Annotated in this window: 230 protein-coding genes, 1 tRNA gene and 1 pseudogene (2 of these 232 running past the window's edge); 129 read left to right on the top strand and 103 right to left on the bottom strand. The window is 64.3% G+C overall.

From position 1 onward, the window contains the following. Together QQK95_RS23890 and QQK95_RS23885 are read right to left on the bottom strand one after the other, a co-directional pair. A protein-coding gene (locus tag QQK95_RS23890; protein ID WP_284276844.1) for a benzoate/H(+) symporter BenE family transporter crosses the window boundary here: on the bottom strand, positions 1-226 show its 5' portion. Its footprint begins 917 nt before the window's first position; the window shows 226 of its 1,143 coding nt (coding positions 1-226); it begins with the start codon at positions 224-226; its stop codon lies off the left edge, out of view. A 2-nt stretch (positions 227-228) separates the two neighbouring features. After that, positions 229-999: an alpha/beta hydrolase gene (locus QQK95_RS23885; RefSeq protein ID WP_284276843.1), complete on the bottom strand. Its 771-nt coding sequence runs from the start codon at positions 997-999 to the stop codon at positions 229-231. Positions 1,000-1,220: 221 nt separating this feature from the next. Here QQK95_RS23885 and infC point away from each other — a divergent pair, with 221 nt between their 5' ends. After that, on the top strand, positions 1,221-1,757 hold the full coding sequence (gene infC, locus QQK95_RS23880; RefSeq protein WP_010912915.1) for a translation initiation factor IF-3: 537 nt from the start codon (positions 1,221-1,223) through the stop codon (positions 1,755-1,757). Positions 1,758-1,785: 28 nt separating this feature from the next. On the opposite strand, the gene QQK95_RS23875 is transcribed toward infC, so the two are convergent. After that, on the bottom strand, positions 1,786-1,911 hold the full coding sequence (locus QQK95_RS23875) for a hypothetical protein (protein ID WP_262928143.1): 126 nt from the start codon (positions 1,909-1,911) through the stop codon (positions 1,786-1,788). Positions 1,912-1,980: 69 nt separating this feature from the next. Here QQK95_RS23875 and QQK95_RS23870 point away from each other — a divergent pair, with 69 nt between their 5' ends. From QQK95_RS23870 to QQK95_RS23840, 7 genes are all read left to right on the top strand, one after another. Next, positions 1,981-2,607: a methyltransferase family protein gene (locus QQK95_RS23870; protein ID WP_284276842.1), complete on the top strand. Its 627-nt coding sequence runs from the start codon at positions 1,981-1,983 to the stop codon at positions 2,605-2,607. A 182-nt stretch (positions 2,608-2,789) separates the two neighbouring features. Then, positions 2,790-2,993, top strand: a complete 204-nt coding sequence (gene rpmI / locus QQK95_RS23865) for a 50S ribosomal protein L35 (RefSeq protein WP_006201248.1) — start codon at positions 2,790-2,792, stop codon at positions 2,991-2,993. A 37-nt stretch (positions 2,994-3,030) separates the two neighbouring features. Beyond that, on the top strand, positions 3,031-3,432 hold the full coding sequence (gene rplT, locus QQK95_RS23860; RefSeq protein ID WP_006201247.1) for a 50S ribosomal protein L20: 402 nt from the start codon (positions 3,031-3,033) through the stop codon (positions 3,430-3,432). Positions 3,433-3,579: 147 nt separating this feature from the next. Continuing rightward, the gene (pheS, locus tag QQK95_RS23855; protein ID WP_284276841.1) at positions 3,580-4,677 is read left to right on the top strand and encodes a phenylalanine--tRNA ligase subunit alpha; all 1,098 of its coding nucleotides are present in this window, start codon (positions 3,580-3,582) and stop codon (positions 4,675-4,677) included. After that, positions 4,674-5,096: a GFA family protein gene (locus QQK95_RS23850; protein ID WP_284276840.1), complete on the top strand. Its 423-nt coding sequence runs from the start codon at positions 4,674-4,676 to the stop codon at positions 5,094-5,096. The genes pheS and QQK95_RS23850 overlap by 4 nt, the downstream gene beginning before the upstream one ends. After that, on the top strand, positions 5,093-7,501 hold the full coding sequence (gene pheT / locus QQK95_RS23845; RefSeq protein ID WP_284276839.1) for a phenylalanine--tRNA ligase subunit beta: 2,409 nt from the start codon (positions 5,093-5,095) through the stop codon (positions 7,499-7,501). The genes QQK95_RS23850 and pheT overlap by 4 nt, the downstream gene beginning before the upstream one ends. Positions 7,502-7,539: 38 nt before the next feature. Continuing rightward, the gene (locus QQK95_RS23840; protein WP_284276838.1) at positions 7,540-8,142 is read left to right on the top strand and encodes a nucleotidyltransferase family protein; all 603 of its coding nucleotides are present in this window, start codon (positions 7,540-7,542) and stop codon (positions 8,140-8,142) included. A 107-nt stretch (positions 8,143-8,249) separates the two neighbouring features. Here the strand turns inward: QQK95_RS23840 and QQK95_RS23835 are convergent, their stop codons facing one another. Next, complete coding sequence (locus QQK95_RS23835; protein WP_284276837.1) at positions 8,250-9,245, bottom strand: aldo/keto reductase; 996 nt, start codon at positions 9,243-9,245, stop codon at positions 8,250-8,252. Between the two features lie 96 nt (positions 9,246-9,341). On the opposite strand from QQK95_RS23835, the gene QQK95_RS23830 reads away from it, so the two are divergent. The 9 genes from QQK95_RS23830 (at position 9,342) to dapA (ending at position 16,338) form a co-directional block, all read left to right on the top strand. Beyond that, on the top strand, positions 9,342-10,232 hold the full coding sequence (locus tag QQK95_RS23830) for a LysR family transcriptional regulator (protein ID WP_284276836.1): 891 nt from the start codon (positions 9,342-9,344) through the stop codon (positions 10,230-10,232). Positions 10,233-10,310: 78 nt separating this feature from the next. After that, complete coding sequence (locus tag QQK95_RS23825) at positions 10,311-10,883, top strand: cytochrome b (protein ID WP_284276835.1); 573 nt, start codon at positions 10,311-10,313, stop codon at positions 10,881-10,883. 69 nt (positions 10,884-10,952) lie between these two features. Beyond that, the gene (locus tag QQK95_RS23820; RefSeq protein WP_284276833.1) at positions 10,953-11,528 is read left to right on the top strand and encodes a YceI family protein; all 576 of its coding nucleotides are present in this window, start codon (positions 10,953-10,955) and stop codon (positions 11,526-11,528) included. Positions 11,529-11,609: 81 nt separating this feature from the next. Beyond that, entirely contained in the window at positions 11,610-12,596 is a 987-nt protein-coding gene (locus QQK95_RS23815) for a Gfo/Idh/MocA family protein (protein ID WP_284276832.1), read from the top strand. Between the two features lie 44 nt (positions 12,597-12,640). Continuing rightward, positions 12,641-14,299: an FAD-binding dehydrogenase gene (locus QQK95_RS23810; RefSeq protein ID WP_284276831.1), complete on the top strand. Its 1,659-nt coding sequence runs from the start codon at positions 12,641-12,643 to the stop codon at positions 14,297-14,299. A gap of 193 nt (positions 14,300-14,492) precedes the next feature. Further along, positions 14,493-14,684, top strand: coding sequence for a hypothetical protein (locus QQK95_RS23805; protein WP_284276830.1), 192 nt, complete (start codon positions 14,493-14,495; stop codon positions 14,682-14,684). A gap of 16 nt (positions 14,685-14,700) precedes the next feature. Then, positions 14,701-14,922, top strand: coding sequence for a hypothetical protein (locus tag QQK95_RS23800; protein ID WP_284276829.1), 222 nt, complete (start codon positions 14,701-14,703; stop codon positions 14,920-14,922). Between the two features lie 38 nt (positions 14,923-14,960). Further along, positions 14,961-15,545, top strand: coding sequence for a hypothetical protein (locus QQK95_RS23795; protein WP_284276828.1), 585 nt, complete (start codon positions 14,961-14,963; stop codon positions 15,543-15,545). Continuing rightward, positions 15,433-16,338 carry a 4-hydroxy-tetrahydrodipicolinate synthase gene (gene dapA, locus QQK95_RS23790; RefSeq protein ID WP_284277058.1) on the top strand — a complete coding sequence of 302 codons (906 nt, stop codon included), beginning with the start codon at positions 15,433-15,435 and terminating at the stop codon, positions 16,336-16,338. Before QQK95_RS23795 ends, dapA begins: the two co-directional genes overlap by 113 nt. 992 nt (positions 16,339-17,330) lie before the next feature. Here dapA and QQK95_RS23785 read toward each other — a convergent pair. The 7 genes from QQK95_RS23785 to QQK95_RS23755 all read right to left on the bottom strand — a co-directional run bounded on the left by QQK95_RS23785 (position 17,331) and on the right by QQK95_RS23755 (position 25,146). Beyond that, on the bottom strand, positions 17,331-18,269 hold the full coding sequence (locus tag QQK95_RS23785; protein WP_284276827.1) for an alpha/beta hydrolase: 939 nt from the start codon (positions 18,267-18,269) through the stop codon (positions 17,331-17,333). Positions 18,270-18,383: 114 nt separating this feature from the next. Next, positions 18,384-19,166, bottom strand: a complete 783-nt coding sequence (locus QQK95_RS23780) for a carnitinyl-CoA dehydratase (protein ID WP_284276826.1) — start codon at positions 19,164-19,166, stop codon at positions 18,384-18,386. Next, a complete protein-coding gene (locus QQK95_RS23775) occupies positions 19,159-21,237 on the bottom strand; it encodes an acetate--CoA ligase family protein (protein WP_284276825.1) in 2,079 nt (692 codons plus the stop codon). The genes QQK95_RS23780 and QQK95_RS23775 overlap by 8 nt, the downstream gene beginning before the upstream one ends. Positions 21,238-21,301: 64 nt before the next feature. Continuing rightward, positions 21,302-22,465, bottom strand: coding sequence for an acyl-CoA dehydrogenase family protein (locus QQK95_RS23770; RefSeq protein ID WP_284276824.1), 1,164 nt, complete (start codon positions 22,463-22,465; stop codon positions 21,302-21,304). A gap of 4 nt (positions 22,466-22,469) precedes the next feature. Continuing rightward, positions 22,470-23,582 carry a carnitine 3-dehydrogenase gene (locus QQK95_RS23765; protein WP_284276823.1) on the bottom strand — a complete coding sequence of 371 codons (1,113 nt, stop codon included), beginning with the start codon at positions 23,580-23,582 and terminating at the stop codon, positions 22,470-22,472. Then, positions 23,579-24,208: an HD domain-containing protein gene (locus QQK95_RS23760; protein ID WP_284276822.1), complete on the bottom strand. Its 630-nt coding sequence runs from the start codon at positions 24,206-24,208 to the stop codon at positions 23,579-23,581. Before QQK95_RS23760 ends, QQK95_RS23765 begins: the two co-directional genes overlap by 4 nt. 14 nt (positions 24,209-24,222) lie before the next feature. Beyond that, a complete protein-coding gene (locus tag QQK95_RS23755; protein WP_095771917.1) occupies positions 24,223-25,146 on the bottom strand; it encodes a beta-keto acid cleavage family enzyme in 924 nt (307 codons plus the stop codon). A 136-nt stretch (positions 25,147-25,282) separates the two neighbouring features. Between QQK95_RS23755 and QQK95_RS23750 the strand changes: the two genes are divergently transcribed. Then, complete coding sequence (locus QQK95_RS23750; RefSeq protein ID WP_095771508.1) at positions 25,283-26,263, top strand: GlxA family transcriptional regulator; 981 nt, start codon at positions 25,283-25,285, stop codon at positions 26,261-26,263. Between the two features lie 15 nt (positions 26,264-26,278). On the opposite strand, the gene QQK95_RS23745 is transcribed toward QQK95_RS23750, so the two are convergent. The 3 genes from QQK95_RS23745 to xylA form a co-directional block, all read right to left on the bottom strand. Beyond that, positions 26,279-26,482: a hypothetical protein gene (locus QQK95_RS23745; protein ID WP_095203128.1), complete on the bottom strand. Its 204-nt coding sequence runs from the start codon at positions 26,480-26,482 to the stop codon at positions 26,279-26,281. Between the two features lie 220 nt (positions 26,483-26,702). Continuing rightward, positions 26,703-27,200, bottom strand: a complete 498-nt coding sequence (locus QQK95_RS23740; RefSeq protein ID WP_284276821.1) for a GNAT family N-acetyltransferase — start codon at positions 27,198-27,200, stop codon at positions 26,703-26,705. A 90-nt stretch (positions 27,201-27,290) separates the two neighbouring features. Further along, a complete protein-coding gene (xylA, locus tag QQK95_RS23735) occupies positions 27,291-28,616 on the bottom strand; it encodes a xylose isomerase (RefSeq protein WP_284276820.1) in 1,326 nt (441 codons plus the stop codon). Positions 28,617-28,729: 113 nt separating this feature from the next. On the opposite strand from xylA, the gene QQK95_RS23730 reads away from it, so the two are divergent. Continuing rightward, positions 28,730-29,092, top strand: coding sequence for a nuclear transport factor 2 family protein (locus tag QQK95_RS23730; RefSeq protein ID WP_284276819.1), 363 nt, complete (start codon positions 28,730-28,732; stop codon positions 29,090-29,092). 32 nt (positions 29,093-29,124) lie between these two features. Here QQK95_RS23730 and xylB read toward each other — a convergent pair whose 3' ends face one another. Both xylB and QQK95_RS23720 read right to left on the bottom strand, forming a co-directional pair. Beyond that, positions 29,125-30,579: a xylulokinase gene (gene xylB / locus QQK95_RS23725; protein ID WP_284277056.1), complete on the bottom strand. Its 1,455-nt coding sequence runs from the start codon at positions 30,577-30,579 to the stop codon at positions 29,125-29,127. An 82-nt stretch (positions 30,580-30,661) separates the two neighbouring features. Then, entirely contained in the window at positions 30,662-31,984 is a 1,323-nt protein-coding gene (locus QQK95_RS23720; RefSeq protein WP_284276818.1) for a tetratricopeptide repeat protein, read from the bottom strand. Between the two features lie 225 nt (positions 31,985-32,209). Here QQK95_RS23720 and QQK95_RS23715 point away from each other — a divergent pair, with 225 nt between their 5' ends. Beyond that, positions 32,210-34,999, top strand: a complete 2,790-nt coding sequence (locus QQK95_RS23715; protein WP_284276817.1) for an autotransporter family protein — start codon at positions 32,210-32,212, stop codon at positions 34,997-34,999. Between the two features lie 74 nt (positions 35,000-35,073). On the opposite strand, the gene QQK95_RS23710 is transcribed toward QQK95_RS23715, so the two are convergent. Both QQK95_RS23710 and QQK95_RS23705 read right to left on the bottom strand, forming a co-directional pair. Continuing rightward, positions 35,074-35,697 carry a LysE family translocator gene (locus QQK95_RS23710; protein ID WP_183464827.1) on the bottom strand — a complete coding sequence of 208 codons (624 nt, stop codon included), beginning with the start codon at positions 35,695-35,697 and terminating at the stop codon, positions 35,074-35,076. A gap of 156 nt (positions 35,698-35,853) precedes the next feature. Next, the gene (locus QQK95_RS23705; RefSeq protein ID WP_080511902.1) at positions 35,854-35,976 is read right to left on the bottom strand and encodes a hypothetical protein; all 123 of its coding nucleotides are present in this window, start codon (positions 35,974-35,976) and stop codon (positions 35,854-35,856) included. A gap of 239 nt (positions 35,977-36,215) precedes the next feature. Here QQK95_RS23705 and QQK95_RS23700 point away from each other — a divergent pair, with 239 nt between their 5' ends. The 4 genes from QQK95_RS23700 (at position 36,216) to QQK95_RS23685 (ending at position 40,763) form a co-directional block, all read left to right on the top strand. Then, a complete protein-coding gene (locus QQK95_RS23700; protein WP_284276816.1) occupies positions 36,216-36,983 on the top strand; it encodes a L,D-transpeptidase in 768 nt (255 codons plus the stop codon). A 153-nt stretch (positions 36,984-37,136) separates the two neighbouring features. Further along, positions 37,137-38,303, top strand: a complete 1,167-nt coding sequence (locus QQK95_RS23695; RefSeq protein WP_284276815.1) for a diphosphate--fructose-6-phosphate 1-phosphotransferase — start codon at positions 37,137-37,139, stop codon at positions 38,301-38,303. Continuing rightward, on the top strand, positions 38,303-39,025 hold the full coding sequence (locus QQK95_RS23690; RefSeq protein ID WP_284276814.1) for an MBL fold metallo-hydrolase: 723 nt from the start codon (positions 38,303-38,305) through the stop codon (positions 39,023-39,025). Before QQK95_RS23695 ends, QQK95_RS23690 begins: the two co-directional genes overlap by 1 nt. Positions 39,026-39,221: 196 nt before the next feature. Continuing rightward, positions 39,222-40,763 carry a DegQ family serine endoprotease gene (locus QQK95_RS23685; RefSeq protein ID WP_284276813.1) on the top strand — a complete coding sequence of 514 codons (1,542 nt, stop codon included), beginning with the start codon at positions 39,222-39,224 and terminating at the stop codon, positions 40,761-40,763. A gap of 77 nt (positions 40,764-40,840) precedes the next feature. Here the strand turns inward: QQK95_RS23685 and coaA are convergent, their stop codons facing one another. Genes coaA through hisB form a run of 8 tightly spaced genes read right to left on the bottom strand, consistent with a single transcriptional unit; the run spans position 40,841 to position 46,333 of the window. After that, a complete protein-coding gene (gene coaA, locus QQK95_RS23680) occupies positions 40,841-41,800 on the bottom strand; it encodes a type I pantothenate kinase (RefSeq protein ID WP_284276812.1) in 960 nt (319 codons plus the stop codon). Between the two features lie 24 nt (positions 41,801-41,824). Further along, positions 41,825-42,148, bottom strand: a complete 324-nt coding sequence (locus QQK95_RS23675; protein WP_284276811.1) for a phosphoribosyl-ATP diphosphatase — start codon at positions 42,146-42,148, stop codon at positions 41,825-41,827. A gap of 33 nt (positions 42,149-42,181) precedes the next feature. After that, positions 42,182-42,976 carry an imidazole glycerol phosphate synthase subunit HisF gene (hisF, locus tag QQK95_RS23670; RefSeq protein ID WP_284277055.1) on the bottom strand — a complete coding sequence of 265 codons (795 nt, stop codon included), beginning with the start codon at positions 42,974-42,976 and terminating at the stop codon, positions 42,182-42,184. Beyond that, the gene (locus QQK95_RS23665; RefSeq protein WP_284276810.1) at positions 42,973-43,809 is read right to left on the bottom strand and encodes an arginase family protein; all 837 of its coding nucleotides are present in this window, start codon (positions 43,807-43,809) and stop codon (positions 42,973-42,975) included. The genes hisF and QQK95_RS23665 overlap by 4 nt, the downstream gene beginning before the upstream one ends. Then, positions 43,806-44,555 (bottom strand): 1-(5-phosphoribosyl)-5-[(5-phosphoribosylamino)methylideneamino]imidazole-4-carboxamide isomerase, encoded by a 750-nt coding sequence (gene hisA, locus QQK95_RS23660; protein ID WP_284276809.1) that lies wholly within the window; start codon positions 44,553-44,555, stop codon positions 43,806-43,808. The genes QQK95_RS23665 and hisA overlap by 4 nt, the downstream gene beginning before the upstream one ends. A 46-nt stretch (positions 44,556-44,601) precedes the next feature. Next, the gene (hisH, locus tag QQK95_RS23655) at positions 44,602-45,252 is read right to left on the bottom strand and encodes an imidazole glycerol phosphate synthase subunit HisH (RefSeq protein ID WP_284276808.1); all 651 of its coding nucleotides are present in this window, start codon (positions 45,250-45,252) and stop codon (positions 44,602-44,604) included. Between the two features lies 1 nt (position 45,253). Further along, positions 45,254-45,730: a DUF2628 domain-containing protein gene (locus QQK95_RS23650; RefSeq protein WP_284276807.1), complete on the bottom strand. Its 477-nt coding sequence runs from the start codon at positions 45,728-45,730 to the stop codon at positions 45,254-45,256. Positions 45,731-45,733: 3 nt separating this feature from the next. Then, on the bottom strand, positions 45,734-46,333 hold the full coding sequence (gene hisB, locus QQK95_RS23645) for an imidazoleglycerol-phosphate dehydratase HisB (RefSeq protein ID WP_010912875.1): 600 nt from the start codon (positions 46,331-46,333) through the stop codon (positions 45,734-45,736). A gap of 237 nt (positions 46,334-46,570) precedes the next feature. On the opposite strand from hisB, the gene hslV reads away from it, so the two are divergent. From hslV to QQK95_RS23620, 5 genes are all read left to right on the top strand, one after another. Continuing rightward, complete coding sequence (gene hslV / locus QQK95_RS23640) at positions 46,571-47,122, top strand: ATP-dependent protease subunit HslV (RefSeq protein ID WP_019862614.1); 552 nt, start codon at positions 46,571-46,573, stop codon at positions 47,120-47,122. Positions 47,123-47,193: 71 nt separating this feature from the next. Beyond that, the gene (locus tag QQK95_RS23635) at positions 47,194-47,730 is read left to right on the top strand and encodes a GNAT family N-acetyltransferase (RefSeq protein ID WP_284276806.1); all 537 of its coding nucleotides are present in this window, start codon (positions 47,194-47,196) and stop codon (positions 47,728-47,730) included. Between the two features lie 3 nt (positions 47,731-47,733). Beyond that, positions 47,734-48,333: a DUF2585 domain-containing protein gene (locus tag QQK95_RS23630; protein WP_284276805.1), complete on the top strand. Its 600-nt coding sequence runs from the start codon at positions 47,734-47,736 to the stop codon at positions 48,331-48,333. Positions 48,334-48,337: 4 nt separating this feature from the next. Next, on the top strand, positions 48,338-49,648 hold the full coding sequence (hslU, locus tag QQK95_RS23625) for an ATP-dependent protease ATPase subunit HslU (protein WP_284276804.1): 1,311 nt from the start codon (positions 48,338-48,340) through the stop codon (positions 49,646-49,648). A 168-nt stretch (positions 49,649-49,816) separates the two neighbouring features. After that, positions 49,817-50,776: a DUF1402 family protein gene (locus QQK95_RS23620; protein ID WP_284276803.1), complete on the top strand. Its 960-nt coding sequence runs from the start codon at positions 49,817-49,819 to the stop codon at positions 50,774-50,776. A 6-nt stretch (positions 50,777-50,782) separates the two neighbouring features. On the opposite strand, the gene QQK95_RS23615 is transcribed toward QQK95_RS23620, so the two are convergent. From QQK95_RS23615 to QQK95_RS23605, 3 genes are all read right to left on the bottom strand, one after another. Beyond that, on the bottom strand, positions 50,783-52,021 hold the full coding sequence (locus tag QQK95_RS23615; RefSeq protein WP_284276802.1) for an NAD(P)/FAD-dependent oxidoreductase: 1,239 nt from the start codon (positions 52,019-52,021) through the stop codon (positions 50,783-50,785). Beyond that, complete coding sequence (locus QQK95_RS23610; protein WP_284276800.1) at positions 52,018-52,332, bottom strand: MocE family 2Fe-2S type ferredoxin; 315 nt, start codon at positions 52,330-52,332, stop codon at positions 52,018-52,020. Before QQK95_RS23610 ends, QQK95_RS23615 begins: the two co-directional genes overlap by 4 nt. A 68-nt stretch (positions 52,333-52,400) precedes the next feature. Further along, positions 52,401-53,492, bottom strand: a complete 1,092-nt coding sequence (locus tag QQK95_RS23605; RefSeq protein ID WP_284276799.1) for a fatty acid desaturase family protein — start codon at positions 53,490-53,492, stop codon at positions 52,401-52,403. A 166-nt stretch (positions 53,493-53,658) separates the two neighbouring features. On the opposite strand from QQK95_RS23605, the gene QQK95_RS23600 reads away from it, so the two are divergent. From QQK95_RS23600 to QQK95_RS23570, 7 genes are all read left to right on the top strand, one after another. Further along, positions 53,659-54,690 (top strand): LacI family DNA-binding transcriptional regulator, encoded by a 1,032-nt coding sequence (locus tag QQK95_RS23600; RefSeq protein WP_284276798.1) that lies wholly within the window; start codon positions 53,659-53,661, stop codon positions 54,688-54,690. 298 nt (positions 54,691-54,988) lie between these two features. Continuing rightward, the gene (locus QQK95_RS23595) at positions 54,989-55,930 is read left to right on the top strand and encodes a sugar ABC transporter substrate-binding protein (RefSeq protein WP_019860851.1); all 942 of its coding nucleotides are present in this window, start codon (positions 54,989-54,991) and stop codon (positions 55,928-55,930) included. A 108-nt stretch (positions 55,931-56,038) separates the two neighbouring features. Then, positions 56,039-57,115, top strand: coding sequence for an ABC transporter permease (locus QQK95_RS23590; RefSeq protein WP_284276796.1), 1,077 nt, complete (start codon positions 56,039-56,041; stop codon positions 57,113-57,115). Between the two features lie 2 nt (positions 57,116-57,117). Further along, positions 57,118-57,885 carry an ATP-binding cassette domain-containing protein gene (locus tag QQK95_RS23585; RefSeq protein ID WP_284276795.1) on the top strand — a complete coding sequence of 256 codons (768 nt, stop codon included), beginning with the start codon at positions 57,118-57,120 and terminating at the stop codon, positions 57,883-57,885. A 120-nt stretch (positions 57,886-58,005) separates the two neighbouring features. After that, positions 58,006-59,001: an inositol 2-dehydrogenase gene (gene iolG, locus QQK95_RS23580; protein WP_010912862.1), complete on the top strand. Its 996-nt coding sequence runs from the start codon at positions 58,006-58,008 to the stop codon at positions 58,999-59,001. Positions 59,002-59,039: 38 nt separating this feature from the next. Next, positions 59,040-59,834: an SDR family oxidoreductase gene (locus QQK95_RS23575; protein WP_284276794.1), complete on the top strand. Its 795-nt coding sequence runs from the start codon at positions 59,040-59,042 to the stop codon at positions 59,832-59,834. Positions 59,835-60,288: 454 nt separating this feature from the next. Next, positions 60,289-61,380, top strand: coding sequence for a 3-deoxy-7-phosphoheptulonate synthase (locus QQK95_RS23570; RefSeq protein ID WP_096452668.1), 1,092 nt, complete (start codon positions 60,289-60,291; stop codon positions 61,378-61,380). Positions 61,381-61,496: 116 nt separating this feature from the next. Here QQK95_RS23570 and QQK95_RS23565 read toward each other — a convergent pair whose 3' ends face one another. Beyond that, the gene (locus QQK95_RS23565) at positions 61,497-62,132 is read right to left on the bottom strand and encodes a LysE family translocator (protein WP_284276792.1); all 636 of its coding nucleotides are present in this window, start codon (positions 62,130-62,132) and stop codon (positions 61,497-61,499) included. A 129-nt stretch (positions 62,133-62,261) separates the two neighbouring features. On the opposite strand from QQK95_RS23565, the gene QQK95_RS23560 reads away from it, so the two are divergent. Beyond that, positions 62,262-62,957 carry a helix-turn-helix transcriptional regulator gene (locus QQK95_RS23560; protein ID WP_284276791.1) on the top strand — a complete coding sequence of 232 codons (696 nt, stop codon included), beginning with the start codon at positions 62,262-62,264 and terminating at the stop codon, positions 62,955-62,957. 11 nt (positions 62,958-62,968) lie between these two features. Here the strand turns inward: QQK95_RS23560 and QQK95_RS23555 are convergent, their stop codons facing one another. Beyond that, positions 62,969-64,078 carry a Gfo/Idh/MocA family protein gene (locus QQK95_RS23555; RefSeq protein ID WP_284276790.1) on the bottom strand — a complete coding sequence of 370 codons (1,110 nt, stop codon included), beginning with the start codon at positions 64,076-64,078 and terminating at the stop codon, positions 62,969-62,971. Positions 64,079-64,318: 240 nt separating this feature from the next. Here QQK95_RS23555 and QQK95_RS23550 point away from each other — a divergent pair, with 240 nt between their 5' ends. From QQK95_RS23550 to QQK95_RS23500, 11 genes are all read left to right on the top strand, one after another. Next, a complete protein-coding gene (locus QQK95_RS23550) occupies positions 64,319-65,164 on the top strand; it encodes a MurR/RpiR family transcriptional regulator (protein ID WP_284276789.1) in 846 nt (281 codons plus the stop codon). 154 nt (positions 65,165-65,318) lie between these two features. Next, positions 65,319-67,253, top strand: coding sequence for a bifunctional 5-dehydro-2-deoxygluconokinase/5-dehydro-2-deoxyphosphogluconate aldolase (locus QQK95_RS23545; protein ID WP_284276787.1), 1,935 nt, complete (start codon positions 65,319-65,321; stop codon positions 67,251-67,253). Between the two features lie 36 nt (positions 67,254-67,289). Further along, positions 67,290-69,140, top strand: a complete 1,851-nt coding sequence (iolD, locus tag QQK95_RS23540; RefSeq protein ID WP_284276786.1) for a 3D-(3,5/4)-trihydroxycyclohexane-1,2-dione acylhydrolase (decyclizing) — start codon at positions 67,290-67,292, stop codon at positions 69,138-69,140. 104 nt (positions 69,141-69,244) lie between these two features. Further along, positions 69,245-70,162, top strand: a complete 918-nt coding sequence (iolE, locus tag QQK95_RS23535) for a myo-inosose-2 dehydratase (protein ID WP_284276785.1) — start codon at positions 69,245-69,247, stop codon at positions 70,160-70,162. A 43-nt stretch (positions 70,163-70,205) separates the two neighbouring features. Further along, entirely contained in the window at positions 70,206-70,424 is a 219-nt protein-coding gene (locus QQK95_RS23530) for a DUF3329 domain-containing protein (protein ID WP_284276784.1), read from the top strand. A 4-nt stretch (positions 70,425-70,428) separates the two neighbouring features. Beyond that, on the top strand, positions 70,429-71,241 hold the full coding sequence (gene iolB, locus QQK95_RS23525; RefSeq protein ID WP_284276783.1) for a 5-deoxy-glucuronate isomerase: 813 nt from the start codon (positions 70,429-70,431) through the stop codon (positions 71,239-71,241). Positions 71,242-71,392: 151 nt separating this feature from the next. Then, positions 71,393-72,100 carry a DUF1045 domain-containing protein gene (locus QQK95_RS23520; RefSeq protein WP_284276782.1) on the top strand — a complete coding sequence of 236 codons (708 nt, stop codon included), beginning with the start codon at positions 71,393-71,395 and terminating at the stop codon, positions 72,098-72,100. A 35-nt stretch (positions 72,101-72,135) separates the two neighbouring features. Beyond that, positions 72,136-73,290 carry an alpha-D-ribose 1-methylphosphonate 5-triphosphate diphosphatase gene (locus tag QQK95_RS23515; protein WP_284276781.1) on the top strand — a complete coding sequence of 385 codons (1,155 nt, stop codon included), beginning with the start codon at positions 72,136-72,138 and terminating at the stop codon, positions 73,288-73,290. Continuing rightward, the gene (phnN, locus tag QQK95_RS23510) at positions 73,287-73,916 is read left to right on the top strand and encodes a phosphonate metabolism protein/1,5-bisphosphokinase (PRPP-forming) PhnN (RefSeq protein ID WP_284276780.1); all 630 of its coding nucleotides are present in this window, start codon (positions 73,287-73,289) and stop codon (positions 73,914-73,916) included. The genes QQK95_RS23515 and phnN overlap by 4 nt, the downstream gene beginning before the upstream one ends. Before the next feature lie 186 nt (positions 73,917-74,102). Then, positions 74,103-74,858, top strand: a complete 756-nt coding sequence (locus tag QQK95_RS23505) for a COG4280 domain-containing protein (RefSeq protein ID WP_284276779.1) — start codon at positions 74,103-74,105, stop codon at positions 74,856-74,858. Beyond that, entirely contained in the window at positions 74,855-75,070 is a 216-nt protein-coding gene (locus QQK95_RS23500) for a hypothetical protein (protein WP_284276778.1), read from the top strand. The genes QQK95_RS23505 and QQK95_RS23500 overlap by 4 nt, the downstream gene beginning before the upstream one ends. Before the next feature lie 66 nt (positions 75,071-75,136). On the opposite strand, the gene QQK95_RS23495 is transcribed toward QQK95_RS23500, so the two are convergent. The 12 genes and pseudogenes from QQK95_RS23495 to QQK95_RS23440 all read right to left on the bottom strand — a co-directional run bounded on the left by QQK95_RS23495 (position 75,137) and on the right by QQK95_RS23440 (position 88,527). Next, complete coding sequence (locus QQK95_RS23495; protein ID WP_284276777.1) at positions 75,137-76,018, bottom strand: SMP-30/gluconolactonase/LRE family protein; 882 nt, start codon at positions 76,016-76,018, stop codon at positions 75,137-75,139. Between the two features lie 2 nt (positions 76,019-76,020). After that, on the bottom strand, positions 76,021-76,989 hold the full coding sequence (locus tag QQK95_RS23490; RefSeq protein ID WP_284276776.1) for an ABC transporter permease: 969 nt from the start codon (positions 76,987-76,989) through the stop codon (positions 76,021-76,023). After that, positions 76,986-78,014: an ABC transporter permease gene (locus tag QQK95_RS23485; RefSeq protein ID WP_284276775.1), complete on the bottom strand. Its 1,029-nt coding sequence runs from the start codon at positions 78,012-78,014 to the stop codon at positions 76,986-76,988. Before QQK95_RS23485 ends, QQK95_RS23490 begins: the two co-directional genes overlap by 4 nt. Positions 78,015-78,017: 3 nt before the next feature. Beyond that, the gene (locus QQK95_RS23480) at positions 78,018-79,520 is read right to left on the bottom strand and encodes a sugar ABC transporter ATP-binding protein (RefSeq protein ID WP_284276774.1); all 1,503 of its coding nucleotides are present in this window, start codon (positions 79,518-79,520) and stop codon (positions 78,018-78,020) included. Between the two features lie 67 nt (positions 79,521-79,587). Beyond that, positions 79,588-80,655, bottom strand: a complete 1,068-nt coding sequence (locus QQK95_RS23475; protein ID WP_284276773.1) for a substrate-binding domain-containing protein — start codon at positions 80,653-80,655, stop codon at positions 79,588-79,590. Between the two features lie 164 nt (positions 80,656-80,819). After that, the gene (locus tag QQK95_RS23470; protein ID WP_284276772.1) at positions 80,820-81,884 is read right to left on the bottom strand and encodes a sugar ABC transporter substrate-binding protein; all 1,065 of its coding nucleotides are present in this window, start codon (positions 81,882-81,884) and stop codon (positions 80,820-80,822) included. Between the two features lie 290 nt (positions 81,885-82,174). Further along, complete coding sequence (locus tag QQK95_RS23465) at positions 82,175-82,939, bottom strand: GntR family transcriptional regulator (RefSeq protein ID WP_202356749.1); 765 nt, start codon at positions 82,937-82,939, stop codon at positions 82,175-82,177. Positions 82,940-83,021: 82 nt separating this feature from the next. After that, positions 83,022-83,453, bottom strand: coding sequence for a hypothetical protein (locus tag QQK95_RS23460; RefSeq protein WP_284277068.1), 432 nt, complete (start codon positions 83,451-83,453; stop codon positions 83,022-83,024). Between the two features lie 203 nt (positions 83,454-83,656). Further along, a pseudogene (locus QQK95_RS23455) lies at positions 83,657-83,746 on the bottom strand (E3 binding domain-containing protein); the annotation flags it as partial. Continuing rightward, positions 83,743-84,753 carry a C-terminal binding protein gene (locus QQK95_RS23450; RefSeq protein WP_284276771.1) on the bottom strand — a complete coding sequence of 337 codons (1,011 nt, stop codon included), beginning with the start codon at positions 84,751-84,753 and terminating at the stop codon, positions 83,743-83,745. The pseudogene QQK95_RS23455 and the gene QQK95_RS23450, both read right to left, overlap by 4 nt. A gap of 31 nt (positions 84,754-84,784) precedes the next feature. After that, complete coding sequence (locus tag QQK95_RS23445; RefSeq protein ID WP_284277053.1) at positions 84,785-87,169, bottom strand: thiamine pyrophosphate-dependent enzyme; 2,385 nt, start codon at positions 87,167-87,169, stop codon at positions 84,785-84,787. A 137-nt stretch (positions 87,170-87,306) separates the two neighbouring features. After that, a complete protein-coding gene (locus tag QQK95_RS23440; protein WP_284276770.1) occupies positions 87,307-88,527 on the bottom strand; it encodes a mandelate racemase/muconate lactonizing enzyme family protein in 1,221 nt (406 codons plus the stop codon). A 56-nt stretch (positions 88,528-88,583) separates the two neighbouring features. Here QQK95_RS23440 and QQK95_RS23435 point away from each other — a divergent pair, with 56 nt between their 5' ends. The 4 genes from QQK95_RS23435 to QQK95_RS23420 are packed head-to-tail and all read left to right on the top strand — an operon-like array spanning position 88,584 to position 92,467. Continuing rightward, complete coding sequence (locus QQK95_RS23435; protein WP_284276769.1) at positions 88,584-89,441, top strand: SDR family NAD(P)-dependent oxidoreductase; 858 nt, start codon at positions 88,584-88,586, stop codon at positions 89,439-89,441. 4 nt (positions 89,442-89,445) lie between these two features. Then, positions 89,446-90,288, top strand: a complete 843-nt coding sequence (locus QQK95_RS23430) for a transketolase (protein WP_284276768.1) — start codon at positions 89,446-89,448, stop codon at positions 90,286-90,288. Next, on the top strand, positions 90,285-91,286 hold the full coding sequence (locus QQK95_RS23425) for a transketolase family protein (RefSeq protein WP_284276767.1): 1,002 nt from the start codon (positions 90,285-90,287) through the stop codon (positions 91,284-91,286). Before QQK95_RS23430 ends, QQK95_RS23425 begins: the two co-directional genes overlap by 4 nt. Further along, the gene (locus QQK95_RS23420) at positions 91,283-92,467 is read left to right on the top strand and encodes a mandelate racemase/muconate lactonizing enzyme family protein (protein WP_284276766.1); all 1,185 of its coding nucleotides are present in this window, start codon (positions 91,283-91,285) and stop codon (positions 92,465-92,467) included. Before QQK95_RS23425 ends, QQK95_RS23420 begins: the two co-directional genes overlap by 4 nt. Here QQK95_RS23420 and QQK95_RS23415 read toward each other — a convergent pair whose 3' ends face one another. Next, entirely contained in the window at positions 92,468-93,499 is a 1,032-nt protein-coding gene (locus tag QQK95_RS23415; RefSeq protein ID WP_027047628.1) for a LacI family DNA-binding transcriptional regulator, read from the bottom strand. Positions 93,500-93,736: 237 nt separating this feature from the next. Between QQK95_RS23415 and QQK95_RS23410 the strand changes: the two genes are divergently transcribed. From QQK95_RS23410 to QQK95_RS23395, 4 genes are read left to right on the top strand one after another with little or no spacing between them, the layout of a single operon-like run. After that, positions 93,737-94,747, top strand: a complete 1,011-nt coding sequence (locus tag QQK95_RS23410) for an ABC transporter permease (protein WP_284276765.1) — start codon at positions 93,737-93,739, stop codon at positions 94,745-94,747. Between the two features lie 54 nt (positions 94,748-94,801). Further along, a complete protein-coding gene (locus QQK95_RS23405) occupies positions 94,802-95,776 on the top strand; it encodes a sugar ABC transporter substrate-binding protein (RefSeq protein WP_284276763.1) in 975 nt (324 codons plus the stop codon). A gap of 55 nt (positions 95,777-95,831) precedes the next feature. Then, positions 95,832-97,394, top strand: a complete 1,563-nt coding sequence (locus tag QQK95_RS23400; protein ID WP_284276762.1) for a sugar ABC transporter ATP-binding protein — start codon at positions 95,832-95,834, stop codon at positions 97,392-97,394. Continuing rightward, complete coding sequence (locus tag QQK95_RS23395) at positions 97,394-98,152, top strand: SDR family NAD(P)-dependent oxidoreductase (RefSeq protein ID WP_284276761.1); 759 nt, start codon at positions 97,394-97,396, stop codon at positions 98,150-98,152. Before QQK95_RS23400 ends, QQK95_RS23395 begins: the two co-directional genes overlap by 1 nt. 33 nt (positions 98,153-98,185) lie before the next feature. Here QQK95_RS23395 and QQK95_RS23390 read toward each other — a convergent pair whose 3' ends face one another. The 6 genes from QQK95_RS23390 to QQK95_RS23365 all read right to left on the bottom strand — a co-directional run bounded on the left by QQK95_RS23390 (position 98,186) and on the right by QQK95_RS23365 (position 104,184). Further along, a complete protein-coding gene (locus tag QQK95_RS23390) occupies positions 98,186-99,079 on the bottom strand; it encodes an aldose 1-epimerase (protein ID WP_284276760.1) in 894 nt (297 codons plus the stop codon). Then, positions 99,063-99,653, bottom strand: coding sequence for an SDR family NAD(P)-dependent oxidoreductase (locus QQK95_RS23385; protein ID WP_284276759.1), 591 nt, complete (start codon positions 99,651-99,653; stop codon positions 99,063-99,065). Before QQK95_RS23385 ends, QQK95_RS23390 begins: the two co-directional genes overlap by 17 nt. Next, positions 99,650-100,429 carry an SDR family NAD(P)-dependent oxidoreductase gene (locus QQK95_RS23380; protein WP_284276758.1) on the bottom strand — a complete coding sequence of 260 codons (780 nt, stop codon included), beginning with the start codon at positions 100,427-100,429 and terminating at the stop codon, positions 99,650-99,652. The genes QQK95_RS23385 and QQK95_RS23380 overlap by 4 nt, the downstream gene beginning before the upstream one ends. 84 nt (positions 100,430-100,513) lie before the next feature. After that, positions 100,514-101,509 carry an ABC transporter permease gene (locus tag QQK95_RS23375; RefSeq protein ID WP_095773158.1) on the bottom strand — a complete coding sequence of 332 codons (996 nt, stop codon included), beginning with the start codon at positions 101,507-101,509 and terminating at the stop codon, positions 100,514-100,516. A gap of 58 nt (positions 101,510-101,567) precedes the next feature. Further along, positions 101,568-103,106 (bottom strand): sugar ABC transporter ATP-binding protein, encoded by a 1,539-nt coding sequence (locus tag QQK95_RS23370; protein ID WP_284277052.1) that lies wholly within the window; start codon positions 103,104-103,106, stop codon positions 101,568-101,570. A gap of 115 nt (positions 103,107-103,221) precedes the next feature. Then, positions 103,222-104,184, bottom strand: coding sequence for a sugar-binding protein (locus QQK95_RS23365; RefSeq protein ID WP_202361090.1), 963 nt, complete (start codon positions 104,182-104,184; stop codon positions 103,222-103,224). Between the two features lie 599 nt (positions 104,185-104,783). Here QQK95_RS23365 and QQK95_RS23360 point away from each other — a divergent pair. The 3 genes from QQK95_RS23360 to QQK95_RS23350 all read left to right on the top strand — a co-directional run bounded on the left by QQK95_RS23360 (position 104,784) and on the right by QQK95_RS23350 (position 107,399). Next, a complete protein-coding gene (locus QQK95_RS23360; protein WP_284276757.1) occupies positions 104,784-105,887 on the top strand; it encodes a LacI family DNA-binding transcriptional regulator in 1,104 nt (367 codons plus the stop codon). 130 nt (positions 105,888-106,017) lie between these two features. After that, complete coding sequence (locus QQK95_RS23355; protein ID WP_409371709.1) at positions 106,018-106,614, top strand: hypothetical protein; 597 nt, start codon at positions 106,018-106,020, stop codon at positions 106,612-106,614. Positions 106,615-107,063: 449 nt separating this feature from the next. After that, positions 107,064-107,399 (top strand): hypothetical protein, encoded by a 336-nt coding sequence (locus QQK95_RS23350; RefSeq protein ID WP_284276755.1) that lies wholly within the window; start codon positions 107,064-107,066, stop codon positions 107,397-107,399. A gap of 139 nt (positions 107,400-107,538) precedes the next feature. On the opposite strand, the gene QQK95_RS23345 is transcribed toward QQK95_RS23350, so the two are convergent. The 3 genes from QQK95_RS23345 to QQK95_RS23335 all read right to left on the bottom strand — a co-directional run bounded on the left by QQK95_RS23345 (position 107,539) and on the right by QQK95_RS23335 (position 110,108). Continuing rightward, positions 107,539-107,615 (bottom strand) — tRNA-Arg (locus QQK95_RS23345). Positions 107,616-107,871: 256 nt separating this feature from the next. Further along, on the bottom strand, positions 107,872-108,801 hold the full coding sequence (locus QQK95_RS23340) for a DUF1003 domain-containing protein (protein ID WP_284276754.1): 930 nt from the start codon (positions 108,799-108,801) through the stop codon (positions 107,872-107,874). A 413-nt stretch (positions 108,802-109,214) separates the two neighbouring features. Continuing rightward, positions 109,215-110,108, bottom strand: coding sequence for a D-alanyl-D-alanine carboxypeptidase family protein (locus tag QQK95_RS23335; RefSeq protein WP_284276753.1), 894 nt, complete (start codon positions 110,106-110,108; stop codon positions 109,215-109,217). A gap of 211 nt (positions 110,109-110,319) precedes the next feature. Here QQK95_RS23335 and QQK95_RS23330 point away from each other — a divergent pair, with 211 nt between their 5' ends. The 4 genes from QQK95_RS23330 (at position 110,320) to QQK95_RS23315 (ending at position 114,429) form a co-directional block, all read left to right on the top strand. Continuing rightward, on the top strand, positions 110,320-112,134 hold the full coding sequence (locus tag QQK95_RS23330) for a methyl-accepting chemotaxis domain-containing protein (RefSeq protein ID WP_284276752.1): 1,815 nt from the start codon (positions 110,320-110,322) through the stop codon (positions 112,132-112,134). A gap of 83 nt (positions 112,135-112,217) precedes the next feature. Next, a complete protein-coding gene (locus QQK95_RS23325; RefSeq protein WP_284276751.1) occupies positions 112,218-113,318 on the top strand; it encodes a hypothetical protein in 1,101 nt (366 codons plus the stop codon). A gap of 97 nt (positions 113,319-113,415) precedes the next feature. Next, on the top strand, positions 113,416-114,027 hold the full coding sequence (locus QQK95_RS23320) for a nucleoside triphosphate hydrolase (protein ID WP_284276750.1): 612 nt from the start codon (positions 113,416-113,418) through the stop codon (positions 114,025-114,027). Between the two features lie 93 nt (positions 114,028-114,120). Continuing rightward, positions 114,121-114,429 (top strand): hypothetical protein, encoded by a 309-nt coding sequence (locus tag QQK95_RS23315; RefSeq protein ID WP_284276749.1) that lies wholly within the window; start codon positions 114,121-114,123, stop codon positions 114,427-114,429. Between the two features lie 30 nt (positions 114,430-114,459). Here the strand turns inward: QQK95_RS23315 and QQK95_RS23310 are convergent, their stop codons facing one another. The 3 genes from QQK95_RS23310 to QQK95_RS23300 all read right to left on the bottom strand — a co-directional run bounded on the left by QQK95_RS23310 (position 114,460) and on the right by QQK95_RS23300 (position 116,863). Then, positions 114,460-115,164, bottom strand: a complete 705-nt coding sequence (locus QQK95_RS23310) for a glutathione S-transferase family protein (RefSeq protein WP_284276748.1) — start codon at positions 115,162-115,164, stop codon at positions 114,460-114,462. A gap of 231 nt (positions 115,165-115,395) precedes the next feature. After that, on the bottom strand, positions 115,396-116,604 hold the full coding sequence (locus QQK95_RS23305; RefSeq protein WP_284276747.1) for a beta-ketoacyl-[acyl-carrier-protein] synthase family protein: 1,209 nt from the start codon (positions 116,602-116,604) through the stop codon (positions 115,396-115,398). A gap of 4 nt (positions 116,605-116,608) precedes the next feature. After that, entirely contained in the window at positions 116,609-116,863 is a 255-nt protein-coding gene (locus QQK95_RS23300; protein WP_010912831.1) for an acyl carrier protein, read from the bottom strand. A gap of 201 nt (positions 116,864-117,064) precedes the next feature. On the opposite strand from QQK95_RS23300, the gene QQK95_RS23295 reads away from it, so the two are divergent. From QQK95_RS23295 to QQK95_RS23275, 5 genes are read left to right on the top strand one after another with little or no spacing between them, the layout of a single operon-like run. Beyond that, positions 117,065-117,907 carry an urease accessory protein UreD gene (locus QQK95_RS23295; protein ID WP_284276746.1) on the top strand — a complete coding sequence of 281 codons (843 nt, stop codon included), beginning with the start codon at positions 117,065-117,067 and terminating at the stop codon, positions 117,905-117,907. A 13-nt stretch (positions 117,908-117,920) separates the two neighbouring features. Then, entirely contained in the window at positions 117,921-118,223 is a 303-nt protein-coding gene (locus tag QQK95_RS23290) for an urease subunit gamma (RefSeq protein WP_023693076.1), read from the top strand. Between the two features lie 10 nt (positions 118,224-118,233). Then, a complete protein-coding gene (locus QQK95_RS23285) occupies positions 118,234-118,488 on the top strand; it encodes a DUF1272 domain-containing protein (RefSeq protein ID WP_284276744.1) in 255 nt (84 codons plus the stop codon). 30 nt (positions 118,489-118,518) lie between these two features. After that, positions 118,519-119,106: a HupE/UreJ family protein gene (locus tag QQK95_RS23280; protein WP_284276743.1), complete on the top strand. Its 588-nt coding sequence runs from the start codon at positions 118,519-118,521 to the stop codon at positions 119,104-119,106. A gap of 6 nt (positions 119,107-119,112) precedes the next feature. Next, on the top strand, positions 119,113-119,418 hold the full coding sequence (locus tag QQK95_RS23275; protein ID WP_284276742.1) for an urease subunit beta: 306 nt from the start codon (positions 119,113-119,115) through the stop codon (positions 119,416-119,418). Positions 119,419-119,477: 59 nt separating this feature from the next. Here QQK95_RS23275 and QQK95_RS23270 read toward each other — a convergent pair whose 3' ends face one another. Both QQK95_RS23270 and QQK95_RS23265 read right to left on the bottom strand, forming a co-directional pair. Then, complete coding sequence (locus tag QQK95_RS23270; protein ID WP_284276741.1) at positions 119,478-119,972, bottom strand: hypothetical protein; 495 nt, start codon at positions 119,970-119,972, stop codon at positions 119,478-119,480. A 114-nt stretch (positions 119,973-120,086) separates the two neighbouring features. Continuing rightward, positions 120,087-120,464, bottom strand: coding sequence for a hypothetical protein (locus QQK95_RS23265; protein ID WP_284276740.1), 378 nt, complete (start codon positions 120,462-120,464; stop codon positions 120,087-120,089). 167 nt (positions 120,465-120,631) lie between these two features. On the opposite strand from QQK95_RS23265, the gene ureC reads away from it, so the two are divergent. After that, complete coding sequence (ureC, locus tag QQK95_RS23260; protein WP_409371708.1) at positions 120,632-122,344, top strand: urease subunit alpha; 1,713 nt, start codon at positions 120,632-120,634, stop codon at positions 122,342-122,344. Positions 122,345-122,415: 71 nt separating this feature from the next. Here the strand turns inward: ureC and QQK95_RS23255 are convergent, their stop codons facing one another. Beyond that, positions 122,416-125,934, bottom strand: coding sequence for an autotransporter domain-containing protein (locus tag QQK95_RS23255; protein ID WP_284276739.1), 3,519 nt, complete (start codon positions 125,932-125,934; stop codon positions 122,416-122,418). A gap of 204 nt (positions 125,935-126,138) precedes the next feature. Continuing rightward, entirely contained in the window at positions 126,139-127,107 is a 969-nt protein-coding gene (locus tag QQK95_RS23250; RefSeq protein ID WP_284276738.1) for an AraC family transcriptional regulator, read from the bottom strand. A 397-nt stretch (positions 127,108-127,504) separates the two neighbouring features. Between QQK95_RS23250 and QQK95_RS23245 the strand changes: the two genes are divergently transcribed. From QQK95_RS23245 to QQK95_RS23215, 7 genes are all read left to right on the top strand, one after another. Further along, entirely contained in the window at positions 127,505-128,098 is a 594-nt protein-coding gene (locus tag QQK95_RS23245; RefSeq protein ID WP_019862533.1) for a hypothetical protein, read from the top strand. Positions 128,099-128,142: 44 nt separating this feature from the next. Further along, entirely contained in the window at positions 128,143-128,748 is a 606-nt protein-coding gene (locus QQK95_RS23240) for a glutathione S-transferase family protein (protein ID WP_284276736.1), read from the top strand. After that, positions 128,745-129,359 (top strand): urease accessory protein UreE, encoded by a 615-nt coding sequence (locus QQK95_RS23235; RefSeq protein ID WP_284276735.1) that lies wholly within the window; start codon positions 128,745-128,747, stop codon positions 129,357-129,359. Before QQK95_RS23240 ends, QQK95_RS23235 begins: the two co-directional genes overlap by 4 nt. Further along, positions 129,352-130,023, top strand: a complete 672-nt coding sequence (locus QQK95_RS23230; RefSeq protein ID WP_284276734.1) for an urease accessory protein UreF — start codon at positions 129,352-129,354, stop codon at positions 130,021-130,023. The genes QQK95_RS23235 and QQK95_RS23230 overlap by 8 nt, the downstream gene beginning before the upstream one ends. Next, a complete protein-coding gene (locus QQK95_RS23225) occupies positions 130,020-130,460 on the top strand; it encodes a DUF3995 domain-containing protein (RefSeq protein ID WP_284276733.1) in 441 nt (146 codons plus the stop codon). The genes QQK95_RS23230 and QQK95_RS23225 overlap by 4 nt, the downstream gene beginning before the upstream one ends. Beyond that, the gene (gene ureG, locus QQK95_RS23220) at positions 130,457-131,098 is read left to right on the top strand and encodes an urease accessory protein UreG (protein ID WP_284276732.1); all 642 of its coding nucleotides are present in this window, start codon (positions 130,457-130,459) and stop codon (positions 131,096-131,098) included. The genes QQK95_RS23225 and ureG overlap by 4 nt, the downstream gene beginning before the upstream one ends. A gap of 86 nt (positions 131,099-131,184) precedes the next feature. Then, entirely contained in the window at positions 131,185-131,952 is a 768-nt protein-coding gene (locus tag QQK95_RS23215; RefSeq protein WP_284276731.1) for a class II aldolase and adducin N-terminal domain-containing protein, read from the top strand. Between the two features lie 10 nt (positions 131,953-131,962). Here QQK95_RS23215 and QQK95_RS23210 read toward each other — a convergent pair whose 3' ends face one another. After that, entirely contained in the window at positions 131,963-132,595 is a 633-nt protein-coding gene (locus tag QQK95_RS23210) for an HAD family hydrolase (protein ID WP_284276730.1), read from the bottom strand. 243 nt (positions 132,596-132,838) lie between these two features. Here QQK95_RS23210 and QQK95_RS23205 point away from each other — a divergent pair, with 243 nt between their 5' ends. Then, complete coding sequence (locus tag QQK95_RS23205) at positions 132,839-133,798, top strand: sugar-binding transcriptional regulator (protein WP_010912814.1); 960 nt, start codon at positions 132,839-132,841, stop codon at positions 133,796-133,798. Positions 133,799-133,853: 55 nt separating this feature from the next. On the opposite strand, the gene QQK95_RS23200 is transcribed toward QQK95_RS23205, so the two are convergent. Next, positions 133,854-134,039, bottom strand: a complete 186-nt coding sequence (locus QQK95_RS23200; RefSeq protein WP_284277050.1) for a hypothetical protein — start codon at positions 134,037-134,039, stop codon at positions 133,854-133,856. Positions 134,040-134,149: 110 nt separating this feature from the next. Between QQK95_RS23200 and gcvA (QQK95_RS23195) the strand changes: the two genes are divergently transcribed. From gcvA (QQK95_RS23195) to QQK95_RS23155, 9 genes are all read left to right on the top strand, one after another. Beyond that, on the top strand, positions 134,150-135,055 hold the full coding sequence (gene gcvA, locus QQK95_RS23195) for a transcriptional regulator GcvA (protein WP_284276729.1): 906 nt from the start codon (positions 134,150-134,152) through the stop codon (positions 135,053-135,055). Between the two features lie 201 nt (positions 135,056-135,256). Beyond that, positions 135,257-136,567 carry an ABC transporter substrate-binding protein gene (locus tag QQK95_RS23190; protein ID WP_284276728.1) on the top strand — a complete coding sequence of 437 codons (1,311 nt, stop codon included), beginning with the start codon at positions 135,257-135,259 and terminating at the stop codon, positions 136,565-136,567. Between the two features lie 123 nt (positions 136,568-136,690). Further along, positions 136,691-137,563: a carbohydrate ABC transporter permease gene (locus QQK95_RS23185; protein WP_027047618.1), complete on the top strand. Its 873-nt coding sequence runs from the start codon at positions 136,691-136,693 to the stop codon at positions 137,561-137,563. An 11-nt stretch (positions 137,564-137,574) separates the two neighbouring features. Next, complete coding sequence (locus QQK95_RS23180; RefSeq protein ID WP_019862521.1) at positions 137,575-138,399, top strand: carbohydrate ABC transporter permease; 825 nt, start codon at positions 137,575-137,577, stop codon at positions 138,397-138,399. A 58-nt stretch (positions 138,400-138,457) separates the two neighbouring features. Continuing rightward, positions 138,458-139,462: an ABC transporter ATP-binding protein gene (locus QQK95_RS23175; RefSeq protein ID WP_284276726.1), complete on the top strand. Its 1,005-nt coding sequence runs from the start codon at positions 138,458-138,460 to the stop codon at positions 139,460-139,462. After that, positions 139,459-140,229 carry an L-iditol 2-dehydrogenase gene (locus QQK95_RS23170; RefSeq protein WP_284276725.1) on the top strand — a complete coding sequence of 257 codons (771 nt, stop codon included), beginning with the start codon at positions 139,459-139,461 and terminating at the stop codon, positions 140,227-140,229. Before QQK95_RS23175 ends, QQK95_RS23170 begins: the two co-directional genes overlap by 4 nt. A 135-nt stretch (positions 140,230-140,364) precedes the next feature. Continuing rightward, a complete protein-coding gene (locus tag QQK95_RS23165; RefSeq protein WP_284276724.1) occupies positions 140,365-141,843 on the top strand; it encodes a mannitol dehydrogenase family protein in 1,479 nt (492 codons plus the stop codon). Positions 141,844-141,858: 15 nt separating this feature from the next. Beyond that, positions 141,859-142,542, top strand: coding sequence for an HAD-IA family hydrolase (locus QQK95_RS23160; RefSeq protein WP_284276723.1), 684 nt, complete (start codon positions 141,859-141,861; stop codon positions 142,540-142,542). Further along, the gene (locus QQK95_RS23155) at positions 142,539-144,125 is read left to right on the top strand and encodes an FGGY-family carbohydrate kinase (protein ID WP_284276722.1); all 1,587 of its coding nucleotides are present in this window, start codon (positions 142,539-142,541) and stop codon (positions 144,123-144,125) included. Before QQK95_RS23160 ends, QQK95_RS23155 begins: the two co-directional genes overlap by 4 nt. A gap of 7 nt (positions 144,126-144,132) precedes the next feature. On the opposite strand, the gene QQK95_RS23150 is transcribed toward QQK95_RS23155, so the two are convergent. The 6 genes from QQK95_RS23150 to QQK95_RS23125 form a co-directional block, all read right to left on the bottom strand. Next, complete coding sequence (locus tag QQK95_RS23150) at positions 144,133-145,218, bottom strand: ABC transporter ATP-binding protein (protein WP_284276721.1); 1,086 nt, start codon at positions 145,216-145,218, stop codon at positions 144,133-144,135. A 2-nt stretch (positions 145,219-145,220) separates the two neighbouring features. Continuing rightward, the gene (locus QQK95_RS23145) at positions 145,221-146,267 is read right to left on the bottom strand and encodes an NAD(P)-dependent alcohol dehydrogenase (RefSeq protein ID WP_284276720.1); all 1,047 of its coding nucleotides are present in this window, start codon (positions 146,265-146,267) and stop codon (positions 145,221-145,223) included. Positions 146,268-146,282: 15 nt separating this feature from the next. Continuing rightward, positions 146,283-147,095 (bottom strand): carbohydrate ABC transporter permease, encoded by an 813-nt coding sequence (locus QQK95_RS23140; protein WP_284276719.1) that lies wholly within the window; start codon positions 147,093-147,095, stop codon positions 146,283-146,285. Continuing rightward, on the bottom strand, positions 147,092-147,958 hold the full coding sequence (locus QQK95_RS23135) for a carbohydrate ABC transporter permease (RefSeq protein ID WP_284276718.1): 867 nt from the start codon (positions 147,956-147,958) through the stop codon (positions 147,092-147,094). Before QQK95_RS23135 ends, QQK95_RS23140 begins: the two co-directional genes overlap by 4 nt. Before the next feature lie 130 nt (positions 147,959-148,088). After that, positions 148,089-149,363 carry an ABC transporter substrate-binding protein gene (locus QQK95_RS23130; protein WP_409371707.1) on the bottom strand — a complete coding sequence of 425 codons (1,275 nt, stop codon included), beginning with the start codon at positions 149,361-149,363 and terminating at the stop codon, positions 148,089-148,091. Positions 149,364-149,602: 239 nt separating this feature from the next. After that, on the bottom strand, positions 149,603-150,520 hold the full coding sequence (locus QQK95_RS23125; RefSeq protein WP_284276715.1) for an AraC family transcriptional regulator: 918 nt from the start codon (positions 150,518-150,520) through the stop codon (positions 149,603-149,605). A gap of 242 nt (positions 150,521-150,762) precedes the next feature. On the opposite strand from QQK95_RS23125, the gene QQK95_RS23120 reads away from it, so the two are divergent. Beyond that, a complete protein-coding gene (locus QQK95_RS23120; RefSeq protein WP_284276714.1) occupies positions 150,763-152,166 on the top strand; it encodes an MATE family efflux transporter in 1,404 nt (467 codons plus the stop codon). 55 nt (positions 152,167-152,221) lie between these two features. Here the strand turns inward: QQK95_RS23120 and QQK95_RS23115 are convergent, their stop codons facing one another. Further along, positions 152,222-152,821, bottom strand: coding sequence for a sulfotransferase family protein (locus tag QQK95_RS23115; RefSeq protein WP_284276713.1), 600 nt, complete (start codon positions 152,819-152,821; stop codon positions 152,222-152,224). Between the two features lie 185 nt (positions 152,822-153,006). Further along, positions 153,007-153,870 (bottom strand): dienelactone hydrolase family protein, encoded by an 864-nt coding sequence (locus tag QQK95_RS23110; protein WP_284276712.1) that lies wholly within the window; start codon positions 153,868-153,870, stop codon positions 153,007-153,009. 177 nt (positions 153,871-154,047) lie between these two features. On the opposite strand from QQK95_RS23110, the gene QQK95_RS23105 reads away from it, so the two are divergent. Beyond that, positions 154,048-154,929 carry an AraC family transcriptional regulator gene (locus QQK95_RS23105; RefSeq protein WP_284276711.1) on the top strand — a complete coding sequence of 294 codons (882 nt, stop codon included), beginning with the start codon at positions 154,048-154,050 and terminating at the stop codon, positions 154,927-154,929. A gap of 85 nt (positions 154,930-155,014) precedes the next feature. On the opposite strand, the gene QQK95_RS23100 is transcribed toward QQK95_RS23105, so the two are convergent. The 4 genes from QQK95_RS23100 to speB form a co-directional block, all read right to left on the bottom strand. Next, on the bottom strand, positions 155,015-155,662 hold the full coding sequence (locus QQK95_RS23100) for an amino acid ABC transporter permease (protein WP_284276710.1): 648 nt from the start codon (positions 155,660-155,662) through the stop codon (positions 155,015-155,017). Beyond that, positions 155,659-156,315: an amino acid ABC transporter permease gene (locus tag QQK95_RS23095; RefSeq protein ID WP_284276709.1), complete on the bottom strand. Its 657-nt coding sequence runs from the start codon at positions 156,313-156,315 to the stop codon at positions 155,659-155,661. The genes QQK95_RS23100 and QQK95_RS23095 overlap by 4 nt, the downstream gene beginning before the upstream one ends. Before the next feature lie 6 nt (positions 156,316-156,321). Then, positions 156,322-157,131: a transporter substrate-binding domain-containing protein gene (locus tag QQK95_RS23090; RefSeq protein WP_284276708.1), complete on the bottom strand. Its 810-nt coding sequence runs from the start codon at positions 157,129-157,131 to the stop codon at positions 156,322-156,324. A gap of 82 nt (positions 157,132-157,213) precedes the next feature. Then, the gene (gene speB / locus QQK95_RS23085; RefSeq protein WP_019862500.1) at positions 157,214-158,275 is read right to left on the bottom strand and encodes an agmatinase; all 1,062 of its coding nucleotides are present in this window, start codon (positions 158,273-158,275) and stop codon (positions 157,214-157,216) included. A gap of 210 nt (positions 158,276-158,485) precedes the next feature. Between speB and gcvA (QQK95_RS23080) the strand changes: the two genes are divergently transcribed. The 8 genes from gcvA (QQK95_RS23080) to QQK95_RS23045 all read left to right on the top strand — a co-directional run bounded on the left by gcvA (QQK95_RS23080) (position 158,486) and on the right by QQK95_RS23045 (position 167,308). Beyond that, positions 158,486-159,460 carry a transcriptional regulator GcvA gene (gene gcvA, locus QQK95_RS23080; protein ID WP_284276707.1) on the top strand — a complete coding sequence of 325 codons (975 nt, stop codon included), beginning with the start codon at positions 158,486-158,488 and terminating at the stop codon, positions 159,458-159,460. A 134-nt stretch (positions 159,461-159,594) separates the two neighbouring features. Continuing rightward, the gene (pncB, locus tag QQK95_RS23075) at positions 159,595-160,899 is read left to right on the top strand and encodes a nicotinate phosphoribosyltransferase (RefSeq protein ID WP_284276706.1); all 1,305 of its coding nucleotides are present in this window, start codon (positions 159,595-159,597) and stop codon (positions 160,897-160,899) included. 104 nt (positions 160,900-161,003) lie between these two features. Beyond that, positions 161,004-162,392 carry a hypothetical protein gene (locus QQK95_RS23070; protein ID WP_284276705.1) on the top strand — a complete coding sequence of 463 codons (1,389 nt, stop codon included), beginning with the start codon at positions 161,004-161,006 and terminating at the stop codon, positions 162,390-162,392. Between the two features lie 155 nt (positions 162,393-162,547). Beyond that, positions 162,548-163,852: an ABC transporter substrate-binding protein gene (locus tag QQK95_RS23065; protein ID WP_284276704.1), complete on the top strand. Its 1,305-nt coding sequence runs from the start codon at positions 162,548-162,550 to the stop codon at positions 163,850-163,852. A 159-nt stretch (positions 163,853-164,011) separates the two neighbouring features. Continuing rightward, on the top strand, positions 164,012-164,893 hold the full coding sequence (locus QQK95_RS23060) for a branched-chain amino acid ABC transporter permease (protein ID WP_284276703.1): 882 nt from the start codon (positions 164,012-164,014) through the stop codon (positions 164,891-164,893). Continuing rightward, entirely contained in the window at positions 164,890-165,852 is a 963-nt protein-coding gene (locus QQK95_RS23055) for a branched-chain amino acid ABC transporter permease (RefSeq protein WP_284276702.1), read from the top strand. The genes QQK95_RS23060 and QQK95_RS23055 overlap by 4 nt, the downstream gene beginning before the upstream one ends. Beyond that, positions 165,849-166,574, top strand: a complete 726-nt coding sequence (locus QQK95_RS23050) for an ABC transporter ATP-binding protein (RefSeq protein WP_284276701.1) — start codon at positions 165,849-165,851, stop codon at positions 166,572-166,574. The genes QQK95_RS23055 and QQK95_RS23050 overlap by 4 nt, the downstream gene beginning before the upstream one ends. Continuing rightward, positions 166,571-167,308 carry an ABC transporter ATP-binding protein gene (locus QQK95_RS23045; protein WP_284276700.1) on the top strand — a complete coding sequence of 246 codons (738 nt, stop codon included), beginning with the start codon at positions 166,571-166,573 and terminating at the stop codon, positions 167,306-167,308. The genes QQK95_RS23050 and QQK95_RS23045 overlap by 4 nt, the downstream gene beginning before the upstream one ends. Here QQK95_RS23045 and QQK95_RS23040 read toward each other — a convergent pair whose 3' ends face one another. Both QQK95_RS23040 and pncA read right to left on the bottom strand, forming a co-directional pair. Then, complete coding sequence (locus QQK95_RS23040; RefSeq protein WP_284276699.1) at positions 167,309-168,718, bottom strand: sodium:proton antiporter; 1,410 nt, start codon at positions 168,716-168,718, stop codon at positions 167,309-167,311. Positions 168,719-168,767: 49 nt separating this feature from the next. Next, positions 168,768-169,382: a bifunctional nicotinamidase/pyrazinamidase gene (gene pncA, locus QQK95_RS23035; protein WP_284276698.1), complete on the bottom strand. Its 615-nt coding sequence runs from the start codon at positions 169,380-169,382 to the stop codon at positions 168,768-168,770. 297 nt (positions 169,383-169,679) lie between these two features. On the opposite strand from pncA, the gene QQK95_RS23030 reads away from it, so the two are divergent. The 7 genes from QQK95_RS23030 (at position 169,680) to QQK95_RS23000 (ending at position 177,808) form a co-directional block, all read left to right on the top strand. Next, positions 169,680-170,543 (top strand): FAD binding domain-containing protein, encoded by an 864-nt coding sequence (locus QQK95_RS23030; RefSeq protein WP_284276697.1) that lies wholly within the window; start codon positions 169,680-169,682, stop codon positions 170,541-170,543. A gap of 17 nt (positions 170,544-170,560) precedes the next feature. After that, positions 170,561-173,395 (top strand): molybdopterin-dependent oxidoreductase, encoded by a 2,835-nt coding sequence (locus QQK95_RS23025; RefSeq protein WP_284277049.1) that lies wholly within the window; start codon positions 170,561-170,563, stop codon positions 173,393-173,395. Further along, positions 173,392-174,930 carry a 6-hydroxynicotinate reductase gene (locus QQK95_RS23020; RefSeq protein ID WP_284276696.1) on the top strand — a complete coding sequence of 513 codons (1,539 nt, stop codon included), beginning with the start codon at positions 173,392-173,394 and terminating at the stop codon, positions 174,928-174,930. The genes QQK95_RS23025 and QQK95_RS23020 overlap by 4 nt, the downstream gene beginning before the upstream one ends. 2 nt (positions 174,931-174,932) lie before the next feature. Then, complete coding sequence (locus QQK95_RS23015; RefSeq protein WP_284276695.1) at positions 174,933-175,817, top strand: UPF0280 family protein; 885 nt, start codon at positions 174,933-174,935, stop codon at positions 175,815-175,817. Next, positions 175,810-176,394 (top strand): amino acid synthesis family protein, encoded by a 585-nt coding sequence (locus QQK95_RS23010; protein ID WP_284276694.1) that lies wholly within the window; start codon positions 175,810-175,812, stop codon positions 176,392-176,394. Before QQK95_RS23015 ends, QQK95_RS23010 begins: the two co-directional genes overlap by 8 nt. Further along, positions 176,391-176,852 carry a MarR family winged helix-turn-helix transcriptional regulator gene (locus QQK95_RS23005; RefSeq protein WP_284276693.1) on the top strand — a complete coding sequence of 154 codons (462 nt, stop codon included), beginning with the start codon at positions 176,391-176,393 and terminating at the stop codon, positions 176,850-176,852. Before QQK95_RS23010 ends, QQK95_RS23005 begins: the two co-directional genes overlap by 4 nt. A gap of 131 nt (positions 176,853-176,983) precedes the next feature. Beyond that, positions 176,984-177,808 (top strand): three-Cys-motif partner protein TcmP, encoded by an 825-nt coding sequence (locus QQK95_RS23000; protein ID WP_284276692.1) that lies wholly within the window; start codon positions 176,984-176,986, stop codon positions 177,806-177,808. On the opposite strand, the gene QQK95_RS22995 is transcribed toward QQK95_RS23000, so the two are convergent. From QQK95_RS22995 to QQK95_RS22970, 6 genes are all read right to left on the bottom strand, one after another. Continuing rightward, positions 177,805-178,557, bottom strand: coding sequence for a DUF5131 family protein (locus tag QQK95_RS22995; RefSeq protein ID WP_284276691.1), 753 nt, complete (start codon positions 178,555-178,557; stop codon positions 177,805-177,807). The two genes, QQK95_RS23000 and QQK95_RS22995, sit on opposite strands and share 4 nt — an antisense overlap. 107 nt (positions 178,558-178,664) lie before the next feature. Continuing rightward, on the bottom strand, positions 178,665-179,459 hold the full coding sequence (locus tag QQK95_RS22990; RefSeq protein ID WP_284276690.1) for an inositol monophosphatase family protein: 795 nt from the start codon (positions 179,457-179,459) through the stop codon (positions 178,665-178,667). Positions 179,460-179,537: 78 nt separating this feature from the next. Then, the gene (locus QQK95_RS22985) at positions 179,538-180,539 is read right to left on the bottom strand and encodes an LLM class flavin-dependent oxidoreductase (protein WP_284276689.1); all 1,002 of its coding nucleotides are present in this window, start codon (positions 180,537-180,539) and stop codon (positions 179,538-179,540) included. Beyond that, complete coding sequence (locus QQK95_RS22980) at positions 180,536-181,372, bottom strand: arylamine N-acetyltransferase family protein (protein ID WP_284276688.1); 837 nt, start codon at positions 181,370-181,372, stop codon at positions 180,536-180,538. Before QQK95_RS22980 ends, QQK95_RS22985 begins: the two co-directional genes overlap by 4 nt. Positions 181,373-181,443: 71 nt before the next feature. Continuing rightward, positions 181,444-182,613 (bottom strand): AI-2E family transporter, encoded by a 1,170-nt coding sequence (locus tag QQK95_RS22975; protein WP_284276687.1) that lies wholly within the window; start codon positions 182,611-182,613, stop codon positions 181,444-181,446. Positions 182,614-182,726: 113 nt separating this feature from the next. Beyond that, a complete protein-coding gene (locus QQK95_RS22970) occupies positions 182,727-183,788 on the bottom strand; it encodes an LLM class flavin-dependent oxidoreductase (RefSeq protein ID WP_284276686.1) in 1,062 nt (353 codons plus the stop codon). A 221-nt stretch (positions 183,789-184,009) separates the two neighbouring features. Here QQK95_RS22970 and QQK95_RS22965 point away from each other — a divergent pair, with 221 nt between their 5' ends. Next, positions 184,010-184,438 (top strand): DUF6481 family protein, encoded by a 429-nt coding sequence (locus QQK95_RS22965; protein WP_027047610.1) that lies wholly within the window; start codon positions 184,010-184,012, stop codon positions 184,436-184,438. Positions 184,439-184,552: 114 nt separating this feature from the next. Here QQK95_RS22965 and sugE read toward each other — a convergent pair whose 3' ends face one another. Together sugE and QQK95_RS22955 are read right to left on the bottom strand one after the other, a co-directional pair. Next, entirely contained in the window at positions 184,553-184,867 is a 315-nt protein-coding gene (sugE, locus tag QQK95_RS22960) for a quaternary ammonium compound efflux SMR transporter SugE (protein ID WP_010912766.1), read from the bottom strand. 202 nt (positions 184,868-185,069) lie between these two features. Then, positions 185,070-185,369, bottom strand: a complete 300-nt coding sequence (locus tag QQK95_RS22955; protein WP_284276685.1) for a hypothetical protein — start codon at positions 185,367-185,369, stop codon at positions 185,070-185,072. 125 nt (positions 185,370-185,494) lie between these two features. Between QQK95_RS22955 and QQK95_RS22950 the strand changes: the two genes are divergently transcribed. From QQK95_RS22950 to QQK95_RS22935, 4 genes are all read left to right on the top strand, one after another. Continuing rightward, on the top strand, positions 185,495-186,304 hold the full coding sequence (locus tag QQK95_RS22950; protein ID WP_284276684.1) for a transglutaminase-like domain-containing protein: 810 nt from the start codon (positions 185,495-185,497) through the stop codon (positions 186,302-186,304). A gap of 118 nt (positions 186,305-186,422) precedes the next feature. Continuing rightward, positions 186,423-187,376 (top strand): cation diffusion facilitator family transporter, encoded by a 954-nt coding sequence (locus QQK95_RS22945; protein ID WP_284276683.1) that lies wholly within the window; start codon positions 186,423-186,425, stop codon positions 187,374-187,376. A 76-nt stretch (positions 187,377-187,452) separates the two neighbouring features. Further along, on the top strand, positions 187,453-187,857 hold the full coding sequence (locus QQK95_RS22940; protein ID WP_284276682.1) for a GFA family protein: 405 nt from the start codon (positions 187,453-187,455) through the stop codon (positions 187,855-187,857). A gap of 83 nt (positions 187,858-187,940) precedes the next feature. After that, positions 187,941-188,753: a class I SAM-dependent methyltransferase gene (locus QQK95_RS22935; RefSeq protein ID WP_284276681.1), complete on the top strand. Its 813-nt coding sequence runs from the start codon at positions 187,941-187,943 to the stop codon at positions 188,751-188,753. 10 nt (positions 188,754-188,763) lie between these two features. Here QQK95_RS22935 and QQK95_RS22930 read toward each other — a convergent pair whose 3' ends face one another. After that, on the bottom strand, positions 188,764-190,035 hold the full coding sequence (locus QQK95_RS22930) for a DNA recombination protein RmuC (protein WP_284276680.1): 1,272 nt from the start codon (positions 190,033-190,035) through the stop codon (positions 188,764-188,766). A gap of 103 nt (positions 190,036-190,138) precedes the next feature. Here QQK95_RS22930 and def point away from each other — a divergent pair, with 103 nt between their 5' ends. The 4 genes from def (at position 190,139) to truA (ending at position 193,000) form a co-directional block, all read left to right on the top strand. Further along, entirely contained in the window at positions 190,139-190,669 is a 531-nt protein-coding gene (gene def / locus QQK95_RS22925; protein WP_284276679.1) for a peptide deformylase, read from the top strand. Positions 190,670-190,675: 6 nt separating this feature from the next. Continuing rightward, positions 190,676-191,629 (top strand): methionyl-tRNA formyltransferase, encoded by a 954-nt coding sequence (gene fmt / locus QQK95_RS22920; RefSeq protein WP_284276678.1) that lies wholly within the window; start codon positions 190,676-190,678, stop codon positions 191,627-191,629. After that, on the top strand, positions 191,626-192,132 hold the full coding sequence (locus tag QQK95_RS22915) for a GNAT family N-acetyltransferase (RefSeq protein ID WP_284276677.1): 507 nt from the start codon (positions 191,626-191,628) through the stop codon (positions 192,130-192,132). Before fmt ends, QQK95_RS22915 begins: the two co-directional genes overlap by 4 nt. Positions 192,133-192,253: 121 nt before the next feature. After that, positions 192,254-193,000 (top strand): tRNA pseudouridine(38-40) synthase TruA, encoded by a 747-nt coding sequence (truA, locus tag QQK95_RS22910; RefSeq protein ID WP_284276676.1) that lies wholly within the window; start codon positions 192,254-192,256, stop codon positions 192,998-193,000. A gap of 35 nt (positions 193,001-193,035) precedes the next feature. Here the strand turns inward: truA and QQK95_RS22905 are convergent, their stop codons facing one another. Both QQK95_RS22905 and dapE read right to left on the bottom strand, forming a co-directional pair. Then, positions 193,036-193,668 carry a transporter gene (locus QQK95_RS22905; protein WP_284276675.1) on the bottom strand — a complete coding sequence of 211 codons (633 nt, stop codon included), beginning with the start codon at positions 193,666-193,668 and terminating at the stop codon, positions 193,036-193,038. Between the two features lie 5 nt (positions 193,669-193,673). Beyond that, positions 193,674-194,867, bottom strand: coding sequence for a succinyl-diaminopimelate desuccinylase (dapE, locus tag QQK95_RS22900; RefSeq protein ID WP_284276674.1), 1,194 nt, complete (start codon positions 194,865-194,867; stop codon positions 193,674-193,676). 125 nt (positions 194,868-194,992) lie between these two features. On the opposite strand from dapE, the gene QQK95_RS22895 reads away from it, so the two are divergent. Beyond that, positions 194,993-196,045 (top strand): 2-dehydropantoate 2-reductase, encoded by a 1,053-nt coding sequence (locus QQK95_RS22895; protein ID WP_284276673.1) that lies wholly within the window; start codon positions 194,993-194,995, stop codon positions 196,043-196,045. On the opposite strand, the gene QQK95_RS22890 is transcribed toward QQK95_RS22895, so the two are convergent. The 4 genes from QQK95_RS22890 to dapD form a co-directional block, all read right to left on the bottom strand. Continuing rightward, the gene (locus tag QQK95_RS22890; RefSeq protein WP_284276672.1) at positions 195,948-196,721 is read right to left on the bottom strand and encodes a hypothetical protein; all 774 of its coding nucleotides are present in this window, start codon (positions 196,719-196,721) and stop codon (positions 195,948-195,950) included. The genes QQK95_RS22895 and QQK95_RS22890 overlap by 98 nt on opposite strands. Positions 196,722-196,778: 57 nt before the next feature. Further along, entirely contained in the window at positions 196,779-197,171 is a 393-nt protein-coding gene (locus tag QQK95_RS22885) for a DUF805 domain-containing protein (protein WP_284276671.1), read from the bottom strand. After that, positions 197,164-197,526, bottom strand: a complete 363-nt coding sequence (locus QQK95_RS22880) for a DUF805 domain-containing protein (RefSeq protein ID WP_284276670.1) — start codon at positions 197,524-197,526, stop codon at positions 197,164-197,166. The genes QQK95_RS22885 and QQK95_RS22880 overlap by 8 nt, the downstream gene beginning before the upstream one ends. 72 nt (positions 197,527-197,598) lie before the next feature. Further along, positions 197,599-198,453, bottom strand: a complete 855-nt coding sequence (dapD, locus tag QQK95_RS22875) for a 2,3,4,5-tetrahydropyridine-2,6-dicarboxylate N-succinyltransferase (protein ID WP_284276669.1) — start codon at positions 198,451-198,453, stop codon at positions 197,599-197,601. Positions 198,454-198,678: 225 nt separating this feature from the next. Here dapD and QQK95_RS22870 point away from each other — a divergent pair, with 225 nt between their 5' ends. Then, a complete protein-coding gene (locus tag QQK95_RS22870; protein ID WP_284276668.1) occupies positions 198,679-199,524 on the top strand; it encodes an LOG family protein in 846 nt (281 codons plus the stop codon). A gap of 58 nt (positions 199,525-199,582) precedes the next feature. Here the strand turns inward: QQK95_RS22870 and QQK95_RS22865 are convergent, their stop codons facing one another. Next, positions 199,583-200,308, bottom strand: a complete 726-nt coding sequence (locus tag QQK95_RS22865; protein ID WP_284276667.1) for a pyrimidine 5'-nucleotidase — start codon at positions 200,306-200,308, stop codon at positions 199,583-199,585. A gap of 161 nt (positions 200,309-200,469) precedes the next feature. Between QQK95_RS22865 and QQK95_RS22860 the strand changes: the two genes are divergently transcribed. The 3 genes from QQK95_RS22860 to QQK95_RS22850 all read left to right on the top strand — a co-directional run bounded on the left by QQK95_RS22860 (position 200,470) and on the right by QQK95_RS22850 (position 203,036). Continuing rightward, positions 200,470-201,231, top strand: a complete 762-nt coding sequence (locus QQK95_RS22860; protein WP_095203769.1) for a GGDEF domain-containing protein — start codon at positions 200,470-200,472, stop codon at positions 201,229-201,231. Between the two features lie 186 nt (positions 201,232-201,417). Next, the gene (locus tag QQK95_RS22855) at positions 201,418-201,600 is read left to right on the top strand and encodes a hypothetical protein (protein ID WP_284276666.1); all 183 of its coding nucleotides are present in this window, start codon (positions 201,418-201,420) and stop codon (positions 201,598-201,600) included. Continuing rightward, complete coding sequence (locus tag QQK95_RS22850; RefSeq protein ID WP_284276665.1) at positions 201,597-203,036, top strand: GMC oxidoreductase; 1,440 nt, start codon at positions 201,597-201,599, stop codon at positions 203,034-203,036. Before QQK95_RS22855 ends, QQK95_RS22850 begins: the two co-directional genes overlap by 4 nt. Before the next feature lie 38 nt (positions 203,037-203,074). On the opposite strand, the gene QQK95_RS22845 is transcribed toward QQK95_RS22850, so the two are convergent. Both QQK95_RS22845 and QQK95_RS22840 read right to left on the bottom strand, forming a co-directional pair. Then, the gene (locus QQK95_RS22845; RefSeq protein WP_284276664.1) at positions 203,075-204,286 is read right to left on the bottom strand and encodes an FAD-dependent oxidoreductase; all 1,212 of its coding nucleotides are present in this window, start codon (positions 204,284-204,286) and stop codon (positions 203,075-203,077) included. Between the two features lie 2 nt (positions 204,287-204,288). Continuing rightward, complete coding sequence (locus tag QQK95_RS22840; RefSeq protein WP_284276663.1) at positions 204,289-204,456, bottom strand: hypothetical protein; 168 nt, start codon at positions 204,454-204,456, stop codon at positions 204,289-204,291. A gap of 96 nt (positions 204,457-204,552) precedes the next feature. On the opposite strand from QQK95_RS22840, the gene QQK95_RS22835 reads away from it, so the two are divergent. Then, entirely contained in the window at positions 204,553-205,050 is a 498-nt protein-coding gene (locus tag QQK95_RS22835; protein WP_284276662.1) for a MarR family winged helix-turn-helix transcriptional regulator, read from the top strand. A gap of 52 nt (positions 205,051-205,102) precedes the next feature. On the opposite strand, the gene QQK95_RS22830 is transcribed toward QQK95_RS22835, so the two are convergent. Beyond that, on the bottom strand, positions 205,103-205,735 hold the full coding sequence (locus tag QQK95_RS22830; protein ID WP_284276661.1) for a TetR/AcrR family transcriptional regulator: 633 nt from the start codon (positions 205,733-205,735) through the stop codon (positions 205,103-205,105). Positions 205,736-205,837: 102 nt separating this feature from the next. Here QQK95_RS22830 and QQK95_RS22825 point away from each other — a divergent pair, with 102 nt between their 5' ends. Continuing rightward, on the top strand, positions 205,838-206,242 hold the full coding sequence (locus QQK95_RS22825) for a VOC family protein (RefSeq protein ID WP_284276660.1): 405 nt from the start codon (positions 205,838-205,840) through the stop codon (positions 206,240-206,242). A gap of 111 nt (positions 206,243-206,353) precedes the next feature. Here the strand turns inward: QQK95_RS22825 and phhA are convergent, their stop codons facing one another. Further along, on the bottom strand, positions 206,354-207,190 hold the full coding sequence (gene phhA / locus QQK95_RS22820; RefSeq protein WP_284276659.1) for a phenylalanine 4-monooxygenase: 837 nt from the start codon (positions 207,188-207,190) through the stop codon (positions 206,354-206,356). Positions 207,191-207,329: 139 nt separating this feature from the next. On the opposite strand from phhA, the gene QQK95_RS22815 reads away from it, so the two are divergent. The 3 genes from QQK95_RS22815 to QQK95_RS22805 all read left to right on the top strand — a co-directional run bounded on the left by QQK95_RS22815 (position 207,330) and on the right by QQK95_RS22805 (position 210,029). Then, positions 207,330-207,806 carry an Lrp/AsnC family transcriptional regulator gene (locus QQK95_RS22815; protein ID WP_095788497.1) on the top strand — a complete coding sequence of 159 codons (477 nt, stop codon included), beginning with the start codon at positions 207,330-207,332 and terminating at the stop codon, positions 207,804-207,806. A 112-nt stretch (positions 207,807-207,918) separates the two neighbouring features. Beyond that, the gene (gene bchE / locus QQK95_RS22810) at positions 207,919-209,466 is read left to right on the top strand and encodes a magnesium-protoporphyrin IX monomethyl ester anaerobic oxidative cyclase (protein WP_284276658.1); all 1,548 of its coding nucleotides are present in this window, start codon (positions 207,919-207,921) and stop codon (positions 209,464-209,466) included. A 164-nt stretch (positions 209,467-209,630) separates the two neighbouring features. Continuing rightward, the gene (locus tag QQK95_RS22805) at positions 209,631-210,029 is read left to right on the top strand and encodes a RidA family protein (RefSeq protein WP_284276657.1); all 399 of its coding nucleotides are present in this window, start codon (positions 209,631-209,633) and stop codon (positions 210,027-210,029) included. A 28-nt stretch (positions 210,030-210,057) separates the two neighbouring features. On the opposite strand, the gene argB is transcribed toward QQK95_RS22805, so the two are convergent. Beyond that, positions 210,058-210,951 carry an acetylglutamate kinase gene (argB, locus tag QQK95_RS22800; protein ID WP_056573602.1) on the bottom strand — a complete coding sequence of 298 codons (894 nt, stop codon included), beginning with the start codon at positions 210,949-210,951 and terminating at the stop codon, positions 210,058-210,060. A 333-nt stretch (positions 210,952-211,284) separates the two neighbouring features. Beyond that, the gene (locus tag QQK95_RS22795) at positions 211,285-212,784 is read right to left on the bottom strand and encodes an amidase (RefSeq protein ID WP_284276656.1); all 1,500 of its coding nucleotides are present in this window, start codon (positions 212,782-212,784) and stop codon (positions 211,285-211,287) included. Positions 212,785-212,922: 138 nt separating this feature from the next. On the opposite strand from QQK95_RS22795, the gene QQK95_RS22790 reads away from it, so the two are divergent. The 4 genes from QQK95_RS22790 (at position 212,923) to msrB (ending at position 215,676) form a co-directional block, all read left to right on the top strand. Beyond that, a complete protein-coding gene (locus QQK95_RS22790) occupies positions 212,923-213,462 on the top strand; it encodes a sigma-70 family RNA polymerase sigma factor (protein ID WP_095203779.1) in 540 nt (179 codons plus the stop codon). Then, positions 213,459-214,181 carry an anti-sigma factor gene (locus QQK95_RS22785; RefSeq protein WP_284277048.1) on the top strand — a complete coding sequence of 241 codons (723 nt, stop codon included), beginning with the start codon at positions 213,459-213,461 and terminating at the stop codon, positions 214,179-214,181. Before QQK95_RS22790 ends, QQK95_RS22785 begins: the two co-directional genes overlap by 4 nt. A gap of 224 nt (positions 214,182-214,405) precedes the next feature. Further along, on the top strand, positions 214,406-214,963 hold the full coding sequence (locus QQK95_RS22780) for a fasciclin domain-containing protein (protein ID WP_202361127.1): 558 nt from the start codon (positions 214,406-214,408) through the stop codon (positions 214,961-214,963). A 209-nt stretch (positions 214,964-215,172) separates the two neighbouring features. Then, positions 215,173-215,676, top strand: coding sequence for a peptide-methionine (R)-S-oxide reductase MsrB (gene msrB / locus QQK95_RS22775; RefSeq protein WP_284276655.1), 504 nt, complete (start codon positions 215,173-215,175; stop codon positions 215,674-215,676). A 173-nt stretch (positions 215,677-215,849) separates the two neighbouring features. Here msrB and QQK95_RS22770 read toward each other — a convergent pair whose 3' ends face one another. Next, complete coding sequence (locus QQK95_RS22770; RefSeq protein WP_284276654.1) at positions 215,850-217,445, bottom strand: DHA2 family efflux MFS transporter permease subunit; 1,596 nt, start codon at positions 217,443-217,445, stop codon at positions 215,850-215,852. Between the two features lie 72 nt (positions 217,446-217,517). Then, the gene (locus QQK95_RS22765; RefSeq protein ID WP_284276653.1) at positions 217,518-218,705 is read right to left on the bottom strand and encodes an HlyD family secretion protein; all 1,188 of its coding nucleotides are present in this window, start codon (positions 218,703-218,705) and stop codon (positions 217,518-217,520) included. A 128-nt stretch (positions 218,706-218,833) separates the two neighbouring features. Between QQK95_RS22765 and QQK95_RS22760 the strand changes: the two genes are divergently transcribed. Continuing rightward, on the top strand, positions 218,834-219,568 hold the full coding sequence (locus QQK95_RS22760; RefSeq protein WP_284276652.1) for a TetR/AcrR family transcriptional regulator: 735 nt from the start codon (positions 218,834-218,836) through the stop codon (positions 219,566-219,568). 121 nt (positions 219,569-219,689) lie between these two features. Here QQK95_RS22760 and yihA read toward each other — a convergent pair whose 3' ends face one another. The 3 genes from yihA to QQK95_RS22745 all read right to left on the bottom strand — a co-directional run bounded on the left by yihA (position 219,690) and on the right by QQK95_RS22745 (position 221,419). After that, positions 219,690-220,349, bottom strand: coding sequence for a ribosome biogenesis GTP-binding protein YihA/YsxC (gene yihA, locus QQK95_RS22755; RefSeq protein WP_019862432.1), 660 nt, complete (start codon positions 220,347-220,349; stop codon positions 219,690-219,692). Next, entirely contained in the window at positions 220,346-220,984 is a 639-nt protein-coding gene (locus QQK95_RS22750) for a CatB-related O-acetyltransferase (RefSeq protein ID WP_284276651.1), read from the bottom strand. The genes yihA and QQK95_RS22750 overlap by 4 nt, the downstream gene beginning before the upstream one ends. A gap of 120 nt (positions 220,985-221,104) precedes the next feature. Further along, complete coding sequence (locus QQK95_RS22745; protein ID WP_284276650.1) at positions 221,105-221,419, bottom strand: hypothetical protein; 315 nt, start codon at positions 221,417-221,419, stop codon at positions 221,105-221,107. A 177-nt stretch (positions 221,420-221,596) separates the two neighbouring features. Here QQK95_RS22745 and QQK95_RS22740 point away from each other — a divergent pair, with 177 nt between their 5' ends. Together QQK95_RS22740 and QQK95_RS22735 are read left to right on the top strand one after the other, a co-directional pair. Further along, entirely contained in the window at positions 221,597-221,917 is a 321-nt protein-coding gene (locus QQK95_RS22740) for a hypothetical protein (RefSeq protein WP_284276649.1), read from the top strand. Continuing rightward, positions 221,910-222,526: the 5' portion of an HlyD family secretion protein gene (locus QQK95_RS22735; RefSeq protein WP_284276648.1), read on the top strand. 679 nt of this gene lie beyond the right edge of the window; the window shows 617 of its 1,296 coding nt (coding positions 1-617); the start codon lies at positions 221,910-221,912; its stop codon lies beyond the right edge, outside the window. Before QQK95_RS22740 ends, QQK95_RS22735 begins: the two co-directional genes overlap by 8 nt.

Raw genomic sequence — 222,526 nt, 5'->3', positions numbered from 1 at the left:
TCAGCGCCAGGCCCGGCGTCGACCAGGCGGTGATGACAGGCATTTTCGTGCGCCAGGACAGCCACAGGCTCTCGATCGCCATGGCCAGGCAAATGGCCGTCACCCAGCTTGCCGTCTGAATTTGCGTCGCGCCGACCGCGTGGGCGGCGGCGATGACGATGGCCAGCGTGCCGCCAAAGCCGACGATTGCCGCGACGAAGGCCGAGATCGGAATGGAAAGGCGCATCGTCACTTGCCCCGCCCGGCCATGTCGCCAACCGCGCGCACCAGCATGTCGAGGTCCTGCGGCCGCGACAGGCGATGATCGCCGTCGGGAATCAGCGACAGCGTGACATCATCTGCCGGCAGCAGGCTGACCAGCTTCAGCGCGTGGCTCGACGGCACGTCCGGATCGGCCAGTCCTTGCAGGATGTGGACCGGGCAATGCGTGTCGATCGGACCGGTCATCACCCGGTTGGCGCGCCCGTCCTCGATCAGCGCGCGGGTATAGATGTAGGGTTCGGTCGAATAGTCCGACGGCTCGGCGAAGAAACCCTTCTCGGCAAGGTCGCGCTTCTGCGCTTCGGTCAGCACCGGTTCGACCAACTCGGAGGTAAAATCCGGCGCCGGCGCCAGCAGCACCAGGCCGACGACGCTTGCATCGCCCGCCTTGCGCAATTCCTGCACCATGCGCAGCGCGATCCAAGCGCCCATCGACGAGCCGACCAGGATCTGGTTGCCCTTGGCAAACTTCCGGAACACGGCGAGGCTCTGCGACAGCCAAGTCGAAATCGTGCCGTCGGCAAAGGCGCCGCCGGATTCGCCATGGCCGGAATAGTCATGGCGCAGGAAGGCGCGGCCCTGTTTTGCCGCCCAGTCCGACAGCGTCTGCGCTTTCGTGCCCAGCATGTCCGACTTGTAGCCGCCGAGCCAGACGATGCCGGGTATCGAACCCGCGCTATGGCGCACCGCGATGCGCGATCCATCGACGTCGAGATAGGCTGGGGGCGTGACGGTCATGGCTTTTTCCTCAGGCCCCTCTTCTGGCTCGGGGTTCTTGTGGCACAGCCACGGGCGTGGCGAAAAGTGCTCGCGCTGTTTCTTTGTTTGGTGCAGGCGGTGATCAGGGTGATTTTCTGTCAATGCTGTGCTATTGACTCCGCCCGCGCGCTCACCACATTGGCGCGTCCACGCATCAAGACTGACAAATCCTGAACGAAACGGCCAAGGAGACCACGACCATTCGCAGACCTTTCAAAGCAGCGGCGCCGACCAAGGATGGGCCGCGCTCCAACCGTGACATCCGGGTTCCCCGGGTCCAGCTTATCGACGCCGAAGGCCAGAACCGCGGCGATGTTTCCATCAACGACGCATTGCTGCTCGCCGAAGAGGCCGGGCTCGATCTCGTTGAGATATCGCCCAATGCGGTGCCGCCCGTCGTAAAGATCCTCGATCTCGGCAAGTTGAAATACGCCAACCAGAAGAAGGCGGCCGAGGCGCGCAAGAATCAGAAGGTCATCGAGATCAAGGAGATCAAGATGCGCCCGAACATCGACAGCCATGACTACGAGACCAAGATGAAGGCGGTGCGCCGCTTCTTCGAGGAGGGCGACAAGGTCAAGCTGACGCTGCGCTTCCGTGGCCGCGAGATGGCGCATATGGAGCTCGGCATGCAGCTTCTGAACAAGGTGCGCGAGGAAGTGGCAACCATCGCCAAGGTCGAGGCGGAGCCGAAGCTCGAAGGCCGCCAGATGATGATGGTGCTGGCGCCGCGCTAAGGTGTGCTGAATATCAACACATCTGAGATCACGATAAAGTCAGGCGTGACCAGCGCTCCAAATCCGCCTGAATCGTCTTGCAGAGCGTCCCGGCGATCGGCGGGACGCCTGTTTCTCGGCTAAAGCTGCGATCGCCGGCTTTGTTTTTATGCATGTCGTCCTCCCAAAACCGGACCCACTTTTGGGCGACATGCAATAGGCTCCTCGACGATCGGATATCCCCTTGGACAACGAACTCAAATACGGGCTGGGCAATTACCAGCAGATGCGTCGGCTGGTGCTTGCCGTGCTCGTGGTGGTGCTGTTTCTGGCGCTGCTGTTCGGTCAATCGACCTTCCCACCCGACACGCCGGTGCATGAAACAATCGAGATGTTCGGCGTGCTCTTGATCTTCCTCGGCATCGTCGGCCGCCTCTGGGCGACGCTCTATATAGGCGGGCGTAAATCCTCCGAGGTGGTGACAGGCGGGCCCTATTCGATCACCCGCAACCCGCTCTATGTGTTCTCGACCGTGGCCGCGGCCGGCGTCGGCGCGCAGATCGGCTCGTTCTCGGGCGTCATCCTGTTCGCACTGCTGTGCGCCGGCGCCTTCCACATCGTCATCCTGCGCGAGGAGAAATTCCTCAAGGAAGCGCTCGGCGCGCCCTATCAGGCCTATCTGGAGAGGGTGCCGCGCTTCTTCCCGAAGCCTTCCCTCTACCAGGAGGGCGACACGGGCAGCTTCAAGCCGCGCCTGCTGTTGACCACGCTGCTCGACGGTCTGGTGTTCCTGGTCGCGCTGCCGGCCTTCGAACTGATCGACGGCGCGCAGCAGTCGGGCATGCTGCCGGTGTGGTTCACGCTGCCCTGAGCGGGGACAGAGCGTCGCACGGCTTCAGGTGTTGCGCACAGGCCGTCTTTGACGTATAGGACCGCCGTTCAAGAAAACCGCCCGGCAGGGCATGCCGTGGCGGTTTCATTTGCTTTTCGGGCTTTGGTCGGCCCGGAGCGAACAAGAAGCGCGATAGTGCGCCAACAATACGGAGTAGCAAAATGCCCAAGATGAAGACCAAGTCGGCCGCCAAGAAGCGGTTCAAGATCACAGGTACGGGTAAAGTCCTGTCGGCTGCGGCCGGCAAGCGTCACGGCATGATCAAGCGTTCCAACAAGTTCATTCGAAATGCCCGCGGCACGATGGTTCTGGCTGAACCGGATGGCAAGAAGGTCATCAAGAATTTTCTGCCGAACGGCCTCTGAGCATTCGGTCTGGACAGCGTTTTAAGGAGATCATGACATGGCACGCGTAAAGAGAGGCGTCACCTCGCACGCCAAGCACAAGAAGGTCCTGAAAGCCGCCAAGGGCTTCTACGGCCGTCGCAAGAACACCATCCGCATCGCCAAGCAGGCGGTGGAAAAGTCGCTGCAGTATGCTTACCGCGACCGCAAGAACCGCAAGCGCTCGTTCCGCGCGCTGTGGATCCAGCGCATCAACGCCGCGACCCACGAGCATGGCCTGACCTACGGCCGCTTCATCGACGGCCTCAACAAGGCCGGCATCGAGATCGATCGCAAGATCCTGTCCGACATGGCCATCCATGAGCCGCAGGCTTTCGCCGCGCTCGTGGCCAAGGCCAAGGTCGCGCTCGAATATCTGAAGAACACCACGCCGAACGCTTTTGAAAGCGCTGTCGCCTAAGACCAGCGCTTCCCAAGCATTCGCAATTCTGATTATGGGGAACCCGCGCTGGCACGGCTGGCGCGGGTTCTTTTTTGACCCTGATGTAACCAAAATGGTGACGACGAACCAAAATGGTGTCGGTCGCCCTATCGAGAGAGCTTCACTGTGAACGCCACCGCTGGAAATCTTGAAGCCCTGGAAGATTCCCTTCTGGCCGACATCGCATCGGCCGCCGATGAGCCGGCCATCGAGGCCGTGCGCATCGCCGCCTTCGGCAAGAAGGGCACCGTGTCCGAGATGCTGAAAACGCTCGGCGCCATGACCGCCGAGGAGCGCCAGCTCAAGGGCCCGGTCATCAACGGCCTCAAGAACCGCGTCACCGAGGCGCTGACGGCCCGCAAGGCCGAACTCAGGGATGTGGCGATCGCCGCGCGACTGGCCGCCGAGAAGGTCGACGTGACGCTGCCGGTGCGGCAGTCGCCGGCCGAGCGCGGCCGCATCCATCCGATCAGCCAGGTCATCGACGAGATCGCGGCGATCTTCGGCGATCTCGGCTTCGCCATCGCCGAAGGTCCCGATATCGAGACCGACTATTACAATTTCACCGCGTTGAATTTCCCGGAGGGACATCCGGCGCGCGAGATGCACGACACCTTCTTCTTCCAGCCGGACGAGAAGGGCGAGCGCAAGCTGTTGCGCACGCACACCTCGCCCGTGCAGATCCGCACCATGGAGAAGCAGAAGCCGCCGATCCGCATCGTCATTCCGGGCAAGACCTACCGCCAGGATTCCGACGCCACGCACTCGCCGATGTTCCATCAGGTCGAGGGACTGGTGATCGACAGATCAGCGAATGTCGCCAACATGAAGTGGGTGCTGGAAGAGTTCTGCAAGGCGTTCTTCGAGGTGCCCTCGGTCAAGATGCGCTTCCGGCCGTCCTTCTTCCCGTTCACCGAGCCAAGCCTCGAGGTCGACATCCAGTGCGACCGCTCGCGGCCCGGCGAAGTGCGCTTCGGCGAAGGCTCCGACTGGATGGAGATCCTCGGCTGCGGCATGGTGCATCCCAATGTGCTGCGTGCCGGCGGGCTCGATCCCGACGAATATCAGGGCTTTGCCTGGGGCATGGGCATCGATCGCATCGCCATGCTCAAATACGGCATGCCGGACCTGCGCGCCTTCTTCGACGCCGATGTGCGCTGGCTGTCGCATTACGGTTTCCGGCCGCTCGACATGCCGACGCTGTTCGGCGGCTTGAGCGCATGACAGCGCCCCACATTGGCGGCTGCCGCTGCGGCGCCGTGCGGTTCGAGGCTTCGGCCGAGCCGGATCACGTCAGCTATTGCCATTGCGGTGATTGCCGGCGGGCCAGCGGCGCGCCGGTCTCGGCCTTTGTCGGTTTCCTGGCCGACAAGGTGGCGTTCACCGGCAAGGCGCTGAAGATGTACGAGAACGGCCCGGTGACGCGCTCGTTTTGCGGTGTCTGCGGCTCGCCCATCGCCTATGTCGACGAGCGGCTGGAAGACGACATCTACTTCATGCTCGGCGCCATGGACGCGCCGGCCGATTTCAAGCCGACGCTGCATGCCTATGTCAGCGAGCAGCTTCCCTTCCTGCATATGTCCGACGACTTGCCGAGACATCTGAAATCAAGCGTCAAAAGACCAGACGGAACAGCCCCATGAAATTCACCCTCTCCTGGCTCAAGGATCATCTCGAGACCGACGCCACGCTCAACGACATCGTCGAGCGGCTGACGTCGATCGGCCTCGAAGTCGAGCATGTCGACGACAAGTCGAGCCTGAAACCCTTCGTCATCGCCAAGGTGCTGACGGCGGTGCAGCACCCCGATGCCGACCGGTTGCGCGTGCTGACCGTCGATACCGGCGACGGCAAGCCCCCTGTCCAAGTCGTCTGCGGCGCGCCGAATGCCCGCGCCGGTTTGATCGGCGCTTTCGCCGCGCCCGGCACCTATGTGCCCGGCATCGACGTAACGCTGACGGTCGGCAAGATCCGTGGCGTCGAGAGCCATGGCATGATGTGTTCCGAGCGCGAGCTGGAACTGTCCGACGAGCACAATGGCATCATCGATCTGCCGGCCGACGCGCCGGTCGGCACCAGCTTCGCGTCCTATGCGCATCTCGACGATCCGGTCATCGAGATCAATCTGACGCCGAACCGGCCGGATGCCACCAGCGTCTACGGCATTGCCAGGGATCTGGCGGCAAGCGGGCTCGGCACGCTGAAAAGTGGTGCGGTCGAAAAGATTCCCGGCAAGGGCGAGACGCCGGTCAAGGTGGTCATCGAGGCGCCTGAGCTTTGCCCGGGCTTCGCCTTGCGCCTGGTGCGCGGCGTCAAGAACGGTCCGTCGCCGAAATGGCTGCAGCAAAGACTGATCGCCATTGGTCTGAGGCCAATCAGCGCGCTGGTCGACATCACCAACTACGTCACCTTCGATCGCGGCCGGCCGCTGCATGTGTTCGACGCCAGGAAGGTCGCCGGCAATCTCGTCGTGCGCCGTGCCAGGGACGGCGAGAAGGTGATGGCGCTGGACGGTCGCGAATACACGCTGACGCCCGACATGTGCGCCATCGCGGACGACAATGGCGTCGAATCGATCGCCGGCGTGATGGGCGGCGAGCATTCCGGCTGCGACGAGAACACATCAGACGTGCTGATCGAATCGGCCCTGTGGGATCCGATCACCACCGCCCGCACCGGCCGCACGCTCGGCATCATCACCGATGCGCGCTACCGCTTCGAGCGTGGCGTCGACCCTGAGTTCATGGTCCCCGGCGTCGAACTGGCGACGAAACTGGTGCTCGACCTCTGCGGCGGTGAGCCGGCCGAGACGGAAGTCGTCGGCTATGCCGGCCACAAGCCCAAGATCGTCTCCTTCCCGCTTTCGGAAGTGACGCGGCTGACCGGCATCGAGGTGCCGAAGGCGGAAAGCCTCGACATCCTGTCGCGCCTCGGCTTCAAGCCGCAGGGTTCGGGCGATGTCGTGGACGTCGCTGTGCCGTCCTGGCGTCCCGATGTCGACGGCAAGGCCGACCTGGTCGAAGAGGTGATGCGTATCCACGGCGTCGACAACATCGCGCCGCAGCCGCTCGGCGCGCATGACGCGGTCAATTCGAAGATCCTGACCACGCTGCAGGTCCGCACCCGCACCGCCAAGCGCGCGCTTGCCGTGCGCGGCATGATGGAGGCCGTCACCTGGTCGTTCATTCCTGCCAAACATGCCGAGCTGTTCGGCGGCGGCCAAACAGCGCTGAAGCTCGCCAACCCGATCGCCGCCGACATGTCCGACATGCGGCCGTCGCTGCTGCCGGGGCTGATCGCCGCAGCGCAGCGCAATGCCGACAAGGGCATTGGCGATGTGGCGCTGTTCGAGGTCTCGGGCACTTATGAGGGAGACGGCGCCGACCAGCAGCGGCGCGTGGCCGCCGGCGTGCGCCGCGGCACCGCCAAGCTCGACGGCTCCGGCCGCAGCTGGGCCGGCAATTCGGGTCCCGTCGGCGTGTTCGACGCAAAAGCCGATGCGATCGCGGCGCTCGAGGCCTGCGGCGCGCCGGTCGACCGACTACAGATCGAGGCGGGCGGGCCGTCCTGGTACCATCCCGGCCGCTCCGGCACGATCAAGCTCGGGCCGAAGACCGTGCTCGGCACGTTCGGCGAATTCCATCCCAAGACGATGGAGGGGCTCGATGTCTCCGGTCCGCTCTGCGGCTTCGAAGTGTTCGTCGATGCCGTGCCGGAGCCGAAGGCCAAGCCGACGAAGACCAAGCCGAAGCTGGAGCTCTCCGCCTTCCAGGCGGTGAAGCGCGACTTCGCCTTCGTCGTCGACAAGGCGATCGAGGCCGGCACGCTGGTGCGCGCCGCATTGGCCGCCGACAAGAAGCTGATCACAGCCGTCTCGGTCTTCGACATCTTCGAAGGTGCGTCGCTCGGCGCCGACAAGAAATCGATCGCCATCGAGGTGTCGATCCAGCCGGTCGAGAAGACGCTGACCGACGAGGATTTCGAGGCGCTGGCCAAGCGCGTCGTCGAGAATGTCGGCAAACAGACGGGCGGCGTGCTGCGCGGCTGAAACTTGCGAGCAGGTGGCGAATCGTTCTCCAAAGGGCGATGGACCATCTGCGCTATTCCGGGCTGCCGTTCGAAGCACAGCGCGCGGCGTTTCTCGACATGGTGTCGGGAGACCCGCTGGTCGGCGACGCGCTGGCGCGCGCCCGCACGCTTGAGCTGCCGGATTGGCTGGTGGTTTCCGGCGCGCTTTACAACAGCGTCTGGAACCATTTGACCGGCAAGCCGTCAGGTTACGGCATCAAGGACGTTGATCTTTTCTATTTCGACGACAGCGACCTGTCCTATGAGGCCGAGGACGCCGTGATCCGCCGGGCAGCAAAGCATTTCGAGGGGCTGGCGCTGCCGGTCGAGGTGCGCAACCAGGCGCGTGTGCATCTGTGGTATCCCCAAAAGTTCGGGCAGCCCTGCCCGCGCTATACGAGCGCGAGCGAATCCGTCAGCCATTTCGCCTCCAAGACGCACGCGGTCGGGGTGCGATACGGTGCCGACGGGCTGCTCGATCTGGTGGCGCCATTCGGGCTCGACGACATTTTCTCGTTCCGCATCGTGCCGAACCGGGCGATGGACAACCAGCGAACGCATGAGGCGAAGGGCAAGCGGGCGCAGGAGTGCTGGCCGGAGATTGAGGTGGTGCCGTGGTAGGGGTGCAGACGTAGAAATGTCCGTGCTAGGCGCCAGCTTTTCACAATCATCCGCATCGCGCGGGCATTGAAGAAGGGCGCCGAAGCGCCCTTCCCCCAGGTCACCGTTCACCCATTCACCAAAGCCAGCAGCTCCTCGGTGTAACGCTTGCCCATCACCTTGTCCGGTGACAGCGCGTCACCAATCGCCGCTACCTCGGCAACATTCAGCTCGATCTGCGCCGCCGCCGTGTTCTGCTCCAGATGGCGGATTTTTCGTGCGCCGGGGATCGGCACGATGAAATCGCCCTGGTGCAGTACCCAGGCCAGCGCCAGCTGCGCCGAGGTCACGCCTTTTTCCGCCGCCATTCTTTCCAGCGTCGCGATAACCTTGGCATTGGCTTCCATGGCCTCCGCCTGGAAGCGCGGCAGGGTGCGGCGCCAGTCGCCATCGTCAAGCGTTTCGGGCCTGGCGATGGTGCCGGTCAAAAGGCCACGGCCGAGCGGGCTGTAGGGAACGAAGCCGATGCCGAGTTCGCGGCAGACGGCGAACACCTCCTCTTCCGGGTCACGGGTCCACAGCGAATATTCGCTCTGCACCGCCGCTATGGGATGCACGGCATGCGCCCGGCGGATGGTCGCCGCACTTGCCTCCGACAGGCCGAGCGCGCGCACCTTGCCCTCGCGCACCAGCTCGGCCATGGCGCCGACCGTATCCTCGATCGGCACGTTGGGGTCGACACGGTGCTGGTAGTAGAGGTCGATGACATCGGTGCCCAGCCGCTTCAGCGAGGCCTCGGCCACCGCCTTGACATGCTCGGGGCGGCTGTCGACGCCGGCCATGCGGTCGAGGCCGGTGCCTTCTTCCAGAATCTTGAAGCCGAATTTGGTGGCGATCGTCACTTTGTTCCGCACCGACTTCAGCGCCTTGCCGAGCAGGATCTCGTTCTCGTAAGGGCCGTAGACTTCCGCCGTGTCGAAGAAGTTGACGCCGATCTCGACGGCACGGTGCAGCGTGGCGATCGCCTCGGCCTCCGGCTGGCCGCCATAGGCGAAGCTCATGCCCATGCAGCCTAGGCCCACGGGATACACATTCAATTCAGTTCCTAGTTTGCGGGTTTGCATCACGCGTCTCCTTGTTGTGATGCAGCAGAAGTAGCGCCTTGCTTTGTGTTCGATAATCGTCTCTCATTTGTACGGGCCGTTCCAAGAAATAGATCAATGAACCGAGCGCATCTCTCCCAACTGGCGGTGCTGGCGACCGTTGCTCAGTGCGGCAGCTTTCGCGGCGCGGCCAGGGAATTGGCCATCGCGCCATCGGCGGTCAGCCACGCTGTGTCCAGCCTCGAGGCGCGGCTTGGCGTGCGGCTCCTGGCGCGCAGCACCCGCAGCGTCGCGCCGACGGAAGAAGGCGCGCAACTCTTGGAGCGATTGCGGCCGGCTCTGTCGGAAATCGACCTGGCACTGGAGACCGCGGTCGAGTCACGCGAGCGGCCGGCGGGGAATCTGCGGCTCAGCGTGCCGCGCACGGCAGCGCATCTGGTGCTGACGCCGCGGCTCGGCGCTTTTGCCACGGCCTATCCCGACATCGTGCTGGAGATTGTCATCGAGGACCGCTTCACCGATGTGGTTGAAGGCGGTTTCGATGCTGGCGTGCGGCTCGGCGAGAGCCTGCAGCGCGACATGATCGCCGTGCGCATCGGACCGGACCTTCGCGGCGCGGTGGTCGGCGCGCCATCCTATTTCGCGGCCATGCCGAGACCACATCATCCGCGCGACCTTGCCGATCATCGCTGCATCCGCTTCCGCTTCTCCAGCGGCGTTCTCTACCGCTGGGAATTCGAGAAAGACGGAGAGGAGATCGAGATTGCAACGCAAGGACCGCTAATCCTCGACGAGGACCATCTGATCGCGCAAGCGGTGGTCGATGGCGCTGGACTCGCCTTCGTCTTCGAGCCTTATGTGCGGGACCCGCTCGCCGACGGAAGGCTGATCCGCGTGCTGGAGGACTGGTGCCCGCCCTTCGAAGGGTTCTTCGTCTATTATCCCAGCCGCCGGCAGATGCGTCCGGCGCTGAGGGCGTTCGTGGATTTCTTCAAGGTGAGCGGTTAGGGAACGCCCCTTACCTCCCCCTTGTGGGGAGGGTGAGGGGCGCCGGAAGAAAGCCGACCCGGCATTCGTTCACACGCCATGCAGACTTCAATCACCAACACGCCAACCCGCTACGGCTGGGCAACCATCCTCCTGCACTGGCTGATCGGCGTCCTCTTCATCGGCCAGTTCGCCCTCGGCTTCATCATGGTGCGGCTGACCAGCCAGCGTACCGCCTTCGAGCTGATCCAGCTGCACAAATCCCTGGGCTTTCTGCTGCTTGGCCTCATCACCCTGCGCATCGCCTGGCGGATTGGCAATGCGACGCCGCCCCTGCCGGCTTCGGTCGGCGCGCTGGAACGGCGTACGGCGCCGCTCGCGCATCTGGCGCTCTATGCCTTTCAGATCGCCTTGCCCTTGTCCGGCTGGGCGCTGGTTTCGGTGTCGACGCTGGAAATCCCGACCATGCCGTTCGACCTGTTCGTGATGCCCAATTTGCCGCTCGCCGAATCCGATGCCGCCGAAAGCTTCTGGGCGGCGGCGCACTGGTATCTCGCCTATGTCGGCATCGCGCTCGTTGCGCTGCATGTCGCTGCCGCCTTGCGCCACCACTTCGTGCTGCGCGACAGCGTGCTGACGCGCATGATCACACCTTCGTCAGGTGGGGAATAGAGCGGGCGGCCAGCGCGTTTGCGGGGTGAGGACGCGAACAAGCGTTGCCTCCAGGAAAGGAACAATCCCATGCATGCGCGCATCCTTGGATTCGCGGCTTTTGCCGCATGCCTTGCCGTGCCCGCAGCCGCGGCGGTGGCATTGAGCGACGCCGCCGGCAGCTACACCGTCAGCCCGGCAGGCTCCAGCATCCATTTCACCATCGGCAAGGCCGGCGGCGGCGGCTTCGACGGCGCCTTCGCCCGCTTCAAGGGCACGATCCGCATCGACAATGGCGATGTCGGGCGCTCGAAGGTCGACCTCACCATCTATCCGGAAAGCGTCGGCACCGGCCAGAGCCGCATCGACGCCTTCCTGCGCTCCGACGCGGTGTTCGATGCGGCCAACAGCCCGGAGATCCAGTTCCGCTCGACCAGCGTGACCCGCACCGGCGATACGTCGGCTCTTGTCACCGGCAGGCTGACGGCACGCGGCAAGACCTTTGCGGAAAAATTCACCGCCGAGCTCGATGGGTTGAAGGGCGGCACGATCAAATTCCATGTCACCGGCAAGGTGCTGCGGTCACGATACGGCATGGATGTCGGCACGCCGCTCTATTCCAATGTCGTCGACTTCGACATGACGCTGACGGGCAAGCGGGGCTGAGCCAGGGTCACCCTCGGTCATTGGCTTTTCCGTCGATTTCGGGCAAACCTCGTCGCCTGTTAATCGACATGGAGAAGCGTGATGTTCCGATGGGGTGTGTTGTCGACGGCCAAGATCGGCCGCGAGCAGTTGTTGCCTGCAATCGTCGAAGCGGAGAACGGCGTGCTGTCGGCGATCGCCAGCCGCGACCTGTCGAAAGCCAAGGCCCTGGCCGAGCGGTTCGGCGCCCGCCACGCGTTCGGTTCGTATGAGGAACTGCTGGCCTCCAAGGACATTGACGGCGTCTACATTCCGCTGCCGACCTCGCAGCATGTCGAATGGACGGCGAAGGCCATCGAGGCGGGAAAACATGTGCTGGTCGAGAAGCCTCTCGCGCTCGACGCCAAGGACATCCCGCCGCTGATCAAGCTGCGCGATGCCAAGAAGGTGCTGGTCTGCGAAGCCTTCATGGTCATCTACCACCCGCAATGGATCAAGGTGCGCGATCTCATCGCCAGCGGCGCCATCGGCCGGCTGCGCCATGTGCAGGGTGCGTTCTCCTACTACAATGTCGATCCCAACAATATGCGCAACCAGCTCGACCTCGGCGGCGGCGCACTGCCCGACATCGGCGTCTACCCGACGGTGTCGACGCGGTTTTCGACCGGCAAGGAGCCTAGCCGTGTGCAGGCGACGATCGAGCGCGACAAGACATTCGGCACCGACATCTATTCCTCGATCCGCGCCGATTTCGGCGATTTCGAACTGTCCTTCTATTTGTCGACGCAGATGGCGGCGCGCCAGGTGATGGTGTTCCATGGCGAGAAGGGTTTCATCGAGGTCTTCTCGCCGTTCAATGCCGGGCTCTACGACCATCATCGTGTCGAGTTGCACAACCAGAACCACACCGAGGCGCAGGTGTTCCGCTTCCCCGGCACGCAACAGTACCGGCTGGAGGTCGAAACCTTCGCGCGGGCTGCACAGGGCGGCAAGGAGCGTGTCTTCACGCTGGAGGAATCCGTGCTCAACCAGAAGGTCATCGACGCCATCTTCCGCGCCGGCGGCAAGGACGGCTGGGAGGCTGTCTAACTAGCTCTCCGAAATAAAGTAGCCGGCTAATTCTGGGAGGAAAAATGGCTGACGACGCGGACGTGATCATTGTCGGCGCCGGCCTTGCCGGGCTGGTTGCCGCGGCCGAGCTCGCCGAGGCCGGCAAGAAGATCATCATCGTCGACCAGGAGCCGGAGCAGTCGCTGGGCGGCCAGGCGTTCTGGTCGTTCGGCGGATTGTTCCTTGTCGATTCCCCCGAGCAGCGGCGCATGCGCATCCGCGATTCGCATGATCTGGCGCTCGAGGACTGGATGGGCACGGCGGCCTTCGACCGGCCGGAGGATTTCTGGCCGCGCAAGTGGGCGGAAGCCTATGTCGGTTTCGCCGCCGGCGAGAAGCGCTCCTGGCTAATCGAGCGCGGCCTGAAGTTCTTTCCCGTGGTCGGCTGGGCCGAGCGCGGCGGCGGCAATGCCATCGGCCACGGCAATTCCGTGCCGCGCTTCCACATCACCTGGGGCACCGGCCCCGGCGTTCTCGAGCCTTTCGTCCTGCGCGTGCGCGAGGCGCAAAAGCGCGGATTGATCAGCTTCAAATTCCGCCATCGGGTGAACGAACTGATGCGGGTGGGCGCTGTCGTGACCGGTGTGCGCGGCGACATCCTTCAGCCGAGCATCGTCGAGCGTGGCCACAAGAGCTCGCGCGACATATCGGGCGATTTCGAGCTGCATGCGCAAGCGGTAATTGTCGCCTCCGGTGGCATTGGCGCCAACCACCAGCTTGTCCGGGAAAACTGGCCCAAGCGGCTGGGCACGGCACCAAAACGCATGATCACCGGCGTGCCCGACCATGTCGACGGCCGCATGCTGGCGATCACCGAGGCCGCCGGCGGTTCAATCATCAACCGCGACCGCATGTGGCACTATGTCGAGGGCATCAAGAACTGGGCGCCGATCTGGACTGAACATGCGATCCGCATCCTGCCCGGCCCGTCCTCACTCTGGCTCGATGCCAGGGGAAAACGCCTGCCGGTGCCGCTCTATCCCGGCTTTGACACGCTCGGCACGCTCAGCCACATCATGAGCACCGGCTTCGATTATTCCTGGTTCATCCTGACCAGGAAAATCATCCAGAAGGAGTTCGCGCTGTCGGGCTCCGAGCAGAACCCGGACCTGACCGGCAAGAGCTGGCGCCAGGTGCTCGGCCGCGCGACATCGGGCATTCCGGGCCCGGTGAAGGCCTTCATGGAGAAGGGCGAGGACTTCATCGTCGAGGCCGATCTTTCGAAGCTGGTGGCGCGCATGAACGCGCTGGCCGGCGGCGAGCCGCTGCTTGAGCTCGCCCAGGTGGAACGCGAGATCCGCGCCCGCGATCGCCAACTCGACAATCCGTTCTCCAAGGACATGCAGATCACCGCGCTGCGCGGCGCCCGCGCCTATCTCGGTGACAAGCTCATCCGCACGGCCAAACCGCACAAGATGCTCGATCCGGCAAACGGCCCGCTGATCGCGGTGCGTCTCAACATCCTGACCCGCAAAACGCTGGGCGGCCTGCAGACCGATCTCGACAGCCGCGTGCTGGGTGCCGACGGCCAGCCGGTACCCGGGCTCTATGCCGTGGGCGAAGCGGCGGGTTTCGGCGGCGGCGGCGTGCATGGTTATGCAGCGCTGGAAGGCACGTTCCTCGGCGGCTGCATCTTCTCCGGCCGCAGCGCCGGCCGGGCGGCGGCCGCCTCGGTGGCGTGAAACGGCACCGTCGTTGTCGCCTGGGCCGCCTATACACCCGGGCGATAAACATATGACTTTTTTATATTTTTCAGTTTTAGTCCGCCTCGAATACAAATGCCGATGCTTTTATCCTTCCGAGTGCAGCAGGCCCTGAGCGCCTGCAGGCGGCCGCCACCTCGTGGCGGCGGTACAAGAAGAAGGAAAGTCTTCGATGTTCCTCTCGGACGGGCTTTACCTGCCCACCCATCGTCCTTTGCCGGCATCACAGGTTGAACAGATCAGGCGCGCGGCCAACAGCAATCGCCGGTCGGTCAGCCTGGTTGCGCCCTTCACTCCGACATGGTGGCTGCTGGTCGTCGGCGCCCTGGTGGCCGCCGCCGCGATCGCTGCGCAGTTGTCCTGAGAAGCAGGAGACGACCATGCAAAGTTCCCCTATTCCCCCTGACGGAAACGCCCTTCACCGCTTCGTCATTGGACGCGATGGCGAAGGCCACTGGATCGCGCGCGACGAAGAAGGCCAGACCGGCGGCGTCTTTGCCGACAGGAATTCCGCTGTCCGTTTCGCCGCGATGGAAAGCGGCCATCGGGCCGGCGCGATACGCTTCGCCCCGGCAAGTGTGCGGCTCTCCCTGTTCAACTGAGCCGCGCCCGGTTCCGAACTGACCGGGACGATTTGGCCATGGACAATTCCAACACCATTGCTGACCCCAACAGCGCCGATCTCGCCGGACTGCTCGATCGCCTCCCGCATGTCGGCAGGCTACTCGAACACCAGCTTTGGGATGCGGCACGCGCCCTGTCGCTCGACAGATCATCCCGTCAAGGCCGGCGATTTGCCGGTCTGGTCGAGGCCGGCGCCACGCTCGACGCCGTCTTCCTGCTGGTCGCCTCGTCGAAGCCGGAGCGCTCGGTGTCGGCCATCAGCAAGATCGGCGAGCGCTGGTTTTGCTCCATTCAAATCACACTGCCAAGAACAACGGCTGGGGCCGACATAGCCGAAGCGGACCACATAGATCTGGCAGCCGCGCTGCTGTCAGCCCTGCTTTCCTCGCACCTCATGAAAACGGTGCGTCCCAGAATTCATCCAGGAGATACTGATTGCCATGACTCCAGAACAAGCCCGAATGCGCCTGACCGGAGCGATGACCGCGCTGGTAACGCCGTTCACCGACGGCGAGGTCGACCTGAAGCAGCTGACCGCGCTGTTGCGCTGGCAGATCGAACAAGGGATCAACGGGCTGGTCCCATGCGGCACCACAGGTGAAGCCCCGACCCTGTCGTGGGAGGAGCGCCTCGACATAGTCGCGCTGTGCGTGAAAACCGCCGCCGGCAGGGTGCCGATCGTAGCCGGCACCGGCACGAACAGCACCGAGACGACGATCGCCTTTTCGACAGCCGCCGAGGCTTGTGGCGCTGACGTCGCCCTCATCGTGACGCCTTACTACAACAAGCCGAGCCAGGAAGGCATCTTTCGCCACTTCGAGGCGATCGCAGCCAAGGTCAGGATACCGATCATCGTCTATAATGTGCCGGCGCGAACCGGCGTCGACCTGTCCGAGGCGACGCTCGAACGCCTGGCGCAGATCCCGACCATCGTCGGCATCAAGGACGCAACTGGCGATGTAAACCGACTATCCTCGCTTCCCGCTGTGCTCAGGCGCCGTTTCATCTTTCTCTCCGGCCACGACGCGACGTCTTTCGGCTTCAACACGATGGGCGGGCGTGGGACGATTTCGGTGGTCTCCAATGTCGTGCCGCGACTGTGTGTCGAGATGCATGACGCGTGCAGGCAGGGCGACCATCACACCGTCCGGGCCATCCACCATCGCTTGCGGCCGCTGATCGCGGCGCTTGAACTGGAGAGCAATCCCGTGCCGGTCAAATATGCGGTAAGCTTGGCGCTGGGCTTGAGCCCCGATGTCCGCTTACCGCTGACCTCGGTTCGCCCTGAAACCGAAACAGCTATACGCGAGGCTATGCTGGCCCTGTCCGAGAGCGTACCCGGTGTCACGCAATCAAGACCGGTCCCGGCCTCGCCCGCGCCGTGGCGGCCTTGAGGGAGACGCCTTGCCATCAGCGGCATAGATCAGTCCGGGCTGGACGATCCATTCGCCAGTCCGGAGCGCGTCGACATCGAAGCGCCCGTCGGCGTCGCGCGTTGCAACGCCGACATAGCGATATCGCGATCCACTCGCATCGACGACCGTATCGGCGATCGGATGACCGGCGAGTTGGCCGATGATTGCCCCCTGCTCTTTCAGGTTTGCCAGGACGAAATACTCCGTCGGCACCCGGCGGCTAACCCCCCGAGGTCAGCCGGGTTGAATGTGATTTCATGGTCGTCTGAAGCCAGTCTGTTGTTCCGGTCGCCGGTCAAGCGGCGGCCCGGAATTACATAGTCTCTGGCCGCATAGGAATTCGAGAGCAGGTTTTGGCCCGAGTTATAAAGGCCGCATATGTCTCGCGATCAGGGGGTTCGGCGCGGGCGGCGTGGCTCGATACAGTCGGGCGACGGCGTCGCCGGGCCGCTAGCGCAGTCTGGCCCGCCGGGTTGTACGTCCGGCGCTGGCGCGCAGTCGATCGCTGGTCCGCCGCAATCGGGGCGGTCTGGCCTGTCTGGCCGATCCGGGCGATCTGGCCTGTCCGGCCAGTCGGGTCTATCGGGTCGATCCGGTCTGTCGGGACGATCTGGCCCGCCCGGCCAATTTGGCCTGTCCGGACGACCGGGCCTGCTTGGCCAGTCTGGTCTGTCGGGGCGATCGGGGCGCCATGGCCTGTCTGGCCTCCATGGCCTGTCGGGTCCGTGGTCACGGTCGCGCCAATGATGGTCGCGCCAAGGGCGGTCGCGGTAATCGTCCGTGTCGACGCATGCACCGAGCGTCGCGGCACAAAGGAGGAGCGCCAACGCGGTTGCGAACCTGGTCATGATTGCGGTTGTTTCCTGCTGCTGGCCGCCCACCCAGTGGGTCTGCCCGCTCAGCATTGCGCCTGCATTACGCCGTGCCGTTCACGTCTGTGCGGTCGTCTCACGCGACGGACGGGAAACCGCTCACCAGAGCCAGGCGCCCTGTCCAAGCGCGGTCACCGCATCGACAATCCGCGTGAAACTTTCGCGGGCCCGGCCGACCGTGTGCCGGGCCCTGAGATAGCCGTGCACCAGACCCGGTTCCTCGAACCATGTGGCGCGCCCGCCCGCGGCGACGATACGGTCACAATAGGTCTCGCCATCTGAAGACAGCGGGTCGCACTCGGCGGTGATCAGAACTGTCGGCGGCAGGTTGGCGAAGTCGGTGTCGGCCAGCGGCGCCAGTGTGGCATCGCCGCTGCGATCCTGCCCGCCGGTGCGGATATGTTTGTAGAATTCGAGATCGCGCATGGTCAGCATCGGCGCTTCGGCATGTCGGACATAGGAGCCCCTCGAGCGATCGCCGCCGAGACCGGGATAGACCAGAACCTGGCCCGCCGGCCGCTTCGCATGGCCGCGCGAGGCGTGCGCAATGGCGGCGCAGAGATTGCCGCCGGCGCTGTCGCCGCAGAGCAGAATGGGGCGGTCGCGGCTGGACGCAGCCCATGCGAAGGCGCTCATGGCGTCGTCGAAGGCGGCCGGATGCAGATGCTCCGGCGCCAGCCGGTAATCGACCGAGACAACTTCGTAGCCGGTACGGGCGCACAGCTCGGCGCAGACATCGTCATGGCTGTCCAGCCCGCCAAGGATGAAGCCGCCGCCATGGATGTAGAGCACGGTCGCCGCCGGTTGCGCGCCGCTTCGGTAGATGCGGATCGGGATGTCGTGCGTGGGCATGGCAATGGCCGAGGTTTCGACCGCCACGTCCTGGGGATAGCCGGCAAAGAATTCGCGGCACATGCGGTCATAGATCTCGCGCTGCTGGGCGATCGTGTAGTCGATCGTATCGGGCGGATAATAGGAATTGGTCCGCTCGATGAAAGCCCAGGTCTCGGCGTCTATGAGTTTTGTGTAATCGGTCATGATGCTCTCTCACCTCCCCTGCTATGGGAGGTCGCCGCGAAGTGGCGGGCTAGGGTGGCGCGCGTCATCCCACCCCGGACCTTCGGTCCGACCCTTCCCATCAAGGGGAGTGGCTCACTTCCCCTTCCACACCGGGTCGCGCTTTTCGGCGAAGGCGCGGAACCCTTCCATATTGTCTTCCGACCCATACAGCACGTCGACCGTCGCCAACTGTCGGCGCGTCACCCGGTTCATCGCGTCCTGAAAGGTCAGCGCCTCGGCCACGCGCGCGGTCTCCTTGATCGCGGCGAAGACCAGCGGCGGGCCGCTGGCGAGCAGGCGGGCGATCTCCCAGACACGGTCCTCGAGCTTTTCCTTGGGCAGCACTTCGTTGACCAGGCCCCAGCGATGCGCCTCAGTGACATCCATCCAGCGGCCGGTAAGCAGAAGGTCCATGGCGACATGGTAGGGAATGCGCTTGGGCAGCTTGATCGTTGCCGCATCGGCCAGCGTGCCGGCGCGGATTTCGGGCAGCGCGAAGGAGGAATGATCGGAGGCGTAGATGAGGTCGCAAGACAGCGCCAGTTCGAAGCCGCCGCCCACCGCCATGCCGTTGACGCAAGCGATGACCGGCTTGTTCAAGTCGCGCAATTCCTGCAGACCGGCAAAGCCGCCGACGCCATAGTCGCCGTCGACCGCGTCGCCGCCGGCGGCGGCCTTCAGGTCCCAGCCGGCGCAGAAGAACTTGTCGCCGGCTGTCTTGACGATGGCGACGCGCAGTTCCGGGTCGTCGCGGAACGCCTTGAAGGTTTGCCCCATCAGCCGCGAGGTCTTCAGGTCGATGGCGTTGGCCTTGGGCCGGTCGAGCGTGACCTCGAGGATCGAGCCTTCGCGGCGGGTGGAAATGACGTCAGACATTCTTGTTTTCTCCCAGCACCAGCAGCGCGTCGGCGATCCAGGCACCCTTGCCTTCGACGCAGACGATCAGCGGGTTGATGTCGAGTTCCTCGATCTCGCCGGCATTCTTCTGCACGAAGGCAGCGATGCCCGCGATGGCGTCGATGGCGGCCGCGACGTCGGCCTTCGGCCGGCCGCGATAGCCTTCGAGCAGCGGGAACAGCTTCAGACCGCGCAACGCCGCCTCGATGTCGTCGCGGGTCGCCGGCAGCATCAAGGTGACGCTGTCGCGCAGCAATTCGACCAGCACGCCGCCGGTGCCCAGCGTCATGACAGCGCCGAACATCGGATCCCTGGTAAAGCCGACGATCAGTTCGGCGACGCCGTCACGCACCATCCGCTCGACATAGAGGCCGGAGCCGAGCGGCAGCAGGTCATGCGCCGCCGTGCTGACGGATTCGGCGTCCTTGAGATTGAGCCGGACGGCGCCGACCTCGGACTTGTGGGTGACGCCCAGCGCCTTCAGGGCCACGGGAAAGCCGAGCGCCATCGAGGAGATGACAGCCTCGACCGCATTGCCGGCGCGCTCGCCCTTGGGCACCGGAAGCCCGGCCTTGATCAGCCGCGCCTTGGCCTCGGCTTCGTCGGGGGTGACATGCTCGCCGCCGGCCGCGCCGGCAGCGGATGTGTCGACCGGTTGCGCCTGCGGTTCGGCCCATGCCCAGCCGATGAAGGCCGCCGCGCCTGCGGCATCCATCGCCTCGGAAATGCCGAACAGCGGCACCATGCCGCGCGCCATGAGTTCCGCGGTGTATTCCTCGGGCAGGTTTTCCGGCAGCGAGGAGACGATCGCGCCATGCGCCTTGTTGGTCTTCAGCGCCGATTCGAAGGCGCGCAGCGTCGCCCACCAGTCGGTGACCGTGCAGCGGTCCGGGCGCGGAAAGTCGAGCACCAGCATGTTGAGGTCGAAGCCGCCCGACACCATGGCAGTGAAGGTGGCGGTCATCGCCGGCTCGTTGTTCCAGATGAAGGTGTGGTAGTCGAGCGGGTTGGCGACCGCGACCAGGGGCCCAAGGGTCGACTTGACATGGGCGCGGTGCGTCTCGGTCAGAACCGGGAAATTGACCCAGCGGCCTTCGGCGCTGTCGGCCATGACGGAGGCTTCGCCGCCCGAACAGCTCATCGACGATAGCCTATAGCCGGGCAGCGGACCCGTGATGTGCAGCAATTTCAGCGCCTCGATGAAGGCGGGAATGGAATCGACGCGCGCAATGCCGAGCCGCCTCAGGAAGGCGCCGGAAGCGGCATCCGAGCCGGCGAGCGAGGCGGTGTGCGAGACGGTCGCCTGCCTGGCCTGCTCCGAGCGGCCGACCTTCATGGCGATGATCGGTTTCTTCAGTTCGCGTGCGCGCGCCGCCAGCCTCTCGAAGCCGGCTACGGAATCGAAGGCTTCGATGTGCAGGCCGAGCGATGTCACCCGCTCGTCCTCGATCAGGCCGAGCGCCATTTCGGAGAGGCCGGTCTGCGCCTGGTTGCCGGCGGTCATCAGGAAGGCGATCGGCAGGCCACGCTTCTGCATCGTCATGTTGATGGCGATGTTGGAGGACTGGGTGATGATGGCGACACCCTTGCCGCCCTCCTCCAGCCTTATGCCGCCATGCTGGTCGGGCCACAGAAGCGCGCCGTCGGCATAGTTGATCAGGCCATAGCAGTTCGGTCCGATGATCGGCATCTCGCCGGCCGCGGCAACCAGTTCGGCCTGCAGCCTTTCGCCATCATCGTCATAGGCCTCGGTCTCGAGGAAGCCGGCGGCAAAGCAGACGGCGCCGCCGGCACCGCGTTCGGCCAGCGCCTTGATGACCTCGATCGTCAGATGCCGGTTGACGCCGACAAAGGCGGCGTCCGGCGCCCCGGGCAGATCGGCGACCGAACGATAGGCTTTGCGGCCGGCAACCTCGTCCTTGGTCGGGTGCACCGGCCAGATTTCGCCGGCGAAGCCCATCTTGATCGATTGGGCGACGACGGCGGCGGCCTGCACCCCACCGAAGACGGCGATCGATTTCGGGCGCAGGAGACGTTCGAGTTTATGCATGGTCATCTTTTCGTTTGAGCGCGGTGTCTGCCAAAGCCGTATCCAGACTTTGGCGCATCATGCTCTAAGCACCGAACGGACGCAGCAGCGCCCGCGAAATAATATGTCGCTGAATCTCCGACGTGCCTTCCCAGATGCGCTCGACGCGGGCGTCGCGCCAGATGCGCTCCAGCGGCAGGTCGTCCATCAGCCCCATGCCGCCATGGATCTGGATGGCTTCATCGGCGACGTATGCCAGCATTTCGGTGGCCTTCAGCTTGGCCATGGCCATATCCTGGTCGGTGACGGTGCCCTGATCGTACTTCCAGGCAGCTTCGAAGACCATGAGGTCGGCGGCCTTCAATTCGGTCGCCATGTCGGCGAGCTTGAACGACACGCCCTGGAACTTGCCGATCTGCTGGCCGAACTGCTGGCGCTGCGCGGCGTATTCGACCGCATGGCCGAGCGCCCGCTCGGCGCGGCCGAGACAGGTGGCACCGACCTGCAGGCGGGTGGCGCCAAGCCAGGAATTGGCGACATCGAAGCCCTTGTGAACTTCGCCGAGCACCTGGCTGGCCGGCAGGCGGCAATCGTCGAATTCGAGGATGGCGTTGGTGTAGCCGCGATGCGAGACGTTGCGATAGCCGTCGCGCACCGCAAAACCCTTGGTGCCCTTGTCGACGAAGAAGGCGGTGATCTTCTTGCGCTTGCCGCGCGGCGAATCCTCTTCGCCCGAGGCCATGAAGACGATGGCGAAATCAGCGAGATCGGCGTGGCTGATGAAATGTTTGGTGCCGTTGAGCACCCAGTCATCGCCGTCCTGCACGGCGGTCGCCTTCATGCCGCGCAGGTCGGAGCCGGCGCCCGGCTCGGTCATTGCCAGGCAGTCCCACTTCTCGCCACGGATGCAAGGGAAGAGGTACTTTTCGCGCTGCTCGGGCGTGCCGGCCAGGAGGATGTTGGAGGGCCGCGCGACGCAGGTCCAGTGCAGCGCGTAATTGGCGCGGCCGAGTTCCTTTTCGTAGAGCAGCCAGGTCACCGTATCGAGGCCCGCGCCGCCGACATCGGCGGGCATGTTGGCGGCATAGAGGCCGGCCTCGATCGCCTTGGCCTTGAGCTCCTCGATCAGTTCGCGCCGCAGCACGCCTGTGCGCTCGACCTCGCGCTCATGCGGGTAGAGCTCATTCTCGACGAAGGCGCGCGTCGTCTCGACAATGAGTTTTTGTTCCTCCGAAAGACCGAAATCCATCGTCTCAGCCTTTCTTGCTTTTCTTCGCCTTGCCGCCCTTTGCCGGCTTTTCCGCCTTCTTCACCGGCTTGGAGGCCTTTGCCTTCTCGGCGGCTTTTGAAGCCGTCGGCTTCTTCGCCGCCAGCTTGGCGAGCTGCTTGGTGTAGTCCTTGTGCAAGGCGCCGGCGCCCCAGCCCTTGCCCTTGTTCTGCTTCGACAGCGCATCCATGATCGCGACCAGATTGTCGTCGCGGATCTTTTCCAGCTCGCGGATCGACAGGCCATGCGCCTGGTCGTCCGATTGGGTGGCGATCAGGTCGACCAGCTCGTCGTTGAATTCCGGAACGTCCATCAGCTTGGTCCACGGCCACTTCAGGCACGGCCCGAACTGCGCCATGAAATGGCGCATGCCGGCCTCGCCGCCGGCGACGCGGTAGACCTGGAACATGCCCATCTGCGCCCAGCGCAGGCCGAAGCCGTAGCGCATGATGTCGTCGAGTTCCTCGACGGTGCAGATGCCGTCCTTGATCAGCCACAGCGCCTCGCGCCATGCCGCCTCAAGCAGGCGGTCGCCGACGAAGGCCTCGATCTCCTTGCGGATGACGACAGGCTTCATGCCGATCGAGGCATAGATCTCCTTGGCGACCTCGATCGCCTCCGGAAAAGTCTGGTCGCCGCCGACGATTTCGACCAGCGGCAGGAGATAGACCGGGTTGAACGGATGGCCGACGACCAGCCGTTCCGGATGCTTCTTCATCGCCACCTGCATGTCGGTCGGCTTGATGCCGGAGGTCGAGGAACCGACAATGGCGTTGGCCGGCGCATGGGCGTCGATCTCGGCCAGCACCTTGTGCTTGAGATCGAGCCGTTCCGGCACGCTTTCCTGGATGAAATCGGCGTCGACCACCGCCTCGGCGATGGTCTTGGCGAAGGTCAGCTTTCCCTCTTTCGGCAAGCCGCCGGGCACCATCTGCTTGTAGGCGCGACGCGCGCCTTTCATCACTTCCGAGACCTTTCGCGAGGCTTCCGGATCGGGATCGAAGATCGACACGTCGATGCCGTTGAGCAGCAGCCGCGCCACCCAGCCGGCGCCGATGACACCGCCGCCAATGGCGGCCGCCTTGTTGATGATGCTCATGCGGAAGCTCCGGTTCTTGTCCTGGCTGTTTCGGGATCGATGAGAGGCACGCGCTCGCCGGCGCGGATCACGGATGCGTCGTAGGCCTTGCGGGCAAAGACTTCGAGCACGAAGGGCCGGAAGAAGTCGATCGGCAACGTCTCGTAGTCGGGGTCGAAGCTCGACTGGTCCCAGCGCTCGCAAAACTGGTCGCAATCATCGAAATAGGCGTGGCCGGCAAAGCGGTCGCGCGCATGGCGGTTGCCGCCGAGATGATGGGCGTAATAGAGCCGCTGGAAGTCGCCGTGCTTTTCCACCACCCAGGTGCATTGCTCGCGCACGAAGGGCTTCAGGATCGAAGCGGCGTATTCGTCGTGATTGTAGGGCGCATAGATGTCGCCGATGTCATGCAGCAGCGCGCAGGCGATCCAGTCGGCGTCGGCGCCGTCGCGCCAGGCGCGCGTCGCCGCCTGCAGCGAATGGCCGAGCCGGGTGATCTTGTAGCCGGACAGGCCCTCGTCGAGCTGCACCAGCGCGTCGAGCAGCCGCTCGCCGGTCCTGGCGGCATAGTCGATTTCATGGGCGGTCAGGAACTCGTAATCGTCCTTGTCGCCATCCTTCATCGCGGTAAATTTGACGGTCGCCATGATCCGCTCCCGTTTTACGCCGCGGCTGCGATCGGCGCCCGCTTCGTCAGGTTGAGCTTCTTGCGCACTTCCTCCGGCCCGAGGATCCTGGCGCCGAGATTGGTGACGATGCTGGCGGCGCGCTCGACCAACTGGGCGTTGGTGGCCAGCACGCCCTTGTCGAGCCAGAGATTGTCCTCGAGACCGACGCGGACGTTGCCGCCGGCGATCACGGCCGCGGCGGCATAGGCCATCTGGTTGCGGCCGATGGAAAAGGCCGACCAGTTCCAGGTCGACGGCACATTGTTGACCATGGCCATGAAGGTATTGAGGTCATCGGGCGCGCCCCATGGCACGCCCATGCAGAGCTGCACCAGCGCGTCGGGGTTGAGCACCTTTTCCTCGACCAGCTGCTTGGCGAACCAGAGATGGCCGGTGTCGAAGGCCTCGATCTCGGGCTTGACGCCGAGCGCCGTCATCATGCCGCCCATGGCGCGCAGCATGCCGGGCGTGTTGGTCATGACGTAGTCGGCTTCGGCGAAGTTCATGGTGCCGCAGTCAAGCGTGCAGATTTCCGGCAGGCACTGGCGCACATGTTCCATGCGGTTGGTGGCGCCGCCCATGTCGGTGCCTTTCTCGTTGAGCGGCAGCGGCGCTTCCGGCGAGCCGAACACCATGTCGCCGCCCATGCCGGCGGTGAGGTTCAGCACCACGTCGACATTGGCGTCGCGGATGCGCTCGGTCACCTCGCGGTAGAGATGCACATCGCGGCGTGGTTTGCCGGTCTCGGGGTCGCGCACATGGCAGTGGACAATGGCCGCACCGGCCTTGGCCGCGTCGATGGCCGAATCGGCGATCTGCTTGGGCGAACGCGGCACATGCGGAGAGCGATCCTGCGAACCGCCGGACCCGGTCACGGCACAGGTAATGAAGACCTCACGGTTCATCGCAAGCGGCATGGAATTCTCCTCCTAGTCGAAACAGCCATGCATGTCGCCCAAAAGTGGGAACCGGTTTTGGGGCAACGACATGCACAGGAACCCGTACAACATTGCGCGACTTGCGGGATGCTGCTTTACGCTTTACGAAGACGACATGACAAAAAACGAAAAAGCGACAATCTTTCGCGCTGAGCAGTCGCCACTCAAGGTGACGCTGCTGGTGTTTTCCGGGGCATCCATCATGTGCGTGGCATGCGCCGTCGATCCGCTGCGGGCGGCCAACCGCATCGCCGGCGAAACCCTGTTCGACTTCAAGCTGGTTTCGGTGACCGGAGAGGCGCCGGTCACGACATGCGGCCTGCCGGTTGCGGTCAGCGGCCGTTTCGATGCGACGGAACCAACCGATGTCCTGGTCGTGGTCGCGGGCTTCGGCACGCAGAACTATGCCACATCAGCCTTGCTTGCCGGCCTGCGCCGCGCGGCGCGGTCGGCCCGTGCCTGCGGCGGCGTCGAGGCGGGCACCTGGCTGGTGGCGCGCGCCGGGCTGCTGGAAGGGCGTAGCGCCACCACCCATTGGGAGGACATGGAGGATTTTTCGTCGGCCTTTCCCGGCGTCGACGTGCGCCCCGATCGCTACATCATCGATGGGCCGGTGTTCACCACGGGCGGCGCGTCGCCAACGCTCGACCTGATGCTGCACCTGATTCGCACCCGGCTCGGCATGGCCGTGGCGCTCGATGTGGCAAGCGCGTTCATCTACGATCAGGCGCGCGTGGCGACCGATGCGCAGCCGCTGGTCTCGCTTGGCCGGCTCGACGGCTACGACCCACGCCTGGCGCAGGCCATCCGGCTGATGGAGGCGCATGTCGACCAGCCGCTGACCATAGAAGCCATCGCCAAGCGCGCCGGCGTGACGGCTCGCACCCTGGAGAGCATCTTTCGCAAGTCGATCGGCGAGACGCCGGGCGCCTACTATCTGAGGCTACGGCTGGGGGCGGCGCGCCGGCTGGTGGTCGACACGCGGGTGGCCATGGCGGATATTGCCGGGCGGACGGGATTCTCGTCCGCCGCGGCATTTTCCAGAGCGTTTTCAAGAGCTTTCGGCGAAGCCCCGGTCAGGTTGCGCCGGGGTTAGGTCAGTTCAGGGGAATCAAGCGGCGTTCTGGCGATCGCTGCCGGCGTCGATCTGCGAGCGCATCTGTCTCACCAGCCGGACTTCAAAGCGGTTGCTGACGGCGCGATCCCATTCGTTTTTCACGTCGTCGGTCGGCCGCGGCAGCGCCATCAGCCGGTCGATGATCGATCCGGTCTCCCCGGATGAGAGCAGGGCGTCGATTTCGCGTTCGTGCTGCATATCGGTTCGCCTCCTTCCTTTTCACCCGCCACAGGCCCGTCTTATACGAGATACGTGACGGCAGTTTGAAGGCAAGAGCGAGGTCATTGAGGGGCGGCCAGGGGCAAAACCATGTCGCCAAACGCGCACTTTGGCGCAACGCCGTTCCGTGCGCAAAAGTCCGAATCAGGAAGGTCGGGCTAGGGCCTTGTTTTGACGCAATTCCGAACGGAAAACCGCATTACACTTTTCCTGGAATTGTTCCTAGCCGTTTCTCGAACAGCACGGTGGTGAAGCCGCTGTCCCATTCATCGTCGGGATAGCGGTCTTTTTCGGCGTAACCGACCGCCTTGTAGACATTCTGGGCGCGCTCGTTGAACGTATCCGTCTCGAGTCGCACCTGGCCGAATCCGGCGGCGGCAATGGCCTGCTCGGCGTGCGACAGCAACCTGCCGCCAACACCCTGGCCTTGATGGCTGGCCCTGACATGCACGGCCTCGATGAAGTCACCGCGCCAGTGGATCAGGCCGATAATCTCACCGTCGACCTCGGCAAGCGTGAATTCCGGCCAGTTCCGCTCGACATAGCGCCCGCCAATATCGGTCTCGACATAGCGCCGAGCCGATGCCTGGCTGACGTGCGGCAGCCAGGTGCCTTCAAAGGTGTCCTGAAGCACCTGCTTCAGGACCGCGACATCGCTCGCCTGTGCCTTGCGCACCGTGATCCGCCCGTTTGCCATTGTCTTCTCCCTTCGAGGGAGTGGACTAGCAAACGGCGATCACGGCCGCTTTCAGCCACATCAGGCGGATGTCGGTCCAGAAGTCAGGCTTCAGACGTAGCGGTTGACGATGTTTTCCAGCAATTCCTGGCGGCCTGAGCGCGGCTGCGGCTCGATCTTCTTCTTCACCACGCGCTCGGCGATGTCCTCCAGCGTGCGCTTGCCCGACAGCATTGCCTTGCCCTCTGCCGTGTTCCAGCCGGCATAGCGCTCGGCCAGCGGCGCCGACAGCGCCTTGTCCTCGACCATGCGGGCCGCGGCCTTGAGACCACGTGCGCAGGCATCCATGCCGCCGATGTGACCGATCAGCAGGTCCTGCGGGTCGAGCGACTGGCGGCGCAGCTTGGCGTCGAAATTGGTGCCGCCGGTCTTGAAGCCACCGGCCTGCAGGACCTGGTAGTAGGCCAGCGCCATTTCCGGCACGTTGTTGGGGAACTGGTCGGTGTCCCAGCCCGACTGGTAGTCGTTGCGGTTCATGTCGATCGAACCGAAGACGCCGAGCGCATTGGCCAGCGCCAGTTCGTGCTCGAAGGAATGGCCGGCCAGGATGGCGTGGCCCTGCTCGATGTTGAGCTTGACCTCCTTCTCCAGGCCGAAGCGCTTGAGGAAGCCATAGACGGTGGCGACGTCGTAATCATACTGGTGCTTCGTCGGCTCCTGCGGCTTCGGCTCGATCAGGATGGTGCCCTTGAAGCCGATCTTGTGCTTGTAGTCGACGACGAGGCTGAGGAAGCGTCCGGCCTGTTCCTGCTCGCGGGCAAGGTCGGTGTTGAGCAGCGTCTCATAGCCTTCGCGCCCGCCCCACAGCACATAGTTCTCGCCCTTCAGCCGCTTGGTGACGTCGATGCAGCTCTTCACCGTCGCCGCCGCATAGGCAAAGACATCCGGATCGGGATTGGTGGCGGCGCCCGACATGAAGCGACGGTGCGAGAAGAGGTTCGCCGTTCCCCAGAGCAGCTTGACCCCAGTCTGCTTCATCTTGCCGGCGAAATAGTCGGCGATCTCGTCGAGACGGGCGGCACTCTCGGAAAAGTCCTTGCCCTCTGGGCGGACATCGGCGTCGTGGAAGCAGAAATAGGGCGCGCCGAGCAGCGAGAACATCTCGAAGGCGACGTCGGCCTTGAGCTTGGCCAGTTCCATCGTGTCGATGCCGCCGGCCTTGGGGAACCAGGGGCGGTCGAAGGTCTGGCCGCCGAAGGGGTCGCCGCCCGGCCAGGCAAAGGAGTGCCAGTAGGCGACGGCGAAGCGCAGATGGTCTTCCAGCCGCTTGCCGGCGACGACCTCGTCAGGATTGTAGAACCGGTAGGCCAGCGGATTGGTCGAATCCGGCCCCTCATATTTGATCTTCTGGATATCGCCGAAAAATCCGCTGCTCATGATTTCTGTCCTCTCTCGAATAGTTCGCCCTGATTACCTCAGGCGTAATTGGTTTCGGTCTACCGTAGGGTGAAAAGGGTCGTGTCAAAGCCACTCAACAAAGGAGACAGACCATGACCGACCTCAACAAGATCGCCGAGGGTTACATCACCGCCTGGAACGAAAGCGATGCCGGTCGCCGCGCCGAATTGCTGAAGACCACCTTCACCGAAGACGTCAGCTATCGCGATCCGATCATGCAGGGCGACGGCCACGAAGGCGTCGCGGCGCTCATCGACGGCGTGCAGCAACGCTTTGCCGGCTTCCGCTTCTCGCTGAAGGGCACGCCGGACGGGTTTGCCGACAAGATCCGCTTTTCCTGGAATCTCGGGCCTGAAGGCGTCCCTTCGGTGATCGAAGGCACCGACATCGGCGTCATCGAAAACGGCCGCCTGAAGAGCGTCACCGGCTTCCTCGACAAGGTCCCGGCGCAGTGAGGCGGGACGTTGCGGCGTGGGCGAGAAATCGTTCACGCCGTGGCACCCCTGATTGCCGGATAGAGCGCCCGATAGCGGCGATAGGCGTCCGCGTAGGCGCCGCCGAGCTTGGCATCCGGTTCGATCGTGGCATCCGTCCTTGGCGCGGAGCAGACGGCCAGCGGATCAGCACCCGTCGCCGCGATCAGGCCGAGCCTGGCGGCGCCGAAGGCGGCGCCGAAATCGCCGTCGGCGGGAATATCCACCGGCACCTGCAGCGCGGTGGCGATCGATTTCAGCCAGTAGCGGGAGCGTGAGCCGCCGCCGATCGCCGTCACCCGCGTCAAGGTGGTGCCGGCTGTCTTCAGGGCTTCGAGACTATCACGGAAGGCGAAGGCGACGCCTTCGAGCACCGCCTGCGTCAGCACTGCGCGGCTCGATTCATGCGCCAGCCCGGTGAAGGAACCGCGGATGGCGGAATCATTGTGCGGCGTGCGCTCGCCCGAGAGGTAGGGCAGGAAGGATACACCGGTCGGCGCCTTCAGCGCGTCGCCGAGTTCAGCGGTCAGTTCACCCGCGCCCTTTCCAGTGATCTCCGACAGCCAGTTGAGCGAATCGGTCGCCGACAGGATGACGCCCATCTGGTGCCAGGTGTCGGGCAGCGCATGGCAGAAGGTGTGGACAGCGCTTGCCGGGTTGGGCAGATAGGACGCATTGGCGGCAAACAGCACGCCCGACGTGCCCAGCGAGACAAAGGCATGGCCGGCGCCGACCGTGCCCATGCCGCAGGCCGAGGCCGCATTGTCGCCGGCGCCACCGGCAATCGGGATACCGGCCTCGACGCCCCATTTCGACGCCAATTCGGCGCGCAAACCGCCGGCCTTCTCAGTGCCCTCGACCAGGGACGGCATCTGCTTCTCGTCGAGCGACGTAGCCGCCAGCAATTCGGCCGACCAGCTGCGCTTGCCGACATCGAGCCAGGACGTGCCCGCCGAGTCGGACATTTCGGAAATGTGCTCGCCGGTCAGCCAAAGCCGCAGGAAATCCTTCGGCAGCAGCACCTTCGCCACCTTGGCGAAGACGGCGGGTTCGTTGTTCTTCACCCAGGCGAGCTTGGGCGCGGTGAAGCCGGGGAAAACGATGTTGCCGGTGAGCTTGCGGAAGCGCGGATCGGCGTCGAGCGCCGCTGCCTCGACATGGCTGCGCGTGTCGTTCCACAGGATGCAGGGGCGCAGCACATGATCAGCCGAATCGAGCAAGGTGGCGCCGTGCATCTGGCCGGACAGGCCGATGCCTTTCACCGCCGCGAACTGCCTGGGATGGGAAGCCCTGAGTTCGGCGATCGCGTCTTCGCAGGCGCGTATCCAGTGGGACGGATCCTGTTCGGACCAGCCGGGATGCGGCCGCGAAACGTCAAGCGAGCCATGGCCGGAGCCGATGACGGTCTGTCCGGCATCGATCAGCAGCGCCTTGACGCCCGACGTGCCCAGGTCGAGGCCGAGATACATGTCATCCTCCCATGCCATTTATTTTTTTCGGGTCTCGAAAAAATCTGGCTGAGCCAGTTTTTAAGGCAAGATCCGCTTCGGGTCAATTCTCTGACAAATCGGCTGCACGTCGTGCAAGCAGCACAGTGAGCGGACTGTCCGGCCGCGCCATCGAGCGCTCGGCCGTGAGCGCTCCGGCGAGCGCGCGGTCACCGGCCCGCAAGGCCGCTTCGATCAGCGTCAGGTCGATGACGTCGCGCTGTGCGTGGCTGCCGCCGAAGCGGTTGGCGATCGCCCGGATCGGCCGGATGAGGCGCACGGCCTCGCTGTAGTTGGCCTCGCCGAATGCCTTGATTGCCAGCGTCAGCGGATGGCCGACATCCCGGGTGAAAGCCGCGTTGTCGCCATCGCCGCGCATCGCCTCGCGCTGGGCCTCGAGCAAGGTCCGCGCCGGGGCGTCGAGCCCGGCGCCAACGAAGGCCATCATCGCATGCGCATCGTTAAAGGCATAATCGCCCGCGCCGGCCTTGGGCCAATTGGCGGCGAGCGCCGTCCAACGGTCGCCAACATCGATACCGCCGAGATGCAGCCGCCACAGGATGGCCGACGCATCGACCATGTTCAGCGCCATCGCCGATGGCGTGCCATAGATCGGTCCGTCATAGAGCGCCAGCACCTGATCGGTCTCGCCGAGATCGTAGTGGAACAGCGCCAGGTGCCACCAATTGTGAACCTGCAGGAAGCTCTCCTTTGTCCAGGCTTCGGGATTGGCGCGCATCCAGGCGATGCCGTCCCTTTGCCGGCTTTGCATCTCCATGACATGCGCGACCGCATGCTGCGCCCAGCCGTCGCGCGGTTCGATCTCGACCGCCGCGCGGCCAAGCTTTTCGGCCCTGATATAGTCGCCCATTTCCTCCAGCCCGAAGGCCTGCATGCCGAGGATGCCATGATAACCGGGCATATCGCTCTGCCAGGACGGCAGGGCGCGGGCGATGCGGTCACGCAGCATGCGGGCATTGCCGGTGAAGAAGTCGATCTGATGCCCGACCTGCAGCGCCAGCGCGTCGAGCGGGGTCTCGATGGCGATATCCTCGAGGACCCTGGCGGCGTCGTGCCTGCGCCCGTTGGCGAGGTGGCCGAGGGCCAGAACATGCGCCTCTTCGCGCGCCGTCGCGGCAAGCGGCAGCGCCGCCTCGTGGCAAGCCCTGGCCACCGCCGTCGCGTCGCGCTCGGTGGCGAGGCCGAAGAGATAGCCCTTGAAGACGTGCGCCATGACGAAACCGGGATCCGCCGATATGGCACGGTCGACGGAGGCGACGGGATCGCCGATAAAGCACAGCAGCTCACGCACGGCCTGGCTGTAGGGCGTGAACCCGGCTTCGGTGGCGCCCGAAAATGTCAGGCCGAATGCGTCCCTGATTGCCATGCAACATCCTCTGACCGACCTGGGACAGCCCCAGACCCTTCGGCCCAAGGCGATCTTAAATCATGGGCCACGGACGTGCCAATCATGCACTGCACAAGGTCTATCCCAGCAGCCTTTGCAGTTCATCAACCATGGAATGCAGATTAGGCTTTGTAAAATCGAACGAATTGTGGCTTCATTGCGGCGCGGCGAAGGGCTTGTAATCGCGATCTGAGAGGGGACGCGATGCGGCATTTTGAAATACAGCGTCCGAACAGCCGTTCGGAAAACGCTGATGAGTCGATTTCTTTGTCGTGGCGAAAGCCGCCGCAAATCCATCCATGGTTTATTAGCTTACTTGCAACTACCGCACTTGTGTTGCTGCCAAATTCTGCGGCCCTGGCGGCCTGCGTACTGATTCCGTCTGCGGGAAACACCACCTTCACCTGCGATAGCGGCGATTCAGGCGGCAGCCTTACCGATACCAGCGGCGACAACAGGCTGACCTTTCCCGCCGGCGGCACCGGGCAGGTAAGCGGCAATGTCACCTTCGGCGCCGGCACGGACCGTATCAACATGCAGTCCGGCACCATCACCGGCACGGTCGACCAGGGCGACGGCACCGATTTCTTCACCATCGGCGGCGGCACCGTCGCCGGCAATGTCCAGCAGGGCGCCGGCATCGACGACTTCAACATGAGCGGCGGCCAGATCGGATCGCTCAACCAGGGCGACGGGCTGGACACATTCACCATGACAGGCGGGCGAATCGTCGATTTCTTCGACGATGGCGACAATGCGGTGATGACCGGCGGCCGCATCGGCCGGGTCAACATGAAGCTCGACAAGAACTATTTCAACATGTCCGGCGGCACCATCGACCGCAACCTCGTCACCGGCTTCGACCAGGACACCATCATCCTGTCGGGCGGCACGATCGGCGGCAACATCAGTGTCAGCGGCGGCAATGACAGCGTGACGATCACCGGCGGCACGGTCGGCGGCGATGTGCTGATGAGCTTTGGCTCCGACAGTTTCGTCTGGAATGGCGGCGGTATCATCTATGGCGCCGTCGATCTCGGCGCCGACAACGATACCGCCAAGCTCAGCAACCTCACCAACGCCAATCTCGGCGGCACGGATGCCCTGAATGGCGGCCTCGGGACCGATGCGCTGACCTTCGACAACGTCAAGCTCGACGGGATCGCCAGAGTCCAGAACTGGGAAAGCATCAGCGCCACCAACGACACACAGCTGATGCTCGACGGTACTCTCAAGCTCGGCGACAGCGGCACCGGCACGGGCTCGCTCAGCGTCGATGCTTCGAGCACGCTCTATGGCGGCGGCTTCAACTCGACGATCCAGGCCTTCACGGCAGGCCAGTTGGCGCAGGTGACCAATGCCGGGCGCATCGACCTGACCAACGGCACCACCGGCGCGACCGATCGGCTGACGATTTCGGGCAACTATGTCGGGGCAGGCGGCGTGCTGCTTGTCCAGACCGAACTCGGTGACGATTCTTCCGCGTCCGACAGGCTGGTGCTGTCGGGCGGCACGGCTTCGGGCTCGACCGGCATTTCGGTGGTCAATGTCGGCGGCGCGGGCGCCGCGACCACACAGGACGGCATCATGCTGGTCCAGGCGGCCAACGGCGCCACTTCGGGCGCCTCGACCTTCGCGCTCGATGGGCCGGTCGCCGCCGGCGCCTTCGAATACTACCTCTTCAAGGGCGGCGTCAGTGCCGGCAGCGAGGAGAACTGGTACCTGCGCTCGACGCTGATAACACCGACATCGCCGGCGGCGGCGCCACCGACGGTCGAGCCCTCCCCGCCAGTGGAACCGGTGCCGCCGGCGGTCGAGCCGCCACCCCCGCCGACCTCCGAACTGCCGCCGACCCCACCGCCGAGCGAGGGCGACATCAACAATCCGCCGGTCGACCCGACGCCGCCCGTGCAGGCCAGCGACCCGCAACCCGAACCACCGCCACCACCACCACCGGCGCCTCCGGCGGATCCGCCACCGCCGCCACCGGTGGTGCCGACTGTCGTGCCCGAGCTGCCGATACCGGCGGCGGGTCAGGAAATCGTGCTCTACCGCATCGAAGTGCCGGTCTATTCGGCCTTGCCGCCGGTGGCCGAGCACCTGGCGATGACGACGCTCGGCACCTTCCACGAACGGCGGGGTGAGCAAAGCCTGCTGTCGAACCCCGAGCTGTCGCCGGTCTGGGGCCGCATCTATGGCCAGGACGCTGAGATGGGCTGGTCGGGGACGGTGTCGCCCTCCTTTGACGGCTCGCTGTTCGGGCTCCAGGCCGGCTTCGACGTGTTCGGCCGCGACACCGCCTCAGGCGGGATCGATCGCGCCGGCCTGTTCGTCGCCTATGCCAACATGAAGGGCGATGTGCGCGGCCAGGCGCTGGGATGGAGCGATCTGTCCGTCGGCAGCCTCAACGTCAGCGGTACCAGCGTCGGCGGTTACTGGACCCGCATCGGCCAGGGCGGCTGGTATCTTGACGGCGTCCTCATGGCCACCTTCTTCGGCGGCGACGCGACATCGTCGCGCGACATCGGCATCGATGTCGGCGGAACCGGCGTCACCGCTTCGCTGGAGGGCGGCTATCCCATTGCGCTGGCACAGGGCTGGACGCTCGAGCCGCAGGCGCAACTGGTCTGGCAGCATCTGTCGCTCGACGACACCAACGACCGCTTCTCGTCGGTTTCCTTCGACACCGACGACAGCGTCAGCGGCCGGCTTGGCGCGCGGCTGCAGGGCGAGACCACCATCAACGGCGTGGCGCTGCAGCCCTACCTCAAGGCCAACATCTGGCACGATTTCGGCGGCACAAGCCATGTCAATTTCGACACCACCGACATCTCGACCGAGGGCCGGTCGACCTCCTTCGAGTTCGGCGGCGGCGTGGTTGCTGAGGTGACCGACAAGGTCAGCCTCTTTGCCACGGGCGACTACACGACCAATCTCGGCGGCGACAAGCGCCGCATCCTCGAGGGCAATGTGGGTATCAGCGTGAAGTGGTGAGGCAAGGTGTGCCGATATTCAGGTGAGGCCGGCCTGACCTGAATCTCAACACACCTTGGGCGCGCCGGCTTATCTCAATTGCCCGAACGCATCGCCACCGTGGCGATGCCGGCGCCGACCAGCAGCGTCCCGCCAGTGCGGTTGAAGATGCGGATCGCCTTGGGATTGCGCACGACATTTCGGGCGCGCGCCGCGATCAGCGCATAGCCGAAGGCATTGGCGAAGGCGAGCGCCAGGAAGGTCGTCTCGAAGATCAGCATCTGCGTCCAGAAATCGGCATGCCGGTCGAGGAACTGCGGCAGGAAGGCGACGAAGAAGGTGATGCTTTTCGGGTTGAGCGCGGTGACCAGCCAGGCATGCGCCATCATCTTGGCCGAGGACACCGCATCGGTGCGCGGCTCGGCCTTCAGCGCCCCGCCGGCGCGGAACAGTTTCACGCCGAGATAGATCAGATAGCCGGCGCCGATCAGCTTCAGGACGGTGAAGACGGTCGCCGACGCGGCGAGCAGCGCGCCGATGCCGAGCATCGACAAGGTCATGGCGGTGAAGTCGCCGAGCGCCACGCCAACCGCCATCGGCAAGGCGGTGCGCCAGCCCTGGCCGAGCGCATAGGATACGACCAGCAGGATCGTTGGCCCCGGAATGATGAGCAGGATGGTCGACGCGGCGGCGAAAGCGGCCCAGTTCTCGAAGGACATGTCTGTCTCCCTTGGGTTAAGGAAAAGGATAAATCCTCAGCCCAGGGGGAATGTAAAGAGGCTTGATATTCGTTTTCTTGCGCGATTACGGACGGAAACCCGCCACGGCTTTTCCTGGATTGCGATGATTTCAATTACGCCAAATACAGGTCGGCGTCAGTTCGCGCCGCCCAGCGTGCTCACGATATCGGCCAGGCTGACATCGGCACCGAGAACCAGTGCGGCCGCGACAATGGCAGCGGCAAAAAGCGTGATGTCGGTTTTTAACGTCTTGCACATGGAGGCCCCTCGCTGATCGCCTGATGAGTAGGAAAGGCCGGTGCCGGGATTATGTCCCGACCTGGGTCTTTTTGTGCAGGAACGCCCGGTTACCACCTCATTCGGGACGGCGCGATGCCGCCAGGCCAGGCGCAAATGCAGGCAGCGCAAGGCATTCACGCTTTATCAACCATGAATGATGAAAATGCCCGCTATCCGGCCGGACCGTGCTTCCCGCCGACAGCGTAGGGTTTGGGTATATGCGTGAGTTGCCGCAAGGTCTGACGTCGCCACGAAACGGCGACGCAATCGAGACCGATCATCCTCTTTCCCGCCGCGCCATACTGTCCGGGGCAGGCGCGCTGGCTCTGCTCAGCGCCGCCGGCTGCTCGACGTCCGGCGGCGGCATGCCGGCGCTTGAACTCGACAATACGGTCACCGGTTCCGTGCCGCCGATGCGGCCGGCCATCAGCGTCGACAAGAACATCACCAGCCCCGACCTGATGTATGCCGCCTTGACCGACAATGGTTTCAACGTGCCTGAAGTGCCGTATCTGAAGGTCAAGCCGGAATTCCGCCGCCAGATCGTCGTCGACACGACCGGCGAGGCGCCCGGCACCATCGTCGTCCACCTCAAGGAGCGCATGCTCTATCTTGTCCAGCCGGGCGGCGACGCCATCCGCTACGGCGTCGGCATCGGCAAGGACGGTTTCCGCTGGTCCGGCCGCGCCAACATCCAGTATGGCAGGGAATGGCCGACCTGGACGCCGCCGCCTGAGATGATCCAGCGCAAGCCCGAACTGGTGAAGTGGCAGGGCGGCCAGCCCGGCGGCATCACCAACCCGCTCGGGGCGCGCGCGCTCTACATCTACCAGGACGGCAAGGACACCGGCTACCGCATCCATGGCTCGCCCGAATGGTGGAGCATCGGCCAGGCGATGTCGTCGGGCTGCGTGCGCCTGATCAACCAGGACATCATCGACCTCTACAGCCGCGTTTCGAAGAAAAACCCGGTCGTCGTCATCTGATCGTTTTGGGCGGCCCACGCGGCCGCCCTCGTTCCAGGTTGAGCATGATCTTTCCGAAGACTTTTCGGGCTCATGCTCCGGACTCCCCCGTTGCACGACAGCGAAAGACAGGCGAAGGTGCCTGCGAATTCATCGCCTCGGGAGACGTCAGGAATGGCCGGAACTTTTGTCATCGCGCAAGGCGGCGGCCCGACCGCCGTCATCAACCAGACGGTGGTCGGCGCCACGCTGGAGATCCGCAAGCGGCATCCCGGCGCCAAGGTGTTGGGATCCATCCATGGCGTGCGCGGCATCCGCGACGGCAACTATGTCGACCTCTCCGCCATTCCGGAAGACCGGCTGCGGCTGATCGCCGGAACGCCGAGCGCGGCGCTCGGCTCGACGCGCGACAAGCCGGATGCCGCCTATTGCGATGTCATCCTCAACGGCCTGAAGAAGGCCGGCGCCGATGCCTTCATCTATATCGGCGGCAATGACACGTCGGGCACGCAGCAGATCCTGACCGATGCCGCCGGCGGCTCGATCGCCTTCGTGCATGCGCCGAAAACCATCGACAACGATCTCGAGGAAAACGACCATACGCCGGGCTTCATCTCGGCGGCCGAGTTCGTCGCCGGCGCCTTCCTCTCCGTCGATCTCGATTTCCGTGCTTTGCCCGGCATCTATGTCGGCATCGTCATGGGCCGGCATGCCGGTTTTCTCACCGCGGCGGCCGCCGCCTGGCAGCTCGATCCCGACAGCGGCCCGCATTTGGTCTACGTGCCGGAGCGGCCGTTCTCGGCCGCGGGCTTCATCGACGACGTGCGCGCCACGCTCGACCGCCACAAGCGCTGCATCGTCGCCGTCTCGGAAGGGGTAAGCACCGCCGATGGCAAGGCGCTGGTCGAAAGCCTGGTGCCGCCGGAGAAGCTCGAGCGCGACGCGCATGGCAACGTCAAATTGTCGGGCAGCGATCTGCCGGCGGCCCTCGAACGCGCGTTGGCCGAAGGCCTGCCGGGCAAGCGGGCCCGCGTCGACGCGCTCGGCTACATGCCGCGCGGCTATGTCGGCGCCATCAGCGCCGTCGACGCGCAGGAGGCCTTCGATGCCGGCGCCTTCGCCGTCTCCGTCGCCGAACAGGGCGGCGGCTCGGTGGCGCTGCAATATGACGGCACAAAGACGGTGCTGAAGAAGGTGCCGCTGAAGAACGTCGCCGGCAAGACCCGCCACATGCCGGACGATTTCATGAAGCCCGAGGTCAACCAGCTGTCCGAGGCCGGCATGGCCTACCTCAAGCGGCTGGTGCCGGAAAAATACAAGGTCGGGAAGCCTTTCGTCTGATGCAGGCTTCCTGGTTCAGCAAGAGCATCGTCGACGACAGGACGACGATGCTGACAGAGCCGTTCGTGCATGACTATGTGCGCGCCAACATCTGGCATCTGCGTGGCCGCGACGCCGACCTTTTGGTCGACACCGGCATGGGCATCTGTCCGCTGGCGCCGCAGATCGAGACGCCGCGGGGCAAACCGCTGCTGGTCGTCGCCACGCATATCCATCTCGACCATGTCGGCTCGCTTCATGAGTTCTCGTGGCGGGCCGGACCGAGGATGAGCGCGACCCAATTCGAGAGCATGGATGAGGCGGCGACCTATGCCTGGATGTTCCATGACCTCGAAGGCGCCGTCTCGAAATTGCCGGCGCCTGGCTGGAAGGCCGCCGACTACAAGATCCCCTCGGCACCGCTGACGCGGACGCTGGACGAGGGCGACGTGGTCGATCTCGGCGACCGGCAATTGCGCGTGCTGCACCTGCCCGGGCATTCACCGGATTCGATCGCGCTGTTCGACGAGGCCGACGGGCTGTTTTTCAGCGGCGACGCCATCTACGACGACACGCTGATCGACTCGCTGCCGGATTCCGACCGGGCCGCCTATGTCAGCACCATGCGGCGGCTGCTCGACCTGCCGATCCGCATCGGCCATGGCGGCCATGGGCCGAGTTTCGACGGCAAGCGGATGCGTGAGATTTCCACCGACTATCTGCGCCGGCATGACGATCCGTGAGCGCTCCTTGAATTAAATCTTCGTAAGGTCGGCCAAAAACCCTAATTCGGGCCGATCGGCACCCTAGATAGCCTAGTGTCGATCCGGCCGGCGCCATGTACGGCGAGACAGGCAACCCGGTCGTCGACACGCCGACGGGCGCTTCCTCCCAAGATGCCCGCGGCGCCGGATCAACCCTCGCCCGGACAGAACGACCATGTCACCTCTTGGTATTCTTCGTAGGCATCGCGTCGCCGCCCTGCTGGGCGCTGCGCTGATCATCTCCCCCGTCGTCGTCTCGTTCGCCCAGAGCGCGAACAGCACCGGCGTCAGCAAAATTGTCGCGACAACCCAGACCCCGGTTGCCGGAATAACGGCCCCGAACGGCTCGTTCGCGCCGATCGTGGCGGCCGACAAGCCGGCGGTGGTCACGGTCACCACCATCATGAAGGCGCAGCCGGCAGGCGCCGATGACGGCATGCCTCTCGGCAACTCGCCGTTCGACCAGTATTTCCGCCAGTTCTTCGGTGACCAGGGCATGCCCGCTCCGCAGACGCCGCCTCAACAGGCCCCGCGCGCCGAGGCGCTCGGTTCCGGCTTCATCGTCGGTGCCGACGGCACCATCGTCACCAACAATCACGTCGTCGACGGCGCCTCTTCGATCAAGGTGACGCTCGATGACGGCACCGAACTTCCTGCCAAGCTTGTCGGCCGCGACGCCAAGAACGACCTCGCCGTGCTCAAGGTCAAATCCGACAAGCCCTTGCCGACGGTCAAATGGGGCGATTCCGACAGGCTGATGACCGGCGACCAGGTTCTGGCGATCGGCAATCCGTTCGGCATCGGCACCACGGTCACCGCCGGCATCGTTTCGGCACGCGGCCGCGACCTGCATAGCGGGCCGTTCGACGACTTCATCCAGATCGACGCGCCGATCAACCATGGCAATTCCGGTGGCCCGCTCGTGGATGTGAACGGCAATGTCGTTGGCATCAACACGGCGATCTATTCGCCCAATGGCGGCAGTGTCGGCGTCGGCTTCGCCATCCCGTCGGACCAGGCACAAAAGGTCGTCGCCAAGCTGATGAAGGACGGTTCCATCCAGTACGGCTATCTCGGCGTCGAGATCCAAGAGGTGACGCCGGACGTGGCTAGCGCCATCGGACTCGATCATCCCGGCGGCGCGCTGGTTTCGAAGGTCAATGACAGCTCGCCCGCCGCCAGCGCCGGCGTCGAGGCCGGCGACGTCATCACCGGCTTCGCCGGACAGGACGTGAAGGATCCCAAGGACCTGTCACGAGCCGTCGCCGATGTCGCGCCCGGCGCCAAGGAAACGCTTGATGTCTGGCGTAAGGGCAAGGCCATGCAGATTTCCGTCGACGTCGGGCAAAACAGCGACGATGTGAAGACGGCATCGGCGGACGATTCCGGCACGCCGAGCGCCGAGCAGGGCTCCCGCGCGCCTGCGATCGGACTTGGCCTGATGGACATCACGCCCGACATTCGCCAGGAAATGAACCTCGCCGCCAACGAGCATGGCGCGGTGGTTGCGCGCGTCAGTCCCGACAAGGCGGCCGCCGCTGCCGGCATTCAGCCCGGCGATATCATCGTCGCCGTCAACCAGGCCCCGGTGAAGAGCGCCAAGCAGGTCACGCAGGCGATCGCGCAGGCCAGCAAGTCGGGCCGCAAGTCGGTGCTGCTTTTGGTCGAACGCGACGGCGGCCAGCTCTATGTCGCGGTGCCGTTCGCCAATGGCTGAACCGCGATGCGGATGAGATGAACGTCGAGGTGGCGGACCTGCCGGAGGCGGGGCCGCCACTTCGGTATCCGGCCAGTCTAAAGTTTGCGCAGCGCCACTTCCTGGACCAGATGGTCGGCGCCCTTGCGCAGGATGAGGTCGGCGCGGGCGCACGTCGGCAGGATGTTCTCGCGCAAATTCTTCAGATTGATGTTGGACCACAGGCCTTCGGCAATCGCGCGCGCCGCTTCCTCTGAAAGCTGCGAGTAGCGATGGAAGAACGAGTCCGGATTGCGAAAGGCGGTCTCGCGCAGCCGCATGAAGCGCGAGATGTACCATTCGTGGATCAGCTTCTCGTCAGCATCGATATAGATGGCGAAGTCGAAAAAATCGGACAGGAAGGGCACGATCTTCCCGTCCTGCGGCAGTTTGCCCGGCTGCAGGACATTGATGCCTTCGAAGATCAGGATGTCGGGCCGGTCGATGGTGACGAACTCGCCGGGAATGACGTCATAGGTAAGGTGCGAATAGACGGGCGCGCGGACATCGGGCAGCCCCGACTTGATGCCTGAGAGGAAACGCAGCAGCGCGCCGACGTCGTAACTGTCGGGAAAGCCCTTGCGTTCCATCAGGTTCTCGCGGCGCAGCACCTCATTGGGCAAAAGGAAGCCATCGGTGGTGATGAGATCGACCTTGGGGCTCGAAGGCCAGCGTGCCAGAAGCTCCTTCAGCACGCGCGCGGTGGTCGATTTGCCGACGGCGACGGAGCCGGCGATGCCGATGATGAACGGCGTCTTGACGATATCGACGGCGTTGAAGAAGGCCTGGCGCTGCCGGAACAAGAGCTGGCTCGCCTCGACATGGGCGGACAGAAGCCGCGACAGCGACAGATAGATGCGCTTGACCTCCTCGAGGTCGACCGGATCGTTTAGCGAACGCAGGCGGCGGAACTCGTCTTCGCTCAGCGTCAGAGGCGTATCGGCGCGAAATTGCGACCATTGCTCGGCCGAGAAGAAACGAAAGGGGGAATATTTCTCGGTTGGCGCGAGCTGATCCATCGAGATACCTGCCCTCCCTCGCGGTCAGCCCTTGGGCCGTGACGCCTTCTCGGCGATGCCCGAACGCCCGGTGCGGCTTTCGAGCTCCTTGAGCACGTCACTCAACGGAACACCCGAGAGGCCGAGAACGACGAGCCAATGATATATAAGATCGGCACTTTCGGAAACGAGGCCCTGTCTGTCGCCCTTGACGGCGGCAATCACCGTCTCGACCGCCTCCTCGCCAAGCTTCTGGGCCGCCTTGTCGATGCCGCGCGCGAACAGTTTCGCCGTCCAGGACTCCGGGTCGCCGGAATGGGCGCGGTCCCTGATGATTGTCTCCAGATCGGAGAACGAAAATTCAGCCATGGCGCCTAGGCCCTTTTCTTAGCCGGACAGGCTCTAGGGCCGATCGCCCGAGGAGTCCAGCCGCATCGGCAACCCCGCCGCGGCCATATGCGCCTTGGCCTGGGCGATTGTGTAGGTGCCGAAGTGAAAGATGGAGGCCGCCAGCACCGCGCCGGCATGGCCGTCGCGAATGCCTTCGACCAGGTGATCCAGCGTGCCGACGCCGCCCGAAGCGATGACCGGCGCGCGCACCGCGTCAGCGATCGCACGCGTCAGCGCGATGTCGTAGCCGGCCTTGGTGCCGTCGCGGTCCATCGAGGTCAGCAGGATCTCGCCGGCGCCGCGATCGACCATTTTGCGGGCGAATTCGATCGCGTCGATGCCGGTCTTTTCGCGCCCGCCATGGGTGAAGATCTCCCAGCGGTCGGCCTCGCCGGCACCGGAGACCTTCTTGGCGTCGATGGCGACGACGATGCACTGGTTGCCGAACTTGTCGGCGGCTTCGGCGACGAAATCCGGGTTCTTCACCGCCGCCGTGTTGATCGACACCTTGTCGGCGCCGGCCAGAAGCAGCTTCCTGATGTCGGCGACCTGGCGCACGCCGCCGCCGACGGTCAGCGGCATGAAGCACTGCTCGGCGGTGCGGGCGATGACATCGAAGATGGTTTCACGGTTGTCCGATGAAGCCGTGATGTCGAGAAAGCAGAGCTCGTCGGCACCGGCGGCGTCATAGGCCTTGGCCGCCTCGACCGGGTCGCCGGCGTCGATGAGGTCGACGAAGTTGACGCCCTTGACGACGCGGCCGTCCTTGACGTCGAGGCATGGGATGACGCGGGCTTTCAGCATCAGCGGCCCTCTATCGTGGCGATGAGATCGTTGAGCAGCCGTCCGACCCGCGGCGGCACCTCAGCCTGCGCATCGAAAGCCGGATCGTAAGCGGAAATAGTGATGCCAACGACCGGAACGGCAAGCGCCATGGCGCAGGCCGCGTCGCGCAATTGTCCGGGGCTTGGCCCGCCCGACGTGACGTAGCGATTGGCCTGCAGCTCCTTGGGATCATGAACGTCGAGATCGAGATGCATGTGCACGCTTTTGGCGCCGGCGGCCTTCAGCCTTGCGGTCGCCGATCCCACGCCGGGGCATTCGGTGCGGATCACCGGCAAGGTCTTGAGGAGTTCTTCCTCGGCCGCATCGAGATCGCGGGCATTGACGAGCACGCAGCGCGATGGATCGATCGGCTTGAAGCCTGGAATGGCCCCTGCCATCGGGCGCCAGCACAAGCCAAGCACGGTCGCCAGCGCCATGCCGTCGAGAAAACCGTATATGGAGGTCTCGGGCGTGTTGAGATCGCCATGCTGGTCAGCCCAGATGATCGCATCGGCACCCTCGCCGGCGACCGCGCCGGCTGACGTCAGGCAGTTTCCGGCGAGCACGATGGGGAACCGTCCCCTGTCGATGGCAATGCGGACCTCGCCCGAGACGGCGTTGCAGACGGCAAAGCCGGTTGCGATCTCGCGCTCTTGGTCGTCACCGACCCTGCCGATATCCGCGACCGCGACCTCGTGGCCGGCAATGGTCAGGGCGTCGACCAGGCCGCCTGCAATCAGCGCGTCCGGGCCCTGGCCCATGCCGCCGTGATAGTGGCCGCTGTCATAGGAGGCCAGGATAATGGTGATCTTCACGATTTGGCCTCCGCCGCCGGCCGACCCTTCAGGATCGCCAGCGCCTCGGCCGGATCGATACGGCCGTCATAGAGCGCGCGGCCGGAGATGGCGCCTTCGAGCTTCTGCGCGTCGGGCATGGTCATGCGCACGATGTCGGCGATCGAGGCGAGGCCGCCCGAAGCGATGACCGGGATCGATACGGCCTCGGCGAGGTCGATGGTGGCGTCCCAGTTGATGCCGGTCAGCACGCCGTCGCGGTCGATGTCGGTATAGATGATGGCGGCCACGCCGGCGCCCTCGAATTTCCTCGCCAGCTCGACGACACCGAGGCTCGACGCCTCGGCCCAGCCCTCGACCGCCACCTTGCCGCCCTTGACGTCGATGCCGACGGCCACCTTGCCCGGGAAAGCCTTGCAGGCCTGCCTGACCAGATCGGGATCGCGCACCGCCACCGTTCCGAGGATGACGCGGGCCAGCCCCCGATCGAGCCAGTCCTCGATCTGCGCCAGCGTGCGGATGCCGCCGCCGAGCTGCACCGGGTTCTTCGTCGCCTTGAGGATCGCGCCGACCGCCGCGCTGTTGACGCTCTGGCCCTTGAAGGCACCGTTGAGGTCGACGACGTGCAGCCATTCGAAGCCCTGGTCCTCGAAGGCCTTTGCCTGCGCGGCGGGATCATCGTTGTAGATGGTCGCGGTCGCCATGTCGCCGTGCTTCAGGCGCACGCATTGGCCGTCCTTGAGGTCGATGGCAGGGAACAGGATCACGATTCAGGCACCCTCAACGAAAACCGGTCCACTTTTCGGGATCATGCTAGGGCCTCCAGCGCAGGAAATTGGTGATCAGCGCCAGACCCAGCGCCTGGCTCTTCTCCGGATGGAACTGCGTGCCGACGAGATTGTCGCGGGCGACGGCCGCCGTCACCGGGCCACCATAGTCGGCGACTGCCAGAACCTCGTCCGGCTTTTTCGCGTCGAGATGGTAGGAATGGACGAAATAGGCGTGCAGCCCCGCCGCGCCCGTCGGGATGCCGGCAAACAGCGGATGCTGGCGCCTGAGCTCGATCGTGTTCCAGCCGATCTGCGGGATTTTCAGCGTCGGATCGCTGGGCGTGATCTCCTTGACGTCGCCCGATATCCAGCCGAAGCCATGGGTGATGGTCTTTTCCAGGCCGCGCTCAGACATCAACTGCATGCCGACGCAGATGCCGAGGAAGGGCCGGCCCTTGGCGATCGCGACGTCCTCGACGGCTTCCCACATGCCGTCGACGGCGCGCAGGCCGGCCGCGCAGTCAGCATAGGCGCCGACGCCGGGCAGGACGATGCGGTCGGCCGTGCGCACCCGGCCGGCATCGGCCGTCAGGTCGATTTCGGCCGATATGCCGGCTTCGCGCGCGGCGCGCTCGAAGGCCTTGGTGGCCGAGCGCAGATTGCCCGAGCCGTAGTCGATGATTGCTACCCGCATGTCAGGGTCTTCCCGGGATATGGGTCAGGCCCAACGCCATGCCCGGCTGTGCCGGACGGGCGAGGGCGGCGTCAGGGACGATACGCGGCGGCGGCGCGGCTTCCTCCGCGTGCCCCTCGACGTCCAGCGCATAGCGGATGTCGGCATCATCGAGCCTGCCGGCCTGAACCACGCCCCATTCATGCCAGCCGCGCCGGCGCAGGGCCGCGATGCGCAACCCCTGCCCCTCGAGGCCAACATAGAACGAAACCAGCGTCGACAGCAGCGAACTTGCCACTCCAAGGCCAAGGTTCTGGCCAGCCATCGAAAGCAGGGCCATGACGACGAAGGCAAGTCCGGCCTCGATCCACAACCGGTGCCAGGCAAGCCATAGCGGCGGCACCAGCAGGCCGAGCCAGGTGAAGCCGTCGCGGACAAAGGCCGTTGTGTCGACCTTCTCGCTGCGGCCGGGCGGTTCCATCACGACATAGGTGGCCATGGCCTATCCCTTCAACGATCCCTTGGTGGAGGGAACCGCGTCCGGCTGGCGCGGGTCGGGCTCGAGTGCTGCACGCAGCGCGCGCGCCACCGCCTTGAAGCAGGTCTCGGCGATGTGGTGGTTGTTGGCGCCATAATGGTTGGTGACATGCAGCGTGATGCCGGCATTTTGCGCCAGCGCCTGGAAGAATTCACGCACCAGCTCGGTGTCGAAGGTGCCGATCTTGGGCGACGAGAAGGACACGTTCCAGACCAGGAACGGCCGGCCGGACACGTCGATCGCCGCGCGCGTCAGCGTCTCGTCCATGGCAAGGTCGATCGAGGCGTAGCGCATGATGCCGCGCCGTTCGCCCAACGCCTTGGTCAAGGCCTGGCCGAGCGCAATGCCGGTGTCCTCGACCGTGTGGTGGTCGTCTATGTGCAGGTCGCCCTTGGCCCTCACCGTCATGTCGATCAGCGAATGGCGCGAGAGCTGGTCGAGCATATGGTCGAAGAAGCCGACACCCGTGGCGATATCGGATTTGCCCGAACCGTCGACGTGGACCGACACCGAGATGTCGGTTTCCTTGGTCTTGCGGCTGGCTTCGGCGGAACGGGGCGCCATGACCTTGTCCTTGTCTCAGGGTTTCAAAGCTGCAGAGACGAGCTTCGAACATTCACCGGCTTGAAAACGAAAGCCTTCTATCAGCATGATCCGGCGATTGCCAGTTGCCTCGGACAGCGGTATCGGCCTTGCCGGAGAGGCGATTTGCAATCATTGGTCCCATGCATACATATGGCCGATAAAATCACTCGTACCGCGCCAATCGCCATTTGGGATCGCGCGAATCGGAGCCAATAAATGTCTGATAATCTGACCATGCACGCCACGACCATCGTGACGGTGCGTAAGGGCAACAAGGTGGTGATCGCCGGCGACGGCCAGGTCAGCCTTGGCCAGACCATCATGAAGGGCAATGCCCGCAAGGTGCGCCGCATCGGCAAGGGCGGCAATGTGATTGCCGGTTTTGCCGGCGCCACCGCGGACGCCTTCACGCTGCTGGAACGGCTGGAAGCCAAGCTCGAGCAATATCCCGACCAGCTGACGCGCGCCTGCGTCGAGCTCGCCAAGGACTGGCGCACCGACCGCTATCTGCGCCGGCTGGAGGCGATGATGCTGGTGGCCGACAAGTCGGTCTCGCTGGCGCTGACCGGTACAGGCGACGTGCTCGAACCCGAACATGGGGTCATGGCCATCGGTTCGGGCGGCAATTACGCGCTGGCCGCGGCACGGGCGCTGATGGACACCGACAAGGATGCCGAGGAGATCGCCCGCAAGGCGATGCAGATCGCCTCCGACATCTGCGTCTACACCAACAACAACTTTGTTGTCGAAACGCTCGATGCCGCCTGAGAAGGCGGGCCATGATCCCGAACCGCAGGACCGCGTAAGCGAAAAGTGGAGCCCGGTTTTCGGAGAAGATCATGGCCAAACAAGAAGCTAGCTACGATTTTCGGCCGGTGACCGAAAAAGACCTGCCGATGATCGCCGGCTGGCTTGCCCAGCCGCATCTGGCCGAGTGGTGGAACGATCCGGAGACGGAAATCGCCGAGATTCGCGATCATATCGACTCGATCTCGGTCGAGCCGCTGATCGTCGAACTCGACGGCAAGCCGATCGCCTATCTGCAGAGCTACGACCCGCATCTGGAAGACGACCATCCCTATGCCGACCAGCCGTTCGGCACGCTCGGCATCGATTTGTCGATCGGGCCGCCGGAGCTGGTCGGCATCGGCCATGGCTCGGCCATCGCCAGACAGTTTATCGAGGATCTGTTCGAGGAAGGTGTGCCCCGCGTCATCATTGATCCCAACCCCGCCAACATCAGAGCCATCCGCGCCTATGAAAAAGCCGGATTCCGGGCCATAGACCGCAGGCAATCGGTCTACGGCGACGTCGTGCTGATGGCGATCGATGCCGGAGAAGGCAACGCCGAGGACGATGCGGAAGAGGGGCAATAAAGCATGAACGCATCCGGCGAGGACAAAAACCTCTCGGCCTACGAAAACAGCTGGCGGATGGGATTGCTGATCGTTGCCGGCCTGATCATCGGCCAGGCCGTGACGCTCTATTTGATGGGCCGGACGCCGATCTGCACCTGCGGCTATGTCAAACTCTGGCATGGCGTGGTGAACAGTTCGGAGAATTCCCAGCACATTTCCGACTGGTACACCTTCTCGCACATCATCCACGGCTTCCTGTTCTATGCCTTGGCGAGGTTCCTGTTTCCGCGTTCGCCGATCGGCCTGCGGCTGGCCTTCGCAGTCCTCATCGAGGGCGGCTGGGAGCTGCTGGAGAACAGCCCGTTCATCATCGACCGCTACCGCGCAGGCACCATCTCGCTCGACTATTACGGCGACAGCATCATCAATTCGGTGTCCGACACACTGGCCATGGTGCTGGGATTTGTGATGGCGCGAAGGCTACCTATATGGGTGATCGTCAGCCTCGCCATCCTTTTCGAACTGGGTACCGGCTATCTCATCCGGGACAATCTGACACTCAACGTGATCATGCTGCTGCATCCGTTCGAGGCCATCAAGCAGTGGCAAAGTGGAATTTAGTGATATGAGCACATTTTCTCCCCGCGAAATCGTTTCGGAACTCGACCGCTTCATCATCGGCCAGAAGGACGCCAAGCGCGCCGTGGCCATCGCCTTGCGCAACCGCTGGCGCCGCCAGCAGCTGGAAGGCCAGATGCGCGAAGAGGTGATGCCGAAGAACATCCTGATGATCGGGCCGACCGGCGTCGGCAAGACCGAGATCTCGCGCCGCCTGGCGCGGCTGGCCGGCGCGCCTTTCGTCAAGGTCGAGGCCACCAAGTTCACCGAGGTCGGCTATGTCGGCCGTGACGTCGAGCAGATCATCCGCGACCTGGTCGAGATCGCCATCGGCCTCGTCCGCGAAAAGATGCGCGAGGACGTCAAGGCGCGCGCCCACGTCAATGCCGAGGAACGCGTGCTGGAAGCGCTGGTCGGCAAGACCGCCAGCCCGGCGACGCGCGACAGCTTCCGCAAGAAGCTGCGCGACGGTGAACTCGACGACAAGGAAATCGAGATCGAAGTGGCCGATACCGGCAATGGCGGCATGCCCGGCTTCGAGATCCCCGGCATGCCGGGCGCCAATATTGGCGTGCTGAACATCAACGACATGCTGTCGAAGGCGATGGGCGGCAAGAAGACCAAGTCGCGCAAGACGACGGTGAAGGAATCCTACGATCTGCTGGTCAGCGACGAGTCCGACAAGCTGCTCGACCAGGACGAGGTGGTTCGCCGGGCGCTCGACGCAACCGAAAATGACGGCATCGTCTTCCTCGACGAGATCGACAAGATCGCGGCGAGATCCGACATTTCCGGCGGCCCGTCGCGCGAAGGCGTGCAGCGCGACCTGCTGCCGCTGGTCGAGGGCACCACGGTGGCGACCAAATACGGACCGGTGAAGACGGACCACATACTGTTCATCGCCTCGGGCGCGTTCCATGTCTCGAAGCCGTCCGACCTGTTGCCGGAACTGCAGGGCCGCCTGCCTATCCGCGTCGAACTGCGGGCCCTGGAGAAGCAGGATTTCGTCCGCATCCTGACCGAGACGGAAGCGAGCCTGATCAAGCAGTATATCGCGCTGATGAAGACCGAGGGGGTCGACCTGACCTTCACCGACGACGCCATCGATTCACTGGCCGGCATTGCCGTCGACCTCAATGACAGTGTCGAGAATATCGGCGCCCGGCGGTTGCAGACGGTGATGGAGCGGGTGCTGGACGAGATTTCGTTTGACGCGCCAGACCGCAACGGCACATCGGTCACCATCGACGCCGCCTATGTGGAAAAGCATGTCGGCGACCTCTCGCGAAACACAGATTTGTCGCGATTCATCCTTTAAAGCACGGCGCCGGCTGGTCCGGCGCCGGTTCAGGCAACCGGCAGAACAATCATGTGTGGCCAGATGGTACCATCTGGCCACCTTTCGACCTGCCGGGTGAAGGGGCGCTCTCGACTCGACCCAGAGCACTACCCTAGTTTGCGCGGCAATACCTCTAGGCGGCGGCGCATGAAAAAACTCATTCTGGTCATTCTCGGCTTGACGCTGGCGGCGACGCTGTTCGCCGCCGATGCGGCGACATTGGTGCCGCCGGGAAACCGCAACGCCGAGCAGCCCGACATTCCCGGCGCCTCGAGCCGGCGCACGCAGGCAACCAACACCACGTTCCAGGCGAAATACCGCAAGGTCTATGCCTTGCTGCAGAACGACCCAGACCTGCGCGGCAAGATCAAGAAGGCCGCTGCCGCCTATGGCATCGATCCGATGCATATCGTCGGCGCCATCGTCGGCGAGCACACCTACAATGTCGACGCCTATGACCGGCTGCAGACCTATTACGTCAAGGCGATCTCCTATCTCTCCAGCAAGCTGTCCTTCGCCTATGAAGGCGAGGACATCACCGATTTCGTGCAGCGGCCGGAATTCAAGAAATGCGCCGGGATGTCGGACAGCTACGACCTGTGGGAATGCCGCGAACAGGTCTGGAACCATTCGTTTCGCGGCAAGAACGTCGGCGGCGAGGACTTTCCCGACGACCGTTTCGGCGCCACCTTCTTCCAGCCCTACTATGCCGGGCAGACTTTCGGGCTCGGCCAGCTCAACCCGCTGACCGCGCTGCAGATGAGCGATCTCGTGCACAAGGTGTCGGGCCTGCCGAAGCTCGATGTCGGCGACCCCAATTCGGTCTACAAGACCATCATGGATCCCGACCTGACGCTGCCTTATGTCGCCGCGACGATCAGGAAATCCATCGATGCCTACAAGAGCATCGCCGGCTTCGACATTTCGGGCAATCCGGGGCTGACCGCCACGCTCTACAATGTCGGCAATCCGGAGCAGCGCGCCTATGCGCTGAAGGCGGAAAACGACAAGCGCCATGCCGCGGGCGAGCCGGAAAAACTGCCGGAGGAGAATTATTACGGCTGGCTGGTCAACGACAAGCTGCCGGAGCTGAAGGCGCTGTTCTAGATCGTTTCACGCCGCGAGCAACGATTTCAGCTTGACGGCCTGTGATCCCAGCGCTTCCGGCGCCGGCTTGGCTTGCTTGCCGATCAGCATTTCGGCCAGCCGGATGTCGCGGGCGACCGCGTTGCCGGGGCCGATGCCGCTGGCCGCCACGAGCCTGCCGTCCTCGGCCAGATGGAAGAGGATGAAGGCGCCGTCCCCGAGATCGCGGCGCACAGTGCTTTTGCCTTCGTCCGAAAGCCCAGCGATCTGCAGGGTGAGCCCGTACTGATCCGACCAGAACCACGGCACCGCCGCATGCGCCTCGCCGGCGCCGAGCATGTTTTTCGCGGCAAGCGCGCCTTGCTCCTGCGCATTGCGCCAGGCCTCGAGCCGCACGCGGCGCCCGCCATAGACGGCGAGCGGGAACGAACAGCAGTCGCCGGCGGCGAAGATGTCGGGATCGCTGCTGCGCAGCTCGGTATCGACCGTGACGCCATTGTCGATGGCCAGGCCGGCTTCGGCAGCGAGCCCGGTCACCGGCACGGCGCCGATGCCTATAATGGCAAGATCGGCAGTGATTTCGCGCCCGCCGGCAAGCGTCACGCGCACTTGCCTGCCGTCGTCGGCGATGGAAGCGATACCGTCGCCGCACAGTATGTCGACGCCTTCGGTGACATGCGCCTGATGGATGATTTCGGCGATCTCGGCCGGAACGCCACGCATCAGGATGCGCGGCTGCGCCTCGATGACGGTGACCGAGGCGCCGAGCTTGCGGGAAGCGGCGGCGAGTTCCAGGCCGATGAAGCCGCCGCCGATGACGGCAATGCGGTTTCCGGCGCTGAGATGGCCGCGAATGGCCAGCGCATCGGCGAAGGTTCTGAGGTACACGCAGCGCGCGCCAAGGCCAGGCATCGGCAGCTTGCGCGGGGTCGAGCCGGTCGCCAGCAGGAGCTTGTCGTAAGGCAGCACCGAACCGTTTGACAGGCGCACATTATGCGCCGCGCGATCGATCGCTACGGCCTGGACGGAATGGATATGCCGGATCGAGTTCTCGGCCAGCATCGCATCGCTGGCGATCGCCTTGATTTCCGGCGCGTCGCCGGCCATCGCCTCCTTGGACAGAGGCGGGCGTTCGTAGGGCGGATGCGGCTCGTCGCCGACCAGCGTCACCGGCCCGCCATAGTCGAGGTCGCGCAGCGTGAGCGCTGCCCGCCCGCCGCATTCGCCGGCACCGATGATGATCATTCCCCGCGCCATCTCCGTCATCCGATCTGAACGAGCACTTTGCCGGCGTCGACCTTGACCGGATAGGTTTTCAGGTTGACGCAGGCCGGGGCGCCCCTGGCCGCGCCGGTCTTGTAGTTGAAGCGGCCGTTGTGCTTGGGGCATTCGATGACGTCGTCCATCACCAGACCGTCGGCCAGATGCACCTTCTCATGCGTGCAAAGCCCGTCCGTGGCGAAATATTCGTCGTCGGGGCTGCGATAGATGGCGAAGGTGCGCCCGCCATGATCGAAGCGCATCACATCCTCTTCATCGATGTCGTCGGCAGCACAGGCCTCGACCCAGTCGCTCATTCGGTCCTCCCAAAAGCAATTCCCTAAGGAATTGCGCTGAAACAAAGAGTCTAGATGGTTCGCCGCGATCATTCCGCTGCTGCGGCGACGGCATCGCCGTGGAATTCCTCGCGGTACGGCCTGGCGGTCGGCGGCAGTTCGCGCTTGAGGAAATAGTCCTCGTTGCGCAGCTGTCGCAGGAAGACCGGGATCATCTCGCGGTAGCCGGCCAGGATCGACGGCGTCGGCGCCGGCAGATCGTGCTTGATCAGTTCATGCAGCCTGGGCAGCGCGTGATAGGGCACCATCGGGAACATGTGATGCTCCACATGGTAGTTCATGTTCCAGTAGATGAAGCGGCTGATCGGGTTCATGTAGACGGTGCGGCTGTTCAGCCGATGGTCGATGACATTGTCGGCCAGGCCGCCATGCTGCAGCAGGCCGACCATGACATGATGCCAGGCGCCATAGAGCCTGGGCAGGCCGACCAGCATCAAGGGCAGGAACGAGCCGGAATAGAGCGCCAGAGCGATTGTTACGGCATAGATCGCGGTCCAGATGCGGGCGATGCGGATCGCCCTGCCCTGTTCCTGCTCGGGAATGAAAGTCTTTTCGGCGGCGCTGATGTTGCCGGCGGCGTTGCGCAGCATGTCCGACATCGCGTGCCAGGCATCGAGCACGCCGACAAAGCCTAGGAGGGCACGCACCAGGTCCGGCGGCCGCATGACCGAAATTTCCGGATCGCGGCCGACGATGATGGTGTCGGTATGATGGCGCGTGTGGCTCCAGCGCCAGGTCACCGGATTGCGCATGATCATGAAGCAGGCGATCTGATAGACCGCATCGTTCATCCATTGTGTCCGGAACGCCGTACCGTGGCCGCATTCGTGCCAGCGTGAATCCGTCGATGAACCGTAGAGGACGCCGTAGACGAAGAAGAACGGCACGCACCACCAACTGCCCCAGAACCAGGCACCGCCGGCGCCGCTGGCGATGAGCGCGGCGAGCCAGATCGCGGTGTCGCGGATCGCCGGCCCGTCGGAGCGCTGCATCAGCTCCTTCATCTGCTTGCGGGACACATCGGTGTGATACCACTCGGCCGCCGACAGGCCGTTTTCCACCGCGAGTTTGGCGTCGCGGCCGATCAGGCTGTAGTCACGCCGGGACGGCGCAGCGGTCATGATTGCCTCCTCGGCAAGGCACTCGCCCAGCCGAATGCCGGTGGCCCATATGCCTCCCGTCCTGAAAATACCGCTTGCCCATGATAGACTCAATATCACAAAGATAGTTTCTATCATTTCCTATCAGAATGATGTACCGTGCCGCCAAACGGAACCGAGGACGATCATGGCGAAACGGCCGACCATTACAGATCTGGCGCGCATCTCCGGCGTCAGCGTCGCCACGGTGGACCGCGTGCTCAACAATCGCCTGCCGGTGCGTGAGGAGACCGCGCGACGCGTCTATGAGACCGCGACCGAGATCGGCTATCACGCGGCCGGCCTGATCAAGCAGCGGATGCGCCATGAATTGCCGGAGTACCGGCTCGGCTTCCTGCTCTTGCGAGGCAACGATGTCTTCTACGGCGATTTCGCAGCGGAGCTCGAACTGGCGGTGTCGCAATCGCAGCGGTTCCGCGGCGCCGCAACCATCGACTTCGCCAGTTCCCTTGTCCCCGACGAGATCGCCGCCCAGATGCGCAGGCTGGCGGCAAGATCGAGGGCCATCGCCGTTGTCGGCCCGGACCATCCGACCCTGACGGCGGCGGTCGAGGCGTTGAAGGCCAGAGGGCAACCGGTCTTCTCGCTGCTGTCCGACTTTGCCGCCGGTATCCGCGAGGGCTATGTCGGCCTTGATAACCGCAAGGTCGGCCGCACCGCGGCCTGGATGATCGCCAGGGCGGCGCGGCGGCCTGGCAAGGTCGCCCTCTTCGTCGGCAGCCATCGCTTCCATGGCCACGAGTTGCGCGAGATCGGCTTCCGTTCTTTCTTCCGCGAGCATGCACCCGACTTCAGCGTGCTGGAAACGCTGGTCAATCTGGAAGCGAACCAGGTAACCCATGATGCGATGATCGATCTCCTGGCGCGTTATCCGGATCTTGCCGGCTGCTACGTCGCGGGCGGTGGTATGGAAGGCGCTGTCTCAGCGCTGCGGGCGGCAAGGCCCGCAAATATGCCGGTGGTCGTCTGCAACGAGATCAACGCCGAGTCGCGCGCGGCGCTCGCCGACAATATCCTCACCATGGTGATCTCGACGCCGCTGGCCGCGCTCTGCCGCGAACTGGTCGATCGGATGGTGCATGCCATCGAAGCCGGCGCGGCCAACGCGCCTGGCCAGACCTTCCTGCCCTTCGACATCTATCTGCCGGAAAATATCTGACCTTTCGCGGGCGGGAACAGCCGCCGGGAATGATAGAATCCATCAGAGCGATCCGAAAATCCGGCGGTAGGCCACGGAATCGCCCTTGACGTTCCGCTGGAATGGAATAAATATTTCACCAACTGTACATTTTGGTTCTTTCGTTCCGGAACGTCTGTTTCAGACGGAGGCTTGGCGTTCCAGCCCAGACAGGGAATGCCACACGGAGCGAAGCGATATCAGGGAGAGATTCCCCGGGGAGATCGGGGATTCCGGATAAATCGGTGCAACCGGACACCAAACGTGGAGGAGAGATACAATGAAGAAACTGCTTTTGGGCGTCGCCTTCGCGGCGCTGATGAGTTCATCGGCTTTTGCCGCCAAGATCGGCGTATCGATGGCCAAGTTCGATGACAACTTCCTCACCGTGCTGCGCAACGGCATGATCGCCCAGGCCAAGGGCATGAGCGGCGTCGAACTGCAGGTCGAAGACGCACAGAACGACGTTGCCAAGCAACTCGACCAGATCAAGAACTTCGCGGCTTCGGGCGTCGACGCCATCATCGTCAACCCGGTCGATACGTCCGCCACGCAGGCGATGTCGGACGCTGCGGCTGCCGCCAAGATCCCGCTGGTCTATGTCAACCGCGAGCCGGTCAATGTGAACTCGCTGCCCGACAACCAAGCCTTCGTCGCCTCGAACGAAGCCGATTCCGGCACGCTCGAGACCAAGGAAGTCTGCCGCCTGTTCAAGGAAGCCGGCAAGAAGGAAGCCAATGTCTATGTGATCATGGGCGAGCTTTCCAACCAGGCCGCCGTGCAGCGCACCAAGGACATCGAAGAGGTGATCGCCACGCCGGACTGCAGCTTCATCAAGATCATCGACAAGCAGACCTCGAACTGGAACCGCGACGAGGCGCAGAACCTGATGACCAACTGGCTGTCGACCGGCAAGAAGTTCGACGGCGTCATCGCCAACAATGACGAAAGCGCCATCGGCGCCATCCAGGCGATGAAGGCCGCCAACATCGACATGAAGTCGGTTGTCGTCGGCGGCGTCGACGCCACGCAGGACGCGCTGGCGGCCATGCAGGCCGGCGACCTCGACGCAACCGTGTTCCAGGACGCGGCCGGCCAGGGCGCGGGCGCGCTGGACGCGGCGCTGAAACTGTCCAAGGGCGAGAAGGTCGAGCACAAGGTCTACGTGCCGTTCCAGCTTGTGACCCCGGCAAACATCGACAAGTTCCTGAAGAAGAACTGAGCCGCGGACATAGGGGGAGCGGCGCTCGCGCAAAAGGCAGCGCCGCTCCCCTTCCCTCGGCGCCTGAAGGCGCTCGAGGCGTGATCGTGGCTGACGGAGGATAGAAGATTGGCACAGACATCTCATGGCGTCGGAGGGCTCACCTACGATGCGAAGAAGCGCGCCTGGCCGGCCGAATTCAACGTTTTCCTGGCGCTCGTCATTCTCGTCGTCATCTTCGAACTGATCGGCCGCATCTTTCTGGGCGACAGTTTCCTGTTCAACACCCGCAGCGACGTGTCGGGGATCTTCAATGAGGCCCGGCTGCAGATCATCATCCTGCAGGTGTCGATCGTCGGCATCATCGCCATTGGCGTGACGCAGGTGATCATCTGCGGCGGCATCGACCTGTCTTCCGGTTCGATCGTCGGCGCGACCGCGATGATCGCCATGAGTTTCGCCCAGGTGGCGACCGTCAACGGCAATCCCAACCCGAAGGCAATGTTCCTGGCGCAGGGCTGGACGGACCTGCCCGTCATCGTGCCGCTGCTGGTGGCGATCGGCTGCGGGCTGCTCGCCGGCCTCGTCAATGGCTCCTTGATCGCCTACACGCGCATTCCGCCCTTCATCGCCACGCTCGGCATGATGGTGACCGCGCGCGGCATCGCCAAATGGTGGTCGAAGGGCCAGCCGATCTCCTTTCCCACCGACAGTTTCGCCGCGATCGGCAAGGGCCTTATGCCCGTCATCATCTTCCTGTCGCTGGCCGTGCTGTTCCAGCTCATCATGACCTACACACGCTACGGCAAGCATTGTTACGCGATCGGCTCCAACGAGGACGCCGCGCGCATGTCCGGCATCAAGATCGCCAACCACAAGATCCTGGTCTACGTCATCGCCGGCATTCTCGCCTCGCTCGCCGCCGTGGTGCTCTCGTCCAAGAACCTCACCGCCCAGGCCGGCATGGGGGTGATGTATGAACTCGACGCCATCGCCATGGCGGTCATCGGCGGTGTCTCGCTGTCGGGCGGCCGCGGCTCGATCATCGGCACGGTGATCGGCTCGCTGATCTTCGGCGTCATCATCTCCGGCTTCACCTTTCTGCGCCTCGACGCCTACTACCAGGAGATGGTCAAGGGCGTGATCATCGTCGGTGCGGTCGTTCTCGACCAGTGGCGCCAACGCCTGCGGGCATTGAGGGCTTGACCATGTCAGATATCGTCCTGAAGACCGAAAACCTGACCAAGCGCTATGGCGGCGTGCACGCGCTGGAAGGCGCCAATTTCGAGCTGCGCAAGGGCGAGCATGTCGCCATCATGGGCGACAATGGCGCCGGCAAATCGACCTTCGTGCGCCAGATCACCGCTGTCGAGCAGCGCACCAGCGGCCAGATCTGGTTCGACGGCAAGGAAGTGAATTTTGCCGGGCCGATCGAGGCCCGCACCGCGGGCATCGAGACTGTGTTCCAGAACCTGGCGCTGGCCGATGATCTCGACGTGCCGTCTAACCTTTTCCTCGGCCGCGAAAAGCTGCTGTTCAATCTCGGCCCCTTCTCGATCCTCGACCGCAAATACATGCGCAAGGCGACCGAGGCTGCACTGGTGCGCACCGCGGTGAAGATCCCCAACCTTTCCAACACGATCCGCCACATGTCGGGCGGCCAGCGGCAGTGCGTGGCGATCGCCCGGACCGCGACCTTCGCCTCCAAGCTGATCATCATGGACGAGCCGACTGCCGCACTCGGCGTGCAGGAGACGGCGCAGGTCGAAAACATCATCCGCACGCTCAAGGACAATGGCGAGCCGCTGATCCTGATCAGCCACAATATGCGCCAGGTGTTCGACCTGTGCGACCGCATCGTGGTGTTCCGGCGCGGCCGCATCGTCGCCAATCTGCGCAAGGAGAACACCGACGGCCAGGACATCGTCTCCTACATCACCGGTGCCAAGACCGGGGAGGCGGAACTCGCGGCCTAGGCGGAGCGGTTGCCCGGTTCCGGGACGATCTGCCGCGCCAGGAAAATACCCCAGCCACCTTTCCTTGACCGGAAGGTGCGGACACAACACTCTCGAACCCATCCCTCAGAGGAAATATCCATGACTGTTCGTTTCGCCCTCCTCGGTGCCGGCCGCATCGGCAAGGTCCACGCCCGCGCCGTCGGCTCCAACCCCGATGCAAAACTGGTGGCGGTGGCCGATGCCTTCGAGAAGGCAGCAAAAGAGCTGGCGAGCGCCTACGGCGCCGAGGTGCGCACCATCGACGCCATCGAAAAGTCCAAGGACATTGACGCCGTCGTCATCTGCACCCCAACCGACACCCATGCCGATCTGATCGAGCGTTTCGCCAAGGCCGGCAAGGCGATCTTCTGCGAGAAGCCGATCGACCTGAACGTCAAGCGCGTCGAGAAATGCCTGGCCGTGGTCGAGAAGGCCAAGGCGACGCTGATGGTCGGCTTCAACCGCCGCTTCGATCCGCATTTCGCCGCCGTGCGCAAGGCGATCGACGACGGCGCCATCGGCACGGTCGAGATGGTCACCATCACTTCGCGCGATCCCGGCGCGCCGCCGATCGACTATATCAAGCGCTCCGGCGGTATTTTCCGCGACATGACCATCCATGATTTCGACATGGCGCGCTTCCTGCTCGGCGAGGAGCCGGTCGCCGTCTCCGCGCATGCCTCGGTGCTGGTCGACAAGAAGATCGGCGAGGCCGGCGATTTCGATAGCGTCAGCGTCATCCTCGAGACGGCTTCCGGCAAGCAGGCCGTGATCTCCAATTCGCGCCGCGCCACCTATGGCTACGACCAGCGCATCGAGGTGCATGGCTCGAAAGGCATGATCGCGGCCGAGAACCAGCGGCCGGTGTCGATCGAACTGGCCAATGAGAAGGGTTATACGCGCCCGCCGCTGCACGATTTCTTCATGACCCGCTACCTCGACGCCTATGCCATCGAGATCGCCTCGTTCATCGCCGCCGCGACGTCCGGCAAGAAGGCGGCGCCGAGCGGCGCCGACGGCCTTGTGGCGCTGAAGCTGGCGGATGCGGCGCTGAAGTCGGCGACGACGGGCAAGACCGTCCGTCTCGACAAGTAAGAACCGGAATCCGGATCCAAGCCACCAGGAGCAAAACGATGAGCGCATCCGCCGATCGCAATCATGAGACACGCGCTATCGTCACCGGCGGCGCGCAAGGCATCGGCTTTGCCGTCGCCGAGGCGCTGGCCGACGAAGGCTGCCGGGCGCTGGCGCTCATCGGCCGCTCGCAGGAGAAGGGCGACAAGGCCGTCGCCCACTTCAAAAAGGCCGGCGTCGACGCCATCTTCATCAGCGCCGACGTCTCGAAGGTAGCGGACTGCAAGCGCGCGGTTTCGACCGCGCTCGCGCATTTCGGCACGCTGAACGCTCTGGTCAACGCCGCCGCCACCTCGGCACGCGGCTCGCTGGTCGAAACCTCGGAAGAGCTCTTCGATCAGATTTTCGACACCAATGTGCGTGGACCCTTCTTCCTGATGCAGGGGCTGGTCACCCATCTCCTGGAGCGCAAGGCGCCCGGCTCGATCGTCAACGTGCTTTCGATGTCGGCGCATACCGGCCAGTCGTTCCTGACGCCCTATTCCACAAGCAAGGGCGCGCTGATGACGCTGACCAAGAACGTCGCCAACGCCTATCGCTTCAACCGCATCCGCTGCAACGCCGTGCTGCCCGGCTGGATGGACACCGAGGGCGAGGACATCGTGCAGAAGAAATGGCACGACGCCCCTGACGACTGGCTGGCGAAGGCCGAAGCCGCGCAGCCGATGGGCCAGTTGGTGAAACCAGACCAGCTCGCGCGGCTGATCAGCTACATGGTCAGCCCGCAATCGGGCGTCATGACCGGATCGCTGGTCGACTACGACCAGAGTGTTGCGGGGTCGTCGCCGGAGTAGAAACGGCGGTCTGGCGGAAACGCCGATCACTTCGTCATCCACGGGCGGAGCAAGGAGCGCAGCGACGCGGCGCAGACCCGAGGATCCATGCCGGGACTCCTGAGCGCCGCCGCGGTGCAGAATTCTGCTCCGCTGCACCCTTCGACTGAGGTCGCGAAATGGATCCTCGGGTCTCCGCGACGGAGCTTCGCTCCTGCTTCGCCCAAAGATGACGAAATCGCGAGGGTTCGGCCTACCCGGAATTGACAGCCATCAGGTACGTGACAAACGCCTCCGCTTCGACTATATGAGCCGCATGATCCACCTGTCCGCCACCTATTGGTACTTTAGCAGCTCGCTGGCGGCGGGAGGATTGCGCTCGATCTGAAGATTGCAGCAACAATATCCGAACAGCCGCCAGACCTGGCGGCTTTTTTGTTTCAGCCGGCAGGTTCCCAAACAGGAGCAGAAAGCCGTGTTGACCACCACAGACGACCTTCGGGTCAAGGAAATCCGAGAACTGAGCACGCCGGACCAGGTGATGCGGGAGATCCCGCGCACGCTGACGGCGACGCGCACCGTCAGCGCCTCACGCAACGCCATCCATGCCATTTTGAACGGCACCGACGACCGATTGCTTGTCGTCGTCGGACCTTGTTCGATCCACGATCCGGTCGCGGCCGTTGACTATGCCAGCCGTCTGGCGGCGCTGCGCGAGACCCTGTCCGACCGGCTCGAGATCGTGATGCGGGTCTATTTCGAGAAGCCGCGCACCACGGTCGGCTGGAAGGGCCTGATCAACGATCCTGATCTCGACGGCAGCTTCAACATCGACAAGGGGCTCAGGATGGCGCGCAACGTGCTGTCGGCCGTCAACAATCTCGGCCTGCCGGCGGCGACCGAATTCCTCGACATGACCACGCCGCAATACATTGCCGACCTCGTCGCCTGGGGCGCCATCGGCGCGCGCACCACCGAGAGCCAGATCCACCGCGAGCTGGCCTCGGGTCTGTCCTGCCCGGTCGGCTTCAAGAACGGCACCGACGGCAATCTCAGGATCGCCGGCGAAGCGGTGAAGTCGGCCGCCCAGCCGCATCATTTCATGGCGGTCACCAAGGGCGGGCGCAGCGGCATCGCCACGACCACCGGCAATGAAGACTGCCATGTCATCCTGCGCGGCGGCGTTCAGCCCAACTATGACGCGGCAAGCGTCGAGGCGGCCTCGGTCGAACTCGCCCGCATCGGTGTCGCGCCCCGGCTGATGATCGACGTCAGCCACGCCAACTCGGCCAAGAAGCCGGAGAACCAGCCCAAGGTGGCGGCCGATGTGGCGGGCCAGGTGGCGGCGGGCGACGAGCGCATCATCGGCCTGATGATCGAGAGCAACCTCGTCGCCGGCCGGCAGGACGTGGTGCCGGGCAAGCCGCTCGTCTACGGCCAGAGCATCACCGATGGCTGCATCGACTGGGCGACCACCGAGACGGTGCTGCACGGCCTTGCCGGGGCCGTCGAGTGGCGCCGCTCGGCGCGTCGCGCCATGCTGGAAAACCGGCAGGGCGCCGCCTGATCCGATGACGATGCGGGAAGGGCGGCGCTAGAGCATGATCCCGAAAAGTGGAAACCGGTTTTCTCGGACAAACGGTTTCCGTTTGTCCAGAGATCATGCTCCAACAAAGAGTTAGACTACGCCGCCCTTAGTCCTTCCCAAGCAGTGAACACCGAGACCGCGAAAAGCAGCAGCCCGGCCGCCCGGCCGGCAAGAATGGTCGCCCGCGGATTGGCGATCAATAGCTTACGGCTGCGACCGGCGGTGATTGCAAGCCCACCATAGATCGCGGCCTGCGTGATGACCGTCATCAGGCCCATGACCGTCGCCTGCATCCAGATCGGGCCGTAGTCCGGCTTCAGGAACTGCGGATACACGGCAAGCACGAAGAGATACGCCTTCGGATTGATCAGGCAGGTCACCAGTCCCTGGCGAAACGCCTTCCACGCGGAGCGGCTGCCGACAGGCCCGTCCTGGCCGACGGTGATGGAGCTGCGCATCAGCGTGATGCCGATGAAGGCCATGTAGGCGGCGCCGGCAATCAGCAGCGGCTTGAACAGGATCGGCACGAAATGCATGAGCAGGCCGACGCCGATCGCCCCGTTCAGCGTGTGCACCATACCGCCGACCATGATGCCGCCGGTCGCGGCCAGGCCCCTGTCGCGGCCGCCGGTCAGCGCATTGGCCAGCACGAACAGCATGTCCATGCCCGGAACGGCGATGATGCCGAACAGCAGGATAAAGAAGAGCCAGAGATTTTCCGCGTAACCCATGTCAGTTGCCTGCCCTCTCGTTCCACCAAGCCGTAGCGGAACCTGTTGATTTTCAATTCGATAGGCAGTCCTATAGGTCGACTCAACTGACAATGGTGTGTCAGTTGCGGTCGGAACCGGGTGAGGAAAATGCGCAAGGCGTCACGCCTGTTCGAGATCATCCAGATCCTGCGGCTGGCGCGGCAGCCGGTGACGGCTGCCATGATCGCCGAGCGGCTGGAAGTGACGATCCGCTCGATTTATCGCGACATCGCTGCGCTGCAGGCGATGCGCGTGCCGATCGAGGGCGGGCGCGGCATCGGTTACATACTGCGCCCCGGTTTCGACCTGCCGCCGCTGATGTTTTCGATCGAGGAGATGGAGGCGATCGTGCTGTCGCTGGCGCTGCTGGAGCGCACGGGGGACGACGAGCTCAAACAGGCGGCCAAGCGCGTCAGCAGCAAGATCGCCGGCGCGGTGCCGCCGCCGCTGCGCCAGACATTCGAGGCCAATGCGCTGCATGCCTGGGGTTTTGCAGCACCCTCGGCCGGCACGATCGACCTGGCGCTGGTGCGCCGCGCCATCCGCGACGAGGAGAAGCTCGACCTCTCCTATCGCGACGAAGCAGGCCGGGCCACGCAACGCATCATCCGGCCGATCGCGCTGATCTATTACGCCGAGTCCGCCAACATCGTCGCCTGGTGCGAACTGCGGCACGCCATCCGCAATTTCCGCAGCGACCGCATCGAGGGTTGCCAGCCGACCGGGCTGCACTTCAAGGGCGAAGGCGACCGCCTGCGCCAGATCTGGGTCGAAGGCTGGGAGACCCCAGCCGTCGGTGGTTGAGGCGAGCGATACTACCGCACATCCACCCAGCGCTTTGCTTCGAAGGAGCGCGCCATGGCGTGCACGGTGCGCTCGATCTCCAGACCCTCGGCGAATTCGATGAGGCGCGCCGGCCTGCCGGCGAGCCGCGTCAGCAGTTCGTGGCACTCGATGATCTTGAGGTCGTTGAAGCCCAGGCCATGGCCGGGCGCCGGCAGGAAGGCGTCGTACGGCCTGTGATGCGGCGCCACCAGGATGGTGCGGTAGCCCTGCTCGGTCGGGCGATCGGCGGTGAGATAGAGCTGCAATTCGTTCATCCGCTCCTGGTCGAACAGTATCGACCCCTTGGAGCCGAAGATCTGGATGGCGATGCGGCCCTTGCGGCCCCAGGCCGAACGGTTGACCTGAAGCGTGCCGGCAATGCCGTTTTCCAGATGCATCAGGACGCTGGCGATATCGTAGGTCTCGACCGCGCGGCGTCCGCCCGCCGCCAGCTTGCGGTCGGCATAGGGCTTGGCCATGTCGCAGATGACGCTGGCGACGCGGCCGAACAGGACCGAGACCAGCGACAGCGGATGCACGGCGAAATCGTCGAGCGCGCCGTATCCGGAAGCGGCCTCGTGCTTCCAGAATAACAGCGCTTCGGGATCAGCCATGAAATCCTCGTCCATCTCGATGCGCAGATGGTTGACCTCGCCGATGATCTTTTCGTCGAGCAGCGCGCCGATGTGACGGATGGCAGGGCTCTGGATGTAATTGTAGCCGAGCGCAGCGACCTTGCCGGATTTCCTGGCCGCTTCCGCCATCGCCTCGGCTTCGGCAAAGCTCGGCGCCATCGGCTTTTCGCACCACAGATGCTTGCCGGCCTGGAGGATGGCGATGGCCATTTCCGGATGGAACTGGTTGGGCGTGGTCAGCGAGACGATGTCGACTTCCGGATCGTTGACGACGGCGCGCCAGTCGCCGGAGGCCTTGGCGAAGCCGAACTCGCCGGCCTTGCGCTGGGCAAGCTCCTCATTGACCTCGCCGAGATGGACGAGCCTGGGCTTGGCCACGTCGGGAAAGACGGCGCCGACGGCACTCCACGCAATGGCGTGGCATTTGCCCATGAAACCCGTGCCTATAAGACCGACGCCGACCATTTTTCGTTTCCTCCGCTGCCTGAAGCTCTGCGTGGATGAATTAGTCCATTTTCTCTCGAAATGGAATGTCTGCCTCATTTTTTATGGCGTTCTTGCGCAGGCTCGCTATGATGGGGCAGAGAGGACGCTTCCAATGCATGTCGCCCAAAAGTGCGCAGCGGTTTTGGGACAACGACATACATGGAATCAAATGGTCTAAAGCGCGCTGACGCGCTTTGGACAAGCTTGGACGGGCCGACGATGGACGAACGGATACCTCGCGACTTCGAAACGCTGCGCGCCACCATCCTCGACCGGCGCGAAAGCCTGCCCAAGCGCATCGCCCAGATCGCCGCCTACGCACTCGACAATCCTGACGACATCGCCTTCGGAACCGCCGCCAGCATCGCCGCCTCGGCCGGCGTGCAGCCCTCAACCCTGATCCGCTTTGCCCAGCAGCTCGGTTTCGACGGCTTCACCAGCCTGCAGCAGGTGTTTCGCGAGCGGCTGCGCGAGCGCAACTCATCCTATGACGAAAGGCTGCAGGCGCTGCGCGCCAAGGCCGAGGGCGGCGCCGGCCATCGGGCGATCTTCGACGGTTTCGTCGCCGCCGCCAGCACCTCGCTCAACGACATTTCCCGCACGCTTGATGACGCGCATCTGGAAGACGCGATTTCGCTGCTGGCCAAGGCGCAGACCATCTATGTCCTGGCCAAGCGGCGCTCCTATCCGGTGGCGACCTATATCGCCTATGCGCTGGGCAAGCTGAAGATCCGCAACCAGCTGATCGAATCGGCCGCCGGCCTGAACGCCGAGATGATCGCCTTCGCCACGCCGGCGGACGCCGTCATCGCCATCTCCTTCTCGCCCTATGCGCCGGCAACCATCGAGGAAGCCCGTACCATTTCGGAGCAGGGCGTACCGATCGTCGCCATCACCGACAGCTCGTTTTCACCGCTTGCCCAGTTCGCCAGGGTCTGGTTCGAGGTTGCCGAGGCGGATTTCGCCGGCTTCCGTTCGCTGTCGGCGACGATGGCGCTGGCCATGGCGCTGACCGTCGGCGTCGGCGAGAAGCGGCGCGATATGGGCCGCAAGCGCAAAGCCTGAGCCTGCGCCAAAAGGCAATTTTAGGTCGGGGAATGCTCATTCCATATTGACTATGGATTGGAATTATTATTTCATATTCCCGGCACCACGCTGCCGCTCGCGCGTGTTACCCAAACAATGTTGTTCCTGACAACAAGACTGACGGGAGGTTCCAATGAGCGAAGCCGTGGACGCCAGACAGGCGCTGCTCGACGTCATCACCATCGGTCGCGCTTCCGTCGACCTCTATGGCCAGCAGATCGGCTCGCGGCTCGAGGACATCACCTCTTTCGCCAAGTCGGTCGGTGGCTGCCCCGCCAACATTTCGGTCGGCACGGCGAGGCTCGGCCTGCGCTCGGCGCTGCTGACGCGCGTCGGCGACGAGCAGATGGGCCGCTTCATCCGCGAACAGCTCAAGCGCGAAGGCGTCAACACCGACGGACTGAAGACCGACAAGGAGCGGTTGACGGCGCTGGTGCTGCTTTCGGTCGAGAGCGAGGGCGTTTCGCCGATGATCTTCTACCGCTCGGACTGCGCCGACATGGCGCTGGCGCCGGAAGACATTGACGAGGCCTTCATCGCCTCGGCGCGTTCGATCGTCGTCACCGGCACGCATTTTTCACGCCCCAACAGCGACGCCGCCCAGCGCAAGGCGATCCGCATCATGAAAGCCAAGGGCGGCAAGGTTGTCTTCGACATCGACTATCGGCCCAATCTGTGGGGCCTTGCCGGCCATGCCGAAGGCTTCGAGCGCTATGTCAAATCCGACCGGGTCTCGGCGCAGCTGAAGACGGTTCTGCCGGATTGCGATCTCATCGTCGGCACCGAGGAAGAGATCATGATCGCCTCGGGCGCCGACGATTGCCTGAGCGCGCTGAAGACCGTCCGCGCGCTGTCGGCGGCCACCATCGTCTTGAAACGCGGCGCCATGGGCTGCATCGTCTATGACGGACCGATCAGCGACGACCTCGAGGACGGTGTCGTCGGCAAGGGTTTTCCGATCGAGATCTACAATGTGCTGGGCGCCGGCGACGCCTTCATGTCCGGCTTCCTGCGCGGCTGGCTCGGTGGCGAAGACCATGCGACGGCGGCGACCTGGGCCAATGCCTGCGGCGCCTTCGCCGTGTCGCGGCTGCTCTGTGCGCCGGAATATCCGACCTTCGAGGAGCTGCAGTTCTTCCTCAAGAACGGCAGCAAATACAAGGCGCTGCGCAAGGACGAGGCGATCAACCACATCCATTGGGCAACCACCCGGCGGCGCGACATCCCCTCGCTGATGGCGCTCGCCTGCGACCACCGCGTTCAGCTCGAGGACGTGGCGGCTAAGGCCGGCGCCGATCCGGCGCGCATCCGCGACTTCAAGGTGCTGGCGGTCAAGGCGGCGGCGAAGGTTGCCGCCGGCCGCGACGGCTATGGCATGCTGATCGACGAGAAACATGGCCGCGAGGCGATGTTCGAATTCGCCAGGCATTCCTTCGCCTGGCTCGGACGCCCGGTGGAACTGCCGGGCTCGCGGCCGCTGCGCTTCGAATTCTCGCAGGACATCGGCTCGCAGCTGGTGGAATGGCCGGTCGACCACTGCATCAAGTGCCTTTGCTTCTATCACCCGGACGATCCGGCGGCGCTCAAGGAAGAACAGCAGCAGAAATTGCGCTCGCTGTTCGAGGCGGCGCGGAAAGTCGGCCGGGAACTGCTCGTCGAGATCATCGCCGGCAAGCACGGCAAGCTCGACGACACGACCATTCCGCGCGCGCTGGAAGAGCTTTACGCGCTCGGCATCAAGCCGGACTGGTGGAAGCTCGAACCGCAGGCTTCAGCTGGCGCCTGGGCGAGGATCGAAGCGGTGATCCTGAAGCATGATCCCTGGTGTCGTGGCATCGTGCTGCTCGGCCTGGAAGCGCCGCAGGACGAGCTGGAGGCGGCCTTCGCCGCCACCGCCAAGGCGCCGATCGTCAAGGGCTTCGCCGTCGGCCGCACCATCTTCGTCCATGCGGCCGAGGAGTGGCTGGCCGGCAGGATGTCGGACGACGAGGCCATCGCCGACATGGCGTCGCGCTTCGAACAGTTGACCGAGGCGTGGCTTGCCGCGCGAGGCCGCAAGGCGGCATAAGAAGGCGCGGCAGAAGGACTGCGGAGGAAAAACACCATGAGCAAGACAATCCGCCTGACGATGGCGCAGGCGCTGACCCGCTTCCTGTCCCGCCAGATGACCGAGATCGACGGCAAGAAGATGCCGATCTTCGGTGGCGTCTGGGCGATCTTCGGCCACGGCAATGTCGCCGGCATCGGCGAGGCGCTCTACCAGGTGCGAAACGAACTGCCGACCTTCCGCGCCCACAATGAACAGGCGATGGCGCATGCGGCGATCGCCTATGCCAAGGCCAATTTCCGCGGCCGCTTCATGGCCGCGACCTCGTCGATCGGCCCCGGCGCGCTCAACATGGTGACGGCGGCGGCCCTTGCCCATGTAAACAGGTTGCCTGTCCTGTTTTTGCCCGGTGATGTCTTCGCCAACCGCATCCCCGATCCGGTGCTGCAGCAGGCCGAGGACTTTTCCGACGGCACGGCGACGGTCAATGACTGCTTCCGTCCGGTGTCGCGCTATTTCGACCGCATCACCCGGCCCGAGCAGATCATCCCGGCGCTGAGCCGCGCCATGCAGGTGCTGACCGATCCGGCCGATTGCGGCCCGGTGACGCTGTCGCTCTGCCAGGACGTGCAAGCCGAAGCCTATGACTATCCCGAGAGCTTTTTCGCCGAGCGTGTCTGGCACCAGCGCCGGCCGCGCCCGGATCGCCACGAACTCGCCGCCGCTGTGGCGGCGCTCAAGGGTGCGAAGAAGCCGCTGATCATCGCCGGCGGCGGCGTTCTCTATTCGCAGGCCTCCGATGAACTGGCTAAATTCGCCGGAGGCGCCGGCGTTCCGGTCTGCGAGACGCAAGGCGGCAAATCCTCGCTGCCGGACGATCATCCGCTCAACATGGCGGCGGTCGGCGTCACCGGCACCTCGGCCGCCAACCGGCTGGCGGAAGAAGCCGATGTCGTACTGGCCATTGGCACGCGCCTCCAGGATTTCACCACCGGCTCCTGGGCGCTGTTCAAGAATTCCGGCAAGACCATTATCGGCCTCAACGTCCAGCCTTTCGATGCCGGCAAGCACCGCGCGCTGCCACTGGTCGCCGATGCGGCCGAGGGGCTCGCGGAGCTTGGCGCGGCGCTGAAAGGCTGGAAGGCGCCTGCCGCCTGGACCGACAATGCGGCCAAGGGCAAAGAGGCCTGGCAAGCCGACGCGGCCAAGGTGACGGCATCGACCAACGCCGCCTCCCCATCCGACGCGCAAGTGATCGGCGCCGTGCAGCGGGCGATGGGCTCCGGCGTGACCTTGCTGCATGCCGCCGGCGGTCTGCCCGGCGAATTGCACAAGCTTTGGCAGGCCGGCGCGCCCGGCTCCTACCACGCCGAATACGGTTTCTCGACCATGGGCTACGAGATTGCCGGCGGGCTCGGCACCAAGATGGCCAAGCCCGGCGAAGAGGTCGTCGTCATGATCGGCGACGGCTCCTACCTGATGCTGAATTCCGAGATCGCCACCTCGGTGATGCTGGGTTTGAAGCTGACCATCGTGCTGCTCGACAACCGCGGCTATGGCTGCATCAACCGGCTGCAGATGGCGACCGGGGGCGCCAACTTCAACAATCTGTTGAAGGACTCGCGCCACGAAATCCTGCCCGACATCGACTTCGCCGCGCATGCGGCGAGCATGGGCGCGATATCAGAAAAGGTGCCGTCGATCGCCGGCCTGGAAAACGCCTTGCGGAAGGCCAAGACGAATGATCGCACTACCGTGCTGGTCATCGACACCGACCCGCTGGTCTCCACCGATGCCGGTGGCCATTGGTGGGATGTGGCGGTGCCGGAAGTTTCTGCGCGGCCGCAGGTGAACGCGGCGCGCAAGGCCTATGACGAGAAGCGCCAGATGCAGAGCGTCGGCGATTGATGCTTCCACCTTCTCCCCGTTTACGGGGAGAAGGTGCCGGCAGGCGGATGAGGGGCGGCGCCAACACTGAAGAAATGAACTGTTCTTAGCACCGGAGTGACGACTTGAAAGCCAAACTGGGCATGTCCCCCATCGCGTGGTGGAACGACGATCTTGCGGAACTGAGCGATGATGTGTCGCTGGAAGAATGCCTGCGCCAGTCGCGTTCGGCCGGCTTCACCGGCATGGAGATGGGCCGGCGTTTTCCCAACGATCCCGCCGTCATGCTGCCGATCCTCAAGGCGGCCGACGTGACGCTGTGCGGCGGCTGGTTCTCCGGCACGCTGGTCGATGAGGAGATGAGCAAGAACAAGGATCGCATCCAGCCGATGATCGAGCTGTTCAAGGCGGTCAACGCGCCTTGCATCGTCTATGGCGAGGTCGGCCGCTCGATCCAGGGCGACCGCTCGAAGCCCCTCGCCACCAAGCCGAAACTCACCGGCGACGAGATGAAGGCCTATGCAAGGCGCCTGACGGAGTTCGGCGAATGGTGCACCGAACAGGGCATGCCGCTGTCCTATCATCATCACATGGCGGCTGTAGTCGAGACCGAGCCGGAACTCGATGCCTTCATGCGCCATTCCGGCGAAGGCATTCCGCTGCTGCTCGATGCCGGACACCTGGCCTTTGCCGGCGGCGACGTGCTGCGCGCCATCGACAACCACCACAAGCGCATCAGCCATGTGCATGTGAAGGATGTGCGCATGGACGTGATCAACAAGCTGGACCGCACGAAACAGTCCTTCCTCGACGCCGTGGCGCTCGGCGCCTTCACCGTGCCGGGCGATGGCTCGCTGGATTTCGGCGCCATCGTGCAGCGCTTCGCCGATCATGGCTATGAGGGCTGGTTCGTGGTCGAGGCCGAGCAGGATCCGAAGAAGAACCCGCCGCTCAAGATGGCTCAGGTCGGTCACAAGGAGCTGATGCGGGTGATGACATCAGCCGGCTACACGGTCGAAACCCAGGGTTTTCCGAATGCCTGACGCGACGGGTTCACGGCGAGCAAGGTTGCTGTAGATTGGCCCGATGAAAGATTCCGAGCACCCCTTCTTCCGCCCGTTGTGGCGGCGTGTCGCCGTCGTCGCGGTCTGTGTCATCTGGTCGATCATCGAGTTCGCCACCGGTACGCCATTCTGGGGCACCATCGCGCTCGGCTTCGCCGGTTATGGCGTCTGGCAGTTCTTCTATCTCTATAAGCCGGTCGACGAGAACAAGCCGACGGCCGAGGCCGAACCGAAGGAGTAAGCGGATGTCGAAGTTGCTGGTGAAGGCCGACAAGGGCCATGGCCGCGTCGCCCATGTGACGCCGAAAAGCGCCGGCTGGACCTATGTCGGTTTCGACCTGCATCGGCTGCAGCCCGGCGAAAGCGCCTCTGGGAAGACGGACGACCGCGAAGTCTGTCTGGTCTTCGTCACCGGCAGGGGCACGGCGAAGGCGGGCGGCAAGGATCTCGGCCTGCTCGGCGAACGCATGTCGCCCTTCGAGGGCAAGCCGTGGTCGGTCTATGTGCCGGAGGGATCGGACTGGTCGGTGACGGCGGACACCGAATTGGAGCTCGCGGTCTGCTCGGCCCCCGGTCTCGGCGGCGGCCTGCCGGTTCGGGTGATTGGGCCTAACGATCTCGGGCAGGAGGTGCGCGGCAAGGGCACCAACACGCGCTACGTCACCAACATCCTGCCGGAGGGCAAGCCGGCCGACTCGCTGCTGGTGGTCGAGGTCATCACGCCCGGCGGCCACACGTCGAGCTATCCGCCGCACAAACACGACCAGGACAATCTGCCAGCCGAATCCTATCTCGAGGAGACCTATTACCACCGGCTCAACCCGCCGCAGGGCTTCGCCTTCCAGCGCGTCTATACCGACGCCGACAAGGACGGCCATCGCGCGCTCGACGAGGCCATGGCGATCGAGGATGGCGATGTCGTGCTGGTGCCCAGGGGTTATCACCCCTGCGCCGCCTGCCATGGCTACGACCTTTATTATCTCAATGTGATGGCCGGGCCGAAGCGGACGTGGAAATTCCACAATGCGCCCGAGCACGAATGGTTGATGAAGGCCTGACCAATCCGGGATTCCGGCTGAACCTATTGGTCCAGCTTGGAAAAATCGTCGGCTAAGGACCTATTGGGTCGATTTGCCTTCGAAAACCCTTCAAAGCTTCGTCAATCCGTCATGGAAATCACCTATGGCAGCGGTCTGACGAGGACTTCCCATGCGTTATGCCATCTACTTCACCCCCCGGCAGGACGAACCGCTGGCGCGGATCGCCGCAAACTGGCTGGGCCGTGACCCGTTCGGCGCGGCGACAAGGCCGGTCGAGGCCGTGGCCGACCTCTCGGCGGCGGAAGTCGCCTTCCACACCGCCTCGGCACGCCGCTATGGCTTCCACGCGACGCTGAAGGCCCCCTTCCGCCTGGCAGCCAACGAGACGGAGACTTCGCTGCGCGCGGGGCTCGACCATTTTGCCGAGGCGACGCCTGTCGTGACGATCCCGCGCCTTGTCGTCAGCCAGATCGACAGCTTCTTCGCGCTGGTGCCGGAGGGACCGCTGCCGCCGCTCAACCGTTTCGCCGACGAGGTGGTGCGCGATTTCGACCGCTTCCGCGCGCCGTTGACCGAGGCCGAGATCGAACGGCGCAGCCCGGATTCGCTGAAGCCGGCCGAGTTCCGCAATCTCTGCCAGTGGGGTTACCCCTATGTCTTCGAGACCTTCCGCTTTCATATGACGCTGTCGGGCCGCGCCGGGCCACAGGAAAGCCCTCGTCTGCGCGCAGCAATCGATAGCCTGTTCGCGGATGTGCTGCGGCAGCCGGTGCTGGTCGATGCGCTGACGCTGTTTGTCGAACCCGAACCGGGCGCGCCGTTCATGGCGCTTTCCCAGCACGCGCTGGGACGCCGCCCGGCAAGGAAAACCGCCTGAACAACCCTGCTCGAAGAATCAAAGGACTGCCCGAAATGACCGCCGAGACCGTTCTTTCCAACGCCCGCATCGTGCTTGCCGACGAAATCGTCGAGGGGTCGCTGGTGATGCGTGACGGCCTTATCGCCGGCATCGATGCCGGCGGCAGCCACGCCAGCGGGAACATGGCCGGCGAGGACATGGGCGGCGACTATGTCATTCCCGGGTTGGTCGAACTGCACACCGACCATCTCGAGGGCCATTACGCGCCACGGCCGAAGGTGCGTTGGAACCCGATCGCAGCAGTGCTCGCGCATGACGCGCAGGTGGCGACAGCCGGCATCACCACCGTGCTCGACGCCTTGCGCGTCGGGATGGACGAGGACGCCGATCTCACCTTGGCCGATATTCGCAAGCTGGCCGACGCGATCGAGGACAGCGTCGAGCAGGATCGCCTGCGAGCCGATCATTTCCTGCATCTGCGCTGCGAGGTTTCGGCGCCGGATTGCCTGCAGGCCTTCGCCGACTTCGACCAGGACGACCGGGTCAAGCTGGCCTCGCTGATGGACCATGCGCCCGGCCAGCGTCAGTTCGTCAATCTCGAAACCTATGCCTACTACTACCAGCGCAAGCTGAAGCTGACCGACCGCGACTTCAAACTGTTCTGCGAGAAGCGGATGGCGGAATCGGCGCGCTATTCGGCGCCGAACCGCGCGGTGATCGCCGCTGCCTGCAACGAGCGCGGCATCGTGCTCGCCAGCCATGACGACGCCACGTCCGGCCATGTCGACGAGGCGATAGAGCAAGGCGTGCGCGTTGCCGAGTTCCCGACCACCGAGGAAGCAGCGCGCGCTTCGAAGGCGGCGGGCCTGGGCGTTCTGATGGGTGCGCCCAACGTCATGCGCGGCGCCTCGCATTCGGGCAATGTCTCGGCGCGCACGCTGGCCAGCGACGGCCTGCTCGACATCTTGTCATCGGATTATATTCCCTTCAGCCTGATCCAATCGGCCTTCTTCCTCGGCGACATGGTCGAAGGCATTTCGCTGCCGCAGGCGGTCGCCATGGTGTCGAAGAACCCGGCCGAGGCCATTGGCCTGACCGATCGTGGCATCATCGAACAGGGCCGCCGCGCCGACCTGGTGCGCGTGCGTGTCGATGACCATGTTCCGGTGGTGCGCACCGTCTGGCGGCAAGGGCGCCGGGTCGCATGATGGTGTCGGCCTTGATCGAGCGTGAATTGTCCGCTGAAACGTTCCCTGTCCGTCATGGCGTCTTTGTCGCCGTCGTGGGGCCTAGCGGCGCCGGCAAGGACACGGTGATCGGCTACGCCCGCACCCTCTTCGCCGATGAGACCCGGCTGGATTTCGTCCGGCGCGTCATCACCCGGCCGAGCGATGCGGCGAGCGAGGATCACGACACGCTGGCCGATGCCGCTTTCGTCGAGGCCGAGGCCGACGGCGCCTTCGCCATCTCCTGGGAAGCGCATGGCTTGCGCTATGGCCTGCCTGCCGATGTCGACTGGTCGGTCGCCAATGGCCATGTCGCGGTGGCGAACGTTTCGCGTGCGATCATACCCACCTTGCGCGAGCGCTATGCCAATCTGGCCATTGTCGAGATCACCGCTTCGCCCGACGTGCTGGCCGGGCGGCTGGCGATGCGCGGCCGCGAGTCGCGCGGCGAAGTGCTGGCGCGGCTGGCGCGCAGCGCCAACATCACCCTGACCGGCCCTGGCGTCACCACGATCGACAATAGCGGTCCGCGCGAAGTGGCCGGCGAACGCTTCGCCGAGCTGCTGCGCAAGGCAATGGCCTTCTCCGACATGTCAGGCCTGATCTGATCCAGGCGTGTGTCCGGCAGCCGCAGCGTGCGCGGCTCGATTGGCCCGAAGTGCCGCCCATCGGCGCTCACTTGCTTTCCCGCTGCTTCCGGAGCGCTATGTGTCGCGAACGGTCCATACGATTCCGCCCTCCGTTCCCGGGGCCTCCAACCGGAAGCTTCAGGCGGGACGAGACAGGAAGCCTCGATGCAGACACTGACGCCCATCCTCTCGACGGTCACGGCGGCATTTCTCGCCTCCTTCGTCGAGGTCGTCGAAGCCTTCACCATCGTGCTTGCGGTCGGCGTGACGCGCAGCTGGCGCCCGGCGCTGACGGGCGCCGCCCTGGCGCTGGCGTTGCTGGCGGCGCTGGTGCTGACGTTCGGACCGCTGCTGGCGCTCGTGCCGATCACCACGCTGCAATTCGTCGTCGGCGTGCTGCTGATCCTGTTCGGCATGCGCTGGCTGCGAAAGGCCATCCTGCGCAGCGTCGGCGTCATCGCGCTGCATGACGAGGCGGCGGCCTTCTCCGAGGAGACCGCCACCTTGCGCCAGCAGGCCAATGACCGTCGCGCCGACTACCTCGCCGGCCTGGCCTCGTTCAAGGCGGTGCTGCTCGAAGGCGTCGAGGTGGTGTTCATCGTCATTGCCGTCGGCGCGGCGCACGGCCAGACACTCTACGCCAGCCTGGGCGCGCTGGCGGCCTTCGTCCTGGTGATGCTTGTCGGCCTGGCGGTGCACCGGCCGCTGGCGCGCGTGCCGGAGAATGCGCTGAAATTCGTGGTCGGGCTGATGCTGACCAGCTTCGGCATCTTCTGGACCGGCGAAGGCATCGGCGCCGACTGGCCGGGCGCCGATCTCGCTCTGCTCGCCATCTTCGCCATCGTCGCGCTGGCGTCCTTTGCCATGGTGCGCTGGCTGCGCGGCACCTATCCCGTATCGGCTGGAGGGCTCGCCCGGTGAGTGTCATCCGTCTTATCGCCAGGGAATTCCTCGGCATGTTCGTCGATGACGGCAATCTGGCGCTGCTGGCGCTGGTGCTGGTGGCCGCCATCGCGGCGGCGGTGAAGCTGCTGTCCGTGCCGCCACTGCTCGGCGGCGCGCTGCTTCTGGTCGGCTGTCTCGCCATCCTGCTGCAAAGCGTTCGCCGCGCCGCACGCGCGACCAAACGATAAGACGGCCCGCACGCCTCGCTGCCTCGGACACCGTTTCGACAGCGAAATGATGCCCGAGCGACCTAGCTATCCCTTGAACGCAGGCAGCGTCAGGCCCTTGACGCCGACATCGAGCGCGAACAATCCGCCCGGATTCTTCTGGCGGACGAAGTGGCTGGCCGGGCGCTTCAGCACGGCCGAGGTGACATAGAGGATGTCGAGGTCCTTGCCGCCGAATTCGCAGCAGGTCGGGAGGTCGGTCGGCAGAACCACGGTCTGCATCAATTCGCCATCAGGATCATATCGGCAGACCTTGCCGGTCACCGGGATGGTCACCCAGTAGCAGCCCTCGGCATCGACGGTGGCGCCGTCGGCGACGCCGCCGGTCGCCGTCATGTCGATGAAGGTGCGGCGATTCTCGATGTCGCCGGTGGCGGCATCGAAGTCATAGGCCCACACCGCGCCGGCATGGCTGTCGGAGAAATACATGGTCTTCGAATCCGGACTCCAGGCGAGGCCGTTGGAACAACCGATGCCATCGATCATCTTGTGCACCGAAAGATCCGGATCGAGCCGGTAAAGCGCGCCGATGAATTCGATCGGCTCGCCCGGCACCTCGAACATCGAGCCCGACCAGAAGCGACCCTGGCGGTCCGGCTTGCCGTCGTTGAAGCGGGTTTTCGGCATATGCGCTTCCGGATCGACGATCGTCTCGAACCTGCCGGTCGCCGGGTCGAAGAAATGAAAGCCATTGGTCATGGTCAGCACCAGACCGCCCTTTTCGCGCAGGCCGAGGCAGCCGAGATATTCCGGTGTCTCGAAGGTCTCGTCCTTGCCGCTCAACGGATCGTAGCGGTGGATCAGCTTCTTCCAGATGTCGATCCACCAGAGCACGCCGGCCTTGGGGTCCCAGAGCGTACCTTCGCCGAGTTCGGCCCGGGCATCGACGACGCAAGTGATCTTGACCATGGTCAGCCCTCTTTTCTCCGCAGCCTGCCGCCGAGGCCGGCGAAGGTCTCGCTGCCGACCGACACGGTAAGCAGGATGACCGCGCCATAGACGATGAGCAGCGCACCGCTCGACAGGTTCAGCGCCGGCAAAAGACCGGTGAGAATGGTGAGCACCATGGCGCCGGCGACGGTGCCGAGATAATGGCCGCTGCCGCCGAGGATCGAAGCGCCGCCGATGGCCACCGCCGCGATCGAGGTGAACAGGTAGGCGTCGCCCATGCCGAGATAGGCCTGGCCGGAATAGCCGGTCAAAAGCATGCCGGCGAAAGCGGCGGTGAGGCCTGAGATGACATAGGTGAGTACGGTGGTGCGCGCCGTCGGCACGCCGGAGAATTCGGCGACCGTGGCGCTGGTGCCGAGCGCATAGAGATGGCGGCCGAACGCCGCCTTGGAGAGCAGCAACGTCGCCACCAGCGTCAACGCCAGCCAGATCAGCGCGATGACCGGAAAGCCGCCGATGCGCCCGACTGAGAGGAACTGGATCAGGGCCGGCGCCGAGGGTGTGGGCGAGCCGCCGGTCAGCACCAGGATCAGCCCTTGCAGGATGACGTTGGTGGCCAGTGTCATGATGATCGGCGGCACGCCGAACCGGGCGACACCGATGCCGTTGACCAGCCCGATGAAGGCGCCGCCGGCGAGCAACAACGGCATGACCCAGACCAGCGGCAGGTCCTGGCCGCCGCACAGCAGCGCCATGATGATGGCCGCCGAATTCAGCACCCAGGGCACCGACAGGTCGATGCCGCCGCCGATGATGACGAAGGTCTGGCCGAGCGCAACGATGCCGACGAAGGCGGCGAGCACGACGGTGGAGCGCATGTTGGAGACCGACAGGAAACCCGGCGAGAACAGCGCCGTGACCAGAAGCAGCACCACCATGCCGGCATAAGCGAGCACGATCAGGCGGTTGCGGGCGAGGAAGGCACTCATTGGACCCGGTTCCTTGCGGCCTTCTCGGCGACGGAACTGGCCAGCACCGAAAGCAGCAGGATGACGCCGGAGGCGACCGGCTGCCAATAGCTCGACACATGCAGGACGAAGACCAGATTGCCGATCAGGGTCAGCACGAAGGCGCCGATCAGCGTGCCGGCGAGATGACCGCGGCCGCCGAACAGGCTGACGCCGCCGATGACCGCCGCGGCCACCGACGGCAGGATATAGTCCTTGCCGATGGTGGGCGAGCCGGCGCCGGTCTGCGTCACCAGGAACAGCGCCGCGCCGGCCGCGAACAGGCCGGACAGGCCATAGGTGACGAGGTTGACCCTGGTGATCGAGACACCGGAGAGGAAGGCCGACTTTTCGTTGGAGCCGGTCGCCTGGATGGCGATGCCCGCCCGGGTGGCGCGGAACCACCCCCAGAACATCAGCAGCGCCAGCAGCATCCAGACCGGGCTGGCCAGGCCAATGAACTGCGCGGAAGCGAAGCCGACCCACCATGAGGGAATGCTGCCGCCATCGGTAGGCAGGATGATCATGGCGACGCCGTTGAGGATCGACCAGGTGGCGAGCGTGACAAGGAAGGGCTGCAGCTTGAGCAGCGAGATCAGCAGGCCGTTGAGCGCGCCGATCAGGAAGCCGAGCGCCAGGATGATCAGCGCCCAAAGTGCGGTGGTCGACGGATCATCGGTGAAGCGCGTCGCGGCGATCACCGTGCCGAGGCTGATCATGCCGCCGATCGACAGGTCGATGCCGCCGCGCAGCAGCACGATGGTCTGCCCGGTCGCCGCCAACATCAGCGTCATCGCCGCCGCCGTGTCGAGGTTGAGCTCGTCCAGCGAGAAGACGCCGGACTGCAGGCTGCCATAGATGCCGATGATCAAGGCCAGCATCAGGCAGGCGACCAGGAACGGGGCGCGGTCGAGCAAGCGGCCGCGCCAGTCGATGGCCGGCTTGGTAGGCTTCGTCTCGGCCGGCCGTTGCGCCATCCCCACAGTGTGCTCCACGGACATCACCATGCCTCAAGCCGCCTTGGTTTCAAGCATGGCGGCGCGCAGGATTTCCTCCTCCGAAATGTGATCTCCTTCCAGCGTCGCGGCAATGCGGCCGTTGCGCATCACCAGCACACGATCGGCGACATGGACGAGTTCGGGCATGTCGCTGGAATGGAACAGGATCGCATAGCCCTTGGACGCCAGGTCGCGCATGAGCTGAAAAATCTCGCCCTTGGTGCCGACATCGACGCCGCGCGTCGGATCGTAGAGCAACAGCACGCGTGCCTGCGTCAAAAGCATCTTGCCAAAGATCACTTTCTGCTGGTTGCCGCCGGAGAGGGTGCCGGCAAGCTGTTCCGGCGTGCCGGCCTTGATGCGCAGGAAATCGACCATCTCCTTGACGAGCGCCGCTTCCTTTTGCCGGCTGAGCAAGCCGTTTTCGGTAAAGCGCTTGATGACCGACAAAGTGAGGTTCTCGCGCACGCTCTTGGTCAAAAGCAGGCCCTGCCCGCGCCGGTCTTCCGGCACCAGCGCGATGCCGTCCTTACCGGTCAGCGCCTGGCGCGGATTGCCTATCGAGACCGGCTTGCCCCACAGTTCGATCGTGCCGCTCGCTCTGGTGGCGCCGAACAGAGCCTGGAACAGCTCGCGCTGGCCATGGCCTTGCAGGCCGCCGACGCCGAGCACCTCGCCCTCACGCAACGCAAAATCGACGCCGGAAAGCCGGCTGCCGCTCGAAACCCCCTTGACGCTCAGTGCGATGCTATCGGTCGCGGTGGCCACGCGCTCGGGATAGAGTCGGTCGAGATGCCGGCCGATCATCTGGGTAACGATCTCATTGTCGGACACCGCATTGGCCTCATGCGCGGCAACGGTGCTGCCATTGCGGAAGATGGTCAACCGGTCGGCGATGGCGCGCACCTCGGCCATACGGTGCGAGATGAAAATGACCAGCCGGCCTTCGGCGGCGAGCTGCCGGGTGAGCTTGAGCAGCCATTCAGCTTCCCGCGCTGGCAGGGCCGAGGTCGCCTCGTCGAGGATCAGGATGCGCGTGTCTTTGGCGAGGCCCTTGGCAATCTCGACGATCTGCCGTTCGGCCAGCGTCAGCCGCCGCAGCTCCTGGTCGGGGCGCAGCGCCGGGAAGTTGTATTTTTCCAGCAGCGCCAGCGTCTTGCGGCGCATCTCCTTGCGATTGACGGTGCGCAACAGCGTACGCGGCTCATGGCGAAACCAGATGTTCTGCTCGACGCTGAGATCGGGGATCAGCGACAGTTCCTGGAAGACGGCGGCAATGCCGCGTGCCTGCGCGGCATCCGGATTGGCCGGGCGATAATCCCTGCCGTCGACCAGGATCGAGCCGCCATCATGCTGCACGGCGCCCGACAGTATCTGGATGAAGGTGCTCTTGCCCGCACCGTTCTCGCCAAGCAAGGCATGCACCTCGCCAGCACGGGCGCCGAATGTCGCCTCGCTCAGCGCGACGATGCCGCCATAGCGTTTGGACAGGCCGTTGACAGTGACAAGGTCCATGCATGCGCCTTCGAAAAGCTCTCCCGACATCTTGCGATGCCGGGAGACAGGGTCGTGGTCACGGATGTTACTTCGCCCCGGCGGCTTCCGCAGCGGTGATCTCGACCCAGTCGGGCGTGATCGGCAGCGTCAGGCCGGGCGCCTGGTCCGGGAAGGCATTTTCGCCAATCGCGATCTTGATCATCTTGGTGCCCGGATAGAGCTTGGACTCGAAGGGATCGGTGGTGACGAAATCACCCTTGACCGAGACGGAACGCTCGGCCGGCTTCTTGCCGGTGTCGAGAATGTCGACGGCCAGCTTGATCGCTTCGGAGGAGAGATAGGCCGGATTGGAGCCCAGGATGCACTTGGCGCCCTGCGTCTGCGCGCAGGTGACGGCGGCGACATTGTAGGAGAAGCCGACGACCGGAACGATCGGCCGGCCGGCATCCTTCAGCGCCTGGATGGCGCCCGAGCCATACCCTTGCGTCATGATGCCGTCGATCTTCGGATTGGCGGCAAGCAGCGCCGCGACACCAGACTGTTCCGGTCCAAGCGCATAGTTGCCGTTGTAATAACCGACGACCTTGATGTCGGGATATTTGGCCAGCACCTTCTCATAGCCCCCCTGCAGCTGCGCCGAGATCGGCGCGCCGGCAAGGCCGCGGTCGAGGATGATATTGCCCTTGCCGCCGAGCTGCGTGGCCATCCACTCGGCCATGACGGAGGGGATGCGATCCCAGTCGGAAGCGACGGCATAGGCGCAGGGTTCGGTCACCACCTGGTCGAAGGAGATGACGACGATGCCTGCGTCGCAGGCCTTCTTGATGGTCTGGTTGAGCGCCGAATCCGAACCGGCATCGACGAGGATGGCGTCGGGCTTCTGGCGGATGATGTTGTTCAGCGAGTTGATCTGCGCCTGGACGGTGTTCTCTACATTCTCGATCTTGAGGTCGACGCGGCCCTTCAGCGGCCCTTTGTTGACCGATACGGTGGCGACACGCTCCATCTGCTGGCGCCAGTCATTGCCGACGAAATTGTTCGAGAGATAGATGGTGTAGGGCTTCTTGTCCTCGGCGTGGCTCGGCGCTGTGCCGATGGCGATCGTGGAGATGGCAAGCGCTGCCAGTCCGGCGCAAACTGTCTTCAGTTTCATGGTCTCTCCTCCTTCGTGTTTCCTGCATCAGCCGGTGACGGACTTCGCCATCTTGGTGGGTGCTGCGTGTAAATTGATACCGGTACCAATGCGCCTTGTCAATTTAAGCCAAGGCGCGTTGGAGAGGCCTGGAGCGGCCATTTGGTCACCGTTGGCAGGCATCGTCATTTCGAGCCGGCGGCCTCGGCCGGGGTAATTTCGACCCAATCCGGGCTAACCGGAAGAAACAGGCCCGGTGCCATATCCGGAAAGGCATTCTTGCCGACCTCTATCTTCTGCATGGTCGCATCCGGATACAATTCCGATGGGACCGGATCGGTGGTCAGGAAGGCATTGCGCAGCAGGATCTTCTTCTCCGCCGGCTTCTTGCCGTCGAGGATCTCCACCGCGAGCTTCAAGGCTTCAGCCGACAGATAGGCAGGGTTGGGTGCAAGGATGCACTGGGCGCCCTGGGTCTGAACACAGGTCGTCGTCGTCAGGTTGAAAGGACTGCCGGTGATGGGAACGATCGGACGCCCGGCATCCTGCAGCGCCTTGATCGCTCCGGCGCCGTAGCCCTGGACGAAGATGGCGTCGACTTGCGGGTGCGCCGCCAGCAGGCTGGCGACACCGGCCTGTTCCGGCCCCAGCGCATAGTCGCCGTTGAAATAACCGACCACTTCGATGCCGGGATATTTCTTGATGACTTCCTCGAAACCACCTTGCAGCTGGGCCGAGATTGGAGCGCCGGCAAGCCCGCGGTCGACGAGGATCTTGCCCTTGCCGCCGAGCTTCTTGACCAGCCACTCGGCCTCGACGCGCGGCGCCCGCCCCCAGTCGGACTCCATCGTGTAGGCGCAGGGCGCGCTGACGATCTGATCGAAGGCGACGATCAAAATGCCAGCATCGCAAGCCTTCTGGATCGTTGGGTTGAGGGCTTCGCCGGAGCCCGCGTCGATGACGATGGCGTCGGGCTTGTTGCGAATGATGTTGTTGAGGGAATTGATCTGCGCCTGGACCGTGGTTTCGACCACCTCGACCTTGAGGTCGACGCGACCGGCAAGCGGCGGCTTCTTGACCGCGATTTCGGCGCTGCGCAGCATCTGCTGGCGCCAATCATTGCCGACGAAATTGTTTGAGAGATAGATGGTGTAGGGTTTCTTGTCCTGCGCGTTGGCCGGTACGGCACCGATCGACAGCAAGGCCGTCGCGATCACCGCAAGCCTGGCAAGGAATGCACCTGCTTTCATGATTTCCTCCTCCCGTGTTTGGTGTCTGCGGCGCGAACGTCACCGCCTCTCGAATGCCTTCGAGCCCCCTTATCGACAGACCTTGTTCGCGCGCACGCCGTCACCCCAGAACCGCTGCGCATCTTGAGTGACATGCACCAAATGTTCAGCGTCGGATCAGGGCTTCGCATCCACGTTGGATCGTGGTCCTCCGCGCAGCCTTCACCCTAGCTATGATGCTATTATAATTTTATAAGGATGTCCATGGCCGCGGCCTGCAATTCGGCGGACGCCTATGCCGCCTACCGGGGTCAGGACAGGTCGTTCGGGGCGTCGTAGGTGATGCTGAAAATATCTGCGGGGTGGCGGGCGACGGAGAATTCGATGCTGCGCTGGTCCGCCGACTGGTAGAGCATCTCCACCGTCAGCACCGGGCTGCCGAGCGTGATGCCAAGGTCGGCGGCAACCGCCTCGTCGGCGATCTCGGCGCGCACCGTGACATGCGCCACGTCGAGCCGAAGGCCGAGATGTTTCTGCACCGAACGGAAGATCAGCACGTCGGAAAAATCCTCCCGCTTCAAGCGCGCGCCGATGTCGGGCGGGAAATAGGTGGTGATCTGCGCCTTGCGCTGTTCGCCGATCGACAGGACGCTGCGCAGGCAATAGCCGGCCTCGTCCTTGCCCATGCCGAAATGGCGCTGGAGCACGGGCGAAACCTCCTTGCGATAGGATTTCACCGTCAGCTGCGCATCCTTGGTGAAGGCCGCCATGTCGGCGAAATTCTTGAACTTCCAGCTCAGATTGACCGAGGGGCTGCGCGCCGCGACCACGGCCGGCTTGGCCGAACGCTTGCGGATCAGCCCGTCGGCCTCGAGATCGCGCAGCGCCTGGCGAACCGTGATCAGGCTGACGCCGAAATGCTCGGCGATGGTCGCTTCCTTCGGCAGTTCGCCGCCGACGGGGAAGGTGCCGTTGCCGATCGGCTCGCGCAGGATGTCGGCGAGCTGGCGGTAAAGCGGCCCGTTGGCGCGGCCGAGCGTGCGTCTGGGAAGACTGTCTATGGTAGGGTGGTCCATGTGCCTCGTCGCGCCTGTGTCGAAGCTTTTATAATAGCTTCCCGCGCCCGAGGCTAGGCAAGGCTGTGGACGATCAATCGCCTCAGACAAAGAGCCGAAGCGGCTGTTCGATCGCCGATTTCAGGGTCGCTAGCCATGTGGCAGCGGTGGCCTCGTCAACACTTGCCGCATCCAGCGTCAGCAGGCATTCGGCATGGTCGCCCGGCGTGTCGGGCGAGACGGTCAGGCGCATGGCGCGGCCCGGCAGAAGCGGCGTCATCACCGGCCGGATGTCGCTCGCCGGCACCAGCCGCAGGGACAGGGAAGCTGGAGTTTCCGTCTCATCATGGCTGCCGGCCAATGCCGCAAGCCGCATTGCGCGCAGCGATGTCAGGGGCATTTCGGGAATCGCCGCGAACACGGTTTGCCGGCCTGCCAGCTCCAGCGCCACGGAAGCGCCAAACCTGGCTGCCTCCGGCATCTCGGCAAGTGCTCGACCGGCGGCACGCAGCAGCACGTCGTCGAGAGCGAACACATGTCCCGAGCTCTCAAGCGCCGCCAGCAGGTCTTGCAGCGCGCTAAGCGCAACGGAGGTGGAAAGGCGGCGATCCGGAACGCGGCGATCAACGGCGCCGCCGCAGGGGCGGCGATATCCGGCGAAACGACCGGTGCGGCAACCGGAATGAAGCTCAGGACATCCGCTGCCAGGATGCGTCCGCCGGGGCCGCCGCCGCGAAGCGTCTCGAGCGGCAGGGAACGCTCGCGCGCCAGCCGGCGCGCATAGGGCGAAGCCGCAAGACGCCTTGCCTGTGCAACGGCGGCATTCATTTCAGGAACTCTGAATTGACGCAGTTGGTCAGCCGTCCCTCGGCGAGATAGGCATGCACCACCTCGATCGATTTCAGCCGGAGGTCGCGCATCGATGCCGGGCTGTAGAAGGCGGCGTGCGGTGTGACGATCAGCCGATTGGCGATCCAAGATTCTCCGGCGCGCCAGGCGGCGAGCAGCGGATGATCGAGGTCGCCAGGCTCGTTCGGCAACACGTCGAGGCCGGCGCCGGCGACGGTGCCCTCGCGCATCGCCGCTTCGAGCGCGTCGAGATCGACGATCGGACCGCGCGCGGTGTTGATGAGCACAAGGCCGGGCTTGGCGGCGGCGAAGGCTGCGGCGCCGAGCAGCTTGCGGGTTTCTTCGCTGAGCGGCGTGTGGACGCTGACGACATCCGATCGCCCCATGAATTCACCGAGCGAATGGACGCGTTCGTAGCCGGTCGACAAATCGACCCCGGACAGAAGATGCGGGTCATAAAACACCACCTTCATGTCGAAGGCAGCAGCGCGACGCGCCGTGGCAAGCCCGATGCGGCCGAGACCGACAATGCCGAAGGTGGCACCCTTGTGCCGGCGCACCAGCGGCGCCTTGGAAAAATGCCAGCCTTCGGCGCCATGGCCGGAAAGCGCCACACCATAGGCCGAGGTGCCGCGCGTCAGCGCCAGCATCAGGCCGATGGCGTGGTCGGCGACCTCGGTGGTGCCATAGTCCGGCACGTTGCAGGCCGGAATTTTCCGCGCGCCCCAGCCTGCCGTGTCGATATTGTCGAAGCCGACGCCGGAGCGCACGGCGATCCTGGCCTTTGGAAAAGCCGATGGCGCGGCGGCGACATTGTGGGTCGGCGAATAGTTGATGATGGCATCGACTGTTTCGCAGACGGCCGGATCGAGTGCCGCGGCCTTGTCGTTGGTCGAGCGGGCGAGGATGAATTCGATGTCGGGATAATGCTGCCGCTCGAGTTCGGCCTCGTCGGCGGCTTGCCAGTTGGCGCACAGGATCTTCATGCCAGTCCTTCGGATTTCTTCGGTATGGGGATTACTTCTTGATGCCGCCGATGCGGCCGCCCATCGGCACCATGGCGCCGACCGGTTGATCGATGGCGCTGAGCGTGCCACTGAACGGCGCCTCGATCTCGACCACGGCCTTGTCGGTCTCGATCTCGGCGATCAGCTCGCCCTGCTTGACCGCGTCGCCAACCGCCTTCAGCCATTTGACGACAGTGCCTTCGCTGACGGTGAGATCGCCGAACGGCATTGTGATCGGCTCGTCATCGCCGGCAGCGGGGGCCTGTGGTGCAGCCGGCACCGCCTTGGCTGGAACAGGCACCGATTTAGCCGGCGCAGCACTCTTCAAACCAACCGTATACCAATGGTCCGGCACCGGCGGCTTGCCAGCGATTACGTCACGCACGCCCTGGGCGATGCGCGCCGTGTCGACCAGCATGGCGCGCTCCAGCACCGGGGCGAAGGGATGCGAGGTCGGCGCGGTGTGCAGCCGACCAGGCGGGGCGTCGAGCTCGTCGAAGGCGAGCTCGTTGATGGCCTGGGCGATCTCGCCGCCGAGGCCGCACATAGCCCAGGCTTCGTCGACGATGAGCAGGCGATGGGTTTTCCTGACACTGGCGACGATGGTGTCGATGTCGAGCGGCATGATGGTGCGGGGATCGATCACCTCCGCCTCGATGCCTTCGCCAGCCAGGGCCTCGGCGGCTTCCAGCGCGCGCTGCACCATCTGGCCGGCGGCGACGATTGTGATGTCGGCGCCGGCCCGCGCAATGCGCGCGACGCCGAAGGGCACAAAATGCTCGCCGACCGGCACCTCACCCTTCGAGGCAAACAATGCCTTGGGCTCCAGCATGATGACGGGATCGCCGGCCCTGAGCGCGGTCTTCATCAGGCCCTTGGCATCGGCCGGGGTCGACGGCACGCAGACGATGAGGCCGGGCATGTGGGCGAAGACCGGATGATAGATGCCGCTGTGATGCGGGCCGGAGCTGCGCAGCGCGCCGGCGCCGGCGCGCACCACCATCGGCGCGCTCATCAGGCCGCTGGTCATGTAGCGCAGCTTGGCCGCCTGCAGGAAGATCTGGCCGGCGGTCTCAAACGCGAAGTCGGCGAACATCAGGTCCGAAACGGTGCGCGCGCCCGTGGCCGAGGCGCCGACGGCGGCGGCGGTAAAGCCCTGTTCGGAGATCGGCGTGTCGACCATGCGCTCGGCGCCGAATTCCTGCCAGAGGTTCTTGGTGTGGGCGAAACTGCCGCCGCGCTCGCCGGTGCCTTCGCCGAAATAGAGGATCGCTGGATTGGCGCGCATTTCCTCGGCGAGGCCGTCGCGCACCGCCTCCAGCCATCCTTGTGTCTTGGTTTCGCCGACGGCGCGCGGCTGTAGAGCGGCCGGCGGATTGATCGGATCGGCAAAGACATGCAGGCGCACCGTCGCCGGATCGGGCTCGGGCGAGTTGCGGGCGAAGTTCAGCGCCTCCTCGACCACCTTCTCGATCCGCGCCTCTATTGCCGCGAGCGCCTCCGCATCGGCAATACGATAGTCCTCGATCAGTTTCTTGCGGAACATGTCGATCGGATCGCGCTTGATCCAGGCGTCGAGTTCTTCCTGCGTGCGGTAAGTGCCGATGACCGGATCGCCCTCATGGTGACCGACGGTGCGGTAGGTCTTTGCCTCGATCAGCGTTGGCCCCTTGCCGGAACGGGCGCGCTCGGTGGCCTCCTTCATGGCTAGCCAGACGGCAAAGACGTCATTGCCGTCGACCGCGACCCCAGGCATGCCGTAGGACGATGCCTTGGTGGCGATCTCGGGATTGAGCGTGATCGACTTCAGCGGCGTCGCCGTTGCGTAGAGGTTGTTCTCGCAGATGAAGACCGCCGGCGCCCGCTGCACGGCGGCGAAGTTGAGCGCCTCGTGGAAGCCGCCATGATTGGCGGCGCCATCGCCGAAAAAGGCGACGCCGATGTCGTCGCGGCCCTGCTGGCGCGCACCCATGCCGATGCCGACGGCATGGCCTATGCCGGCGGCGACGATGCCGTTGGTGCCGAACAGGCCGACCGAGCGGTCGTAGAGATGCATGGTGCCGCCACGGCCGCCGCAAATGCCGTCAGCCTTGCCGAACAGTTCGGCCATCACGCGGCCGGGATTGGCGCCCTTGGCCAGCGCGTGACCGTGGCCGCGATGGGTCGATGTCACCCAGTCGGTTGGCCGCAGATGCGCGCAGACGCCGACGCCCGTCGCCTCCTCGCCAATATAGAGATGCAGGAAGCCGGGCGTTTCGCCCTTGCGGCAGGCGATCTGGGCGGTGCTTTCGAAGCGGCGCAACAGCACCATGCGTTCGAACAGATCGAGCAGGATCTTCGGATCGGGCAGGTTTGGAGCGCCCTTGAAATCGTCGCGTGCGCGCGCCGCAGACATTGCCACCAAAGCCTCCCTGAATGCGTCCGACGCCGGGCGGCAGGGCACCGGCGGCGAGCTTGTTGGCCGCCCGCTTCGGCGCATCATAGATTATAATAGCATAATGTCTACTGGCTTCGGATGGAGCCGTGCGACGGCTAGATTCTGGTGATCCGAACGGTCGCGTCAGGCCGCTGAAACAGCTCCGGCCGCAGGCTGAGACCCAGTCCCGGCCCTTCGAGCGGCGCGACGTGACCGTCCTTGACCGGCGGAATGTCGGCGACGATTTCGGTGTACCAGCCGGTGAAATAGGCGCGCACCGCCTCCTGGTAATTGACGGTCGGCAAGGTCGCGGACAGCGCGCAACTGGCGGCATAGACGATCGGCCCGGTGCAATCGTGCAAGGTGACCGGCAGTTCGCTGGCCTCGGCCATGTTGGCGATCTTGCGCGCTTCGGAGAGGCCGCCGCACCAGGCGAGATCGATCATGATCACTGAAGCGGCGCGCTTGTCGATCAGTTGCTTGAACATCTGCCGCGAAGCCAGCCGCTCGCTGGCGGCGATCGGAATGGAGGTGTGGCGGGCAAGCTCGGCCATGGCATCGAGCTCGTTGTAGCGGATCGGCTCCTCCAGCCAGGCGACGTCATAGGCTTTCAACGCCTCGGCGATGCGCAGCACTGGCGGCAAGGTCCATAGGCCGTGCAGCTCGACCATGATTTCCATGTCGCGACCGCAGGCGTCGCGGATTTTCTGGAAAGGCTCCAGCGCCTTGTCGAGATCGGGCAGCGAAATGCGGGTGCCGTTCGACGCTTCCGCGGCGATGTCGAACGGCCAGATCTTCATCGCGCCGATGCCTTCGGATTTCAGGCTTTTGGCGAGATCGCCGGCGTTGTAGCGCCAGGCGAGCAGGTCCTCGTACGGGCCCTCGTTCGAATCGCCTGCTTTGAGCGACCAGTCCTCGCCGCGCTCGAAAAGGGCGTTCTTCTTGGTGGCGCGGACGTGTTTGTAGCCGGCGCACGTGTTGTAGATGGGCACGTCTCTGTGGGTGCGCCCACCAAGCAGCCGCCAGACCGGCTCGTCGAGCGCCTGGCCATAGATATCCCACAGCGCGATGTTGACGGCGGAATTGCCGCGCACCTCGGCGCCGGAATCGCGCGCGCCGACATAGACGCTGCCCAGCGTGCGGTCATGCAGCTCGATGTCGCGCGGATCCTTGCCCAGGAGATAGGACGCGACATTGTCGTGGATGTAGGCGGCAACCGGCCCCGGCGCCCAGAATGTCTCGCCGGTGCCGATGAGACCGGCATCGGTGTGGACGCGCAGCCAGAACAGGAAGGGAAATTCGGCCAGCTGCAGCGTTTCGAGCGCGACGACTTTCATTGGTTTCTCCCCATTGCAGCGGACCATGCGGTCGACGGGACAATAGCACATCGCCGTTGACAGCCATTTATGGTACCGGTATCAATTTCGTCAAGACGACCACCGGGGAGGGTGTTTTCTTGCCGGCCGAATATCAGAACACGCCGCCACGAAGGGCACTCGTCACCGGCGCCGCCGGCGGTCTCGGCCGCGAGGTGGCGATCCAGCTGGCGCGGCGCGGCTGCGTCGTCGCGGTCGCCGACATCAATGGCGAGGGGCTGGCCGAGACCATCCGACAGATCGGCGAAACCGGCGCGGAAGGCGAAAGCATCGTCAGCGACTTCACCGGGGAAGGCGCGCCGGAGGCGGCGGTGGACAAAGTGGTCGCACGCTGGGGCGGCATCGACATCCTCGTCAACAATGCCGGCTATGGCGTGATCGAGCCATTCCTCGACGCCACCTTCAGGGCTTGGACGCGCACGCTGGCGCTCAATGTCACGGCCCTTGCCATGGCCTGCAAGGCGGCGGGCCGGGTGATGCGCGAGCAGCGTTCGGGGCGCATCATCAACATCACCTCGCCGGGTTCGCGCATGGCGCTGCCCGACTATACAGCCTACACGGCGAGCAAGGCCGGCGTCGATTCCATCACCCGTGCCGCGGCGGTGGCGCTGGCGCCCTATGGCGTGCTGGTCAACAGCCTGGCGCCGGGCATGATGGACACCGAGATGCAGCGGTCGACCGAAGTCGACCTCGCCCGCGCCAATGGCCGCGACGACCTGCAGGCGTTCCTCGACGAGCGCACCCGCCGCATCCCGCTCGGCCGCCGCGCCGAGATCGCGGAAGTCGCGGAAGCGGTCGTCTGGCTCTGTCTCGATGCGCCGAAATACATGACAGCCGAGCGGCTCAACATGTCGGGCGGGCTCGACAAGGACTGATCACATGCTGCGAAACTCCCCACCCGGCAGCGCCGATATCGGCGCGCTCGAACGCAAGGCGACACAATTGCGCCGCCACATGCTGACCATGGCGCGCGGCCAGGGCCAGGGCTATATCGGCCAGGGCCTCGGCATCGCCGATGTGCTGGCCGCGCTCTATTTCCACGAACTGCGCTACGACCCGCACAATCTGGCGTGGCCAGATCGCGACCGCTTCCTGCTCTCGACGGGGCACTACTCCATTGCGCTGTGGGCAGCACTGGCCGAGGCCGGCGTCATCCCGGTCGAGGAGTTGATCACCTACGGCGCCGACAACAGCCGGCTGGAAATGTCGACGCTCGACACGACGCCCGGCGTCGAGGTCATCGGCGGTTCGCTCGGCCATGGCCTGGGACAGGGCGTTGGCCAGGCGCTGGGCCTGCGCATCGACAGATCCGACGCGCGCATCTTCGTCGAACTGTCCGACGGCGAGATGCAGGAAGGCTCGACCTGGGAAGCGGCGATGTCGGCCAGCCATTTCAAGCTGGACGGGCTGGTGGCGCTGGTAGACTGCAACGGCATCCAGGCCGACGGACCTGTCGTGCTCGACATGGAGCCAGTGGCCGAAAAATGGCGCGCGTTCGGCTGGCAGACATCGGAGATCGACGGCAACGACATGAAGGCGGTGGTCGGCGCGCTGGCCGGTGCGCGCGAGCGCAACGGCCAGCCGAAGGCGATCGTGCTGCGCACGCTGCCTGGCAAGGGCGTGCCGCGCATCGAAACCTCCGAGAAATCGCACTTCTTCCGCGTCGACGTGGCGCAATGGGACGGCATCATCGCCGAGTTCGAAAATGGAGCAGCCCGATGAGCGGCGCGGCGACGAAGGCCGGACGCACGCTGGCCATGGGCCAGGACGAAGCGGCTGGCGGCGGCCGGCAAAGCGTGGAGGCGCCTTTCGGCAGGGCGTTGGCCCGCCTCGGCCAAAGCCGCCCCGACATTGTCGGGCTGACCGCCGATCTCGGCAAATACACCGACATATTGCCGTTCCGCGACGCTTTCCCGGACCGCTTCTTCAATGTCGGCATGGCCGAGCAGAACCTGGTCGCCGTCGCCGCCGGGCTGGCGCGCACCGGCAAGGTGCCGTTCGCCACCACCTATGGCGTGTTCGCGACGCGGCGGGCCTATGATTTCGTCGCCATCGCGCTCGCCCACTCCAACCTCGACGTCAAGATTGTCGCCGGCCTGCCGGGACTGACGACGGGCTACGGCGGCACGCATCAGGCGATCGAGGATCTGGCCCTGATGCGCATGATCCCCGGCCTGACCATCATCGACCCCTGTGATGCGACGGAGATCGAGGCTGCGACCGAGGCGATCGCCGCGCATCGTGGTCCCGTCTATATGCGTTTGCTGCGCGGTTCCGTGCCTGTGGTATTTGACGCCGGCTACCGTTTTGAAATCGGCAAGGCGCGCCAGCTTCGTGACGGTTCCGATGTCGGCATCATCTCGACCGGCTTCATGACCGAGCGGGCGCTGGATGCGGCGGACGCTCTGAGCAAACAAGGCATCTCGGCCGGCGTGCTGCACGTGCCAACCATAAAACCGTTCGACGCCGAGGCTGTGGCCGCGTTCGCGGCCGGCGTCAGCCGCATCGTCACCGCGGAAAACCATGTCATCGTCGGCGGCCTGGCGAGCCTCGTCGTCGAGACCTTGTTCGACGCCGGCATTGCGAAGAAACTGACACGCATCGGCCTGCCCGACCGCTATATCGAATGCGGCGCGGTGCCGACATTGCAAGCGAAATATGGGCTGACCACCGAGGCCGTCATCGCAGTGATCATAGCCCTGGTTAGGACCACCGCATGAAAATCACCGAAATCGAGACCTTTGCCGTCGGCGCCGGCTGGAAGAACTGGCTGTTCGTCAAGGTCCATACCGACAAGGGCATCCACGGGATCGGCGAAGGCACGCTGAACGGCTTCATCAAGACCACGGAAGCCGGCGTGCACGAGCTCAAGCATCTCGCCATCGGCCAGGACCCCCGCCGCATCAATGCGCTGGCCAAGCGCATGCTGGACAGCGTCTCGCTCGACGGCGGCCACATTCACCGCACGGTGATCGCGGCGATCGAGGTCGCCTGTTGGGACATTCTGGGCAAGAGCCTCGGCGTGCCGATCCACCAGTTGCTCGGCGGCCAGGTGCGCGACAGCGTGCTCGGCTACGCCAATGGCTGGTACCGCACCGAGCGCACGCCGGAGGCCTTCCTCGAAGCCGCCAAGGCGGTGCGGGCCAAGGGCTTCAAGGCCCTCAAGCTCGACCCGTTTGGCACCGCGCAAGGTTTCATCTCGCGCGAGGAATTGGAGCTTTCCTACGCGATCTGCCGAAAATTGCGTGATGAACTGCCCCGGGATACGCTGATCCTGATCGACGTGCATGCGCGCTTCACCGAGATCGCCGCCCTGCAGGCGGCGCAGAAATTCGCCGATCTCGACATCTTCTGGTGGGAGGAGCCGACCTCGCGCGACCGGCAGGAGACTGTGCACGAAGTGGCGCATCGCTCGCCGATCCCGGTGGCGACCGGCGAAATGTACGACACGGTCGGCCAGTTCTACACGCTGGCCGCCGGCGGCGGCGTCAACATCTTCCAGCCCGAGCCGATGTCGCTCGGCGGCATTGCGCCGTCCATGCAGGTGGCCAACCTCGCGCTTGCGCATGGCAGCCACATCGCGCCGCACCAGAGCGGCGGGCCGGTGGCGACGGCGGTGTGCCTGCAGCTGGCCGCCGCGGTGCCGAACTTCCTCATCCAGGAGCATTTCGACGCTTTCAACGACCCGTGGACGCGCGACCTTGTGACCTGGCACCCGACCGTCAATCCGGACAATGGCCACCTGTCGCTGCCTGACGCGCCGGGACTCGGCATCGATCTCAACATCGAGGCGATCAAGGATCACCCCTACGATCCCAACGCCTATCTCAACGTCCATGCCGAAGGCTGGGAAAAGCGCCTCGGGCGGCGCGAACAACCGGCCAAGACGTCGACGTTCTGATCAGGCGCTTTCGCGGTCGACGATCTCGAAGCCGAGGCTGGTGATGGTCGGCACCTTGGTGTCGCCGCCGAGCCTTGCCAGCAATTGCCGCACGGCGCGCCGGCCCATCTCGTAGCGGTTGACCTTGACCGTGGTCAGCGGCGGATAGAGCTGGGCCGCCAGATCCATGTCGCCATAGCCGGCTATGGCGATCCTGCCCGGCACCGCCCAGCGCCGGCGATGGCACTCCTGCACGGCGCCGACGGCGAGCGTGTCGCTGGAAAAGAAGATGGCATCGATATCCCGGTGGCGGGAGGTCAGCGTCACCAGCGCCTCGGCGCCGCCCTGCGCGGTGATCGGGACCTCGACCTCCATGTCGGCATGGTTCTTGATGCCGAGTTCCGTCAGCGCGGCGTGGTAACCGGTGCGGCGCTGCCGCAGGCGGTCATTGCCGTGGATCGGGGTCGAGACGAAGCCGATGCGCTTGTAGCCCTTGGCCGCAAGATGCATGGTCATGGCATAGGCGGTCTCGAAGTTGGAGACGCCGACAACCATGTCGATCGGCTTGCGGCCCTTGATTTCGGAAATCTCGACCACCGGAGCGCCGCTGCTCTTCAGCAAGGCGCGCGCGGTCTCGCTTTGCACGAAGCTCTGCAGGATCATGCCGACCGGGCGCCAGCCGAGCAGGTTGCGGATCGATTTCTCCTCCGCCTCCTGCGTGAACTCGCCTTGCACCAGGAGCATCGAATAGCCGCTCTCATGGCATTCGTCGGACATGCCTTGCACCTGTTCGGCGATCCCCGAATTGATCAACGGCGGCACTACCGTGCCGATCATGCGGCCATTGCCGCGCATGCTGGAGGCCAGCCGGTTCGGCACGAAACCCGCCTGTTCGATGGCTTCGAGCACCTTGGCGCGGGTCTCAGGCGAGACCATGTCGGGATTGGACAACGCGCGCGACACCGTCATCGGCGCCACGCCGACACGCTTGGCGATCTCGCGGACGCCGAGGCGTTGCGGCTTCTTCTCGCCCGCCGGCGGCTTGTCGACCATCACCATGCTCCAAGAGAGCGACCCACCAATCCTGCGGATCGCGCCTAAAAACGCCCATTCATAGCGGTTGCGGCGAATGCTTTCCAGCGATGTGCCCGGCTATGCACGCCAGGAAATTTCACCGTTGACAAGTTATAATATTATAATCTTAATGACCGAAAGGAGCGCGTCAGGATCGGCGCGAGCGAACAGGGCCGGCCGCGAGAGCCGGCAACGATCGCTGCCAGGGAGGTCGGGATGAACAGCGCGGCTGAGGTGAGCGCGCCGCCAAGGGACGCGCGATCGTTCCGGCGGCGACTGATCGGCTTGATTGCCGTCGGCGAGGTCGGCGTGCTGGCGGCCATGGCCTTGCTGATCGCCTTCTTCTGGCTGCTCGAGCCGGCCTTCCTGTCGGAGCGCAACATCCGCGCCATTCTCAACGTCGTCTCCTTTGTCGGGATCATCGCCATCGGCCAGACCATCCTGCTGGTCGCCGGCGAGTTCGACCTGTCGGTCGGTTCGGTGGCCGGTCTCTCCGCCGTGGTCGCCGCCAAGCTGATGACCGCTGCCGCCCTGCCGGTGAGCGTCGGCATTCTCGGCGGAATCGGCGTCGGCGCGCTGATCGGCCTCCTCAACGGCCTGATCGTCGTCAGGCTGGGCATCCCTGCCTTCATCCAGACGCTCGGCATGCTGTTCATCGGCCAGGGCCTGATCCAGGTGGTGACAGGCGGCTATCCGGTCTATCCGCTGCCCGAGGCGATCAACACCATTGGCGGCACCGATCTCGCCTTCGGCCTCGGCTGGAGCTTTGCCTTCTTCATCGTCGCCGCCATCGCCGCCGACTTCGTGCTGCGGCGCACCGTGCTCGGGCGCAACATGTATGCCACGGGCGGCAACAAGGAAGTGGCGCATCTCGTCGGCATCAACACCAGCGCGTACAAGATCAACGCCTTCATCACCGTCGGCGCGCTGTCGGCGATCGCCGGCATGTTCGTCATGGCCGATCTCGGCAGCGGCGGCACGTCGATCGGCAGCGGCTGGGAACTGACCGTCATCGCCGGTGTCGTGGTCGGCGGCGTCAGCCTGTTCGGCGGTGCCGGCACGGTGGCCGGCGGCGTGGTCGGCATCCTGATGCTGAAAGTGGTGCAGAGCGGCCTCGTCGTCATCGGCGTCAACTCCAACTGGCAGCAGATCGCGGTCGGCGTGATCATGGTCATGGCCGTCGGCCTCGACATCGTGCGCCGCCGCTACTTCATCGCCGGCGCCTGAGAGGCCGCGAATATTGCGCCGGCAAAAATGCCGGCGAACCAAGGGAGGTAAGGCATGAACATCCATCTGAAAGAGCGGCTGATCGGCGCCGCATTCGTGGCGGCGGCACTCGCCACCGCGCTCGGCTCGGTAAGCCTGGCACGGGCGGCGGACATTCACCTGCTCTGGGTGCAGGCGATGAAGGATCACCCGGTGCATAGGCTGATGCAGGCGGGCTTCCTCAATAAGTGCAAGGAGCTTGGCTACACCTGCGAGGTGGTCGGCGACCCGAGCGCCACCAACTGGGATATTCCCGCGACCTTGCCGCTTGCCGAGGCCGCCCTTGCCCGCACCAAATACGATGCCATCGGGGTCTACGGTCCCGATCCGGCCATCTATTCCTACATCTCCAAACTGGCCAAGGAAGGCTTCCCGATCGTCACCTGGCACGTCCTGCCGCCCGAAGGCACCGTCAACGGCCTGAAAGCGGCAACGGGCGAGAACATCGCCGAGGCGGGAACCAATGCCGCGATCGCGATCGGCGATAAGCTCGGCGGCAAGGGCACGGTGGCGCTGACGCAAGGCGCCTCCAACGATACCGAGAACGCGATGTCGGATGCCTTCCGCAAGACCATCGCGGCGAAATATCCCGGCATCAAGGTGCTCGAGACACAGATGGAGGGCTTTGAACCGTCGGCGGCCGAGGCAAAAGCGGTGGCGATCCTGCAGGGCAATCCCGATGTGACCGCCGCCTTCGGCACCACCGGCAACAGCATCCAGACCTGGTCGGGCGCCGCCCGCAAGGCCGGACGCGACGTCGTCGTCGTCGGCATGGACTATATCAGGCAGAATCTCGATCTGGTGAAGTCCGGCGCCGCCTACGGCATCGTCGCGCAGCCGCTCTACGAAGAGAGCGCCAAGGTGGCCGAGTTGCTCGGCGACCTCGCCCAGGGCAAGACCGTGCCCTACAGCAATCCGCTGCCGGCAAAGGTGATCACCGCCGCCGACCTCGCCCCCTACTACAAGATGCTCGACAGCGCCGGCCAGTAATGCGTGCCGCCGGGCCCGCGCCTTGCAGGCCCGGCGCTTTCCGAAGGGATACGTCTTGCCCAACACCACCCAAGCGCCGCTGTTTTCGGCCACCGCCATCGCCAAGAATTTCGGCGGCGTGCAGGCGCTGCGCGGCGTCGATTTCGATGTCGTTGCCGGCGAGATCCACGCCTTGCTTGGCCAGAACGGCGCCGGCAAGTCGACGCTGGTCAAGATCCTCAACGGCGTACATCCGGCCGGTTCCTACACCGGCACGATCCAGCTCGATGGCCGGCCCTTCAGCTTCGCTTCGCCGGCCGATGCGCGATCGAACGGCGTCGGTTACGTGCCGCAGGAAATCGAGGTGCTGGAGCAGCTGTCGGTGGCCGAGAATGTCTTTGCCGGCCGCACCGGTCTGGGCGCCGGCATGCTGGTCCACCAGCGCAAGCTCGAGCAGCGTGCCGGCGCAATCTTCGCCGACCTCGGCATCGACATCAACCCCAGGGCCTATGTCGCGTCGCTGACCTCGGCGCAGCGCCATCTGGTCATGATTGCGCGCGCCATCGTCACGAAGCCGCGCGTGCTGATGCTGGACGAACCGACCGCCTCGCTCTCCGGCACCGAGGTCGACGCGCTGTTCGCCGTGCTGCGCCGCCTGAAGGCGCAAGGCGTGGCGATGATCTACATCACCCACCGCCTGCCCGAAGTGCTCGCCATCTGCGACCGCGCCACGGTGCTGCGCGACGGGCAGGTGGCGGTGCGGATCGCGCGCGAGAACTTCAATGCCGAGACCTTCATCTTCTCGATGTCGGGTCAAAGGCTGCAGCGGCTGTTTCCCGAACATGCAGCACCCGTCGGCGCGCCGACGGTGCTGGAGGTTCGCCATCTCACCGTCGCCGGCCACAGCGGCGCTGTCCACGGCGCCAGGGATATCAATCTCTGTGTGGCGGCGGGCGAAATCGTCGGGCTGGCCGGGCTGCTGGGCTCCGGTCGCAGCGAGATCCTGCACGGCATCTATGGCCGCGTCGCGGCTGAGGGCGAAGTCCGGGTCACCGGCCAGACCGTGTCGATCAAATCGCCCAGGGATGCCCGCGCGGCCGGCATTGCGCTCTTGACCGAGGACCGCAAGCGCGACGGCCTGCTGTTCAATCTGCCGGTCGGCGCCAACATCACCATCGGCAACCTCGCGCCTCTGTCGCGGCATGGCATGGTGCGCGGCGGACTGGAGCGGAGCTCCATCCTCACCGCCATGCGCGCGCTCAACGTCAAGGCGTCGTCGCCGCAGGCGGCGGTCACCCATCAGTCGGGCGGCAACCAGCAGAAGCTGCTGTTTGCCCGTGCGTTGATGCGGGCGCCGAAAGTTCTGCTGCTGGACGAGCCGACCAAGGGCGTCGACGCGGCCACCCGGCACGAAATCTACCGGCTATTGGTCGAGCTCGCCGAGAAAGGCGTGGGCTTGCTGATCGTCGCTTCCGAACTGGAGGAGCTGATCGGCCTTTGCGATCGCTGCCTCGTGGTCGCCGACGGGCGCATCGTCGATGAATTTGGCCGTAGCGAAGGTGGCGAGGATCGCGTGCTGCGCTCGGTGACGGCGGCGCAAGCGGAACGCCACGCTGCGGCTGCACAGGTTTCAGCATGATGTTCGCCGGCAAACGTGTTTTCGTCACAGGAGCTGCGACCGGCATTGGCCGGGCGACCGCGGAGTACCTCGCCGACGAGGGCGCCAGGGTTTTCGGCGCCGGCCTGGACGGCGAGGAGGGCAAGGCCCTTGCGGGCCGCTATGACGAAAGCCAGCTGATCTTCCGCGAGAGCGATCTCACCCGCGAAGCGGAGGTTCAGTCGGCCGTGACGGCAGCCACCGAACGGCTTGGCGGGCTCGACGCGGTCGTCAACTGCGCCGGGATCTACCCCACCGGCAAGCGGCTTGAAGAGGTTTCCGACGCGGAGTGGGAAAGAACCATCGCCGTCAACCTCACCGCCATTTTCCGCGTCTGCCGCTCGACCTTGCCGCTGCTGCGCGCCGCCGGCGGCGGCTCGATCGTCAACATCGCTTCCGTGCACGCCGATGCCACGGTTCCCGGCGTGCCGGCCTATGCCGCGACGAAGGCGGCGGTCGTCGGCCTGTCGCGGCAGATGGCGCTCGACTATGCCGTCGACCGCATCCGCGTCAACGCCGTGCTGGTCGGCTCCGTCGCGACCCGCATGACGCTGGACGGGCTGGAGGCGGCCGGCGGCGCCGAAGCTCTGGGCCTGTCCTTCGAGTCCAACCGGATCGCCCGCATCGCCAACCCCTCGGAGATCGCCACGGCAATCGGCTTCCTGATCTCGGACGCCGCGTCCTTCGTCACCGGCAGCGCCATGCAGGTGGATGGCGGCCTGCTGGCGCGGCTGCTTTAGGGGGTATGCTCACATTCACCGCACCCTTCGGAATTACGTCTCAAGCGCAAAGGGCACGAACGCAACCGTGCCGGCAGCGCTTTCGCCCGGACCGAGCACGATTACGCCCTCTTCCGGATCGTCCCATCGGCCGCGATTGAAAGCACCCGACGCGTTGGTCTGCGGCTCGGCGCAGAAATATGGTTTGGTCGGATCGGCATAAAGCATCAGGTGCTTGAAGATCGGATCGGCCTTCATGCGCAGTCCCACGCCGCGCACCGGAAAGCGCAGCGTCGCTTCGCCGCTCCATCCGCCATAGTCATTGTTGCGCCAGCCGCCCGGCAGGGGTCTGCCTTCGGCAAAGTCGAGTTCGGGTGGCAGCGTGATCGGATCGCCCGAAATGCCGTCGGGCTCTTCGAGATAGAAGCACCCGGCCTTGAATTGCACAGTCACGTCCGGATCGCGATCGAACCAGGGATGCAAGCCAAAACCGAACGGCATGGCGACCGCCCCGGTATTGGTCAGCGTCATGGTCACGCTCAGCTCCTCATCCGAAACCGTGAAAGCCTGGGTCGCGCGATAGGAATACGGCTCGGCTCCAGCGGCGATGTCCAGCGACAGGGTGGCGTTGGCGGGACCTGACCCGGTGACATCCCAGGCGTGTTGCCAACCGCTGCCATGGACGTTGAATTTTTCGGGCACATTGTTGGGCAGGACCTGCCAGCGTCTTGCCGCGAAGTCGAAAGCGTTACCGGCGATGCGATTGGCATAGGGCGTCATCGGAAACATGGCGACGCCAAGCACGTTGCCGGCCCTGCGGTCATCTTCCGAGAGCCTGAGATCGATGCCGCGCCAGCGCAGCGAGCTCACCGAGCCGCCGATCCGGGGCACCAGGGCGACTTCGAGCGCTCCCGATCCGATGCTCAGCAATTCAGAAATTGCGCCCATAGCCTGCCGTCCAGCCGCCATCGACGCCCAGCATCTGGCCCGTCGTGTAGGTGTTGAGCGGATCGCAGAAGAACAGAACGGCCGCGACCGCTTCCTCGATGCAGCCGGCGCGGCCGACCGGCGTGTGGCTGAGCATGGCCTTGTCGCCCGAGACCATGATTTCATCCTCGATCGCGCCGAAGCCGACGGCATTGACCAGCACTTTCGGGCCGAACTCCATGGCCAGCGTGCGCATGCCGGCCAGGATCGCGGCATTTTCCATGGAAAAGCGGGGATGGCGGCGCATCGGCATGCCGGCCGTGGCCGAGATCAGGAAGACGATGCGCCCGCCGCCGCGCTGGGCCATGGCCAAGGCAGCCCGGCGCGCATCGGCATGCTGGCTGCGCGGATCCTGCCCCGTCGTTCCCGGGCGCAGTGGGCTGGAGATCAGCAGGATGTCGGCGGCATCCCCTGCTTCGACAACCGTGCCGCCATTGGCACGCAGTGCGGCAAGCGCGGCGTCGGCGATCGGGTTGGTCTCGCCATCGAGGGCAACCGCCGCGCCGTTGAGATCGATTTCCATCGCGCCGCTCACATCATGTATCCCGCCGTCCAGCCGCCATCGACGGCCAGCACCTGGCCGTTGACATAACCGGCGGCCGGCGAGGCCAGGAACAGCACCGCCTCGGCGATCTCCCGCGGCTCGGCCGGGCGGCCAAGCGGCACATGGGCCAGGAATTCCTGCGTGCGGCCGGCGAACTTGCCGTCATCGCCGTAAAACAGCTTGGCGGTCAGCGCCGTCATCACCGAGCCCGGGGCGACCGCGTTGGTCAGGATGCCCTTGGCGCCGAGTTCGATCGCCATCGACCGCGTCAAATGGATGATACCGGCCTTGGCGGCGACGAACGGGCTCTGCAGGCGCATGGCGGCAAGGCCGACGACCGAGGCGATGTTGACGATGCGCCCGCCTCTGCCGGCGGCGAGCATGGGGCGGAGTGCCGCCCGGCTCATGATGTAGAGACCGTCGAGATCGATGCCGGTGATGCGATCCCACTCCTCGGCCGGGAATTCGTCCAGGGTGACGCGGTGCGCCAGCGTGTTGACGCCGGCATTGTTGATGAGGATGTCGAGGCGGCCGTAGCGCTGCATGATCGCGGCGATGGCGCCGTCGACCGAGGCGACATCACGGATGTCGGTGGCGCAGGCCATGGCATCGGTCAAGCCGGCCGCGACCTCTTTTGCGCCCTCGCCATTGATGTCGGCGACGATGACCGTTGCGCCATTGTCGGACAGGCGCCTGGCGATGGAGCTGCCGATGGCGCCCGCGGCGCCCGTGACCAGCGCTACCTTGCCTCGCAAATCGCAGCGCATGTCCCGCACACCCCCAAGCAATACCGGGTTATGCTATTATAATATCTATAGGAGTCGAGCAAGCGGCAGCGTCGCCCCGCGCGATTATTCCGCCGGCGCGCCGGCAACGTTCTTGCGCGCGGCATCGACCATCAGCCGCCGCGCCCGGAACACGCCCCATTGCTGGTCGACGAGCACGCCGATGAGGATGACGCCGCCCATCACCGCGAAGTTGAGCGAGGACGGGATGCCGAGCAGATTGACGAGGTTCTGCAGTTCCTGCAGCAGCACGGTGCCGAGGATGACGCCGATCAGCGAGCCCTCGCCGCCGCGCAGCGAGAAACCGCCGAGCACGGCGGCGGCGATGGCGTAGAGCTCATAGAACTGGCCGTGGCTGGCCGGCGAGATCGAGCGCGTGTACATGGCGAAATAGATCGCCGACAGCGCCGTAAGCACGCCGCAGATGACATAGGCGGCCATGACGATGCGACCGGTGCGGATGCCGGAATATTTCGCCGCCTCCTCATTCTTGCCTATGGCGTAGAGGTAGCGGCCGAACACCGAGCGGTGCAGCACCACCCACATGACGATGGCGATGACGATCAGCGCGATGAAGCTGTTGGGCACGCCCCAGCTGCGGCCCGCCGTCAGGAATTCGAGCTCGGGAAAATTCTGGCCGAAGGCGAAGCCGGCGGTGCCGTCGGCGGTGTAGAAGCGGGCGACGCCGCGATAGATCAAGAGGCCGCACAAGGTGACGACGAAGGGCTGCAGCTTCAGCCTGGTGATCAGCCAGCCATGCACAAGGCCGATGATGGCGCCGAGCGCGATGATCAGCACGAAGGCCAGCGGCCAGTCCAGCTCGCGCACGGCGATGAAGTCGATGAACAGCGTTCCCAGCAGCGCCACCACCGAGCCGACCGACAGTTCGATGCCGCCGGTGATGATGACGAAGGCCTGGCCGATCGACAGGATACCGAACAGGCCGATCAGGTTCGAGGTGTTGGCAAGGTTGATCGGCAAGAGGAAGCGCGGATTGATGATGGCCACGATTGCGCCGACCACCAGGATCAGTATCAGCAGGCCGAGATCTTTCTTGCTCATCATCGTCTCCCCAATTCCTGCTCGAGCAGGTTGCGCGGTCTCGCGACCTGCGCAAAAACTATTTCGGCTGCTTGCCCACCGCCAGCAGCAGCACGTTTTCCTGGCTGAACTGGTCCTTGTCGAGAATGCCCGAGATCTGGCCCTCATGCATGACGGCGATGCGGTCGGACACGCCGATCACCTCCTCCATGTCGCTGGAGATCATCAGCACGGCGACGCCGGCATCGGCCAGCGCGCGCATCAGCCCGTAGATTTCCGCCTTGGCGCCGATGTCGATGCCGCGCGTCGGCTCGTCGAGGATCATCACCTTCGGGTTCATGGCCAGCCATTTGCCGAGCACGACCTTCTGCTGGTTGCCGCCCGACAGCGTGCCGGTGCGCGTCTGCACCGAAGGCGCCTTGATGCCGAGAGCCTTCTTCTGCTTCTCGGCGGTTGCCGTTTCGGCGCTTGCCGACACCAGCGAGCGGCGCGCATGCGCCGGCAGATTGGGCAGCGAAATGTTCTGCGCGATCGACAGGTCGAGCAGGATGCCGGTCAGCTTGCGGTCTTCCGGTACCAGGAAAATGCCCTGCGCGACGGCATCGGCCGCCGAACCCAGCACAAGCGTCTTGCCGTCGAGCTCGAGCGTGCCGCCAAGGCTGCCGTCGATGCCGAAGAAGACGCGGGCGAGCTCGGTGCGGCCGGAGCCGACCAGGCCGGCAAGGCCGAGGATCTCGCCGCGCCTGACATCGAGGTCGACCGGCCGGCTGGGATAGGTTGGGGTGCGGATGGCCTTGGCGGCAAGTGCCGTGGCGCCGGGCGCCCGCGCGGCCTCGGAGGCCTTCTCGCGCTCCTTCAGCATGCGGCCGATCATCAGCTTGACCATCTGGTCGTGGTTGATGTCGCGCTTGCCCAGCGTGCCGGCCAACATGCCGTCGCGCAGCACGACGACGCGATCGGCGACACGCTCGACCTCGTGCAGGCGGTGCGAAATGAAGATGACGCTGATGCCGTCGGCCTTCAGCGCCTTGATGACGTCGAGCAATTTGTCGGTCTCGGCGAGCGGCAGGCTCGATGTCGGCTCGTCGAGGATGACCAGCCTTGCCTTGATCGACAGCGCCTTGGCGATCTCGACCATCTGCTGCTGCGCCAGCGACAAGGAGGCGACCTGCGCATCGGCGGAGAAATTGGCGCCGACGCGCTTCAAGAGCGGCGCCACCATCTCGCGCAGCTTCGAGCGGTCGACGAGTTTCAGCGGGCCGGCGCGCAGCGGCTCACGACCGAAGAAGATGTTGGCGGCGACATCGAGATTTTCGAACAGGTTGAGTTCCTGGTGGACGAAGGCGATGCCCGAGCCCAGGCTGCCTTCGACGCTCAGGCCTTTGTGGGCGGTGCCGTCGACGGTGATCGTGCCGGTGTCCGGCGTGGTGACGCCGCCGAGGATCTTCATCAGGGTCGACTTGCCGGCGCCGTTCTCGCCGACGAGACCGATGACCTCGCCCGGCCTGACCTCCATGGAAAAGCCATCCAGCGCGACGACGCCCGGATAGGTCTTGCGCACGTTCTCGAGGCTGAGGAACGGCGTAGTCGCTGCGATGGATGTATCGGAATAGTTCATCATGCCTGACAGCAGTTAGCGGGCCGGCCTTCCGGCAGACTGACGGTCCTCGAAGGGTTCGTCAATGCGCGCAGCCGGCTCAAGCGAAGTTGAGCCGGCTGAACTGCCTGTGGTCTTACTTTCCGGCCATCGCCTTGAGATTGGCGGCGTAGGCGTCGACATCATCCTTGCCGATGATCTTGGTCGGGATGATGATGAGGTTGCCGGCCGGGATGCCCGACTTGTCGCCCTTGAGATAGGCAGCCATCAGCTTCATGCCCTGATAGGCCCATTCGAAGGGCTGCTGCACGACGGTGGCGGCAACGGTGCCTTCCTTGACGCCGCCCAGCGTGATCGGATCGTCATCGAAACCAACGACGGTGATCTGGCCGAGCTTGCCGGCATCGCGCAGCGCTTCATAGATGCGCGGCGTGTTGTAGGAGTAGAAGCCGACCATGCAGGTGACGTCGGGGCTGGCGACCAGTGCGTCCTCGACATTCTTCTTGGCGCGCGCCTGGTCGATATCGTCGCCACGCACGTCGACGAGTTCGATCTTGGTGCCGGCCAGGCCATCCTTCATGCCCTGGATGCGCTCCTTGGCATTGTCGGCGCCGAGCAGGCCGACGAAGCCGAGGCACTTGCCGCCATTGGGCATCGCCTTCTTGGCGATTTCAGCCGCCTGCTTGCCGGCGTCGACATTGGACGAGCCTATATAGGCGACACGCTTGGTCTGCGGCGCATCGCTGTCGGTGGTGAACAGCGCGGTTTGCGAGGCGATCTTGTTCAGGCCATCGGTCGAGGTCTTGGGATCGACGGCCGAGACCATGATGCCCTTGACGCCGGCCGTCACCAGATCGTCCATCAGCCGCTGCTGGATGGCGACCGAGGATTGTTCGGGATATTTGAGTTCGAGATTGTAGTCGGGCAGTTCGCCCTGCGCCTTCTTGACGCCGGCTTCGGCCGCTTTCCAGAAATCGGAAGCGCCGTTGACGACGAAAGCCAGCGTCGGCTTGTCGTCGGCGCGCGCGATGGCCGTCGCCGTCAGGCCGACAACCAGGGCCGCGGCGGCCACGGATGCATTGCGTATCAAGGACTTCATGTTCAACCTCCCTTTTTGGTTCAGCCGTCGGGCCGGACCGTCTTGCTCACTAGAATTGCACTGAATTTGCCGTTTGCGGCTCGGATACCCCCCTCCTCCTCAGGGTTTCCCGGCACTCACAAGAATGGCCTCGTCCCAGCCACGGTCACGGACTTTAGAGACTCATCCCTCGTTCGTAAATAGTCAGATTTGTCTGACATATCACATATCCGAGACAAGGCTCGCGGAGGCATCTCCGCCCACCATCGGACCATCGACTTCGTTTTCCCGCCGCACCGGAACCCAATAGGCCGGACGCGGCGGATTGACGTTACAGCGCATTTTTGTATTAGTAAACACTATTAGTTTTTGGGCAATGTCCTGCCACATCGCGACACCACCGCGAACGATGCGCCGACGTGCCCATGCCTTGGTCGCGCGGCGCCACAAGTCATGGAATCATTGCTTTCCCTGCACATAAGGAGCGTGATGATCGATGGACCGCGCGGCTACTAATATATATAAACGAGGCGACGGCTTCTATAAATCGGCGCCGCCGCGCCATCTTGTCGGGCCGGCAGGCTGCCGCTAGACAGGCCGGGTATGGGGACACGACTGCCATGAGCGAGACAACGGATCCGGCCATCGAGACGGCAAAGCGCCGCAAGACGCCGGCCAAGCCCAAGGGGCGGGTCACCATGACCGACATCGCCCGGGCCGCCGGCTGCTCGCAGGCGACCGTTTCCTTCGTGCTCAACAATTCGCCAGGAATCAAGCTGTCGCAGCAGACCCGCGAACGGGTGATCGACGCCGCACGGGCGCTGGGCTACAGCGCGCCCGCCTTCTCGGCGCTGCGCAAGCCGGTTGCCGCCTTTGACGGATTGGACGGCGTGATCGGCTTTGCCGTCGACCAGCTGGCGACCAGCCCTGAGGCGGTGGTGGCGATCGAAGGCGCGCGCCAGGCCTCGTGGAATGCCGGCAACGTGCTCCTGGTGGCGCAGACCATGGGCGACGCCGTGATGGAGCCCCGCGCCATACAGGCGCTGACAAGGCGGGGCATTTCGGCGCTAATCTACATGACCATCTTCACCCGCGAGATCACGGCGCCCGACTATCTCTACAGCCTCGACATTCCGGTGATCCTGCTCAATTGCTACACGGCCGACTATGCCTTCCCCGCCGTGGTGCCCTCGGAGATCGCCGGCGGCCAGAATTCGACAAGGCATCTGATCAGCCACGGCCACCGCCGCATCGCCACCATCACCGGCGAGCCGTGGATGCAGGCCGCACAGGACCGGCTGAAAGGCTACCGCCGCGCGCTTGCCACCGCCGACATTCCCTTCGACCCGGAGCTGGTGGTCGAGGGCGACTGGTCGGCAAGTGCGGGCTACGCCGCGACCGTCAAGCTGCTGGCGCTCAAAGACCGCCCGACCGCCATCTTCTGCCAGAACGACCGCACCGCGATCGGCTGCTACGAGGCGCTGAAGGAAGCCGGCCTGCACATACCGCAGGACATTTCGGTGGTCGGCTACGACGACGAGGAAATCGCCCGGCATCTCTTCCCGCCGCTGACCACCTCGATCCTGCCGCACATGGCGATGGGCCAATGGGCGATCGAACAGCTCGAGGCGCCGACGGCGCCTGGACAGGGGCGCTATCCTATCACCAAGCTGGAGTGCCCGCTGGTGGAACGGGAGAGTGTGCGGGCGGTGAAGGCTGGCTGAGGCAAGGCGGCCGAGCCAATGCCGTTGCGCGGAGCGGCAGGCTTTCTTTAGACAGCAGACTAAGGCAATCGTCATTCCAGCCCGTCGCCGGCCAGTTTGCGGCCAGGCAATTGTCGTTCATACTCTGGCCATGACGCGTCCGGGCTTGCGCTGTGTGCAGGTATTCGCGGCTTTGCTGGCCGCGAGCTGCCCGCGTGCCATGGCCGACGGCATCTTCGAGGCCGGCGCCTATTCCTTCTCCGACGAACGCGGCGGCTTCCGGATCCTTTCGGCCACGGGCGCCGGGACGCGCGACGACCCGATCGTCATCACCGAGGAACTGGACACCGCCGACCCGGTGACGCTGACCATCCGCGCCGCGCGGCCGATCCAGCCCTTCGGATCGACCGGCGACTACGCGACCGGCTTCCTGCCGCTGAAGATCGTCACCCGCAACAACAGCGGCGACGCCTGGATCGAATTCGGCTTCGAGCTGCAGGCGATCCTGAACGTGCCGAGCGATTATGGCGACGGGCTGTCCTTCGACCAGGCGCAGCGCGTGGACAACATGATCAAGTCCGACAGCTTCGCCGAATTCAAACGCGACTTCGAACCCTATGACCGGCTGCTGTTCAGCAAAGGCAAGGTCGACCCGCAGGAGAGTGCGTCGTTTTCGTTCCTGGTGACGGATTTCTCGCCGAAGGATCGGTTTTACCTGGTGGAGGAACCGAGGGTGCCTTCGAGTTGAGGGGGGTGGACGGCATCGCTGGAGATGGTGCCGTGATCGGATGGGGATTGCCGCACATGCCTATGGGCCAATGGGCGATCGAACAGCTCAAGGCTTCGTCGCACGGGCGGGGGCGGTATCCGATTACGAAGGTTGAGTGCCGACACGTCGGCGACTGAGCAGAGTACCGCTTCTTGTCCGTGGCAGGATCCGCGTTGGAAACACCGGCGGAACGCTGATCCCCAATTCCAATATTCGGCTGCTCGTGGAGGCGCACCGACAGGCCGGCTCCTGTTCCCGCATCCGCGCAACAGCGACCGACACGATCGCGGCGGCCTGGCCGTGGGCGTGATGGCTGCGAGCGCACTCCACATATGTGCGACGGAAAAACAAAGTGATTTCGGGTCGCCCCAAATTGCCCGAAATCAGGATGCTGTTCGGCCGTGGTCCTGAGTTGGATGGAGAAGTGAATGAAACTGCCTGCTTTTGCCTTGGCTGGCGCAATCTTGTCGCTGACCGCTGGTGCCCAAGCGGCACCGATGATCGTCGGCGCGCCGGCCCATGGCGGCCTGGTCCAGGAGGTGCGAGTGACGTGCGCGTACCTGACCCGCGACGGCTACTGTGTGCGACCACACAACGAGCACAAAAAGCACTGGAAGCACCGGCGCTACTACGAGCACGCCTATCGGACCTATGAGCCTCAACCGCCGGACGAGTACTACTGGCGTTATGAGCGTTCGAGGCCAATTATCCGGGTCGTTCCGGACTATCAGCCGCGTGACGACGAGGATGGTTGGGACAATTGAGAACATGGGCAGGGGCGGCATCTGCTGCCCCGCTAATCTTTTTCGCGGTCGCTTCCCGCTCTCATAAGCTCGCTGTGTGGGAAAAAGCGCGTGGGAAGTAGGCCCCTACTAGCCCAAATTCCAGCCAAATTGATTTTGTTGGCGCACCCGACAGGATTCGAACCTGTGACCTCTGCCTTCGGAGGGCAGCGCTCTATCCAGCTGAGCTACGGGTGCTTCCCGGGAAACCGGAAAACGAACCAGCCGGTGAACCGGCAAGTCACGGCTTCTTAGCGGAAGCCGGCGCGGGCTTCAACGGGCAATTGGCGATTGTGCGGCGTCCAGGGGTCGCGTCTGGCCCTTCGCAGGCTCCCTGCCCTTTCGGGCGTTCAGCCCCTTCAAAAGGTCCACTGGACCTTTTGATCCGCAAGGGCGGACCGTGTCTTCACCGTTCGTCGTTCGAAAAGCCAGGGCTTTTCGTCCGCTTCGCGGATCATGCCTCACCCTCACCCTTCACCGTGCGCCGCCGCACCCCCCGCACGGCCCGCTTCACCTTCTTGGTCCCCGCCAGCTCGTTCATGGCATCCAGCTGCATCTGCTGCATTTCGGCCAGGCGCGTCCATTGGCGGGAGATGAGGTAGTCGAGTTTTTCGTGCAGATGGCGCACTTCGAGCTCGGCCTTGAGGTTGACGCGGTATTCGTTGAAGGAGCGCAGGCGGTCCTTCACCTCCTGGCGCTTCTGGCTCATCATGATGACCGGCGCCTGGATGGCGGCGATGCACGAGAGCAGGAGGTTGAGCAGGATGAAGGGATAGGGGTCGAAAGCGCCGCCGATGCCCTCGAACAGGTTGATGCCGATCCAGACCAGGAGCACGGTGGCGAACGAGATCAGGAACCACCAGCTGCCGCCGAAGGCCGCCATGTTGTCGGAGACGCGGTCGGGGAAGGTGCGGTGCTCCTCGAACTCCTCTTCCGAGTTTTCGGAAATCGTGTCCTGTCTCGCGATCGATTCCACCACCTGGCGGTCGAGCTCGGAGAATTCGCCGTGCTCCTGCTGCAGCAGCTCCTCCATGTAACGCATGCGGTAGCGCCCGAGCTCCTCGCGGCTGATGCGGGCGCCTCTGGGCAGGTCCGGATGGTCGGAGCGGATGCGGTCGGCGAGGCTCGGGCGCAGCGTGTCGATGCGCACCAGGTCGCGCTTGTGGAATTTGCGGCCCGAGATCGCCGACGGCTTCTTCTTCGGCTTTATGCGCGACGTACCCAGGCCGGCCGGTTCGGAATCAGGCACTTCGGGTGTGTCGAAATGCTCGTCCGAGCCCTCGTGCAGGTCTTCCGGCGTGATCGGCGCCTCGAAATATTCGCCGCCGCTGTCGTTCTCGGTGTCCGCCGTTTGCTGCTCGGATGCCTTGGGAACGGTGCTCATTGTGCGGGCTCCTGCTGTGGCGCTGCTGTATCTGAGGATACGCCAAGGCGACCGGGCATATCCACTGTCGGATTGCGCTGCCTATGCCATGGCTTCCCGACGATTGCATGACAACAGGATAACAATAGCCGGCTGCGGATTTTTCCCGGCTCTCCTGGCGGCGACGGCCTTCGTTTCGCTGGTCGACGCGCTTTCCGACTTCGTCATCCACGGGCGGAGCAGCCGCGGGAGCGGCGTCGCGGAGACCCGAGGATCCATGCCGGGACGTTGACTGTCGAGTGCAGTGGAGCAGGAATCCGAACCGTGGCAACGCCTTGAGGTCGCGGCATGGATCCTCGGGTCTGCGCGCGTCGCTGCGCTCCTTGCTTCGCCCGTGGATGACGAAGTGAGGGGAGGCTCGGCTTATCCGCTCTTCACTGCTGTTCGGCGAACATCAGCCTGGTCTTGCTGTCGGCCGTCGTCGGCGACAGGCTGCGCTGGATCAGCGCCTCGACATGGTCGTTGCGCTGGCGGGCCGAGTCGGCGCCCATCACCACCACGATCAGCTGGCGGCCGTCGGCATTGTAGGAGGTGACAATGTTGAAGCCCGACGCCCTGATGTAGCCGGTCTTGATGCCGTCGACGCCGCGCACGCGGCCGAGCATGTCGTTGTGGCCGCGCACCAGCCTGCCGCGGAACATGAAATCGCTTTCGGAGAAATAGTGGAAATGCTGGGGGAAGCGCTGGCGCAGCGCCATGCCGAGCACCGCCATGTCGCGCGCCGTGGTCATCTGGCCATCGTCGGGCAGGCCGGAAGCGTTGCGGAAGGTGGTGCTGGTCATGCCGAGCGCGCGCGCCTTTGATGTCATCATGGCGGCGAACTGGTCCTCCGAGCCGCCGAGATATTCGCCGACCGCCACCGCCACGTCATTGGCGGATTTGACGACGATGGCGCGGATGGCGGAATCGACATCGATCGTCTCGCCGCGCCGGAAGCGCATCTTGGTCGGCGGCTGCGAGGCGGCATGGTCGGAGACCGGGATCTGCGTCTCCTTGGTGACGCGGCCGGATTCCATCGCCTCGAACAGGAGATAGAGCGTCATCATCTTGGTCAGCGAGGCCGGATAGCGCTGCGCCGTCGAGTTGACCTCGAACATCTGCTTGCCGGTCCTGACGTCGACGACGATGGCCGCGTATTTCTGCGGCGGCGCGGGGACGGCCAGCACCTGGTCCGGCGGTGTCGTGGTCGAGCAGCCGGCCACCATCAGCAACAGGCCAAGGGCGACGAGAACTCTCTGGAGGAGCGGGAAGGGATGCAGGTCTGGCAAGGGCGGGACTGTTCTGGCGATGCTGTTGCTGAGATGAGGCGAAGCTAACGTAACGCGCTGGATGCGTCCATTTGGTTAATGGCTGTTAGCCCCAGGATTGTCGAGCCTTCGCAAGCTCGCCGCCCCGAAAACGCCTGTTTCTGTGTCTTTCCTTGCCAATACCGCGTTTCCTGTGGGAAGGGGCGTGGCATCGGCTGGCTTGGGGGGTGGCATGACGAACATCGGGGCCGGGGGCGCAGCGCCCTCGCTTATCAAGGCATCGCTCAGCCGCACCGGCAAATGGGCCGGCAGCGTCGCTTTCATCAGCGGCGCCGTTGGCGACGTGCTCAATCCGCTGGCGCCGTTCGCCGCCTATATCGCCCTGGTCGCGGCAATCGCCGCGGCCATCATCGCCATTGCCATCGTGCTGCGGCTGGTGCTGGCGGCCAAGGCGCTGCCGGCGCTGTTGTTCGCCACCAGCGCGGCCGCCGTCGCCGGCGGCGTCTATGCCGTGCAGCAGGAGACCAATTCGCAGAACGGCGTCATCGCCGGCCTGGTGCCGGCGATCGCGCAGCTGCAGCAGTCGATGGGCATCGTCTCCGAAAAGGTGGCGAAGATCGAGCAGACGGTGACGCAGACGCAAAAGACCGTCGAAGAGGTCAAGAAATCGACCGACACTGTTGTGCAGAAAACCGATCAGATCGCGTCAACCCAGCAGCAGCAGACGCAGCAGGGCGCTGAGACGCAGAAGACCGTCGAGGCGGTCAAACAGACCACCGACACGCTCGCCGCCGGCCAGCAACAGCAGCAGGTTCAGGCGGAAAAGCTGCAGGCCACGACCGAGCAGATCGCCGCCTCGATCGACACCATCGCCAAGGGGTTTGCCCAGCTCGCGGCACAGGGCGGGGCGATCGCCGAGCCGAAGCGGCCGGACGAGTTCTACCACAATGCCCGCGTCTACGAATTGTCGGGCGACATGCTCAACGCACGGCGCTCCTACCTCGCCTTTGCCGGCTTCGATGTCGATGCCATCGACCCCTATACGCGCTTTGCCACGCTGCTTCGGGTCCAGGACGGCAAGGCGGGCGCGCGCGAAGTGTTCGGGCAACTGGCCGACAAGGGCAAGGCGCTGTCGATCAAGCTGGTGCATATCCTGCAGTTCGAGGACGCGCAGCGGCTCGACAAGCTCAACGCCTTCATCGCGGCCAATCCCGACTATGCGCCGGCCTATTTCCTCAAGGCGCAGGAGTTTTCGGAAGACCGCCTCGGCAGCCAGACGCTGGCCGACAAGCGCAACGAGGCCCAGGCGCTGACCAGGTTCATCTCCTACGAGAAGGATGGCGGGCTGCTCAAATATTTCGTCGACCAGACGCAGTTGGCCGACTGGCTGGACCGCAGCCGCAGCCGGCTCGCCGCCCTTGGCGACGTGCTCGACCCGGCGCGCTTCGCGCCGTCGCTGACGCCGATGCGCTCCAACCAGGGCTGGTCGATGACCATTTCGCTGCCCGAGCCGGCAACCGCGATTTCCTGGCGTCTGGGCACCAGCGGTCCGTTCACCGACACCGGCTTCCTGGCGATGAAGGACCAGACCACCGGCAAGCCGATGGCCAATCCGAGCTTCGAATTGCCCGACAGCACGGCGGCGACCACGATCGGCATAAAATATCTCGACATCAGGGGCCGCGAGACCGGCCCGTTCGACATACGCTTCGATCCGGACGCCGCGCTGCAGCAAGGCGACAAGCAGATCCTCGACCAGTTCTGGACGTCGTGGATCGCCTTCGACTCCGGCGGCAATCACGGCCTGGTCTATTTCACCCAGATGCTGTCCTACCGCTGCGCCATTAGGGAGGTGCGCTACAGCCTGAACGGTCCCGCGCTCGACAAGTCGCTCGAGATACCGCCTTGCGACAAGAAGGACCCCTACGCCATCCCCTACGACGCCAAGGGCTATTTCAAGGTCGCCGACAGCGTGAAGTCGATGTCGGTGCAGGTGACCTACACCGACGGGACGAAATCGCCGGTGCGGGAATACAAGCGGCAGTAGCTGATGCGAAATGCCGGCCGCGGTGCTTGCGCAAGCCGCGCCGAACGGGTTCTGTTTGCGCCTTCAGATTCGGTGAGAGCGCTATGGATACCTGCACGATCAAGGCCAAAGGCATTTCGGTTTCGCTCGACCTCACCGTCGGCCATATCGCCGACATGACCGTCGAGAGCGGCGGACGGCAGTTGAAGCCGCTGCACCGCGCGCCCTGGGTCGATTCGGGCGAGTCGCTGCCGACGGACCTGCCGCAAGGCACGGTCCGGTTGTCCGGCGATTTCCTCTGCGCGCCGTTTTCGCGCAGCGATGTCGAGGAGGCGCCGCTGCATGGCTGGACGGCCAACAGCGCCTGGGATGTGGTCGAGAGCGATGCAACGGACGGCGGCTGGCGTGCTGTCTTCCGGCTGCGGCACAAGGTCATGGGCGCCAGCGTCGACAAGATCCTGACGCTGCGTGACGGCCATCCTTTCCTTTACCAGGAACATGTGTTTTCCGGCGGCTCGGGCGCGATTTCCGTCGCCCACCACCCGATGACGGTGATGAAGGGCGGCGGCCGGCTGGCTTTTTCGCCGAAGCGCTTTGCCGCGACGCTGGACGACCCGCTGGAGCCGGATCCCACGCGCGGCCGTTTCATGCTGGCCTATCCGGCCCGCTCGGCCGACCTCGGCCGGTTTCCCGCCGCCGGCGGCGGCACGCTCGACCTGACGCAATACCGCATGGAGGACCGGCGCGAGGATTTCGTCACCCTGGTCGAGGCCGATCATGGCGGGCCGGGCTGGACGGCGCTGGCGCGCCAGGCCGAGGATGATCTGGTGCTGGTGCTGAAGAACCCCGCCGAGCTGCCGATCACCATGCTTTGGCTCAGCAATGGCGGGCGCGACTATGCACCGTGGAGCGGCCGGCATGTCGGCGTGCTCGGCATCGAGGACGGCCGCTCGGCGGTAGGCCATGCCGCTTCGATCGGCGACAACTGGCTGAAACGCGAAGGCGTGGCGACCGCCTTTGCGCTCGGCGAAGGCCGCGGCTTTTCGTTCCGCCATGTCATCGGCGCCCTGCCCCTGTCCGGCGGCACCCCGCCGCGAGAGATCACCACGGCCGACGGCCGGATGCGGCTCTCAACTGGCGGCTCTCCGTCGGACGTGCTGTTCGACAGCACCTTCCTGCGCATCGGCCAGCCTGTTGCAGCCTGAGCCGGGATCGCCCGAGCGCAGGGTTTGAAATTTCCGCCGACTGCCGCCAAAATACAGCGTAATATTTTTGCCGATCATCCAGGCAAGTGAGGCTCCCATGTCCGAAATCGCCCACCTCGCCGCCACCATCTTCAAGCGCGCCGGCAAGGCAAAGCGCTTCATCGTCGCCATTGCCGGACCGCCGGGCTCCGGCAAATCCACGCTGTCGGCCGGCCTGCATGACCTTTTGCCGGAAGGCGCGGTGGAAGTCGTGCCGATGGACGGCTTCCACTACGACGACATCGTGCTCAACGCACGCGGCCTGCGGGCGCGCAAGGGCGCGCCGGAGACCTTCGACTTTGCCGGCTTCGAGACCCTGATGAAGCGCATCCGGGCCGGCGAACCCGACATTGCCATTCCCGTCTTCGATCGCAGCATGGAACTGTCCCGAGCCGCCGCGGCGATCGTCGGCACCGAGACCAAGTTCATCCTGGTCGAAGGCAATTACCTGCTGCTCGACGAGGAGCCATGGTCGCGGCTGGCGCCGCTGTTCGATTTCTCGATCTTCGTCGACGTGCCACGCAACGAGCTCGAGCGCCGCCTGATGGAGCGCTGGCATGGCCATGGCCGTTCGGATGAGGAGGCGCGGGCCTGGATCGCCTCCAACGACATGCCCAACATCGAACGCGTGCTGGCCCGGCGTCGGGCCGCCGACCTGATCATTGGTTAACACGCTTAATTTTCGGTATTTTTGGACGGGAACCTTAAGGGTTTCGCGCCGTTATGCCTGACAACCCATTTGTCCGGCGTAAGGGATTTTCCAATGGCAACCAAGGCAAAAAAACCAGCCAAGACGAGGCCTGCGAAGGCGACCCAGGCGAAAGCCGGTGCTGGCCCTGCGATTGCTGAACGCTCGAAAGACGGCAAGGCGGCTTTCGGCAAGGCCGCGCCCCGAAAGGTCGTACCGGCCGCCAAGGCCGCCAGCCCGCGCAAATCGGCGCCGGCCAAGGCCGGTGCGGTCCGGATGGCGGCTAATGTAGCCGCCGGCGCGGTGGTCGCCACCGCGCGCGGTGCCGTCTCGCTGGCCGCCTCCGTGATCGGCAGGGGCGGCTCGAAGGCTAAGGCAAAATAGCAGGCGGTCGCCTTTTGGCGACTGGCCCCCTCAGCCCTTTGCCGGGATGGTCAGGCCCTTCTGTACCGCCGGCCGCGCCAGGCCGCGCTCCAGCCATGCCGCCACATTGGCGAAATCATCGAAGCCAACGAGTTCGCGCGCTTCATAGAAGCCGATCAAATTGCGCACCCAGCCGAGCAGCGAGATGTCGGCAATGGTGTAGTCATTGCCCATGATCCATTTGCGGCCCTTGAGCCTGCCATCGAGCACCCCGAGCAGCCGCCGCGATTCGTCGCGGTAACGTTCCAGCGGGCGCTTGTCGGCGATCTCGCGGCCGGCGAATTTGTGGAAGAACCCGACCTGGCCGAACATCGGCCCGACGGAAGCCATCTGGAAGAAGACCCACTGGATCGTCTCGTAGCGTCGCGCTGCGTCCGCCGGGACGAGAAGGCCGGTCTTGTCCGCGAGATAGAGCAGAATGGCGCCGGATTCGAAAAGACCGATCGGCTTGCCGTCCGGGCCGTTGGGATCGATGATCGCCGGGATCTTGCCATTGGGATTGAGCGACAGGAACTCCGGCGTCCAGCTTTCGTCCTTGCTGATGTTGACCAGATGCGGCTCGTAGGGCAGGCCGAGCTCTTCCAGCGCGATCGATATTTTCACGCCATTGGGCGTCGTTGCCGAATAGAGCTGGATCTGGTCGGGATATTTGGCCGGCCAACGGGTGGTGATCGGAAAGGCGGACAGGTCGGCCATCGAAAACTCCTGAGCGGGGGATTTGCGCCAAGGGCGCGCGGTGTTGGCGGGTCGCCAAGAATTAGGTGCAAGGCCGGGCAGGATCAATATGGCGGCGGCAGTTTCGCCATGCACGGAAGGCAAAACCGGTCCAACGCGGCGGATCGCCGGGCGCGCTCAAGATTGCCCGGCGGCAGGTGGAAACCGGCCCTGGGCGGTAGTAACCGCCCGGGGCGGTAGTACCGCCCGGGATTAGATGGCCTTGAATGCCAGCACCGCGTTGGTGCCGCCGAAAGCAAAACCGTTGCTGATCGCGGTGCGCACCTTGCGCTCGCGCGCGACATTGGGCGTCACGTCGAGATCACAATCGGGATCGGGTTCGCGGTAGTTCGCGGTCGGCGGCACGACGCCTTCGCGGATCGCCATGACGCAGGCGATCATTTCCAGCCCGCCCGACGCGCCCAGGCAATGGGCATGCATCGACTTGGTCGAGGAGATGGACAGGGCGCGCGCGTGCTCGCCGAAGACGCGCTTGATCGCATTGGTCTCGATCTGGTCGTTGGCCTTGGTGCCGGTGCCGTGCGCGTTGAGATAATCGATGTCCTCGGGATTGAGCCCGGCATCGGCGAGACAGAAGCGCATCGCCGCTTCCGGTCCCTCGATGGTCGGGGCGACGATGTCGGAGGCGTCGGCCGAAAGGCCGGCGCCGGCGATTTCGGCGAGGATGGTGGCGCCCCGCGCCATGGCGTGATCGTAGCTTTCCAGAACCGCCATGCCGGCGCCTTCGCCGAGCACAAGGCCCTGGCGGTCGGCCGAGAACGGCCGGCAAGTGTCGGGCGACAGCACGCGCAATGCCTCCCAGCCCTTGAGCACGCCCCAGACCAATGGCGCTTCTGTTCCGCCGGCAACCATGACGTCGGCGCGGCCGAGCCTGATCTGGTCGACCGCCGAGGCCATGGCGTGGTTGGCCGAAGAGCAGGCCGATGTGACGCCGAAGACCGGCCCACGCAAGCCAAGGTGCATGCTGACCTGGCCGGCAGCGGCGCCTGGCATGACCCTGGGCACGGTGAAGATGCCGGCGCGATTCTTGCCCTCGACCAGAATGGCGCGATAGTTCTCCTCGACGGTCTCGAAGCCGCAGACGCCGACGCCGACAATGGTTCCCATGCGATAGGTGTTGTCGGCATGCGCGGCCAGGCCGGACTGCCGCATGGCCTCCTTCGCGGCGATCACCGCCAGCAGGCTGAAGCGGTCCATCGACACCAGCTGCTTGCGCTCGATGCCGTGCTCGGGCAGCGCCTTGATCTCGCAGCCGGTCTTGACCTTCAGATCATGCAGGAAGGGATTGTCGATCGGGCCGATGGCCGAACGGCCGGCCCGCATTTCGGCCCAGATCGACTGCGCATCGACGCCTAGCCCGCACAGCCCGCCAATGCCGGTAATGACGACGCGTTTCAGCATTCGGTCAGGCTTTTTTCGCGATCAGCGCGCGAACGGCCTCGACCATATCGCCAACATTCTTGAGATTGCTCCAAGCATCGACCGTGTTCATCTCGATCTCGATGCCATACTGCTCCTCCAGGTCGAATATGATCTCGGTCAGCTCCAGCGAATGGATGCCGAGCGACGTCAATTCGGTGCTGGTGGTGATTTCTTCACCGCCCGGCTCGGCATGGGCCTTGATCTTTTCGATGATGTCCGTTGCCAGCTGGTCAGCCATTCGGTTTCTTCCCCACTTTGTCGTTACCCGACGCCAACTGAACAGCGCCTTCTGTCCTCGATATCAGGCCGCGATCGTCGCCTTCTACCCCCGCCAAGCATCGCCTGACCGTATCGAGGTGGCTCCCTCTATAGAAACGGAAACGTCATCAAGCAACAAGCTATATATCGACAAAACCGCCGCAGTGCTTAACCTGGCGGCGTGGACACGATCGAATATACCAAGTTTTCGGCCCCTTTGGCCCAGCGCGCCGCGGGCCTGGCCCAGCTGGGCTGCGCCAGCGCGGACGGGCGCACGCGGCTGCGGCGCCTCTATCAGGACGGTTCCGCCAAGATAAGGCTGCCGGCCGTTCTGGCCGACCCGCTGGAGGCGGTGCTGATCAACACCGCCGGCGGACTGACCGGCGGCGACCGCATCGGCTGGGATGTGGATGTCGGCGCCGATGCCTCGGCGTCGATAACGACCCAGGCCTGCGAGAAGGTCTATCGCGCCGCATCCGACCAGGCCGAAGTGCGGGTCAAGCTGACGGTCGGTGAAAACGGCCGCATCGCCTGGCTGCCGCAGGAGACCATCGTCTTCGACCGCGCCGCCTTTGCCCGCACATTGGATGTCGAACTTGCCGCGGGGGCCGAGGCGCTGGTGCTGGAGGCCACCGTCTTCGGCCGCCTGGCCATGGGCGAACGCGCCGCGCAAGGCATCTTCCGTGACCGCTGGCGCGTTCGCCAGGGTGGTTTCCTCATCCATGCCGAGGATTTCCGCATCGGACCCGATATCACTGGTGCCCTGGCACGCCCTGCGGCCACCGGCGGCGCGATCGCCGTGGCGACGCTGCTGCTGGTGTCGCCGCGGGCCGAGGCTTTCCTCGATCCGGCCCGGGAGATCATCGGCGACCGGGGCGGTGCCAGCGTCTGGAGCGTGAAGGCATCTGGCAAGCTTCTTGCGAGGCTTTACGCCGGGGACGGCTACCAACTGCGCCAGCGGCTGGTTCCGCTCGTCGGATTGCTCAACGGAAGGGCGGGGCTGCCCAAATTATGGTCACTGTGATTCTGGAAACCGCATGAACCTGACGCCGAGGGAAAAAGACAAGCTGCTGATCGCCATGGCGGCGATCGTGGCACGCAAGCGGCTCGAGCGCGGCGTCAAGCTGAACCATCCGGAAGCGATCGCGCTGATCACCGATTTCGTCGTCGAAGGCGCCCGCGACGGCCGCCCGGTCGCCGAACTGATGGAGGCCGGCGCCCATGTCGTCACCCGCGCGCAGGTGATGGAAGGCATCGCCGAGATGATCCATGACGTGCAGGTGGAAGCGACCTTCCCCGACGGCACCAAGCTGGTGACCGTGCACGAGCCCATCAGGTGAGGAGACCGAGATGCTCGAGCTGCGCCCAAACTGCGAGTGCTGCGACAAGGACCTGCCGCCGGAGGCGACGGATGCGCTGATCTGCACCTTCGAATGCACCTTCTGCGCCGATTGCGCGGAAAACGTGCTGGACGGCGTCTGCCCCAATTGCGGCGGCAATTTTTCGGCGCGGCCGATCCGCCCAGCCGCGAAGCTGCAGAAATATCCGGCGTCGACCAAGCGCGTCCTCAAGGCCGAGGGCTGCGGCCCGCGCAAGGCCGCGTGACTGCTCCATCGCAAACGAAAGGCAAGTAGAATGATCCCTGCCAAACGCCTGGGCCTCGCGGCGATCCTGCTCATGGCCGCCGCCATGCCGGCCTATGCCCATGTCGGCATCGGCACGACCTCCTCCTTCACGGCCGGATTCATGCATCCCTTGTCCGGCCTCGATCATATGACCGTGATGATCGCCGTCGGCCTGTGGGCTGCCCTCAAGGGCGGCAGGGCGATCTGGGCCTGGCCGGCGGCCTTTGTCGGCGTGATGGTTGCCAGCGCGGCCCTTGGCATGGCGCATGTGCCGGTGCCCTTCGTCGAACCGGGCATACTGGCCTCCGTCGTGGCGCTTGGCCTGCTGGTGGCGCTGGCGGTCAATCTGCCGGTCTCGGCCGGCATCGCCATTATCGGCCTGTTCGCGCTGTTCCACGGCCACGCCCACGGTACCGAAGTGCCGGAAAATGCAGGCGGGCTCGAATACATGGCCGGCTTCGCCGCCGCCACCGCGCTGCTTCATGCCGTCGGCATCGCCGCCGCGCTTGGCCTTGGCATGAGGTTGCGTGGCCTGGCCCGTGTCGCGGGAGCGGCTTGCGCGGCGATCGGCCTTGGCCTCGCCTTCGGCGTGGTGTGACATCAGATGATCCCCGGCGAAGTCATCCCCATCCAAGGCGACATCGAGCTCAACAAGGGCCTGCCGACCGTCACCCTGAAAGTCGCCAACAGCGGCGACCGGCCGATCCAGGTCGGCAGCCATTATCATTTCTTCGAGACCAATGAGGGGCTGAAGTTCGACCGCGAACGGGCGCGCGGCATGCGCCTCGACATCGCCGCCGGCACCGCCATGCGCTTCGAGCCGGGACAGGAACGCGACGTCACGCTGGTGCCGCTTGGCGGCAGGCGCGAGGTCTACGGGTTCCAGCAGAAGGTGATGGGCAAGCTGTGAGACCGGTGGCGCCTCATGCGCGGCGCGTCAGGCTGGCGACCGGCCTTGGTGCAATCGGCCTAGTCCGACGGCTTGGCAGCCGCGTAGATGACGATCTTTCCCGGATCGTCGAACGCGACGGCGAGAACGTCCTGCGCGGCGATGCGCCGCGAATCGATGGCATTGAACAGCAGGGCGTTCGCCTCGATCTCCTTGCGCAGTTCCGCGACGTCGTCCCTGTGCTGCCGCACCTTGTTCTCGATGACCGGCGGAGGGCCGCCTTCGCTGCGCGCAGCGTCGGTCAGCAACACGATATCGACCTTGTCGAGCTTGGAGGTCTTGCGCACCGTGCTGATGTTTTCGCGCGTGCGGTCGATCGCCGAACTGACTTTTCCGATTTCAGCTGTCGTCCTGGCCTGTTCCTCACTGACTTGCGAGCCGATAATCCGGTCGACGGTCTCCGGACTTTCAAGGCCCTGCGCATTCAGCGCGGCCTGCGGAAGGCTCGCTGCCAGAAACGCGGCCGCCGCAATAGCATGCAGCCATCGGGCGTCGGGCAAGGTGGTGATGGTCATCGTTCGCTTTCGCAATCTGTTTCAACAATCAGGAAGCGAAACGACTCCAGCCCTGCCATGGTTCCCCTCGTGATACGGCCGGCGGACCGGCTACCGGCCCGCCGCGCCGGGCCGTCAGCTGGCCTTCTTGGTGATCAAGGTCAGCGCGCCGTTTGGCTCCATGCTGGCCGCGACCACCTGCGCCGAGGTCATTCCCTTGGCCTGGAGGGCGGACTTGACCTTGGGGGTGGCGTCGATCGAGCTGCGCAGTTTCTGCAGGCCGGCGTCACCGCGCTGGGCGATCACCTGATTGACCTGCGTCTGGGTGTCCTTCGGCAGCTCGGTGATGTCGACGATGTTGACGCTCTGGATCGCCGGCGCGGCCTGCTGACCGCCGGGGGCGGGAGTCGTCGCCTTGGGGGCAGGCGTGGTCGGAGCGGGTTGCTGCTGGGCACTGGCGGCGCCGGCCAGCATCAGGCTGGCGGCGGCTGCAAGAATTATCGTTTTGCGCATGGATTTTCCTTCCATCGATATGGCAAACGGTCGTTTTGGGGTGACCTGCCAACCTCAACCGCCAAATGGGATCAGAAGGTGTCGCCCAGCGGGTCATTGCGTGACCATTGGATGGCGGCAATGTGCAAACCAGCCTCAACCACACCGCATTTCGGGAGCAATCGCTGATGGCCAGAATCTCGCGTGCCGCCTACGCCCAGATGTATGGGCCGACTGTCGGCGACAAGGTCAGGCTGGCCGACACCGAGCTCTTCATCGAGGTCGAAAAGGACCTCACCATTCACGGCGAAGAGGTGAAATTCGGCGGCGGCAAGGTGATCCGCGACGGCATGGGCCAGAGCCAGGTGTCCCGCGCCCAGGGCGCGGTCGACACCGTCATCACCAATGCCTTGGTGATCGATGCCAGCGCCGGCATCTTCAAGGCCGATATCGGCCTCAGGGACGGCCGCATCGCAGCGATCGGCAAGGCCGGAAACCCGGATACGCAAGATGGCGTCACCATCATTATCGGTCCCGGCACGGAAATCATCGCCGGCGAGGGCAAAATCCTGACCGCCGGCGGCTTCGACGCGCATATCCACTTCATCTGCCCGCAGCAGATCGAGGAAGCGCTGATGTCAGGCATCACCACCATGCTCGGCGGCGGCACCGGTCCGGCGCATGGCACGCTGGCGACCACCTGCACGCCGGGGCCATGGCACATGGCGCGCATGATCCAGTCCTTCGATGCCTTTCCGATGAATATCGGCCTGTCGGGCAAGGGCAATGCCTCGCTGCCGGCGGCGCTGGAAGAAATGGTGCTGGGCGGCGCGTGCTCGCTGAAGCTGCATGAGGACTGGGGCACGACGCCGGCGGCGATCGACTGCTGCCTGTCGGTGGCCGACGATTACGACGTGCAGGTGATGATCCACACCGACACGCTGAACGAATCCGGCTTCGTCGAAAACACGGTGGCGGCGATCAAGGGCCGCACCATCCATGCCTTCCATACCGAGGGCGCCGGCGGCGGCCATGCACCCGACATCATCAAGGTCTGCGGCTTGCCCAACGTTATCCCCTCGTCGACCAATCCGACAAGGCCTTACACGGTCAACACGCTCGCCGAGCATCTCGACATGCTGATGGTCTGCCATCACCTGTCGCCGTCGATCCCCGAGGACATCGCCTTCGCCGAGAGCCGCATCCGCAAGGAGACGATCGCGGCCGAGGATATCCTGCACGATATCGGCGCCTTCTCGATCATTTCGTCGGACAGCCAGGCGATGGGCCGCGTCGGCGAAGTGGCGATCCGGACATGGCAGACCGCCGACAAGATGAAGCGCCAGCGCGGCTCGCTGCCGCAGGAAACCGGTGACAACGACAATTTCCGCGTTCGCCGCTACATCGCCAAATACACCATCAACCCGGCCATCGCGCATGGGCTGTCGAAAGACATCGGCTCGATCGCCGTCGGCAAACGCGCCGACCTGGTGTTGTGGAACCCGGCCTTCTTCGGTGTGAAGCCGGACATGGTGCTGATCGGCGGCATGATCGCCGCCGCCCCGATGGGCGACCCCAACGCCTCGATCCCGACACCGCAGCCGATGCACTACCGGCCGATGTTCGGCGCCTATGGCAAGGCCAGGACCAACTCGTCGGTGACCTTCGTTTCCAAGGCGGCACTCGAATCCGGACTGCATGGCCGGCTTGGCGTCGAAAAACAGTTCGTCGCCGTGGAAAACACCCGTGGCGGCATCGGCAAGCATTCCATGGTGCTCAACGACGCCACGCCGCATGTCGAGGTCGACCCGGAAACCTACGAAGTCCGCGCCGACGGCGAGTTGCTGACCTGCGAGCCGGCGACGGTGCTGCCGATGGCGCAGCGGTATTTCTTGTTTTGAGCTGGCGAGTGTCCTGGTGCACAAGCTCCAGCTGAACGCCCATGATGAGAGGCAGACGCGTTGCGGCCAGTTCAGAACTGCCAGTTCAAATTAGCCTTGGCTCCATTTTCGAAGCCGCTCTTGCTGAACTGCCCGGAGTAGGACGCCCCGAACGTCACGTCCTGCAAGACGGCCAGATCGATGCCGGCATCCAGCACCGCCGCATCGACCGCGAGCGGCGCTCCGGCGACGATGAATGGATCCCCGTTGGCAAAGAACATCGTGGAGGTCGGCGTCAGGTCGCCGAAAGCGTGACGCCAGCCAAGCGAGCCGTGCAAAGTTCCGATGGTCGTGCCTAGATCGAAAGTGGACGCCACGCGCAGCCCCAAGGTCGTAAATGTTGCGGCCATGACATCCGCCTCGCCGGAAAGGGCACTGAGCCCACCCGTCTCGGCGAAGCCGTCCGTCGACTGTCTGACATAGGCGGCGGCGGCGAATGGCTCGAAGGACGTCGAGCCTGCCCCCATCTTGTAGCCGAGTTCGCCAAACACCTGGCCGGCGTGGGACGCATAGGCGGCCCGTGTTTGGTCGTTGAACCCGGTGAAAGACACGAAACGATCGGTATCGATCGAATGCACGGCGTAGTCGGCCCCGAGCCTCAGGCCAACCCCGCCGGCCTCGAACCCGCCATAGATCGCGGCATTGAAGCTGTCGGCTGTAGCCGACGAATTCCGGACGGAGCTATCATAGCTGCCACGGCTATAGCCACCCAGGACGCCAAGCCGGAAACCATCCGCCAATGTACCGTCGGCGCCGACGAAGACGCCGCCGGTTTTGCTGTCCAGTTGGGCCGCATTGCCGTCCGCGTTTGCTGTGCCGAACGACCCGAAAGTGCTTGTCCACAAGCCGGCCCCGGCGCCGGTTGCCTCGCTCGTTGAGGGCGATGTGGCATCGCCGAACGCGCGGCGCAACCGGTCATTGATGGCTTCACGCACATGCCGGCTGTCTTCCAAAACCAGGCCTTTCACCGAAGCATGGATTTCGCCCGAAAGTTGATCGAGCGCGGACCCTTGGGCAGGGCTGCCCAGCCCAAACAGGGCATTGGCAGCCGCATTGCCCACTGCCACGGAATCGAGGCCCGAGCCGGCCGCTTGCTCGTTCGGCGTGGCGCCGATATCGTGGAAAGCGTTGGCGTTGATACGATCGAGGGTCAGAAACACATCGTTGAGATCATAGCTCAGCGAGGCTTTCAGAAAGGGCGAATCGACGGTGACGGCGGTGTATTTGGTCCCACTGACACCTCCTGCTGCCGTCAGGATCGCGTATTGTGTCGACGCCGCGTATTTGCCGGCAGCGGCCTGCGCCTCGACCGTACCGCCATTGATCGTTGCCGTGCCGCCCGCCGCGATCAGATCGGACGCGCCAGCCGCGTTCACTTGCACCTGGTAGATCGAGCCCGGATCAAACTTGATCGCATTGCCCACATGCAGCGTGCCAATGGAATTGCCGGGCGCAATGATGCCGCCCGACGTGACTGTTTCGGCACTCAGGTTGAGGACAGTGCCGGATCCGCCGACAGTTCCCCCATCCGAGGCAATCACCGATCCGCCGGAGAGGTCGCCATTGACGACCAGCTTGCCGGTCGCCACATAGGCATTGCCCGTGTAGCCGCTCGAATCCGCCGTCAGATAGGTCGTGCCGGCTTTCTGATAAATGGTGCCGCCACCATCGATCATGGCGTCGAACGCATAGTTCTGGCTGGTGTGGTTGAAGATAAGCGCTCCGCTGCCGCCGGCACCAAAGGAGAACGCCGGACCGGTGCCGCCAGGCGACTTGATGTATCCCGGCGCGGCGGCCGCGGCGGCGAGATCCGCGCCGATGATGACAGTGCCCGAGGAATTGGCGACTTCGCTGACGACGATACCGGACGACAAGAGCATGCCGCCGTTCTTGAGGACGAGCTTGCCCATCCCCTCGGTGCCGACATGCGTGAAGTCGTTGACCAGCCCCGAACTGGCCCCGTCGACGACAACCGTGCCATCCGACCCGGCCTTGAAGCCGATATAGGCGATGTGGGCATCGACACTGCCGCCATTGAGGATTTGCAGGCCGGCGGAGCCTGAGAAACCGACCTCGAGACTGCCGTTGCCTTGCAAATTCCAGGATGACCCAGATCCGGTCACCACCACGGTGCCAACGCCCGAGGCGAGGCCGCCTATGAGTGCGTCAGACGACGAGACCTTGCCACCATTGGAAACGACCAGAAGGCCCGTTCCCGCCAAACCAACCCCGAGCTGGCCGCCGTTCGCCCATGTCGAGCCGGCCCCATCGACGAAAACCTGACCATGGGAATCGATCTGCGTGCCGATGACAGCCCCGGCATTCGTGACGGTACCGCCATTGGTGATTCCGAGGCTGCCTTTACCGAAATATCCGATATTCAAATCGCCGGAATTGGTCCAGCTCGAGCCTGCGCCCGTCACCGTCGCCGTCCCGAGGCCAACCGAGCCGTGGCCGATGGCCGCGTTGACATCCGTAACCTTGCCGCCATTGCTGATGGTCAGGGATCCGGTGCCGTTGTCGCCGACAACGAGACCTGGGTTGCCGGCGTCTGTCGAGGCGATATTCCACTGCGATCCCGCGCCGCTGACCGTGGCGTCGCCGACCGATTGTGCGTAGAAGCCGATGGTGGACACGAGATCATTGACCGCCCCGCCGGCGAGGATGTTCAAAGTGCCATGACCCTGGTTGCCGACATGGAGAACTGTATCGTCGGTCATCGTCGAGCCGATGCCGGTGACCGTCACGGTGCCCTTGCCCGTGCTGCCATACCCGATCGATGAATCGCCCTCATTGTGGACCAAGCCGCCGTTCTGAACGGTCAGCGTGCCGACGCCGGAGTCGCCGATCTTCATGGATCGCGCCGTGTGCCAGGTCGAGTCCGCACCGGTAACGACGACGTCGCCGGTGCCGCCGAACTTCTCGGCAACAATGGCGTACTGGTCGGTCACGACCGCGCCGCCGGAGACGGTCAGCGTGCCCGCGCCGAATTGCCCGACCGTGAGGACTTTGCCCGTCGTCCAGTTTGTCCCGGCTCCGTCCACGGTCACGGTGCCGGACGACCCCACGTCGCGCCCGACGGTTGCGTCCAAATCCCCTACTGTGCTCGCGCCGGAAATTGCCAGTTTTCCGGTTCCGCTGTCACCAACCACAAGAAGGCCTGAAAGTGCCCAGCTCGAACCGCCAGTTACTGTCACCGTGGCGTTCGAACCGAGATCGAGGCCGATGTCGCCGCTGGTCGAACTCAAGACACCCGCGTTCTGGATCGTCAGCGTGGACGTGCCGTCAAACATATAGAGGGCTTTGGTGAATGCGTTGCCGCCGTCGATCACCGTCGGGTTCGGCGTGGTCGAAGTAATGTTCGCCGTCAGCGTATTGTCGGGCAAGCCGAATTGCCAGTTGCCGGGCGTGTACCAGTCGGAGGACTCTGTTCCCAGCCAATTGGTTGCCACCAGCGCGAGGGCCGTCGATGGAAAGATCACCATCCCGGCAAGCGCCGTTGACCCCAACAGGAGACCGACGACGTACCGCGCGCGGGCAGGCTTTGGCATGTGGGGCAATCTTTCGTCTGGACGCTGTGGGATCGACCAAGCGCAAAGCAGCGTCGATCTATCTTGTCCTTGAACGATAGAACTGAAGCGCGTTGGCCCTCTTGGGCTGAGCGGCGCAATGACTGGGGCTCAGAGGCGCAATCCCGCTGGCTTCGGCATTCATGTTGCCTTTATGTAACAATTGGATAGCAGCGGGAACCCTACTCAGTTCTTCAGCGCCAGAGCCCGTACATCGGAGGGTGCGAGGCCAAAATATCGGCGGAAGGCGCGATTGAAATGCGACAGATCGCCGAAGCCCGATTCAAACGCGATGGTGCTGATTTTCACGTGACTGCCCGGTTTGCAAAGCGCACGGTGAGCTCGAAGCAACCGCATTTTGAGGACGTGATCGGTAAAGGACGTGTCTTCGCTGCCAAAGAGGTCGCGAACGTACCGGGGCGATATTTTATGATGGAGGGCCAAGCTCTCGAGCGACAGATCACGGTTGGTCAGATTTGTCTCGATATAGGCCTTGATCACCTTCAGCCGCGCGACTCGCACGCCACGCCCCTTGGCGATCTCGGCGGCATCGCGCGTTGCGCCGAGCGTAATGACGACAAGATCCTGGATGTGCGTTGCGCTGAGCGCCTTCAACTCCGGCGACATGGCCAAGACGTCATCAAATAGCGTTGACACATAGCTGGACAGAAGTCTCAACGCAGCCGAACCACGCGGCACCACCGACATCGCCAATGAATCAAGCCCGGCAACGAGCGGGGTGAGGAGATGACGCGGAATTGCTACCAGATGGCTCTCGATTCCAGCGGAAAAATTTGCAGCCCCGGACTGCTCGTTCGACCACAGCATGGCCTCCCCGGCGATGCTGGACGCCTCCTGGCGCTCTTGCCGAGCAATCACACTGCCGCGGCGAACAACGCCCAGGACAAAACTATCGTCGCCATCCTGAGCCTGGCTGCGGCTTCGGGTCATTTCGAAGGGGGTGCTCACATAGTTTGTGATGGTCACATCGGGGAGGCTGCAGAGCGTCGCGTTCCAACGAAACGCGTCGTCGCCTACAGGCATCATGTCGCATTTGAGCATTGAACGACCGATCGCCTCGCGCCAGATCGGAAAACGATCACGCTCGGGAAGGTCTTCCGTCGAAAATCGGGTCAACGCGTGGCTTGATGACATGCTTCGTCCAACGTGTTCAACAGCGCGACGGTCCAATTCTGAAAATACACACGTTGTCGGAACTGTATGCCTCCATACGGTGCATTGCTCAACACTTGGTAAAATGAAGGTCAAAACGTCATTAAATCCGTGCACGGTTCGTCGAACGTGACCAAACACCCAAGAACGCTTCACCCTTTTCGCTCGAACTTGAAAATTCGGCGCCTTTGGACGCCTTGCCTGTTGTGCGGTACAGGAGACGGGCTTTAGAACGTCACCATTGCCAAGCGAACCGCCGTTCCCGGCCAAGAAGTGCTCGACGGCCGATTTCAGCGCGGCGACCCGCTTTCGATGGATGACTCCCTGTGGGACTATCCCAGAACCCAACCGTGCCGTCACCACCAGCTTGTTGAGGCCCATGGCCACCGAAATCGCCTCTCCCCACGACATCTTTCCGCATATCCGCATCGTCATGGGCATGGTGATCGGGCTTGGTGTCGCCCGCCTGCTGTCGGGGGTGGCGCGCATCGTCCAGCACCCCGGCCAGTACCGGCTCTATCCCGTGCATCTGGCCTGGGTCGCCTCGGTGCTCCTGATGCTGGTGCATTTCTGGTGGTGGGAGTTCGGGCTCTACGCCATCGAAACCTGGACCTTCGGCAAATACCTGTTCATCATTTTCTACGCGATCACGCTGTTCCTGCTGTGCGCGCTGCTGTTTCCGGATTCGATGCTGGACTACACCAGCTACGAGGATTTCTTCTATTCGCGCCGGGGCTGGTTCTTCGGCCTACTGGCGGCGACCTATCTGCTCGATGTCATCGATACGCTGCTGAAAGGGCCTGAGCATTTCGCACGTTTCGGCAACGAATATCTGTTCCGCACGCCGGTCTTCGTGGCATTGTGCATCGCCGCGATCCTGGTGCGCGACCGCCGCTTCCACATCGCCTTCGTCGCGGCGGCGCTGATCTATCAGATATCGTTCATCCTGCGGCTCTTCGACACGATCGTATGACTATAGCGGATGGTCTAGAGTCCAGGAAAAGGTAGGGTTCAACCATGTACAAGGCCGTCGGATCACGGGGATCCCGCGTCAGCCGCGTTCTCTGGATGCTCGAGGAACTCGGGCAGCCCTATGAATTCGTCGAGGTGAAGCTGCGCTCGCCGGAAGCCTATGCGCTCAACCCGTCCGGCAAGGTGCCGGTCCTCATCGACGGCGAGCTGACGGTCACGGATTCGGCGGCGATCTGCGTCTACCTGGCCGACAAGCACGCGGACAAGGGGATGGGTGCCAATCCGGGCTTCGCCGGCCGTGCCGAGATGGATTCCTGGATGCATTTTGCCCAGAGCGAATTCGAGGCGCCGCTGTGGAACAAATTGCGCCACCGCTTTCTGCTGCCGAAGGAGGTTCGCGTCGATGTCGGCCCGGCGGCGGCCTACGATTTCGCCTCGGAAGCCAAGGCGCTGGACCGCCGGCTCGGCGACAAGCCGTTTGCGCTTGGCGACCGGTTTTCCGCTGTCGACGTGCTGCTCGGCGACATGGGCGGCTGGGCCCGCGCCGGAAAATTCCCGATCGAGTCCGACCGCGTCAACGCCTATTTCGACAGGGTGCTTTCGCGCCCTGCCCGCGCGCGGGCGCAGGCCAACGGAGGCTCCTTGAAATGAAACTCAACCTCAACACCGACTTCACCAAATTCCCGCGTGCCGTCTCGGTGCTGGCCGCCGGCGAGGCAGGCGCGGCGTCCCCTTTCGCCAAGGCTGTGCTTGCGCATGACGAACGGCATCTGCGTCGCCGGGCCATCGAACTGTCCGATGGCAGCAAGGTGCTGGTCGACCTGCCCGAACCCGTTGCCCTGAACGATGGCGACCGGCTGGTGCTGGAGGACGGCCGCCATGTCGAGATCATCGCGGCACCGGAAGAGGTCTACGACATCCGCGCCCGCGACGGCGTGCATCTGACCGAGCTTGCCTGGCATATCGGCAACCGTCATCTCGCCGCGGGCATCGAGGCGGAGCGCATCGTCATCCTGCGCGACCACGTCATCAAGGCGATGCTGGAAGGGCTTGGCGCCACGGTGCGCGAGGTCTCCGAGCCGTTCAGGCCGGTGCGCGGCGCCTATTCCGGCCATGGTGGTGGGCATGGTCATGACCATGGCCACGATCACAGCCATGCCGAGGCGCATGCACATAGCCACGGTGAGGCACACTCCCACTCGCATAGCGAATCGCATTCCCATTCGCACAGCCATACCGGCCACCACCACGATCATGACTGACCAGCCTTCGAACATCGCCCTGCTGCGGCTGATGGCATGGCTGTCGCCGGCCTTTCCGGTCGGCGGCTTTGCCTATAGCCACGGCCTGGAGCGCGCGGTGCATGACGGGCTGGTGGCCGATGCCGGGAGTCTGGCCAGCTGGCTGGAGACGCTGATCGAGATGGGCTCGGGCTGGAACGATGCCGTGCTGTTTTCCGAGAGCTGGCGCCGCGCCCGCAACGCCGGCGATCTCGATGAAGTGGCCGCATTGGCCGAGGCGCTCGCCGGCTCGCGGGAACGCCATGCCGAGACCGTGCTGCAAGGCGCGGCCTTTCTCAAAGCGGCCGCCGCTTGGCCCAATCCGGTGCTGGAGCGCCTGCCTGCCGAATGCGCTTATTGCGTCACGGTCGGCGCCATTGCCGGCGGCAATGGCATCGCGCTGCAGGATGCGCTGTCCGCCTTCCTGCAAGCCTTCTTCTCCAACCTCGTCCAGGCCGCGATCAGGCTCGGTGTCGTCGGCCAGAGCGAGGCCACCACGCTCCTGGCCGGCTTCGAGCCGTTGGCACTCTCGACCGCCGACCGCGCGTCCCGTTCGACATTGGATGATCTCGGCGGCTGCGCCTTCGTCTCCGATATCATGGCGATGCAGCACGAAACCCAGTATTCGCGGCTGTTCCGTTCATGATCGCCCTCGCCTTTGTCCTCTCCTTCGTCCTGCTCTTGATCACGGCGCTGCATGTCTATTGGGGCATTGGCGGCATCTGGCCGGGCAGGGATGCGGCGTCCTGCGCCCGCGCGGTCGTCGGCTTTCGCGGCGTCGATGAAATGCCGACGCCCTTCGCCAGTTTCGCCGTCGCGGCCTGTCTTGGCCTGGCAACGCTCTGGCCGCCGGCGCTCATCGGCTTCTTTGCCTCGCCCTTCCCCAGGGAAGGCCTTGCCGCCACCTCGCTGCTCATCGGGCTGGTGTTCCTGGGACGCGGCATTGCCGGCTTCACGCCGTGGTGGCGGCGGCTGGCGCCCGAACAGCCTTTCGCGCGGCTCGATGTGCGTTACTATTCGCCGCTGTGCCTGTTGATCGGGCTCGGCTTCGCAATCCTTACCATCATGGAGTTCCCGACATGACCCAAGCCAACGGTCCTCTTCGCATCGGTATTGGCGGTCCGGTCGGCTCCGGCAAGACGACGCTCACCGAAAAGCTGTGCAAGGCGCTGCGCGACGAGTTCTCCATCGCCGTCGTCACCAACGACATCTACACAAGGGAAGACGCCATGATGCTGGCCCGGCTGCAGGCGCTGCCGGAAGACCGCATCGTCGGCGTCGAGACCGGCGGCTGCCCGCACACCGCCATTCGCGAGGACGCATCGATCAATCTGCAGGCGATTGCCGAACTCAACCGGAAATTCCCCGATCTCGACATCATCTTCATCGAATCCGGCGGCGACAATCTTGCCGCAACCTTCTCGCCGGATCTCGCGGATCTGACGCTCTACGTCATCTCGGTCTGCCAGGGCGAGGAAATCCCGCGCAAGGGCGGACCGGCGATCACCCGCTCCGATTTCCTGATCATCAACAAGAGCGATCTGGCGCCCTATGTGAACGTCAACCTCGACGTCATGGAGAGCGACGCCGCCCGCATGCGCGGCAAGCGGCCGTTCGGCTTCACCGATCTGTCGCGCGGCAAGGGGCTGCGGGAGGTCATCGATTTCATCGTCGAGCATGGCGGGCTGAGGGTTGGCGCCGCCACAAGCACGGCGGCCTGACAGGCATCCGTTCCCTCTGCACCAACCAAAACCCGTTGCCGGCAGCCGTCGGTCGCGGCATTCTCGCCAAAACCGGAGGATTTTCGATGAGCATCGCCCGCCTGCAAAAGGAAACGCTGACCAACCTGCCCTTCTACGAGGAGCGCGTCGATCTCGCCTGTGCCTTTCGCTGGACGGCGCGGCTCAACATGCACGAGGCGGTGGCCAACCATTTCTCGCTGGCGGTCAATGAGGACGGCACGCAGTTCCTGATGAACCCCAACCAGGTGCATTTCTCGCGCATCAAGGCGAGCGACCTGTTGATGATCGACGCCAACGATCCCAACACGCTCTCCGGCCCCAGTGCGCCGGACCCGACGGCCTGGGGCCTGCACGGCGCCATCCACCGCAATGTGCCGCACGCGCGCTGCGTCATGCATGTCCATTCGATCCATGCCACGGTGCTGGCCTCGCTGGCCGACTCGACATTGCCGCCGATCGACCAGAATTCGGCGATGTTCTTCAACCGCCATGTCGTCGACGCGCACTATGGCGGGCTGGCCTTCGAGGAAGAGGGCGAGCGCTGCTCGCAGCTTCTCACCGATCCCAAGGTCAAGGTCATGGTGATGGGCAATCACGGCGTGCTGGTGATCGGCGACACGGTGGCGGATGCCTTCAACCGCATGTTCTATTTCGAGCGCGCCGCCGAGACCTACATCAAGGCGCTGTGGACCGGCCGGCCGCTGCGCACGCTGTCCGATGCGATCGCCGAGAAGACGGCGAGCGAAATGGACGACTATCCCGGCCAGGCCGAGCGCCATCTCGCCGAGTTGAAGGCGATCCTCGACGAGCAAGAGCCGGTCTACCGGAACTAGTCTAAAAGCCTCACAGTCCGACTTCCCTACGCAATTCCTCGGCGCTGTTGATGACGATGGCGCCGGGCGGTCCTTCCATCGGCTTTTCCGGCCAGAAGATCGTCTTCATGCCCGCCGCCAGTCCCGCCATGGCGCCTGGCCAGCTGTCGTCGACCGCGACCGCGTGCACGGGATCGACTTCGGCCAGGTAGGCGGCGCGCAGGAAAGGTTCGGCGTGCGGCTTGCCATCACGCACATCGTTGCGGCTGATCGTTTTCATGCCTGGATAAAAGAGGCCGACCATGCGCAGATTGGCGTCGACGATCATCCGGTCCGAATTCGAGACCACCGCTTGCTGCACGCCAAGCGCGCGCAATTCATTGAAGACTTCTATGGCGCCAGGACGCGGTTTCAGCCCCTCCACCAGCGGCAGGTAGTGCTCGTATTTGCGCATGATCCAGTCGTCGAAGGGAAGATCGAGGCCGAACTCGTCGCGCATCATTTCGTAGACCGGCCAAGCGGCGACGCCGAGCACCCGCTCATGAAGGTCGGCGGGCGGCTTGAGGCCTGCATTGCGCATTGCCGCCACAAGGGCTGCCTCGTGCAGCGGCTCGCTGTCGACCAGCGTGCCGTCCATGTCCCAGAAAACCGCCTTCGGTGTCATGCAGCGCTCCTTTTGCGATCCCCTTAAAGGGTTTGCGCCGGGAGATAAACCGTCGCGATCACAGAAGGTGAGCGCCGCCGGAACCGAAGCCGCCCGGCTTTCCACGTCGCGCTAGTGTCAGCGGGAAAATCCCGGCCATGCGCGACCAAACAATTGCCCTTGAGATTGACAATTGCGCAGGAAGCCGTTCCCTGCGAAACTGGGACGGACCGCTCCTGTGAGCAGCGGTTTGGGAGGCAGGACGTGAATACCCGGCAGGATGGCGGCAGCAACAGGCTGGACGACGCGGCGCGCGCCGGCTGGCTCTATTATGTCGCCGGCAACACACAGGACCAGATCGCCGCCACGCTCGGCATCTCGCGGCAGACGGCGCAGCGGCTGGTATCGCTGGCGGTGTCGGAAGGCCTGATCAAGGTCCGCGTCGATCATCCGATCGCCAACTGCCTCGACCTCGCCGCACGGCTGAAATCGCGCTTCGCGCTCGACCTGGTCGAGGTGGTGCCGAGCGACCCGAATTCATCCTCCACCACCATCGGCATCGCCGAGGCGGCGGCCGCCGAGATCGAGCGGCGGCTGCGCTCGCCGACGCCGATCGTCATGGGCATCGGCACAGGGCGCACGCTGAAGGCGGCGATCGAGCAATTGCCGCCCATGGAATGCCCGCAGCACAAGGTGGTGTCCTTGACCGGCAACATCTCGCCGGATGGTTCGGCCGCCTTCTACAACGTCATCTTCACCATGGCCGACCGGGTCAAGGCGCGCTCCTTCCCGATGCCGCTGCCGGTCATCGCCTCCTCGCCGCAGGAGCGCGAGATGCTGCTCAACCAGCCGATGATCCAGCCGACGCTGGCGCTTGCGGCGGAAGCCGACGTCACCTTCATCGGTATCGGCGACCTCGGTCCCAAAGCGCCGCTCTACGAGGACGGTTTCATTTCCGAAAGCGAGTTGAAGGCCCTGCAGAAGGCTGGCGGCATCGCCGAGATCGTCGGCTGGGTGTTCGACAGGGAAGGCCGCATGATCGAGGGCATCACCAACGACCGGGTGTCGTCGGCATCGCTGCCGTCGCGGGAGAAATCGCTGGTCATTGCGCTCGCCATGGGCGAGCGCAAGCTGCCGGGGATCCTGGCGGCCGTGAACCGCCGGCTGGTCAACGGGCTCATCACTGACGAGCGGACGGCGACCGCCCTGCTGGCCAGCATCTGACCGGGAAACGCTGCCGTCCGGCTGCAACGACTGCCCAGCGATAAATCCAACAAGTCTATTTATGGCGGCCGAAAGGGTCGTTGCCATCGAGGAAACCGAGGTCGCGCTGCAGATGCGGCGACAGGTCTCTGATGTCGAGATGCGCCTTTCTTCTGATCGCGAACCAGCCGAATCCGTCCGCAAGCCACGAAATCCAGCGGTGGTCGGGAGCCGGAGTGCATTTTTGCTGCGCCATGGTCATGATCGTCAACCTTCGCTATCCTTCACCCGAATGACGGGTTGACAGTGAATGTCGGTCTTGCCGGCCGGCTTTGCCAATCGAACATCAATAAGGACCCATAAGGAGCCTTTATGCCGGATCTGAGCTCACCGCAGGTTTCGCAACTGCCGCCGCTGCAGGCGATCCGGGTGTTCGAAGCGGTGGCACGGCATCTTTCCTTCACCAAGGCCGCCGTGGAACTCGCCATGACACAGGCCGCCGTCAGCTATCAGATCAAGGTGCTGGAAGAGCGCGTCGGTGCGCCGCTGTTCCTGCGCCGGCCGCGGCAGATCGAGCTGACCGAAGCCGGCCAAAGGCTGGCGCCGGCGGTCAGCGAGGCGTTTGCCATTCTCAGCCAGGCCTATGCCGCCGCGCGCGGTGGCGCGGACGGGCTGCTGTGCGTCACCACGGTGCTGACCTTTGCCTCGAACTGGCTGGCGCATCATCTGGGCTCGTTCCAGATGGCTCATCCGGCGCTTGCCGTGCGGCTCGAAACATCGAGCCGGCTAACGGATTTCGCCCGCGAGGATGTCGATCTCGCCATCCGCTCGGGCAGCGGCAAATGGCCCGGGCTGGAAGCGCACAAGCTGCTCGACGCCGATTTCACGCCGATGCTGAGCCCGAAGCTCGCGGCCAGCATCGGCGGCGTCAAGGAGCCGGCCGACCTGTTGCGGCTGCCGATCCTCGATCCGGGCGATGTCTGGTGGACGCAATGGTTCGAGACGGCCGGCGTGGATGCGCACGACCTTGCCAAGCGGCCCGGCAGCAGCATGGGCGCGCAGGCCTACGAGGCCAATGCGGCTATCGCGGGCCATGGCGTGGCGATCCTGACCCGGGCGCTGTTCAAGGCGGAACTCGCCGACGGCCGCCTGATCCAGCCTTTCGACCTGGTCGGCGATGACGGCCACGCCTACTGGCTGGTCTATCCCGAAGCACGCCGCAACGTGCCGAAGATCCGCGCCTTCCGCGACTGGCTGCTGGCCGAGATCGCCTGCTGACAGGCGCTTTTCTCCCGATCCAATCCTCGGCCTTTCCTGTCCCGCCGCCTGATATCGGGCGCGGCACGCCTCTCGTCGTCCATCCGTCGGCAGGTCCGGTGCTGCGCTGCAGCATCGAATCCGGCTTGACATAATTCACGGCAAGTGAGTAATTGCTCACAGCCAAGGCAAATGCTCATCTTGGTTCATGGGAGGAATTTGATGAAACTGCGCACGCTCACCCTGGGCTTGTTGTCGGCCAGCGCTCTCGCTTTTGCCGCACATGCCGAATCCATCACCATCGCCACGGTCAACAATGGCGATATGGTCCGCATGCAGAAGCTGACCGAGGACTTCACCAAGGCCAACCCCGACATCCAGCTCAACTGGGTCACTCTTGAAGAGAACGTGCTGCGCGAGCGCGTCACCACCGACATCGCCACCAAGGGCGGACAGTATGACGTGATGACCATCGGCACCTACGAGGTTCCGATCTGGGCCAAGCAGAGCTGGCTGTTGCCGCTCGACAAGCTTGGTGACGACTATGACGCCAAGGACATCATCCCGGCCATTGCCGGCGGTCTTTCGGTGGACGGCAAGCTCTATGCAGCGCCTTTCTACGGCGAAAGCTCCTTCGTCATGTACCGCAAGGACCTGATGGAAAAAGCCGGGCTGAAGATGCCCGACGCGCCGACCTGGGACTTCATCAAGCAGGCCGCCGACAAGATGACCGACCGCGCCAATGGCGTGAACGGCGTATGCCTGCGCGGCAAGGCCGGCTGGGGCGAGAACATGGCCTTCCTGACCGCCATGTCGAACTCCTTCGGCGCCCGCTGGTTCGACGAGAACTGGAAGCCGCAGTTCGACCAGCCCGAATGGAAGAAGACCTTGCAGTTCTATGTCGACCTGATGAAGGCCGACGGCCCCGAAGGCGCGTCCTCGAACGGCTTCAACGAAAACCTGGCGCTGTTCCAGCAGGGTAAATGCGGCATGTGGATCGACGCCACGGTCGCGGCATCCTTCGTCTCCGATCCCAAGGCATCGCAGGTCGCCGACAAGGTCGGCTATGCGCTGGCTCCCGACAATGGCCTCGGCAAGCGCGGCAACTGGCTGTGGGCGTGGTCACTGGCCATTCCTGCCGGCACCAAGAAGGCTGACGCCGCCGAGAAGTTCGTGTCATGGGCGACCAGCAAGCACTATGCCGAGCTCGTCGCTTCGAAGGAAGGCTGGGCCAACGTTCCTCCGGGCACGCGCTCCTCGCTCTACGCCAATGCCGAGTACCAGAAGGCGGCTCCGTTCGCCAAGATGACGCTGGACTCCATCAACGCCGCCGACCCAACGCATCCGACCGTCAAGCCGGTGCCCTATGTCGGCGTCCAGTTCGTCGCCATCCCTGAATTCCAGGGGCTTGGCACCACGGTCGGCCAGCTCTTCTCGGCGGCCCTTGCCGGCCAGTCGAGCGTCGACGATGCGCTGAAGCAGGCCCAGGACGCCGCCACCGCGGCGATGACCGAAGGCGGGTATATCAAGTAAGGCTCCTCCCGGCGCCGAATGCCGGTTGCCTCCTCGACCGGCAACGGCCGCCCGAGTTCCCAGCTCGGGCGGCCGCCTTCAACGCCTCTGAAAATTCAGTCTGACCATTGAAGGGTGACCGTCATGGCTACTCAGCAGACCCGTTCGCTTGCCCGTTTCATGATGGCACCATCCGTCGTGCTGCTGTTCGTCTGGATGATCGTGCCGCTGGTCATCACCATCTGGTTCTCCTTCCAGCAGTACAATCCGCTCAACCCGATCCGCGACGGGTTCGTCGGCTTCTCCAACTACGCGCTGTTCTATTCCAACCCGGCCTTCCTGCAGTCGATCCTCAACACCTTGATCCTGGTGATCAGCGTGCTCTTGATCACGGTGATCGGCGGCATCCTGCTGGCGCTGTTGATCGACCAGCCGATGTGGGGACAAGGCATCGTGCGCATCCTCGTCATCTCACCGTTCTTCGTCATGCCGCCGGTGGCCGCGCTGGTCTGGAAGAACATGATCATGCACCCGCAATATGGGGTGTTCGCCGACATAGCGCGCTTCTTCGGGGCGCAACCGATCGACTGGTTCGGGCAGCACCCGATGACGGCGATCATCATCATCGTCGCCTGGCAGTGGCTGCCTTTCGCGACGCTGATCCTGTTGACCGCGCTGCAGTCGCTCGACGGCGAGCAGAAGGAAGCCGCCGAAATGGACGGCGCCGGCTTCATCAGCCGCTTCATCTATTTGACGCTGCCGCACATGTCGCGCGCCATCACCGTCGTCATCCTGATCCAGACGATCTTCCTGCTCTCGGTCTATGCCGAGATCCTCGTCACCACCAATGGCGGCCCCGGCTACGCCTCCACCAACCTGCCCTTCCTCGTCTACCAGAAGGCGCTGCTGGAGTTCAAAATCGGCCAGGCATCCGCGGGCGGTGTGATTGCCGTCATTCTCGCCAACATCGTCGCCTTCTTCGCCATGCGCGCGGTCGGCAAGAACCTCGACAAATAAGGGAGGACAAGATGGCCCGTGCAGTCACCACCCAGCACAAGACGATCGCGACGGTAGCCGCCTGGATCGTCGCCCTGCTGATCTTCTTCCCGATCCTCTACACGATCATCACCTCGTTCAAGTCGGAACAGGAGGCGATCCAGGGCTTCGCCCTGATCCCTTCTGGAACGTTCGAGAGCTATACCGAGGTTCAGGCGCAGAGCGGTTATTTCAAGTTCTTCTTCAATTCGGTGTTGCTCTCGGTCGGCTCGACCGTCCTGGCCCTGCTGGTCGCCATACCGGCGGCATGGTCGATGGCGTTCTCGCCGACCAAGCGGACCAAGGACATCCTGATGTGGATGCTGTCCACCAAGATGATGCCCGCGGTCGCGGTGCTGTTCCCGATCTACCTGATCTTCCGCGACACCGGCCTGCTCGACAGCCGCATCGGCCTGATGGTCATGCTGATGTTGATCAACCTGCCGATCGTGGTGTGGATGCTCTACACCTATTTCCGCGAAATCCCCGGCGAGATCCTGGAAGCAGCCCGCATGGACGGCGCCTCGCTGTGGAACGAGATCATCTACGTGCTGACGCCGATGGCGGTGCCGGGCATCGCCTCGACCATGCTGTTGAACATCATCCTGGCCTGGAACGAGGCGTTCTGGACGATCCGCCTGACCACCACGGAAGCGGCGCCGCTGACTGCCTTCATCAGCTCCTTCTCCAGCCCGCAAGGCCTGTTCTGGGCCAAGCTTTCGGCGGCCTCGACGCTAGCGATCGCGCCGATCCTGATCATGGGCTGGTTCAGCCAGAAGCAGCTGGTGCGCGGCCTGACCTTTGGCGCCGTGAAGTAAGCCGTGGCGTAACGTGACGCTCAAGAACGTCGGACAATAACCCCTCGGGGAGGAAACCATGGGAAACATCACGCTCAAGAACGTCTCCAAATCGTTCGGGTCGACGGTCATCATTCCGGGCATCGACCTGGTAATCGAGAATGGCGAGTTCGTCGTCTTCGTCGGCCCGTCCGGTTGCGGCAAGTCCACGCTGCTGCGGCTGATCGCCGGGCTGGAGGACACCAGCGGCGGCACCATCAACATCGACGGCCGCGACGTTACCGGCGAGGCGCCGGCAAAGCGCAAGCTTGCCATGGTGTTCCAGTCCTACGCGCTCTACCCGCATATGACGGTGGCCAAGAACATCGCCTTCCCGCTGAAGATGGCGGGCGAGGACCAGGCGACCATCGACAGGAAGGTGAAGGACGCGGCGCGCGTCTTGAACCTCACCAATTACCTCGAACGGCGGCCCGGCCAGCTCTCCGGCGGCCAGCGCCAGCGCGTCGCCATTGGTCGCGCCATCGTGCGCCAGCCCTCGGCCTTCCTGTTCGACGAGCCGCTGTCCAACCTCGATGCCGCCCTGCGCGGCACGATGCGGCTGGAGATCAGCGAACTGCACCATCAGCTCAAGACGACGATGATCTACGTCACCCATGACCAGGTGGAAGCCATGACCATGGCCGACAAGATCGTCGTGCTGAACGCCGGCAATATCGAACAGGTCGGCTCGCCGATGGAGCTCTACAAGACGCCGCGCAACCTGTTCGTCGCCGGCTTCATCGGCTCGCCGAAGATGAACCTGGTCGAAGGCGCGCCGGCGGCCAAATATAGCGCCAAGACCATCGGCATCCGCCCCGAGCATATGCAGATTTCGACCACGGCGGGCGAATGGAAGGCCACTGTCGGCGTTGCCGAGCATCTGGGCTCCGACACTTTCCTGCATGTCCAGGCCGACGGCGTCGGTCCGCTGACGGTGCGTGCAGACGGCGAACTGGCCGTGCATCACGGCGATACCATCTATCTCACGCCCGACAAGGCCAAGCTGCACCGCTTCGGCCCCGACGGCAAGGCGATGGCGACGTGAGGCTGAAAGGCAAATCGGCGCTGATCACCGGATCGGCGCGTGGCATCGGCAAGGCCTTCGCCGAAGCCTATGCGCGCGAAGGCGCTATCGTTGCCATTGCCGACATCAATCTCGAGGCCGCGCAAAAGACGGCGGCTGAGATCGGCGACAAGGCCTATGCGGTCAAACTCGATGTCACGGATCAGGCCTCTATCGACGCCGCGGTGAAGGCGGTGGAGACGAAGGCTGGCGGCCTCGACATATTGATCAACAACGCCGCTCTGTTCGACCTGGCGCCGATCGTAGAGATCTCGCGGGCGAGCTACGAGAAACTGTTCTCCGTCAATGTCGCCGGCACGCTGTTCATGCTGCAGGCGGCTGCCCGCTCGATGATCGCGCGGGGCAAGGGCGGCAGGATCATCAACATGGCAAGCCAGGCCGGACGGCGCGGCGAGCCACTGGTCGGCGTCTACTGCGCCACCAAGGCCGCCGTCATTTCGCTGACGCAGTCGGCCGGGCTCGACCTGATCAAGCACCGCATCAACGTCAACGGCATCGCGCCCGGGGTCGTGGACAGCGACATGTGGGACCAGGTCGATGCCCTGTTCGCCAAATACGAGAACCGGCCGAAGGGCGAGAAGAAGCGGCTTGTCGGCGAAGGGGTGCCTTATGGCCGCATGGGCAAGCCGGAGGACCTCGCCGGCATGGCCGTCTTCCTGGCCAGTGATGAGGCCGAATACATCGTCGCCCAGACCTACAATGTCGATGGCGGCCAGTGGATGAGTTGAGGGGGGGCGGCCTCTGCTTCTCGTCCCTCCGCGAGAAGCAGAGGTCAATATCCGAGGCCGCATTGGCCTCACCCTCTCCCGAGAGGACGGGGAGAGGCGGAGCAACGAGGCCGAAGCCGGCCAAAGGGTAAACAGATGACCGTGAAACTCTCGTCTTCAAACCTCTCCAGCCTGCCCGGCAATGTCGCCGGTCCGAAATACGACCGCTCGAAGCTCAAGGCCGGCATCGTGCATTTCGGCGTCGGCAATTTCCATCGCTCGCACCAGGCGGTCTATCTCGACGATCTGTTCAATTCAGGTGTCGGCCATGACTGGGCGCTGGTCGGCGCCGGCGTCTTCGAGGGTGAGAAGATCGGCCGCGGCAAGCTCGAGGAGCAGGACTGGCTGACCACGGTGGTCGAGCAGGATGAAGGCCATATGAGCGCACGCGTCACCGGCGCGATGATCGACTTCCTGATGCCCGGCGACGCGGCCGGCATCATCGAACGGCTGGCCGATCCGGCGATCAAGATCGTTTCGCTGACCATCACCGAAGGCGGCTATTTCATCGACCCGGCGTCTGGCAAGTTCAACCCGGCCCATCCCGACATCGTCGCCGACGCCCAACCGGGCGCAACGCCGAAAACCGTGTTCGGCATCATCCTGGCAGGACTGCTGCGCCGGCGCGACGAGGGCATCGTACCGTTCACCGTGATGTCCTGCGACAACATCCCCCACAATGGCCATGTCACCTCGGACGGCGTCATCGGCCTGGCGCGGCTGATCGACGAGGATCTCGCCAACTGGGTGAGCGGCAACGTCGCTTTTCCAAACGGCATGGTGGACCGCATCACGCCTGCCACCACGGACCGTGAGCGCGGCATCCTGGCCAAGGATTTCGGCGTCGAGGACGCCTGGCCGGTGTTCTGCGAACCGTTCCGGCAATGGGTGCTGGAAGACCGCTTCACCGACGGCCGGCCGCCGCTGGAAAAGGCCGGCGTGCAGTTCGTCAGGGATGTCGCGCCCTACGAATTGATGAAGATCCGCATCCTCAATGGCGGCCATGCCACGATCGCCTATCCGGCCGGGCTGATGGACATCCATTTCGTCCATGAGGCGATGCAGGAGCCGCTGGTGCGCGGCTTTCTCGACAAGCTCGAGCATGACGAGATCATCCCGACCGTGCCGCCGGTGCCGGACACGGTGCTGGAGGACTATTACCAGCTCATCGAGAAGCGCTTCTCCAACCCCAAGATCGGCGACACCATCCGCCGGCTCTGCCTCGACGGTTCCAACCGCCAGCCGAAATTCATCATCCCAACCATCGCCGACCGCCTGAAGGCCGGGAAGAGCGTCGCCGGACTGGCGCTGGAATCGGCGCTTTGGTGCCGCTACTGCTTCGGCACATCAGACAGCGGCGCCGTCATCGAACCCAACGACCCGAGCTGGGACCGGCTGCAGGCGACGGCAAAGGCGGCAAAGGACGCGCCCGCCGCCTGGCTCGCCATGGAGGACATCTATGGCGATGTCGGCCGCGCCACGGCGTTTGTCGAGGCCTTCGGCCACGCGCTCAACGTGCTGTGGGCCAATGGCGCCCGCGCCACGCTGACGCGCTACATCGCCGGCAAGTTCTGAGAGCCATCAACCATCATGACGCCTGAACTGGTCATCTTCGACTGCGATGGCGTTCTGGTCGACAGCGAGGCGCTCTCCGTCTCGGCGCTGCTCGGCATGATCGAACTTGCCGGCGGCACTGTCAGTGAGGATGCTGCCTACGAGCATTTCCTCGGCAAGAGCATGAAAAGCGTGCGTGAGATCCTTGCCCGCGACTTCAGCCTGGAGATCAGCGATCAGCATCTGACCGCCATGCGCGTCGACCTCATGCGAAAATTCCGTGAGGAGCTCAAGCCGATCCCTGGGGTCAAGGAGGTGCTGCCGAAGCTTGGCCTGCCGTTCTGCGTCGCCTCTTCGGGCACGCTGGAGCGCATCCGCTATGCGCTCGACGTCACCGGCCTGCTCGGGCTGATGGAGCCGCATCTGTTCAGCGCCGCCATGGTCGCCAAGGGAAAGCCCGCACCCGACCTTTTCCTGCACGCCGCCGCCAGCATGCGGGCGCATCCGCGCAAATGCCTCGTCATCGAGGACAGTCCGGCCGGCGTCGCGGCGGCGCGCGCGGCCGGCATGCGCGTCCTTGCCTTCACCGGCGGCGCGCATGCCGGCAACCCCGCACTGAAAGCGCGGCTTGCGTCGAGTGAACCGGACTTTATATTCGCTGACATGCTGCAATTGCCCGATCTGATTGCAGGCCTGGGAGCGAGAGTTAGAGCATCTTGACGAAACAGTTTGTTTGCGCGGTCGATGTCGGCACCGGGAGCGCTCGCGCGGGCATTCTCGACGCCAGTGGTACCTTGCTTGGCCGTGCCGACCGGCCGATCGCCATGAACCAGCCAAAGCCCGATCACGCCGAGCATGATTCGCGCGATATCTGGTCGGCGGTCTGCGCCGCCGTGCGGGCCGCCCGCGAAAAAGCCGGCGTCGCGGCGCAGGACATCGTCGGCATCTCGTTTGACGCGACCTGTTCCCTGGTGGTGCGCGACCGTCAAGGCGATCAGCTCAGCGTTTCGACCACAGGTGAGAAGCGCTGGGACACCATCGTCTGGCTCGACCACCGCGCCATTGCCGAGGCCGACGAATGCACGGCAAGCAGCCACGAGGTGCTCAACTATATTGGCGGCGTCATGTCGCCGGAGATGGCGACGCCGAAGCTGATGTGGCTGAAGCGCAACCTGCCTGATACGTGGAATGAAGCCGGCTATCTATTCGACCTGGCCGATTTCCTGACCTGGCAGGCGAGCGGTTCGCTGGCCCGCTCGCAATGCACGCTGACGGCGAAATGGACTTATCTGGCGCATGAAGACACCGCCTGGCAGCGCGATTTCTTCGAGATCGTCGGCCTCGACGATCTCTTCGAGCACGGCAATCTGCCGGAGCGGGCCAGTCCGGTCGGCGCCGACATCGGCCCGCTGACGGCGCAAGCTGCTGCGGAACTCGGTCTGACGGAGAAATGCCGGGTCGGTGCCGGTGTCATCGATGCCTATGCCGGCGCGCTTGGCGTGCTCGGCGGCTTTGCCGGCGACGAGCAGGATATCGGCCGGCATCTGGCGCTGATCGCCGGCACATCGAGCTGCGTCATGGCGATGTCGCCCGATCCGCAGCCTTTCGCCGGTGTCTGGGGCCCCTATTACGGCGCGGCGCTGCCGAAGCTGTGGCTGTCGGAAGGCGGCCAGTCGGCCACCGGCGCGTTGCTCGACCACATCATCCGCTGGCATGGCGCCGGCGGCGAGCCGGACGCCGCCATGCATGCCAAAATCGCCAGGCGTGTCGCGGAACTGCGCGCCATGGAAGGCGAGAACCTCGCCGCGCGCCTGCATGTGCTTCCGGATTTTCACGGCAACCGCTCGCCGCTCGCCGATCCGCACGCCGTAGGCGTCGTCAGCGGGCTGACGCTGGATTCCTCCTTCGACAGCCTGTGCAAGCTCTATTGGCGCACCGCCGTCGGCATCGCGCTGGGCGTGCGCCATGTGCTCGAGGCGCTGAACGAGAACGGCTATCTGATCGACACGCTGCACGTCACCGGCGGCCACACCAAGAACCCGCTGCTGATGGAGCTTTATGCCGACGCCACGGGCTGCACGGTGGTCGAGCCGCTGGCCGACGAGGCGGTGCTGCTCGGCACCGGCATGGTCGCCGCCACCGCCGCCGGACTTTTCCCCGACCTCAACGCCGCCTGTCTTGCCATGCAGCAGGGCGGCAAGAGGCGGGCCGCCAACCCGGCAGCCGGCGCCCGCTTCGATCGCGACTACCGGATCTTCCTGGAGATGCACCGCCAGCGCCAGGCGCTCGACGCCATCCGGTAGGCTTTGCCTACTGCTTGCGCAGCGACGCGCCTGACGTTGCGTCGAACAGATGGATGGCCTCTTCCTCGAATGTGTAGCGGACAGGGGCATTCAGCGCCGGGCACTCGCGTGCCGGAACCAGCGCGCTGATCTCCTTGCCGCCGGAGCCGAATGTCACCAGCGCATCATTGCCGTGGAATTCGATCAGGTCGGCCGTGCCTTGCAATGTGCCAGGGGCGCCGGCATTGGCCGTCTTCAGGTCCGGCGGCCGGATGCCCAGCACGGCGCGGTCGCCATGCCGCAGATGGAAAGCCCGGCCCTCGATCGAAAGCACCGTTCCGGCGCCGGTCAGCGTCCAGCCATTGTCTGAGCGGCCGACCGTCACCTCGACAAAATTCATGTTCGGCGTGCCGATGAAGCCGGCCACGAACATGTTGGCGGGGCGCAGGTAGATTTCCGCCGGTGCGCCGATCTGCTCGATGACACCCTCTTTCAGCAGCACGATGCGGTCGGCGAGCGTCATCGCCTCCAGTTGGTCATGGGTGACGTAGACGGTGGTGGTCTTCAGCGACTGGTGCAGGCGTGCGATCTCGACACGCATATGGTTGCGCAGCTTGGCATCGAGATTGGAAAGCGGCTCGTCGAACAGGAACACTTTCGGCGTCTTGATCATTGCACGTGCAATGGCAACGCGCTGCTGCTGGCCGCCGGAAAGCTCGGCCGGCTTGCGGCCGAGATAGGGATCCAGCCCGAGCGTCCTCGATACCGCCTCGACCCGCTTGCGGATCTCTGCCAAAGGCACCTTCTGGCGCCGCAGCCCGAAGGCGATGTTGTCGAAGATCGTCATGTGCGGATAGAGCGCGTAGTTCTGGAACACCATGGCGATGCCGCGGTCGCCCGGATCGAGATCGTTGACCACCTTGCCGCCGATCGAGACCTCGCCGCCGCTGATATCCTCCAGCCCCGCCAGCATGCGCAGCAAGGTCGACTTGCCGCAGCCGGACGGGCCGAGAAACACGACGAATTCATGTTCCTCGATGGAGAGGTTGAGGTCGCGGATGACCGTGGTGGCGCCATAGGCCTTGTCGACATGGGAGCAAACGATCGCGGACATGATCATCCCTTCTCGCCGGTGAGCAGGATCTGCAGCTTGACGTCTTCCGGTTTGCCTTGGGCAGCCCGCTCGAATGCCTCGATGCTGTCGGAGAAATCATAGGTGCCTGTGATCAGCGGCTTGAGGTCGACCTTGCCGGAGGCGATGAGCTGCAAGGCGCGGTCGAAGATGTTGGCATAGCGGAACACCGTCTCGATGCGCACCTCCTTGGAGATCGCCGCCGGCACGTTGAGGACCACCGGCTCCACCGGCAGCCCGACAAGCACCACAGCGCCGCCCGGCCGCACGACATCGAACAGATCGGCAAAGGCCTTCGGGCTGCCGCTTGCCTCGAAGACGATGTCGGCCCCCCAATTGTCGGTTGCCGCTGCGACCGCATCGGCCAGCGACCGCTCGCCGATATTGACCGGCACGATGCCTGCATACTGCGCGGCGATCTTCAGCTTGGGCGCGGAAAAATCGGAGATCAGCACCTTTGAACAGCCGCCGGCAAGGGCGGCAAGCGCGATCATGATGCCGATCGGGCCGCAGCCGATGACGACGGCGACATCGCCGGGGACGATCCGGGCACGGCTTGCCGCCTGCATGCCGATGGCGAAGGGCTCGACCATCGCGCCCTCGGCGAAGGAGACGTTGTCCGGCAGTTTGTAGGTGAAGGCGGCGGGGTGCACCGCATAGGGCGCCAGCACGCCATGCACCGGCGGCGTCGCCCAGAAGCTGACGTCGGGGTCGACATTGTAGATGCCGAGCTTGGTCGCGCGCGACGACAGGTTCGGCACGCCCGGCTCCATGCAGACGCGGTCACCGACCTTGAACGTCTCGACATTGGCGCCGGTCTCGACGACGGTTCCCGCGGCCTCGTGGCCGAGCACCATCGGCGCGCGCACGACATAGCTGCCGATGGCGCCATGTGTGTAATAGTGCACGTCGCTGCCGCAGACGCCGACCGTGTGGATGGCTATCTTGACATCGTCCGGCCCGACATCGAGCGGCAGCGCGATCTCGCGCAGCGACAGTTCGCCTTTTTTCTCAAGCACCAGTGCCCGCATCGGGAAATCCTCACATCAAGTCTTTTTTTGCCGGAAAACGGAATTCAGGAAGCCGCTGAGCACGCCGAGGAACAGCAGCGGCGGCAGCGACAGGAGCACGACCGAGGCGTTGAGAATGCCCCATGGCACGTTCATGCCTTGCTGGGAGAGTTCGGACGCGACGATCGGCAAGGTCTTGGCGTTGGAGCTGGACAGCATCAGCGCGATCAGGAACTCGTTCCAGACCAGGACGAAGCTGAAGGCGACCGCCCCTGCCAAGGAGCGGGCGGCCACGGGCAGCGCGATGCGCCAGAACACCGAATAGGCGCCGTAGCCATCGACGAAGGCCGCTTCCTCGATCTCCTTCGGCACGCTCTGGAAGGCAGGGATGGCGAGCCACATGATCACCGAGATGGTGAGCAGCGAGTAGGTGACGATCAGCGCCGGCAAAGTATCGTAGAGGCCGATCTGCAGCCAGATCACCATCAGCGGGATGGCGACCGCCACCGGCGGCAGGAAGCGCAGCGACAGGACGAAGAACTGGATGTCGCCGGCCCAGCGGTTGGGATAGCGCGCCACCGCGTAAGCCGCGGGCAAGCCGAGCACGACGCCGATCAGCACGGCCGAGCCGCAGGCGACAATCGAGTTGTAGAGCCCGGTGAGCACGCTGTCGCGGCCGAGGATGTAGCCGATGTTGGCCCATGTCGGCGTGAACACCAGCCGCGGCACGCGGGTGATGATGTCGACATTGTTCTTCAGTGCATTGAGCGCCGTCCACAGCAGCGGGAACACGGCCAGGAATCCAGCCAGCGCCAATATGGCCTTGCCGATCAGTCTGCCGGGCTTCATGCCTGCACCCGCTTCCACAGCATGGTGAAGGTGATGACGGTGGCGATCATCATCAGCACGGCCATGGCCGAGGCGTAGGAGACTTTGCCGGACTCGATGAAGCCTTGCGAGAAGGCGTACATGTCGAGCGTCTCGGTGGCCACGCCCGGCCCTCCACGGGTCATGACATAGATCAGGTCGAAGGAGCGCAGCGATTCGATCATCTTGACGAACATCAGGCTGATCAACGGCGCCTTCAGCATCGGCAAGGTGACATAGGCGTGGATCTGCCAGCGCTTGGCATGGTCGAGCCGCGCCGCCTCGATCGGCTGCGGCGGCAGGGTTTCCAGCAGCTTCAGCACGATGACGGCGAAGAACAGCCCCCATTGCCAGACATCGACCGAAGCGACGGCGAACAAGGCCGTCCCCGGCTTCGACAACGGGTCGAAGATCAGCCCGCCGGTCAGTAGCCTATAGGGATAGGTGGCGATGCCGTAGAGCGGATGGTAGGCGAACTTCCAGACGAAGGCCGCCGAGACGCGCGGCAACAGCACCGGGATGATGAACAGCAGGCAGTAGACATTGCGCAGGCGTGGGCTGGCGACCTCGAACATCAGCACGCCGTGGCCGATCGCCACCACCATGGTCGCGACAACGGTGACGATCTCCCATTTCACCGACACCCAGACCGCATTGAGGAAGCGGCGGTCGAGGAACAGGTCGACGAAGTTCGACAGCCAGACCCAGGAATAATCGGGCGTGCTCAACTCGCGATTCTGCAAGGCGATGACAATGGCGTAGAGCGTCGGCACCATCGACAGAACCAGAAGGATGGCGATGGTCGGAACGACGAAGGTGACAGGGAGCGACGTGCGTCGGGCCATGGGCATCTATCCTCGCTTGCGTCTCGATCGTGTCGGCATGATTTCCTCGTTGGGCAAAGTCCCAGCGGCGCGCAGGTCCCGGCATTGCGGACAATGCCGCGGACCGCGCGCCACGGGCGGGAGGATGGCTCTATTTCTTTTTCGCCAGCTCGTTGGCATAGGCCTCGAGCTCGTTGAGGCCGCCCTTGACGTCGGTGCGGGTGCCGGTCACCAGTTCCTCCAGGATGATGCCCCAGCGGTCGCCGAGATCGGGCCAGCGCGGATCCTGCCAGAAGTTGACCGCCGTGACCTTGCCGGTCTCTGCCAGTGCCTGGCCGAGATCGGCGCCGTAGATGTCGGCGAACTCCTTGCTGGACAGGATGCTGGTGCGGTTCAGTTCGCCAAACTGGTGGGCGTCGAGCCGGCGCTTCTCGTTTTCCTTCGACGTCGCCCAGGCGATGAACAGGCCGGCGCATTTCTTCGAGGCGTCGTCGGCATTGGCTTTCGCCGCGATGGCAAGGCCATGGCCGTAGCCGCCGCCGGGCAGCGGCGAGGGCGGCGGCAGGAAGCCGATCTTGCCGACCACCTGCGAGGTCTTCGGGTCGACCGCCATGCCCGACAGCGGCGTCGATTCGACGAGGATGGCGACCTGGCCCGACAGGAAGGCGCCGGTCGATTCATCCCAGCTGCCGGTCTGCGTGCCGGGCGCCGAATCCTTGAACAGCTTCAGATAGGTCTCGGTCGCCTTGACGGCGGCGTCCGAATTGAAGACCGGCTTGTCGCCGTCGAACCACTGGCCGCCATAGGCCTTGAAGAAAGGCATCCAGCGCCAGACGTTGGCGCCCGAGCCGCGTGCGCCGCGCAGCGCGATGCCATACATGCCCTTGTCCGCGTTGGTCAGCTTCGGCACGTCGGCGATCAGCTCGTCCAGCGTCTTGGGCGGCTGGATGCCGGCGGCTTCGAGCACGTCCTTGCGGTAGACCATCAGGTCGCCCCCGCCGGTCAGCGGCGCGAACCAGACCTTGCCGTCAAAGGTGGCGACCTTCTGGCGGCCGGGATCGAAATCGGCATAGTCATAGTCAGCCGGATAATAATCGGTCAGCGGCACGATCCATTTCGACGAGGCGAACAAAGCGACATTGGCTTCGTCGACATAGTAGACGTTGTAATTGCCGACGGTGGACGCATCGGCGCGCGATTTCGCCCGGCGGTCGTTCTCGTTCAGATAGTCGATCTGGAAGCCGGCGCCGGCGAGCTTCTCGAACTCGGCCTTGGAGTCCTCCAGAAGCGTCAGGCCGTCGCGCGGCTGCGCCAGCACCTTGACCGGCGCCGAGCAAACCGGCGCCTGCGCCAGCGCAATGGTTGATACGGTAGCGGAAAGCATGAAAGCTGCGCCCAAGCCCGCAGCGAGCCGAATTGGTTTCATTGATTTTCTCCTCCAGGAACATTCGCAGGAAGCGGTAGTCCTCGGGCTCCGCGATCCTCACCATCGCCCGAACGACATGCCACCCATCGCCAAAATGCGGCGTTCAACCGGGCCAAGCTAGAAGCCTCGTTGCAGCAAACCTGTACTTTTATGCATTGTGCAGCGCAAAACTCGTCGCCCTGTAACGAAGTCCGTCACATGAGTATCGATCGCAGCAGAGCTGTAGATTTAGGACGTGCTTATGCGCGCATCGTCAGGCGCTGGCGCGACAGCTTGCGGTAGGAGGATGGCGTCATCTTGTGCCTGCGCAGGAAGGCGCGGTTGAAGTTGGAGATGTTCATGTAGCCGACCTGGAAACAGATGTCGGTGATCGCGACATCCGTGTCGGCCAGGAGCTTGCAGGCCTGCCAGAGCCGGAGCTTGGCGAGGTGGTCGCTGAAGGAGTTGCCGGTGTTCTTCTGGAAGAAGCGCGAGAATGTGCTCTCGCTCATTCCGGCGCGTTCGGCAACCTCGGGCAGCTTTAGGTCCTCGGCGAAATGCTGGAACAGATAGGTCAGCGTGCGCTGGATGATGTCGAGCGAGGCGGCGTCGAGCACCGGCGAGAAATCCGGTGACGACAAGAGCTCGTATTCGTCGGTCCTGGCCAGGAGGTCGACCAGTTCGAGGAACAGGCAAAGGCGTGCGAGCCCATGCACGGTTCCCATCCGCTCCATCAGTTCGGCGCCTTCCAGCGCGGTGCGCCCATGGAAGACCATGCCGCGCAGCGACCGCTCCAGGAACGGCTCCAGCTCGCGCAGTTCCGGCAGCAGGCCCGCCGAGCCACGCAACCTCTGCGCGTCGAATTGCAGGACGATGTCGCGGCCTTCGATCAGCTCGCCCGGCTGCACCGCCGTCACCCAGTCATGCGGCAGGCCGCCGCCGACGATGGTCAGGTAGCCCGGACCGAATTCGCCGATATGATCGCCGACAAGGACCACGCCGGAGGATTTGCGGAGCAGATGGATTTCGTATTCCGGGTGGAAGTTCCAGACATTGCGTTCCCAGGGATAGTCATCGAGCCGCCACAGGAAACTGTCGCTCGCCTCGGTCACGATGTGCTCGAAAGCGGGCGCTGTGCGCGGAATCGCGGCCGTGTTTTTCCTGCGCCTGAACGGCATTCACTCCTCCCGGCATGGTTCGCCGGCTGTTCCCATTTGTGCAACCCGTAGCAGGCTAGGCCGGGCAAGTGAACGGCGCATCGGCGTCCACCGGTACCGCTGGCTCAATGGCTGGCGGCGCCTCCTCCCTTGCCAACATGTCGCGTTTCGTTCACAAGGCGACGCAAACGGTGCCATTTTGCGCTGTTGTTGTGCGGCTTCCGGTTTCTTGCCGATGCGCCGTGTTCTGAAAGAGCGGAACAATGTCTGCGATCGAAGCCGGCGCTCGCGCGCCGGAAAATCTTTGGCGTCAGGAAATCAGGGCGACGCTGGCGCTGGCCTGGCCGATGGTGCTGACCAATCTCGGCCAGACCGCGATGACGGCCACCGACGTCATGATGATGGGCAGGCTCGGGCCGGACACGCTGGCCAGCGGCGCGCTTGGCGCCAACCTCTATTTCATGCCGCTGATCTTCGGCCTCGGCCTGATGCTGGCGACGTCACCGATGATCGCCACCGAGCTTGGCCGCCGCCGCTACTCGGTGCGCGATTTGCGCCGCACCGTGCGCCAGGGCCTGTGGCTGGCGATCCTGATCTCGATCCCGATCTGGATCGTGCTCTGGCACGGCGAAGCGATCCTGCTGGCGATGGGCCAGGAGCCTGATCTCGCGCACCAGGCCGGCATCTACCTGCGCTGGCTGGAATGGGCGGTGCTGCCCTTCTATGGCTATATCGTGCTGCGCTCGTTCATCTCGGCGCTGGAGCGGCCGGGCTGGGCGCTGATCATCGTGTTCGTCGCCGTCGCCTGCAACGCGCTGTTCAACTGGGTGTTCATGTTCGGCAATCTCGGCTTTCCGGCCATGGGCATTGCCGGCTCGGGCCTTGCCACCTCGCTCTCCAGCACTTTGATGTTCATCGGCATGGCCGTCGTGGTGATGCTGGAGAAGAAGTTCCGGCGCTACCGCCTGTTCGGCCGTTTCTGGCGTTCCGACTGGCCACGCTTCAAGGGCCTGCTGCGGCTCGGCCTGCCGATCGCCGGCATCCTCGCCTTCGAGGTGACGATCTTCAACGCCGCCGCCTTGCTTATGGGCCTGATTGACGCGGACTCGCTGGCCGCGCATGCCATCGCCATCCAGATCGCCTCGATCTCCTTCATGGTGCCGCTCGGCCTCAACCAGGCGGTGACGGTGCGCGTCGGCCTTGCGCATGGCGCCGGCAACCCGGAAGGCGTGTCGCGCGCCGGCTGGACCGCCTTCGTCATCGGCGTCTCGTTCATGGCGCTGATGGGGCTGGTGATGGTGCTATGGCCGCATCTCTTGATCAGCGCGTTCATCGACCTCGCCAACCCGGCCAATGCCAGGGTGATCGCGCTTGCCGTGTCGTTCCTGGTGTTTGCAGCACTGTTCCAGGTCTTCGACGGCGCGCAGGCGGTCGCCGCCGGCATGCTGCGCGGCCTGCACGACACCAAGGTGCCGATGATTTACGCCGCGATCGGCTATTGGGGCGTCGGCCTGCCGCTCGGCGTGCTGCTCGCCTTCCATTTCGGCTTCCACGGCGTCGGCATCTGGATCGGCCTGTCATCGGGGCTGGCCGTGGTGGCCGCGCTGCTTCTTGCGCGCTGGCTGCGCCGCGACCGGATCGCACCGCCGCTGGCGTTCGGACATTGAACCAGACAGTCGACGGTCGCCAGGCGGCCATCAACACTTGCAAACGTGGGGCAAGCTAGTTCTGTTCGAGAGCCGACCGGAAGTCCTGGGTGTTGTTGCGATTGGGATACAACCGGTCCGGCACCGGCACATTGAGATGCCGGCAAAGCGGCTCCCATCCGTCCCCCAGATTGTGGACCAGCAGCCTATCCGGTGGCACTGTCGCAATGACCGCCCTTACATTGGCTTCGTAAACGGCGATGGCATTGGCGCGATCGTGCGCCCGTCCGCCGAAGACCTGCCTGGAGATCAAGGCAAGACCGAGCGATTCCTGATCCGTACTCTGGTTGATGCCCACCAGGATCGTCTTCTCGAAGCTTGCCCACCAGCTTTCAGGGGAGCGATATGTCAGGATGACCCGGGCGTCCGGGTAGAAGTCGATCAGCTCACGCCAATAGTGCGCCGAGGGCCAGTCGACGCAGGATGCATAGCCGGCAAATAGCTGATTCCATTCTGGCGCCGCGCCCTGGGCCAGAGCGCGCCAAAGCCGCTTCTGGTCTTCATTGGCCATGACTTCGTACATGTGGTGACACGGGCCGAAGCCAAGGATCGTCAGCGCCTCGCGCATCGAGTCCGTGCCTGTCCGGCCAAAGCCCGTTCCGATCACCCTTATCATCACAGTTCCCCGATTCAGGTGTGCTGCTTTAGATCAATCGCTTGCGAGCAACATCCGAAGGCGGTTTCCCTCAGGATCGGTTGTCAGCGCTAATGGATTAGCCGTGAGTAATCTTCCTGTCTTGCACATAAATTCGGGCCGCGCGCAGCCCGTAGCCGGTGACAGTCAGGTTGATCCGATGTCGCCTATTGCTTCAGCACGGCGAGGAAGTCGGGCACGTCCTTGAGCGCTGCCGCGCGGGCTGCCGGATTCAGTCCGGCATGGGCCACGCCGTCGCCATTGGCGGTAGAGGCCAGCCCACGCAGTTCGTGCAGTTTCTGCGCCTCATTGTCGAAGTCATGATAGGCGCCGGGATAGAGGATGAGCTTCACTTTGTCGGAATTGGCGTCCGCCAGCGCCTTGCACGGCTTGGCGGGAGTCCAGTCGTCCGCCTCGCCCATCACAATCAGCAGCGGCACACGGGTCTCCCAATCGCCTTTTTCGGCCGGAGCCGTGCAGCCCGGGTAGAAAGCGACCGCCGCGCGGAAATCCGGCGAGCCAGCCTTCGGCCTGTCCTTCGGCCGGACCGTGTAAAGAACGGTCGAGCCGCCATTCGACCAGCCGAGCAAGGCGATGGCGGCTGGCTTCACATAGGGCAGCGTCTGTAGATAGCGGCGGGCAGCGTTCGCATCCTCGACCCGTTCGCGATACGGTTCGACCTCCCGGTCGCCGTTCTTGCATTGCGGGCCTAGACCGCGTGAGCCGAAACTGTCCGGAAAGATCACGACATAACCGAGAGCGGCCAGGCGCTGGCCCCAATCGGCATGGCGCGGGCCGAGTTCCGTCTTGTTCTTGCTGCTCCACAGGCCGCTGCAGCCATGCATGGCCACGATTGCCGGGAACGGCCCTTGCCCCTGCGGCCTGAACAGCATCGCGTCCAGCGTCGCCGGCTCGTTGTCGCCGTCGGCTGGAATGCGGACGAGATCAGGTGACTGGTCGGCGGCCGCGGCCGGCTCTATCATCCAAAAGGCAAACAGGCCCGCGAGAGCGACACGATATTTCGCCTGCATCGCCAAAGCCCCTCCCTCCCGAAAAGCCGTTGTGCTCACACTGAGGCGCGGGACGGTTTACGGCAAATCACGGTTGCGTGGTGAAGATGGGGAAACCCGGCCAGGCCAAAGCGCAAGATCGGTCGAGCGCGATATATCTGGGTGCGCCTATCTGGTGCTGCCAAGGAGGAAGAGACGGTGAAGGCGTCCGTTGAAAACTATCATGCCCGAATGCGGCGGGTGCTGGACCACATAGACCAGCACCTGGACGACGATCTGGGCCTGGAAGCGTTGAGCGGCGTCGCGGCGTTCTCGAAATTCCATTTCCACCGGCAGTTCATGGCCACCTTCGGGCTGTCCGTGCATCGCTACGTCCAACTCGCCCGCATGAAGCGCGCTTCGCACAGGCTTGCGGCGAGCGACACGCAGAGCGTCACCGATATAGCGATGGATGCCGGCTACGACGCTCCGGATGCCTTCGCCCGCGCCTTTCGGCAACGGTTCGGACAGTCGCCTTCGTCGTTTCGGAAGTCTCCCGACTGGGGGGCGTGGCTCATGGCCTTCGGGCCTTTCGACAAAGCAAGGAATACGCTCATGCAGATCATCTTCGAACACGACGACGTGACGATCCGCGATGTGCCGGCCACACCGGTGGCGATCATGGAGCATCGCGGAGACCGGGCGACACTCCAGGACACCATCCAGCGGTTCATCGCCTGGCGCAAGGCGGCGGGCCTGTCGCCCGAGACAAGCCCGACCTTCAACGTCTTCCGTTCTGAAAGGGAGCCCGCGATCGCGGCTGACTACAGCATGGACATTTGTGTCGGGACCGATCAGCCGATCGAGCCGGATGGACAGATGAAGGCCGGCGTGATCCCCGGCGGACGCTGCGCGGTGCTGCGCTACCCCGGCAACACCAACAATCTCGAACCCGCGGCACTCTACCTCTATCGCGAATGGCTTCCGGCCAGCGGCGAGGAGGTGCGCGACTTTCCGGTCTATTGCCAGCGCCAGTTGTCGCGCTTCGCGGAAGGGCCGCTGCACGAAGTGGTCGTCGAGCTCTTCCTGCCGCTGAAATAGCGCTTGGGGATAACGGCTTGTCCCTTCTGATCGCGAGAAGCGGACAAGCCGGTTGTCCATTTCTCCTCGGTTATTCCGCCTGGATCTAGCGAACCGCCGCGCGCTTTTCGAGCGAACGGGCATATTGCGTCAGCGGGAAGCACATGAGGAAGAAAATCAGCGCCACCAAACCGTAGACCTTGAACGGCTCGAAAGTGGCGTTGTTGATGGCGTTGGAGGTCCGCACCAGCTCCTCGAAGCCGATGATCGAGGTCAGCGCCGTCGATTTGATCAGCTGCACCAGGAAGCCAACCGTCGGCGCGCGGGTGATCGAGAATGCCTGCGGCAGGATGATCAGCCTGAGCTCCTGCAGATAGTGCAGGCCAAGGCTGGCGCCGGCGTCCCACTGGCCGCGCGGCAAGGCATTGACGCCGGAGCGCCAGATCTCGGCGAGATAGGCGCTGGCGAAGAAGGTCAGGCCGAGCACCGCCGCCGTCCAGGGCTCGATGCGCAGGCCGAGCATCGGAAGGCCGAAGAACATCAGGAAGAGCTGCATCAGCAGCGGCGTGCCCTGGAACAGGGCGATATAGGCGGAGGCAAGGCGGCGGCTCCATGTATGCTTGGAGATCCGGAAGAACAGCACCGCCATGCCGACCAGCGCGCCGCCGACGAAAGCGGCCAGAGACAACAGCACAGTCCAGCGTGTGGCCAGCAGAAGGTTGCGTACGATGTCCCAGAGGGTAAACTCGATCATGACACGCCAGCCCCGAGCGCGCGGCGCCCGCCGGTGACCAGAAGCCGGCGCAAAGCCATCGACATTGCGAGGTAGACCAGCGTCACCACGAAATAGGTCTCGAAAGACCGGAAGGTGCGCGCCTGCAGCATGTCCGCCTCATAGGTCAGCTCGCGCACCGCGATCTGCGAGACCACGGCCGATTCCAGCATCATGATGACGATCTGGCTGGTGAGTGCCGGATAGATGATCTTGAGCGCCTGCGGCAGCACGATCTTGACGAACACCTGGCGGGGCCTGAGCCCCAAAGCCAGGGCTGCTTCCGTCTGTCCGCCCGGCACCGCATCAAGCCCGGCGCCGACGATCTCGATCGTATAGGCCGCCATGTTGAGCGTCATTGCCAGCATGGCGGCCAGGATCGGGTCGAGCCTGATTCCGAGGCTCGGCAGGCCGAAGAAGATGAAGAACAGCTGCACCAGGAACGGCGTGTTGCGCATCACCTCGACATACCAGGCGATGGCGTGGCGCAGCAGCAACGGGCCGTTTCGCCGCCCGGCGGCGCCCAGGATGCTGAGCAGCGTCCCCGCCAGCGTGGTCACGGCGATCAGCAGGATCGTCGTGGCCGCGCCATGCGCGATATCGCCCAAGGCACCCGGGAGCCAGGCAAAGGCCACGGGAACTCAATCCTTGAGATTGTCGGGGTTGAGCGGCGTCTTCAGCCAGGCCTTCGAGCTTTCATCCAGCTTGCCGTCGGCCAGCATCTTTGCGATGGCGTCGTTGACCGCCTTCTTCAACCCGTCCTCGTTCTTGTTGAGGCCGATATGCGAGGGTGAGGTCAGCAGCTGGAACTTCTGTTCTGGCTTCAGCGCATCCTGCTTGGCCAGCACCTGGGCGCCGACGTCGTTGCCGACGACCATAAGCTGGGTCTGGCCCGAGATGAAGGCCTGGATGACAGAATTGTAGTTGTCGAAGCGCTTGATGTCGGCCGAGGCCGGTGCCGCCTGGGTGAGCGAGGTGTCCTCCAGCGTGCCGCGATTGACGGCGATCGACTTGTCGGCAAGGTCTTCCTTGCCCTTGACCGACATTGCCGCCGGACCGATCACCGCGATGTAATAGGGCGCGTAGGCAGCGGCGAAGTCGATGACCTGCTCGCGCTCCTTCGAGTAGCCGACGCTCATCAGTATGTCGACGCGATGGTCGTTCAGATAGGGGATGCGGTTCTGGCCGGTGACGGCGACCGGGTTCAGCTTCACCTTGAGCGTGTCGGCGATATACTGCGCGACATCCATGTCATAGCCCTTGAGGCTCATATCGGCACTGGCCGAGGAGAAGGGCGGGAAGTCGGCGAAGACGCCGACATTGATGGTGCCGGCCTTGGTGATGTCGGCCAGTGCGTCGGCATTGGCCGCATGCGTAGCGATGCCCAGGCCGGCGGCGCCAAGCACCAGGACGGCGGCGATAGATGATTTCAGCGTCGAGTGGATTGTCATTTTTATTCCCCTTCTGGAAGCATTTGGTTGTTTGAGGCGGCTGCCGGCTCCAGCGCGGCGGCCGCCTTTTCTGTTCAAGGTGTCAGGCTCGCTTGCCCGTGATGGCCGGGCTGAACACCATCAGGCTCAAGATCTCGAACAGCACCTGCGCGCCGGCATGCGCGGTGTTGGTGGTGGCGTCATATTGCGGCGCCACCTCGACGACGTCGCCGCCGACGATGTTGAGGCCCTTGAGGCCGCGCAGCAGTTCAAGCACCTCGCGCGTCGTCAGCCCGCCGACTTCCGGCGTGCCGGTGCCCGGCGCGAAGGCCGGATCGACGCTATCGATGTCGAAGGAGACGTAGGTCGGGCCGTCGCCGACGATCTTGCGCGCCTTCTCGATGATGGCGGGAATGCCCATCCCGGTCACCTCCTCGGCGTGCACCACGGTCATTCCCGACTCATAGGTGAACTCCCACAGGTATTCGGCCGAGCCGCGGATGCCGATCTGGATGGTCCGCGTCGGGTCGAGCACGCCGTCGAGCACCGCGTTGCGGAACGGGCCGCCGTGGTGGAACTTGGTCATGTCGAACAGCCCGCTGGTGTCGCAATGGGCGTCGATGTGGATGAGGCCCACCGGCGCCTTCTTGCCGACCGCTTTCAGGATCGGATGGCTGATCGAATGGTCGCCGCCGACCGACAGCGGAATGACGCCGGCATCGACGATCTGGTTGGTGCGGCGCTCGATGTCCTCATGGCTGGTCTCCAGCCGGTAGCGGCTGCGGAACGGCGTGTCGCCGATGTCGGCGACGCGAAGCTCATGCGTCGGCGCGCATTCCAGCACATGATTGTAGGGGCCGATGCGCTCGATGGCGCGCAGCGCCCTCGGCCCGAAGCGCGAGCCCGGGCGATTGGTAACGCCCAGATCCATCGGCACGCCGATGATGGCCACCTGCAAGTCGCCGAAATCCGGGTTCTCGGCGGCGATTTCGCGGTAGGGCGCGGCGAGGAAGGTCGGGATGCCGGAATAGGGCGCCAGCCTGGTGCCGCTTTTGGAAAAGATCTTGTCGGCGACCTTGCGGAATTTCGGGTCGAACATCTCGCCGCCATGGCTCTCGCCATATTTACGGCGCAACGCGTCGAGCTTGCCGCGATCGTAACCCATATCCGCTCCTCCTGGGCTGATGCAGTGCGGCCGTCGGCGATCTCAAACGAACTGACCGTCATCCGGCTGGGTCGCTGTCCCGCTGGCTGCCTGCAGATTTCACGTCTTGGTGTTATTTCGAGCCGAAGTGTCCGGCAGCCCGATTGAAAAAGCAATTGATATTGTTAGGGTGTTTTCTGTGAGAAAATCTCACAAAGAGACCGGGCATCCATGGCCAACCGCCTACCACCCCTGAACCCGCTGCGCGCCTTCGAGGCAACGGCGCGCCATGGCTCGCTGACCAAGGCTGCGAGTGAGCTGAATGTCACGCATGGCGCCGTCAGCCACCAGATCAAGGCGCTGGAGCAGTCGCTCGGCGTCAAGCTGTTCGAGCGTATCGGCCAGCGGGTCAGACTGACGCCGCATGGCGCGGAGCTGTTGCCGGCGGTATCGACGGCCTTCGACGGCATCGCCGCCGCCACGCAGCGGCTGACGCGGCCGGCCAGCAGCGGCGCGCTGTCGGTGTCCTGCGTGCCGGCACTGCTGCTTTTGTGGATCACGCCGAGGCTGGGCAACTTCACCGCGCAATATCCCGACATCCAGCTGACGCTGATTCCTTCCAACGACCCCAGGGATATCCGGGCGCCGCACATCGATGTCTGCGTGCATTATGGCGATGGCAGCTGGGCCGATTGCTGGATGCGCAAATGGTCCGGGCTGGAGCTGTTTCCGGTGGTCAGCCCGACCTTGATCAACAACCGGCCGATCCGCAGCGTCAGGGACCTTGCCGACCATGTCTTCCTGCATGGCGACGATGGCCGCGAATGGCACACCTGGCTGGCGGCCGCCGACGCGCTGGACCTGGAAAAGGGCCGCCGCCATCATCTGGGCGACGCGCGCATGGCGGCCGAGGCCGCGGTGCACGGCCATGGCGTGGCGCTTGGCGATTCCGTGACGGCAAGCGCGCTGCTGGCCAGGGGCATGCTGATCGCGCCGTTCAGCCTTTCGGTGCCGGCGGTCGACGATTTCTACGTCGTCTGCCGCAATGAAATGCGCACGACGCCGATCGTGCAGGTGTTCATCGACTGGCTGTTCGCCGAAAAGGCCGGGGATGACGGGCGCGCCGACGCTCCCGTCGCCGGCCGCATCATCAGCCGCCGCAAGCGTCCGCAACTCAAGGTCATCGGCGCGAAGGCGGCGGGCTGAGGCCGGCTGCCCATGGCCATGCGCAGGCCGTTCTTTTTGTCGGGCCAGCCTGAAAGCGGGCAGCGCTTTGGTCAATTCGATGCTATGAGGCCTGTCGCGATTGTGGAAGGCAGGCAGCGAAGGCGGCAGCAAGCATGGCAAAGACCGATATAGCGCGGCGTGTCTACAACCACACCTGGAAGCTCGATCCAATCGTGCGCAGCCTGCTCGACACGGACTTCTACAAGCTTTTGATGCTGCAGATGATCTGGGGCATGTATCCCAAGGTCGACGCCACCTTCTCGCTGATCAACCGCACCACTTCGGTGCGCCTTGCCGAGGAGATCGACGAGGGCGAACTGCGCGAACAGCTCGACCATGCCCGCACCTTGCGCTTCTCCAAGAAGGAAATGATCTGGCTGGGCGGCAACAATTTCTATGGACGCAAGCAGATCTTCGAGCCCGAATTCCTCGCCTGGCTGGAAGGCTTCCGACTGCCCGACTACGAACTGTCCAAGCACGACGGACAGTACGAACTGACCTTCCCAGGTCCCTGGATGTACACCACACTGTGGGAGATCCCGGCGCTCGCCATTATCAACGAACTGCGATCTCGCGCGGCGATGCGGGCCTTCGGCCCCTTCGCGCTCGATGTGCTCTATGCCCGCGCCAAGGCCAAGATGTGGGCCAAGACCGAACGGCTGAAGGCGCTGCCCGGCATCCGCATCTCCGACTTCGGCACGCGCCGGCGCCATTCCTTCCTGTGGCAGCGCTGGTGCGTCGAGGCGCTGAAGGAAGGCATTGGCGAGGCCTTCACCGGCACCTCCAACGTGCTGCTGGCCATGGACAACGACCTCGAAGCACTCGGCACCAATGCGCATGAGCTGCCGATGGTGTTTGCCGCATTGGCCAATTCGGAGAAGGAGCTGAAACAGGCCCCCTACAAGGTGCTGCAGGACTGGCAGCGCTACTACGGCGGCAATCTGCTGATCGTGCTGCCGGACGCGTTCGGCACCGCCTCCTTCCTGCGCGACGCGCCGGACTGGGTGGCCGACTGGACGGGCTTCCGCCCCGACAGCGCGCCGCCGATCGAGGGCGGCGAAAAAATCCTGTCCTGGTGGCGTGAGAAGGGCAAGGACCCCAAGCAGAAGCTGCTGATCTTCTCCGACGGCCTCGAGGTCGAAACCATCGAGGAGACCTACCGCCACTTCAAGGGCAAGGTGCGCATGTCCTTCGGCTGGGGCACCAACCTCACCAATGATTTCGAAGGCTGCGCGCCGACCGAAACCAACAGCCTCGACGCCATATCGCTGGTCTGCAAGGTGACGGAGGCCAATGGCAGGCCGGCGGTCAAGCTTTCCGACAATCCCGCCAAGGCGACGGGGGATGAGAAGGAAATTCAGCGTTACCTGCGGATTTTTGGTGAGAAGGACCGGGTGGAGCAACTGGTCAAGGTGTGAGAGTGGCGGAGCTCTTGGACAGGTCGAGTTCCTTCACGCCCCCCTCTGTCCTGCCGGACGTCGCCCTCACAAGGGGGGGCGCCGTAGAGCGCCGTCCTCAAGGGTTGGCTTTCGCGATCGCTCTGCTCGCCCTCCTTCCCACCCCCGCCTTCGCCCACGCCTCCGACCGTGGCCACGTCCTCCTCCTGCCGACCGGCTACTACCTGATCGGCGGCGCGTTCGCCGTGGCCGTCAGCTTCCTCGTGCTGGCGCTGCTGCCGGCGGCTTCGCTCGACAAATTCTGGCGCCGACGCCTGCCGCTTTTCACACTCGTCGACGGAACAAGCACCACAACCGGCCTGTTATCCTTTGCCGGCTTTGCAATTCTCGTTGCCGCCGGCTTTTTCGGCAGCCGCGACCCGCTCTCCAACCCGCTACCCCTGGTGATCTGGACGCTGCTGTGGGCCGGCCTCACGCTGCTGCAAGGCATCTTCGGCGACCTCTGGTCATGGCTGAACCCTTGGCATGGGCCATGGCGCCTCGTCTCGCGCCTGCTCGGCACAGGCGATGGGGGACCATGGTGCCTCCCCCAATGGCTCGGCTGCTGGCCTGCCGTCGTCCTGTTCTTCGCCTTTGCCTGGTTCGAACTCATCGATCCGGCGCCCGACGATCCGGCACGGCTCGCCTATGCCGCCGGGCTCTATTGGTCGTTCTCATTCCTCGCCATGCTGGCCTTCGGCTATCGCGACTGGAGCCGCAGCGGCGAGTTCCTGACGATCTTCTTCTCGATGGTGGCGCGCTTCGCGCCGGTCGAGCGCGACGACAATGGCCGGCTTGCGCTGTGCTGGCCGGCCGCCAAGCTGCTGGCGGCGGAGCCATTGCCGCCCGGCGGCATCGCCTTCCTGCTGCTGGCCTTGTCCTCGGTCTCCTTCGACGGCCTGTCGAAGACCTTCTTCTGGCTCGGCCTGTTCGGCGTCAATCCGCTCGAATTCCCCGGCCGCACTGCCGTGATCGGCAGTGGCAGTCTCGGACTCGTCCTGACGTTCGGCCTGCTGGCAGCGGTGTTTCTTTTCGCGGTCTGGCTCGGCCAGCGCCTGGCCGCCAGCGATCAGCCGTTCGGCCAGGCTGCGGGACTGCTGGTGTGGTCGATCGTGCCGATCGCGCTCGCCTACCATGTCGCGCACTATCTGACGGCGCTGCTGGTCGATGGCCAATATGCGCTTGCCTCCCTGTCCGACCCGTTCGGGCTGGGCTGGAACCTGTTCGGCACCGCCGATCTCCAGGTCGCGGCCGGCATCGTCGCCGGGGCGGAGTCGGCCTGGTGGCTTTGGAACATCCAGGCTGCCGCCATCATCCTGGGCCATGTGCTCGCCGTCCTCGTCGCGCACGGCTTTGCCTGGCGCCTGCATCCGCAGCCTGGCCGCGCCGCGCTCAGCCAGTTTCCGCTCACCTTGCTGATGATCGCCTACACGGTCTTCGGCCTCTGGCTGCTTGCCACGCCGACCGTCGGATGAGAAAAGGGCGGCCCCGATGTCGTTGGGGAAAGCTCGCTTGCCACATCAGGGCTTTGGTGATTTAGTTTGTACACATGCAATTTTCCGCATCCTGAAAGCGCGGATGCCGAACCCGCCTTATCGTTGGTCACGACTGAAAAAACAGGGGAACGAACATGGCTGACAAGAACGGATTTTTCGACCTCTCCAAAACGACCCTCACCCGCCGCACCGCATTGAAGGGTCTGGCCGCGGGCGCCGGCCTCGCCGTGGCGCCCGGTTTCGTCCGCTATTCCCAGGCGCAGAGCTCGGCGCCGATCAAGATCGGCTTCCAGTCGCACCGCACCGGCATCGGCGCCGCCTATGGCCGCTGGTACGAGAAGACCACTGCTGCCGCGGTCAAGGCGATCAACGCCGCCGGCGGCATCAATGGCCGCCAGGTCGAGGTCATCATCGAGGATGACGGCACCGATCCCGGCCGTGGCGCCGAAGTGGTCGGCAAGTTCGCCACCCAGCACAAGACCGACATCGTCTTCGGCACGCTGTTCTCGCATGTCGTTATCGGCTCGGCGCCAGCCGCCGGTGAAAACAAGATGCCCTATTTCGTCGTCAGCGAAGGCCACCACGTCGCCTCGACCAAGCTCAACCGCTATGTCTTCCAGCCCGGCATCACCGACGTTAAGAGCCAGATCCAGTCGATGGCGCCGTGGATCGCGGCCAATGCCGGCAAGAAGGTGACGCAGATCTTCCCCGATTTCGCCTTCGGCTACGACCATCGCGACTACCTGCCGCCGGCGCTAAAGGCGCAAGGCGCCGAGGTCATCGCCCAGATCGCCATCCCGCCGACGGAATCGTCCTTCACCAAATATTTTCCGCAGATCCCGCCGGAGACCGAGGTGATCTACCACGTCATGGTCGGTCCGGCGGTGCTCACCTTCGTCAAGGAGCTCGGCGAGTTCTACGGCTCCAACCGGCCGCAGCTGTTCGGCTTCATGGATTCGCTGGAAGCCACCGACATCAACAGCCCCGGGCTGGAATTCCTGGACGGCAGCCATTTCTGGGAAGGCTCGCCCCGCTATGCGCAGGCCGATGACAGCGCCGCGCAAAAAGCCTATCGCGCCGCCGTCGGCATCGACGACAATGGCGCGGCCGTCGGCGATCCAAAGGACGTCTCCACCGCGTCGCACATGTTCGGCTGCTGGGAAACGCTCTATGTCGTCAAGAAGGCGATGGAAGACGCCGGCTACAAGGGTCCGGAGGACCGCGCCAAGCTGGTCGAGGCGACCGAGGCGCTGACCGCCTTCGCCGAAGGTCCGGAGCATCCGCAGGGGCCAAAGACCTTCAATGGCAAGATCCACCAGTGCTTCGGTATCCAGAACATCTCCAAGGTCGAAGGCGGCAAGCTGAAGGTCGTGCACAAGACCAAGATCGAGGACGGGCTTTACGAGGCCGAGGGCGATTATACGAAGCAGGCGCTGTGAGCTTTACCCTCCCCCTTGTGGGGAGGGTCGGCGAACAGGTTTCGCATTTTGCGAAGCCCGTGAGACGGGGTGGGGGCCGCGACGGCCCATGCCCCACCCCCCACCCGACCGCTTCGCGGTCGCCCTCCCCCTCGAGGGGGAGGGTAAGGGCGCCCCTGAATGCACTTCGGTCCCCACCTCCTCCTCGCCGCCCTCGAAGGCCTCGTCACTTCAGCCGTGCTGGCACTGACCGCGCTCGGGCTGTCGCTGGTGTTCGGTGTGATGCGGGTGGTCAACGTCGCGCATGGCGAGTTCTTCATGCTGGGCGCAGTACTCGCCTGGGCGATATCGACGGCGATATCGGGCCACCCTGCGCTCGGCTTCCTGGCGGCGCTGGTGATCGCGCCGCTGATCGTCGGCGCCATTGCGCTGGTGGCCGAGCGGCTGGTGCTGCGCCGGCTCAACTACAATCCGGAAGCCACCATCGTCGCCACGATCGGCATGCTCTACATCATCCAGCAGCTGGCGCTGACCTTCTACGGCCCCGAGGCGCGGCCGGTAGAGCCGCCCTTCAGCTATCGCATCCTTTTGCCGTGGTTCGGCTATTCCGGCTACAAATTGTCGATCATTGCCGCCTCGGCGCTCCTGCTGATCGTGACATGGCTGGTGCTGACGCGCACCAGGATCGGCCTGATCATGCGTGCCACACAGTATGACAGCGAGACGGCGCAGGCCTTCGGTATTCCGGTCGACCGCGTCTATGGCGGCGTCTTCGCGCTCGGCGCCATGCTGGCGGCGATTGCCGCGGTGCTGATCGTGCCGATCAGCCAGGCGCATTATCTGATGGGGCAGGATCCGCTGCTGCTCTCCTTCATCGTCGTCATCATCGGCGGCCTCGGCTCGCTGCGCGGCACCGTCGTCGCCGCCGTGCTGATCGGCCTTTCCGACGGCATCATCTCTATGTTCTTTTCGCCGACCTTGGCCAAGATCATCGCCACGCTGCTGGTCGCCATGGTGCTGGTGTTCCGGCCGCAAGGCCTGTTCGGGACGGCATCGCGATGAACGAAGCTTCGCCGGCTAGGGCCTATGCGCTTCATCTCGGCGTCATCGCCCTGCTCTTCGCGCTGAGCTTCGTTCTGCCGGAGTATTATCACGGCCTGCTCGCCCGCATCATGGTGCTGGCGGTGTTCGCGATGGGCTACAACATGCTGTTCGGCTATGTCGGCCTGCTCAGCCTCGGCCACGCCATGTTCTTCGGCGCCGGGCTCTATGGCGCCGGCCTTGCGATCATCCAGCTCGGCTGGGGCGTGCCGCTGGCCTTCCTCGGCGGGGTTGCCTGCGGCGCTCTGCTGGCCCTGGTGATCGGCCTGCTGGCGCTGCGCACCACGGGCGTCGCCTTCATGATCGTCACCATGATGTTCGCCCAGGTGTTTTATCTCCTGATCCTCTACTTCGCGGCATGGACCGGCGGCGATCAGGGCCAGGTCGTGCCGCAGCCGGCGCGTGTCCTCAATTTCGGTGCCACCTCGCTGGACCTCACCAATCCGACCGTGCGCTACATGACGGCGCTTGTGCTGTTCTCGCTCGTGCTTTTGGTCATGCTGGCCATCGTCCGCTCCCGGTATGGCCGCGTTCTGGTCGCCATCCGCGAAAACGAAGAACGCACGAAGATGCTGGGCTACGACACCTTCTCCAACAAGCTCATGGCCGTGGTCGTCTCCGGCACGATCTGTGCGGCGTCGGGTGCCGCCTACGCGCTGCTGTTCGGCTATGTCGGCTCGAGCTTCGCGTCGGTGCAATATTCGATCCTGCCGCTGCTGTGGGTGCTGCTCGGCGGCGCCGCCACGACACTCGGGCCGCTGATCGGCACGGTCTTCATGTACTATGTCATCGACGTCACCAGCGGCTACACCTCGGCCTATCTGCTGATCGTCGGCATCGCGCTGATCCTGCTGGTGCTGTTCTTCCCGAAAGGCATTCTCGGCAGCATCCGCCAGCGCTGGCTCGGGTGGCTGCCATGACGCCGCTTTTGGTCACCAAGGGCCTGTCGCGCCATTTCGGCGGCCTGCGCGCCGTCGACAGCGTCGACTTCACCCTGATGCCCGGAGAGATCCGCGCTGTCATCGGCCCCAACGGCGCCGGCAAAACAACCTTCGTCAGTCTTGTCAGCGGCCGCATCCAGCCCTCGTCGGGCGCGATCGTCTTCGACGGCGCCGATATCACCAGCCAGCCGGCCTATGTCAGGGTGCGCCAGGGTATCGCCTATACGTTCCAGATCACCAGCGTCTTCGCCAATCTCAGCGCTTACGACAATGTCGCCCTGCCGGTGCAGCGCACGCTAAGCGATGGCCGCTCGAAGGGTGCGGTGAAGGCCGGCGTCATGACGGCGCTCGAACGCACGGGCCTCGCCGACCGCGCCCATATGCCGGCCGGGCAATTGTCCTATGGCCACCAGCGTCTGCTGGAGGTGGCCATGGGCCTGGCGCTGAAGCCGCGCCTGCTGATCCTCGACGAGCCGACACAGGGGCTCGCCGACAGCGAGATCGACAATTTCATCGCGCTCGTGCGCGAGATCGCCAGGAGCGCCACGGTGCTTCTGATCGAGCACAACATGCCCGTCGTCATGCAGCTCGCCGACCGCATAACCGTCTTCAACGCCGGCAAGATCCTGGCCGAAGGCACGCCCGAGGCCATCCGCGAAAACGCGGCAGTGCAGGAAGCCTATCTGGGGACCGCCCCATGATCGAAACGGGCAAGGCCGAGGCGAAGAAGACGGACGCATTGCGGATCGCGGGACTGGATTGCTTCTATGGCGAGGTCCAGGTGCTCTACGGTCTCGACCTCGTGCTCTACAAGGGCGAGGTGCTATGCCTGTTCGGCCGCAATGGCGCCGGCAAGACGACGACGCTGAAGGCGATCATGGGCCTGGTTCCTTCAAGCGCGGGCTCGATCAAACTCGCCGGCCAGGAATTGACCGGCCTGCCGGCGCATGAAGTGCCGAAGGCCGGCGTCGCCTATGTGCCGCAGGGCAGGCGGCTGTTCGCAGAGATGACGGTGGCGGAAAACATCGAGATCGGGCTGATGGCGCGCGGCAAGGGCAAGGCCGTGCGCGAAAACGTCCTCGACCTCTTCCCGCTGCTGCGCCAGCGGCTGAAGCAACGCTCGGGCACGCTGTCGGGCGGCGAGCAGCAGATGCTGGCGATGGCGCGCGCACTCTGCCTTGAGCCGCAGGTGCTGTTGCTCGACGAGCCGACCGAAGGGCTGATGCCTTCGATGATCGCCAAAATCCGCGAGACCGTGTCAAAGCTGCGCGAGATGCACGTCTCGACCATCCTGGTCGAACAGCGGGTCGATGCGGTGCTGTCGGTCGCCGACCGCGTCTCGTTCATCGAGAACGGCCGCAACCGCGAGACGGTGGATGTCGAGGAGTTGCGCGCCGACCCGTCCGCGGTCAGGCGCTATGTCGGCGTGGGCTGATCAGCCGAAAAACAGAAAGCCGGCGATCAAGAAGGTCGGGATCAGCACCAGCCCGGACCACAGCATGTAGCCGAAGAAGCCGGGCATCTCGACGCCGCGCTGCCTGGCGATGGCGTAGACCATGAAGTTGGGCGCATTACCGATATAGGTGTTGGCGCCCATGAACACCGCACCCGCCGAGATCGCGGCAAGCGTCGAGGCGAATTCAGTCATCAGGTGGCTTGGATCGCCGCCGGCAAGCTCGAAGAACACGAGATAGGTCGGCGCATTGTCGAGGAAGGACGACAGCGCCCCGGTCAGCCAGAAATAGGCGAGATCGTTGGGCGTGCCCTGCGCCGAGGTGACCAACGCGACCAGCGGCGCCAGCGCGCCCTCGTGGCCGGCCCTCAGGATGGCGATGACCGGCACGATACAGATGAAGATGCCGGCAAACAATTTTGCCACTTCGGCGATCGGGCCCCAGTGGAAGCCGTTCGCCTCGCGGTATTCCTTGCGCGACACCGCCAGCGACACGAAGGCGAGTGCCAGGATGATGGCGTCGCGCACCAGGTTCTGCAGTTCCAGCGTCACGCCTTGGATGGAGAAGGTGACATCGGGCTTCCACGTCGCCGACAGCAGGATGGCGCCGATGACCCCGGCCAGCAGCGGAATGTTGGGCAGGCCGCGGATACGAACCTTCGAATCCGGCGTCGGATCCTTGATCTTCGGCGCGCCGGCCTCGCGCCGATGCAGGATGGTGTCGATCGCAAGGAATACCGCCAGCACCAGGCCGCCGACGAAGAACGTCTCGCGCCAGAGGTTCGCGGTCGTCCAGAAGAAGTCGACGCCGCGCAGGAAGCCGACGAAGAGCGGTGGGTCGCCCAGCGGCGTCAGCGAACCGCCAATATTGGAGACCAGGAAGATGAAGAAGACGACGACATGGGCGTTGAACGGCCTGGCGTCGTTGGCGCGAATGATCGGCCGGATCAGGATCATCGAGGCGCCCGTCGTACCGATCACCGAGGCGAGCAGCGCGCCGGCCAGCAGCAGCCCGGCATTGACCAGCGGCGTGCCGTGGATGTTGCCGGCGACAAGGATGCCGCCGGAAATGGTGAACAGCGCAAACAGCAGGATGATGAAGGACATGTATTCGGTGAGCAGCACATGCAGCACCGCCTCGGCCGCCTGGGGGATCCCGAAGGCGAGCGCCAGCGGCGCGACGACCAGCGCCGCCCACAGGGCCGTGATCTTGCCGTAGTGATGTTCCCAGACATGGGTAAACAGCAGCGGCCCGGTGGCGATCGACAGCAGCAGGCCGGCAAAGGGCAGCGCCCACCACAGCGACATCGCGGCGCCGGGCAGCGCATGTTCCTCGGCCGCGAAGGCCGCTGCCGGAAACAGCATGGTGACGGCAAGGGCTGCGCCCGCCATCACGCCTGTGCTGATCCGCGAAAACTTCCCCTGCAGCCCCACCGTCCGTTCAGTCCGACAAATGGTCTTCGAGCATCACGCCGGCATCGCGCATGCGCCGCAGCATGGCATCGAGCGAGCCGTTGAGGTCGATGCCGCGGCAGGCGTCGAGCCGCACGGTGGTCCTGAAACCCTGGCTGACGGCATCCAGTGCCGAAAAGCCGACGCAGAAATCGGTCGCCAGGCCGACCAGGGTGACGGTGTCGATGCCGCGCTCCCTGAGGTAGCCGGCGAGGCCTGTCGGCGTCGTGTGGTCGTTCTCGAAGAAGGCCGAATAGCTGTCTATTGCCGGGCGAAACCCCTTGCGGATGACGAGTTCGGCCTTGGTCCAGGCAAGGCCGGAATGGAAATCCGAACCGAGGCTGCCCTGGATGCAATGGTCCGGCCACAATGTCTGCTGGCCGTAGGGCATCTCGATCATGGTGAAGGGCTGCGCGCCTGGATGGCTGGAAGCGAAGCTGGAATGGCCGGCAGGATGCCAGTCCTGCGTCAGCACGACATGGTCGGCGTGCCGGATCATGTCGTTGACCAGCGGCACGATCTCGTCGCCGCCGGTCACGGCCAGCGCGCCGCCCGGGCAAAAGTCGTTTTGCAGGTCGATCACAACAAGCGCTTGGTCGGCCATTGGGCCTCCTTCTTTTCTGTGTTGGGCTCAGGCTCCAGTAGAAAGATGCCGCTGATGCGACCGGAGGCAGAAACTTGACCAGATGGCCGGCCGCGTCAACCTCCGAAGGCGTAACAATCTCGTTGCAGGCGCCCTGGCAAGCACGACAGCCCAAACTCTGGCTTTGACAATTTCCACCGGCTTGATATCATTTGCATACGAATGAATTTCCGGTTTGCGGACCGGCAAGATCATGCCCGGGGTAAACGCCCTGGGAGGGCCATTTCGGGGAAGGCCCACTCTCTGGGAAGGCAAAGCGTGATCCGTTACGCGAAACCCACCACGGTCGACGAGGCGCTCGCTTTGCTTGGCGAGGGCGCCTGGCGCGTTCTTGCCGGCGGCACGGATTTCTATCCGGCACAGGGCGCGAAGCCGTTCCGCGACAACGTCCTCGACATCAATGGCCTCGCTGCGTTGCGCGGCATCGCCGAGACGGATGACCACTTCGTCATCGGCGCGCGCACGACCTGGACCGACCTCATCCGCCACCCCTTGCCGCCGGCTTTCAATGCGCTGAAACAGGCGGCACGCGAGGTCGGTTCGCCGCAGATCCAGAACGTCGCTTCGGTCGCCGGCAATCTCTGCAACGCCTCGCCGGCCGCCGATGGCGTGCCTGGCCTGCTCGTGCTCGATGCCGAGGTCGAACTGCGTTCGGCGGCAGCGACACGGCATCTGCCCTTGCAGGACTTCATTCTCGGCAACCGACGCACGGCCCTGTCGCCTGGCGAAATGGTGACCGCCATCCGCGTGCCTAAGCTGGCCGCCGCCGGTGCGTCGGCTTTCGTCAAGCTCGGCGCCCGGCGCTACCTCGTCATCTCCATCGCCATGGTGGCGGCGCGCCTTGTCGTCGAGAACGGCACGGTTGCTGAGGCGGCCATCGCCGTCGGGTCCTGCTCGGCCGTCGCCAAGCGACTTGCCGTCGTCGAGGCGGCGTTGCTCGGATTGCCCAGGGATGGCGGGCTCGCCAGCGCCGTCCAGTCCGCGCCGATGACCGAACTGTCGCCGATCGCCGATGTGCGCGGCAGCGCCGAATACCGGCTCGATGCGGTGCGCGAGATTGTTGTCCGGGCCGTGCTGACGGCCGCCGGACCGACGAACGAACATATGGTGGCGGCGGCATGAGACAAGCTCAGCCTGACATGAACCAGGTTCTGCCCGAAGTCCGTGAAGCTCGGCCGGATTTGGACGGCGTTCCGCCTGGGCTTGGCCTCGAACGCGCTGACATTGCCTTCGCGGTTAATGGCGCTGCCGTCTCGGTCAATGTGCCGCCGCTGCGCCGGCTGTCCCAGGTGCTGCGCGACGAGTTGCGGCTCACCGGCACCAAGGTCGGCTGCGACGCCGGCGATTGCGGCGCCTGCACGGTGCTGGTCGACGGCGATCCCGTCTGCGCCTGCCTGATGCCGGCGGCCTCGGCTGCCGGTGCATCGGTGACGACGGTCGAGGGGCTGGCCAATGGCCGTCTGTCGGCATTGCAGGCTTCTTTCCTCGCCCATGGCGCCGCGCAATGCGGCATCTGCACGCCGGCGCTGCTGGTGGCGGCGACAGCGCTGCTGGAGACGACGCCGAGGCCAACCGAGACCGAGGTGCAGGATGCGCTGGGCGGGATTCTGTGCCGCTGTACCGGATACCGGAAGATCATCGCGGCGGTGATGGATGCCTCCCAGCAGACGGCAAGTCTCGATTTCCGGCTGCCTCAGTCCGGCCACGCGATCGGCGCGTCGCCCGTCCGGCTCGACGGCGTGCCGAAGGTGACCGGGGCCGAGAAATTCGGTGGCGATTCCTTCCCTGCCGATGCGCTTGCCGTGCTGGTGGTCCGCTCGCCGCATTATCACGCCGGCTTCGCCTTCGGCGATCTCGACGGCTGGGCAAGGAAGCACCCCGGCATCGCCGGCATCTTCACGGCGGCCGACATTCCGGGGAAAAACTGTTTTGGCGTCATCGGCCCGTTCGCTGACCAGCCGGCGCTTGCCGAAGGGTTTGCGCGGCTGCGCGGCGAGGCGGTGGCGCTGGTCGCCGGCGAGCGCCAGGCGATGCTCGATCTCGATGTGTCGGATTTTCCGGTCCGCTGGACCGAACTGCCGCATGTCCTGCAGCCTTGCGAGGCGCAGGCCGAGGGTGCGGCCTTGATCCATCGGAACCGCCCTTCGAACCTGCTGACCTCCGGCTTCGTCGAGCGCGGCGACCCCGAGGCAGCGCTTGCCAGTGCGGCCGTTACCGTGACGGGCGCCATCGACACCTCCTATGTCGAGCACGCCTATATCGAGCCGGAAGCCGGCCATGCCTATATGGACGGCGACACGCTGGTCGTCGTCGCCTGCACCCAGGCTCCCTATATGGACCGCGACGACACGGCGAAGGTGCTTGGTCTGCCCGTCGACAAGGTGCGCATCGTGCCGACCGCGACCGGCGGCGGCTTCGGCTCCAAGCTCGACGTTTCGCTGCAGCCGCTGATCGGCCTCGTGGCGCTGAAGACCGGCCGGCCGGCGGCCCTCGCCTACACCCGCAACGAATCGATGATGTCGACGACCAAGCGCCATCCGGCCGAAATGAAGGCGACCATCGGCGCCGATGCCGAGGGCCATGTCACCGGCATGATCTTTTCCGGCGATTTCAACACCGGCGCCTATGCCAGCTGGGGGCCTACGGTGGCCAACCGCGTCCCGGTGCATGCTTCCGGCCCTTATGCGACGCCGAACTACCGCGCCGAGGGCCGCGCCATCCACACGCATGGCCCCATCTCCGGCGCCTTCCGCGGCTTCGGCGTGCCGCAGGCGACGATCATGCAGGAAACGCTTTATGACGAGCTGGCCGGCAAGCTCGGCATCGACCGGCTCGACTTTCGCTTGAGAAACTGCCTTCGGAACGGCTCCGAAACGGTTACCGGGCAGCTTCTGGAGTCCGGCGTCGGCATTGCCGAATGTCTCGAGGCCTTGGCGCCGCATTGGGCGCGGGCGGAGGCCGATGCGGATGCTTTCAACAATGCCAACCCCGATAGAAAGCGCGGTGTCGGCGTGGCGTCCTGCTGGTATGGCTGCGGCAACACTTCGCTGCCCAACCCGTCGACGATCCGGGTCGGCATCGCGGCTGACGGCACCGTCATCCTGCACCAGGGTGCCGTCGACATCGGCCAGGGTTCCAACACCGTCATCACCCAGATCTGCGCCGACGCGCTCGGCCTGCCACTGGAAAAATTCCGGCTGAAGAGCGCCGATACGGCGATCAGCCCCGACGCCGGCAAGACCTCGGCCTCGCGCCAGACTTTCGTGACCGGCAAGGCGGCGGAGAAGGCCGGCCGCGCTTTGCGCGACAAGATCCTGCGCTTTGCCAATGTCTCTGAAAAGGCAAGCCTGCAACTGGACGGCGCGGCGATCGTCATCCGTGAGGGCGAAGCCACGCGCCGCATCGATCTCGCCTCGCTGGACGCAGATGCAGACGGCTTCGTCTTCCGCGCCGAGGAGACTTACGACCCGCCGACGCTACCGCTCGACGCCAAGGGCCAGGGCAAGCCCTATGCCGTCTATGGCTATGGCGCGCAGATCGCCGAACTCGAGGTCGATCTCAAGCTCGGCACGGTGAAGCTCATCAAGATCACCGCCGCGCATGATGTCGGCAAGGCGATCAACCCGCTGCTGGTCGAGGGCCAGATCGAAGGCGGCATCGCGCAAGGCATCGGCATGGCGCTGATGGAAGAGTACATTCCCGGCCGCACCGAGAATCTGCACGACTATCTCATCCCGACCATCGGCGACGTGCCGCCGATCGAGACCATCCTGGTCGAGGTTCCCGATCCAGAAGGGCCGTTCGGCGCCAAGGGGCTGGGCGAGCATGTGCTGATCCCGACCGCGCCCGCGATCCTCAACGCCATCCGCCATGCCACTGGCGTGCTCGTCACCAAGGTTCCGGCGACGCCGACGCGCATCCGCGCTGGCATCCGTGAAAAAGATGGCATCCGCGAGAAGGAGGCACGCGCATGAGCGAGCTTGCCGAGCGTTTTGAGACTCATGACCCCGGCGAGAAGCTGGTGGCGGAGAAGATCCGCTGCGATGCCTGCCCCGTCATGTGCTACATCGCCGATGGCCGCACCGGCGCCTGCGACCGCTACGGCAATGCCGGCGGCCGCATCGTGCGCATGGACCCGCTTACCATTCTCGACCATGCGGCCGAAACCGGCGGGACAATCGTGCCCTTCGTCGCCGAAGGCGAGGCATGGGACGGCGAACTGATCAACACGGGCCGCCGCTTCGTCACGGCAATCGGCGCCGGCACCACCTATCCCGATTACAAGCCGGCGCCGTTCATCGTCAGCCAGCAGGTCGACGGCGTCGATCTCGTCACCGTCGTCACCGAAGGCATTTTTTCGTATTGCGGCGTCAAGGTGAAGATCGATACCGACCGTCATATAGGCCCCGAAACGGCAATCGTGCGCTCGCAAGGCGAGGCGATCGGCCATGTCACCACAGGCGAATATGGTTCGCAGATGCTGTCGCTGGGCGGCGTGCATCATCTGACCGGCGGCTCCAAGGCGGAAGGCCGGGCAACCTGCGACGCACTGCTCAATCTGTGCAACCGCAAGCCGGTGGAACTGACCATCGACGGCGGCGCCACCATGACAGTCGAAGCCGGCAAACCACCTGTCATCGACGGCAAGCAGGAACACCGCATGCGCGTCGGCTGCGGTTCGGCCACCATCGGTATGTTCGCCACGCAATGGCGCGGGCTGGTCGACGAGGTGGTGGTGGTCGACGACCACATCACCGGCGTCGTCTCCGAGCACCAGGCCGGCAAGGTGCTGGGCTGGGAGGATACCGGCATAAAGATCATCGGCCGCCGTTCGACGCCGGGTCGCTATTTCAAGGTTTCGGAGCCCGGCCTTGGCTGGGGCGGCACCTCGATTTCCGACCCGCTGTCGATCCTCGGCGAATGGAACGCCAAGAAGGGCGCGCGGCCGGGCCTGTCGCTGCTGATGGTTTCGACCACCGGCGAGCAGTTCGCCTATTACGAGCTCGACGACGAATTGAAGCCGGTCGAGAAGCCGTTTCCGGAGCGACTGCAGAAGTCGGTCAATCTGATCGAGGACAATTGCGAGCCGGCGCTGTGCACCGTGCTGTTCATCGGCGGCGCCGGCGGTTCGCTGCGCGCCGGCGTCACCGAAAACCCGGTCAATCTCACCCGCTCGGTACAAGGCCTGAAGACCTATGTGACGGTCGGCGGCGCACCGGTCTATGTCTGGCCAGGCGGCGGCATCACGCTGATGGTCGACGTGACGCGCGTGCCGGAAGGCGCCTTCGGCTATGTCCCGACACCGGCGCTGGTGGCGCCGATCGAGTTCACCTTGCGCCGCGACGATTATGTCAGGCTCGGCGGCTACGAAGCCGAGATCCGTAGCGTCGAGGACATCGTCGCCAAGGGCGGAGAATACCTCAACCCGCGCCATGGAACCGGTGCGCCGTCCGACAATCCATGGCCGCCGCTGGCGCAGTTGCGGCGCGCCGCGTCGAACGGAGCCTGATGATGGATGGCCCGCAGGCGCATTGGCTGCAGGACGGCAAGCGGCTGCATCTCAACCATGGGCCGATCGATCTGATCGTCGAGGCCTTTGGCGAGACCCAGGAATGCCGCCTGGCCTATGAGCAAGCCGTCGCGCGCTTCCAGACGATCCTGATCGAGCTGGTCAGGGAGCTTCCCGAATTGCGGCTCCCGGCATTTTTCCTGGCCCCGCGCGCCTTCAACGGGCCGACGGCGCGCCGCATGGAAGCGGCCGTCATGCCGCTCGCGGAATGTTTCATAACGCCGATGGCCGCCGTTGCGGGATCGGTAGCCGACGAAATGCTTGCCGCATTGCTCGCCGGCCGCAAGCTCGAGCGCGCCTATGTCAACAATGGCGGCGACAGCGCCCTCCACATCGGCAAGGGCCGGTCGATCGGCCTGGCCGTCGCCGGCACCGGCAACGGAATGGCCGACCGGATCACGATCCGTGCGGAAGATGGCGTTCGCGGCGTCGCCACCAGCGGCTGGCGCGGCCGGTCCTTCTCACTTGGCATTGCCGACGCCGTCACCGTGCTGGCGCGGACCGGCGCCGAGGCCGATGCGGCGGCGACGCTCATTGCCAACGCGGTGGACCTGCCCGGCAATCCCGCCATCAGGCGCATTCCCGCACGTGAATTGGCGCCCGACAGCGACCTCGGCGCCCGGCTGGTGACGCAAGGCGTCGGCACGCTTGCGCCTGGCGAGGTGGCGCGGGCGCTGGACAACGGCCTTGCCGTCGCAGAAGATTTTCGCCGGCGCGGCCTGATTGCCGGATCGGCGCTGTTTCTTGGCGGCGAGGCCCGTATCAGTGGTTCCGTGGCGCTTGCCGCGCCCAACAAAAATCCGAGGGAGGAAGTTGCCCATGCCTGAGTTTCCGATCCGCAAGATAGCGGTGCTGAGCGAAGAGATATTTCATGAAGGCGGGCCGGTCGCGGACGTGCCGCGCCGGCGGGCGGCGGCCATGGCCGTGGTCAAGAACCCGTTCGCCGGCCGCTATGTCGAGGATCTGCAGAGCGCCATGGACGATCTGAAGCCGCTTGGCCTGCTGCTTTCCGACAGGCTGATCGCCGCGTTGGGCGGCGACGTCAAACAGATCGACGGTTACGGCAAGGGCGCCATTGTCGGCACGGCGGGCGAACTGGAGCACGGCGCGCTCTGGCACGTGCCGGGCGGCTACGCCATGCGCGAGCGGCTAGGCGATGCCAAGGCGATCGTGCCGTCGGCCAAGAAGGTCGGCGCCTTCGGCTCGAAGCTCGACGTGCCGCTCGGCCACATCAACGCCGCCTATGTGCGCAGCCATTTCGACGCCATGGAAGTCGGCATCAGCGACGGCCCGCGGCCCGACGAGATTCTTTTTTGTCTGGCCATGACCTGCGGGCCGCGCATCCACAACCGCATGGGTGGGTTGGCGGCAGCCGATATCAAGGCCTGGGACGGGCTGCGGTGAGCGGCGAGGACAATCTGCTCAAGCTGGTCGAGGTCGAAGAGCCCGAGGAGCACGATTACCTCCTGCAGGAGCAGGTCGGCTTCATCCTGCGCAAGGCGCACCAGCGCCATGTCTCGATCTTCGCCGCGCATATCGGCGACCTGACGCCACCGCAATTCGCCGCGCTGGCCAAGCTGCGCGATGTCGGCGAGACCTCGCAGAACCAGCTCGGCACGCTGATCGCCATGGATGCGGCGACGGTGAAGGGCGTCATCGACCGGCTGAAGGCGCGCGGCCTGGTCGAGCTCTCCAAGCATGAGATCGACAAAAGGCGGCTGCTGGTCAATCTGACCGCCGAAGGGCGCGACGCCATCGAACGCCTGATCCCGCTGGCGCGCGAGATCACCAGGGAAACGCTGGCGCCGCTCTCGGCCAAGGAGATCGCCACTTTCATGAAGCTGCTGGCCAAGCTGGCGTAGTTCCAAGATAGCCTGACGTTGCAAGCTAGATTCCGTGCCGCACGGGTGAGACGTGGTCTTCCCAGCAGGGTGGGTCGATCATCGCTTGTCGATCAACACTAAAGGTGATTGGATCGAACAAAACGGGGGCAATGGTGGGGCAGCTTATCGCAGGCGACGATGGATCGCCCGTAGAGGAGGTAGGCGCCTGGGCCAAAACCAAGCACGAATATCTATGCCGCTATGTCGATATCAGCCGTGGCGTCCGGTCGAGATGGCTCGACCCGGGAAAGGCTGGCGCGACGCTGATTGATCCGTTTTGTGGGCCGGGTAGATGTAAGATTCGCGGCGTCAATGAATTCATCGATGGCGGCGCGATTGCCGCCTGGAAAAAGAGCGTCGACAGCAATACGCCATTCTCTGCGGTATATATCGGCGACATTGAAGCCGAACGAGTTGAGGCCTGTGAAAAGCGGTTACGCGCATTAAACGCTCCAGTTGTGGCTTTCACGGGTGATGCTGTTGCCACCATCAAGATGTTCGTCAGCGTTCTGAACCCTCATGGTTTGAATTTTGCGTACCTAGATCCTTACAACCTGCAGACACTTAACTTCGAGATGATCCGGACGTTGTCAGGCCTACGGCATATCGACATGCTCGTACATGTAAGCCAAATGGACCTGCAGCGGAATCTCGACAACTACTCGTCGGGCGACTCGACAGTATTCGATGCCTTCATTCCTGGTTGGCGTGATGCCATCAAAGCTGGAAGCGTCACGGCAACGCGCCAGGCAATTTTGCGATATTGGTCCGAACTTGTTGGGCGACTTGGCGTGTGGCCCTCTTTGGAACCCAAACTAATCACCGGCCCCGGCAACCAGCCTCTATATTGGCTCCTGCTAGCCGCCAAGCATGAACTTGCGCTGGCATTTTGGAAAGTCGCCGCCAACAAGCAGAAGCAAGGCAGCCTCTTCTAGACTGTAGCTGTCGGCATCTCATCATAGATGCGACCGTTGAGCACGCGGCCAGCGGCTTTCTTGTTGTTGCCTCCCCACTGTTTGAAGAAGAATGCCGTGCCCGCGCGTCGGCACATCGTTTCAATCTCGTCGACCCAGTGAGGATTCATATACCGTGCCCCTGGTCCGCTTTCACCGCCTACGATCGCCCAATGAATATCGGTGAGATTGGCACCGGCTACAGACCCAATCAGAGGCTCTAGAGAAACGAACCGAATTGCTGCTGGCACTCGGCGAAGATCATCAAGTCGACCCAGCACTCGATGATCTTCAACACTGGTCCCGAGCCAGACATTCGGCAGAACGGGAAAATCGCCGCGTGTCAGGACCTTCGCCATGACTTCCGGGCGCTTCGTTAGAATCTGATAGGTATGTCGCGGCGTCTCTTCCATCACAGTCCACACCTGTCGAATAAAATCGGCGGGCACATCGACATGGAAGAGATCAGACATCGAATTCACGAAGACGCGGCGGGGTTTTGACCAAGTTGCAGGGATCGACAGCGATTTCGGATCGGTGATGACTTTCCCGGTCCACTTGGCCCGGCCACCGGTCTTCCGTGTTAGGCCCTGGTACTTGTTCATTCCCATAGCATCTAGTCTTGCTGCCATGCGCATCGCGTAGCAGTTCGTACAGCCAGCGGTCAGGATCGTGCAGCCCGCCACCGGGTTCCATGTCGCGTCGGTCCATTCGATTGAAGTCTCAGCCATAGGAAGATTCTCCTTCACGTTGATGGTTAATTCAAGGTGATGAAGCTTCCGTTATAGTACTTTGAAGGCTGGGCAAGGTTCCGGCCGCTCCCACCCGTGGCGAAGAATCAGGACCTGAATACCCCGGAGCACAGTTCCTGCAGCTTCGAAAAGACACCCTTGCCACCCGTGATGACCTGTGTGCCGCTCTGCAGCACCGTCTTGGGATCCGCCCTCAGGACGGTGCCGCCGGCTTCCTCGATCAACAGCATGCCGGCCAGGCAGTCCCAGGCGTTCATGTGTTCCTCGACGTAGCCAAGCAGCCGGCCCGAGGCCACATAGGCCAGCATCAGGGCGCCGGAGGCGTTGCGGAAGAAGACGCCACCTTCGGCGAGAAGCTTCTGGATCAGCACGGCGATGTTCTCGGCCTTGGCGCGGTTCGAGAACCCGGTCCCCACCGACCCTTCTTCCAGGCTGGTCGCGGCACTTGCCTTGATCGGCCTGCCATTGATGAAGGCGCCACCGCCGAGCCTGCCGTGGAACGTCTGGCCGGTCGACGGCTCGTGAATGACGCCGACGACCGTCTCCCCGTCCCTTGCGCAAGCGATCACCACACACCATGCCGGAATGCCGCGGACGAAATTGGCGGTGCCGTCTATCGGGTCGATGACCCAGACATGGCCGGTCGAGCTGGCGACAGAGGCATGTTCCTCGCCGACGATGCCATCCTGCGGATAGTCCTTGGCGATCGCCGCTCGGATAAACAGCTCGACCTCGCGGTCGGCTTGCGAGACCAGGTCCTGATGGCCCTTGCTCTCGATGGTCAGGCTTTCCAGGTCGCGGAAATATTCGAGCCCGAGTGCGCCTGCCCGCCGCGCCAGGTCGATGGCAAACTGCGTGCGGGCGTCAAGATCATGGGTCACGGAAAGCTCGCTCTTGCTGGGGATGCGCCCGCACTTAGCAGAGCATCGCTGCCGGCAAAAGCACCAGGCGGATAAATGTCAGGCCGCCTGCGACAGCGATTTGTGAGCGTCCGCCAGGATCTCGAACGACCGCACCCGCGCGGCGTGATCGAAGATCTGCGCGGTGACCATCAGCTCGTCGGCGCCGGTGCGACGCACGAAGGCATCAATGCCCTGGCGGACCGTTTCGGGAGAGCCGACGACGGCGCAGGACAGTGCCTGGCCGAGCATGGTCTTGGCCATCGGGTCGAGATCGCGGTCATAATTCTCGACCGGCGGCGGCAAGCGTCCCGGCCGGCCGGTGCGCAGATTGACGAAAGCCTGCTGCAGCGAGGTGAAGAGCAGGCGCGCCTCGACATCGGTGGGCGCGGCAAAGACGTTGAGGCCGAGCATGACATGCGGCCTGTCGAGCTGTTCCGACGGCTGGAAGCGCGAGCGGTAGATGTCCAGCGCATGGTCGAGCTCGGCCGGTGCGAAATGCGAGGCGAAGGCATAGGGCAGGCCGAGCATGGCGGCGAGCTGCGCGCCATAGAGGCTTGAGCCGAGGATCCAGATCGGCACGGCCTGGCCCTCGCTCGGCACGGCGCGCAGGCGCTGGCCTTCCTCCGCGGGCAGGAAATAACCCATCAGCTCGACGACATCCTGCGGGAAACTGTCGGCGCCGGCTTCGAGGTTGCGGCGCAAGGCGCGCGCGGTGTTCATGTCCGTGCCGGGGGCTCGGCCGAGGCCGAGATCGATGCGGCCCGGAAACAAGGCGGCCAGCGTGCCGAACTGCTCGGCGATGACCAGCGGCGCATGGTTGGGCAGCATGATGCCGCCGGCGCCGACGCGGATGGTTTTGGTGCCGCCGGCGACATGGGCGATGACCACGGATGTGGCGGCGCTGGCAATGCCCGGCATGTTGTGGTGCTCGGCCAGCCAGTAGCGCTTGTAGCCCAGCCGCTCGGCATGGCGGGCGAGATCGAGCGAGTTGGCCAGCGACTGCGAGGCATCGCTGCCTTGGACAATCGGCGACAGGTCGAGAACGGACAGTTCGGTCATGCGTTGGTCTCCACGATCTTCTTCTCACGCACCCTGGCCTCGAAAGCCGTGCGGTCGGGAATGATGATGCCGAGTTGGCCTTGCAGCGTGTCGGCGAGTTCGGCGGCAGTGGCTATCTCTGTCTGCTCGGTGCGGCCGCCAAGGTGATGGATCGACAGCCTGGCACCGCGCAGCGCGTAACGCCGGTCCGGCGCGGCGCGGGCCGCAATGACGGTGGAGAGGAAATGCGATGTCGGGCTGGTCGACAGGAAGTAATTGGTGACGGAGTAATCGACCTCGTATTGCGGCTGCAGGTCGAAGCGGTAGAGCGAGCGCCAGTCGCCGCCGATGGCGGCCTGCAGGCGGAAATGATCTCCGGCCTCGACGATGCGGAATGGCTCGTGCGGTGTCGCCTGTTCGCGGCCCGGCTCGAGCAGCAGCGGCGCGGTCAGGGTCAGGCCGCCGAAACCGACATCGGCGATATAGGCCCGGCCGTCGAGCTCGATGCGCAAAAGCATGTGGCTGCGCGCGGTGATGGCGTCCTCGCTCTGGCCCCAGAGCACGCGTGCGGCCAGGCCGCCGACCTCGAAACCAAGAGCTCTCAGCGCATGCATGAAGAGGAGGTTGTGCTCGAAGCAATAGCCACCGCGCCCGCCAAGGACGATCTTGTCCTGCAGCGCGGCAATGTCGAGCCGGACCGGGCGGCCAAGAAACGGATCGATGTTCTCGAAGGGGATCGCCTGCGGATGCGCGAAATGCAGCGCCTTCAGCGTATCCAGCGACGTGTCACGCGGACCGGCATAACCGATGCGGGCGAGATAGGCATCGAGGTCGAAGGAAGGAGCATCGCTCATAAGGAAGGCACCGGGCATTGATCGGCCGGATATAGGCATTCGATCCGGCCGTCGCAAACAACGTCCGCCTTCTAGGCCGTGGCCTTGCCGTTCTCCTCGACGGGTTCGTCCTCGACCACGGCGGTTTGCTGCGCGGCGAGGAAATTGCCGACATGGCCGAGCCCCTCGAAATGGTCGCAGAACACCTTGATGACGACCAGCAGCGGCACCGCCATCAGCGCACCGACGAAACCCCACAGCCAAGACCAGAAGGCAATGGCGATGAAGATCGCCACCGCGTTGATCTCGAGACGCCTGCCGACCACCATCGGCGTCACGAACTGGCCTTCGACGACATCGCACAAAAGCACGAAGGCCGGAGCCAGAAGCGCAAAGGAAATGGTGTCGAAGCTGATCAGCGCCATCACCGCGACCAGCACGATGGTCAGCAGCGCGCCGACATAGGGCAGGAAGTTGAACAATGCGGCGGCAACGCCCCAGACCAGCGGGTTGGGCATGCCGAGCGCCCACAGGCCAAGGCCGATGACCGCGCCGAGACCCGCATTGATGATGGTGACGGTGAGCAGATAGTGCGAGATCTCGCGCTCGACGTCATAGACGACGCGCAACGCCCGCTTCTTCTCGCTGAGGCTGGCGAAGGATTGGATGATCTTCTCGTAGAACATCGTGCCCGAGGCGAGCAGGAACAGCGACAGCACGAAGATGATGGTCAGGCTTGTTCCCGCCGACAGGATGTTGCTGGCGGCCGACGACAGTATGCCGGACTGGGCGACGGCCACTTTCTGGACGCCTGGCTCCTGCGAGGTCTCGGTCATCTGTTCGACCTGATGCGAGATCTGCATGATCTTTTCCAGCGGGCGCCGCAATTGCGCCAGTCGCTCAGTGAGCTGCTGGCCGATCGACGAGGTGTTGTTGAGGAGATCGATGACAGGACCTGAGAGCAGATAGCCGGCGCTGGCGAAGACGCAGATGGACAAAAGCACCAGAAGCGTCGCCGAAACCACTTCGGGAATGCCGCGCTTGCGCAGCAGCCGCACGATCGGCGTCAATGTCAGCGCCAGCAGGAAGGCGAGCATGACCGGCATGAAGAAGGCACGGCCGAAATAGAGCGCATAGACGGTCATGAAAATAAAGATGCCGATCAGCAGCGAGCGCATCAGACGCGTGTCCGCGCGGGCTTCGACGCGCGGATCCGGGTTTTCGGCAACGCCTGCCCCCATAGCGGCGGGTTCGGCTTTCATAATGGACCCTCATCGGTGCGCCGCAACTTGCGCAGTCCGTTGACGGGAAACGCCGGCGCGTCAGCAAGGTTCCGTTAGCCGGCGAGGCCCATGGAGTGGGCCCTGCCGTTGGCTTATGCGACCGGCGCTGCCACCGCTGGCGCGGACTTCGACGTTTCCTTGCGCACGATCGGCGCCACTTTGGTGCCGTAGAGTTCGATCGCCTTCATGATCTTGGCGTGCGGCATGGTGCCGATCGCCATCTGCAGCAGGAAGCGGTCATTGTTGAAGATCCTGTGCTGGGCGACGATCTTCTCAGCCACCTGCTCGGGACTGCCGACGAACAGGGCGCCGTTGGGACCACGCGACTGGTCGAAATGTGCCCGCGATGTCGGGCCCCAGCCGCGCTCGCGGCCGATGCGGTTCATCACCTCGGCCTGCGGGCCGTAGAAATCGTCGGCCGCCTGTTCGGTTGTGTCGGCGATGAAGCCATGCACGTTTATGCTGGTGGCGAGACCCGCCGGGTCGCTGCCGGCGCGCCTGGCGGCCTCGCGGTAGAGGTCGAACAGCGGCGCGAAGCGGGCCGGCTCGCCGCCGATGATGGCAAGCGCCAGCGGCAGGCCGAGCGCGCCCGCGCGGGCGGCGGACTGCGGCGTGCCGCCAATGGCGATCCAGACCGGCAGCCTGTCCTGGAAGGGCCGGGGATAGACGCCGCGATCGTTGATCGGCGCGCGCAGATTGCCGGACCAGGTGACCTTGACGCTGTCACGGATGGCGAGCAGCAGGTCCAGCTTTTCGGCGAAGAGCTCGTCGTAGTCTTCCAGATTGTAGCCGAACAGCGGGAAGGATTCGATGAACGAACCGCGTCCGGCCATGATCTCGGCACGGCCGTTCGAGAGAAGATCGAGCGTGGCGAACTGCTGGAAGACGCGCACCGGATCGTCGGAGGACAATACCGTGACCGCGCTGGTCAGCTTGATGCGCTTCGAGCGCTCGGCGGCAGCGGCCAGCGCCACGACCGGCGCGGAGGCGGCATAATCGGGCCGGTGATGTTCGCCCAGACCAAAGACGTCGAGACCGACCTGGTCGGCGAGTTCGACCTCCTCCATCAGGTTGCGCAAGCGCTCATGCGGCCCGATGGCGCCCGGGCCGGGCTGCGGGCTGACGTCGGCGAAAGTGTAGAGACCGAGTTCCATGTGATGTCATCCTGGTGTTGGGTTTTGCAGCTAGACGTAGCGAGCGAACTGCCTTGCCGCCAGAGGCGTGGACGGTGAACAGTGCATGTCGGTTTGGGCGGGAAAAGGCGTCTCCCGGCTGCAACATGACGGAATTTCATGGCTGGCATACCGATTTGGCGCTTGAACTCTCGGCATTCGCGCGTATGTAAGCCTCGCGAATTGACTTCAGGGAAGTGGACTTGGCTATCTACAGGGAAAAAGACATTTTCGAGCGGCGCAATGCCGCGAACGAGGCAAAGAAGGCGCTTCTGGAGCGCTTCAAGTCAAAGCCGGCGGCAGATGATCCTGCGGTGCTGGCGCGACAGGCCGAGCGCAAGGCGATCCTCCAGGCTCGTGAGATCCGCGAAGCCGAGAAGGCGAGGCTGAAGCAGGAAAAGCTGGCACGCGAAGCCGCCGAGAAGGCCGAGCGCGAGGCAGCAGCCGAAGCGGCACGCATCGCCGCCGAAGAGGCAGCCCAGGCCGAGGCCAAAATTCGGGAAGCCGAAGAGACCGAGCGCATTGCCCGCCTGCTCGCCGACGAGGCCGAGCGCAAGGCCAAGCGTGACGCACGCTATGCCGCGCGCAAGGCACGGACCGGCCGGGCTCCTCCGGGCTTCTCCGCCCGCTAGCAGCTTCGGCGCAGCCAAGTTCGAATATTGAATCAGGGTCGCCTTGCAGCGGCCCTGAAGGCATTTGTGCGGTGCTTTTGCCTTGTGGGATGCACAGTGGTGTCCGACACCCTCTCAGGCCGCGAATTTCAGCCCCATGATGCCGCAGACGATCAGCGCGATGCAGGCGAGCCGGATCGCGGTGGCGGGCTCGCCGAGCAGCCAGATGCCGAGCAGGGCCGTGCCAACCGTGCCGATGCCGGTCCATACCGCATAGGCGGTGCCGACGGGAAGCGCCTTCAACGCCAGGCCGAGCAATGTAAGGCTGACGATCATCGACGCAACCGTGAGGACCGTCGGAACCAGCCTGGTGAACCCATCGGTGTATTTGAGGCCGATCGCCCAGCCGATTTCGAACAGGCCGGCGAAAAACAGAAAAGTCCAAGACATCGGAGCGCTCCATCCAGCATCGGGCCGGAGACAGGATCCGATCCTCAGATGCCGATCATCATGGCGGGTCGTCCCGACCGAATTGTTGGGGAGGCGCGGGGTCGTCCCCGCGCCATGGATATAGGTTGTCCAAATGCCCGATCAACCCGGCGGCATCGTCTGACGCCGCGGGTGGGATTTGCCGCGCCTGACTTGCCGATGCCTACTTTTCCTTGATGCGCATCGCCTTGACCGGCGGCGCTTTCAGGGCGGGAGCGGGCGCCGGTTTCTTGGCATCCTTCTTCGGCTTGCGGGCTTCCTTGCCTGCCTTCATCGCACCTTTAGCCATGATTCGTTCCTCCAGTTGCGGGGAATGAAGTGAAACAAGAGAAACGCTTTGCTGCAAGGGGGCAGCGCCTGTCACGATCGCCGGTTGACCGCTTTCAACCAATTTCCAGACTCTTGTTTTGATGCAATTCCCAAGGGAAAGCGCTACGCGCTTTTCCCGGGAAAACCGCTTCACACTTTTCCTGGAATTGCTCTAATTTGCTCGTGAACCATCCCGGTCCGTGCCATTCTCAACTTCGCACTGCAGCATCGACCCGCGCTTTCGCCGGGTGATCGTCGAGCAGGCCGGTCAGGACGACAATGCGGATCCACATCGGCTGCGAGATGAGTTTCGACTTCCCGCAGGAAACGCCGCTCATCGCGATGCTCAATGTCCACTATTCGCGCGCCTCCGACCTCGAGCGCCCGGATTTCCTGACCTCCAGCCCGCCAGTTCCGATTCAGGGCTATCGCGACAGTTTCGGCAATTGGTGCAATCGCTTCGTCGCACCACCCGGACGGTTCACCTTCGGCACGGATGCGGTGATCCGCGACCCCGGCACATTCGAAATGGGCGAGCTGATGGCCTGGCAACACGAGGTGCGCGACCTGCCGGCCGAAACGCTGCTGTTCCTGCTGCCCAGCCGATTTTGCGAGAGCGACCTTTTGGCAAGCGAAGCCTGGCGGCTGTTCGGCCATACACCGCTTGGTATCCCGCGCGTACAGGCGGTGTGCGACTTCGTCCACAACCACATCGTCTTCAACTACGGCAATGCGCGGCCGACGCGCACCGCGGCGGAAGCCTATCGCGAGCAGAGCGGCGTGTGCCGCGACTTCGCGCATCTTGCCGTCACCTTCTGCCGGGCGCTCAACATCCCGACGCGCTATTGCACCGGCTACATCAGCGATATCGGCATGCCGAAGCCGTGGTCGAGCATGGATTTCGCCGCCTGGATGGAAGTCTATCTCGGCGGCCGCTGGCATGTCTTCGACCCGCGCAACAATGCGCCGCGCATCGGCCGAATCCTGATCGCCTCCGGGCGCGATGCGGCGGATGTGCCGCTGACCCATATTTTCGGACCAGGGACACTGGCCGGCTTCAAGGTGTGGACCGACGAGATCGTCGAATAGTCCCCGTCCCACCGGCCCCAGGCAAATCGAGCCTTGAACGACCCGGCAGTTGGCGCGTTATGGTGGAGCTGCGGCCGTCCGGCCGCTAGACTGGGCACGTGAACGGGGACCAAACCGCATGGCCGGGCGTGGCGGCTCCAAAATGGTCATCTATGCGGCGCTCGCCGGCAATCTGGCGATCGCGCTGACCAAATTCGCCGCCGCCTTCTTCACCGGCAGCTCGGCAATGCTGTCGGAAGGCGTGCATTCGCTGGTCGATACCGGCAATGGCGGCCTGCTGCTCTACGGCATGCACCGTGCCGCGCGGCCGGCCGACCGCACACATCCGCTCGGCCACGGCCGCGAACTCTATTTCTGGAGCTTCATCGTCGCGCTGCTGGTCTTCGCGCTGGGTGCCGGCGTGTCGTTCTACGAGGGCATCCTCCACATCATGGCGCCGGAGCCGGTCGCCAACGTCAAGGTCAACTATGTCGTTCTTGGCCTCTCCTTCCTGTTCGAAGGCAGCTCCTGGCTGGTGGCGCTGAAGGAATTCCGCCGGGAGAAGGGCAAGCAGAGCTGGCTGCAGGCCGTGCAATCGAGCAAGGACCCGAGCGTCTATACCGTGCTGTTCGAGGACAGCGCGGCGCTTCTCGGCCTGATCGTCGCCTTTGCCGGCATATTGGCGGCGGAGCTGCTGGAGATGCCGGAGCTCGACGGCGCCGCCTCGATCGGCATAGCGCTCATCCTCGGCGCCACGGCGATTTTCCTCGCCCGCGAAAGCAAGGGGCTGCTCATCGGCGAGCCGGCATCGCCCGAAGTGCAGAAAAGGATGCTGGCGATCGTGCAGCAGGATCCGGCGGTTCAGCGCGCGAACGGTGTCCTGACCGTCCATATGGGACCGCAAGAGATCGTTGCAGGGCTCAGCATCGAATTCGAGGACCATCTGGCGGCACCGGAGATCGAAGCCTGTGTCGAGCGCATCGAGGCACGGCTGAAAGAAGAGATGCCGGAGATCAGCCGGCTGTTCGTCAAGCCGCAGACCACCGGCACCTGGGAGCAGCGGCGCAAGCTGATCGAGGCGGCATCGAACTAATGCTGGACCAGTGCAGCGCGGTTGCTCCATCGCATTGCCTTGCTAAGATCAGGCGACGGATTTCGGAGGAAAGACCATGAAGATCGACGGCGGGTGCCATTGCGGCACCATCACCTATGAGGCGGAGGTCGACCCGGAAAAGACCTCTATTTGCCACTGCACGGACTGCCAGCAGCTGACCGGCACGGCCTTCCGCGTCACCGTTCCCGCGCCCGAGGATCACTACCGGATCACCAGGGGGACGCCAAAAATCTATATCAAGACCGGATCGAGCGGCGCCAAGCGCGCCCAGGCCTTTTGCGGTGAATGCGGGTCGCATCTTTACGCGACGTCTGTCGGCGACGGCCCGAAGATCTATGGAATAAGGGCGGGCACCGCGCGGCAACGCGAGGATCTGGTGCCGACACAGCAGAAATGGCACCGGTCGGCCCTGCACTGGCTTCCGGAATTCGAAGGCATGAGCATCGTGGAGGAGCAGTAGCTCCCTGCCTCCCGGTCGAAAGCCGCCCTTGATAAGCAATTATGTGCTAGCCTCGCTCACCATCAAACGGGCGGGCGACAACGATGTTGGAAACGGACAAACTGTTTGCCGGCTCGATCCCGGAAAACTACGACCGCTATATGGTGCCGTTGATTTTCGAGCCATTCGCCTCGGACCTTGCACGGCGGGCAGCGTCCTTCTCGCCCAGCGCCGTCCTGGAAGTCGCCGCGGGCACCGGGGTCGTCACACGTGCCTTGGCGCCAAAACTGTCGCCTGACGCAAGCTATGTCGTGACCGACCTCAACCAGCCGATGCTCGACTATGCCGCTTCGCGACAGGCTCCCGACAGTCGCATCCAATGGCGCCAGGCCGATGCCATGGCGCTGCCGTTCGAAGATGCGGCCTTCGATCTCGTTTGCTGCCAGTTCGGCGCGATGTTCTTTCCCAGCCGCCCATCCGCCTACCGCGAGGCCAGGCGGGTGCTGAAGCCCGGCGGACATTTCCTGTTCAACGTCTGGGACCGCATCGAGGAGAATGTGTTTGCCGATGATGTGACCAATGCGCTGGCAAGGATGTTCCCGAACGATCCGCCGCGCTTTCTGGCCCGCACGCCGCATGGCTACCACGATATGGCGCTGATCCGCGGAGACCTTGAGGAGGCTGGCTTCTCCGATGCGGCGATCGAGACGAGAGCCGAACAGAGCCGTGCGCCCTCGCCACGCATTCCGGCCGTGGCCTATTGCCAGGGAACGGTGCTTCGCACGGAAATCGAGGCCCGGGATCCGGGCAAACTCAGCGCTGCAACGGACTATGCCGCATCCGCGATTGCGGCCAGACATGGCAGCGGCGCGGTTGCCGCCAAAATTCAGGCACACGTCATCGCGGCCGTGGCTTAGGTGGGAACTATCAGTCGTCGCCTTCGACGACGCGCAGCCTGAGCTGGCCGGTCTTTGAATCGGCAACGCGCGGGCCGGGCTCGAGTTTCGCCGCGGGCGCCCGCGACGGCGTCTCCGGGCCGGCATCGCCATCGGCCTGCGCGCCGAACTCCAGCGCCTCGATCTTCTGGCCGCGCTTGGTCACCTTCGATGTCGAGACGAGGATATCGTCGATGTCCTTGGCCGACTGGCCGAAATGCACCTGCAGCTTGCGCACGCGCTCGTCGACGCGCGCCACATCCTCCATCAGCCGGATGACCTCGCCCTGGATCAGGTGCGCCTGTTCGCGCATGCGGGCATCCTTGAGGATGGCTTGGATGACCTGGATCGACAGCATCAGCAGCGACGGCGAGACGATGACGACGCGGGCGCGATGCGCCTTGTGGACGATCGCTTCGAAATTCTCGTGGATCTCGGCGAACACCGATTCCGACGGAACGAACATGAAGGCGGTGTCCTGCGTCTCGCCCTGGATCAGATACTTCTCCGAGATATCGCGGACATGTATCTCGATGTCGCGGCGGAAGGCCTGCGAGGCGACCTTCTGCAGGTCGGCGCCGTCGGCGGCGCGGATGGCATTCCATGCCTCCAGTGGAAATTTGGCATCGATGGCCAGCGACGGCGCGCCGTTCGGCATCTTCACCAGGCAATCCGGCCTGCTGCCGTTCGACAGGGTCGCCTGGAATTCGTATGAGCCCATCGGCAGGCCGTCGGCGACGATCGCCTCCATGCGCGACTGGCCGAAGGCGCCGCGTGTCTGCTTGTTGGAGAGGATGGCCTGCAGCTGCACGACCTGGCCGGCGAGCGACTGGATGTTGCCTTGCGCGGTGTCGATGATCGCCAACCGCTCCTGCAGCTTGGCCAGGCTTTCATGCGTGGATTTGGTCTGCTCGGTCATGGTCTGGCCGATGCGGCCGGTCATGGCGTCGAGGCGCTGGCCGATCGACTGCGTCAGCTCCGCCTGGCGCGCGCCGAACACTTCGGCGATGGCGCCCATGCGGCCCTGCATCTCGGCCTGGCTTTGCAAGATGCCGGCCATCCGCGCCTCGGCGTCGCGGGCATGGTCGGCGGCTTCCGCGGCAGCGACGGCGCGCGCCTTGGCCGACCGCCACAGCGCGACGACCAGCGCCACGAACAGGCCGAGGAACAACAAGGCGCCGAAGGCCAGGGCATGACCGAGGGTGATTGTCGAGGCGCCGAGCCGTGCGACGGGCTGCGAAAGGATGGTGCTCAGATCATTCATGTGGACAGCATAGCCGATTCGGTGGGCTGGCACAGATCAAAACGTGAACGAGGCTTGGACGCCCCGGTTGACGCTTTTCGCTGGACGTCTTACGTGGGACGCCATGCCGATCAAGCCGCTCATCATCCTTCCCGATCCCATCCTGCGCCAGGTTTCCAAGCCGGTGGAGCGCGTCGACACGCCCTTGCGCAAACTGGCCGACGACATGCTGGCGACCATGTATGACGCGCCCGGCATCGGGCTGGCGGCAATCCAGATCGGCGAGCCGCTGCGCATGCTGGTGATCGATCTCGCCAAGGAAGACGAAACGCCGGCACCGCATGTCTTCATCAACCCGGAGATCCTGGAAAGCGCCGAGGCGCGCTCCGTCTACGAGGAAGGCTGCCTGTCCATCCCCGACTATTATGCCGAGGTCGAACGCCCGGCTTCCGTTCGCGTGAAGTATCTCGACCGCGACGGCAAATTGCAGGAGATGGAGGCCGAGGGGCTGATGGCGACCTGCCTGCAGCATGAGATCGACCATCTCAACGGCGTGCTGTTCATCGACCATATCTCGAAGCTGAAGCGCGACATGGTGGTGAAGAAGTTCAAGAAGCTCGCCAAGGACAAGGCGCCAGGCAAGCTGGTGGGATAGGGGAAAATGCCCCTTCGCGTCATCTTCATGGGCACGCCGGAGTTTTCGGTGCCGACGCTGCGCGCGATCGCCGAAGCCGGGCATGAGATTTCCGCCGTCTACACGCAGCCGCCACGCGCCGCCGGTCGGCGCGGGCTGGAACTGACGCCGTCGCCGGTGCAGCGCGAGGCCGAGCGGATGGGCATCGAGGTGCGCACGCCGACATCCCTCAAGGCCGAGGCCGAGCAGGCCGCCTTCAGCGCCCTGCGGGCCGATATCGCCGTGGTCGTCGCCTATGGTTTGCTGCTGCCGAAGGCAATTCTCGACGCACCCCGGCTTGGCTGCATCAACGGCCACGCATCGCTTCTGCCGCGCTGGCGCGGCGCCGCCCCCATCCAGCGCGCCATCATGGCTGGTGACCTGGAAAGCGGCATGATGGTGATGCGCATGGAAGAGGGTCTCGACACCGGCCCGGTGGGATTGCTTGAAAAATGCGCCATCGACCCCGATATGACAGCCGGCGATCTGCATGATCGGTTGATGCGCGTCGGTGCTGCCCTGATGGTGGAAGCGCTGACGCGGCTGGAAAAGAACACCCTGACATTTACCGCGCAAGCGGCGGAAGGGGTGACTTATGCCAGAAAAATCGATAAATCCGAGACACGGGTGGACTGGACGCGGCCTGCGGCCGAGGTCCACAATCACCTTCGCGGCCTGTCGCCCTTTCCCGGCGCCTGGTCCGAAATTGACATTGGCGGCCGCGTGGAACGGCTGAAACTGCTTCGCTCGACGCTATCCGAAGGCCTGTCGCGTTCGGAAGATTTGGGCGAGTCGGGAGGAATTCTCGATGACCGGCTGACGGTCGCCTGCGGGACAGGCGCGATCAGACTGGTCGAAGTTCAACGTGCGGGCGGAAAGCCCGCCGCCGCGTCGGAATTCCTGCGCGGAGCCAAGATCGTAAAAGGAATGAAGTTCTCATGAGCATGATGTCGATACGCGCGGCGACGCCGCGGGATCGCGAGGCCATTCGCCTCGTCGAGGAACACGCCTTCGGCCAGCAGGCGGAGGCCGGGCTGGTCGACGCGCTGGTCACCGGCGGCGACGCCGTCGTCGAACTGGTGGCGGAAGAAGACGGCCAGGTGGTCGGCCATATCCTGTTTTCACGGCTGTTCGTCCAGAATGGCGGCAAGAGCCTCGCGGCCGTGGCGCTGGCGCCGCTGGCGGTGGAACCTTCGTTCCATGGCAGCGGCATTGGCGGCGCGCTGATCCGCGAGGCGCATATCCGCCTCAAGGATGCAGGCGAGACGCTGGCCGTGGTGTTGGGCGACCCGGCCTATTACGGCCGTTTCGGCTATAGCCATGCGCGGGCCGAGAAGTTCGAGAGCGAATACCAGGGCGAGGCGCTGCAGGCGCTGGCCTGGGGCGACGCTCCGGAGGCCGGCAGGCTGGTCTACGCTTCCGCCTTCACCGCTCTCGCCGCGTAGAGCAGTCCACCGTTTCATGGAAACGGTGACCTGCTCTACCTCTTTGTGTTAACGCAATTCCGGACAGAAAACCGTTTCACACTTCTCCTGGAATTGCTCAAGGCGAGAGCTCTAGCCGCACATGCCGCGTTTTCGCCTCGACATCGAATATGACGGCAGCCTGTTTGCCGGCTGGCAGCATCAGGCCGACCAGCCTTCGGTGCAGCAGGCGATCGAGCAGGCGATCGAGAAATTCTGCGGCGAGGCGGTGCGGCTGCGCGCCGCCGGCCGCACCGATGCCGGCGTGCATGCAACCGCCCAGGTGGCGCATGCCGATCTCGCCAAGCCATGGCCCGGCGACAAGGTGCGCGATGCCGTCAACGCCCATCTGCAGGCAGCCGGCGCGCATGTCGCCATCCTGAAGGCGACAATCGTCCCGGACGATTTCGACGCGCGCTTCTCGGCCACCGGCCGCCACTATCTCTATCGCATCCTCAACCGCCGCGCGCCCGCGGCGCTGGAAAAGGGCAAGGTGTGGTGGGTGCCGAAGCGGCTCGACGCCGGCGCCATGCACGAGGCCGCGAAACTCCTGCTCGGGCGGCATGACTTCACCACCTTCCGCTCGACCCAATGCCAGGCCAACAGCCCGGTTCGCACACTGGAACGGCTCGATGTGAGCCGGGCGGGCGACATGATCGAGGTGAGAGCTTCGGCCCGTTCCTTCCTGCACAACCAGGTGCGCTCCATGGTCGGCTCGCTCAAGCGCGTCGGCGATGGCGGCTGGACAGGGGCCGACCTCAAGGCGGCGCTCGAGGCGCGCGACCGCGCCGCCTGCGGCCAGGTCGCGCCGCCCGACGGACTTTTCCTCATTGGCGTCGATTATCCCTGATAGAACCCGCAGGCTCTATCAGAGCCCGGCGGGCTCTACCCCGGGAACGGTCCGGAAAGGCTCTGAGCCCCGATGTCGTCCGGCACGGAGATGCCAAGCAGCATCTGCAGCCCGAACAGCACCAGCAGCGAAGCGATGAACATGCCGACGAAAACGGCGGTGCCGACCGCCACGCCCTTGCCGATCGTGGCGTTGGTCATGCGCCAGGTCAGCGCCATCGACAAGCCAAACAAGAGCAGCGACACAAGGCTCGAGACCTGGCTTGCCGACGACAGGAAAAGCCTGATCAGCGCCGAGGGCAGCATCAGCCAGGCGGTGATGGCGGAGGCCCAGTTGCTGGCGACGACATAGTGGACGAAGCGCCCGCCAATGCCGGCGCGTGGCGCGACCAGGGCAAGCACGACCAGCGGCAGCACCCAGGAGCCGATATCGACCGTCGCCAGGCGCAACAGCATGCCGAAACGGCCCACGAAGGCGTTGGGATCGCCGATCTCGTTGGCGATGCCGACCCAGCCCACGATCAGCGCGGGCGCGGCGACGACGATGGCGAAGAAGGAATTCCAGAACCCGTCGGCCGACAGGTCGAGCAGGCGCAGGCCGTCAGCCTTGCCGAGCATCAGCCGCCAGGCACCGGTCAGCGAAGCTTGGGTTTCATCCGCCGAAAGCATGCTGCTCAGCCCTGTCCGAACCAGTCTTCGATGAAGCGCTGGTAGATCCGCGTCAGCGTTTCGAGATCGGCAAGGGCGACGCGCTCGTCGACCATATGCATGGTCTTGCCGACCAGGCCGAACTCGACCACCGGACAGTAATCCTTGATGAAACGCGCATCCGACGTGCCGCCGGACGTGGACAGCGCCGGCTTCTTGCCGACCGCCGCCTTGATCGAGCCGGCAAGCGTGTCGACCAACTTGTCGTCGCGGGTCAGGAAGACATGGCTTGGCCGGTCGCGCCAGACGAGGTCGTAGTCGACCGGCGTCTTCTTGCCCGGCCGGTACTTCTTGCGCTTGGCCGCCTGGTCCAGGCGGTTGTGGATTTCGGCCTGGACGGTCTCAGCCGTCCATGTGTCGTTGAAGCGGATGTTGAAGGTCGCGGTGGCCTTGGCCGGGATCACGTTGGTGGCCGGGTTGCCGACATCGATGGAGGTGACCTCGAGATTGGTCGGCTGGAAATCCTTGGTTCCCTTGTCGAAGACAGGATGCAGCAAGGCGTCGACCAGGCTGATCAGCCCGCGCACCGGATTGTCGGCAAGCTGCGGATAGGCGGCATGGCCCTGGCGGCCGTTGACCGTGATGGAACCGGACAGCGAGCCGCGCCGGCCGATCTTGATCATGTCGCCGAGCGCATCCGGATTTGTCGGCTCGCCGACGATCGAGGCATCCCATTTCTCGCCCCTGGAAGCGGCCCATTCGAGCAGCTTGACCGTGCCGTTGATGGCCGGACCTTCCTCGTCGCCGGTGATCAGCAGCGAGACCGAGCCCCTGGGGCCGCCATTGTTCTCGACATGGCGCGCTATCGCCGCGATGAAGCAGGCGATGCCGCCTTTCATGTCGACGGCGCCGCGGCCATACATCTCGCCATTGGCGATCTCGGCGGCGAAAGGCGGGTGCGTCCAGGCGGCTTCGTCGCCGACCGGCACGACATCGGTATGGCCGGCGAACATCAGATGCGGGCCGTTGCCGGACCGCCTTGCATAGAGGTTCTCGATGTCGGGCGTGCCGTCTTCCGAAAAGACCGGTCGGTCGACCAGGAAGCCGAGCGGTTTCAGCATCGTTTCCAGCGCGCTCAGCGCACCGCCTTCGGCTGGTGTCACCGAGGCACAACGGATAAGGGCGGCGAGGTTTGCGGCGGGGTCGGTCGGCAGCGTCATGGCAAAAGCGATAGTCGAAAGCGGAAGGCCTGTCACGGCCAGACATAGGGGCCAGCCCAATGGCAGACGATGGCGCCGACATTATGGTTTTCATGTCGTATAGTTGGGCCGGTGCGGAGCAGGAAATGGCAGGCGGGGAAAAACGGATCGTCATCGCCGGTGCCGGCAGCATCGGCTGTTATGTCGGCGGCTGCCTGGCGCTTGCCGGGCGGCAGGTTGTGCTGCTGGCCCGGCCGCGCATCGAGGCAGCGCTGCGGCAAGGTGGATTGCGCATCAGCGACCTCGACGGCCGCGATCGCCTGGTCAAGCCGGACGTGCTCGGGATCACCGCCGATCCGGCCGCCGCCTTCCACAAGGCGGATGTGATCCTGGTGACCGTCAAGAGCGGCGCGACGCAGGAGATGGCTGTGCTGATCAAGGCCCATGCCAGCCCCGATGCGGTGGTGATCAGCCTGCAGAACGGCGTCGACAATGCCGACAGGCTGCGCGCCGGGTCCGGCCAGCGCATCGTGCTGGCCGGCATGGTGCCGTTCAATGTCGTGCAATCGCCTGACGGCGAGCTGCCGCTGCGCGCCCACCGCGCCAGCGAGGGCAAGGTGATGATCGAGGGCGGCGGCCTTGCCGGTCTTCTCGATGTCGCCGGTCTTCTCGATGTCGAAGGGCTGGCGGTCGAGACGCATGGCGACATGAAGGCCGTGCTGTGGGGCAAGCTTCTGATGAACCTCAACAACGCGCTGGTGGCGCTGTCGGACCTGCCGCTGGCGAGCGAACTCGCCGACCGCCGCTGGCGCTTGATCCTGGCCGGCCAGATCGACGAGGCGCTGCGGGCGATGAAGGCCTCCGGCATCGCGCCGGCTCGTATCGCCGGGCTGCGGCCGGCGCTGCTGCCGAAGGTGCTGCGGCTGCCGGACTGGCTGTTCAAACGGCTCGCGCGGCGCATGCTGGCGATCGACCCGCAGGCGCGCTCGTCGATGTGGGACGATCTGCAGCGCGGCCGGCCGACGGAGATCGGCGAACTGCAAGGCGCGGTGATCGGCCTCGCCCAGAGAACGGGGACGCCGGCGCCGCTCCTGAAAAGCGTTACCGCTTTGGTGCGCGCGGCGGAGGTGGCGAGGCTTGGCCCGCCCGGCCTGGCGCCGGAACAGGTCGCGCCGCCGGGTGCCTCTCGATCAGCGTGATCTTCTGCCAGATCTTGCGCGACAGGTTGGATGCCAGGTTCTCGATGTCGTTGACGCCATCGATGACGACGTCGTCATTGACCGACTGCGCGAACAGCGCGGCGATCTTGCCGGTGATCGACAGCATTTCGGAGCAATAGTCGAGATAGCGCGCCAGATCGGCGGCATTGGTGATGCGGGCCGGGGAATGCGCCGTCGGCTTGAAATTGGCCGAGAGCGCGGCCGGATCCTTGGTCAGCTGGTGCATGTCGATGACATGGATCAGCGAGCGCAGGCCGTGCAGCTGGCGAAACACACGCTTGCGCTTGATGCGCTCCTCGGTGCGGATCAGCGCCAGCAGGCCGAGCACGGCGAGGATGATCATGTTGATCGTGGCTTCGATGCCTTGCACCGACTGCACCGCATCGTCGGCCTGGGAGATGTGAATGAGCGGCAGGATGGTGCCGACGAACAGGAAGATCAACGCGCCGGCGAGGACGGCGGCGATGATGAGCCCGCGCAGCCACCAGATCGGCGCTTCGAGCGCCTGGGCCGCCTTGGCCAGATCGCGCGACAGCGACACCAGTTCGGCGGCGACGCCGCGCAGCCCGGCCTGGGGGAACCGTTCCGCAACGCGCTCCTCAAGCCGTTCGGCGGTCTCGATGATCAGTTTCGGATCAAGCGTGCGGTAGCGCATGTCCGGCCGGCCCTCAGAGCATGATGCCGAAAAGTGTGAAGCGGCTTTCGGACGACGTCATGCTCTATCTCGTTGATTTTGTGCCGGCTCGTTGGTGCGCCGGCCATAGCGGTTGGGCCCAGGCTGCCCTGGAAACAGACACAACACAAGAAAGGCGACGATCGAGACGACCGGTACGAACAGGATCAGCGCGGCAATGCCCGGCTTGTCGAGGTCGTGCAGCCGCTTCACAGCCAGCGCGATGTTCGACCACAGCGAGGCAATGAAGGCGATGAAGAAGATGAACGACCACATATTGCCCTCGGCCGAACCTTCCGGCACCAGCGTGAAGCGGTAGAGCGGGAAGGCCTGGATGATGGCGACGAGCAAGCCGCCAAGAAAATAGGCCGCGCGGCTGACGCGGCCCGAGGTTTTGAAGAAAAGCCAGGTGAGATTTGAACTGTCAGGCAAGCGGGTCCGGTCCATATTGATTGGCACCGCTGGTGCCTTGGAGGATGCCGAGTTCGACCAGCAGCCAGATGCCGCCGATGACAGGTACGAGGCCAATCAGCGTCCACCAGCCCGACTTGTTGCGGTCGTGCCAGCGTTTGGCGTAGAGGGCAATAGCGAAATAGATCGATGCCAGCGCGAAGAGCATGCCGATAATGCCGACCTGGGCGCCGCTGCTGGTGGTGAAACGCGTGCCGAGGATCGAGTCGAGAATAAAGGCAACGATACCGATTACGATGAACACGCCGATGCCGGCCCAGAATTTGGCGCGATTGATGCGGCCGTCGAAACTTGTGAGCAGATACTTCCAGTCCATGTCACCCCTCCATGTTGAACCAGCGCGACGCATTGTCGCGCCGGCGGAAGGTGCGCCCGCCCGGCGGAAAGATCAATCGCGTAGCAATTCATTGATCGAGGTCTTCGACCGGGTCTTGGCGTCGACGCGCTTGACGATGACGGCGCAGTAGAGGCCGGGGCCGGGCTCGTTGTTCGGAAAGGGCTTGCCCGGCAGCGAGCCGGCGACGACCACCGAATTGGGCGGCACTTCGCCGTAGAAGATCTCACCGGTGGCGCGGTCGACGATCTTGGTCGACTGGCCGATGAAGACACCCATGCCGAGCACCGAGCCTTCGCGCACGATGCAGCCCTCGACGACTTCCGAACGCGCGCCGATGAAGCAATTGTCCTCGATGATGGTGGGGCCGGCCTGCATCGGCTCCAGCACGCCGCCGATGCCGACCCCGCCCGACAGATGCACGTTCTTGCCGATCTGGGCGCAGGAGCCGACCGAGGCCCAGGTGTCGACCATGGTGCCCGTGTCGACATAGGCGCCGACATTGACGAAGGATGGCATCAGCACGGCGCCCGGCGCGACGTAGGCGGAACGGCGCACGACCGACGACGGCACGGCGCGAAAGCCCGCCTTCTCGAAATCGACGGCGCTCCAGCCGTCGAACTTGGACGGCACCTTGTCCCACCAGACGGCCTGGCCCGGACCACCCTTGATGATCTCCATCGGGTTGAGCCGGAAGGAGAGCAGCACGGCCTTCTTCAGCCATTGGTTGACGTGCCACTTGCCGTCGGCCTGGCGCTCGGCGACGCGCGCCGTGCCGCGGTCAAGCAGGTCGAGGGCCGACTGGATGGCGTCGCGCGTCTCGCCGCGGGTCGCGGTCGAAATCGTGTCGCGTTCGTCGAAGGCCTTCTCAATGGTCTTTTCGAGGCTCGCCAGATCGGGCTTCGACATGAATTCGCTCCATTACCAAGCTGTTAAGGGGCTGCGCCTTAACCTGTTTTGAAGTCGCGTGGACCGCAGGCATGCTTCGCCTGCCTGGGTCTTTGCATGTAGCAGGTTCTTGTCGCAAAACCGCCGGACACGTTTGCGGGACCTGCTTATGTTAAGGCTCAGTGGGGGTCAATCGCACCTGCGTCATGGGACGGCGCAGTCAAGGAAATTTGGACGGGTAATTTGATGACACCTATGGAAAAGGCGGGATGGACGCCGCTGCCGCATTCGGACGAGGATCTGGAGCGGTCGAAAAGCGTGCCGGACACGCCGCAAACGCGGGCCGAGACCTACCGGCTTGCCTGGAACGACCCCGACTTCATGACGCGGCGCGAATTGCGCGCGGTGCGTCTGCAGCTCGAACTCCTGAAGCCGGAAATGATCCTGGCCGAGCGCGGCATCCGTTCGACGGTGATCCTGTTTGGCGGCGCGCGCCTGCCGGAACCCGGCGGCGAGGCCTGGGCGGCCAAGAACGAGACGCAGAAGAAGAATCTCGAGGAAAACAGCAAATATTACGAGGAAGCGCGCAAATTCGCTCGCCTGTGCTCGCAGCAGTCGGCCGCCTCATATTACCGCGAATATGTCGTGGTGACCGGCGGCGGCCCGGGCGTGATGGAAGCGGGAAACCGCGGCGCCGACGATGTCGGCGCGCCGTCGATCGGGCTCAACATCGTGCTGCCGCATGAGCAGGCGCCGAACGCCTATGTGACGCCGGAGCTGTGTTTCAACTTCCACTATTTCGCCATCCGCAAGATGCATTTCGTCATGCGCGCCAAGGCAGTGGCGGTATTTCCCGGCGGCTTCGGCACGATGGACGAGTTCTTCGAGACGCTGACGCTGATCCAGACCGGGCGCATGGAGCGTGTGCCAGTGATCTTGTTCGGCAAATCCTTCTGGAAACGCGCGATCAACCTCGACTTCCTCGCCGAGCAAGGCACGATCAGCCCCGGCGACCAGGACATCATCGATTTCGTCGACACCGCCGACGAGGCCTGGGGGATCATCAGCCGGTTCTACAAGTTAGGGGAGTAGGGCAGCAGGAGGATAAGGCGTTTGCAGTCGCTGCTTCCAGATCAATTTCCCCTACTGCCTATTCCCTACTGCCTGTTGCCTGTTCTCCGGCAATTATCCCCGTCAGGAACCCCGCCAGATCGTCGGTGACAAAATCGACGTCATCTTCCTGGGCGGGATCGCGTTCCCAGATCTCGGCGAAGGTCGGCTCGAAATTGCGCGGCACCACCAGCACGGTGGTCATGCCCAGCGCCTTCGGCACCTCCAGGTTGCGGGCGAGATCCTCGAACATCACCGCATTGTGGCCGGTGACGGCGTGCAGCGCGGCGAACTTCTCGTAGGTCTGGCGCGCCGGCTTGGGGTTGAGGCCGGCGGCGACGATATCGAAGATGTCGTCGAAATGGTCGAGGATGCCGAGTTGGCGCGCGGTGCGCTCGGCGTGCCGGCGGTCGCCATTGGTGAAGATGAACTTGCGGCCGGGAAGCTGGCGAATGGCGGTGCCCAGGACAGGGTCGGGCACCAGCCACGAATAATCGATGTCATGCACCTTCTCGAGGAAATCATCGGGATCGATGCCATGGCGCGTCATCAGCCCGTTCAGGGTCGTGCCATATTCGAGATAAAGCTCCTTCTGCAGCTTGCGTGCCTCCTCGCGCGGCAGCGACAGCAGCTCCCCGACATAGGCGGTCATCTTGACGTCGATCTGCGAGAACAGGTTCGAATGATGTGGATAGAGCGTGTTGTCGAGGTCGAACACCCAGTCGGTGACATGGGCGAAGCGGGCGGGATCAGGCTGCGTGGTCATGCGCTCCTTATGGCATGAAACGCGGATTCTGGAAGGACTTTATCCACAACTTCCACGCGCTTTTAGTGGCATAAATGGCCGCAAGATTCAAATTTTAGGCAACCGGGAAAGGTGGCCTTCAGGGCTTGCTGGCACAGAGACAGTCCTGTGGGGAGCCCGCGATGAACAGCATCATTCTGAAATCCGCCGCTATCGCTTTTGCCTCCGTCGCCGCCTCGCTTCTTCTGACGCTGATCATCGTTCCGGCCCTGGGATTCCCGATCAACCGAACGATCTGGCTGACCTCGACGCTCTGTCCGCTGGTGCTTGCATGGGTGGCCTGCGCGAGCACCTTCTGGCAGAGCGACAGGCTGAAGAACGCGCACCGCGAGCTGGCCCGGGCACACGCCCAGCTTGCCGCCGCACACCGCCGCCTGTCGGAGAAAGCCAGCCGCGACGACATGACCGGCATGCTCAACCGCGAGAGTTTCTTTGCCGCGCTGGACGGTTCCCGGCGCAAGTCCGACCGCGGCGCGCTGCTGATCATCGACGCCGATCATTTCAAGAAGATCAATGACAGTTTCGGCCACCTGACCGGCGACGACGCGCTGCTGCTGATCGCCAGCGCCATCGAGCGCGGCGTGCGCAGCGGCGACGTGCTTGGCCGCATCGGCGGCGAGGAGTTCGGCGCGTTTCTGGTCGGCGCCACCGAGCAGGAAGCCAAGCGTGTCGCCGAACGCATTCGCCGCGAGGTCGAGCTGATCCGCTTCCGGCCGGTGGACGAACGGACCATTCCGCTGACCGTCAGCATCGGCGGCACCGTCTGCGGCGAGGATGTCAACGTATCGGAACTGATGCGCGCCGCGGACCGGCGTCTCTACCAGGCCAAGCATCGCGGCCGCAACCTGACGATCCTCGATACGGACATTTCCGCGGCCGCCTGAGCCGGCCGGTCCGGCACACCTCGCCCGTTAAGGAATTTCTAACTCTGTTTGCATTCGGTTGTACCGCTTGCCCGCCTTTTCAATGCCTTGGGGCCGGCCTTGGCACGATACTGGCCTCTGTGACGATGCGTGTGCCGTTCGGGGAATGTCATGCGCGCATCGAAGCCCCTATCCGAGAGACCCGGCATGAGTTTCTTCAAAAAAATGTCGCGCCGCACGCTCGTGCAGGCGCTGATCGCCCTGCCCGCCCTGTCCCTGTTCCGCAAGCTGCCTGAAGCCGACGCCGCCCATGCCGGTCCTTCAAGGGCCGACCCGAATGAAATCGTCGAGGTCAATGGCTGGATCCTGAAGCGGAGCGACCTGGCATGATCTTCGACAGCTATGAGGCGTATCGCGCCGCCAACTTCAAACCCAAGGTCTGCATCCTCGGTTCGGGTCCGGCCGGCACCACCATTGCCCGCAAGCTGGGCGCCGCCGGCATCCCGGTGGTGGTGCTGGAGGCCGGCTCGCGGGAGTTCAGCGACGAGTCGCAGGATTTCTACCGCGGCACCACGGTCGGCGATTTCTATTTCGATCTCGACATCACCCGGCTGCGGTATATGGGCGGCAGCTCCAACCATTGGGCCGGCTGGTGCCGGGTGCTCGACAAACAGGATTTCGAACCGAAGGCCTGGGCGCCCGACACAGGCTGGCCGATCCGTCGCGCCGACATCGAACCCTATCTGCCCGAGGTGCACGATATCCTCGACCTTCCCGATTTCCGGCCAGATGTGCCGATCTCGGACGACATACGCTGGGTGCAGCTGATCAAGAGCCCGGCGGTGCGCTTCGGCGAGAAATTCGCCGGCGAGCTCGACAAGAGCCGCAACATCGCCGTCGTGCTCGACACCTATGCCACCGAGCTTGCCGGCGACGGCAAACGCGTGACCGGCGCCAAACTGTGGTCCAACGGCCAGGACGCCGGCGCCTTCAGCGCCGACTATTTCATCGTCTGCACCGGCGGGCTGGAGAATTCGCGGCTGCTTCTGTGGTCGAACCAGCGCTCCAATGGCGGCGTGGTGCCGAATGCAACAGCGCTCGGCCGCTACTGGATGGAGCACCCGACCTTCGAGGGCGGCAATGCCATCCTGGCCGACTACGGCGAGTTCGAGGTCGATGCCGTCAACGAGGCCTTCTTCTCGCCGACGCTTGCGGCGATGGAGCGCCTGCGGATCATGAATTTCGGCATAAGGCTGATCGAGATGCCCTATGCCGGCGTCAAGCATGTGATTGCCGACCTCGCCTGCACGGCGCCCGACATGGCCGAATGGGTCGCCTATCAGCTCGGCCAGAACCTGCGCTGCGCGGCCCAGCTCTATGTCGCCTGGGAACAGGCGCCGCTGGCCTCCAACCAGATCGAACTGTCGAAGACCGATGTCGACCATGCCGGCGTGCCGCGCATCGAGCTGCACTGGAAGAAATCGGAGCTCGAACGCCGCACGCTTGTCGAAGGCCTGAAGCTGTTCGGAACGACGCTCATCGAGAAGGATCTCGGCCGTGTCCGTCTGATGGACTGGATCGCCAATGGCGAGGATTATCCGACCAACGAGGAGACCGCTGGCCACCATCACATGGGCGGCACGCGCATGGGCACCGACGTCACCAGGAGCGTGGTGGACGCCAATTGCAAGGTGCACGGCATGGACAACCTCTATGTCGGCGGCTCCTCGGTGTTCTGCACGTCCGGTCAAGCCAACCCGACGACGACGATCACGGCGCTGGCCTGCCGGCTGGGTGACCATCTGAGCAAGGTGGTCTCGGTCTGAACGGTCTTTCCGCGCCCACGACCGGCGCGGAAATCCGATCAGACCGACGGCTTTTCGAGCGGCGCCAAGTCGGCACGGTAGCGCGTCATGGCGCGGGTCGTGCGCGCGCCGAAGCGGATGAAGAGCGGCAGCATCAGGTCGCGCAGGAACAGAGCGACGCGGCCTTTCACCTGCTTTTGCGAGCCGATCCGCCGGCTGACCTTGACGATGTGCTCTACGCGGTCCTGGCGCAGCGTCTGAAAGGCGGCGAAGGCCTGCGCCGGCAGCGGTGCCGCATCCAGGCACGCGGCCAGCACCACGGCGTCCTCGATGGCCATCGACGCACCCTGCCCGGAGTGCGGCGAGACGGCGTGCGCGGCATCGCCCAGCAGGACCACCCGGCCGGTGTGCCATTTTGGCAGATGCAGCATGTCGAACACGGGATAGGTGCGCGGGATCTGCGTGACGGTGTCGACGATCTGTCGGATCGTGTGGGGATCGCCGGCATGCAACCGGCGAACGGTTGCCGCCAGATGCAGGGGATCGGGCTTCGCCAGGGCGGCATCCTCGTCCAGCGGAAAGGACGAGAACCATAGCACCGGCCCGCCATCCGGTTTCATGTAGCCGAAGAAGGCCTTCTTGCCGAACACCATATGCATCAGGCCGGCGGTCGGTTCGACAAAGGGCAGTTCCGCCACGCCGCCGACGCCGGTCAATCCGGTATAGACAGGATCCGGGGAGGCCGGAAAACAGGCGCGACGGACGCGCGACCAGACACCATCGCAACCGGCCAGCCACGCGGCATCGACAGTGGCGCCATTGCCGAAGGCAAGGCGCACACAATCGGCCCGGTCTTCGATCTCAGTAAGCGCATGGCCAAAACGGATATCGGCGCCAAGCGCCAGTGCTTCGTCCAGTAGCGCGCCGAGCAGGTCCGAGCGCCGCAGCGTGACGCTTTCGGCGCCCGCTTCGCGCATCGATTGCTGCTCGTCGAGATGGATAAGCCGGCGTCCGGCGGCGTTCATGATCTCGAAGCCAAGGGTGCGAATGCCCAGCGCGCTTACGCGCCCGGCAAGCCCAAGCGACCGCAACGCGTTGATGCCGTTGGGCGCCAAGGTGAGGAAGACACCTTCGCTCAACGCTTCGCGCGACCGTGCCTCGAACAGACGGACGCCAAGCCCTTGCCGGCGAAGCATGACGGCAAGGGCCAGCCCGGCAACGCCGGCGCCAATGATGGCGACCGGCAATGCCGAGGGGGTGGTGAGCGCCATCTTCACAGGCCCTGGATGGCGATGCGCACCAGCACGGCCGCGGCGGCAAGCGCCACGAGCAGGATGCCGAGGCCGATGGGGGAACCCCAGCCATACCATTTCATCGCCAGCTTGGCGTATTTGAATTCATCCTCCTGGGAGAGGGGGGTGCGTTGTTGAATCGAGCTCATTTTTTCACTCCTTGTCGGCGGCCGGCCCCTTGCCTTGTCGGCGCTACGGTCGCATATTGCTGCGATGGTCTAAATGTTAGGCGGATTGATAATTAGATGATCGAAATAAATTCGTCAAGCGGGCATCACGACGAAATGACGACCGCGATCGGCCTTGCCGTCATGCAATGGCAGGACGCTACACAGGCCTATGACGAAGCGGTGGGAACGAGGCTCGGGCTGAACATGGCCGAGCGCCATTGCATCGGGCTGCTTTATGGCGGCCCGCAATCGGCCGGCGCGATCGCGACCGCGACCGGGCTGACGCCCGCCGCGGTGACGGCGCTGATCGACCGGCTGGAGGCTCGCGGCCTGCTGACGCGCACGCGCAGCCTCGAGGACAGGCGCAAGGTGGTGATCGAAGCGACCGAAGCGACCAGGGAGTTGTCGGCGCGCTATTACGGCGCCATCGCCAAGGAGGGAGAGAAGGTGATCGCCACTTTCAGCGACGCCGAACTCGCGACCATATCGCGCTTCGTCAACGCCGCGCTCGACCTGCAGCGCGCCCAGCTTGCGCGGCTGAAGGCCGAGGGGGCTGACACCCCCGTGCGATAGGGGCGCCATTGTGTTCGCGGTGTCGCCCGCAAAATGTCGGCAGGGGTCGAGACTATTTCGGCTTGACCCCATAGGTGACAAGAAACGCCTCGACCGAGGCATCCGCGTGCCGCTCCAGTTCGGCCCTGGAGCGCCGGTTGCTTCCCGTGAACATGGCTTCGTTCATGGGGATCCAGAGAAGCATTCCAAAAAGATGGCTGGCCGCCAGATAGGGATCACTGGTCTGTATCAGTCCTCGACTGGTGAGCTTTTGAAAGCAGGACGCCGTCGAGTTGAGCATGCGCTCAAAACCTTTTTCGTACCAAGCGCGGCCTAGCTGCGGCATTCGATCCGCGTTGGCGATAATCAAGCGCCGCAGCTTCAACACCTCTTCATCCATGAGAACCGCTATCAGACGTCGGGCAAGCTGCTGCAGGCCGCCTTCCATGAATTTCGCCTCGGAAAGCAGCGTCGTCACGGACTCGATGATGTCGTTGACCTGGGTGGCGGTTGACAGGACGACTTCGCCGAACAGCGTCTCCTTGTCGGTGAAATGCTTGTAGACGGTCTGCTTGGAAGCCCCCGCCTTGGTGGCTATTTCCTCCATGCTGGTCCCGTCGTAACCCTTGCTGATGAACGCCGCCGTGGCCGCCTGGATGATTTCACGATCCTTGCGTGCCGATCTGGTCTCGCCGTCGGTTTTCATGGCGTCCTCCTAACCAGTACTAGACGGTGCCGTTCCCGTATGATAGCCATATAACGGTACTGGACTGACTAGTACCTGTCAACGAAGGCAAGGCTTAGACCGATGACCAAGATGATCTTCATAAATCTGCCGGTGCGCGATCTGCAGGCAGCGACCAATTTCTATCTCGCGATCGGGGGCACGCTCAATCCGCAGTTCTCGAACGACCAGGCCAGCTCGATCATGTTCTCCGACGCGATTGGGGTGATGTTGCTGACGCACCAGCATTACGGCCAGTTCACAACGCGCCAGATCGGCGACGCCAGGCGCGACAGCCAGATGCTGATCGCACTCACCGCCGGCAGCAAGGACGAGGTCAATGCCACAATCGAGAAGGGCGTGGCGGCCGGCGGCCGCGCCGATCCCAACCCCGCGCAGGACCTCGGCTTCATGTTCAACCGCCACATCGAAGACCCCGACGGCAACGTCTGGGAGTTCCTGTGGATGAACCCCGCCGCCATGCAATAGCCCAGCGGGATCATAGCTTCCAAAGCGCGTCGCGTCGAACACGGATTGGTGCGACGCGCCTTGTGTTTCATGCATGTCATTCCCGGGCGGAAACAATCCTCCCGGAATTGTTCAGACCGTCGCCGGATCGAGTGCCGGCTGGCCCTTGCGGCGCGCGACGATCGCCTCGAAATCGGCGGTCTGGAAGGCGTCCCGCAAGGCGTCGAAGGACGGCAGCACGAAATAGGCGCGCTGGAACTTGTCGATCTCGTAGCCGGTGCGCATCACCGTTTCGAGGTCGAAGGGCACATGGTGGGCGTCCTTGCCCTCGACGGCGAACTGCAATTCGGTGAAGGACGACATCAGGCCGGCGCCAAAAGCCTTCAGCGGCTGGCCGGCCTCCTGCATCAGGCCATATTCGGCCGTATACCAGTAGAGCCGGGTGATCATTTCGTCGCCACCGAGCGCGATGATGTCGCCGGCCTTCCTGCCATACATCTGCATGAAGTCGGCGAACACCGGCTGGGACAGCACCGGCACGTGGCCGAAGAAATCATGGAACATGTCCGGTTCGACGATGTAGTCGAGCTCCTGCCTAGTGCGCAGCCAGTTGGTGACCGGGAAACGGCGATTGGCGAGATGGTCGAAAAAGGGGGCGGCGGGAATGAGGCCGGGGACGGCAACGATCTCCCAGCCGGTCAGCTTGCGCAGCTTGGTGCTGACGTCCTCGAAATCGGGGATGCGGTCGAGCAGGCCGAGCTTTTCGACACCGTCGAGATAGGAATGGTGGGCGAGCTTGCGCGTCAGCTTGGTCTGGCGGTCGCACAGAGTGCGCCACACCGCTTGTTCCTCGTCGCTGTAGTCATAGCCCTGCGCCACGGTGAAATCGGCACGGCAGACCGAATAGTCGCCGCGCAACCCCTGCGCCGCGCAATCGCGGGCATATTCGGCAACACTCATCGTCGTCATGGTTTTTCTCCTCGCAAATCGGCAATGGCAAACGTGTCCGGAGGCTAGCCGGATTTGCCGAGGCAATTTGGTTTTGATGATGGCTGATCAGCGATATTCTGGATAATATTCACTCACAATCCGCATCGGAGGAGTGAAAATGCCTCAATTTGACGACTTCGAGATCAAGATGCTCGATGTGCTGCAACGCGACGGGCGCAAGCCCGTCTCCGAACTGGCGCAAGAGATCGGCCTGTCGACGACGCCATGCGCGCGGCGCTTCGAGGCGCTGCAGGATGCCGGCATCATCAAGGGCTTTGCCGCGGTGATCAGCCGCCGCGCGGTCGGCCTGATGGTCGAGGTGTTCATCCAGGTGCGCCTGGTCAGCCACAGCGACGGCTCGCCGGAAAAGTTCATTGCCGCGGTGCAGCGCATGGACGAGGTGTCGTCGTGCTGGACGATGACCGGCGACCATGACTTCCTGCTGCATGTGATGGTGCCGTCGGTCGACGAGCTCAACGCCTTCGTCATGCACCGGCTGATGCGGCTCGACGGCGTGCGTGACGTCCACACGCAGCTGGTGCTGCAGAACATCAAGGGACCCGGCCACGTGCCGCTCGCGCATCTCAGGAAGTAGCGCCATCTCCAGCGCTCCTGCGGAAAAGCTGCACGCAAACTGCTGAAACGGGCCAATCGGGCGGCTAGATCGCCGGCCAGCATATGCGGACCAACTTCCGAAGAGGTCCGCCATGAAGATCGTCCTGATCAATCCGCCGCACACCGCCATCGGCAGCCGCGTGCCGGACGACCATCTGCCGCCGCTTGGCCTGCTGGCGATCGGTGGCCCGCTGATCGATGCCGGCCACGATTTGCGGCTCGTCGATGCCGAATTCGGGCCGATGCCGCTTGAAAAGGTGGTGCGCGACGCCCTGGACGGCTTTCCGGACTTCGTCCTGATCGGCCATTCCGGATCGACCTCGGCGCACCCGACCGCCTTGCTGATCGCAGAAATGATCAAGCAGCGCGAGCCGGCGACGATCGTCATCTATGGCGGCGTCTTCCCCACCTATCACTGGCGCGACATACTGGAGGCGACCGACGTCTTCGACTTCATCGTGCGCGGCGAGGGCGAGGCTACGGTGGTGGCGCTGGTCGAGGCGCTGGAAATGCACCAGCCGGCGGCGAGCGTCGCGGGCATCGCCTTCCGCGACGATCTGCGACGACCCTTCGCCACGCAGCCGGCCATGACCATTGCCGATCTCGACGCCTACCGCGTCGGCTGGGAGCTGATCGACCTCAGCCGTTACAGCTATTGGGGCGGCAAGCGCGCGGTGGTGATGCAGTTTTCGCGAGGCTGTCCGCATCTGTGCAACTATTGCGGCCAGCGCGGCTTCTGGACGCGCTGGCGGCATCGCGACCCCAGAAGGTTCGCGCAGGAGATCGCCTGGCTGCATCGCGAACATGGCGTCGAGCTGATCAACCTCGCCGACGAGAACCCGACCGTTTCGAAGAAGGCCTGGCGCGCCTTTCTCGACGCGCTGATCGCCGAGAACGTGCCGGTGCTGATCGTCGGCTCGACGCGTGCCGACGACATCGTGCGCGACGCCGACATCCTGCATCTCTACCGCAAGGCCGGTGTCATCCGCTGGCTGCTCGGTATGGAAAACACCGATGAGCAGACGCTGCAATTGATCCGCAAGGGCGGCAGCACCTCATCCGACCGCGAGGCGATAAGGCTGCTGCGAAAGCATGGCATATTGTCGATGGCGACCTGGGTGGCAGGCTTCGAGGATGAAGGGTTTCGCGACCTGTGGCGCGGCTTTCGCCAGCTCATCGCCTATGACCCCGACCAGATCCAGGCGCTCTACGTGACGCCGCATCGCTGGACGCCGTTCTTCCGCATCGCGCGCGACCGCAAGGTCATCCAGAAGGATGCCCGGCTGTGGGACTACAAGCACCAGGTGCTGCAGATGACGCGGATGAAGCCGTGGATGCTGTTCTTCAGCGTCAAGCTGATCGAGCTCGCCGTGCAGTCGCGGCCGAAGGCGCTGGCGCGCATCCTGTTGCACCCCGACCCCGAGCAGCGGCACTCGATGCGCTGGTACACCAAGATGGGCCGCCGCGTCTGGTTCCGCGAGGTCTGGGGCTTCCTGGCTCGCGACGGCAGGGTGAAGGACGGCCCGACGCTTGCCGAATTCTGGGGCGCGCCGCAGGATGCCGAAGAGGAATCGATGACCGTCGCACGCCCGCCGCGCAGGCCGGCCGAAGCCGCCGCCGCGATCTCGCCGGGCGCCTGACCGCTCGCGGCTCTCTCACAAAAATACGCCGCGTATGCATATTGACATACGCAGCGTATGCACCCACATCGGGCCTACGGGGCGTATGTGAATTGCCCCGAACAGTGGAGCGCAGGTCGCGATCATCGGGAGATCGGGCCTGCCTTCGGTTGGATGGAGTGAATATGACCAAACGCGATGCAATCTTCCCCGCCGGCCGGCAGGCTCTCTATGACATCAACCGCTATTCGGCGGCGATCCGCTCGGGAGATCTTCTGTTCGTCTCCGGCCAGGTCGGCAGCCGCGAGGACGGGTCACCCGAGCCTGTCTTCGAAAAACAGGTCCAGCTTGCCTTCGACAATCTCGCGGCCGTGCTGAAGGCCGCCGGCTGCACATTCGACGACATTGTCGACGTCACCACGTTCCACACCGATCCCGCCGCGCAGTGGCAGGCGATTGACGCCGTCCGGATGAAGGTGTTCGGGGAACCGCCCTACACGAACTGGACCGCGGTGGGCGTGACCTGGCTGGCGGGCTTCGACTTCGAGATAAAGGTCGTCGCGCGCCTTCCGCAGCCGACCTGATCGGCTGAGGCAAGCGACCAGGAGTGGCTCAGGGCACGATCAGCGTGCCGGCGCCGTGTTCGGTGAAGAGTTCGAGCAGCACCGAATGCGGCGTCTTGCCGTTGAGGATAACGACGCCTTCGACGCCGCGCTCGATCGCCTCGATGCAGGTCTCGACCTTGGGGATCATGCCGCCCGAGACCGTGCCGTCCTTGATCAGCGCCCTGGCCTCGGCGACGGTCAATTCGTCGATCAGCTTCTTGTTCTTGTCGAGCACGCCCGGCACGTCGGTGAGGAACAAAAGCCGCGAGGCCTTGCAGGCGCCGGCAATGGCGCCGGCGAAAGTGTCTGCGTTGATGTTGTAGGTGTGGCCGTCGCGGCCGGGCGCCACCGGCGCCAGCACCGGGATCATTTCGGAACGGGCGAGAAGGTCGAGCAGCGTGCGGTCGACCTCGACCGGCTCGCCGACGAAGCCGAGATCGAGCACCCGCTCGATGTTGGAATCCGGGTCGATCATGGTCTTGCGCGCCTTTTCGGCGAACACCATGTTGCCGTCCTTGCCACATAGGCCGATCGCCCATTCGCCTTCGGCGTTGATCAGCGCGACGATCTCCTTGTTGATCGAGCCGGCCAGCACCATCTCGACGATCTCGACCGTCTTCTGGTCGGTGACGCGCAGCCCACCCTCGAATTTGGACTCGATGCCCATCTTGGTCAGCATGGCGCCGATCTGCGGCCCGCCGCCATGAACGACGATCGGGTTGACGCCGGACTGTTTCAACAGCGCGATGTCGCGGGCAAAAGCCTTGCCGAGCTCGATGTCGCCCATGGCGTGGCCGCCATATTTCACCACGACGGTCTTGTGTTCGTAGCGCTGCATGTAGGGCAGAGCGCGCGACAGCAGGGCGGCCTGCATTTCGGCGGTGGCGGCGATATCCGTCATCGGGCGGTTCCCTGGATATGGGTAAGACGGCGGCGTCTTAGCGGGAATTGGCGCGGGGGGCAAATGGTTCGGCGGGTGTTGTCGTCCGATGCAGGCGAATTATTCCCATTCGATCCGAAGGCCGCCTTCGGCAATCAACTCGAGAGCATCCTCGATGTCGTGAGTGCCAGGAATAGGTGCTCGGAAGCGCTGCATCGAGTTGGGCGACCGTGATAGACCCGCGCTCCTGATACTGGCTGATCAGCGCGAGGATCGCGTCTCGAACGTGGTCTGGCAGGCCGGGGTGTTCGCTCATTCGCCATGAAATGAGGCAGGACACCTAACTTTCAAGGCTCAACCTTGGGGTACCATCAGCGGCGCCCTGCGGCCGAGCCAACCCGAAAGCTTCTCCATCTGCGCGGCGAAGGACAAAAGCGTCTCCTCGTCGCCCGGGCGCCCGGCGGCCTGGATGCCGAGCGGCAGGCCGGCCTCGGTGACATGGACGGGCAGCGCGATCGATGGCTGGCCGCTGACATTGTGGATTGCCGGCCAGTGCGTGAACAAAAGGCTCTTGTCCATCAGTTGGCCGAACAAGGGTTTCAGCTTCAGCAAAGGCGTCAGGTGGAGCTTGTCGAGCAGGTTTTCGATCAGCTCGTCGGCGCCTTTCGGATTCATGGCGCCACAGGCGAGCGGCGGGTGCGCGATAACAGGCATCAGCACGGCGTCATACTGCGCGGTTTCCTCGATCATCCGGCGCGAGGCGGCATGCAGCCGCTGCAGGCCGGCATAGATCTCGCCGGCCGAGACCATTTCGCCCAACCGGCCGAGCACGCGCGTGGCGCGCTCGACTTCGCCGGTGACGGAACGGCCGACGCGCAACGCTTCGGCCCGCAGCGTGCCGGCGACGGCGGAAGCAACCGTCCTGCAGAAATCGGCCAGGAAATCACGGCCGATGAAGGCCAGGTCGATCTCAACGACGGTGTGGCCGCCCTCGCGCGCAAGCGCCACGGCCGTGTCGAGCGCTTTCATCGTCTCGGCCGAGATCGGCAAGCCAAGCGGCGACTTGCGGTAGACGGCGAGGCTGAGTTTGCCGGGATCGCGCGCGGCAGCGGCGGCGAACGTGCCCTTCGGAGGCAGTGCCGCATAGGGCGACAGGGAGTCGGGACCGTGGGTGAGGTCGAGCAGCAGCGCGCTATCGCGCACCGAGCGGGTGACGGCATGGTCGACCACCATGCCGTACCAGCTCTCGCTGACCAGCGGCGTCAGCGGGATGCGGCCGCGCGAGGTCTTGAGGCCGACCAGGCCCGTACAGGCGGAAGGCACTCGGATCGAGCCCCCGCCATCGGAGGCGTGCGCCACCGGCACCACGCCGGCAGCGACCAGGGCCGCCGCGCCCCCCGACGAACCGCCGCTGGTGTGGCCGGTGTTCCAGGGATTGCGGGTGATGCCGAAGGCCTTGGATTCGGTCATCAGCCGCAGCCCGTGTTCCGGCGATGTCGAGGTGACGATCGGAACCAGCCCGGCGGCGAGATAGCGATCGGTCATCACCGAATTGACGTCGGGCACCGAGGCCGGAATGCGGCTGCCGCCATGCGACGGCACACCCTTGATGGCGATGCCGAGATCCTTGATGGCAAAGGGCACGCCCGCCAGCGGCAGCGAGCGGTCCATGGTTTTCGCCCGCGCCCGCGCGGCGTCGTAAAGCGGCTCGGCCGTGGCATTGATTTGAGGCCTTGTGGCCTCGGCGCGCGCGATGGCCGCTTCGGTCAACTCGATCGCCGACAGCTCGCCCTTGCGCACCAGACCGGCGAGGCCGGTCGCGTCTTCTTCCCACAGGATCCGTTCGACCGACATCTGCGCTTCCCCGTTCCCGCCAAGCTAGCCAGCGGCTCATCCCTTGGCAATCGAAGCCTGTGCCTGGACACCGGGACTTTAGGTGGATGGAATATTTCTGGCGTTGCAAATACAACGCAATCGCCTAACTTGGCGCGCATGACGCCGCAGGACATCACCAAGCTGATCGTCCGAACTTCGATGAAGGATCGGGCCGCGTTCGATCTGCTCTACCGGCAGACCAGCGCGAAACTTTTCGGCGTATGCCTTCGTGTATTGAACGACCGGGGAGATGCTGAGGAAGCGCTGCAGGAAGTCTTCGTCAAGATCTGGACGAAGGCGGATCGTTTTGCCGTCTCGGATCTGAGCCCGATCTCCTGGCTGGTGGCAATCGCCCGCAACCACGCGATCGATCGCGTCAGGGCGCGGCGCAAGCCTGCCGCCGATATCGATGCCGCGCTCGACGTGGCCGATCCGGCACCGGGGCCCGAAGCGATGGTGGTGGCGGGCGACGAATCCGAGCGCATCCATCATTGTCTTGAAGAGCTGGAGAAGGACCGGGCGGCGGCCGTCCGGGGCGCTTATCTCAAGGGCGAAAGCTATGCCGAACTGGCGGAGCGCCACGGCGTGCCGCTGAACACGATGCGTACCTGGCTGCGCCGCAGCCTGATGAAACTGAGAGAATGTCTGGAAAGATGACACTGGCAGAGGACAATGGACCGGAACGTGGAGGCGACGACCTGTTCGCCGCCGAATACGTTCTCGGCGTTCTGCCGGTGGAAGAGCGGCAGATCGCGTCCAGGCGCATCGACACCGAGACCGACTTCGCGCGGCTCGTCGATGGCTGGGAGGTTCACCTCTCGCCGCTGGCCGCGGCCTATGCGGAGGTCGAGCCGCCGGCTTCGGTGAAGGCGGCTGTCGATCGCCGGCTGTTTGCGTCGACCGCGGCCACATCGGCCGAGGCGCGTGCGGGCCTGTGGTCCAGCCTCGCCTTCTGGCGCGGCCTTGCCGTCGCGGCTGTTGCGGCGCTCGCTCTCTATGTCGCCGTGCCTTATGTCAATCGGCCGGCTGAACAGCCGCAGGCGCGGCTTGTCGCCTCGCTGGCCGCCGACGGCAGCGATGTAAAATATCTCGCCGTCTATGATTCCGAGCGGCATGACGTCAGCCTTTCGCACGTTTCCGGCACGCTCGCTTCCGGCAAGGACTTCGAACTTTGGATGATCGAGGGCAAGAACGCTCCGGTCTCGATGGGCGTCATCCCGGCCGGCGCTACCGCGCATATCGGGGTCTCGCCCGCCACGCAGCAGAAGCTCGCGCAGGGCGCGGTGCTGGCCGTCAGCCTGGAGCCGGCCGGCGGCTCGCCGACGGGTCAACCGACCGGGCCGGTGGTTGCCGCCGGCGACCTGAAGGGCATCTGACCTGCTGCATCTCGCAGCGAAGCCGTCTCCAGAATGACCTCAATATACCTTAGGTGACACACGTCTAAAATAGGCGCGCGAGCCGGCAAGAAGGTATATAGGGCAATCCTCCTTCCCGGAATAAAAAACAAAAAATCAAGAATATTCTGAAACTCGTGCGTTTGTGTCCCGTATCTCCTCGCGTCCCCAAAAATGGGAAGAGAAACCCGAGGAGTTTGAATATCATGCGTAGATACGCTACCCTTTTGCTTGCCGGTACGATCGCTGTTTCCGCGCTTGCCACCGCCGCCTATGCCGAAAACCCGATGGTCGGCGGCGCCGCCATGTATGCCCAGAAGAACATCGTCGAGAACGCCGTGAACTCGAAGGACCACACGACGCTGGTCGCCGCCGTCAAGGCGGCCGGCCTGGTCGACACGCTGCAGGGCGCCGGTCCGTTCACCGTCTTCGCGCCGACCAACGAGGCCTTCGCGGCGCTGCCGGCCGGCACGGTCGACACGCTGCTCAAGCCCGAGAACAAGGACAAGCTCACCAAGGTCCTGACCTGCCATGTCATCGGCGCCAAGGCGATGGCCGCGGATGTCGCCTCGATGGCCAAGGCCGACGGCGGCACGCACAAGGTCAAGACGGTCGGCGGCTGCGAGCTGTCGCTCAAGGCCGAGGGTGGCAAGGTCACCGTCACCGACGAGAACGGCAATGTCGCCAATGTGACGATCGCCGATGTCGAGCAGTCCAACGGCGTCATCCACGTCATCGACAAGGTTTTGTTGCCGAAGATGTAACAAGGGGTTTGCCGCGGACGAACCTGCGGCAAGAGCTCTCCGCAGATTGCGTCGTCCCGCTCCCGTGATCCGCAATCGACGCGCACGCTCCGCGCCGCCCACAGCCAGCTGTGGAACGGCGCGGAGTGTCGTTTGAGGGCAACCGTCACCGGCTTTTGATTTTTGCGTGGCGGTATAGTTTGGCAAAAGGACAACCGGAGGAACTGGTCATGAACCGTCGCGACTTTCTTTTGAGCGGTGCCGCCGCCATCGGCGTCGTCGGAGCCGCCGCAACCATGCTGCGCATGGGCGGTCCGCAGCCCGCGCTGGCCGCCGAGAAGTTCGAGATCACCAAGACGGACGACGAGTGGAAAGCCATCCTGTCGCCGGCTGCCTTCGACGTGCTGCGCAAGCAAGGCACGGAATATCCGGGCACCAGCCCGCTGCTCAACGAGCATCGCAAGGGCATTTTCGCCTGCGCCGGCTGCGACCTGCCGGTCTATCCTTCTGAGACGAAGTTCGATTCCGGCACCGGCTGGCCGAGCTTCTGGCAAGAGATCGCCAACGGCATCGGCAAGACCGAGGACAGGTCGCTCGGCATGACCCGCACCGAGGTGCATTGCCGCCGCTGCGGCGGCCATCTCGGCCATGTCTTCGACGACGGTCCGGCGCCGACCGGCCTGCGCCACTGCATCAACGGCGTGGCGTTGACCTTCAAGCCGGCCACAGCCTGACGAGATTCGACCGAAACGAAAAACTCCGGGTCTTGCGGCCCGGAGTTTTTTGCGCGGTCAGAGCTTTTCGGGCGTGGACTGGAGGAGCTTCCCGAAACCGCTGCCCACGTCTGTGTTTCTGTTCTTGACGCAATTCCTGTGGGGAAACCGCTTCACGCTTTTCCTGGAATTGCTTAGTGCCCGCCGCCTCCACCACCGCCGGGCGCGGCCGGCTTATTGATCAGCATGGTGAACAGGCCGAGCGTCGCGAACAGCACCGTCAGCATGTAGAACACGTCCATGAAGGACAGCAGCGCCGCCTGCTGGTGGACCATGCCCGACAGCTTGGAGATCGCCGCACCGGCCGCGTCGAGGCCTGATGTCTGCTCGAAGTTGAGCGTCATGTTCTGAAGCTTGGTCTGCGCGGCGGCACTGCCCCACTGCACATGCTCGGCGAGCCTTGCATAGTGGAAGGCGTTGCGGTCGATCAGCACGGTGTTGATGAGGGCCAGGCCGACGGCGCCGCCGAGGTTGCGGGTGAGGTTGAACAGGCCGGATGCGTTCTTCAGCCGGTCGGGCGGCAAGGTGCCGAGCGCGATGTTGTTGATCGGCACCATGCACAGCATCATCGAACAGCCGCGCAGGATCTGCGGGATGAGCAGCTCGTAGAAATCCCAGTCGGCGGTCAGATGCGTCATCCACCAGGTGCCGGTGGCGAAGCCGAAGAAGCCGATCATCATCATCAGCCGCAAATCCATCTTGCTCGACAGGATGCCGGAGATCGGCGCGGTGACGAACATCGCCAGGCCGCTGACGAACAGCGCCTCGCCGATCATCATCGAATCATAGCCGCGGATGCGGCCGAGGAAGACCGGATAGAGGTACGTCAGGCCGTAGAGGCCGATGCCGATGACGAAGGAAAACAGCGAGCCGAAGGCGAAGTTGACGTTGCTGAAGGCCCGCAGATCAACGATCGGCTCCTCGGCGGTGAAGACACGCCAGAAGAAGATCACCGCGCCGACGCTCATGACGATGGCGCAGATGAACACACCCTGGTCCTGCAGCCAGTCATTGTTGGGGCCTTCTTCCAGCACATATTCCATGCAGCCAAGGAAGGCCGCCATGCCGGCGAGGCCCCACCAGTCGAACTTGTTGAACAGCTTGAGATTGGGCTTGTCGAAATCGATCAGCGACCAGGCGGCGGTCGCCACCAGGATGCCGGGCACGACATTGACCAGGAACAGCCAGTGCCATGAAAAGGCGTGGCTGATATAGCCGCCGACGGTCGGGCCGATGGTCGGCGCCAGCGTCGCCACCAGGCCGATCATCGGCGAGACCACGGCGCGCTTGGAGGGCGGGAAGATGGTGAAGGCCGCGGCAAAGACGCTCGGGATCATGCCGCCGCCGATGAAGCCCTGCACGGCGCGGTAGACGATCATCTGGTCGATGTTGGTGGCGGTCGCGGCAAGCGCGCTGGCCGCGGTGAAGCCGGCGGCGGCGATGGTGAACAGCACGCGCGTCGACAGCATGCGGCTGAGGAAGCCCGACAGCGGGATCATGACCACCTCGGCGATCAGATAGGCCGTCTGCACCCACGGAATTTCATCGGAGCTGGCGCTGAGGCCCGCCTGGATCTCGGCCAGCGAGGCCGACACGATCTGGATGTCCAGGATCGCCATGAACATACCGAACACCATCGCCAGGAAGGCGATGACGCGGCGTGTGGAGATGGTGTCAGGGACCGCCGGTCTTGCGGGCGGCGCTCCTGCGGTGATGGTAGCGGTTGCCATTTCATGGGCCTCCTTGAGGCCGGCCGGGCGGCCCGGCGCTTCATCAGCCGCCGAGCCACTCTCCGAAAGCGCTTAGTTGGTCGTCGCGGCGGGCGCGGTGCGGCTGTCAACGTTGACGATAACGCTGAGGCCAGCACGCAGCTTGCCGGTCTTCAGGGCATCGGCCGGCACGTCGATGCGGACCGGGACGCGCTGCACGACCTTGGTGAAGTTGCCGGTGGCGTTTTCCGGCGGCAGCAGCGAGAAGACCGCGCCAGACGCCGGAGCGAGCGACGAGACGGTTCCCTGGATGGGATGGCCGTCGATGGCGTCGACCGAGATGTTGACCTTTTCGCCGGGAACCAGCCGGGCAAGCTGCGTCTCCTTGAAGTTGGCGACGATGTAGAGCTTGTCCAACGGCACGACGACGGCGAGCTTCTGGCCGGGGCTGACGAGATCGCCCTGCTCGACCGAGCGGTTGCCGACGACGCCGTCATAAGGCGCCTTGAGCACGGTGAAGGACAGGTCGCGCGCGGCCTTGTCGCGGCCGAGCTGCAGCGAGGCGAGCGTGCTCGCCGACTCGGCGCGCTGCGCCTCGAACACGCCTATATTGGCCTGTGCCGCGGCGATCTGCGCATCGGCGCCAACCAGCGCGGCATTGGCCTGGTCGAGCGCGGTCTGCGCGTCGTCCAGCTGCGCCTGCGTGCCGACATGCGTCTTGACCAGTTGGGCGGCGCGCTGCTGGGCACGGGCGGCATTGTCGGCCGCGGCCTGGTCGGCGACCTTCTGCGCCTGGGCCTGCTGCAGGGAAGCCTGCGCGGCCTTGGTCTGCGCGTCGATGCGGTCGAGCGTCTTGGACAATGTGGCGATCTGCGCGTCGGCCTGGGCGACGGCGATCTTGTAGTCGCCATCGTCGATCGTGAGCAGCGGGTCGCCGGCCTTGACGTGCTGGTTCTCGCTGACCTTGACCTGATCGACATAGCCGGAGATCTTGGGCGAAACGAACGCCATGTCGGCCTGGACATAGGCATCGTCGGTCGAGATCATGAAACGGCCCGTGGTCCAGTAGTCGTAGCCATACCAGGCGCCGCCGCTCAGAAGGGCAAGGCCGATGATCGGCAGCAGGAAGGAGCGCACCGAGCGCTTCTTCTTGGCCGGAGCTTCGGCCGCCGGCGGCGGTGCGACGGGGTGGATGGGAATTTCCGGTGCTTCGGTCGCCGGAGCGACCTTGGCGTTGGGGAAGGGGCGGACTTCGGCGGTGGTGGGCGCGTTCGAGGACATGACATCTCTCTAAAGTAATAATACTGAACCGTTCGGTTCGATCTGGCCGTTGACATAGCGTGAAAAGAGGACCATATCAAGAGGCAATCGAACCGGTTGGTTCGAATTATTTTCGAGGTGTGACTTTTATGGCCGACACAACGCCTGACGTCGAAACCGACAAATGCAACGACCTGCTGGAAAGCCTGCGTCGCGGCCGGCCGGCGGCCGGACAAGATCCGGTCAAGCGCAGCCAGATCATCGATGGCGCCCGCCGAGTCTTCATAGACAAGGGCTTCGAGGCCGCCTCGATGAACGACATCACGCGCGAGGCCGGCGTGTCGAAGGGCACGATCTATGTCTACTTCGCCAACAAGGAAGAGCTGTTCGAAGCGCTGATCGAGGAAGAGCGCGGCACCATCTTCAAGAATATGTACGACATACTGGACCGGGCCGACGACTTGCGCCAGACGCTGGTGAAGTTCGGCACGGTGCTGTCGATGAAGATTACCTCGGCCAGAGTCATCCAGGCGCAGCGCACGGTGATCGGCGCCTCCGACAGGATCCCCGACATGGGCGCTCGGTTCTACGAACGCGGCCCCAAACGCGGCCACGACAAATTCATGAAATTCCTCAATGCTGCCATCGAACGCGGCCTGCTCAAGATCGACGACGTCGATCTTGCCGCCTATCAGTTCACCGAACTGTGCCTGGCCGGACTTTTCCGGCAGTGCATCTTCGCGTACCGCACCAAGGCTCCGAGCCAGGAAGAAATCGACAACATCGTCAGGTCGGGCGTTGACATGTTCCTGAAGAGCTACGGCACCGAACAGCTCGCCGAGGAAGAGAGCCACCAGATGATTGCACTGGAGGCAAAGGCCTAAAGCGTTTCACCCGTTTCATGGAAACGGCGAACCAGTCCAACTCATTGTTTTGACGCAATTTCTAGGGGAAAGCGCACCGCGCTTTCCCGGGAAAACCGCTCACACTTTTCCTGGAATTGCCCTAGCCGCCATTGGCGGCAAGCACGATCGCGGCCTGCAATTCCTCCAGCCCCTCGCCCTTTTCCGATGACGTCGCCAGGACGAACGGAAACGCCGCCGGCCGCTTCTTGATCTTTTGCAGCGTCTCCTCGATCAGCCGCGGCACGCCGGCGACCTTGATCTTGTCGGTCTTGGTCAGCACGATCTGGTAGGACACCGCCGCCTTGTCGAGCAGCGACAGCACTTCGTCGTCCTTGGCCTTGATGCCGTGGCGGGCGTCGATCAGCACATAGACCCGCTTCAGCGTCACCCGGCCCTTGAGATAGTCGAAGACCAGCTTGGTCCACTCGTCGACCTTCTCCTTGGGCGCGGTGGCGTAGCCGTAGCCCGGCATGTCGACCAGCGCCATCGGCGGCAGGTCGGCGCCCTCGCCCGAAAATCCGTCCGGCACGAAATAGTTGAGTTCCTGCGTGCGCCCCGGCGTGTTGGAGGTGCGCGCCAGCCCTTTCTGGTTGACCAGCGCGTTGATCAGCGACGATTTGCCGACATTGGAGCGGCCGGCAAAGGCGATTTCCGGCGGCCCTTCCGGCGGCAGGAACTTCATGGCCGGCACGCCGCGGATGAAAATCCACCCGCGCGTGAACAGGTCGGTGGTGATCACAGTGCTGTTCAGAGCGTTCAAGCTGCTGCCTCCAGAAGAGAGATATCGGCGCCCCTGATGGCATCGAGGTTGCGGCTGATCTTGTCCACCGGCCAATGCCACCATGCCAGTGCCAGCAGCCGCCTGATCGTCCTGTCGTCGAAACGCATCTTCACCACCTTGGCGGCGTTGCCGGCGACAATGGCATAGGGCGGCACATCGTGCGTCACCACGGATTTGGCGGCGATGATGGCGCCATGGCCGATTTCCACGCCGGGCAGGATCACCGCCTCCATGCCGATCCAGACATCGCTGCCGACCACCGTGTCGCCGCGCACCTCCTTCGACCATGTCGCCGGGTCAAAGCCCTTTTCCCAGCCATGGCCGAAAATGTTGAACGGATAGGTGGAAAAGCCGGACATTGCGTGGTTGGCGCCGTTCATGATGAAGCGCGCGCCTTCGGCGATGGCGCAGAACTTGCCAATGATGAGCTTGTCGCCGATGAAGGGATAGTGGTGCAGCACGCATTTCTGCGCGAATTTGTCCGGTCCGTCCGGGTCGTCATAATAGGTGAAGTCGCCGATCTCGATGTTCGGCTCCGTTACCAGAGGCTTCAGGAAGCCGACGCGCGTGTGCATCGGGATCGGGTGCTTGATGTGGGGGTTAGGTCCGTCCATGTCGGTTCGTCCGGGAATTGGCAGACAGGCGCATCCGAACCGGAGGGCCTGGGTCAAAATAACGTGATCCGCCCTATAGCACCAATCGGGCGCGGAGCGAGTCTTCCGTGAGCGCCAGGCTCATTTGTTGCCGCGGCAGATCACGATCGGATTGGACAGCGCGCTGTCGAAACCGCTGCCCTGGTAGACGGCAACGTTGGCCGCACCCCGCGGCAGCAGGAAGGTGCCTTCGACGACCTTCTGATCGCCTGCCATCGTGTGGAGAGCCCAGCTAAACGTGCAGAATTGCGGCGGTGCTGCGGGTTCGACGTGGCTGCAGTTCAGCTGCGCGCCACCCAGCATCGCGGCACCGCCGCAGCTCACCGCTTCCTTTGCAACCGCGATGCCGGGACACCCGACGAGGGCAGTCACGGCTGCGATCCTGATCCAGTTCATCGTCGAAATCCTTGGCGGAAAATTCGCACCGCCGGGGCGCCTCTTCCGTGTCGTGGCCCATGCGATTTTTGGTCAGCGCGGCTTAGTCCGTCTTGCACGCGCCGTCCAGCGGGATTATGTGCATGATGATAATAAGCATGCTCACGAAAACTTGTCCGTAGACCCTGATCTCTTCCCATGTCCTCCTCGCCCCATATCAGCTTCGTGCTGCACAACGTCGCGCGCCTGCTTCGAACGCGGTTCGGACAGCGTTGGCGGGTGTCGGGGCTGAGCCGAGCCCAATCGAAGGTGCCGGCCTGGCTGCCTTACCTGGCCCTGCTTGTCCGCCGGCTGCTCGAGAACATGCGCGGCAACTGCCGGAGAACGCGAGACGAGGCCTTCGCCGGCCCTTCGCCTGAAACACGGCAGCCCCGGCTGCAAACCCCAAGCCTTATCAAATCCAATCTGCTCGCGGCTCGCACCCAGCCAGCCGGCGACCGGGAGAAAGTCCATGGCTGAATCGACATCCTCCAAGAAGCCTGCCGGGAACGACCCGGCCACGGATCGCACCGTCGACCAGGTCATCCGTCTGGACAGCGAGCGCGAACAGAGGCGCGCCAATGCCGTCATCGACAATGACGAGCTGGAAGCGCCGGTCGCGCTAGCGCCGGCGGCACTCGAGGCACCGGCCAGGGAGCCGCAGCCGCAACAGGCGCCTGCCGCCCTTGCCCCTCCCGCCCCGGCCAAGCCGAAGCGCAGCCTGAAGCGGCCGGTGCTGTTTGCCTTGCTGCCCGTCGCGCTCGCCGTCGGCGGCTATTATTACGTGACCGGCGGCCAGGTGATGACGACCGACAATGCCTACATCCAGGCGCAGTCGCTCGGCGTGTCCACCGACGTCTCCGGCACCGTGCAGGAGATAGACGTGCACGAGAACCAGGCGGTGAAGAAGGGCGACGTGCTGTTCCGCCTGCGGCTAGCCTCCTTCGAAACCGCTCTTGCCGCCGCCCAGGCCCAGCTCGGGACGGTGCGCAACCAGGTGCTGACCCTGCAGGCGAGCTACCGGCAGTCTCTGGCGCAGATCGAACAGGCGCAAGCCGACATTCCCTATTACGAGGCCGCCTTCCAGCG

The sequence above is a fragment of the Mesorhizobium huakuii genome (assembly GCF_030160235.1).
Taxonomy (GTDB): Bacteria; Pseudomonadota; Alphaproteobacteria; order Rhizobiales; family Rhizobiaceae; genus Mesorhizobium; species Mesorhizobium huakuii.
Note: the sequence above shows the minus strand (reverse complement) of the source record. Positions and strands in the feature narration are given on the sequence as shown.

Bases quoted from the DNA above. Each gene is read 5' to 3' on its own strand.
- QQK95_RS23885 (WP_284276843.1), bottom strand. From the start codon at position 999: ATGACCGTCACGCCCCCAGCCTATCTCGACGTCGATGGATCGCGCATC.
- QQK95_RS23875 (WP_262928143.1), bottom strand. From the start codon at position 1,911: ATGCATAAAAACAAAGCCGGCGATCGCAGCTTTAGCCGAGAAACAGGC.
- rpmI (WP_006201248.1), top strand. From the start codon at position 2,790: ATGCCCAAGATGAAGACCAAGTCGGCCGCCAAGAAGCGGTTCAAGATC.
- rplT (WP_006201247.1), top strand. From the start codon at position 3,031: ATGGCACGCGTAAAGAGAGGCGTCACCTCGCACGCCAAGCACAAGAAG.
- QQK95_RS23850 (WP_284276840.1), top strand. From the start codon at position 4,674: ATGACAGCGCCCCACATTGGCGGCTGCCGCTGCGGCGCCGTGCGGTTC.
- pheT (WP_284276839.1), top strand. From the start codon at position 5,093: ATGAAATTCACCCTCTCCTGGCTCAAGGATCATCTCGAGACCGACGCC.
- QQK95_RS23840 (WP_284276838.1), top strand. From the start codon at position 7,540: ATGGACCATCTGCGCTATTCCGGGCTGCCGTTCGAAGCACAGCGCGCG.
- QQK95_RS23835 (WP_284276837.1), bottom strand. From the start codon at position 9,245: ATGCAAACCCGCAAACTAGGAACTGAATTGAATGTGTATCCCGTGGGC.
- QQK95_RS23830 (WP_284276836.1), top strand. From the start codon at position 9,342: ATGAACCGAGCGCATCTCTCCCAACTGGCGGTGCTGGCGACCGTTGCT.
- QQK95_RS23825 (WP_284276835.1), top strand. From the start codon at position 10,311: ATGCAGACTTCAATCACCAACACGCCAACCCGCTACGGCTGGGCAACC.
- QQK95_RS23820 (WP_284276833.1), top strand. From the start codon at position 10,953: ATGCATGCGCGCATCCTTGGATTCGCGGCTTTTGCCGCATGCCTTGCC.
- QQK95_RS23815 (WP_284276832.1), top strand. From the start codon at position 11,610: ATGTTCCGATGGGGTGTGTTGTCGACGGCCAAGATCGGCCGCGAGCAG.
- QQK95_RS23810 (WP_284276831.1), top strand. From the start codon at position 12,641: ATGGCTGACGACGCGGACGTGATCATTGTCGGCGCCGGCCTTGCCGGG.
- QQK95_RS23805 (WP_284276830.1), top strand. From the start codon at position 14,493: ATGTTCCTCTCGGACGGGCTTTACCTGCCCACCCATCGTCCTTTGCCG.
- QQK95_RS23800 (WP_284276829.1), top strand. From the start codon at position 14,701: ATGCAAAGTTCCCCTATTCCCCCTGACGGAAACGCCCTTCACCGCTTC.
- QQK95_RS23795 (WP_284276828.1), top strand. From the start codon at position 14,961: ATGGACAATTCCAACACCATTGCTGACCCCAACAGCGCCGATCTCGCC.
- QQK95_RS23785 (WP_284276827.1), bottom strand. From the start codon at position 18,269: ATGACCGATTACACAAAACTCATAGACGCCGAGACCTGGGCTTTCATC.
- QQK95_RS23780 (WP_284276826.1), bottom strand. From the start codon at position 19,166: ATGTCTGACGTCATTTCCACCCGCCGCGAAGGCTCGATCCTCGAGGTC.
- QQK95_RS23775 (WP_284276825.1), bottom strand. From the start codon at position 21,237: ATGCATAAACTCGAACGTCTCCTGCGCCCGAAATCGATCGCCGTCTTC.
- QQK95_RS23770 (WP_284276824.1), bottom strand. From the start codon at position 22,465: ATGGATTTCGGTCTTTCGGAGGAACAAAAACTCATTGTCGAGACGACG.
- QQK95_RS23765 (WP_284276823.1), bottom strand. From the start codon at position 23,582: ATGAGCATCATCAACAAGGCGGCCGCCATTGGCGGCGGTGTCATCGGC.
- QQK95_RS23760 (WP_284276822.1), bottom strand. From the start codon at position 24,208: ATGGCGACCGTCAAATTTACCGCGATGAAGGATGGCGACAAGGACGAT.
- QQK95_RS23755 (WP_095771917.1), bottom strand. From the start codon at position 25,146: ATGCCGCTTGCGATGAACCGTGAGGTCTTCATTACCTGTGCCGTGACC.
- QQK95_RS23750 (WP_095771508.1), top strand. From the start codon at position 25,283: ATGACAAAAAACGAAAAAGCGACAATCTTTCGCGCTGAGCAGTCGCCA.
- QQK95_RS23745 (WP_095203128.1), bottom strand. From the start codon at position 26,482: ATGCAGCACGAACGCGAAATCGACGCCCTGCTCTCATCCGGGGAGACC.
- QQK95_RS23740 (WP_284276821.1), bottom strand. From the start codon at position 27,200: ATGGCAAACGGGCGGATCACGGTGCGCAAGGCACAGGCGAGCGATGTC.
- xylA (WP_284276820.1), bottom strand. From the start codon at position 28,616: ATGAGCAGCGGATTTTTCGGCGATATCCAGAAGATCAAATATGAGGGG.
- QQK95_RS23730 (WP_284276819.1), top strand. From the start codon at position 28,730: ATGACCGACCTCAACAAGATCGCCGAGGGTTACATCACCGCCTGGAAC.
- xylB (WP_284277056.1), bottom strand. From the start codon at position 30,579: ATGTATCTCGGCCTCGACCTGGGCACGTCGGGCGTCAAGGCGCTGCTG.
- QQK95_RS23720 (WP_284276818.1), bottom strand. From the start codon at position 31,984: ATGGCAATCAGGGACGCATTCGGCCTGACATTTTCGGGCGCCACCGAA.
- QQK95_RS23715 (WP_284276817.1), top strand. From the start codon at position 32,210: ATGCGGCATTTTGAAATACAGCGTCCGAACAGCCGTTCGGAAAACGCT.
- QQK95_RS23710 (WP_183464827.1), bottom strand. From the start codon at position 35,697: ATGTCCTTCGAGAACTGGGCCGCTTTCGCCGCCGCGTCGACCATCCTG.
- QQK95_RS23705 (WP_080511902.1), bottom strand. From the start codon at position 35,976: ATGTGCAAGACGTTAAAAACCGACATCACGCTTTTTGCCGCTGCCATT.
- QQK95_RS23700 (WP_284276816.1), top strand. From the start codon at position 36,216: ATGCGTGAGTTGCCGCAAGGTCTGACGTCGCCACGAAACGGCGACGCA.
- QQK95_RS23695 (WP_284276815.1), top strand. From the start codon at position 37,137: ATGGCCGGAACTTTTGTCATCGCGCAAGGCGGCGGCCCGACCGCCGTC.
- QQK95_RS23690 (WP_284276814.1), top strand. From the start codon at position 38,303: ATGCAGGCTTCCTGGTTCAGCAAGAGCATCGTCGACGACAGGACGACG.
- QQK95_RS23685 (WP_284276813.1), top strand. From the start codon at position 39,222: ATGTCACCTCTTGGTATTCTTCGTAGGCATCGCGTCGCCGCCCTGCTG.
- coaA (WP_284276812.1), bottom strand. From the start codon at position 41,800: ATGGATCAGCTCGCGCCAACCGAGAAATATTCCCCCTTTCGTTTCTTC.
- QQK95_RS23675 (WP_284276811.1), bottom strand. From the start codon at position 42,148: ATGGCTGAATTTTCGTTCTCCGATCTGGAGACAATCATCAGGGACCGC.
- hisH (WP_284276808.1), bottom strand. From the start codon at position 45,252: ATGCGGGTAGCAATCATCGACTACGGCTCGGGCAATCTGCGCTCGGCC.
- QQK95_RS23650 (WP_284276807.1), bottom strand. From the start codon at position 45,730: ATGGCCACCTATGTCGTGATGGAACCGCCCGGCCGCAGCGAGAAGGTC.
- hisB (WP_010912875.1), bottom strand. From the start codon at position 46,333: ATGGCGCCCCGTTCCGCCGAAGCCAGCCGCAAGACCAAGGAAACCGAC.
- hslV (WP_019862614.1), top strand. From the start codon at position 46,571: ATGTCTGATAATCTGACCATGCACGCCACGACCATCGTGACGGTGCGT.
- QQK95_RS23635 (WP_284276806.1), top strand. From the start codon at position 47,194: ATGGCCAAACAAGAAGCTAGCTACGATTTTCGGCCGGTGACCGAAAAA.
- QQK95_RS23630 (WP_284276805.1), top strand. From the start codon at position 47,734: ATGAACGCATCCGGCGAGGACAAAAACCTCTCGGCCTACGAAAACAGC.
- hslU (WP_284276804.1), top strand. From the start codon at position 48,338: ATGAGCACATTTTCTCCCCGCGAAATCGTTTCGGAACTCGACCGCTTC.
- QQK95_RS23620 (WP_284276803.1), top strand. From the start codon at position 49,817: ATGAAAAAACTCATTCTGGTCATTCTCGGCTTGACGCTGGCGGCGACG.
- QQK95_RS23615 (WP_284276802.1), bottom strand. From the start codon at position 52,021: ATGACGGAGATGGCGCGGGGAATGATCATCATCGGTGCCGGCGAATGC.
- QQK95_RS23610 (WP_284276800.1), bottom strand. From the start codon at position 52,332: ATGAGCGACTGGGTCGAGGCCTGTGCTGCCGACGACATCGATGAAGAG.
- QQK95_RS23605 (WP_284276799.1), bottom strand. From the start codon at position 53,492: ATGACCGCTGCGCCGTCCCGGCGTGACTACAGCCTGATCGGCCGCGAC.
- QQK95_RS23600 (WP_284276798.1), top strand. From the start codon at position 53,659: ATGGCGAAACGGCCGACCATTACAGATCTGGCGCGCATCTCCGGCGTC.
- QQK95_RS23595 (WP_019860851.1), top strand. From the start codon at position 54,989: ATGAAGAAACTGCTTTTGGGCGTCGCCTTCGCGGCGCTGATGAGTTCA.
- QQK95_RS23585 (WP_284276795.1), top strand. From the start codon at position 57,118: ATGTCAGATATCGTCCTGAAGACCGAAAACCTGACCAAGCGCTATGGC.
- iolG (WP_010912862.1), top strand. From the start codon at position 58,006: ATGACTGTTCGTTTCGCCCTCCTCGGTGCCGGCCGCATCGGCAAGGTC.
- QQK95_RS23575 (WP_284276794.1), top strand. From the start codon at position 59,040: ATGAGCGCATCCGCCGATCGCAATCATGAGACACGCGCTATCGTCACC.
- QQK95_RS23565 (WP_284276792.1), bottom strand. From the start codon at position 62,132: ATGGGTTACGCGGAAAATCTCTGGCTCTTCTTTATCCTGCTGTTCGGC.
- QQK95_RS23560 (WP_284276791.1), top strand. From the start codon at position 62,262: ATGCGCAAGGCGTCACGCCTGTTCGAGATCATCCAGATCCTGCGGCTG.
- QQK95_RS23555 (WP_284276790.1), bottom strand. From the start codon at position 64,078: ATGGTCGGCGTCGGTCTTATAGGCACGGGTTTCATGGGCAAATGCCAC.
- QQK95_RS23550 (WP_284276789.1), top strand. From the start codon at position 64,319: ATGGACGAACGGATACCTCGCGACTTCGAAACGCTGCGCGCCACCATC.
- QQK95_RS23545 (WP_284276787.1), top strand. From the start codon at position 65,319: ATGAGCGAAGCCGTGGACGCCAGACAGGCGCTGCTCGACGTCATCACC.
- iolD (WP_284276786.1), top strand. From the start codon at position 67,290: ATGAGCAAGACAATCCGCCTGACGATGGCGCAGGCGCTGACCCGCTTC.
- QQK95_RS23530 (WP_284276784.1), top strand. From the start codon at position 70,206: ATGAAAGATTCCGAGCACCCCTTCTTCCGCCCGTTGTGGCGGCGTGTC.
- iolB (WP_284276783.1), top strand. From the start codon at position 70,429: ATGTCGAAGTTGCTGGTGAAGGCCGACAAGGGCCATGGCCGCGTCGCC.
- QQK95_RS23520 (WP_284276782.1), top strand. From the start codon at position 71,393: ATGCGTTATGCCATCTACTTCACCCCCCGGCAGGACGAACCGCTGGCG.
- QQK95_RS23515 (WP_284276781.1), top strand. From the start codon at position 72,136: ATGACCGCCGAGACCGTTCTTTCCAACGCCCGCATCGTGCTTGCCGAC.
- phnN (WP_284276780.1), top strand. From the start codon at position 73,287: ATGATGGTGTCGGCCTTGATCGAGCGTGAATTGTCCGCTGAAACGTTC.
- QQK95_RS23505 (WP_284276779.1), top strand. From the start codon at position 74,103: ATGCAGACACTGACGCCCATCCTCTCGACGGTCACGGCGGCATTTCTC.
- QQK95_RS23495 (WP_284276777.1), bottom strand. From the start codon at position 76,018: ATGGTCAAGATCACTTGCGTCGTCGATGCCCGGGCCGAACTCGGCGAA.
- QQK95_RS23490 (WP_284276776.1), bottom strand. From the start codon at position 76,989: ATGAGTGCCTTCCTCGCCCGCAACCGCCTGATCGTGCTCGCTTATGCC.
- QQK95_RS23485 (WP_284276775.1), bottom strand. From the start codon at position 78,014: ATGGTGATGTCCGTGGAGCACACTGTGGGGATGGCGCAACGGCCGGCC.
- QQK95_RS23480 (WP_284276774.1), bottom strand. From the start codon at position 79,520: ATGGACCTTGTCACTGTCAACGGCCTGTCCAAACGCTATGGCGGCATC.
- QQK95_RS23475 (WP_284276773.1), bottom strand. From the start codon at position 80,655: ATGAAACTGAAGACAGTTTGCGCCGGACTGGCAGCGCTTGCCATCTCC.
- QQK95_RS23470 (WP_284276772.1), bottom strand. From the start codon at position 81,884: ATGAAAGCAGGTGCATTCCTTGCCAGGCTTGCGGTGATCGCGACGGCC.
- QQK95_RS23465 (WP_202356749.1), bottom strand. From the start codon at position 82,939: ATGGACCACCCTACCATAGACAGTCTTCCCAGACGCACGCTCGGCCGC.
- QQK95_RS23450 (WP_284276771.1), bottom strand. From the start codon at position 84,753: ATGAAGATCCTGTGCGCCAACTGGCAAGCCGCCGACGAGGCCGAACTC.
- QQK95_RS23445 (WP_284277053.1), bottom strand. From the start codon at position 87,169: ATGTCTGCGGCGCGCGCACGCGACGATTTCAAGGGCGCTCCAAACCTG.
- QQK95_RS23440 (WP_284276770.1), bottom strand. From the start codon at position 88,527: ATGAAAGTCGTCGCGCTCGAAACGCTGCAGCTGGCCGAATTTCCCTTC.
- QQK95_RS23430 (WP_284276768.1), top strand. From the start codon at position 89,446: ATGCTGCGAAACTCCCCACCCGGCAGCGCCGATATCGGCGCGCTCGAA.
- QQK95_RS23425 (WP_284276767.1), top strand. From the start codon at position 90,285: ATGAGCGGCGCGGCGACGAAGGCCGGACGCACGCTGGCCATGGGCCAG.
- QQK95_RS23420 (WP_284276766.1), top strand. From the start codon at position 91,283: ATGAAAATCACCGAAATCGAGACCTTTGCCGTCGGCGCCGGCTGGAAG.
- QQK95_RS23415 (WP_027047628.1), bottom strand. From the start codon at position 93,499: ATGGTCGACAAGCCGCCGGCGGGCGAGAAGAAGCCGCAACGCCTCGGC.
- QQK95_RS23410 (WP_284276765.1), top strand. From the start codon at position 93,737: ATGAACAGCGCGGCTGAGGTGAGCGCGCCGCCAAGGGACGCGCGATCG.
- QQK95_RS23405 (WP_284276763.1), top strand. From the start codon at position 94,802: ATGAACATCCATCTGAAAGAGCGGCTGATCGGCGCCGCATTCGTGGCG.
- QQK95_RS23395 (WP_284276761.1), top strand. From the start codon at position 97,394: ATGTTCGCCGGCAAACGTGTTTTCGTCACAGGAGCTGCGACCGGCATT.
- QQK95_RS23390 (WP_284276760.1), bottom strand. From the start codon at position 99,079: ATGGGCGCAATTTCTGAATTGCTGAGCATCGGATCGGGAGCGCTCGAA.
- QQK95_RS23380 (WP_284276758.1), bottom strand. From the start codon at position 100,429: ATGCGCTGCGATTTGCGAGGCAAGGTAGCGCTGGTCACGGGCGCCGCG.
- QQK95_RS23375 (WP_095773158.1), bottom strand. From the start codon at position 101,509: ATGAGCAAGAAAGATCTCGGCCTGCTGATACTGATCCTGGTGGTCGGC.
- QQK95_RS23370 (WP_284277052.1), bottom strand. From the start codon at position 103,106: ATGAACTATTCCGATACATCCATCGCAGCGACTACGCCGTTCCTCAGC.
- QQK95_RS23365 (WP_202361090.1), bottom strand. From the start codon at position 104,184: ATGAAGTCCTTGATACGCAATGCATCCGTGGCCGCCGCGGCCCTGGTT.
- QQK95_RS23360 (WP_284276757.1), top strand. From the start codon at position 104,784: ATGAGCGAGACAACGGATCCGGCCATCGAGACGGCAAAGCGCCGCAAG.
- QQK95_RS23355 (WP_409371709.1), top strand. From the start codon at position 106,018: ATGACGCGTCCGGGCTTGCGCTGTGTGCAGGTATTCGCGGCTTTGCTG.
- QQK95_RS23350 (WP_284276755.1), top strand. From the start codon at position 107,064: ATGAAACTGCCTGCTTTTGCCTTGGCTGGCGCAATCTTGTCGCTGACC.
- QQK95_RS23340 (WP_284276754.1), bottom strand. From the start codon at position 108,801: ATGAGCACCGTTCCCAAGGCATCCGAGCAGCAAACGGCGGACACCGAG.
- QQK95_RS23330 (WP_284276752.1), top strand. From the start codon at position 110,320: ATGACGAACATCGGGGCCGGGGGCGCAGCGCCCTCGCTTATCAAGGCA.
- QQK95_RS23325 (WP_284276751.1), top strand. From the start codon at position 112,218: ATGGATACCTGCACGATCAAGGCCAAAGGCATTTCGGTTTCGCTCGAC.
- QQK95_RS23320 (WP_284276750.1), top strand. From the start codon at position 113,416: ATGTCCGAAATCGCCCACCTCGCCGCCACCATCTTCAAGCGCGCCGGC.
- QQK95_RS23315 (WP_284276749.1), top strand. From the start codon at position 114,121: ATGGCAACCAAGGCAAAAAAACCAGCCAAGACGAGGCCTGCGAAGGCG.
- QQK95_RS23310 (WP_284276748.1), bottom strand. From the start codon at position 115,164: ATGGCCGACCTGTCCGCCTTTCCGATCACCACCCGTTGGCCGGCCAAA.
- QQK95_RS23305 (WP_284276747.1), bottom strand. From the start codon at position 116,604: ATGCTGAAACGCGTCGTCATTACCGGCATTGGCGGGCTGTGCGGGCTA.
- QQK95_RS23300 (WP_010912831.1), bottom strand. From the start codon at position 116,863: ATGGCTGACCAGCTGGCAACGGACATCATCGAAAAGATCAAGGCCCAT.
- QQK95_RS23290 (WP_023693076.1), top strand. From the start codon at position 117,921: ATGAACCTGACGCCGAGGGAAAAAGACAAGCTGCTGATCGCCATGGCG.
- QQK95_RS23285 (WP_284276744.1), top strand. From the start codon at position 118,234: ATGCTCGAGCTGCGCCCAAACTGCGAGTGCTGCGACAAGGACCTGCCG.
- QQK95_RS23280 (WP_284276743.1), top strand. From the start codon at position 118,519: ATGATCCCTGCCAAACGCCTGGGCCTCGCGGCGATCCTGCTCATGGCC.
- QQK95_RS23275 (WP_284276742.1), top strand. From the start codon at position 119,113: ATGATCCCCGGCGAAGTCATCCCCATCCAAGGCGACATCGAGCTCAAC.
- QQK95_RS23270 (WP_284276741.1), bottom strand. From the start codon at position 119,972: ATGACCATCACCACCTTGCCCGACGCCCGATGGCTGCATGCTATTGCG.
- QQK95_RS23265 (WP_284276740.1), bottom strand. From the start codon at position 120,464: ATGCGCAAAACGATAATTCTTGCAGCCGCCGCCAGCCTGATGCTGGCC.
- ureC (WP_409371708.1), top strand. From the start codon at position 120,632: ATGGCCAGAATCTCGCGTGCCGCCTACGCCCAGATGTATGGGCCGACT.
- QQK95_RS23255 (WP_284276739.1), bottom strand. From the start codon at position 125,934: ATGCCAAAGCCTGCCCGCGCGCGGTACGTCGTCGGTCTCCTGTTGGGG.
- QQK95_RS23250 (WP_284276738.1), bottom strand. From the start codon at position 127,107: ATGTCATCAAGCCACGCGTTGACCCGATTTTCGACGGAAGACCTTCCC.
- QQK95_RS23245 (WP_019862533.1), top strand. From the start codon at position 127,505: ATGGCCACCGAAATCGCCTCTCCCCACGACATCTTTCCGCATATCCGC.
- QQK95_RS23240 (WP_284276736.1), top strand. From the start codon at position 128,143: ATGTACAAGGCCGTCGGATCACGGGGATCCCGCGTCAGCCGCGTTCTC.
- QQK95_RS23235 (WP_284276735.1), top strand. From the start codon at position 128,745: ATGAAACTCAACCTCAACACCGACTTCACCAAATTCCCGCGTGCCGTC.
- QQK95_RS23230 (WP_284276734.1), top strand. From the start codon at position 129,352: ATGACTGACCAGCCTTCGAACATCGCCCTGCTGCGGCTGATGGCATGG.
- QQK95_RS23225 (WP_284276733.1), top strand. From the start codon at position 130,020: ATGATCGCCCTCGCCTTTGTCCTCTCCTTCGTCCTGCTCTTGATCACG.
- ureG (WP_284276732.1), top strand. From the start codon at position 130,457: ATGACCCAAGCCAACGGTCCTCTTCGCATCGGTATTGGCGGTCCGGTC.
- QQK95_RS23215 (WP_284276731.1), top strand. From the start codon at position 131,185: ATGAGCATCGCCCGCCTGCAAAAGGAAACGCTGACCAACCTGCCCTTC.
- QQK95_RS23210 (WP_284276730.1), bottom strand. From the start codon at position 132,595: ATGACACCGAAGGCGGTTTTCTGGGACATGGACGGCACGCTGGTCGAC.
- QQK95_RS23200 (WP_284277050.1), bottom strand. From the start codon at position 134,039: ATGACCATGGCGCAGCAAAAATGCACTCCGGCTCCCGACCACCGCTGG.
- gcvA (WP_284276729.1), top strand. From the start codon at position 134,150: ATGCCGGATCTGAGCTCACCGCAGGTTTCGCAACTGCCGCCGCTGCAG.
- QQK95_RS23190 (WP_284276728.1), top strand. From the start codon at position 135,257: ATGAAACTGCGCACGCTCACCCTGGGCTTGTTGTCGGCCAGCGCTCTC.
- QQK95_RS23185 (WP_027047618.1), top strand. From the start codon at position 136,691: ATGGCTACTCAGCAGACCCGTTCGCTTGCCCGTTTCATGATGGCACCA.
- QQK95_RS23180 (WP_019862521.1), top strand. From the start codon at position 137,575: ATGGCCCGTGCAGTCACCACCCAGCACAAGACGATCGCGACGGTAGCC.
- QQK95_RS23175 (WP_284276726.1), top strand. From the start codon at position 138,458: ATGGGAAACATCACGCTCAAGAACGTCTCCAAATCGTTCGGGTCGACG.
- QQK95_RS23165 (WP_284276724.1), top strand. From the start codon at position 140,365: ATGACCGTGAAACTCTCGTCTTCAAACCTCTCCAGCCTGCCCGGCAAT.
- QQK95_RS23160 (WP_284276723.1), top strand. From the start codon at position 141,859: ATGACGCCTGAACTGGTCATCTTCGACTGCGATGGCGTTCTGGTCGAC.
- QQK95_RS23150 (WP_284276721.1), bottom strand. From the start codon at position 145,218: ATGTCCGCGATCGTTTGCTCCCATGTCGACAAGGCCTATGGCGCCACC.
- QQK95_RS23145 (WP_284276720.1), bottom strand. From the start codon at position 146,267: ATGCGGGCACTGGTGCTTGAGAAAAAAGGCGAACTGTCGCTGCGCGAG.
- QQK95_RS23140 (WP_284276719.1), bottom strand. From the start codon at position 147,095: ATGAAGCCCGGCAGACTGATCGGCAAGGCCATATTGGCGCTGGCTGGA.
- QQK95_RS23135 (WP_284276718.1), bottom strand. From the start codon at position 147,958: ATGGCCCGACGCACGTCGCTCCCTGTCACCTTCGTCGTTCCGACCATC.
- QQK95_RS23130 (WP_409371707.1), bottom strand. From the start codon at position 149,363: ATGAAACCAATTCGGCTCGCTGCGGGCTTGGGCGCAGCTTTCATGCTT.
- QQK95_RS23125 (WP_284276715.1), bottom strand. From the start codon at position 150,520: ATGCCGTTCAGGCGCAGGAAAAACACGGCCGCGATTCCGCGCACAGCG.
- QQK95_RS23120 (WP_284276714.1), top strand. From the start codon at position 150,763: ATGTCTGCGATCGAAGCCGGCGCTCGCGCGCCGGAAAATCTTTGGCGT.
- QQK95_RS23115 (WP_284276713.1), bottom strand. From the start codon at position 152,821: ATGATAAGGGTGATCGGAACGGGCTTTGGCCGGACAGGCACGGACTCG.
- QQK95_RS23110 (WP_284276712.1), bottom strand. From the start codon at position 153,870: ATGCAGGCGAAATATCGTGTCGCTCTCGCGGGCCTGTTTGCCTTTTGG.
- QQK95_RS23100 (WP_284276710.1), bottom strand. From the start codon at position 155,662: ATGATCGAGTTTACCCTCTGGGACATCGTACGCAACCTTCTGCTGGCC.
- QQK95_RS23090 (WP_284276708.1), bottom strand. From the start codon at position 157,131: ATGACAATCCACTCGACGCTGAAATCATCTATCGCCGCCGTCCTGGTG.
- speB (WP_019862500.1), bottom strand. From the start codon at position 158,275: ATGGGTTACGATCGCGGCAAGCTCGACGCGTTGCGCCGTAAATATGGC.
- gcvA (WP_284276707.1), top strand. From the start codon at position 158,486: ATGGCCAACCGCCTACCACCCCTGAACCCGCTGCGCGCCTTCGAGGCA.
- pncB (WP_284276706.1), top strand. From the start codon at position 159,595: ATGGCAAAGACCGATATAGCGCGGCGTGTCTACAACCACACCTGGAAG.
- QQK95_RS23065 (WP_284276704.1), top strand. From the start codon at position 162,548: ATGGCTGACAAGAACGGATTTTTCGACCTCTCCAAAACGACCCTCACC.
- QQK95_RS23060 (WP_284276703.1), top strand. From the start codon at position 164,012: ATGCACTTCGGTCCCCACCTCCTCCTCGCCGCCCTCGAAGGCCTCGTC.
- QQK95_RS23055 (WP_284276702.1), top strand. From the start codon at position 164,890: ATGAACGAAGCTTCGCCGGCTAGGGCCTATGCGCTTCATCTCGGCGTC.
- QQK95_RS23050 (WP_284276701.1), top strand. From the start codon at position 165,849: ATGACGCCGCTTTTGGTCACCAAGGGCCTGTCGCGCCATTTCGGCGGC.
- QQK95_RS23045 (WP_284276700.1), top strand. From the start codon at position 166,571: ATGATCGAAACGGGCAAGGCCGAGGCGAAGAAGACGGACGCATTGCGG.
- QQK95_RS23040 (WP_284276699.1), bottom strand. From the start codon at position 168,718: ATGGCGGGCGCAGCCCTTGCCGTCACCATGCTGTTTCCGGCAGCGGCC.
- pncA (WP_284276698.1), bottom strand. From the start codon at position 169,382: ATGGCCGACCAAGCGCTTGTTGTGATCGACCTGCAAAACGACTTTTGC.
- QQK95_RS23025 (WP_284277049.1), top strand. From the start codon at position 170,561: ATGAACCAGGTTCTGCCCGAAGTCCGTGAAGCTCGGCCGGATTTGGAC.
- QQK95_RS23020 (WP_284276696.1), top strand. From the start codon at position 173,392: ATGAGCGAGCTTGCCGAGCGTTTTGAGACTCATGACCCCGGCGAGAAG.
- QQK95_RS23015 (WP_284276695.1), top strand. From the start codon at position 174,933: ATGGATGGCCCGCAGGCGCATTGGCTGCAGGACGGCAAGCGGCTGCAT.
- QQK95_RS23010 (WP_284276694.1), top strand. From the start codon at position 175,810: ATGCCTGAGTTTCCGATCCGCAAGATAGCGGTGCTGAGCGAAGAGATA.
- QQK95_RS23000 (WP_284276692.1), top strand. From the start codon at position 176,984: ATGGTGGGGCAGCTTATCGCAGGCGACGATGGATCGCCCGTAGAGGAG.
- QQK95_RS22995 (WP_284276691.1), bottom strand. From the start codon at position 178,557: ATGGCTGAGACTTCAATCGAATGGACCGACGCGACATGGAACCCGGTG.
- QQK95_RS22985 (WP_284276689.1), bottom strand. From the start codon at position 180,539: ATGACCGAACTGTCCGTTCTCGACCTGTCGCCGATTGTCCAAGGCAGC.
- QQK95_RS22980 (WP_284276688.1), bottom strand. From the start codon at position 181,372: ATGAGCGATGCTCCTTCCTTCGACCTCGATGCCTATCTCGCCCGCATC.
- QQK95_RS22975 (WP_284276687.1), bottom strand. From the start codon at position 182,613: ATGAAAGCCGAACCCGCCGCTATGGGGGCAGGCGTTGCCGAAAACCCG.
- QQK95_RS22970 (WP_284276686.1), bottom strand. From the start codon at position 183,788: ATGGAACTCGGTCTCTACACTTTCGCCGACGTCAGCCCGCAGCCCGGC.
- sugE (WP_010912766.1), bottom strand. From the start codon at position 184,867: ATGTCTTGGACTTTTCTGTTTTTCGCCGGCCTGTTCGAAATCGGCTGG.
- QQK95_RS22950 (WP_284276684.1), top strand. From the start codon at position 185,495: ATGCGGATCCACATCGGCTGCGAGATGAGTTTCGACTTCCCGCAGGAA.
- QQK95_RS22945 (WP_284276683.1), top strand. From the start codon at position 186,423: ATGGCCGGGCGTGGCGGCTCCAAAATGGTCATCTATGCGGCGCTCGCC.
- QQK95_RS22940 (WP_284276682.1), top strand. From the start codon at position 187,453: ATGAAGATCGACGGCGGGTGCCATTGCGGCACCATCACCTATGAGGCG.
- QQK95_RS22935 (WP_284276681.1), top strand. From the start codon at position 187,941: ATGTTGGAAACGGACAAACTGTTTGCCGGCTCGATCCCGGAAAACTAC.
- QQK95_RS22930 (WP_284276680.1), bottom strand. From the start codon at position 190,035: ATGAATGATCTGAGCACCATCCTTTCGCAGCCCGTCGCACGGCTCGGC.
- def (WP_284276679.1), top strand. From the start codon at position 190,139: ATGCCGATCAAGCCGCTCATCATCCTTCCCGATCCCATCCTGCGCCAG.
- fmt (WP_284276678.1), top strand. From the start codon at position 190,676: ATGCCCCTTCGCGTCATCTTCATGGGCACGCCGGAGTTTTCGGTGCCG.
- QQK95_RS22915 (WP_284276677.1), top strand. From the start codon at position 191,626: ATGAGCATGATGTCGATACGCGCGGCGACGCCGCGGGATCGCGAGGCC.
- truA (WP_284276676.1), top strand. From the start codon at position 192,254: ATGCCGCGTTTTCGCCTCGACATCGAATATGACGGCAGCCTGTTTGCC.
- QQK95_RS22905 (WP_284276675.1), bottom strand. From the start codon at position 193,668: ATGCTTTCGGCGGATGAAACCCAAGCTTCGCTGACCGGTGCCTGGCGG.
- dapE (WP_284276674.1), bottom strand. From the start codon at position 194,867: ATGACGCTGCCGACCGACCCCGCCGCAAACCTCGCCGCCCTTATCCGT.
- QQK95_RS22895 (WP_284276673.1), top strand. From the start codon at position 194,993: ATGGCAGGCGGGGAAAAACGGATCGTCATCGCCGGTGCCGGCAGCATC.
- QQK95_RS22890 (WP_284276672.1), bottom strand. From the start codon at position 196,721: ATGCGCTACCGCACGCTTGATCCGAAACTGATCATCGAGACCGCCGAA.
- QQK95_RS22880 (WP_284276670.1), bottom strand. From the start codon at position 197,526: ATGGACTGGAAGTATCTGCTCACAAGTTTCGACGGCCGCATCAATCGC.
- dapD (WP_284276669.1), bottom strand. From the start codon at position 198,453: ATGTCGAAGCCCGATCTGGCGAGCCTCGAAAAGACCATTGAGAAGGCC.
- QQK95_RS22870 (WP_284276668.1), top strand. From the start codon at position 198,679: ATGACACCTATGGAAAAGGCGGGATGGACGCCGCTGCCGCATTCGGAC.
- QQK95_RS22865 (WP_284276667.1), bottom strand. From the start codon at position 200,308: ATGACCACGCAGCCTGATCCCGCCCGCTTCGCCCATGTCACCGACTGG.
- QQK95_RS22860 (WP_095203769.1), top strand. From the start codon at position 200,470: ATGAACAGCATCATTCTGAAATCCGCCGCTATCGCTTTTGCCTCCGTC.
- QQK95_RS22855 (WP_284276666.1), top strand. From the start codon at position 201,418: ATGAGTTTCTTCAAAAAAATGTCGCGCCGCACGCTCGTGCAGGCGCTG.
- QQK95_RS22850 (WP_284276665.1), top strand. From the start codon at position 201,597: ATGATCTTCGACAGCTATGAGGCGTATCGCGCCGCCAACTTCAAACCC.
- QQK95_RS22845 (WP_284276664.1), bottom strand. From the start codon at position 204,286: ATGGCGCTCACCACCCCCTCGGCATTGCCGGTCGCCATCATTGGCGCC.
- QQK95_RS22840 (WP_284276663.1), bottom strand. From the start codon at position 204,456: ATGAGCTCGATTCAACAACGCACCCCCCTCTCCCAGGAGGATGAATTC.
- QQK95_RS22835 (WP_284276662.1), top strand. From the start codon at position 204,553: ATGATCGAAATAAATTCGTCAAGCGGGCATCACGACGAAATGACGACC.
- QQK95_RS22830 (WP_284276661.1), bottom strand. From the start codon at position 205,735: ATGAAAACCGACGGCGAGACCAGATCGGCACGCAAGGATCGTGAAATC.
- QQK95_RS22825 (WP_284276660.1), top strand. From the start codon at position 205,838: ATGACCAAGATGATCTTCATAAATCTGCCGGTGCGCGATCTGCAGGCA.
- phhA (WP_284276659.1), bottom strand. From the start codon at position 207,190: ATGACGACGATGAGTGTTGCCGAATATGCCCGCGATTGCGCGGCGCAG.
- QQK95_RS22815 (WP_095788497.1), top strand. From the start codon at position 207,330: ATGCCTCAATTTGACGACTTCGAGATCAAGATGCTCGATGTGCTGCAA.
- bchE (WP_284276658.1), top strand. From the start codon at position 207,919: ATGAAGATCGTCCTGATCAATCCGCCGCACACCGCCATCGGCAGCCGC.
- QQK95_RS22805 (WP_284276657.1), top strand. From the start codon at position 209,631: ATGACCAAACGCGATGCAATCTTCCCCGCCGGCCGGCAGGCTCTCTAT.
- argB (WP_056573602.1), bottom strand. From the start codon at position 210,951: ATGACGGATATCGCCGCCACCGCCGAAATGCAGGCCGCCCTGCTGTCG.
- QQK95_RS22795 (WP_284276656.1), bottom strand. From the start codon at position 212,784: ATGTCGGTCGAACGGATCCTGTGGGAAGAAGACGCGACCGGCCTCGCC.
- QQK95_RS22790 (WP_095203779.1), top strand. From the start codon at position 212,923: ATGACGCCGCAGGACATCACCAAGCTGATCGTCCGAACTTCGATGAAG.
- QQK95_RS22785 (WP_284277048.1), top strand. From the start codon at position 213,459: ATGACACTGGCAGAGGACAATGGACCGGAACGTGGAGGCGACGACCTG.
- QQK95_RS22780 (WP_202361127.1), top strand. From the start codon at position 214,406: ATGCGTAGATACGCTACCCTTTTGCTTGCCGGTACGATCGCTGTTTCC.
- msrB (WP_284276655.1), top strand. From the start codon at position 215,173: ATGAACCGTCGCGACTTTCTTTTGAGCGGTGCCGCCGCCATCGGCGTC.
- QQK95_RS22770 (WP_284276654.1), bottom strand. From the start codon at position 217,445: ATGGCAACCGCTACCATCACCGCAGGAGCGCCGCCCGCAAGACCGGCG.
- QQK95_RS22765 (WP_284276653.1), bottom strand. From the start codon at position 218,705: ATGTCCTCGAACGCGCCCACCACCGCCGAAGTCCGCCCCTTCCCCAAC.
- QQK95_RS22760 (WP_284276652.1), top strand. From the start codon at position 218,834: ATGGCCGACACAACGCCTGACGTCGAAACCGACAAATGCAACGACCTG.
- QQK95_RS22750 (WP_284276651.1), bottom strand. From the start codon at position 220,984: ATGGACGGACCTAACCCCCACATCAAGCACCCGATCCCGATGCACACG.
- QQK95_RS22745 (WP_284276650.1), bottom strand. From the start codon at position 221,419: ATGAACTGGATCAGGATCGCAGCCGTGACTGCCCTCGTCGGGTGTCCC.
- QQK95_RS22740 (WP_284276649.1), top strand. From the start codon at position 221,597: ATGTCCTCCTCGCCCCATATCAGCTTCGTGCTGCACAACGTCGCGCGC.